Raw genomic sequence first — 185,709 nt, forward strand, 5'->3', positions numbered from 1 at the left:
GTGGCTGGTGAGCGCGTTGCCGCATGTCGCGCCGGTGCCGTTCACCACGTTCAGCACGCCCGCCGGCAGGTGCTGCATCATCAGCTCGGCAAAGAGATAAGTGGCAAAGGGCGCCTCCTCTGACGATTTGACCACCACGGTATTGCCCGCAACCAGCGCCGGGCCGACCTTCAGCGCGAAGAGCACGAGCGGCACGTTCCAGGGCACGATGGCCGCCACGACGCCGAGCGGCTCGCGCGTGGTCATGGTCAGCATGCGCGGGTTGTAGGGCACGGTCTGGCCCTTAAGCTCGGAGCCGAGGCCGCCGTAGAATTCCACGATGTCGGCGGCGACAGTGACCTCGCCCCGGCATTCGGTGCGGATGGCCTTGCCGGTCTCGCGGGCGAGCACCTGCGCTATCAGCTCGGCCTTGTCCGCCACGGCGCGGGCGGCGGCGGCGACGGCCTTGCCCCGGTCGCGCGCGGGCACCTGCGCCCAGGCGATCTGTGCCTCGCGCGCGCAGTCCACGGCGGCGGCGGTCTCTGCCGCGTCGCTTGCAGCAGCCGCGCCGATCAGGGCCCCGGTGGCCGGGTTCAGCACGTCGAGCGTGACAGCGGAAGGGACACGGGCATTGCCGATCAGGTTCACGCCCGCGTAGCTTGCGATGATGTCTTCGGGGGTTTGCTGCGGTGTGGTCATGTGTGCTCTCGTCTTCAGGCGCGTGATCATGCGCGGTCACCCTTGCGTACCGCCGGATCACACCTGCGATTAGGTCCAATTCTCTCTACCTGTAAGGCCGGTTCCGGCGTCCGGTTCAGCCCATCCGTTCCGAGGAAAAGCTGCCCGGCGAAGCAGGGAAGACCACCGTCTTGTTGCCATTGAGAAAGGCGCGGTGATGGGCGTGGGCGTGGATGGCGCGCGCCAGCACGGAGGCTTCAACGTCGCGGCCCAGCGACACGTAGTCCGTCGCGCTTTGGGCATGGGTGATGCGCACGGTATCCTGTTCGATGATCGGCCCCTCGTCGAGGTCGGCGGTGACGTAGTGCGAGGTCGCGCCGATCAGCTTCACGCCGCGCTCGTAGGCCTGCTTGTAGGGGTTCGCGCCCTTGAACGACGGCAGGAAGGAGTGGTGGATGTTGATGATCCGGCCCGACATCTTCTGGCACATCTCGTCACTGAGGATCTGCATGTAGCGGGCCAGCACGATCAGCTCCGCGCCGGTATCCTCGACCACCTTCATGATGGCGGCTTCGGCCTGCGGCTTGTTGTCCTTCGTCACCTTGATGCAGTGGAAGGGTATATCGGCGTTTACCACGACTTTCTGGTAATCCATGTGGTTGGAGATCACCGCCACCACCTCGACAGGGAGCGCGCCGATCTTCACCCGGTAGAGCAGATCATTCAGGCAGTGGCCAAAGCGAGAGACCATGATGACGACCTTCATCTTCTCGGCCTCGTCGTGGAAGGCGTAGGTCATCTCCATCTCGCTGGCGATCGCGGCAAAGCGGGAATTCAGCTTCTCCAGCGCCGCGCCTTCTTCGGGCACGAAGCTGATGCGCATGAAGAACTGGCCTGTCTCCTGATCGTCGAACTGGGCGCTGTCGGTGATGTTGCAGGCATGGTCGGCAAGGAAAGTGGAGATCGCGGCGACGATTCCGCGCCGGGAGGGGCAGGTCACGGTCAGGCAAAACTTGGTCATGTCGGGTCCTGGAGGTCTAGGGAGATGGGCCTGTCGGGCAGGCCGAGCAGGTGACAATAGGCAGAGAGTGTGTTGGCCAGCAGGCAGGCGATGGTCATGGGGCCGACGCCGCCGGGCACGGGGGTGATGGCACCGGCAATCTCACGCGCGGCGATGTCGACGTCGCCCGTGATGCGCGTCTTGTCCGGCCCGAGATCGGGGGCCGCAACGCGGTTGATCCCGACGTCGATGACCGTGGCACCGGGCTTGAGCCAATCGGCCTTGACCAGCCCGGGAACGCCCGCGGCGGCCACGACGATATCGGCCATGCGCGCCAGTTCGGGGATGTTGGTCGACGACTTATGCGCCACCATCACGGTGCAATTGGCATTGAGAAGCAGCCGCGCCATCGGCTTGCCGACCACATTGGAATGGCCGATCACCAGCGCGGTCTTGCCGCGAAAGTCGTCGTGCAGGGTGCGCAGCATCATCATGCAGCCCAGCGGCGTACAGGGCACGATGGCGTCCTGCCCCGTACCGACCATTCCGACGTTCGAAATATGAAAGCCGTCCACGTCCTTTTGCGGCGCGATCGCGTTGATCACCGCACGCGAATCCAGATGATCCGGCAGCGGCAGCTGCACGAGGATGCCATGCACGAGGCTGTCTTCGTTGAGCTGGTGGATCAGCGCCAGAAGGGTCTCGGCGCTGGTGTCGGCGGGCAGGCGGTGCTCGAATGAGGCCATGCCAGCCTCCACCGCCTGCTTGCCCTTGGAGCGGACGTAGATCTCAGAGGCCGGATCGTGCCCCACCAGCACCACGGCCAGACCGGGGGTCTGGCCGGTTTCGGCCACCAATTCGCGGACGCGCAGACCGACGCGGGTTCGGACCGCCTGCGCGTAGGCCTTGCCGTCAATCAGCTGCGCGCCCATCGCTCAGAGTGCCTCTGTCAGGGTCGGGACGGCGTCGAACAGGTCGGCGACAAGGCCGTAGTCCGCCACCTGGAAGATCGGGGCGTCTTCGTCCTTGTTGATCGCGACGATCACCTTTGAATCCTTCATCCCCGCGAGGTGCTGGATCGCGCCGGAGATGCCAACGGCAATATAGAGGTCGGGCGCCACCACCTTGCCGGTCTGGCCGACTTGGAGATCGTTTGAGGCAAAGCCCGAGTCCACCGCCGCGCGCGAGGCACCGACCGCCGCACCCAGCTTGTCCGCGAGGGTCGAGACGAGAGCGAAGTTTTCCTCGGAGCCGATACCGCGCCCGCCGGAGACGACCACCTTGGCCGAGGTCAGCTCGGGGCGGTCGGAGGAGACGACCTTGTCTTCCACATGCACGCTGAGGTCGGACACAGCCGACAGTGCCACGGTCTCTACCGGAGAGGTCGCGCCGGTGCCGGCGGCCTCGAAGCCAGTTGTGCGGATCGACAGCACCTTGACCGGATCGATCGACTGGACCGTCTGGATCGCGTTGCCAGCGTAGATCGGGCGCTTGAAGGTATCTGCCGAGATCACCTCGGTCACATCGGTCATCACCATCGCGTCGAGCAGAGCCGCCGCGCGGGGCAGCACGTTGCGCCCGGAGTTGCCCGCCGGGGCGACGATATGGGTGAAGCCCTGCGCCTGATCGAGGATCAGCTGAGCCACGTTCTCGGCCAGCCCGTTGGCCACGGCGGCATCTTCGCAGACCAGCACCTTTGCCACGCCCTCAAGGCTTGCAGCCTCTTCGCCCGCTGCCGTGGGACCACAGACCAGCGCAGTCACCTCGCCCAGTCGCGCCGCCGCCGTGACGGCCTTGGCGGTTGCATCCAGCGCCAGCGCGCCGCCTGCCATTTCTGCCAGTAGAAGTACAGCCATCAGACCAGCCCCTGTTCCTTGAGTTTGCCTACCAATTCCTCGACCGAGCCGACGGTAATCCCCGCCGCGCGGCCTGCCGGTTCTTCGGTTGCCAGCACCTTGAGGCGCGGCGAAAGGTCGACGCCGTAATCGGCGGCGGTCTTCTCTTCGAGCGGCTTTTTCTTGGCCTTCATGATGTTGGGCAGCGAGGCATAGCGCGGCTCGGTAAGGCGCAGGTCGGTGGTGATGACCGCCGGCAACTTGACCGAGATGGTCTGCAAGCCACCGTCGACCTCACGGGTGACAGAGGCCTTGCCGCCCTCTACTTCGACCTCGGAGGCAAAAGTCGCCTGACCCCAGCCGAGGAGCGCAGCCAGCATCTGGCCGGTGGCGTTCATGTCGTTGTCAATCGCCTGCTTGCCGGCGATGATCAGCTCGGGGGCCTCGTCGGCTACCACCTTGGCCAGGATCTTGGCGACGGTCAGCGGCTCGATATCGTCGCCGGTGTCGGCCTCGACGAGAATGGCGCGGTCGGCGCCCATGGCCAGTGCGGTGCGCAGGGTTTCCTGCGCCTTCTTGTCACCGATGGAGACGACGACCACCTCGGTTACGGTCCCGGCTTCCTTCAGGCGGATCGCCTGCTCGACCGAAATTTCGTCGAAGGGGTTCATCGACATCTTGACGTTGGCCAGATCGACACCGCTGCCGTCCGGTTTGACGCGGACCTTCACGTTGTAGTCGATCACGCGCTTGACGGGGACAAGGATCTTCATCTCTTGCGTGCTCCTGTTGGTTGCGGGGACCCGGGAAGGTCAGACCTTCACGCGCTCCGATTTCGGGTCATAGAAGGGTTTGAGCGAGGCTTCGGCCCTGATGCGGCGCCCGGCGACCTCAATCTCGTAGGTGGAGCCAAGCACATCCTGAACCGACTGGCCGGGGCAGGGGACGTAGCCCATGCCCATCGCCGCGCCGAGGTGGTGGCCGTAGGCGCCGGATGCGAGGTAGCCGACAATGGCACCGTCGCGCACGATGGGTTCGGCGTGATAGAGCATCGGCTCCGGGTCGGTCAGCTTGAACTGGACGAGGCGGTTTCGTAGGCCCTCGTCGCGCTTGCGCTGAACGGCGTCGCGGCCGATGAAATCCACATCTGTCTTCTTGATGGCGAAGCCGAGGCCGGCCTCCAGGATGTGATCCTCGGACGAGATGTCATGCCCGAAGTGGCGAAAGCCCTTTTCGATGCGGCAGCTGTCCATCATGTGCAGCCCGCAGAGCTTTGCGTCCATGTCGCGGCCTGCCTCGCGCAGCACCTCGAAGACATGGGCGGCCATGTCGGTGCTAACATACAGCTCCCACCCCAGCTCGCCGACATAGGTGACGCGGTGCGCGCGGGCGAGGCCCATGCCGATCTCGATCTCTTGCGCGGTGCCGAAGGGGTTGGCCTCGTTGGAGAAATCAGCCGGCGAAACGCGGGAGAGCAGATCGCGCGATTTGGGGCCCATGACGCAGATCACCGCCTCGGACGCGGTGGCATCAAAGAGCGTCACGCGGAAATCGCCCATGTGGCGGCGCAGCCATTCCTGATCGGCCAGCCGCGTGGCGGCGGGGGTGACGACGAGGTAGGCGGTTTCGGACAGGCGGGTGATGGTCACATCCGCTTCGATCCCGCCGGAGGCGTTGAGTAGCTGGCTGTAGACGATCTTGCCTACCGGGACCGACAGGTTGGAGGCGGAGACGTAGTTGAGGAACGCTTGCGCATCCGGGCCTTCAACGCGGATCTTGCCGAAGGACGACATGTCGTAGATGCCGACGTTTTCGCGGATCGCCTTGTGTTCGCGGGCGGCGTTGTCGAACCAGTTCTGGCGCTTCCAGCTGTAGCGATATTCCGGCGTCTGGCCTGCGTCCGCGAACCAGTTGGCACGCTCCCAGCCGGCCAACTCGCCCATGACCGCGCCCTCGCGCAGCAGCGCGTCATGCAGCGGCGAGCGGCGGATACCGCGGGCGGTGGCCTTTTGCCGATAGGGGAAGTGATCGGCGTAGAGCAGGCCCAGCGTTTCCTTCGACCGCTCAAAGAGATAGGTCTTGTTGCCTTGGAAGGGCTGCATCCGCGCGATGTCCACATCGCCCAGATCGAACGGCTTGTCGCCCGTGTCCATCCACGAGGCCAGCGCCGATCCCGCGCCGCCCGCCGACTGGATACCGATGGAGTTGAAGCCGGCGGCGACCCAGACATTGTCCATCCCCGGCGCAAGGCCAAGGTGATAGGCGTCATCGGGGGTGAAGCTTTCGGGACCATTGAAGAAGGTGTGGATGCCCGCCTCGGCCAGCAGGGGCATCCGGTTCACCGCCTGTTCGAGGATCGGCTCGAAATGGTCGAAATCCTCGGGCAGCTGGTCGAACTCGAAGTCTTCGGAGATGCCGTTCATGCCCCAGGGCTTCGCCACCGGTTCAAAGGCGCCGAGCAGCAGCTTGCCGGCGTCTTCCTTGTAGTAGGCGCATTCCTCGGGGACGCGCAGGGTGGGCAGCTGGGTCAGGCCGGGGATGGTGTCGGTGACGATGTAGAAGTGCTCGCAGGCATGCAGCGGTACGTTCACGCCCATCTGGCGGCCGACCTCGCGGCCCCACATGCCGGCGCAGTTCACCACCATTTCGCATTGGATGGTGCCGCTCTCGCCGCTCTCGGACTGCCAGGAAACGCTGTCGATACGGCGCCCGTCGCGGCCAAAGCCAGTGACCCTGGTACGCTCGATCACCTGCGCGCCGCGCATCCTGGCGCCCTTGGCCAGCGCCAGCGCGATGTTGGCGGGGTCGCCTTGCCCGTCCTTGTCGAGGTAGACGGCGGCCTTCACGTCATCAACGTTCACATGCGGATAGCGGGTTTTCAGCTCCGACGGGCTGATCTCTTCGACCTCGACACCGAATGCGCGGGCCATCGACGCTTGCCGCAGGATCTCCTCGCGGCGCTCGTCGCTCAGGGCCACGGTGATCGAGCCGTTGCGGCGGAAACCGGTGGCGACGCCGGTTTCCTCTTCGAGCTTGCCGTAGAGTTCCTGCGAATATTTCGCCAGTTTGGTCATGTTCTTGGTGGCGCGCAGCTGGGCGATGAGGCCCGCGGCGTGCCATGTGGTGCCGGAGGTCAGCTGCTTGCGTTCGAGCAGCACCACGTCTTTCCAGCCGAGTTGTGTGAGGTGATAGGCGACAGAGCAGCCGATCACACCGCCGCCGAGGATCACGACGCGGGCGCGTTCAGGGGGGAGGGCCATGTTGGGCGTCCTTTCAGATCCGGGGTCAGGCGCGGATGCGGGCGTTGTCTTCATCCCACAGGGTTGGCGTTTCATTGACCGTGGCGCTCAGCCGCTGGCCGTAGACGGCCACCTCGACCGAAGCGCCTGCAGGGACAGATGCATCCAGCATCGCCAGCGCGATGGCCGCCTCGACGCGGTGGCCGTAGGCCGAGGACAGCACCACGCCCGCCAGTTCGCCGTCAGCAAAGACGCTGGCCATGTAGGGGGCATCCTGCTGCCCGGTTTCGACGGTCAGAGACGCTAGCCGTTTGGCGGGCTGTTGCTGCGCCTTTGCCAGCGCGGGTTTGCCGGGGAAATCCTGCGGCTTGTCCAGTTTGACGAAGCGGCCGAGGCCGGTCTCGAAAAGGGTGTAATCGGCGGACAGATCGCCCTTCCACGTGAGATAACCCTTTTCGATGCGCATGGAATTGAGTGCATACATTCCGAAGGGCGTGGCCCCTGCATCGCGGATCGCGGCATAAACCGGCGCGGCATCCTCGGGGGCGCAATGCACCTCCCACCCCAGTTCCCCGACAAAGGAGACGCGCGCCAGCATCGCGGGCTTGCCCGCCACCTTGGCCTGCTGGTGGGTGAGCCAGCCGAGGGTGAGGTCGGCATCAGAGATCCCGGCCAGCACATCACGCGAGGTCGGACCGGTGACCAGCATGCCCACGACATCGCGGGTCTTGTCGGTGACCGTCACCGTCTCGGGCATGGCGGCGCGCAGGATCTCGCCGTCGTGCCAGAGGGCGACGGCAGCTGTCATCAGAGTGAAATCATCCTCGCCGTGGCGGATGCAGGACATCTCTGTCAGCACATGGCCCCGGTCGTCGGCGATGTAGATCAGGTTCATCCGCCCCACTTTGGGCAGGGCCCCGGTGATGAGGCTGCGCAGCGCCTCTGCCGCGCCGTCGCCCTTGAGGCCGAAGCGCGAGAACCCGGCAAGATCGATCACCCCTGCGCCATCGCGCACGCCCAGCACCTCTTCGCGGACGCGTGCCTGCCACGGGCCATTGCGGTCCCATGTGAGCGTCGCATCTTCGGACGTGTCGTCGCCGTCCTTGGCGAACCAGTTCGCCCGCTCCCAGCCGTTGTAGGCCCCCATCTGCGCGCCATCGGCCAGCAGGCGCTCATGGTTGGGTGACAGCTTCTTGTCGCGGCCCGCAGGCCATTCGTGATGCGGGAAGTGCATCGCGTATTCGTGGCCGTAGGTCTCCATCACCTTGGCGCTGGTGAACCCGGCATCGGCGTGGTCGGTGTAGCGGCGCGGATCGACCGACCACATGTCCCATTCAGTGTAGCCGTGCATGATCCATTCGGACAGCACCTTGCCCGCGCCGCCGCCCTGCGCGATGCCGAAGGTGAAGCTGTGCGCCTCGAAGGCATTGGGCACGCCCGGCATCGGGCCGATCATCGGCAGGCCATCGGGGGCGTAGGGGATCGGGCCGTTGATGTTGCGCTGAACGCCCTGGGACCCCAGAAGCGGCACGCGCTCCATCGCGTCCATGATGTACCATTCCAGCCGGTCGAGATCGTCGGGATAAAGCTGGAAGCTGAAATCCTCGGGCATCTCCGCGCCCGACGCCCAGCCCACCTGACAGTTACGCTCATAGGGGCCGAGGTTCAGCGAAAAGGTGTCCTGCCGCAGGTAGTAGGAGCTGTCGACGTCGCGCAGCATCGGCACCTTGCGCTTGTTCTGCTCTGTCCAGGCCTTGATCTCGGGGATCGCCTCGGTGAGGAAATACTGGTGGCTCATGACGGTGAGCGGCACCTCCCGCCCGCCGTGGGGCAGGAACCATTCGCCGACGCGTGCGGCGTAGTAGCCGGCGGCGTTGACCACGAATTCGGCTCGGATATCGCCCTGATCGGTGTGCACCACCCACTCCCCATTCTCCCGGCTGACGCCGGTGGCGGGGGTGAAGCGGGCGATGGTGGCGCCAAGCGCGCGCGCGCCCTTGGCCAGCGCCTGCGTGACCTGAGAGGGGTCGATATCGCCATCGAGCGGATCCCACAGCCCGCCTTCCAGATCATGGGTTTCCATGAAAGGCATGTGGGCCTGAAGTTCATCGGGCGTGCACATGTCCATTTGCAGGCCCATCTGGGCGGCCATGTCGCGGACGCGCTCGAATTCCATCATCCGCGTGTGGCTGTGGGCCAGACGCACCGCACCGGTGATGTGGTAGTTGATCGGATAATCGACCTCTTCGGCCAGATCGCGATACATGGCCAGCCCATAGCGCTGCATGTTCATGATGCCGTAGTTGGCTGCGAAGTTGGGGCAGTTGCCCGCCGCGTGCCATGTGGAGCCCGCCGTCAGCTCGTTCTTCTCGAGCAGGACGCAGTCAGTCCAGCCGGCCTTGGCAAGATGGTAGAGTGCGGAGGTGCCGACGACACCGCCGCCGATGATGACCACTCGGGCCGTGGAGGGAAGAGCCATGATGAAGCCTCAGTAGACAGGAGGGGAAATGACCCAGATCGCGCAGGCGGGGTCTTCGTAGGGGTTGGCCCAGCGGTATTCAGAGCCCTTGATGCGGAAGCTGTCTCCCGCCTCGATGGTGAACCGCTGATCGCCGATGAAGATGTCGAGCCGCCCGGAGATCAGGTATGCGACTTCGGTGGTGGCGCGTTGTTTTGGCTCGTCGAGCGCACTGCCCGGCAGGAAGGTCGAGTGGATGACTTCGAAATCGTCGGTCAGATCGGGCGACACGAGCGACTCGACAAGACCTTCGTCCCGCTCACCGATTTCGCGGCGCGCAGTTGCCCGGACCACATATCCGCGCTCCTCCGGGGGGGCGTCGGTGGCGCCGAAGAACATCGACAGGGGCACGTCGAGGATCCGCGCCATCGCTCGCAGATCCTTCATGGAGGGCTCCGACAAGCCGCGCTCCACTTGGCTCATCCAGCCAACGGAACGGTCGAGCGCCTTCGCCAATGCCTGAAGCGTGAGCTGACGGGCTACCCGTAACGCCTTGATATCTTGTCCGATCATATGATCTCCGGATCCTCGTCCCAGTCGTGGTCCGCTATGCTGGTTGCCACCAAAAAAGGCTCAATGAAAAAGTCGTAAATATTTTCATTTCGCACAAGTGAAAAATGACAACACTTTTTCATCAGACGTAAAGGGTGTGGTTTTCGCCTAAGAAACGGGCAGTTTCGCCGATGGCTCTTTCATTCCTTGGGCGACATTTGGAGGAGGGAGTGCCAATTTGCTTTCCCTGTTGAGCGGGTCTAACTGGTGGAAATGAAGATCCCACCTTAGATACCGCGCCTGAAAGGCTTGCATTTCCCCGGCGTGATCATCGCCTACGCCGTCTGGGCCTACCATCGGCTCGCGCTGAGTACGGCGGATTTAGAGGGTCCGCTCGCCGAGCGAGGCGTAGTCGTCAGCTGTGAAGCCGTTCGCAAATGGGTGAACCGGTTTGGTCAGCATTTCGCACACTGCATCAGGCGCGCCTGGCCCGCCTCAGACAACACTCGGCGCAAATCGAGGCCTCGGCCCGCATCACGCAGCCTTGCTCGATGGATGGGCACTGGCGCGATCCACGCCCGCGCCTGGCCGTGGCGGAGAACCGCATCGCGCTCACCGATCCGCTTGAGGGATTGGTGCGGCTTGTCGACCCCGCAAGTCTTGCAGAAACGGCGACGATCCCGGTCGAGGGGCTGCCCTACAACATCCTCGCCGTGGCGACAGCGGCCTGACCCACTGATCCCGCTTGAGCGGCGGCAGACGCCGAGCAGTAGGCCCAACTTGCACCGCGCGAGGGCACATGCATGCCAATTGCCAAAGGGCCCGCCAATGGCGGGCCCTTTCCGCTCTGCACTGTGGGCGAAGGCGACCGTCCGCGCCGTGAATGGGTTGTCAGAGGAACGGCGACAGCATCATCCAGGCGGCAAGCGCGATCAGCGATCCTGCCAGCAGCTGTGCCACGGGTAATGGAATCACATAGTTCAGCGTTATCGGTCGCTGCAGACCCGCGAAAGCCGTCCAAATTCTTTGCCATACATCGGCTCATCGCGAACTTTCCTGCTATTGTTTAAGCCAAATCCACCCTTCGCATCGCTGGTCAGAACTTCCTTCTATGACCGACAGAGCCAAGAACTATTGGCCCGCGAAGGCCCTAAACGGGATGCTACGGGTGACAAACAAGAGGTCTCCCCATGCTCGAAGCACATGTCGCCACGCGGGAAAACGCCGCCGCAGAACCGCTTGATGCACTGATCGAGCTGACGGCGCTGCCGCTGGCCCACTGCCCGGCAGAGGCCCTCGCGCTGGCCCGCGTTTCGCTGGTCGACTGGCTGATCTGCGGCATCGCCGGGGCGTCCGAGCCCGTGGCCACGAAGATACGTAGCTTTGCCGCGTCGGAGGGGCAGGCGTCCGCCGAGGTTTCGGTCTTCGGCGGCAGCCATGCGCCGGCGCGTACGGCGGCGATGGTCAATGGCACCATCTCGCATGCGCTGGACTACGACGATACACATTTTGACCACGTCGGTCACCTTTCGGTCGGCATCTACCCCGCGGCGCTGGCCATGGCAGAGGCGCAGGATGCCTCGGCGGAGGAGCTTGTCACAGCGTTTCTCGTCGGGGCTGAAGGCGCGATACGTCTTGGCCGAGTCCTTGGCTTGGCGCATTACAATCGCGGCTTTCATCAGACGGCGACGGCTGGGGCATTTGGCGCGACGCTCGCAGCCGGACGCATCGCGAAGCTCGACGATGCGCAGATGCGCGCGGCGCTTGGGCTCTGTGCGACACGGGCGTCGGGGCTCAAGAGCCAGTTTGGTACCATGGGAAAACCGCTGAACGCGGGCATTGCGGCATCCAATGGAGTCGAGGCCGTACAGCTCGCCGCCCTGGGGCTGAGTTCGCCGGACGATGGCGTTTTCGGGCAGCAGGGGTTCGTCGAGACTCATGCCGACGCGCCGGAGCCGTTCATCTACGGATTGTCCGACATTAGGTTCATGGACAACCGTTACAAGTTCCACGCCTGCTGCCACGGCCTGCACGCGATGATCGAGGGGCTGCGCGCGATTGCTGGGCAGGTCGATATCGAGCAGGTCGAGAGGCTGCAGGTCAGGACCAACCCGCGCTGGCTCAAGGTCTGCGACCTGAAGGCACCGCGCACCGGGCTCGAGGTGAAGTTCAGCTATGTCTGGCTGGCGGGGATGGTGCTGAGTGGGCTCGAGACCGGTGAGGGAGGGCTCTACACAGATGCCCTCGCGGCCGATCCCATATTGGCAGCCTTCGCACGGAAGGTGGAGGTCACGGGCGACGCCACGCTCAGTGATCAGCAGGGCGCGGGCACGCTGGTTCTGCGAGACGGAACCCAGCTCACCTACAGGCATGACCTCGCCGCGCCCGTGCCTCCGGCCGAGCTGATGCAGCGCGTTGCTGGCAAAGCCCGGACGGTGCTCGGTGTGCGCGCCGCGCCGCTGCTGGCCATGACTGAGCGGATCGATGCCGACCCGCGTAGCGTTCCCGCCCGCGACATTGGCGCGCTGATCCGCGCGTAAAGCTGGGGCATTAAACCAGGCTGGCTTCCCAGATGCCGCGTTGGACCAATTCGCGCGCGACGTCGAGCGTGACCTGTTCCACCGCGCGGCAGGCCCGCGTCATGACCCGGGCCGGGTTCGACACGAGGTAGACCGGGCGCATCATCGTGGGGGCAATGATCGGGGCGCGCAGCAGCTCGCCTCGTTTGACGAAGTCCTGCGCGGCGACGGGGGCAAAAATCGTGTAACCCGAGCCGCGCGCGACCAACTCCTTGATCTGAGTCATCGCGTCCATCTCGACCACCACGTTCAGCTTGATCCCGTGCTTGCTGCAATAACCCTCGATCATATTGCGCAGCCCGTTCGACGTGAGGATCATATCGAGCGGTTGCAGTTCGGCCAGTGGCACCGGCGTGCCGGGCGGGGTATCGAGGGGCCAGGCGTCGGGGGCCGAATAGAAGAACAGTTCCTCGTCCATCACATGTGTCGCCCGCAAATGCCCGGCATCGGTCAGGTCATAGAGAAACCCGATGTCCACCGTGCCATCCTCGATCCAAGTCTTCAGATAGCCGCTCATCGCCTCGACCGCGCGCAGGCGCACCTCGGGCAGCTCCAGCCGGACCGTTTCGGCCAGCGGCACCGACATGACCATCGAGCATGACGGGGGCATGCCGAAACCCACCCGTCCGCGGACCACGCCGCCGAGCTCTCGCATGTCGTCGATGCAGCGGTCGAGGCTATCGCAAATCTTCCGCGCGTGCTCGACGAAGACATGACCCTCCTGCGTCAGCAGCGTGCCGCGCGGCGAGCGGTCCATCAGCTTGACACCCAGTTCCTCCTCCATGCGCTGGATGTGCTGTGACAGCGAGGGCTGAGCAACCCCGATGCTGTGCGCCGCCGCCGAAATCGACGGCGAATCGGCGATGGCGAGAAAATAGCGTAGCTGTCTTATGTCGATCATCCGCCGAACTCGATCACCTGGCGGATGGCGGTGCCCTGGTCGAGCTGGTCCATCGCGCGGTTGATGTCGCGCAGTCTCAGTCGGTGCGTCAGCATTTTCTCGACCGGCAGCTTGCCCTGCGTGTGCAAAGAGAACATGCGAGGCAAGTCTCTTTGCGGCACGCAGGAACCAATGTAACTGCCCTTGAGTGTGCGTTCTTCGGCCACCAGTTGCAGCGCGTTCAGGGACATGCGGGCGTCGGGGTGGGGCAGGCCGGCGGTGACGGTCGTGCCACCGCGGCAGGTGCAGCCCCAGGCGGTCTCCAGCGCTTTGGTCGAACCGGCAAGCTCGATCGCCACATCGACGCCGCCGCCCGTGGCGTCGCGCACGGCTTCAATTGTGTGTTCGTCGGCCTTCACGGTGCGGGTCGCGCCCATCTCAACCGCGGTCTGCATCTTCGTCTCGAACGGATCAATGGCGATGATCTCGCCCGCGCCAGCCGCCACCGCGCCGAGGATGGCCGAGAGGCCGACACCGCCAAGCCCGAAGACCGCGACCTTCGAGCCGGGCATTACCCGCGCGGTGTTGAACACGGCACCCGCGCCGGTGAGCATGGCACAGGAAAACAGCGCCGAGATGTGTGGGGGCAGGTCAGCTTCGACCCTAACCAGCGATTGGCGCGCAAGGACGGCATGGGTGGCAAAGGCGGAAACCCCGACGTGGTGATTTACCGGCGCGCCGTCCATCGACAGGCGGCGATGTCCGGTCATCAGCTCGCCGACGCCATGGTGCTTCGCCGCGCGGGTGCAAAGCGCGGGCCGTCCTTCGGCGCAGGGCAGGCAGCTGCCGCACCCCGGTGCGAAGATACAGACAACGTGATCCCCGGGGGCAAGATCGTCGACCCCCGCGCCGACCTCCTCGACGAAGCCCGACGCCTCGTGCCCCAGAACCATCGGTACCGGGCGCGGGCGCGTGCCATTGATCACCGACAGATCCGAATGGCACACCCCGGCGGCGGCCACGCGAATCCGCACTTCGCCCGGGCCGGGCGCCGCGAGGTCAAGCTCGCACACCGCCAATGTGCCCGCGGCCTCGAAATCGCGCTCCACCCCCCCGTGCAAGAGCACGGCAGCTTCGATCTTCATCCTTCTCTCCTCCCATAGGCCTGAGCGGCTCCTCTGATGCTCAGGCTAAGGCTTCGGGCGAGGGCCGAAACACCTTTCCCTAGGGGTATAGCTTAAACCTATGACCGGAATTGCGCCAAGGTATTGGCGGGGGTTCACGCTCTGACCCTACGCTCCATCACATCTCGGGCTCTGGGAGGAAGCTATGAGGACTCAATCAAAAGCAGAGAGCGCAAGCGACGGCGCATGGATCAAAGGCCTTGGTCTGGTGGTTGCCGGGCTCGCGCTGACGTTCTCGATGCAGACCGCGTCGGCGCAGGACTGGACGCAAAGTCAGTGGGGCGCCGATGACGAACTCGGCGCGGCGAACCTGATGACCCCCGAGCGGGTGAAGATGGCCGCCGAGTTGGTCACCGAGGGGAAGGTCTACAGCCTTGGCATGATCGTCGGACCGGACACGCCGGCCTTTCCGCCGCGCAGCCTGTCGCTGACGGTGCTGCAGCCGGGTCAGAACGGTAATTCGGGGCTTGGTGAGAACAACTTCACCTATAACGACGACATTTTCATGGGCTGGCTCGGCATCGGGCCGCAGATCGACGGGCTCGGTCATGCCGGGGTCGATCATGTCTATTACGGCGGCCGGACCTATGGCGACTTCGCTCCGGCATCGGGCCTCACTGAACTGGGGCTTGAAAAGCTGCCTGGTCTCGTTGGCCGCGGCGTGCTGCTCGATATGGCGGCCTACTACGGCACCGACATGGTCGAGGAGGGTACGGCCTACACCAAGGAGGACATCCAGGCCGCGGCGGACGCGCAGGGCGTCGAACTGCGCGAAGGGGATGTGGTCCTGTTCAACTCGAACTGGATGGACCTGCTCGATGGCGACGCGCCGGATCCGGAACGCTTCGGTGCGGTCGAGCCCGGCGTCGGAGTGAGCGGGGCGGAGTACCTGGCCGAGATCGGTGTCATGGCCGTGGGCGCCGACACCTGGGGCATGGAGGTGGTCCCAGCGGAAACCGAAGGACAGGCTTTCCGCGCACACCAGATTCTGCAGCCCGAACACGGCATCTACATCCTCGAGAACATGGACACCCGCGCGCTCGCCGAGGACGGCGTGCACGAGTTCCTGTTCGTGCTTGGACAGGCCCGACTGCAGGGCGCCGTGCAGATGATCATCAACCCGATCGCAATTCGCTGATCGGGACTGAAACAGGGAGGAGACCAACATGAAGAAGCTACTGACCACATCGGCGCTCTGCGTTGCGATGCCGCTGGCCGCGATGGCGGCGGACAAGCCCGAGGCGTTGAAGATCGGCATGACTACGTTCCTGACCGGCCCGGCCTCGGTGTTCGGCGTTCCGGCGCGCGATGCGATGAACATCTTTGTCGAGAACCTCAACGCCGAGGGCGGCATCAACGGGGTGCCCATCGAAGTGACCTACATCGACGAGGGCGCCGGCGCCGAGGCGCTGACCTCGGAATACCGCCGGGTGGCGCAGACAGAGGGCGCCGAGGTGATGCTCGCCTCGATCTCCTCTGGCAACTGCCAGACCCTCGCGCCGCTGGCAGAGGACCTGAAGGTGCCGAACCTGATGTGGGACTGCGGCACGCAGCGCATCTTCGAGGAAGGCAGCTATGACTACGTCTTCCGCCCGCAGGGCAACGCGACGTCCGAGATGCTCGCGGCTGTGGCCTACCTCCTGAAGACCCACCCGGATTTCAAGACGATCGCAGTGGTGAACCAGGACTACGCCTGGGGCCGCGACAGCTGGGACATTTTCCACACCGCGCTCGAAGTGATGAAGCCCGACGTGGAAGTGGTAGGCGAGTTCTTTCCCAAGTTCGGCGCGCCGGACTTCTCGACCGAGATCTCGCGGCTGCAGGCGCTGCGTCCGGACGTGGTGCTCTCGACCTCCTGGGGCGGCGATCTCGACACCTTCGTGCAGCAGGCCTTCCAGCGCGGGCTGATGAATACCTCGACCTTCGTGCTGCCGCTGGCCGAAAGCTCGCTCGAGCGTCTCGGCAGCAGCCTGCCCGCAGGCCACATCGTCGGCGCGCGCGGCGATCACTACTTCCTGCACCCCGAGCGCCGCGACGACCCCGACTTCAAAGGGTTCATGGAGCAATACAAGGAAGCAACCGGCGACATCCCCGTCTATTCAGTTTTCCACGCCAGCCAAGCCTTTTCGGCGCTGAAGACCGCTTACGAGAAGGCTATTGCCGACAACGGCGTTGACTGGCCGGACGAGGAGCAGTTGCTGGCGGCGCTCGACGGCCTCGAATTTCAGGGCCTCGGCCGCGCGCTGCACCTGCGCGAGGATCACCAGGGCGTCGAGTCACAGCTCATGGGCACCAGCGCGCAGACCGGCGAGTACCCGTTCGCGACCCTCGAGAACATCATGATCTTCGACGGCGACGGGCTGCTGCCTCCGGTGGGCGAGACCTCAATCGACTGGATCAAGGGCCTCGATGCGAGCTTCGCCGACGGGCTGTCGGTCGAAACCTACGAGAACTGATGCGCTCCCGTCCGGCGCACGCGCCGGACGGGCTCTCGACATGGCCGGCGTTCGTGCTGGGCTGATCTGAGGACCCGGGCCGGTTGCCGGCCGATTTGGGCCATGCAGAGCGCCCGGTCGCTCTTCCGCGACACATTCGAACGGCCCACCAACAAGAGGCGGTCTCATGAACTTGACCATCTTCCTGCTCGCGCTTTTCGACGGAATCTCCTACGCGGCGCTGGTATTCATCGTCGCGCTCGGATTGACCCTGATCTTCGGCGTGATGCGCATCCTGAATGTTGCCCATGGCTCGCTCTACGCGATCGGGGCCTATGCCACGGTCTCGCTGACCGGCTTCTTCCTCGCGCTCGGCTTCGCCCCGGTGTTCGCTTTCCCGCTGATGCTCGTGTCGGCGGTCCTGGTGGGCGTGCTGCTGGGCGGACCAATCGAGTGGCTGCTGCTGCGGCGCATCTACGACAAGCCCGAGGTGCTGCAGCTTCTGGTCACGTTCGCGGTGTTCATGATCCTTGAGGACGTTCAACGTCTCGTCTGGGGCACGCAGCCCTATTTCCAGGCCAGCGCGCTGCAGGCGCTTGGCAACGTGACGCTCTTTGGCGTGACCTACACGGTCTACCAATTGATCCTGTTGCCGCTGGTCGCGATCGGCCTGCTCTTCGGGCTGCGCTTTTTCTTGCGCCATACGGTGATCGGCAAGCTCATCCTCGCCACCACAGAGGATCGCGAGGCCGCGCAATCCATCGGCATCGATGCCGACCGCGTGTTCCTGTTCACTTTCGTCGTCGGCGCGGTGCTCGCGGGGCTCGGAGGTGCGCTCGCCTCGCCCACCACCTCGATCCTGCCGGGCATGGGCGCAGATATGATCGTGCTGTCCTTCGCCGTGGTCGCCACGGCGGGCCTGGGCCAGATTGGCGGCGCGGCGATCGCTGCGCTGATGATCGGCCTGGGGCGGTCCTTCGCCGTCTACGTCTGGCCCGAGGTTGCCGTACTCGTGCCCTATCTCATCATGGTGCTGGTCCTGCTGGTCCGCCCCGAGGGGCTCTTCGGTAGCCCTGTCGCCCGCAAGATCTGAGGACGCGACATGAGCGATATTTCCCAACACTCCACTTCGCGGAGCGCCGTCAAATCCGGCGGCATGCCCTCGCTGCGCGCGCTGCTGACGCTTCTGGCCGTGCTGTTGCTGGCAGCGGTGCCCTTCATCGCGCCCTCGATGCAGCTTCTGATCAACCTGGCGCTGGCCAAGGGCATTGCCGTGCTCGGCGTGACCGTGCTGCTGCGGGCTGGCCAGGTGTCTTTCGGACACGCGCTGTTCTTTGGCATCTCGGCCTACGCCGGGGCCTTCCTGATGGCCTCGCTTCCGGCGGCGGACCTTATTCTCGTGCTGATAGCGGGCGTCATCGGCGCGGCGCTGAGCGGGCTTCTGGTCGGGCTCTTCGTGGTGCGCTACCGCGGTATCTTCTTTGGAATGCTGAACCTCGCGTTCTCGATGATCTTCTGGTCCATCCTCGAGAAGTTCTACCACGTCACCGGCGGCGCCGACGGCATCCGCCTCCCGCGTCCCACGGTGCTGGGCATGGCACTCGAACGGGCGGGATTCGAGGCGGTGATCTTCTACCTATCGATCGCGCTTATGGTTGTGCTGGGATGGTTCACGCTACGTTGGTTCGCCTCCCCGGTGGGTCAGGTCTTCCAGACAATCAAGACCAACGAGACGCGGCTCGAATACCTCGGCCTCTCGCCCAAACGCGTGCTTTTGTCGGGATACCTGCTCTCGGCGATCCTCTGTGGTGTCGGCGGCTCGCTGATGGCGATGACCCAGGGCGTGGTGACACCGGAATACGTCTGGTGGGTGCGCTCGGCCGAGATGGTCTTCATCGCCGTACTTGGCGGCGCGGGCTCGGTGCGCGGGGCCTTCATTGGTGCACTGATCTACGAGATCGTGCGGGTCTATGCCTCGGCCTACGCCGGAGACATTTGGCAAATGCTGCTCGGAGCCTTCCTGCTGGTCATAATCCTCTTTGCGCCGGGTGGCATCATGGGCATCGCGGACGGGCTTATGCACCGCGGCGGCAGGAGCCGAACCAGCACGAGGGAGAACGCAGAATGAACGCGATGAACATGCCGAATGCCGCCAAGCCGCCGCTGCTGGAGACGCGCGAGCTGATGATCAAGTTCGGCGGCGTGACCGCGGCCAACAATGTCTCGATGCAGATCGAGGCCGGGCGCAACCTCGCCATCATCGGCCCCAACGGCGCGGGCAAGACAACCTTCCTCAACATCTGCACCGGCTGGCTGAAGCCGCGCTCGGGCAAGGTTTTCCTGGAGGGCGAGGACATCACCCCGCTGCCGCCGCGCAAGATCGTGCGGCGCGGCGTGGCGCGCGCCTTCCAGATCCCGCAGCTGTTCACCGAGCACACCGCGCTCGAGAACCTGCTGATCTCGGCCTCGGCCCGCGAGGGGCTGCGCAACCCGCTGCAGAACCTGCACAACATTCGCCAGCGTGATGAGATGATGCATCTGCTGGATCTGGTGCATTGCACCGATGTGGCGGACCGGGTCGTGGTCGAGCTCTCGGAGGGGCAGCGCAAGCTGATCGACATCGCCGTGGCACTGGCGCTGAAACCGCGCCTGTTGCTGATGGACGAGCCGACCTCGGGCGTGGCCTCGTCGCAAAAGCACGAAGTGATGGAGATCCTCGTCGGTGCGCTCGCCGAAGCCGGGGTCACCTCGGTCTTCGTAGAACACGACATGGGCATCGTCGCCCGCCACGCCGACGAAGTGGCGGTCTGGAACGCCGGTAACGTGCAACTGCGCGGCACGCCGGAAGAGATACTCGAACACCCCGACGTGATCCGGGACGTCATCGGCGAGGAGGTGGCCTGATGCTCGAATTTCGCAATGTGACCGCCTCGATCGGTATCATCGAGATCCTGCGGGACCTGAACTTCCGCATCGATCCGGCCGAAACGCTTGCTCTGATCGGACGCAACGGCGCGGGTAAGACGACGCTGCTGCGCACGGTCATGGGCTTCACAAAGGTGCGCGGCGAACTTCTCTTTGATGGAAAGCCGCTGACCTCGGTGGCGCCACCCAAGCGCCCGGGACTGGGGATCGGCTACTCTCACGAAGACAGGCGGCTGTTTTCGGCCTTCACCGTCGAAGAGAACATCCTGCTGCCCGCCGATGCGGGGCGGCTCGGCGCGGCGGAGACGAAGCGCCGGCTGGACAAGGTCTACGACATCCTGCCAGAGCTGAAGGAAATGGCGGGCCGCCCTGCAGGCAACGTCTCGGGCGGGCAGGGCAAGATGGTCGCCCTTGCCCGGGCGCTCATGCTCGGCACGAAGCTGGTGATGCTGGACGAGCCGTTCCAAGGCCTGGCACCGGCGCTGGCGCTGCGCTACGCCGACGCGCTGCGCGCCCTGCGCGACAGCGACCGCAGCATCACCCTCATCATTACTGAATCCAATCCCTCGCTGTTGCGAGGTTTCGCCAGCCGGACGCTGGTCATCGAACGCGGCGAGGTCGGCGAAGGGTCGCTCGATCCGGAAAGGAAAAGTGCATGAAAGACTTCCCTGTGAGCTCGCGCAGCCTCGTGCTGCCGAAACCCCTGAACCTCGTCGGCAACGACTTTCTCCCGGCCGCTTCGGGCGCCGAGATGGAGGTGCTTTCGCCGCTCGATGGCCTGCCCTTCACCACGATTGCCGACAGTGGCCTCGAGGACGTTGACGCGGCAGTTGCCGCCGCTCGTGCTGCCTTCGACGGCGGCGCATGGAGCAAGCTCTCGGCGGCGGAACGTGGCCGGCTCATGCTGAAGCTCTCGGCACTGATCCTTGAGCATGCCGAGGAACTGGCGCAGCTCGAGTCCGCCGACAATGGCAAACCCATCGTGCAGGCGCGCGCCGACATGCAAGTGACCGCCCGATATTTCGAATTCTACGGCGGCGCGGCGGACAAGGTGCATGGCGAGATCATCCCCTTCCAGCCCGGCTACAACGTCGAGGTGCAGCGCGAGCCGCATGGCGTCACCGGCCACATCATCCCCTGGAACTACCCGGCGCAGATGTTCGGCCGCTCGGTGGCCCCGGCGCTGGCCATGGGCAATGCCACGGTGCTCAAACCCGCCGAGGACGCCTGCCTCACGGCGCTGCGCATCGGCGAGCTGGCGGTCGAGGCTGGCTTCCCGCCCGGCGCGCTCAACATCGTCACCGGGCGCGGCGAGGTCGCCGGCAAGGCGCTGTCTGAGCACCGCGGCATCGACTTCATCTCATTCACCGGCTCGCCCGAGGTGGGCGTGATGATCCAGACCGCGGCGGCGCGGAACTTCATCGGATGCACGCTGGAACTGGGCGGCAAGTCGCCGCAGATCCTCTTCGAAGACGCCGATCTCGACGCGGCGATCCCAGTGGTCGTCAAAGCGCTGATCCAGAACGGCGGGCAGACCTGTTCGGCGGGCACGCGGGCGCTGGTGCATCGCAGCCTCTGGGACCGAGTCGTGTCCGAGCTGAAGACCGCCTTCGAAGGCATCGAGGCCAGCGCTTCGGATGAGGCGGCGGTGCTCGGCCCGCTGATCTCGGCCAAGCAGAAGCGCCGGGTCGAGGGCTACATCGCGGAGGCCGATGCGCCGCTGATCGCGCGCGGCGGGATCGCGGCGAACGCGCCCGAGGGCGGCTACTACGTTGCCCCCGCTATCTTCGGCCCCTGCGCGCCGGAAGCGCGGATCGCGCAAGAGGAGGTCTTTGGCCCAGTGCTGGCGATGATCCCCTTCGACGACGAGGCTGAGGCCATCCGCATCGCCAATGACACCGACTACGGGCTGGTCGCGGCGGTCTGGACCAAGGACGGCGCCCGGCAGCAACGTGTCGCCAAGGCGCTGCGCTGCGGGCAGGTATTCATCAACGGCTACGGCGCGGGTGGCGGTGTCGAGCTGCCCTTCGGCGGCATCCGGAAATCCGGCCACGGCCGCGAGAAGGGCTTCGCGGCATTGCTGGAGTTTTCCCACATCAAGACGGTCGTGAACAACCACGGCTGAGCGCCGGGGCTGCAAGACATTGCGACAGGTTTCGCCGGCCCGCGGGGGCCGGCCCGAAAGACATGGCTAGGAGAATGAAAGTGAGACTTCAGGGCAAGACAACTATGATCACCGGCGCGGCCTCGGGCTTCGGCAAGGGCATCGCCGAGGTCTATATCCGCGAGGGGGCCAAGGTCGCCGTGGCCGACCTCAACGCCGATGGCGCCCGCGCCGTGGCCGAGGAACTCGGGCCGAACGCCATCGCGGTCACCTGCGACGTGTCCAAGTCCGACCAGGTCGAGGCGGCGGTGGCGCAGACCACCGAGGCCTTCGGCAGTCTGGACATCGTGGTCAACAACGCCGGCTGGACCAACCCGAACCGGCCGCTGATGGAAACCGACGAAGAAACTTTCCGGCGGATCTACGACATCAATGTGCTGTCGATCTTCCACATGACCAAGACCTGCGTGCCGCTCTGGCGCAAGCAGGGTGGCGGCGTGATGCTCAATGTTGGATCGGTGGCGGGCATCCGTCCGCGGCCCGGCCTGACATGGTACAACTCGTCCAAGGGCGCAGTGAACATCATGACCAAGTCCCTGGCGGTCGAGCTGGCGCCGGACAAGATCAGGGTCTGCGGCATTGCGCCGGTCATGGGGGTCACCGGGCTGCTCGAACAATTCATGGGCATGCCTGACACCCCAGATAACCGGCAGAAGTTCCTCGCGACGATCCCCATGGGTCGCTTCTCCGAACCGCGCGACGTCGCCAATGCCGCGCTCTATCTCGGTTCGGACGAGGCGGATTTCATCACCGGCGTGATCCTTGAGGTCGACGGCGGCAGAACTGTCTGATCCGGGATCCCGTCCCGGTACCCCCAAGGCCAGAGGAGAAGACCCATGCCAAGCCGCAAGATGCTCGACGCGAAGCGCCAGGCGACGGGGCAGGGGGCGACGCCCGAGACCAGCGTCGTAACGGCCAAGATCCTCGGTGTGCTTGCCGCCGAGGAGGTGCGCCGGGTCATCGACATTGGCTGCGGCAGGGGTGATCTCGCCGCGGCGCTGGTGCGTCGCGGCTACGCCGTCACCGGTGTCGACCCGCAGGCAGAAACGCTGGAGATCGCCCGGGGCCGGGCACCGGGGGCCGAGTTTCTGCAGGCGGGGGCCGAGGCCATCCCCGCGCGGGCGGGCAGCTTCGGCGCGGCGGTTTTTCTGAATTCCCTGCACCATGTTCCGGAGGGGATGATGGACGCCGGGCTCGCGGAGACATGGCGCCTGCTGCGGCCGGACGGCGTTCTTGTGGTCGTCGAGCCGCTGGCCCGGGGCAGCTTCTTCGAGGCGATGCGCCGGGTTGACGACGAAACGGAGGTGCGCGCGCAGGCGCGCGCGGCGCTGGATCGCTTCGGTGCCGGTCAGCGCTGCGAGACCGTGGAGGATGTGCAGCTTGACCGGATCAGCCGCTTCGCGTCCGTAGACGCCTTTGTCACCTATCTCTGCGCGGCGGACCCTGCGCGCCAGGCCCTCATCGATGCTGATCCCGAGGCCGTGACCCGGGACTTCCTGCACTGGGCCGAGAACCCCGGCGACGAGGCGCCCTACCAGCTCACCCAGCCGCACATGGTCCGGGTCCTGCGTAAGCTGCCAGGCTGAACTCAGCCCGCGTTCGCCAGAATGGCGCGGGCGCGCAGGCGCACCGGCTCGTCGACCATGGCGCCATCCACAGCAACCGCCCCGTCCCCCGAGGCCAGGACGCGCGCGGCCCAGTCCCTTTCGGCGGCGGTCGGGGCAAAGCCGATCCGGATCGGTGCGATCTGCCGCGGGTGGATGCAGAGCTTCCCGCTCATGCCGAGGCTGCGGGCATGGCGGCTGTCGTCTTCGGTGAGTTCGGGGTCCGAGAGGTCGGTGGTGACACCGTCGATCGGCGCGGCGATCCCGGCGAGGCGCGAGGCGATGACCAGTTCGAGCCGCACCGAGCGCAGAGTGTCGCGCAGGTGCTCGCAACCGATGTCGGCGCAAAAGTCGATCGACCCAAAGGCGAGGCGTGGCACGTCCGCACAGGCGGCGATCTCTCGCGCGGCGGCAAGCCCGCGCGCGCTTTCGATCAGCGGCAGGATCGGACGGCCCGCCCGCTGCGCGACCTCGGCGACGGCATCCGGGCATTCCGCCTTGGGCAGCATGACTGCTGCAAAGGGCAGGGCGGCGGCGGCCTCGACGTCCGCAGTGTGCCATGGCGTGGCGGCGGGGTTGACCCGGACCAGGACGGGAAGATCGGTGAAATCGCAGGCGAGCGCTGCGCGGGCCGCGTCCTTGGCCTCCACCGCCACGGCGTCCTCGAGGTCGAGGATCACCGCGCAGGCGCCCGAGGCCGCCGCCTTGGCGAAGCGGTCGGGGCGGTTGGCGGGCACGAAGAGCGGGGCGCGGAGCGTCTCGAGGCTTACCATCGGGCGATTGCCTCCATCGCGACGGGCCCATCCGGCCGCGAGGTCCAGAGGCTCATGCCTTCCGCGGTGTCCTGCGCGTTCAGCGTGAAGTCCGCCGTGTCGAAAAGCGGGGATAGACTTCGGAAGCGGAATTCGGAAGGCATCGCGCCACGCAGGTCGGCGGCATATTGGGCCAGCAGCGTCGCCTGCAGCGGGCCGTGCACGATCAGCCCGGGGTAGCCTTCCTCACCGGTGACATAGGGCTGGTCATAGTGGATGCGATGGCCGTTGAAGGTGAGCGCGGAGTAGCGGAACAGGAGTACGGGATCTGCTGCAATCTCCTTGCGGTGCGCGCCGGGCGCGGCGGCGTCGGGCTCGGCCTTTGGCGCTCCGGTATCGACACCGCGATAGACGATGTCCTGGCGCTCGGTGACCGCGGGGCCATCGCCGTCTGAAATTTCGTGCTCGACGGTGACGAAACAGAGCGGTCCGGTGCGGCCACGCTTGAGCACTGCGTCGCGGATGGTCGAAAGCCGCGTGACCGTCGCGCCAAGGCGCAGCGGACGGTGGAAGGTGAAGGCACCGCCGGCCCACATGCGTCGGGGCAGCGGAACCGGCGGCAGGAAGCCTCCGCGCGCGGGATGACCATCCGGGCCGAGTTCGCCTGCGGGCACCGCTGGCTGGGTGAGGCAAAGGTGAATGAGCAGGGGCGCCTCGGCGCCGTCGTCGAGTGGTCCGTTGCGCCCGAAGGTGGCGTTGAAACGTTCGGCAAGCGCAGGCGTCAGAAGTTCCGAGCGGGTCTCGGTCCGACCGATCCAGCGACGAAGGGCGTCGATGTCGATGTCCGGATCGGTCATGGTTTCGCTCATGCTCAATTCTCCGTCTCGAGATGCGGCGCTGGCAGGCCCGGCACCGGACCGTAGCTGCGGGTTTCTCCGGCAACGCGCGGGGCGGGTGCAGGGTAGGACACCGGCCCGTTGGGCGTGTCGACCTCGATGCGCCGCAGGTGGGGATGGGTTGAAAGCCCTGCCATATCGTTCACCGATGCCATGGCCACATCCGCCCTGTCCAGCGCGGCCATAGCCTCGTCATGGCTCATCCGGGCGAAGGCCTCGGCGACGATGCCATCGGTCTCGGGACGGCTGGCCACCCGCGCGACGTTGGTGGCAAAGCGCGGATCGCGTCCAAGCTCGGGGCGCTTCAGGAAGTGCTCGCAGAGCATCCGCCATTCCCTGTCGCTCTGGATCGAGATGAGAATGAGCTGGCCGTCACGGGTCTCGAAGGCGCTGTAGGGCGAGATCGAAGGATGCGCCATGCCGACGCGGCGCGGGGTCTTACCGCCCTCGTGGTTGAGCAGCGGCACGGTCATCCATTCCGCCATGACGTCGAACATGGAGATGGTGATCGCCGTACCCTTGCCGGTGATCCCTCGCGCGATCAGCGCCTCGAGAATGGCGGCATGGGCGGTGGCGCCTGTGGCGACATCGACGATGGACATGCCCACACGTGCCGGTTCCGACGGGCCGCCGGTGATTGAGCAGAGCCCCGACTCCGCCTGGATCAGCAGATCGTACGCCTTGCGGTCTGCCATGGGACCACCCTCGCCATAGCCGGTGATCGAGCAGGTTATCAGCTTCGGGTAGTCGCGGGCGATACGCTCGGGCGTAAAGCCCAGTCGGCCAAGCGCGCCGCGTTTGAGGTTCTGGACCAGCACGTCGGCATCCTTGAGTAACCGAGCAAGTTCCACGCGCCCGCCATCAGACCGCAGATCGAGCGCGACCGAGGTCTTGCCGCGGTTGAGCCAGACGAAATAGCTTGATTGCCCCGCTGCGACGGCATCGTAGCCGCGCGCGAAGTCACCCTCGGGACGTTCGATCTTGATCACCTCGGCGCCGGCATCGGCAAGACGCGAGGTGGCGAAAGGAGCCGCCACCGCCTGCTCGACGGCAACGACCTTCAGGCCAGCAAGGGGGAGGGTCATCAGAAGCTCCGAGGCAGGCCGAGCACGTGCTCGGCGACGTAGGACAGGATGAGGTTGGTCGAGATCGGCGCGACCTGATAGAGGCGCGTTTCGCGGAACTTGCGCTCGACGTCGTACTCGCAGGCGAAGCCGAAACCGCCGTGGAACTGAATGCAGGCGTTGGCCGCCTCCCAGCTAGCCTTCGCTGCGAGATACTTGGCCATGTTGGCCTCGGCGCCGCAGGGCTTGCCCTCGTCGAAGAGCGCGCAGGCCTTGTAGCGCATGAGGTTTGCGGCCTCGACCTCGACATAGCTTTCCGCGATGGGGAACTGCACGCCCTGGTTCTGACCGATGGGACGGCCGAAAACGGTGCGCTCGCCTACGTATTTCGAAACCCGGTCGATGAACCAGTAGCCGTCACCGATGCATTCTGCCGCGATCAGCGTGCGCTCGGCGTTGAGCCCGGTGAGGATGTACTTGAAGCCCTTGCCCTCCTCGCCGATCAGGTTTTCCTCGGGGATCTCGAGGTTGTCGAAGAAGAGCTCATTGGTCTCGTGGTTGACCATGTTGGGGATCGGGCGGACCTCCATGCCCGAGCCCATCGCCTCCTTGATGTCGACGAGGAAGATCGACAGCCCCTCGGATTTCTTCTTCACCTCCGAGAGAGGCGTGGTGCGGGCGAGCAGGATCATCAGGTCAGAGTGCTGCACCCGGCTGATCCAAACCTTCTGCCCGTTGATCACATAGCGGTCGCCCTTCTTGACGGCGGTGGTCTTGATCTTGGTGGTGTCGGTGCCGGTGGTCGGCTCGGTCACCCCCATGGATTGCAGGCGCAGCTCGCCCGAGGCCAGCTTGGGCAGGATGCGACGGCGCTGCTCCTCGGAACCATGCCGCACGAGCGTGTTCATGTTGTACATCTGGCCGTGGCAGGCGCCGGAGTTGCCGCCGGCGCGGTTGATCTCCTCCATGATCACCGAGGCCTCGGTCAGCCCCAGTCCCGAGCCGCCGTAGTCCTCGGGGATCAGCGCGGCCATCCAGCCCGCTTTGGTCAGCGCGTCGACGAACTCTTCCGGGTAGCCGCGGGCCTCGTCGATCTTGCGGTGGTACTCGTCGGGAAACTGGGCGCAGAGCGCGCGCACTGCGTCGCGAATGTCCTGAAAGTCTTCTTCAACGTGCTGAAGCAACGCGCTCTCCTTCCGTCGGCTTTACCTGCGCCCAAGGGCGCTTTGGTCTGCAGACTGCCGCATCGCGGCGGATCAGCGGAAATACGGGTTTGTCATGGGGGCCATATGCTCAGTCTATGGCCCCTTCGGTTGACGCGCGGAGGGCCGGCTCAGCTTTCGGCAGGCGCGGGGGCCCGGCGCCAGCGCGCCGGGCCGAGCCGGTGCACCGACTGCCCGGTGCTGTCCACCGCCACTGTCACCGGCATATCACGGATCTCGAATTCGCGGACCGCCTCCATGCCGAGGTCCTCGAAGGCAACCATGCGTGCGCCCCGGATCGCTCGAGATACTAAAACCGCCGCGCCGCCCACGGCGATGAGGTAGGTCGCGCCGGCTGCAGCGATGCGCTCGACTGCATCGGGCCCGCGCTCTGCCTTGCCGATCATCGACAGCAGCCCCTGATCGAGCATCATCTGCGTGTAGCTGTCCATCCGGGTCGAGGTGGTTGGCCCGGCGGGGCCCACCACCTCGGAGCCGACCGGGTCGACCGGCCCGACGTAGTAAATCACCCGGCCCTGCAGTGAGAAGGGTAACGTCTCACCCCGCGTGACGATCTCGCTGATACGCCGGTGAGCGGCATCGCGCCCCGTGAGGATGTGCCCGCTCAGCAGCAGCGTCTCTCCGGGCTGCCACTGGGCCATTTCCTCCTTGGTCAGCGTGTCGACATTCACCCTGCGCAGGGTCCCGTCAGACGCGCTGCCGCCGATATCGGGCCAAAGCGAGAGGTCGGGTGGATCAAGGTAGACCGGCCCCTCGCCGGTGAGCGTCACCTTGGCGTGCCGGTTTGCCGCGCATTGCGGCATCAGCGCCACCGGCTTCGATGCGGCATGGGTCGGGTAGGACGTGACCTTCACGTCGACCACCGTGGTCAGCCCGCCGAGCCCCTGCGCGCCGATCCCCAGGGCGTTGATCCGCCCGTAGAGTTCGACCCTCAACTCCTCCTCAGGTGTTGCGGGGCCGCGCTCCAGCAGGTCGTGCATGTCGATCTCGTCCATCAGCGCGCGCTTGGCAAGCAGCATGGCCTTCTCGGCGCTCCCGCCAACACCGACCGAGATCACCCCCGGTGGGCACCAGCCCGCGCCCAAGCCCTCGACGGTCTCGACAACCCAGTCGGCGACCGAGGCGGCGGGATCGAGCATGGCATAGCGCGCCTTGTTTTCCGAACCGCCGCCCTTCGCGGCCACCATCAGTTCGAGCCTGTCGCCAAGACAGCTCTCCACGTGTGTCACGGCCGGGGTGTTGTCGCGGGTGTTGCGGCGGGCGAAGATCGGGTCGGCCACCATCGAAGCGCGCAGCGGATTGCCCTCGTCGAGATAGGCAAGGCGGACGCCTTCGTTGATACACTCCTCCAATGTCCGGTCGCCGGAGATCTTCGCCGACTGACCGAGGCGCGCAAAGACCGTCACCATTCCGGTATCCTGGCAGACCGGGCGGTGGCCGAGCACCGCCATCCGCGCGCTTTGCAAGATCTGGCCGATCGCGTCCCGTGCCGCGGGACTCTCCTCGCTCCGATAAGCCTCGGTGAGGCGCTGCATGTAGTCCGGCGCATGGTAAACCGCGATGTACTGAAGCGCTGCGCGGATCGTTTCGGTGATGTCCTTGCCTCGGATCGTCGTCATGGTGCCTCCCTCCCTCACGCGCGCAAGGATGCAGCACGTCACAGATATTTGCGAGTGCGCTGGCCAGAGCGGAATCCTATTGCCGCGTGAGAAACATCCAATGGGCGGTCGTGAGCGATACGTTTCTTGGCTATCACCTCGAAAGACCCGGCTTGAGGCGCTCGGCTGAAGGCTACGTGTGGCTTATTTCTAAGGACGGCGGCCCGACGAGGCGATGTCGGCAGCCAGCGCACACGTCCGGCTACGGGGCGATCATCTCTCGGATTTCATCGCGACGATCCCGCCGTATCTCTTGGGTTGATCTTGGTTGGACGGCGCTCCGCGAGCGGGTCTCGGACTAGCGTCGCCCGACAGCCGGAGAACGTTTTGCAGTTCGGAATAACGTGCGGCGACCACGGCCTGTTGTTACATAGTTCGACCTTATGGGCCCGGACGTGGACACATTCGTAGCTCTCAAAGGTGGCTAGTCCGCGCGCTTGGCGCGATGTCCGGCGGGACTATCGTGACCCAAAGACCTTCATGATAGAAGTGAGGGAACCCGACCCAAGCAATGGGTCAACTTCAGCAGCACCCATTGCTGGACCAATGGACCCGTCTGGCGAGGGACCTTGGGGCATGGTCTGGCGGCGGCAGCTTTGACGAGGCGAAGCGCCACGGCGTGGCGGACCCGTGGTCCATGCATTGGTGTGTGCGGTTGAGCGCCACATCGATTCGCGCTGCGAAGTCTTGTTCGCAGGCAAAGGAGACGCGAGACGCCGGCTCCCCGAAGCCATGCGCACATGAGGCCTGGGGTAACTTGCTCTCAGCAAGTCAGAAATTCCGATTGAACTTCTGCACACAACAAAAAGCTAGTAATATAGCTTTTAATGTTTTAGCTCTTTCACGGGAGGGATCGGCCACCGCTTCGGGCTCGGCTGATCGATAACTGGGAGAGGAGCCCCCCTCATGCTTAGACTGCTTGTGAACGCCCTGCCTGCGCTTGCCATCGCCGGCTTCGGCGCGACCGCCACGCTCGCACAGGACGCTGCCGAACTGCCGCGATCGATGATCTGGAGCGCCTATGACGTCGGGTCCGGCGGCTACACCGAGGCCTCGGCTATCGCCAACGCCGTCCAGGGCAATTTCGACACTCGTATCCGGGTTCTTCCCTCGGGCACCTCCATCGGCCGCCTGCTGCCGCTGCGCGAACAGCGCGCGCAGTTCGGGTTCCTGTCGAATGAGCTCTTCTTCGCCAGCGAAGGCACCTATGAATTCTCGGCGCCTGACTGGGGGCCTCAGGATGTGCGTGTGATGCTCGGGCGCCCGGCTTCCGTTGGGATCATCGCCGCCGGTGACCTCGGAGTCGACAGCGTCGACGACCTGCGCGGCAAGCGCGTCGGCTTTGTCCGCGGCAACCCGTCGCTGAACATTAAGACCGACGCCTATCTTGCCTTCGGCGGTCTCACCCGCGATGACATCGAAGAGGTTTGGTTTGGCAGTTACGGTGCACTCAAGGACGCGATCATCTCCAACCAGCTCGATGCCATGGGAATGGTTCCGACCTCCTCTTTCGCCCGCGAAATCGAAGCCAGTGCGCGTGGCCTGACCTGGCTTAACTTCTCGCCCGAGGACACCGAGGGCTGGGACAACGCCACCAGCGTCATCAGCTTTGCCGAGCCGCACCAACAGACCACCGGGGCTGGCATCTCCGAAGAGAACCCGGTGTGGCTGCTGGGCTACCGTTACCCGATGCTGGCCACCTACGCCGAAACCAGCGAAGACGAGGTCTACAACCTCGTAAAAGCGATCGATCAGAGCTTTGGCGATTTCCGCGACGCCACGGCCGAGGCGGCGAACTGGGCCGTGGAAGGTGCCATCGTGCCGCCGGCCGACGCTCCCTTCCACGAAGGCGCGATCCGCTACGCCAAGGAAATGGGCTATTGGACCGAAGCAGCGCAGGCTTGGCAGGACGAACGCCTGGCCCGTGCCGACGCGGTGAAGGCCGCCTGGGCCGAAGCGCGCGCGGCCTATGATGGCGACGATGAGGGTTGGCCCGAGTTCTGGGACAGCTGGCGTGCTGACCACCTGACGAACTGATCCCAGCGATTACGTCACGCGGGTCCGTTCAGCTCGGACCCGCCCCCCTTCCTACTTCAGAGCGTGAGCGAGGTCCGTGATGAGCGATCCGCAGTCTATTCCTGTGTCCGACCAGCAGGGCACTTCCGAGAGTTCAGGTGTCAAGGTCGGCATGATGCACGGCCCGACACGAGCGGTGGTGCTCATCCTCGGTCTGATCGCGCTCCTGCTGAACGTCGACCGGCTCTTCAATACGCAGATGCTGATCGGTTACGTGCTGCTCGACACGTCGTATTTCTACCTGCTGACCGGCATCTTCCTGGCCATTGTGTTCCAGGCTTACCCACTGCCTCATGACAAGTTTGGCGTGGCGGGTCGGATCGCGGACGTGGTCTTTTCAGTTCTCGCTCTCGGCTCCGCCTGTTTCTTCGCCTGGAACGGTGAGCGCATCCTGATGGAGGGCTGGGACCTCGTCGCGCCAACCAATGCGCAGGTCGTCTCCGGGGTCTTCTGCCTCCTGGTGCTCGAGGCGCTTCGGCGGACGGGCGGGCTGGTGCTGTTGCTCATCTGTGGCTTTTTCTTCCTCTTCCCGCTCTTCGCCGAGAGCATGCCGGGCTTTCTCTGGGGGCCGTCCACCGACATTCCCGGCCTGGTGATGATGCATGCTCTGGGATCGGAGAGCATCATCGGCGTGCCGATGCGCGTCGTCGCAGGTCTGCTGATCGGTTTCCTGCTCTTCGGCTCGGCGCTGGTGGTGACCGGTGGTGGTGCCTTCTTCATGGCCTTTGCCGAGGCGCTTCTGGGCCGCAGCCGCGGCGGTCCCTCCAAGGTGGCGATCCTGTCCTCGGGTTTTTTCGGCTCGCTGTCTGGGTCGGTGATCTCCAACATCGTGACCACCGGGCAGATGACCATCCCGACGATGAAGAAAGTCGGCTATCCGGCCCGTTATGCCGCGGCGATCGAGGCCTGCGCTTCCACCGGCGGGGCGCTGATGCCCCCGGTCATGGGCGCTGTGGCTTTCATCATGGCCGAGAACCTCAACGTCGCTTATTCCACCGTGATGATCGCGGCGATCGTTCCGGCGGCGCTGTTCTACCTCGCGCTCATGCTGCAGACTGACTGCTATGCCGCGCGCCGAGGGCTCGCCGGGCAGCGCCCCGAGGACCTGCCGAAGCTCTGGCCGACACTGAAGGGCGGCTGGCACTTCCTGCTGTCGCTCGTCGTGCTCGTCTACCTGATCGTGGCGCGCGGGATCGAGGCGCAGGCGCCGTTCTACGCCACCCTCATGCTGCTGGTGACGAGCGCGATCAACGGCTGGATCCGTGGCGAGAACCAGCTGACGCTCGGCCGCCTCGTCGATCTGCTTGAAGACGCGGTGCGCAACATCGCCAACATCGTGGGCATTCTGGCCGGCGTAGGCCTGATCGTCGGGGCGCTCAGCTACACCGGGGTCGGCGGTGCCTTCTCGCGCGAGCTGCTGCAGTTCGCCGGTGACAACGTTTTCCTGCTGCTGCTCTTCGGGGCCCTGACTTCCTTCGTGCTGGGCATGGGGATGACCGTCAGCGCCTGCTACATCTTCCTAGCCATCGTGCTGGGGCCGGCCATGGCCGGGGCGGGGCTGAACCCGATCGCAGGGCATCTCTTCATCCTCTACTGGGGTATGCTGAGCTACATCACGCCGCCGGTCGCGCTGGCCGCCTTCGCCGCCGCCGTGATCGCCAAGTCCGACGGCATGCGCACCGGGGTGCTGGCGATGCGCCTCGGGGCCGTCAACTTCGTGCTGCCGTTCATCTTCGTGCTCAACCCGACGCTCGTGATGCAGGGTGCACCGCTCGACATCCTGCATGATGTGGGCAGCGCAGTGCTGGCGGTGTGGTTGATGGCAGCCGCAAGCGAGGGCTGGCTCCATTTCGTCGGGCGACTGAGCATTCCGGCGCGCGTTTTGCTGGGCGCGGCTGCGGTCACGCTGGTGATCCCCGGCTACCTGTCGGACGGCATCGGGCTGGCGCTTCTCGCGGCGGCAGTCCTGCTGAACCGCTTCACCGTAATCGACAGCCCTCGCGAACCTGCTCGCAGCGCGGCCCATTCCACCGATTGAGAGAGGATAGCCCAATGAACACCTACAGTGCTCCCTCGCATGGCACCGTTCACCTCGAAGTCACCGACGGCATTGCCGTGCTGACCATCGACAATCCCCCGGTCAACGCTGGGTCCCACGCGATCCGCAAGGGCCTCATTGAGGCGCTGCGGCGTTGCGGCGACGTGCGAGGCGCGGTGCTGATCGGGGCTGGGCGCAGTTTTATCGCCGGGTCGGACCTGCGCGAGTTCGGCGCGCCCCTAGCCTGGCCTGAGCTGCCGGACGTAATCACCGCTTGCGAAGAGGCGCCATTCCCCGTGGTTGCCGCCATTCACGGTGTGGCACTCGGCGGCGGGCTCGAGCTGGCGCTCGGCTGCGACTACCGTATCGCAACACCTGAGGCGAAACTGGGTCTTCCGGAGGTATCGCTGGGCATGGTACCCGGTGCGGGCGGCACACAGCGGTTGCCCCGGCTCACGGGACGGATCGCCGCGCTCGAGATGATCTGCGGCGCGACCCGTATCCCTGGCGTCAAGGCGGAGGCCCTCGGCCTCGTGGACGTGGTCGCTGAAGGCGATCTGCTGGAGGCCGCCAAGAAATTTCTATTGGAAGACCGTCCGAAGCGCGTTGTGGCGCAACTGGGCGTCCCGCAAGAGGACGAGGCCGCGATCGAGGCCGCCGCCGCGAAGGCGCTTCACAAGGGCAGGGGTCGCCCGAATGTCGCCGAGGCGATCCGTCTGGTGAAAGCGTCTGCGGACCCGGATGTTGCCGCGGTGCTGGCGGACGAGCGGGCGGTGTTCCAGAAGCTGCGCTTGTCCGACGACGCCTTCGCCCTGCGGCACCTGTTCTTTGCCGAGCGCAAGGCGGGCAGCGTCGACGGGCTCGACGCTAAGCCGCGCCCAGTCTCGGCCGTCGGTGTCATCGGCGGCGGGACCATGGGGCAGGGTATTGCGCGCGCCTGCCTCGCCGCGGGCCTGCCGGTCACTCTCGTCGAGCGGGACGCCGACGCGCTGGAACGCAGTCTTGGGGCGCTGCGGGATGCCCTGCAAGCCAAGCACAAACGGGGACGGCTTTCGGAGGTGGCGCTTGCCTCGCAGCTGGCTGCGCTTTCGGGAACCACGGTGATCTCGGATTTGACCGGCTGCGATCTGGTCATCGAGGCGGTGTTCGAAGAACTGTCGGTCAAGGTGCCGCTCTTGACCGAGCTCGACGCCGCGCTGCCACGCGAAACGGTCATCGGCACGAACACTTCGTATCTCGACATCAACGCCATGGTCGCCGACCTGCCTGGCCGGTCGCGCGTGCTGGGGCTGCATTTTTTCAGCCCAGCCGATGTTATGCGTTTGCTCGAAGTCGTGCGCGCTGAAGCCACCGCCGACGAGGTGCTGGCCACCGGGCTGGCACTGGCAAAGCGCCTTGGCAAGCAGCCCGTTGTGGCGCGCGTCGCCGAGGGCTTCATCGGAAACCGCATTTATGCCGCCTACCGCCGCCGTGCCGAGCTGCTGGTGCTCGACGGCGCCGCGCCCGAAGATGTGGATGCAGCTGTCGAAGCCTTCGGCTTCGCTATGGGACCGTTCGCGGTGTCCGACATGAGCGGGCTCGATATCGCCTGGGCAATGCGCAAGCGGCAGGCCGCGACGCGCGACCCGGCAGCGCGCTACGTCACCATCCCCGATCGGCTCTGCGAGGCGGGACGGCTGGGACGCAAGACCGGTGGCGGCTGGTACGACTACCCCGAGAAGCGCCCCGAACCTTCGGCTGACGTGGCAAAAATCATCGAGGCCGAGCGCGCCGAGGCCTGCACCACCCCGCGTTCCTTCGACGCCGAGACGATCCAGCGGCAACTGCTGATCGCCATGGTCAACGAGGCCGCGCTGTTGCTGTACGAGGGCGTCGCGCAGCGCGCCTCCGACATCGATGTGACCCTCGCCAATGGCTACGGCTTCCCGCGCTGGAAGGGCGGGCCGCTGTGGTGGGCGGCACAGCAGTCCGCGGACCGCATCGAGGCCGATCTCGACGCGCTTGAGACGGCGATCGGCCATGGCTTCGCCCGGGGCCCGGTGCCCGAAATCCTCGAAGACCTGAAGGGCTAAGCCATGCAGACGGTCTACATTTGCGATTACATCCGCACTCCCATCGGCCGCTACGGTGGCAGCCTCTCGGGCATTCGCGCCGACGATCTCGGTGCGCTACCGCTGCTTGCGTTGCAGGATCGACATGAAGGCCTCGACTGGGCTGATACCATCGATGTCATCTACGGCTGTGCCAACCAGGCGGGCGAGGACAACCGGTCGGTGGCGCGCATGGCGCTGCTGCTCGCCGGGCTGCCAGAGACCGTGTCGGGCACCACGATCAACCGGCTCTGTGGCTCCGGCATGGATGCGGTTCTGGCGGCCTACCGGCGGCTTGCCGTGGGTGAGGGGGATCTTGCAGTTGCGGGCGGCGTCGAGTCGATGTCGCGCGCGCCCTTCGTGATGCCAAAGGCGACCAGCGCCTTTTCGCGTCAGTCGAAGGTTGAGGATACGACTGTCGGCTGGCGACTGGTGAATCCGGAGATGCATGCGCGCTACGGCACCGACTCGATGCCTGAGACTGCCGAGAACGTTGCCGCCGACTTCGGCATCTCGCGCGCGGATCAGGACGCCTTTGCCCTGCGCAGCCAGCAGAAGGCGGCCGCCTCGCGCGACGTGATGGCCGAGGAAATCATCCCGGTGGCGGTGCCGCAGCGCAAGGGTCCGCCGGTCATCTTTGATCAGGACGAGCATCCGCGCAGTTCCACCGCCGAGAAGCTGGCGGCCCTTCCGACCCCATTTCGCGAAGGCGGTAGTGTCACCGCGGGCAATGCCTCGGGGGTCAACGACGGGGCGGCGGCTCTGATCCTTGCCACCGAGGCCGGGATGAAACGCCACGGACTAACGCCGTTGGCGCGGATCACCGGCGGCGCAACCGCGGGGGTGGCGCCGCGCATCATGGGCATGGGCCCGGCCCCGGCGACCGAGAAGCTCTGCGCCCAACTCGGTGTGACGGCGGACAGCTTCGACCGCATCGAGCTCAACGAGGCCTTTGCCGCGCAGGCGCTGGCCGTGCTGCGGCGGCTCGGGATCGCCGACGATGATCCCCGGGTGAACCCCTATGGCGGCGCGATCGCGCTCGGCCATCCGCTCGGCATGTCCGGCGCGCGGATCACCGGCACCGCCGCCCGGATGATCGCGCGCGGCGACGGCCACACCGCGCTCGCGACTATGTGCATCGGGGTGGGGCAGGGCATCGCCATCTCCCTCGCCGCCGCCTGATTTCAGAAAGGACCGACCAATGGGTATCGACATCAGCTTCAACGGGAAAGTCGCCGAGATCACCATCGACGTGCCCCCCGTCAATGCCATCACTCTCGCCAACTATGCCGAGATCGGCGAAGCCTTTGACGCCGCCGACACTTGGGAGGGGATCAACTGCATCATCCTGACCGGGGCCGGCAGTCGCGCCTTCTGCGCCGGGCTTGATCTAAAGGAATTCCTTGCCGCCACCGTGGAGGAAGACCCCTCCCGCGCCCGCGTCGTGCGCCGCTGCTTCAAGTCGGTCCGCGATTGCGCGCTACCCACCATCGCGGCGGTGAACGGTCCCGCGCTTGGCGCAGGCACGGTGCTGGCGTCGGTCTGTGACATCCGGCTGGCGTCGGACACCGCGAAGTTCGGCACGCCGGAGGTCAACATTGGCCGCTGTGGCGGGGCGGCGCACATGGGGCGGCACCTGCCGCAGGGCCTGTTGCGCAAGATGTTCTTCACCGGGGAACCGATCGACGCGCAGGAGGCATGGCGCTTTGGCTTCGTGCAGGAAATCTACGCCCCCGATCAGCTGATGGAGGAGGCCCGCGCGCTGGCGGCCAAGATCGTCACTAAGGCGCCGCTGGGCCTGCGCATCGGCAAGCAGTCCCTGAACCAGATCGAGTTTCTGCCCGTCGATGAGGGCTACCAGATCGAACAGCAGTTCAGCACCCAGTTGATGAAGACCGAGGACGCCCGCGAAGCGACTGCCGCCGTGGTCGAAAAGCGCAAGCCGGTCTGGAAGGGGCGCTGATGACCCTGCAGGCGATCAACAGCACGCGGCTCAACATCCGCATCGACCGCGCCGGGGACGACGCGCCTTGGGTGGCGTTTTCGAACTCGCTGGTCACCGATCTGTCGGTCTGGGACGGCGTGGTAGCGCGGCTCTCGGGCTGGAACGTGCTGCGCTACGACCAGCGCGGCCATGGCGGCTCGGACGTCCCGGACGGCGCAGTGGATTTCAAACTGCTCTCGGAGGACCTGCTGGCGGTGATGGACCACGCGGGCGTCCCCCGCGCGGTCTGCGTCGGCCTGTCGATGGGCGTGCCGACAACGCTGGCCGCCTATGCCAAGGCGCCGGAGCGTTTCGTCGGCCTAGTCTTCATGGACGGCATGGCGAAATCCGCCCCGGCGGCGGTCGAGACATGGGGCGCGCGGATCGATGAGGCCCGCAGGCTCGGCATGGACGGCTACGCCAAGGTCACCGCCGAGCGCTGGCTGACCACACCCGAGCGGGCCGAGGCGCTGGCAGCGATGATTGCGGCGACCCCATTCGAGGGGTTCAAGGCCTGCGCGACGGCGCTTCAGGGCTACGACTACGCTTCTGTCCTGCCGAAGATTGCGGTGCCGACGCTGCTCGTGGCGGGTCTGTCAGACGGCAAGATCCCCGAGACCATGCGCGGCATCGCCGAGAGCGTCGGCGCGCGGTTCGAAGGGGTCTCTGGCGCGGGACACGTGCCCTGCTTCGAGCAGCCCGACGCCACCGCGCGACTGCTCTCGGCCTTTCTGGCCGAGGTGAAGGCTGCGGCATGAAACTGCACTGGTCCCCCCGCTCGCCTTTCGTGCGTAAGGTGATGATTACCCTACATGAGACTGGCCGGATGGATGACGTGGAGCTGATGCGCAACGTCGTTGCCAGCCACTTGCCACCGAACCCCGCCGTGCTGGCAGACAACCCACTGGGCAAGATCCCGGCGCTGGTCACCGATCAGGGTGTGCTCTTCGACAGCCGGGTGATTTGCGCCTGGCTCGACCGGGACGGCGTGCTGGACGCCGGGATCGAGGCGCAGCGCTGGCAGGCGCTGGCCGACGGCGCGACCGACATCCTGCTGGCCTGGCGCACAGAACGGCTTCGCCCGCAGGGCGCCTGGGACGCGATCACCGCCAGCTTCGGCGCCAAGATGGCTGCGGTCATGGCCACGCTTGAGGCCGAGGCCGACGCGCTGGCCGGCCGGCCCTTCGGGGCTGGCCATGTCGCGGTGATCTGCTTCCTCGGCCAGCTTGACTTCCGCTGGGGCGACAGCGCCTGGCGGACCCATTTCCCGCGCCTTGCGGCGCTCGCCGCGACCTGGGCCGAGCGCTCCTCGGTCGCTGCCACCGCCATCGTCGATGACGGCGCAGCGGGCGACGACGTCACCGCAGGCGTCCTGACTTTCGAAAAGGAGATAACATGAGCGGACCGCTTTCCCATGTTCGGGTGCTTGACCTGAGCCGCATCATGGCCGGCCCCTGGTCGGGCCAGATTCTCGCCGACCTCGGAGCGGAGGTCATCAAGGTGGAACGCGCCGGCGTCGGGGATGACACCCGGCGCTGGGGGCCGCCGTTCATGAAAGACAGCGCCGGAGAGCCGACCAAGGAGTCGGGTTACTACCTCTCGGTCAACCGAGGCAAGAAATCGGTCGAGGTCGACATCGCCTCGGAGGAAGGTCAGGAGCTGATCCGCGATCTCGCCCGCGAAAGCGACATCGTGCTCGAGAACTTCAAGGTCGGCACCTTGGCGCGCTATGGGCTCGACGAGGCGTCGCTGCGCGCAATCAACCCGCGGCTGATCTACTGCTCGATCACCGGCTTTGGTCAGGACGGGCCGATGGCGCAGGACGTGGCCTATGACTTCATGATCCAAGCGATGGGCGGCTTATTGTCGGTCACCGGTGTGCCAGATGGCGAGCCGGGGGCCGGGCCGCAGAAGGTCGGGGTGCCGGTCATCGACATCATGACCGGCATGTACGCCACTGTGGCCGTGCTCGCCGCCCTGGCGCGCCGGTCCGAGACCGGTAAGGGCGACTACATCGATCTTGCGATGCTCGACGTCGCCACCGCGATGCTGGCCAACCAGGCGATGAACCATCTGGTGTCGGGCGCGACGCCGACCCGCAAGGGCAACAAGCATCCGAACATCCAGCCGCAGGACATCTTCCCGGTCCGCGACGGGCACATCGTGATCGCCGTCGGCAACGACGAGCAGTTCGTGCGCTTCGCCGCCGCCCTCGGCCACCCGGACTGGGCGCAGGATCCGCGCTTTGCCACAAATGCGGCTCGTGTCGAGAACCTCGACGTGCTGCACCCTATGATCTGCGACACGCTGCGCCGCCGCGATCTCGCCGACTGGCGGGCCGATCTAGTGGCGGTGAAAGTGCCCTGCGCGCCGATCAACACCGTGCCGGGCGTGCTGGACGAGCCGCAGGTGCAACACCGCCAGATGCTGCGGCACCTGCAGCATCCGCTTGCCGGAACTGTCCCGCAGGTGGTCTCACCGATGCGCTTTGCCGAGGCACCGCTGTCGTTCGATGCCGCGCCGCCGCTGCTCGGCCAGCATACCGATGAAATCCGGGACCGCGTCGCCGCGGCCAAGGTGAAAGGATGACCAGCATGGGACGTATCAGCTTCCCCGCGCCGGAGACCATGTCGCCGGCACAGAAGGCCGTCTTCGACGAGATCGTATCGGGGCCGCGCGGCGTGCTCGTCGGGCCCTTGCGAGCGGCCTTGCACAATCCGGTTCTTGCCGATCGCTGGCAGCAACTCGGCCGTGTGCTGCGGTTTGAGACAACGCTTCCGGGCTACCTAAACGAACTGGCGATCCTGATCACTGCGCGGCGCTGGAACAGCCTGCTGGAATGGGCCATCCATGAACGCGACGGTCTGAAGGCGGATCTCGATCAGGGCTGGATCGATGCCCTGCGCGTCGGCGAAGTGCCCGATTTCGGCGAGGATGATGCCGCGGGCGAGATCTATGACTTCGTCTGCCAGTTGCTCACCCGGGGCACGCCCGAACAGCCGGTCTACGATTTGGTCTGCAAACGCTGGGGCGAGGTGGGGGTCGTCGAACTGACGGCGGTCGTGGGCTATTACTCGATGGTCGCGATGACCCTCAATGCCCACGAGATTCCGGTACCTGAGGGTGTGAAGGCCGATCTGCCGATCGCTCAGGGCGCATTGTTCGAGTTGCCTTCACGTCGTTGAGCGGCTCGCATGGTTCCCCTCTTCCGGGTATAAGTGATATAAAGCTATCATATCGCGTGATGCCTTTGGAAAGCGATGGAAAACTAGGAGCTTCTTTATGGCGAAATCCAGCTCGTCCGACCTGCTCGAAAAGAGCAATGTCGCCCGTTACATCCAGTTGGCCTCGCTCTTCCGCGGGCGGATCGAACGTGGGGATTGGGCCATCGGAGAGCGCATTCCGACGGTCGAGCAACTCGGCAAGGAATTCGGCGTCGCCGGAATGACCATTCGGCAGGCGCTCGACCAGATCGAGCAGGAAGGTCTGATCGAGCGTTTCCGGGCAAAGGGCACCTTCGTGCGTGCCCGACCGGAGCGCGATCTGTGGTGCGAGGTGCAGACCGACTGGAACGGTTTGCTGATGTCGCGCGCCGATGCGCAGATCGAGGTGCTGTCGGACACGCCGGGCGCCACGCTGGCGCAGGCCGATTTCGACCATGGCACTGTGGCGCCGAGCTATCGGCACCTGCGCCGCCTGCATCGCCGCCAGAACGTGCCCTTCCTTGTCGCGGACGTCTACGTGGACGAGAAGATTCAGCCGCTGATCCCGGAAGAGAACTACACCACGACCACCGCCATGCGGTTGGTATCGGATCTTCCTGGCGTGCGCGTTGCCGACGCCCGGCAGATCCTGTCGGTGGCCTCTGCCGATGTCGAGACCGCGCAGCTTCTGCAGCTGTCGATGAATGATCCGATCGTGCTTGTTCAGCGTCTAGCCATTGATGAGGAGGGGCGCCTGATCCTCGTGGCGAACGGCATCTATCGCGGAGACAAGGTGCGGATCGACATGAAGCTTCTGACCTGAGCCGACCCACAAAGCGAAGGTTTCGAGATTCATTAAGTGACAAAGCTAGCAAATTGATTTAACCTCACTCTCAAGGGATTTTTTGGGAGGAGAATCATGAGGTTGATAACTCACGGCGCATTGATGCTCTGTGCCATTTCGACCGGGGCTTACGCGGAGGAGGCAAGCTGCGCAGCCCTTGTGGAAACGGTCCGGGACGGACTGAAGATCTCTGAAGTAGCGTGGGTTGCCGCTGGCCCGGATGCTGATGCCGGGCAGGATCTTCCTGCATATTGCAAGGTCTCCGGCGTGCTGGACGAGCGGCGCGGCGCAGGCAATGTTCTCTTCGGAGACCGTTTCGAGTTGCGTCTTCCCGAGGGCTGGAACGGTCGGTTCTATTTTCAGGGCGCCGGGGGTCTAGACGGCAAGGTGCGCCCGGCCTACGGCGGGTCGCAGCCGACTGGCGAACCGGCGGCCGTGGCAGAGGGCTACGCAGTGATCTCAACCGACGCTGGACATGAGGACACTGACAGCTCATTCGGACTTGATCCGAAGGCCCGCGAGGCTTGGGGCTATCAGGCGATCAAGGACGTTGCCGAGATCGGAAAGGCGCTCACAACCGCGTACTATGACGAGGCCCCGCACCACAGCTACCTCGTTGGCTGCTCGAACGGCGGGCGGCAGGGCATGATGGCCAGTCAGCGGTTTCACGAACTCTTCGATGGCATCGTCGCGGGCGCGCCGGTGTTCCGCCTGTCGCGCAGCCACGTCGATACCGCCTGGGGCCTTCAGAAACTGACGGCAATCGCCCCAAAGGACGAGGCGGGCCATCCCATCTTGTCACGCGCCTTTTCCGACGCTGATCTTGATCTTCTTGCACGCGATATTGTCCAGCAGTGCGATGCACTGGACGGCCTTGAAGACGGGCTGGTGCTTGATCCAGATGGTTGCGATTATGATCCGTCAGCATTGGTATGTGGCGAGGGGCAGGATGCCTGCCTGAGCCGCAACCAGATCGAAACGCTGAAGCTGCTGCACAAGGGGTCGCGCGACAGTGCGGGAAACCGCTTTTACGTTGAGTGGAGCTACGATCCGGCGATCGCCGACAAGGGCTGGCGCAGCTGGCGCCTCGGCACCTCTGAAACCCCGGAGCCTAACGCGATCAAGGCGGGCCTGTCGAACAATGGCATCAAGTACGTGTTCCTGACACCGCCCGACCCGGACTTCGACATCATCAATTTCGATTTCGACAGCGATCCGCAGCGCATGGAGGCCTCGGCTTCCTTTGCGGATGCGATCTCGACTGACCTTGAAGCGTTCCGTGATGCGGGCGGCAAGATCCTTTTTTACCACGGCACTGGCGACGCGGCGATCTCCGCCAACGACACGGCGCGGTACATGGCTGCTCTGCAGGCCGACATGGGCGATGCGGCGAATTTTGCGCGCTACTTCCCGGTACCGGGTATGGGCCATTGTCGGGGAGGTCCGGGACCGGACAGCTTTGACGTGCTGGATACCATCGTGGCCTGGGTTGAGGAGGGCGAGGCGCCCAACCGCCTTATTGCGACGGGCGCAGGTCTAAACGGACAAAGCCGCCCGCTTTGCGCTTGGCCGACCGTGGCGACCTACGACGGAAGCGGTCCCGAATCCGATGCCGCCAGCTTCGTCTGCCAATGATGCAATTTTTCGCGGTGGCGGTCTGCCCGTGGTCGTGAGAACGGGCCCGGTAGGTCTCTGGGCATATACCACGCGGCAGTGGGAGGAATGCACTGCCGTATCAATGGGAGGAATATTATGAAATCTGGAATTACGGGCCTGACCCTGGCCACCCTTGCACTTTCGGCAAGCCTTGCCGCCGCGCAGAATTATCCGACGCAGCCGATCACTCTTGTGAACCCGTACTCTGCGGGAGGTTCGGCCGACTTGATCGCGCGAACCCTCGCCGAAGGGATGACCGAGAGGTTGGGTCAGCCCGTGGTGGTCGAGAACAGGCCGGGGGCCGCAACGGCCATCGCGGCGACCTATGTGGCGCAGTCCGACCCTGACGGCTACACCCTGCTGATCGCCAGCTCGCCAACACATTTCATCACGCCGGAGATCCAGCCGGTGCAATATGAAGGCCTTGCCGATTTCGCGCCGGTCGCCATGGTTGCCAACGTTCCGAATATTCTGGTCGTTGGAAGTGACACGGGCCTTTCGACACTGAATGATCTGGTCGCCACGGCGAAAGAAGAACCGGACGCACTCGCCTTCGCCTCTGTCGGGAATGGGAGCCTGCCACACCTTTCCAGCGTTCTGTTGATGCAGGAGACCGGCACGCAGATGGTGCATATCCCCTACGGCGGCGCTGCGCCTGCGGTAGTTGATGTTCTGGCCGGAAACGTCGACATGGCCTTTCTCAACCTGCCTCCGTTGCTGCCACACATCGAAAGTGGTGCATTGATGCCGCTGGGTGTCGCCGCTCCGGAACGCACGCCGCTGATGTCCGATGTCGCGACGATGAAAGAACTCGGAATGGGGGAATTTCAGATGAGCACCTGGTTCGGTGTATCGGCCCCTTCCGGCACCCCCGAGGCAGTCGTCGCAACGCTCGACGCTGCGATCTCCGACACTCTGCAGGACGAAAGCGTGCGGACGCGGCTCGAAAGCAGCGGCGTCATGATGTTCTACAAGCCCACAGATGAGTTCAGGGGATTCCTCGAAAGTGAATCCGAGCGATTGCTGAAGCTGCTAGACGCCGCAGACGTGCCGCGGAACTGACCGCGGTAGATTTGGCGAAGTCCTGAGCGGGGGCCGGCGAGAGGTGTCTGAAGTCCTCCACGGTCCGGTCTCCGCCTTGCAAGCGCAGGCACTCAGGCGCCCGCGTCTCATTCATTCGACGCAGAATTGGACCCAAGAAATCATGGAATCTCAAGAGAATACCGAACCAAGGCAAAGTTCTGGCCCCTGGGAATACACAGTCGCGGCGGCCCTGTTTCTGCTTGGACTGTATGTGGCGTTCGAAGGTGTCGAGGTTGGTGTCGGAACGCTTCGGCGCATGGGGCCCGGCTTCCTGCCGGTCACGGTCGGCTGCGGGCTGGCCCTCCTGGCTCTGGGGATCCTCTGGGAGCTTCGTAGCGGGGGCCGCCCGAAGCTTGACGCACCGGTGCGCCCGCTGGTCATGGTGACGCTGAGCCTGGCCATCTTCGCCGCGACGGTGGGGCCGCTCGGGCTCGTCCCGGCGACGCTGCTGCTGGTACTGATCGGCGCTTTCGCCGAGCGCTCCATGACACTGCCACGCGCGGGCCTCACCGCCATCGGGCTGGCCGCACTGGGCTACGTCGTGTTCATCTTGGGTTTTGGCCTGCCGCTTCACGCGTTCTGGGGGTGATGGCAATGTATGCTGATATTCTACTCGGTTTCGAACGCGCGCTTTCATTCGACGCCCTGCTGTTCTGCTTCATCGGCGTGACGGTCGGGACCTTTGTGGGGATCCTGCCTGGCGTCGGTGCCCTGGCAGCGGTATCGCTGTCCCTGCCGCTGACATATTACCTCGATCCCACCGTTGCGATGATCATGCTCGCAGGCATCTTCTACGGAGCGCAATACGGGAGTTCTACCGCGTCGATTCTGCTGAACGTGCCGGGTACCGTGACGGCGGCAGTAACTGCGCTTGACGGGTATCCCATGACCCAACAGGGCCGAGCCGGACTCGCCCTCTTCGTCACGACCATTTGCTCCTTCGTCGGCGGCTCGATCGCGATCATCCTCATGATGGGCTTCACGCCGCTGATCGCCCGCGCTGCGCTGTCGTTCTCGTCGGCGGAATACTTTCTGATCATGGCGTTTGGATTGTTCCTGGCATCGACCATTGGCTCGGGGTCACAGCTGAAGAGCCTTGCGATGGTGGCCGTGGGACTAACGCTGGGTCTGGTCGGGACGGATTTGAACACGGGTATCTCGCGCTTCACTTTCGGGCAGGTCGAGCTCTATGACGGCATTAGCCTCGTCACGATCGCCATGGGCCTGTTCGGTGTGGCCGAGATCCTGAATTCCATCGCCAGCGACACGTCTCGCAAGCCCGCCGCGCGCAAGATCACCTTCAGGTCGATGTTTCCGAGCAAGGCCGAGTGGAAGGTCATCGTAAAACCGACCCTGCGGGGAACGGCGATCGGCGCGGTGATCGGCGCGCTTCCGGGCTCCGGGGCCACCATTGCGACCTTCATCGCCTACGCGGTGGAAAAGCGGCAGTCGAAGACGCCGGAACGGTTCGGCAAGGGCGCGCTCGAGGGCATAGCGGCCCCCGAGGCCGCCAACAATTCGGCGGTGCAGTCGGCTTTTGTGCCGACTTTGAGTCTGGGGATCCCGGGTGACGCGTTGATGGCGTTTCTTCTGGGCGCGATGATGATCCACGGTATCGTGCCGGGTCCCAGGTTCCTGATCGACCAGCCGCAGATGTTCTGGGGGCTCGTCGCCAGCTTCTGGATCGGCAATGTCCTGCTGTTGATCCTGAACATTCCGCTGATCGGCGTCTGGGTGCGCATGTTGACGATCCCCTACAACATTCTGTTCCCGGCGATGCTCTTCTTCATCTGCATTGGTGTCTACTCAATAGACTACCAGGTGTTCGACATCGCGCTGGTGATGATCTTCGGCATCATTGGTCTGGTGATGAACCGTCTAGCCTATCCCGCCGCACCCCTTTTGCTGGGATTCATCCTGGGGCCGATGATGGAGGAGCACTTCAAGCGCGCGCTACTCATGTCGAGGGGCTCCTTCTCGATTTTCTGGGAACGGCCGATCAGCGTTGTGCTTCTGGTGCTGCTCGCTGGACTGGTGTTGCTCAGCGCGCGGACGGCCTGGAGACGCTACCGCGCCGGTTCGCCGTCCTCCCTTTCCGAGACGCAGATGCAAAACCAAGCAAAGGATACCCAATGACCGTCTACAACACGCTCGATGCCGATGGGATGGATTCCGCAACGGCGTATCGGCTGCTGGTTGGCGCCGTGGTGCCCCGCCCGATCGCCTGGATCAGTACGGTGGGCCCGGCGGGCCGAGTGAACCTGGCCCCCTTCAGCTCTTACAATTACGTGGCCACGACGCCGCCGATGCTGGCAGTCAATATCGCCCTGCGGGCCGGCACCGATGGCGAGATGAAGGATACCGCGCGCAATATCCTGGATACCCGAGAATTCGTGGTGAACGTGGCCACCCAGGACACGATGGAACCGATTAGGGCATCCGCCCAGAATTTCCCACCCGAGATCAGCGAAGTGGAAGAACTCGGCCTTTCGGTGCTGCCAAGCCGCCACGTTCGCCCGCCGCGCATTGCCGCTTCTCCGATCCAGATGGAGTGCCGTCTCGATCAGAGCGTGACCCTCGGCAAGGGTATCAACACCCTCTACATCGGAGAGGTGCTGGCCTTCCATTTCGCCGAGTCTGTGTTCGATGGGCGCAGGGTGGACGTCACCAAGCTGGCCCCGATTTCCAGGCTGGGCGGCCCCTTTTTCGCAGGCATCGGCGACATCTATGAACGGCCGATGCTGCAATATGCCCCGGGTGCAGAAGGTTCGGTGGACACGGGCCACACGAAGACCCGGTGACGGAGCAGGCGTCCGTAATTCCGCGCCCCGGGTTCTGAGCGGACCCGCCCCCGGCTTACCCCACGCCGGGACAGGTCGCGGACAGTGTGGGGCCCTTGGAGGAATGGCGACATGAAAACGAGATTTGCGGCGATGGGCCTTGCCCTCGCTTTGGCGATGCCGTGCCTTGCGCAAGCGCAGGTCGAGGAGAAGACGGCGGTAAATGGCGACGCGCAGGTGGGCTACTCGGTCCGCGGCGAGGGGCCGCTGGTGGTGGTGATTGCTTCGACCGGCCGCAGCTCCGGCGAGCTTGCGCCGCTGGCCGATAGGCTGTCCGACCGCGGCTACCGTGTCGCGCTGCCGGAACCGCGCGGCATCGGGGCCAGCACCGGCAAGATGACCGAGGTGTCCTTCCACGACTTCGGCGACGACTTCGCCGCGGTGATTGCCCAAGAGGGCGGCAAGGCCATCGTCGCAGGCCATGCCTACGGCCAGTGGATCGCCAAGACGATCGCCTCTGACCACCCAGAGATGGTCTCGGGCCTGGCGCTGATCGCGGGCGGTGCGAAGTCCTGGCCCTCGGAGCTTTCCGAGGCGATCACCATGATCAACGATCCGGACTCGAGCCGGGATCAGAAGATGGAAGGGCTGCTGCTGGCGTTCTTCACCGACGAGGCGAGCGCCGAGCCCTGGCTCGAGGGCTGGCATCAGGACGTCACTGTCAGCCAGCGCGCAGCGCGCAAGCTGACCGACCGCGAGGACTACTGGGCGGGCGGCACCGCGCCGATCCTCGACCTGCAGGCGGGTTCGGACCCCTTCCGGCCGGAAAGCTCGCGCATGGAGGTACGCGACGAGCTGGGTGATCGCGTGACGGTCACGGTGATCGACGGTGCCAGCCACGCGCTGCCGGCGGCGAAACCGGTCGAGACCGCGGAAGCCATCGCCGACTGGGCGGACGCACTCCTGAAAGACTGACTGTACAGCCGGCGCTCTTCAGGGCTGCGCCATGGGCACTGGGGCCCGTCCCTGGGTCGGGGCGGGCATATCCCAGGCCGTGCTCGCGCAGAGCGCGCGCGACGGCATCACTCTGTTCACAGTTGGGCCATTTCAATAGTGTAGACGAGTTCCGTGCGTTCTGTGTGAAACTCAGCATCGCTAGTTCACTGATCGTAATTGCATATTTAGACCTTATCCGCTTCGACATCGGTGGAACTCCCTGATCGATAGGGCGTAGTCTCAATGGCGGCGGCAAACCCAGCCACGCGGAGGTGCCACAAACTGTGACGGTCTCCGCCTGTCACTTCCTCTTTACACAACTTCGTGCGCCTGCTACCGCTAGGCCACTTCGGGCGCTTCCCGCCTGAAACTTCGGCGTGCCAACAGCGTCACGCCGCTTTTGACCAGGCTCAAGGCCGGTCCATCTCCCATTTCGTTACACGTCTGCTCGCCGGCTGCTCGCGCCGGTCCCCGGCTGGCGTGTGTCTTGTGGCCTGGCGGTTTGTTGGCGCTGCGACCTGATGGGGGACCTGCGAGTACCATCAGTGAGGTTAAGAAATGAAAATCAACCGTCGTCAGACGCTGGGCCTGCTTGGCTCGACCGCTGCTCTTGCCTGCCCGAGCATCCTCGCCGCGCAAGACACCCCCATCACCGTTTCGGCGCTCTATGACCTGTCCGGCGGGCTGGATGTCTATGGCGCGCCGATCGTCGACACGCTCAAGTTCGCCGTGGCCGAGCAGAACCGCAATGGGGGCCTGCTTGGTCGCGAGATCGAGCTGAAGGTGTTCGATCCGCAATCGAACATGCAGATGTATGCGCAATTCGGCCGTCAGACCGTTCTGTCCGACAAGCCCGCCGTGGTGTTCGGCGGCATCACCTCCTCCTCGCGCGAGGTGCTGCGACCGATCATGCGCCAGTTCAACACCCCGTATTTCTACGCCAACCAATACGAGGGCGGCGTCTGCGACCGCAACATGTTCGCCACGGGCGTGACACCGGGCCAGACCGTCGAGAAGCTGGTGAAGTACTCGTCCGACACCTTCGGCAAGAAGGTCTACATCGTTGCGGCAGATTACAACTATGGCCAGATCACCGCGGACTGGGTGCGCAAATTCACCGCCGACAACGGCGGCGAGGTCTTGGACGTCGAGTTCTTCCCGCTGGACGTGACCGACTTCAAGACGTCGATCTCGAAGATCCAGGCCGCCAAGCCCGACTACGTCTGGTCGGCGCTGGTCGGCGGTGCGCATATCTCGTTCTACCGGCAGTGGCAGGCGGCGGGCATGCACGGGCAGATCCCGCTTTCGTCCACCACCTTTGCCGGCGGTAACGAGCACGTGATCCTCACCCCCGCGGAATGCGACGGTTTCATGGTGTGCCAGAACTATCTGCAGGAACTCGACAGCCCGACCAACCGGGCCTTCGTGTCGGACTTCCACGCCATGTACGGTGCGGATTATCCCTATATCACCGAACTGGGCGTTGGCGCCTACCAGGGCTTCAAGCTGTGGGCGAAGGGCGTCGAACAGGCCGGCACCACCGAGCGCATGGCGGTGATCGAGGCGCTGGAGACCGGCATCGCGCTGGATGGGCCGAGCGGCCGCGTGCAGATCGACCCGCAGACCCATCACACAATCATGGACGTGCATGTCGCGCGGGTCCAAGACGGCGGACTGGTGCCGGTCGAGACCTTCGCGCAGCAACCGCCGGCGGATACCGCCATGTCCTGCGACCTGATCGCCAATCCCGACGACAACACCCAATACGTGATCGAACTCTAAGGAATCGAAATGGATTTCGCATCCCTTCTGACGATCGAAATCCTCGGGTCCGCTGCCGTCTTGGTGCTCATAAGCATCGGACTGGCAGTGGTCTTCGGGATGATGAAAGTCATTAACATGGCGCATGGCGAGTTCCTGATGATCGGGGGCTACACCGCCATCTACGCCACCAACTGGGCGGGGCTGAACTTCTGGGTCGCGTCGCTGATCGTCGCGCCGCTTTGCGTCGGCCTGCTCGGCCTCGCGCTGGAATCATTGGTGGTCCGCCACCTCTACGGGCGGATGATCGACACTATGCTGGCGACCTGGGGCATCAGCCTGGCGCTGATCGGCGGCATGACCATGCTGGTCGGCAACACCACGACCGGCATCTCCACGCCACTGTCGAGTGTCAGCATCGGAGACTATTCGGTCAGCGGCTACGGCATTTATCTGATCGCCCTCTCGGTGGCGGTGTTCGCGGCGCTCTACGCATTGTTCAAGTTTACCTCCTTCGGTCTCAACGCGCGCGCCACGACGCAGAACCCCGACATGGTCGCAGCCCTCGGCGGCAACCCGCGCCGTGTCTATTCGCTGACCTTCGCGCTTGGCGCGGCGCTCGGCGGACTGGGCGGCGCGGCGCTGGCACCGATCACAGGCGTCATTCCCACCATTGGCGCCACCTATATCGCCAAGGCGTTCATCACGGTGATCAGCGGCGGCGCCGCGGTGATCGCGGGCAACCTGTCGGCCTCGGTGCTGTTCGGCACGGTGAGCCAGATGTTCACCTTCCTCTACACGCCGGTGATCGGCGAGGTGATGCTGCTGGTGGCTGCCGTCGTCCTGATCCGTATCCTGCCGCAGGGAATCACCGGACGCTTCTTCCGGAGGTCCATCTGATGAGTCGCACCCTTCAAACCCTCGGCCTGCTGGCCGTCGTTGCCGGCGGCATGGCCCTGCCGAACCTGATCGAGCTCTACACGGTCTACGAGATCACCATCTACGCCGTCATGGCCATCCTTGCGCTGAGCCTCGAGTTTATCTGGGGCAAGGGCGGCATCATGTGCCTCGGGCAGGCCAGCTTCTTCGGCCTCGGCGCCTACGCCTACGCCGTGGCGGCGATCAACTTCGGCCCCGGCCTGCTGGCGCTGGCGATCGGTATCGCGGCGCCCACCCTGTTTGCCGCCGTGCTGGGTTATTTCATGTTCTACGGCCGCATCAGCGATATCTACGTCGGGGTGATCACCCTTGCCGTCTCGCTGATCCTCATGAACCTGATCAACTCGACCTCGGGGCCGCAGTACCGGATCGGCGACGCGCAACTGGGGGGCTTCAACGGCATCACCGCGATCCCCACGCTGGCCTGGCCTGACGGCTCCCCGCTGGATCCGGCTGCGATCTTCCGCCTGTCGCTGATCCTGCTGGTCGCTTGTTTCGTCGCCATCAGCCTGTTCCTGCGCACCCGCGCCGGCAAGGTGGTGATTGCGATCCGCGAGAACGAATACCGGGCGGAGCTGCTCGGCTACAATGTCGCGCTCAGCAAGCTGGCCACCTTCTCGGCGGGCGGCGCGATCGCCGGGCTCGCTGGCTGCTTGTTCGTCAACTGGGGGGCCTTCGTCAGCCCGACGATCTTTGCGCTGGTGCAATCGGCGCAGGTGATCATCTGGGTCATCGTTGGAGGCCGCGGCACGCTGATCGGGCCGATCCTCGGCTGCGTCGCGCTGCAATGGGCGACGACCCGTCTCGGGGCGCAGCAGGCGATCCAGGTCAACCTCGTGCTTGGCGTTGTGCTGACCTTCTTTGTCCTCGTGGTCCCCGCAGGCATCGCACCGTTACTGGGCACGTGGCTGCGCAAGCTCCGGCCCGGCAAATCCGTCACAACAACCGCGGAGCGAGGCGCATGAGTGAAGATGTCATCCTGAAGGCCGAGGGACTGGGCGTGAGCTTTGGCGGCGTGCATGCCGTCAAAGCGGTCGATTTCGAACTGCGGGCCGGAGAGCTGCGCTGCCTGATCGGCCCGAACGGCGCCGGCAAGACCACCTTCTTTCGCCTGCTGAGCGGCCAGTACAAACCGACACGCGGCACCGTCACGTTCCGCGGCAAGGAACTGAAGTCTCTGGTGCCCTATCAGGTGGCGCGGCTGGGTATCGGCATCAAGACACAGGTTCCGAGCCTGTTCGAGGGCATGACCGTGGCCGAGAACCTCGCGCTATCGGTCGACCGTAAGGCCCGCCACGCCGAGACCCGCGCGCGGGTCGACGAGGTGCTCGAGCGGATCGGGCTTGCCGATCTGCGTGATCGGTCCTGCGCCGAGCTGGCGCATGGCCAGCGTCAATGGGTCGAGCTGGGGCAGATCCTTGCATCGCGGCCGGCGGTCGCGCTACTCGATGAGCCGGCGGCCGGCATGACCCACAGCGAAAGCGTCAAGACCGTGGAGATCATCCGCGAGATCACCCAGCACAGCGCGGTGATCGTGGTGGAGCACGACATGGATTTCATCCGCATGATCGGCGAGCGCGTCACCGTCTTCGAGCAGGGCGAGGTCATCGCGGAAGGAAGTTTCCAGGAGGTTGCGAGGGACCCGCAGGTCCGCGCCGCCTACCTGGGTAGAAAGGAGACGGCCGATGCTTGATATCAACGGTTTGAGTTCCGGCTACGGGCGGGTTCCCGTGCTGCGCGATCTGCATCTGGAGATCGGCGCGGCGGAATGTGTCGGCTTTCTTGGCCGCAACGGCATGGGGAAGACGACGCTGCTGCGCGCGATCATGGGCGAACTGCCGGCATGGCAGGGCCGCATCGCGAAGTCCGGCGCGGACATCACCAAGGCACCGACCCGCATGCGTGCACGCGCGGGGATCGGCTACGTGCCGCAAGGCAAGCAGCTTTTCAAGGCGCTCAGCGTTCGCGAGAACCTGCGCATGGGCTGCGTCAAAGATTTCGGCACGGCCACCGCGCAGATCGAACAGGTGCTGCTGCTGTTCCCACGGCTCGTGCGGCTCCTCGACCGGCAGGCAGGCATGTTGTCTGGCGGCGAGCAGCAGCTTCTGGCGCTGGCACGCTGCCTGTGCGGACGGCCCGACCTGATCCTGCTCGACGAGCCGACCGAAGGCATCCAGCCGTCGATCTGCGACGAGATCATCGACGTGTTGATCGAACTGCGCCGCAGCCGCGGGCTGTCGATCATCCTTGTCGAGCAGGACATCGATTTCCTCTGGCAGATCTGTGACCGGGTTCTCGCCATCGACAAGGGCAGCGTCGTGCGGACGATCGACCCGAAGGCGCCCGGCTCCACAGATGACGCCAAGACATTCATTGGGATTGAAGGCTAGAGCATGACCATCCGCAGACCCGAGGCCGGCGACATCGCCGCCGCGAGCCTCCACTACAACCTTGCGCTCGACGCCGATGATATCGAGGCGTTCCGCGCGCTGCTTGACGGGGTCAGTGACGACTACCAGATCGTTGACGCGCTGACCGAGAGCCTGCCCGAGGTGCGCTATCCGCGCACGCCGGGCCACCGCCCGGCTCCCGAGGACAACCCCTACAACGCCTGGTACGTGCGGTCCGAGGTTCAGGGAGCCGATGGGGGCGCCCTCGCAGGACTGAGTGTAGCGCTGAAAGACAATGTCTGCCTTGCGGGCGTGCCGATGATGAACGGCGCTTCGACGCTCGAAGGCTACATGCCGGAGATTGACGCGACGCTTGTGACGCGGATGCTGGATGCTGGTGCGGTGATCCAGGGCAAGGCGCAATGCGAGTATTTCTGCGTCTCCGGCAGCAGCCACACCAGCGCGCTCGGCCCGGTGCGCAACCCACATGACGAAACGCGCTCGGCGGGAGGATCGTCGTCGGGCTGTTCGGCGCTGGTGGCGGCGGGGCTGGTCGATGTGGCGATCGGTACCGACCAGGGGGGATCGGTGCGCATCCCGGCGGCCTACGCAGGCTTTGTCGGAATGAAGGCGACGCATGGGCTGGTGCCCTACACCGGCGTGATGCCGGTGGAGATGACCCTCGACCACGCCGGCATCATGTCCGGCACCGTGCGCGACAACGCCCGCGTCCTGGAGGTGATCGCGGGGGCCGACGGTCTCGATCCGCGGCAGGTCGGCCTGCCGGAAAGACGGGACTACACCGCCGGGCTCGATGCCGGCTGCGCCGGCCTGCGGATCGCGGTGATCCCCGAGGGGTTTGGCTGGGAGAACTCCGAGCCCGATGTGGACGAGGCCGTGCGCGCCGCGGCGGCGCATTATGCCGAGCTTGGTGCGACGGTGGACGAGATCTCGCTGCCGCTGCACCGCAAGGGTCATGGCATATGGTCGCCGATCGCGGTCGAGGGGACGGTGCGCCAGCTTGAGGGCCTGAATTACGGCTCAAACTGGAAAGGGCTCTACCTGTCGTCGCTGATGCGCGCGCAGCGCGACTGGCGCGACAACGCGGCGCTGTTCCCGGACGATATGAAATCGGTGCTGCTGGCGGCGCATTACTTTGGCACGCGCTATCACGGCCAGTATTACGCTAAGGCGCAGAACCTCGTGAGGCAGCTCAAGCGTGCCTACGAGACGGTGCTGGCCGACTACGATGTGCTGCTGATGCCGACCGTTCCGCTGCAGGCACCGAAGCTGCCGGATCCAGGCTGCGATGCGGCGACATTTGTTGGCCGGGCACTGGAAATGAACGCCAATACCGCGCCGTTCAACGCCACCGGATTGCCGGCGCTCAGCGTGCCCTGCGCCAAACGCAATGGTCTGCCGGTGGGCATGATGCTCGTCGGGCAGGATTTCTCCGAAGCCTTGCTGTACCGTGCGGCAGCGGCCTTCGAGGCGGCGCATGACTGGAAGACGCTCTAATGCATTCGCTGAACCGTAATCGTGATGGCCTTCCGGTCGGGCTGTTGTTCTCGGACAGCAGCCCGACCGCGGCGGTCGAGGCGACCCAGGCCGCCGCGACCGAACTGGCGATCAGCGAGGTCAACGAGGCAGGGGGGATCAATGGCGTGGCGCTGGTGCCAGTGCGGGTGCCGGTCGGGCCGCGCCCGGCGGACTACCTGCGCGCAGCCGAAGCCTTGTGCGATAAGTTTGGCGTGCGCACGCTGTTCGGCACGCATATGTCGAACTCACGCAAGGCGGTGCTGCCGATGATCGAGGGGCGGCAGGCGCTGCTGTTTTACCCGACGCTTTATGAGGGCTTCGAATTCTCGAAGAACTGCATCTACACCGGCGCGGCACCGAACCAGAACTGCCTGCCCATCGCCCGCCACCTGCTGCGGCATTACGGCCCGCGCGGCTATTTCATCGGCAACAACTACATCTATGCGCATGAATCGAACCGCATCATGCGCGACCTGTTCGAGCAGGCCGACGGCGAGATCCTCGGCGAGGACTACCTGCCGATCGGCGCGAGCGACGCCGCGCTGGCGGCGGTGATGGCGAAGCTGGAACAGGCCCAGCCGGATTTCATATACTCCACGGTTGTCGGCAGTGACACGATCCGTCTTTACCAGGCTTTCGCGCGCACCTCGCTGCGCGCCCGCGGGGTGACCATCGCCAGCCTCGCGACCAATGAATCCGACCTTGCGCGGATGGGGGCGGATGTGGCCGAGGGCTGCATCGCCGCGGCCCCTTATTTCGCTACGCTCGACACCCCGGCCAGCCGCAAGTTTGTCGCTGCGATGCAGGCGCGCTTTGGCGCGGAGATGCCGATCACCTCAGGCGCCGAAGCGGCTTACTTTCAAGTGCACCTGTTCGCCGCCGCGGCCCGCGCCTGTGGCGAACTGACCGTAGAGCAGGTGCGCGAGGCTCTGTGGGGCGTGACCTTCAACGCGCCGGAAGGTCCGGTTCGGCTGGATGCGGCGACCCACCACAGCTACCTCTGGCCGCGGGTCGCGCGCGCCGCGAGCGACGGACAGTTTCAGGTGCTCGAGACGGCGCCCGAGCCGGTTCGCCCCGAGCCGTACATGGTCGAACATTGCATAGAGGACCGTACGCCCGAAGATGTCTAGCGCCCGCCGGAAGCCACGCATCAGCGACCTGAAGGGGACACGGGTCCTGGTCCTCCTGCCTCCGGGCGAGGAGGCGGAGGCACTGGTGACTCACCTCATCAGGATTGGCTGCCTGCCGCGGCTGGAGTGGCCGATCCCGGCGCGGCTGCCCGACGATGCAGATGTCGCGATTGTCACCGTCGAAGCCGATGCCCGCGACGAGGTGCGGCGGCTGATCGACAATCTGACCGACCGCAGTCCACCGACGATCGCGCTGACCGGCTACGAAGATCCCTCGACGCTGCAACTGGTTCTGGAACTTGGCGCGGCGGCGGTGATCGAACGGCCGATTAAACCCTTCGGCCTGCTCACCAACCTGATGATCAGCCGCGATCTCTGGCGCCGCCGGCAGGGCGACGCGCGGCGGATTGCGGAGGCCGAAGGTCGGGCAATGGCGCTGACCGCGGTGCATGTGGCCAAGCTGATGCTGTGCCATCAGCACCAGATGGACTTGGTCGAGGCGCACAAGCACCTGCAGAAGGCGGCGATGAACGGGCGAAAGTCGATTGAGGCGGTCGCGCAGGAAATGATCGTGGCGCAACCGGGACTAGCCCTCAGTCTCGGCGAGCCGGGCCCGCCCGGCGACTGACCGCTTCGGCGGTGGGCGGCCTCGGGCGTCCGGCACAGCAGAAAATCCCAAGCAAGATGAAAGGTGCGACATGCACGATCTGAACGATGCGGGTCTCCTCAAGGGGGCCTGCCTGATAGACGGTGGCTGGCAGGAGGCCGCCTCGGGTGCCGTGGTGCGGGTGCTCAATCCCGCCGACGGCTCGCTTGTCGGCACCGTTCCGGCGCTGTCCGGCAAAGAGATCGAGTCGGTGATCGCGCACTCCGAGCGGGCACAGTGGGCGTGGGCCGCGCGCCCGGCCACCGAGCGCAGCGCTATCCTGCGCCAGTGGTTCGGCCTGATCACCGACGCTGCCGACGATCTGGCGCGTATCATGACCCTCGAACAGGGGAAACCGCTGCACGAGGCGCGCGGCGAGATCCGCTATGCCGCGTCGTTCATCGAGTGGTTCGCGGAAGAGGCCAAGCGGGTCTATGGCGATATCATCCCCGCGCCGAGCCGCGGCCAGCGCCTCTCGGTGCTGCGCCAGCCGGTGGGGGTGACGGCGGCGATCACCCCGTGGAACTTCCCGGCGGCGATGATCACCCGCAAGGTGGCGCCGGCGCTGGCAGCTGGATGTTCGATGATTGTCCGTCCGGCCGACCTGACGCCGCTGACCGCCCTCGCGCTGGGGGAACTGGCGTGTCGCGCCGGGGTTCCGGCCGGCGTCTTGCAGATCGTCACAGGCCCCGGCACCGAGATCGGCAAGGTGCTGACCGCCAGCGACACGGTGCGCAAGCTGTCGTTCACCGGCTCGACCGAGGTCGGACGGCAGCTGATGGCGCAATGCGCGCCGACGATCAAGAAAGTCAGCCTCGAACTTGGCGGCAACGCGCCGTTCATCGTCTTCGACGACGCCGATCTCGACGCCGCGGTGGAGGGCGCCATGGCTTCGAAGTTTCGCAACGCCGGGCAGACCTGCGTCTGTGCCAACCGCATTCTGGTGCAGCGCGGAATCCACGACCGGTTTGCCGAGAAGCTGGTGGAACGGGTCGCGGCTCTGCGGGTCGGCAATGGTCTTGAGGATGGCACCGACATCGGGCCGATGATCAACGAGGCGGCGCTGAGCAAGGTGCTTGCGCACATCGAGGACGCGGAAAGCAAGGGCGCGAAACGGCTGGTGGGCGGCCAGCGCGAGGGCGGCCTTTTGCTGACGCCGGCGGTGCTGACCGGGGTGGATGCCCGCATGGACGTGGCCCGCGAGGAAACTTTCGGCCCGATGGCGCCGATCTTCGTTTTCGATACCGAGGAAGAGGCCATCGCGATGGCCAACGATACGATCTTCGGACTGGCCGCCTATTTCTACACCCGCGATCACGGCCGGACGGTGCGCGTCTCGGAGGCGCTGGAATACGGCATGGTTGGCCACAACACCGGGCTGATCTCGAATGAGATCGCGCCGTTCGGCGGCATCAAGCAATCGGGGCTGGGGCGCGAGGGGTCGCGCTACGGGATCGAGGATTATCTCGAGCTCAAATACCTGTGCAGCGCGATCTGAAACCACCACGCAGGCCCCGCCGCCGCCACGCGGTGGCCGGGGCCGACCTAAGGGAGACGAGTACACCATGACAGATTTGATCCAGCCGTTCTTATTCCAGACGCCGGGGGCTATGCGGGTCGAATGGGGCGGGGCCTCACGGCTTGGCGGTTTGCTGGCCAGGCACTTCGAGGCGCGCGACATTCTCATCGTGACCGACAAGTTCCTGCATGAGGCGGGGGTGCTCGATGCCGCCAAGGCGTCGCTGACCGCGGCCGGCTTCAGGATCACCGTGTTTGACGATGTGGTCGCCGATCCGCCCGAGGCGGTGCTGCTGAGCTGTGTCGACACCGGTCGCGGCGCGGGCTGCGATATCGTGCTCGGGCTGGGGGGAGGCTCGTCGATGGATATCGCCAAACTCGTGGCGGTGCTGCTGACCTCCGAGCAACCGCTGTCCGAGCTCTACGGCATCGACAAGATAAAGGGTGGAAGGGTGGCGCTGGTGCAGTTGCCGACCACGGCTGGCACCGGCTCGGAGGTGACGAATATCACCATCCTGACCACCGGCGCGTCGAGCAAGATGGGCGTGGTGGGACGCCAGCTCTATGCGGACCTTGTGCTGCTCGACGGTGCGCTGACCGTGGGGCTTCCGCCGATCCATACCGCTGCCACTGGGATCGACGCGATGGTCCATGCCATCGAAGCCTATACCAGCCGGCACAAGAAACACCCGATCTCGGACGCGCTGTCCCGCGAGGCGCTGCGCCTGCTGGCGCATAACGTGGTATTGGCCTGCGAAGACGGCGCGGACCGCGCCGCGCGTGAGGCGATGCTGATCGGGGCCAACCTAGCCGGGCAGTCGTTCGCCAACAGCCCGGTGGCGGCGGTGCATGCGCTTGCGTATCCGCTCGGCGGTCATTTCCACCTGCCGCATGGCCTGAGCAATGCGGTGATGCTGGGTCCGGTGCTGCGCTTCAACATGACCGCCGCCGCTGCGCAGTATGCCGAGCTTGCCGATGTGGTGATGGGGCCGTCGACCGATGACACGCAGGCGCGCTCAGCCGCATTCGTCGATTTCATGCAAGACCTGATGACCCGCACCGGCGCGCCCCGGCGGCTGCGCGACGTCGATGTGCCGGAGGATAGCCTGCCCTTGCTTGCGCGCGATGCGATGGCGCAAACGCGTTTGCTTGGCAACAACCCGGTCGAGGTGACCGAAGACGCGGCACTCCAGCTCTATCGCGAGGCCTACTAGGAGCGGGCCCGGGGCAGGGCGGCCTTTGCCTCGGGCGCTTCGGGCGCGCTGGCTAGCTCACACTCTCCGCGCCACCGCCGGCACGATCACTCCCGCGTGCCCCCGACCAGCTTCCGGGCTGGGTGGGGTCGAGCGTGCTTCGCTTCGGCTGAGGTCGTCTGTCGGACTCGTGCGGTTCTGCCCTAGCAGGCCGGCTGTGCGTGAGGGAGGCCCAAAGGGCCTCCCGTGCCGGCTTCAGGCTGCTTGCGCCCGGCGTGCCTCCTGCCAGTAATCGACAAGCTGGCCGAAGCGCGCCTGCATCTGCGCTTTGGCTTCGGCATCGCCGATTTCGCCCGATAGCCAGGCGCGAGCCGCCTCGCCGAAGATCGTGCGGCCGACCGCGAAGCCGCGGACCTGACCGCAGGCTGCGGCGCGGGCGATGCTGTCCGCCAGCACATCCGCCGGCGCGTCGAGGCCGAGCAGCAGCACGCCGCGGCACCAGCGGTCGTTGCGCTCGATGACCGCGCCGACCGCGGCCCACCCGGCCTCGGTCTGATCGCCGAGCTTCCACCAGTCGGGGCGGATGCCCTCATCGTAGATCTGCTGCATCGCCTCGGCGGTGGCAGCCTCGCCGCGCCGGCCTTCGGCGGTGCCGATCACCTCGATCAGGTATTCGTGCCGGCTCAGGCGGGCGGCCGAGGCAAGCCGGTGTAACTGGTCGAGCTGGCTGCGGCGCAGCGGCTCGGGATCGTCGGGATTGTAGAACACCAGGCATTTGATCACATGGTCGTCGGGCCAGGAGGCGACCTCGGCCCCGAGCGAAGCGGCGCCTTCGAATCTCAGCGGGCGAGAGCCGGGCAGTTCCACCGGGCGGCCGATCCACATGGATTCGCGTTCGGCGCGGAACAGCGCCTGCCGCCCGTAGGTGCTGTCGAGCAGGGTGCCCAGCATGACCCCGGCGCGGCGCGACGCCAGCATCGCATCGAGCGCCAGGTCCTTGAATGCCGCGATGCGCGCGGGGTCGGCGCCGCAGCGCGCGGCTATCTCCTCGAGCTGCGCGCGATGGTCGATGGCGAAGGCGCAGATATTGTCCCAGGTGCCACGCCGGGTGGTGGCCCAGTGGACGTGCTCGAGCTCGGCATCCTCGCGCAGGCGGGGGTTGATCACCCCGCGCTCAAGGAAGAACTGCAGCTCTTCCCAGCTCGGGTAGGCCGGGGCGCAGCCGTGCCGCGACACCGCGAAGGCCCCGCAGGCATTGGCGATGCGGCAGCATTCCTCGAGCGGCAGGCCGCGCACGTAGCCGCGCAGAAAGCCCGCCATGAAGCCGTCGCCCGCCCCGAGCACGTTGAACACCTCGACCGGGAAGCCTTGCGATGAGATGCCATCCTCGAGCTCTTCCGGAATATCGCCGGGGAAGACGAGGCAGCCCTTGGGCCCGGTCTTCAGCACGATCATCGCGTCCGAGACCTTGCGGATGTTGACCAGCGCCTCGCGGGTGTCGGTCGAGCCGCCAGCGATATGCACCTCTTCGTCGGTGCCGACGACGACGTCGCAACCTGGCAGGATGCGCTGCACCCGCGCGGTCACCGCCGCATCGGCGACAAAGCGCACGTCGCCTTCGCCGGCCCCGAGAAGGCCCCAGAGGTTCGGGCGGTAGTCGATGTCGAACACCACCTTGCGACCGGCGTCGCGCGCGATCCGCATCGCCTTGAACGAGGCAGCCTCGAGGTGGGGCTTGGAGAAATGCGTTCCGGTGACGACGATTGCCGCGGCCTCGCGGATGAACTCGGGGTCAATGTCATCCTCGGTCAGCGCCGCATCGGCGCAATCGGTGCGCACGAAGAGCAGGGGGAAGTTGCGGTCGTCCTCGATCCCAAGAAAGGCCATGGCGGTCAGCCGCTCGGGGTCGGTCGCAAGACCCCGGGTCTCGACGTCCTCGGCCTCCAGCGTCTCGCGCACGAAGCGGCCAATCTGGTCGTTGCCGACCCGGCTGAGCAGGGCGGTCTTCAGGCCGAGCCGCGCGCCACCGACCGCGATATTGGTCGGGCAGCCACCGACGTATTTGGAAAAACTCCGGGCGTCCTCCATGCGGCAGCCGATCTGGTCCGCGTAGAGGTCCGCACAGGTCCGACCGATGGTGATGATGTCGTATTTCGGGGAGGGCTGACTGGACATAGGGGTTCCTCAGTCTTCGTTGTCGGAGCGCTGTTCGGCGCAGAGCGTCCCGGCACGGATGGCCAGGATCAGCGCCAGTGAAATCGTCGCGTTGAGCGAGCGGAAGCCGTCGACGCTGGCTTCGGACAGCTGGAACCAGCTGTCGGCGTGGATGAAGGGGGGGCGTGCCAGATCGGTGATCGCGATGGTGCGCGCGCCGATTTCTCGCGCGCGATCAAAGGCCTGCACGGTCTCTTCGGCGCTGGGGTTGAACGAGATGGCAACCACAATGTCCTCGGGCGAGACCATCACCATCTGCTGCTCCAGCGTGCCGCCGGTGCCGTCGAGCAGGTTGGCTGGCACTTCGAGCCGCGACAGGTTGTAGGCCAGGTAGGTGGCGGCGGTGAACGTGCGCTTGTGCGCGAGCACATGCACGATCCGCGCATCGGCCAGCAGCCGTGCGGCGCTTTCGACGCGATCGGCGGGGGCGGCGGTCTGCAGCTCGCGCAGCGAGGCGATCCCGGCCTCGACGAAACGGTCGGTCATCTCGGCGGTGTCGCGGGCGGCGCCGCTCTTTTCCAGATCGCGGATCCGGTCGCGGTAGGGGGTGGAGCTGGCCTGCAGCTGCGCCCGGAACACCGCCTGCATCTCGGAAAACCCTGAGTAGCCGAAGTGCTGCGCAAACCGGATGATCGCCGAGGGCGCCACGCCGATCTCTTCCGCCAGCGTCGCCGCGGTGCGCAAGGCGACCGACGACGGATCACGCAGGGTGAAATCCGCGATCAGTTTCAGACGTTTGCTGAGATCGTCATAGGCGCCTGCGATCGCGTCGCGCAGGGAGTCGAAATCGCGCGCCGGTCCGGTGCTATGGGTGTTCGTGTTCAAGCTTTCCGCTCCCCTCGATCTGCAAGTCCCGGACCTCCTCCGCCGGGGGCTTGCTGATTTGGAATGATTATTCCATCTTGACCGCCATGTGAACCTTATGTTCTAAAAATGCCTGCATCAAGCGCAAACTTCTGGCGCTGCAGGGAGGGGGAGACGTGAAAGCTTGTGTCATACACGGGGCGCAACAGGTGCTCATCGAGGAGTCGCCGCGCCCCGAGCCGGGGGCCGGACAGATTCGCCTACGCTTCGCGTTCGGCGGGGTTTGCGGCTCTGACATCCACTATTTCCAGCACGGGCGCGTCGGCGATTCCGTGCTGCGCGGCCCGATGGTGCTGGGGCACGAGTTTTCGGCCGTGGTCGACTTGCCCGGCGCGGGTGTCGACGGCTTCGTCCCCGGCGACAAGGTGGCGGTGACGCCGGCGCTGCCCTGCGGGCGCTGCGACTATTGCCGCCGCGGGCTGTCGAACCTATGCACCGACATGTCCTTCATGGGTAGCGCCGCCCGCTTTCCGCATTGCGATGGCGGCTTCGCGAGCGAGCTCGTGGTCGAGGCGCGGCAGTGCATCCACCTGCCGCAGGATGCGGACCTGCGCCACGTCGCCATGGCCGAACCCTATGCGGTGGCGCTGCATGCGGTGGCGATGGCGGGGGATCTGAGCGGGGCGACGGTGCTGGTCACCGGTGCGGGGGTGATCGGGCAGATGTGCGCAACCGCCGCGCGCGCCGCCGGTGCCGCGCGCATCCTGATGAGCGACATCGCCCCCGCCGCGCTGCAGCGGGCGCGGGCGCTTGGTGTGGACGAGGTGTTCGATGCGGGCGATACCGCCGCGATGGCGGCGCTCACGGATGCGCCCCGCTGCGACGCGGTTTTCGAAGCCTCGGGCGCGGCGCCGGCGCTGAACACGGCCATCGCGGCCTGCCGGCCCCGCGGCACCGTGGTGCAGGTCGGCTTCCTGCCGCCCCGCGCGCCGGTCGATCTGGCCAAGCTGCTGACCCGCGAGATCCGCCTTGTCGGCACCTACCGGTTCATCGATGAATTCGCCGAGGCCGTGCGCCAGATCACCAGCGGCGAGGTCGACCTGCGGCCGATGATTTCCGCGGACCTGTCGCTGGATGATCCGGCCGCGGTCTTTGCCCGGGCGCTCGACAAGACCGAGACGCTGAAGGTCATGGTGCATTTCTGATGGCGCGCGCTGTGTCCTACGATCGCGCGGGGCTGCGGCTGCGGGCGGCGCACCTTGGGGTGGGAGCGTTCCACCGGGCGCACCAGCAAAGCTACTACGACGAGCTGGCCCGCGCCGGTGGCGACTGGGGGGTGGTTGGCATCAACCTGACGCCGCCGGACATCGCCGCCAGCCATGCCGCGCAGGGTGGGGTCTATGCGCTGGTGACCGAGGATGGGCAGGGCCGGGCCTGCCGCGAGATCGGGACGCTGCTGCAGGTGCATGACGCCGCTGCCGCCGTGGCGGTGGACTGGTCGGACATCGCATTCTGCACGCTCACCATCACCGAAAAGGGATATTGCCACCACTCCGGCAGCCATGCGCTGGACCCGCAGGAGGTGGCGGCGGATCTCGCCGCGCCCGAGGCGCCGGGCACCGCGATCGGTTATCTGGCGTGGATGCTGGAGCGGCGGCGGCAGGCCGGGGGCGCGCCGATCACGCTTGCGAGCTGCGACAATGTCGCCGACAACGGCCGGCTTCTGGGCTCGGTGCTGCGCGACTATGCCGCGCGTGCCTTCCCGCAGCTGCCGGACTGGTTGGAGCGCAACGTCGCCTTCCCCACCTCGATGGTCGATCGCATCGTTCCGGCGATGTCCGACGCCAGCCGGGGCCGGCTCGAGGCCGCCTGCGGGCGGCGCGATGCGCTCGGGGTGGTGGCGGAGCCGTTCCGGCAATGGGTCATCGAGGATCGCTTTGCCGGGCCGCGCCCGGCGCTCGAGACGGCGGGGGTGCAGATCGTCGCAGACCTCGCGCCCTTCGAGCACATGAAGCACCGGCTGCTGAACGGTCTGCAATCGGCCTATGCCGAGCTTGGCCGGCTCTGTGGCCACGACAGCTCGCACGCTGCCGCGACCGATCCCGTGCTCGAACGCTGGGCCGGGGCGTTTCTTGCGGCGCAGGCCGAAACGCTGGACTGCCCCGAGGGTGAGGACCTGCAGGCCTATGGCCGCACCTGCCTTGCCCGGCTGCAGAATCCGACCATCCACCACCCGCTCAACCAGATCGCCAGCGATGCCAGTTTCAAGCTGCCGCAGCGGATCGCCGCTCCCGCCGCCGAGCGGCTGGCGCAGGGCAAATCCGCCGAGCTGCAGGCCATGGTGCTGGCGGGCTGGGCGCTGCAGGCCGGCGACAGCCGCCCCGATGGTGGCGGCGTGGTGACCAGCGATCCGATGGGCGCGCAGCTGGCGCAGATGCGTGCCGACGCGGCGGACAGCGAAAGCCTGATGCGCGCGGTGCTGACGCTGCCGCTCTGGCCGGGCCGGCTGGGGCAGGATGCGGATTTCGCGGCGCAGGCCACGCGCTGGCTGCGTGCCTTCGCCGCGCCGGATCCGGCCCTGCGCCGGGCCCGGATCGACGATTTCGTGAGGGAGAGGATGAATGCGTAAGTACCTGGGAGGACGCACGCCGGAGGAATGGCTGGGCGCGATCCTGATGACGGCGGTGGTTGCCCTGCTGGGCTTTCAGGTCATCGCCCGCTTCGGCATGGGCCGGTCGTTCAGCTGGCTCGAGGAGGTCAGCCGCTTTGCCTTCGTCTGGGCGGTGTACTTCGGCTTTGTCATCGCCGCCGAGGGCGACCGCCACATCCGTGTCTCGCTGCATCTCGAGTTCCTGCCGCAGCGCGCCCGGCTGGCGATGCTGACGCTCGCCGACCTGCTGTGGCTCGTGTTCAACGCCGTCGTCATCTGGCACGGCTACTGGTTTACCGTCTCGATGTTCGAATTCCCCTACATTTCGCAGACCACCGGCATCAACCTCGTGTGGGTGCAGATGATCGTGCCGCTCGGCTTTGCTTTCATGTCCGTCCGCATCGTGCAGGTGATGATCCGCCGCTGGCAGACCGGCGAGGGCCCCGCCGACGCCCGGATGGGGGAGTAACGCCATGGATCCGACGCTTCTGATGGCGCTGTCCTTCGTGGTGCTGCTGCTGATCGGCGTGCCCGTAGGCATCTCGATCGGTCTGGCCGCAGTGCTGGCGATGACCGCGGCGAACATGCCGATGTCCTACCTCGTGCAGACTGCCTATTCGGCGGTGGACGAGTTCACCATCATCGCCGTACCGATGTTCATCCTTGCCGGCACCCTGATGGAGAAAGGCGGGCTGACCCAGCGGCTGATCGGCTTCTCGCGGGCCATCGTCGGGCCCGCGCCCGGCGGGCTGGCCACCGTGACCATCGTCGCCTGCACCTTCTTTGCGGCGATCTCGGGCTCGGGCCCGGCGACCACGGCGGCGATCGGCTCGATCATGATCCCGGCGATGATCAAGGACGGCTACGACAAGGGCTTCGGCGCCGCGATCACCTCTTCGGCGGGCGGCATCGGCGTGGTCATCCCGCCCTCGATCCCGATGATCATCTACGGTATCACCTCGGAGACCTCGATCAGCGCGCTGTTCGTGGCGGGGGTGATCCCGGGGCTGCTGCTGGCGGTGGCGCTCTGGGCCACCAGCCGCTTCATCTCGGTCAAGCGCGGCTACAGCTCGGGCGATGTCGAAGCGCGCAGCCTGCGCACCATCGGGCAGGCCGCATGGGAGGCGAAATGGGCGCTGGCCGCGCCGGTCATCATCCTCGGCGGCATCTACACAGGCGTCTTCACGGTGACCGAGGCGTCGGTGGTGGCAGTGCTCTACGCGCTCTTCGTCGGCATCTTCGTCTACCGCGAGATCCGGCTGCCGCTCTTCGTCGACGCAGTGATCTACGCGGTGCGCATCACCGGTACTGTGATGCTGGTGCTGGTCACCGGGCGCATCATCGGGCGCATGCTGTCGATGTTCCAGGTGCCGCAGCTGGTGTCGGGCTTCCTAATCGACACGGTGTCGGAACCGACGATGCTGATCTTGCTGGTGCTCCTGATGCTGGTCTTCATCGGCATGTGGATGGAGACGCTGACCCAGATCATCATCCTGACGCCGCTGCTACTGCCGGTGGTGGCCAATGTCGGGATCGACCCGATCCAATTCGGCATCATCTTCGTGATCGCCTGCGAGATCGGATACTCGACGCCGCCGCTCGGGGTGAACCTCTTCGTGGCGTCAGAGATCGGCGAGACCACGGTCGAGAAGGTGTCCAAGGCCTCGATCCCGTTCCTGTGCGCCGAGATCGCCGTGATGGTGCTGGTGGCCTTCGTGCCCCAGCTGACCCTGTGGCTGCCCGGCGTGCTGGGTTTCACCAACTGAGTTTCAATCGGAGGAGACTATCTTGAAACTGTTTAGCAAATCCCTTGCCACGGCCGCGCTGGCCCTCGCGGTCGCCCTGCCTGCGGCGGCGGCGGACTACACCATGCGGCTCAGCCACGGCGACAACGAGAACAACCCGACCCACAAGGGCGCGCTGAAGTTCGAGGAGCTGGTCGAGAAATACTCGGATGGCCGGATCGACGTGCAGATCTTCCCGTCGAACCAGCTTGGCTCCGAGCAGGAGGTCGCGCAGGCTCTGCGCATGGGCTCGATCGAATCCGAGATCCTCTATACCGGCAACCTCGTGCCACTGGCGCCCTCGGTCGGCGTGATGATGCTGCCCTATGCCTTCACCTCGAACGAAGAGGCGCATGCCGCGATGGATGCGCTCAAGGGTCCGCTCAACGAGCGCCTGCCGAAAGAGGCCGGCGTGCGCGTTCTGGGCTACTTCGAAAAGGGCTTCCGCGTGCTCACCAACGGCGAGCGCGAGGTGAAGACGCTGGACGACCTGCAGGGGCTGAAGATCCGCGTCTCGAAGAACAACATCGCCATCGAGACCTTCAAGTCCTGGGGGCTCGATCCGATCCCCATGGCCTGGGCCGAGGTGTTCCCGGCGCTGCAGCAGGGCGTGATCGACGGGCAGGAGAACCCCTATACCACCGCGATCTCGTCGAAGTTCTACGAGGTCCAGAAATACATCACCGAGATCCACTACCTGATCTGGTCCGGGCCGATCATCGTCTCGGAGCGCTTCTACCAGGGTCTACCCGAGGATCTGCAGGCCGCGCTCGACAAGGCCGGTGAAGAGGCTGCGCAATATGAGCGCGAGGTCTCGGCGCAAGAGACCGAGGCCGCCAAGAAGGAGCTGGTCGAGCTGGGCATGACCCTGACCGGCGCGCCCGAAGACGAGGCGAAATGGCAGGAGGCGGCCATGGCGCTCTGGCCCGAGTTCGCCGCCGACATCGGCGGGGCGGAATGGGTTGAGGAAGCGACCGGGATCATGAACAACGCCATCGCTACTCAATAAGTTCAGCGTTCTGGCGCGATTCAACGGAATCCCATTTCTTCGGGCAGGCTGGTTTCAATCGACTGGCCTGCCCGTTATTTCGTTCTTCAGGCTCGCCAGCACTAGACTTCCCGATGTGCGTAGATCGCATATTTCGTTCTTACGCGCCAGCCAGCGTTTCGGAGGGAACGATCGGACTTCAGGGCAGGGCGGTGATCTCGTCTCTCTAACTTTTGCAGTCGAGAACATTTCGCAGGGCTGGTAGGCCCACGTTCTGGTTGCTCCACCCGGTATGCATTGGGAGCGGGAGCCGGGCGGAATGATAGCGTGCTCTTAAACCCCCTTATCGCGACGCAAGTTGAAGGCTGTCGCGAGATGTAAATATGTAACAGATTCACTTATGCTTGACAGAATGTGTTGCCTTTCGCGTTTTCGAGTGCTTCGTGGGGCGAAAGCCAGCCTCCGCCAGCGCTCCTCCCTCACTGTAAACAGAAAGGAACGCGCATGGCCTCCGCACGCGCGCGGCTGAGCTCTGGCACGGCCGTCTTACTTCTCTCGCTCACCCCTCTTGCCCCGGCGCTCGCGCAGGATTTGACGCTCGAGGACGAGGGGTACGAGCTTGGCACCATCGTACTGACCGCCGAGGAACAGATCAAGCAGGCGCTTGGCACCTCGACCATCACCGAGGAGGATCTCGAACGCCTTCCCGTCGTTAACGACGTGTCCGAGATCATCCGCAAGATGCCGGGTGTGAACCTGTCGGGCACCTCGCCGTCGGGTGACCGGGGCAACCAGCGCCAGGTCGACATTCGCGGTATGGGTCCGGAAAACGTTCTGGTTCTGATCGACGGCAAACCGGTAATGTCTCGCACAGCAGTCAAGATGGGCCGTTCGGGCGAGCGCGACACGCGCGGCGATACCAACTGGGTGCCTGCCGAGATGGTGCAAAGCATCGAGGTCATCCGCGGCCCGGCTGCGGCCCGATACGGCTCAGGCGCAGCGGGCGGCGTGGTGAACATCATTACCAAGGCTCCAGAGGAAGACCTTCTGCAGATCGGCACCAGCTTCGACATTCCCGAGAGCGACGCCGAGGGGATGACCCAGCGCTACAACCTGCTTTGGGCCAAGCGCCTGAACGAGGATTTCGCTCTGCGCTTTTCAGCCAACTACAACAAGACCGACGGCGACGATCCCGACGTGAACGCCGAAGTAGCCAGCTGTGAGATCAACGAGGATACCGGCGAGGAAGTTTGCGATTACACCGCCGGCTCCGAGGGTGTAATCAACAAAGACTTCACGCTGCGTCTTGACTGGACGCCGAGCGACGCCAACCAATTCAACATCGAGCTGGGCTATTCTCGTCAGGGCAACATCTACGCTGGAGACACACTGCGCGGTGGCGCGGCGGACAGCACCGGTGAGGGTACGATCAACCAGCTTGCGGACGACGGCGAAGAAACCAACGTGATGAAGCGCGGCACATTCGCGCTGACTCACCTTGGTTCCTATGGGTGGGGCGAGACCAACAGCTTTATCCAGTACGAGCGCACCGACAATCGCCGGTTGACCGAAGGGCTCAATGGTGGTGGTGAAGGTACGATCAACAGCACATCCGATTGGGATGAGGCGGTCCTCGACAGTGTGTCGGGCAAGTCCGAGGTTTACCTCGACCGCACCTTCTTCGGACGCCCCGCAGCAGCGACTATCGGGGCGGAGTTGCGTTATGAGAAGCTTGATCTGTCGGAGTATACCGCCAATTCGATCGACTTCGATTTCGGCATCGTCAGCTCAGATCCTGATGAGAACGATCCGATCACCGAGCAGCTGAACGTCGGTCTCTATTACGAAGAGAACATTGAGGCGACCGATAAGCTGACCCTTACTCCGGCAGTGCGGCTCGATTATGCGGATACCTTCGGCTACAACTGGTCCGGCGGTCTGAACGCGTCTTACGCCCTGAACTCGGAATGGACGGTCAAAGGTGGCGTGGCAAAGGCGTTCAAATCGCCGAGTCTTTACCAGATGTCCGAACAATATATCTACGCGACCCGTGGCGGTGGCTGCCCCTACTATGTCGACGCGGATGGCGAGCTTTCGCGCTACAGCCAGTGCCGGGTTCTGGGCAACGACGATCTCGATCCCGAAACTTCGATCAACAAGGAAATCGGTATCGCGTATAACGGCGACAACGGTATCGTCTCGACGCTGACCTATTTCCACAACGACTACCGTGACAAGATCCAGTCGGGCACACAGCGCGTGGGCACGGTCACGGAAGACGGCACAACCTACAACGTCTTCCAGTGGGAAAACATCCCCGAAGCAGTGGTCTCCGGCGTCGAGGGTAGTTTCGCCATGCCGCTGGGTGAAGACTTCCGGCTTGCGGTCAACGGAACGTATATGATCGAGTCCGAGCAGAAGCTTACGCTGGACGGTGGTGAGACGGTCAAGGTGCCGCTGTCGCTCGTTCCGGAATACACGATCAACGCATTTCTGACTTGGCAGGCCAACGAGCACTTGGCTGTCACCCCGTCGCTGACCCATTACGGCAAGATTGAAGCTTCGGATTACAGCGCGACGACAGGCAACGCCAATAGCGATACTGAGGACCGCGACCCCTATACGCTGGTCAACCTCGGCATGAACTACCAGTTCGACAACGGCTTCAACCTGAAGGCTGGGGTGACCAACGTCTTCAATACGGAGATATTGCGCTCGGGCGATGGGGCCAACACCTACAACGAACCGGGCCGGGCCTACTATTTCGGCCTGACCAAGACGTTCTGAGGCCGGCGCATCACGATGCCGAGCAAGGCTCCACCCGCGCCGGTCGCGGGTGGAGCATCGACGGCTCTGCCAGCACATGAAAGGCGATACAATGACACGGAATTCTGCAACCGGCGCGCTGAAGCGCGCACTGGGTGGGGTCGCCCTGGCAGCGCTGCTGGCGGGCGCCGCCGCGGCTGACCCCTTCACTGCGCTTGGCGGTTTCGATGGGCGGCTCGGGGCCTCGGGGCCGGATCGCGGCCCGATCCTCGCGGGCGGCACCGCCCGGATCAACGGCAACGGCTTCGCGCCGAACCAGCCGGTGATGTTGCGCCAGAACGGCGAGGCGCTGAACGGGGGCACCGCCTATGAGGCCGATGCCGAGGGCGGCTTCAGTGCCGAGATCACCATTCCCGAGGGCGCGGCCCCCGGGCTCTACCCGGTGGTCGCCGAGCTTGGCGGCGCGGCACCCTATGCGCTGACCTTCGATCTCAAGGTGTCGCGCGCGCTGGAACCGCTCGGCACCGAGCTGTTCGAGGTGACCTCGGCCCCCGCGGTGCGCAACCCCTACCAGGTGGCGGTGACCGATCAGGCGCTCTATGTCACCGGCGCGGTGGGCCGCCCGCCGGTGAAGCAGAGCGCGCTCGCCAAGCTCGACCCGGCAACGCTCGAGGTGCTAGCCGAAGTGTCGCCCGAGGCCGCCCCGGCGCGCGCCGACGGCAGCGACGGCGGGCTGTTCGCGGTCTATGGCGTCGGCGTTGCTGAAGACGCCGGGCAAGTCTGGGTGACCAACACCCGGCAGAACACCGTCGCCGTTTACGACGCCGAAGACCTGTCGCTGATCAAGCAGTTCCCGCCCGAGGCGGTGGGCCATCCGCGCGACGCGGTGGCGCATGGCGACAAGGTCTACGTCAGCGCGACCTTCGAGCCCTATGTGCATGTCTTCGACACTGAAACCCTCGAAGAGGTGGCGCAGATCGAACTGGCGTCGAGCCGCCGCGGCCAGACCTTCGCCAGCGCCAGCCTCGCGCTGGCGGAAGATGCCGGTAAGCTCTTCGTGTCGAGCCTGCGCAGCGAGGAAGTGGCGGTGATCGATCTGGCCAGTGGCAGCCAGAGCGGCGGCTTCGCGGTGGATGGCTCGGTGTCGACCATCGGGCTAGCAGCCAGTGCCGACGGCAGCCGCGTCTACACCGTGGGGCAGGGCAACGACATGCTCACCATCCTCGATGCCGAGAGCGGCGAGCAGCTCGGCGCGGTCAATGTCGGAGCCAACCCGCTCAACGTCACAGTCGAGCCGAAGAGCGGCAATGTCTTCGTCGCGCTGCGCGGCGCGCATGCGGTGGTGGTGGTGTCGCCCGAGGGCGAGATCCTCGCCAATCTCGATGTCGGCAGCACCCCGAACCACCTGACCCACGATGGCACCGGCCATGTCTACGTGGTCAACAAGTCGCGCGGCGAGGACGACCCGACCGGCGACCGGCTGAGCCGCATCACCGCCGCCGAGTGAGTGGGTGAATTGAGTGAGGAGAGATATTCTCCTCGCTCACATTAGGTTGGTGCCCTCACTCTTGGATCATGTCCGGTGCTGATTGTGGATTATCTCGACGGGGGTGGACACCAGACAAAAATGATCCTAAAGCGGAGTACCCAGGAATACCTAGGCATTCAGTTTCCTTCGGACTACTGACCCGGCCTTTTGGGGCCGGGTCTTTTTTAGTTAGGCATCCTCAATATAATCGATGACTCCACTCCGGAATCGGAGAATTTTTGTCTTCCAATGTGGAGCGCAATAATATCTCGCAAGGCTGTGTTCAACGCGACTTGACTTCTTGCCGTGATTTGCGACTTTTATAGTCAGACAAGAGTCGATGGTGCAAGATATTTGACGAAAGAGAGGGTAGGTCGTGGGCCACCTAATTTCGGAAGAGGATGCTCGAACAACCTATAGCCGGGGTTTGGTGACGAGGCTAATACTCCGATTCAGCAAGGAAAAAATATCTCCGCATATTATCAATGAAGCATTTTCTAAGAGGAGTGGTTTCGGGGTCAAATCTCTTGAGAGGGTAGCGAGAAGGATTCAGAAGAGGTCTGGATGTGTTTACTGCGGCGTAGAAAACAGGCATGCGTCTCCCGTGCTTTCCGTAATTCTCAGGTATATCGTTAGAAACTCAGAGGGACAATACGCTTCCTCTGACGTAATATTTGAGCAGGATACCTTGAGATATATCCATCGGAGGATAGCTTTCAAAGCAGATTCTGAAATAGATATGGATATCGTCATCACTCGACATGCCATTGAGCGTTGGATCCAAAGGGGTGGGGCAGCAGATCCCAGAGATAATCTGGACGGAAAAATAGATCGAGCGGTTATGCGAATGTTCTTGAAGTATTCACTTCAAGATTGCATTTCATATTCAGGAAATAGCGCCCTTCGTGATCGCCGCGGAGAAGTTCCTCGTTTTGGCATCCCTGATGCCACGGGTGGGATTTGGCTCGCGGGTGTTGCAGGATACTTTGCGGACAAGGCTGAGCATGGAGGAGGTGGCAATGTCAGACACCGGCGCGCTATCTATATTATCACATATCTAGGGGCCAGTGATCTTAGTTTGGATCAATGCAAGTATCTAGACGCCGCAAATTCAGAGGGGATCACGTCCGCAATTTCCCGAATGTCCGATGCCTTCACGCCTAGAATATATTAAAGGTGTTGATTTCCACCCAGAACTGACCCGGGAGAGCGCGTAATTTCCGTTGAGAATTGATCCATGTGACCCTCTCTGCGACGCAGCTTGCAGCGGGGGATTCCGGAGTGATCCACATGGGACTCTTGAACGTCATCCGCCGCATGGCCTTGCGGGAAAAGCTACCGATCCGAGAGATCGCACGCCGGCCCGGCGGCGGCGCTTGCACCGCCCACCGCCCGCCCAGCCGGAAACGTGGTCTCGATTGCGGCCGTGCGGCAGGCGCGGGACCGCTGGGACCATGGCAGCGCCGAGCATCATCTCAACGATTTTCTGCACGACCGCGGACGGGCGCGGCTGCGAACGCTGCCCCATATTGGCCGGTCGCGGGCCTGGCAGGTCCAGCCGCATGCGCTGCCCCAGTTCATCGGCTACCTGCAGGCCCGGCGCCGCGCCCTCACGCGCATCGTCTGCGCCACCGGGCTGATGCAGGCGCAGACCGGAGAGATCGCGCGGATCGCGCTGCAGGACGAGGTGATGTTCTGCGAGGCGGCGGTCGCGCGCTTTGCGCTCGATCTCAAGCAGGTCGGCACGGTCTGGGTTGCGGCCGCGCTGCTGCATTGGCAGCTGGAAATCTATGACGCCTCCGGCGCGGCGGTGGCAGTGCTGGCGGCGGTGCCCATGTCTTGCGGATGCGACTGGCGGAACTGGCTGCTGGCGATTCCGCGCGTCTGGGCCTGCGCTACGGCAGCGGCCCGTGGGAGGCAAGCGGCGCGCTCTTCTACACGCAGGTGGACGACATCACCTCGGGCCTGCCCACCGGCGGCGACCGCGGCGCGCAGAGCGATCTGGTCTCGAAGGGCTTCGAGGGCTCGGTCGGCTATACTGCCGATCAGGGTTTCGCGCGTCTGAATTACACCTATGCGAATGTGGAACTGGACGAAGAGACCATCGGCTCGACCTCTTATTACCTTGGCCGTCCGGTCGGCCATATCTTCGCGCTTGAGGCCGGTTTTGCCGCGAATGATCAATGGCGCTTTGGCGGCGCGGCGGAGGTCGCGCTGGAGAACACCGACACCGAGGTGGACCTGCCCGGCTATGAGGTGGTGAACCTCCACGCCAGCTACACACCGCGCGGGGTCGAAGGGCTTGAGATCAGGCTCGATGTGGACAACCTCTTTGACGAGACCTATTCGAGCCGCAGCTCTGACGGGATCGACTACTTGGATCGCGTGGTCGCCCTGACCGAGCCGGGCCGGACCCTCTCGCTCGGCCGCCTTTCCGGCAGCGCCTTTGCGGCGCTGCCGGTGATCACGAAAATGGCATTCTTGTTGGAAAATTCTTCACTTGGGTGGGAAAGCCAGTAGGCTTTCCAGAGCGTTGCATCTTCGATGAGGAGGAGATGATGAACCATCGCATGTTGCTTGCTCTGCCGCTTGTCGTCATGGGCTGCGCCACGCCTCAGGAACAATGTCTCGACCGCGCGGGGGCGCGGGTTCGCAACCTCGAAGAGCGCATCGAGGTCGCGCGTGGGAACATCGACCGCGGCTATGCGGTGCATGTCACCCGTTCCAGAGCGACCGTCGGGTTCTGCTCGGGCTATTATGGCGGCTATTACCGCTATGGCGGGGTCACCAGTTGTGTCGCCTCGGATCCGGGGCCCCGCGAGCAGGCCGTGCCGATCGACGTCGCCGAAGAACGCGCGAAGCTGCAGCGCCTCGAGGCCGCGCTGCTGCAGGAGCAGAGCGCGTATCGCGGCAAGGCCTCGCAATGCAGGCGCGCCTTTCCCGAGTGAAGGGCCAGAGAGGGGGCACCCGCCTTGGCGGTGCGTCTTCACCCTCAGCTTAGCGCGGCGTTGGCGAAGCCGTTGCGATTGGTTTGAAGCGGAACAGCGATGAAAAGACACACATAATTTAGAACTATCGGTCACTGCCGACCCGCGAAAGTCGACCAAGTTGCTTGCCAAACACCGGCTCATCGCGAACTTGCCTTCTAGTCTAAGCCAAATCCACCCTTCGCATCGCCGGTCAGAACTTCCTTCTATGGCGGACAGAGCCAAGAACTATTGGCCCGCGAAGGACCTAAACGGGATGCTACGGGTGACAAACAAGAGGTCGCCCCATGCTCGAAGCACATGTCGCCAGGCGGGAAAACTTCGTCGCAGAACCGCTTGATGCACTGATCGAGCTGGCGGCGCTGCCGCTGGCCCACTGCCCGGCAGAGGCCCTCGCGCTGGCCCGCGTTTCGCTGGTCGACTGGCTGATCTGCGGCATCGCCGGGGCATCCGAGCCCGTGGCCACGAAGATACGCAGCTTTGCCGCGTCCGAGGGGCAGGCGTCCGCCGAGGTTTCGGTCTTCGGCGGCAGCCATGCGCCGGCGCGAACGGCGGCGATGGTCAATGGCACCATCTCTCATGCGCTGGATTACGACGATACACATTTTGACCACGTCGGTCACCTTTCGGTCGGCATCTACCCCGCGGCGCTGGCCATGGCAGAGGCGCAGGATGCCTCGGCGGAGGAGCTTGTCACAGCGTTTTTCGTCGGGGCCGAAGGCGCAATACGTCTTGGCCGTGTGCTTGGCTTGGCGCAGTGAACGCGACAGCGCTGATGCGTCGCGTTGAACACCCGCCGCGCTGCAGCCCGCAGCCCCTTGTGGTCATCGGAGACCACCAACTTCACGCCGCGCAGGCCACGGTCGGCGAGAGAGCGCAGGAAGTCGGTTCAGAACGTTTCTGCTTCGGATGGACCGGTGGTGACGCCGAGAACCTCGCGCTTCCCGTCCTTTTTCACAACTACCGCTATTATCACGGCGCGGCTGATGATCCGCCCGCTCTCGCGCACTTTTAAGTAGGTCGCGTCGAGCCAGAGATAGGGCCAGGCGCCTTCGAGCGGCCGGGAGAGGAATGCGTTCACCCGCTCGTCTATTTCGACACAAAGGCGACTGACTTGGCTCTTCGACATGGCGCCAGCGCCCATCGCCTTCACCAGATCGTCTACGGAGCGTGTGGAGACCCCGTGGACGTAAGCCTCCTTGATCACCGCCACCAGCGCCTTCTCAGCCGTCCGTCGCGGCGCCAAGAGGCTGGGCAGGTAGCTCCCCTTTCTCAGCCGTGGGATTTCCAGCGCGATCCGCCCGGCACGAGTGTTCCAGTCGCGGTCCCGGTAACCGTTCCGCTGAACCTCCCGCTGGGGAGAGCGAACGCCCTTCCCGGCACCGGTTCACGCCCCGACCTCCACTTCCATGATCCGCTCGGCCGCGAAGGCCAGCATCTCGCGCACGAGATCGCCATCGGCCTGCTTCTCAACCAGCTCAATCGGCGTCATTCTGTCATCGGTCATCTTCATCTCCGTTTTTGCTTCAAGGTCTCGCAACCTGAACCTTCTCGAAGATCGGCGGTGGCCGCCAGCGTTACACCCGGCCGCGCGCTGAGCTACCCCGGGGGCTCCGCGCGCGGCCTTCTACACCAAGCGTTGGGACACTACCAGTCCTTTTTCCCGCGGGCGATCCCGCTGGGAGGAAGCTGGCCTTACAATCCCTGACGGCGGTGATAGACGCGTACCTGCTGTCCAATGTGGACGGCGCTCGCCGCCGGTGATCCGACGGTTTTCGCCGGCGGATCGACTATGGTCGTCATCGGCTCGGCCGTGGCACTGGCTGATGGCCGCGCGGTCGATCGGCGCGGACGTGTCGGCCGCGAAGGCCGGATCGCACATCGCGTTATGCGTATCTCGGAACGTCCAATCCATCCAGCCAGGCTTTCAGGCACTCGGCAGCTCCAGTCGGACAGTCAGACCCCCAGCGCTGCTATCCAATTGCACAGAACCATCGTGCCGGTGTATCACCTGTTCCACGATGGCCAGCCCCAGCCCCGACCCCTCGCCATTGCGCAACTGCGAGAAGCGGCGAAAGGCAACGTCGGTCTGATTCTCGGGAATGCCTACGCCATCGTCTCGGATCAGCACGACGCATTTGTCGCCGTCAGCCAGTGTGCGCACAGAAATGCTGCGCAGGCCAGGTCCGCCGTGGGTCAAGGCGTTCTCCAACAGGTTCATCACCGCTTCGCCCAGAAGCAACGGGTTGCCCGCGACCATCAAGGGATCGGGCGCCGTCTCCATGACGAAGTTGAGATCCCCTGACAGCGCCTTGGGCGCAAAGCTACGACAGGTCTCTTCGACAACCCTGTTCAGATCCAACAGCCTCATCGCCGTCCCGGTGTCGTAGCGCAGCCGTTCCAGGGACAGCAGCTGTTCCGACAGTCGGGCTGACCAGCGGGCGGCCTTGATCAGTTCGTGATGACGCGCGGTGCGGGCGGCCGGGTCGCGTACATCGGGCAGTGTTTCCGCCAGCGCTAGCACTGCGGCGGCCGGATTGCGTAGCTGATGGGCCGCATCCGAGATGAAGGCCTGATGGGTTTCGATGCTGTATTGCACCTGTCCAAACAGTCGGTTGAGGGTGGAGACGATGCCTGACACCTCTTTCGGGACGGCACGGCGGATTGGCCCGAGGTCGTCCGGTGAGCGTTTACGGATCGCGTCCTGCAGGTCGTTGAGCGGGCGAAGCCCGATCTGCACGCCGAACCAGATCACCAGTGCCAGTGCTGTCATCAGACCAGCCATGAGCGCCGCTGCGCGCAGCGCGAGTTCCCGCGCAAAGGCGCGACGTTCGCTGACGCGCTGCCAGACAGTGACGACGGTATCGCCGGAGAGGTTGCCGATGGTGCGACTTTCGATCAAACGCAACACGCGCATTTCCTCGCCCCGGTAGTTTGCGACGTAATAAAAGGGCATGTCGCGCTCGATTTTCGTTTCCGGCCGCGGCGGGTAGGCGTAGCCGGTGACATAGATGCCGCCCGGCCCGGTGACATGGTAGAACAGCTCGCCCCCACCTGCGTCCGAGATCACGCGCCGCGTGCCGGGCGACAGCGCATCCCCTTCGGAGATCGCCACATCGCGCGAAATCGCCAGTGCTGCGGACAACAGGCTGCGGTCAAAGAGCTCTTCGGAGGTGCGCTGTGCCACCTCGAACCGCCACAAGCCCAACAGGACGGACACCAGAAGCAGCGGCGGCAGGATCACGAGGACCAGCCGCATTCGCAGCGACAGCGCCTTCATGGATCGACAATCTCGAGCATGTAGCCCAGTCCGCGGGCTGTCTTGATCTTGATCCCGAAGGGGGCGACGCGTTTGCGAAGGCGCGAGACATGCGGCTCGATTGCGCTGTCTTCGGCGTCTGACCCGGTGCCATAGACATGTGTGATCAGCTGCGCCTTCGAAACGATCCGGCCGCGCCGTTCCAGCAGGCATTCCAGCGTGGCGATCTCTTTGCGGGGGATGTCCATTGGCGCCTCGTCCTGCAACAGCTGCCGGGATGTGCGGTCAAAGACGAGTGGGCCAAGCGTGTCGCGCGCGCTGAATTCAAGCTCCTTGCGCCGGGCCATGGCGCGCAGCCGCGCCTCCAGCTCGTCCATTTCAAAGGGTTTCGTAAGGTAATCATCCGCCCCGGCGTCCAGTCCCGCGACACGCTCTGCGGTGTCGGATCGGGCGGTCAGCAAGATCACCGGCGTCCCGTCGCCCCTGCGGCGCAGCGCCCGCAGGACATCGAGTCCATCCATGCCCGGCAGGTTCAGATCCAGCACCACAAGGTCTGCGCCCTCCTGCGACAGGAAGGCATCCGCCTCCGCTCCGTCATGCAGAAGGTCTACCGCATGGCCCCGATCTTTCAGCCTGAAGGCGATACCTTGGGCGAGGGCTTCGTTGTCTTCGATTATGGCAATGCGCATGGTTACTTCTTCAGCATATTGCGCAAGTTTCGCGCAAGGTTGGGACGGCATGTTGGCGCCGTTGGAGGAGGGAATCATTCCCTTGAAATGATAACACCGCAAGGTGCCGATCCACGGGCGGCACCGGCATCGGTCTACGGGAGGAAACCAATGACCATCAAGCAACTTGCAACCTCGGTTGCGGCAGCCACACTGGTTGCAGCCCCGGCGCTGGCCGACGTCGACATGTCCGGCAAGACGATCGAATGGGTGATCCCGTTCTCGGAAACCGGTGGCTCGGCCAAATGGGCGAATTTCTTTGCGCCGCTTCTGTCCGAAGAACTGCCGGGCAATCCGACCGTCGTGGTGAAATTCATGCCGGGTGCAGGCTCGACCAAGGGCGCGAACTGGTTCCAGGAGCAGGAATACGACGACGGCACGCTGCTGTTCGGCACCTCCGGTTCGACGCAGTTTCCCTACCTGCTGGGCGATCCGCGTGTGCGTTATGAGTATAGCGACTGGGTGCCTGTCATGGCCTCGGGCACCGGCGGCGTGGCCTATCTGAACGCCGAAGACGGCGCGAATTTCGACGGCTCCGCCAATGCGCTGAAGGACATCGACTTCATCTACGGCTCGCAGGGCGCGACGCGCCTCGATCTGGTGCCGCTGCTGGCCTGGGAAATGCTGGGCATGAACGTAGAGCCGGTCTTTGGCATCAAGGGCCGCGGTGACGGCCGCCTGATGTTCGAACGCGGCGAGGCGACGATCGACTATCAGACCTCTTCGGGCTACCTCGGCGCTTCGGCGGACCTGGTCGAGCAGGGCAAGGCCGTGCCGATGATGACCTGGGGCGCGCTAGATGCGGATGGCAACATCGTGCGTGACCCGACCTTCCCGGATCTCTCGACCTTCAAGGAAGTCTGCGAAGCCACCGACGGCTGCGAGACGTCCGGCGAGGCATGGGACGCATGGAAAGCCTTCTTCGTCGCGGGGTTCCCGGTGCAGAAGATCGCCTTCCTGCCCGCAGGCACGCCGGACGATGTGGCGGCGACCTTCTCGGCGGCCTTCGACGCGGTCCGCTCGCGCGAGGATTTCCCGACCATCGCAGCCAAGCAGGTGGGCAAGTACGAGGTTTTCGTCGGTGACGGCGCGCAGCGCGCCACCGAAACCGGCACCACCGTGTCGCCGGAAGCCAAGGCCTACGTTCAGAACTGGCTGCAAGAAGCCTATGGCGTGACGCTGAACTAAGCAGCACCCTCGGCGGTCCCGGCGCACGCCGCGCGGGACCGCCTCCTCTCTCTCTTCACATTCAAAATCGAAAGCCGGTGCGATGGACCTTTTCGCCACTGCCCTGCCTGCGCTTGGCCAGGCATGGGCCATGATTCTGCAACCTGTCGTCCTGGGCTACCTTGTCCTCGGCGTCGTCATGGGCCTTGCCGTGGGGGTCTTCCCCGGCCTGGGCGGCATCGCGGGCCTATCGCTTCTGCTGCCGTTCATGTTCGGCATGGACCCGCTTCTGGGCTTGGCGCTGATGGTGGGGATGGTGGCCGTTGTGCCGACTTCGGACACCTTTGCTTCGGTGCTGATGGGCATTCCCGGAAGTTCCGCATCGCAGGCGACGGTGCTGGACGGCTTTCCGCTGGCGAAAAAAGGGCAGGCGGCGCGGGCGCTGTCGGCGGCTTTCACCTCTTCGCTGTTCGGCGGGCTGGTCGGCGCGGCCTTCCTGACGATGTTCATCGTGGTGGCGCGTCCGCTGGTGTTGGCCTTTGGCCTGCCGGAGATGCTGATGATCTCCATCCTCGGCCTGTCCATGGTGGCGGTGCTGGCGGGGCGCGTGGCGCTCAAGGGGCTTGCCGCCGCCGGGCTTGGCATGTTGATAGGCACCATTGGCGAGGCCGACGCGGGCGGCAGCCTGCGCATGGCGTCTTATGACATCCCGTATCTGACCGATGGTCTGAAGCTGGTGATCGTGGGCCTTGGCATCTTTGCCGTGCCGGAAATCGTCAGCCTTCTCCGCCAAGACCGCGCCATCGCCCGGAACGCTGAACTGGGTGCGGGCTGGGGAGACGGCGTGCGGGACTGGGTCGCCAACAAATGGTTGTCGCTGCGCTGTTCGCTGATTGGCGTCGTCGTCGGGGTAATCCCCGGCCTTGGCGGCTCGGTCGTCGACTGGATCGCCTATGGCCACGCGGTTCAGACCACGAAGGACAAGTCGCAATTCGGCAAAGGCGAGATCCGCGGCGTCGTCGGCCCCGAAAGCTCGAACAACGCCAAGGAAGGCGGCGGGCTGGTGCCGACGCTGCTGTTCGGCATTCCCGGATCAGGGTCGATGGCGATCTTCATCGGGGCAATTGCGCTGCTGGGATCGGGCGACATCGAAGTCGGCCCATCGATGCTGCGCGACAATCTCGACATCACCTATTCCATCGTCTGGCTGCTGGCGCTGGCCAACGTGGTCGGCACGCTGCTGTGCATCGCGGCCTCGGGCGGCATCGCGCGTCTGACAACGATCCGCTTCACCTATCTCGCGCCGTTCCTGTTCATGCTGATCAGCTTCGCGGCGTTCCAGTCGGGGCAGAACTTCGAGGACATCCTCGCGCTGTTTGCCATCGGCCTGATCGGCATTTTCCTGCGCCGTTTCGACTGGTCGCGCCCGGCCTTCCTGATCGGTTTCGTGCTGTCCAACCCGGTGGAGAAATTCTCCAACCAGGCATTCCAGATCGCGTCCTTCCGCTTTCGCGACTCCTTTGAGGCGGGGATGCAGTACATCTTCTCGCCGATCGTGATCGTCCTGCTGATCATCACGGTGGTCTCGATCGTGCTGGGGCTGCGGCAGGCGAAATCCATCATGGCCGAGGGCGATGTCCAGGCCGGATCGAAGCGCGCTCCGCTGGTCTTTCTGATGGTCATCCTGGCCTATGTCGTGGCTGCGCTGATCAACGCGAACATGATCCCCGACTACAACATGACCGACAAGATCGTGCCACTGGTCGTGGGGGGGATCACGCTGGGCGCCCTGCTGATCGTGCTGGTGCAGATGCTGCTGCGGCCAGAGACCGACAGTATCTTCGCCGACAAGGAAATGGCCGGAGAGGATGCCGACGCGCCCTATGGGCTGTGGTCGACGCTGGCATGGTTCGGGGGGCTGATCGTGGCGACCTGGCTGCTTGGCTTCATCCTCGCGCTGCTCGGTTTTCTCATGTCGTTCCTGCGGGTTCGCGCGCAGGCGGGTTGGCCCAAGACGCTGATCCTGACTGCCGCAGGCATCGCGCTGATGTGCGTGATGGCCGGGGCGCTGAACCGCGATTTCCCGCCGGGACTGCTGCAGGACGTGACCGACCTGCCCTGGCCGCTGAACTGATCCAACAGGATGAATGAAATGACCCAGACAGGGATTCCTTACGTCTTCATGCGCGGAGGCACTTCGCGCGGGCCGTATTTCAATCGCGCAGATCTGCCCGAGGACCGCGAGACACTGGCCGAGGTGCTTTTGGCGGTCGTCGGATCGGGGCACGCGATCAACATCGACGGTATCGGCGGCGGTGTCGCCGTGACGACCAAGGTGGCGATGCTGTCGCCATCGGACGATGACTGGGCCGACGTGGATTACTTCTTTGCCCAGGTCTCGGTCAAGGACCGCCTGGTGGACTTCAAACCCACCTGTGGCAACATCCTGTCGGGTGTCGGTCCGGCCGCGGTGGAGATGGGGCTGGTCGCGCCCACCGGCGACGAAACAGAGGTGCGCATTCGCGCCGTCAACACAGGCGCGCGTGTTCTGGCGCGGGTCCAGACGCCGGGCGGCGCGATGCGCTACGGCGGAGACGCAGTGATTGCCGGGGTGCCTGGCACCGCGGCGCCCATTGCGCTGAACTTCATGGGCGTCGTGGGATCGTCCACCGGCGCGTTCCTGCCGACGGGGAACCTACGCGACAGCTTCGACGGGATCGAGGTCACCTGCATGGATGTGGCTATGCCCATGGTGATCGCCCGCGCGGTGGACTTCGGCCTGAGCGGCTACGAAACCATTCAGGAACTGGACGACAACCGCGACTTCTTTGCAAGGATGGAAGCGGTGCGCCTGCAGGCCGGGGCCGCGATGGGCATGGGCGATGTGTCAAAGTCGGTGACGCCGAAATTCGGCCTTCTGGCTCCGGCGCGGGACGGCGGCACGATCTGCACCCGCTACTTCATGCCCTGGACGACGCATCCGTCGATGGCGGTGACCGGGTCGCAATGTCTGGCCTCCTGCGCCTTGACGCCGGGGACCGTGGCGGACGGTTTGCTGGACCGCCCCGCGCAAAGCCCGGCCAATGTCGTGCTGGAACATGCCTCTGGCACCATCGAGGTGCTGGTGGATTTCGAGCTGAACAACCAGTTCAGGCTCAATTCTGCGGGGCTGCTGCGGACCGCCCGCAAGCTGGCGGATGGTCGCGTCTATGTCCCTGCAACCGTCTGGGGAGGGCACTGACATGCCGGTTATGAACCTGCTGGTGGCTTTCAACGGGTCGGACGGATCGGTGGCGGCGCTGCGCTATGCGGCGGCGCTGGCGAAACGCTTCGATGCCCATGTGACGGCCATGCTGGCGCATACCACACATGAGGTGATCGACCGCCGGTCCCGATGGATCCCGCGCGAGGCCCGCGCCCTGCTGGAGGCGGCCAATACCAGTCTGCTGCAGGAGATCGAAGCGAGCTTCGAGTCGGAGCGCGCGGCGCTCGGGCTGTCCAACGCGCTCCAGCTCAAGGAGGTGACAGGCCGTGTCGATGCGGTGCTGTCCGAGGCCGCGCGGCACTACGACATGCTGGTTGTCGGCAATCATTCCGACACTGACGATGAGCACGTGACGTTGCATCCCGATCGCATCGCCTTGCTGTCGGGGCGCCCGGTGATCGTGGTCCCGCGGGGCTATGACGCGGGGGCCGATCACGGTCATGCGGCGCTTGTGTGGGACGGCGGGCGTGCCGCTGCGCGCGCCCTGTCGGACAGCCTGCGCCTGCTCGAAGACGATGGTCATGTCAGCGTTCTGACGGTCGGTCCGCGGCGGGATTGGCCAGTGGCGGATCTTCTGCGCCATCTCGACCGACACGGCGTCAGCACCGTTCACGAAGACTGGCCCAGCACGCATCCCGTTGCAGAGACCTTGCTGACGTGGTGTGGCAAGCACGACCCCTCGCTGCTGGTACTGGGGGCCTACGAGCATTCCAAGTTCCGCGAGGATTTTCTGGGCGGCGTGACATCGGAGATCCTGTCGCGCACCACGATTCCCGTCCTTCTCTCCCACTGACACGACGAGCCAGACATGAACGATTTCGAACGCATCAGCCGCATCCGTCAGGAACTCGAAACGCTACGGCAGGACCTGTGCCAGCGCATGGAACAGGCACAGGACCAGCGCGATCTGAACATCGTGCACGAGCGCGTCAGCCGGGCGATCAAGGCGCTTGCGGGTCGAGGCTGAAGGCGTGTCATGAAGGTTCATATTCTCGACGACTGGTTCGATACGCTGGGCGGTCTGCCGTGCTTCGCGCGGCTGGCGGGCCATGACGTCACGGTCTGGACCGATCATGAGCCCGATCCGGTGAAACTGGCGGAACGGCTGGCGGCGGCGGATTGCGTCGTGCTGTTTCGCGAGCGGACACAGATCACCCGCGAGTTGCTGCAACGGCTGCCCAATCTGCGCCTGATCTCGCAACGGGGACAGTATCCGCATGTGGACGTCGACGCCTGTACCGATCTCGGCGTTCTGCTGTGTTCCAACAGGGGCGGCGGCGGCGCGAACCACGCCGCGGCCGAGCTGACATTTGCCCTGATCCTCTCCGCCATGCGCCAGTTGCCGCAGCAGATGGACAGCGCAAAGGCGGGCGGCTGGCAGATGGGGGTCGGGCGCAGCCTGCGCGGACGCCGGTTGGGTCTTTATGGCTACGGGCGCATCGGGCGGGTCGTGGCCGACTACGCCCGCGCCTTCGGAATGGAGGTGGTCTGGTGGTCGTCAGAGGCAGGCCGCGCGCGGGCAGAGGCGGATGGCCAGACCGTTGGCGACTCGCGCGCGGCGTTCTTTGCGGACTGTGACGTGGTCTCGCTGCATCTGCGGCTGACGCCGGAGACGCGCGGCATTGTCACCGCGCAGGATTTGGCGGCGATGGGGCCACGCGCCGTGTTGGTGAACACCTCGCGGGCCGGGCTGATCGCGCCCGGCGCCTTGTTGCGGGCGCTGGATGCCGGGCGGCCGGGCATGGCGGCGGTGGATGTCTTCGACAGCGAACCGCTGACCAACGCCGCCGATCCGCTGCTGTCTCATCCCAAGCTGATCGCCACACCGCATATCGGTTTTGTCACGGAAGACGAGTTCGACAAGCAGTTTGCCGACATCTTCGAGCAGGTGAACGCCTACGCGGCGGGCGCGCCGATCCACATGATCAACCCTTCCGCCGTCGCGCGATGAGCCCCGCCACCACCGGCGCGCCGACGATCACGATCACGACGCGCGTCAGGTGGTGCGTGATGACGAATCCCAGGTCCGCGCCGGTTACGATGGCCAGCACCGTCATCTCGGCCTGACCGCCGGGCGCAAAGGCAAGGAAGGCCGGAACCGGGTCGCCAAGCCCAAGCCCCGTGACCAGGGCGGTGAACCCCGCCGCGAGCAGCGCCAGCAGCAGCACGTAGGCCACCCCCGCCGCGACCACGCGCGTCAGCTCGCGCCATGTCACGCCGAGAAAATGGATGCCGATGCCGCAGCCAATAAAGAGTTGCGCCGCGAGGATGGCCTCTGCCGGGGGCCGGAAATGAACTACGCCGGTCAGCGACAGGGCCGCCGTGACGATCATCGGCCCGAGGATCGAGGCCCCGAAGAGGCTGATGCGCTCTCCGCCTTTCCAGCCGATCAGCGCCGCCAGCGCCATGATCGCCAGCTCGTGCCATGGCAGGTCCGCCACCGGCGCACCGATCGGATTGCTCATTTCAGCGCCATATAACTGTCCGAGGAAGACCGGCGCCAGCGTCACGATCAGCAGTACGCGGGTGGCGTGAATCAGCGACAGGGCGCGCGGGTTGCCGCCCGCTTCGGTGCCGAAGATGACCATGTCCTGCAGGCCGCCGGGCATCGCCGCGTAGTAGGCGGTGGGCAGGTCAAAGCCCCAGATCCGCCGAAAGAATGGCACGCCCACCGCTGCGATCACGGCGATGAAGACCGGCACCAGCGCCACCGACAGCGCCATGCGCGGCAGCTCCGCGATGATCTCGGGCGTGATCGACGCGCCCACGGCCACGCCCAAGATGGTGCGGGCTGCGACGGACGCCTGACCGAAGCCTTTCAGCGGCAGATGCACAAGCGCCCCGGCGAGACAGAAGGCCATCGGCCCGAACAGAAAGGGCAGGGGCAGGCCGAGCCACCAGAACAGCCCGGTGCCGAGAGAGGCCAGAACAAAGGTCAGCGCGCGGCGCATTTGGGGGTGCGTGAGATGTTTGCGCAAAACGGCCTCCAGACGGGTTGACGCGACAATGAATACGCCGGTATCCAGCTGTACACAAGATTTGACTTGTGCGAACAGAGGGCGACCATGACAGCCGACGACGGCACGCCGCAGGGCAACAACGCCTATCTGCGCCTGCTTACGGAACTGCGCGAGGGACGACTGAATCCGGGCGACCGGCTGCGCGAAACCGAATTGGCAGAGCGTCTGGGCATGTCGCGCACCCCGGTGCGCGAGGCCATCCGTCAGCTTGAGGCGGACGGCATCGTCACCCATGTGCCCCGGCAGGGTGCGTGCATCCGGACGCTCGACTACGCTGAGGTCATGGAGCTTTACGAGATGCGCGCTGTGCTCGAAGGCGCCGCCGCGCGGCTTGCGGCGCGGGCGGCCTCGGACATCGAGATCGAGGAACTCGTCGACATGAACCGCCAGATGAAGACGCTTGGCAGCGCGCCAGAGGCGTTCATCCTGAACCGGCAGTTTCATGCCGCGCTGCTGGATGCGGCTAAGAACAGGTTCCTCGCGCGGTCGATCCACGCGCTGAAACGCGCCCTGATGATCCTCGGCCCGACGACCCTGACGGAACCGGACCGGGCCGAGAAGGCGGTGGAAGAGCATTTCGGCGTCCTCGATGCGATCAAGGCGCGCGACGGTGCCTTGGCCGAAGCCGCCATGCGCGCCCACATCGAGGCGGCACAGCGTGTGCGGGTCCGTGCCCTGCGCGCCCGCCCGGTCCACGCACCCAGCTACGATGGAGACCTCCTGTGACCCTAGATCGTCCCGACATCGCCATTATCGGTGGCGGCAATGCGGCGCTTTGTGCGGCCATCACCGCCGCCGAAGCCGGTGCGCGCGTGCTGATCCTTGAAACCGCGCCAAAGCCATATCGTGGCGGCAATTCCCGCCACACCCGCAATTTTCGCTGTATGCACCACGGCCCTCTGGGGCCGCTGGTCGATAGCTACACCGAAGAGGAATACCTTGCCGACCTGATGAAGGTCACAGGCGGCAAGACCGACGAAGTCCTCGCACGGCTGGCCATTCGCTCCTCTGAGGAATGCCTGCCGTGGATGCAGGATCACGGCGTGCGCTTTCAGCCGTCGTTGTCGGGCACGTTGTCGCTGGCCCGCACGAATGCCTTCTTCCTTGGCGGCGGCAAGAGCCTTGTGAATGCCTACTATCGCACCGCCGAACGGCTGGGGGTGCAGGTCGCATACGAGGCCGCTGTCACCCATCTGGATCTCGACGATGATCGCGTGACGCGCATCGACTACACACAGGACGGCAAGAGCCACTCGATTGCGCCAAAATCCGTCGTGGTGGCCTCGGGCGGGTTTCAGGCCGATACCGACTGGCTGGCGCGGGCTTGGGGACCGGCGGCCAAGAACTTCCTCATTCGCGGCACGCCCTACAACCGTGGCGTCGTGCTGGCCGACCTGCTTGAGCAGGGCATCGAACAGGTGGGCGACCCGACGCAATGTCACGCTGTGGCCATCGACGGCCGCGCGCCCAAGTTCGACGGCGGCATCGTCACGCGGCTGGACTGCGTGCCGTTTTCCATCGTGGTGAACAAGGACGCGCAACGGTTCTATGACGAGGGCGAGGATGTCTGGCCCAAGCGCTACGCCATCTGGGGGCGCCTTGTCGCGGCGCAACCCGATCAGGTGGGATACGTCATCATCGACGCCAAGTCTTTAGAATTGTTCATGCCTTCGGTTTTCCCGCCGATCAAGGCCGTCACGCTGCAAGAGCTGGCGGGCAAGATGGGCCTGCCCGCCGATGCGCTGGTGCAGACCGTGGCCGAGTTCAACAACAGCTGCGGCGACACGTCCGGGTTTCACCCGACCGAGCTGGATGGCGTTTCGACCACCGGCCTCAACCCGCCCAAGACCAACTGGGCCCGCCCGATCACCGAGCCGCCGTTCTACGGCTACTCACTGCGCACGGGCGTGACCTTTACCTATCTCGGGCTGAGAGTGGACGACCGCGCGCAATGCGCCATTGGCAACCGTCCGGTGGCCAACCTTTGGGCCGCCGGGGAAACCATGGCCGGTTCGATCCTTGGCCAAGGCTATCTTGCCGGGTTCGGCATGACCATCGGAACCGTCTTCGGACGCATCGCAGGCAAGGAGGCCGCCGCCCATGCAAATGCAACCTGATCTGCTGCAGGAGGCCCGTCGTCAGGCCGAGATCTGCAACGCCTGCCGCTACTGCGAAGGCTATTGTTCGGTCTTCCCGGCGCTGCATGCCGAACGCGCCTTTGCCGATGGGGATCTGGCGCAGCTGGCCAATCTTTGTCACAACTGCCGGGGCTGCTACTATGCCTGCCAATATACGGCCCCGCACGAGTTTGACCTGAACCTGCCACAGGCATTGGCCAATGTGCGGCAAGACAGCTGGGAAGAGCTCGCCTTTCCACGCGCCGCCGGCAAGGCGTTCCAGAAGAATGGCGCGCTGATTGCACTGGTGACGGTGATGGGCTTTGCCCTGCTGTTCTGGGCCGCGCGTGCGCTGGCCCCGGTGGGCGGAGAAGGGTTCTACGCCGTACTGCCCCACAATGCGATGGCTGCTATCTTCCTACCTGCCTTCCTGTTTCCGCTGGTCAGTATCGGCGTCAGCTTGCGTCGTTACTGGCGGCATGTCGGGGCAGGGCCGTTGCGTCCCGCCCAGGTTCTCGCGGCCTTGCGCAGCGCGGCGCAGATGAAGAATCTGAAGGGCGGGCACGGCGACGGCTGCAATTTCGAGCACGAAGACCGGTTCACGCACGCCAGACGCGCCGTGCATCAGGCGGTGATGTACGGCTTCCTTCTGTGTTTCGCCGCGACCAGTGTCGCTACGATCATGCACTACGTGTTCGACATGCCCGCGCCCTATGGGCTGTTCTCCCCGCCGAAACTGTTGGGGATCACGGGCGGGCTGCTGCTGACGATCGGCTGCGTCGAGATGATCCGGCTGAAACTGCGTGCGGATCGCCACCTTGGTACGGTACTGGCTTTCGGCGGCGAAATCGCTTTTATCGGGTTGCTGGGTTTCGTGGCCTTCAGTGGGCTGGCGCTCTATGCGCTTGGCCAGACGCCTGCGGTGCCGGCACTGCTGGTGCTGCACCTCGGCGCCGTGCTCGCCTTTTTCCTGCTGACGCCCTTCACCAAGATGGCGCATGGCTTCTATCGCCTGGCCGCTCTGACGGTTGACGCACAGCGCAAAAGTTAAGGTGGCTCGGAACTCGGTGTGATGGCTCCGGGCGACGCGGTAGGATGCCTGCCGCCCGGGTCGTATCAGGCCGAATGTATCTCCAGCGCTGCCCCATCGTATTTCTGTCAAAGCAACCTCTGCCAGAACATGAGCCACGTCTGTCCGTGCGGCGTCTTTCGCCAGACCGACGCGGCGCATGACCCTTTGGCGCTCCACCTTTTCCGTCATTTCGGATTATGCAGGGCCAAGCTGGCCGCGGCAACCTCCTGCACGATTAACATAATTATCCTTACGCGATAAAGAACAAATAGCGAACATGTGACTTGCCGTGTCTGAGTTCGGGCATCTATCTACACAACAAGTCTCAGGCAGAAGCTAGCGCAATCTGCTTGAGGTTGAAATCTCCCCTTGCCGAGACCGGCGCTATCGCCGACGGTGGAAGAAAGCAGAACACTGCAGCAGACAAGACATCGAGCGGAGGCACCCTGCGCTGGAGGAAGACATGTCAGCCGAATGGACCAACATTCAGATCATGGAGTGCGAGGACTCGATCGGCCGCGCCGTCACTGTGTTCAGGCAATCTGATGGAACTCACCAACGCTACGTGCTCGGCAACGGGCGCAAGGTCGAGGCGAACGCGGACGGCACCTTCGTCATCCCGGACTTCGCCACGGAATTGCGGGTCATGGGCATCTAGCACGGTCTGCAGCGCGGGTCTGAAGCAAGGCTAGCCAGCTAGCTTTTTCCGGGTTCGTGCTGCGAGGCCGTGCATGACCTTCTCGAAATCGCCCTCAGCAAAACGTGCGACCCCATTGTGGGCGGCGCAGACGGACTTCGTGCCGCGCCATCGCGCCCCAATTTCCTCGAGCCAGCGGCAGAACTTTTCTTCTGCACCGTCTTCCACATTCATTGCCGCCCCTAGCGTGGGATGCAGGATAAGCCGCGGCACGTACCCCCGCAGAGCTCCTGGCACAGGAAGAACATTCAGCGCGCCGCAGAGCTGCTGCACCGCACTACGCGCAAAGTGTCGCTGTCGCAGGAAGGGGCCGCATTTCTGCCCTACGCGCGCGAAATCCTCGCGCAATCAGAGGCCGCTCGCGCCGCCCTTGGCCTAAATGCGAAACGCCCCACGGGGACGCTGCGCTTTGCCGCGCCGAGCAGCTTTGCACAGCTGCACATCATGCCGCTTCTGCCCGCATTTCACGCGGGATATCCGGACATCACACTGGATCTGCGGCTGTCCGACACCCGCATGGACCTGATCGAAGGCAGCTTTGATCTGGCCCTGCGCAGCGCACCCTTGCAGGACAGTAGCTTGCGGGGTCGCAAACTTGGCGACGACACCCGCGTTCTTTGCGCCGCGCCGGAGTATCTTGGGCGGCATGGCACGCCAATGACGCCGGAAGATCTGGACGGCCACGACCTGCTGTACTGGGGCAGCACCGCCCCCCGTGACCTGCTTGCCGGGACCCGTCGCTTTACGCTCGATCCGGCCCGCATGATCTGCCGCACGATCCTCGATGACGGAACGGCACAGCGCATTGCCACGTTGGCCGGCGGCGGGATCTCGATCAACTCGCTCTGGAGCGTTTCCCACGATATCCGCGCGGGGCGGTTGGAACATCTGTTGCCCGACTGGCGGCTTGCCGATGCGTCGGTGCTGTGGCTGATCTATCCCCGGTCCAACGTCCTGACACCGAAGGTGCGAGTGTTCATGGACTTTCTGCTGGCACGGTTGACACCAGCGCCTTGGCTGCCGTGACGGCGGCCTGATCATGCAGGGGCCACGCCTGGGTCAGTCCCTCGAGGATCAGCAACAGCGTCACCTCATGGCCTGTCAGTCCGGTCGCATTCGCTGTCCGCTGAGCGACTGGAGTGCGCCCCTGCCGATGGACATTCTTAGGCGGCGGTTTTGACCGTGGCGCGGGCATGGCGATCTTAGAACTGTACAGGGCTAAGATCGCCCAAGGCTAAATGCAGGCGGCGGTTGTTTTAAGCCTTGATAAACCGGGGCAGGCCGGTGGCGACGTCGTCGAACGACTCATACTCCGTAAGGTAAGCGTCCTCCACCTTCAGTGTCTTCATTAAGCTCTCGGCCTTTGCGTTATCGTACGGGTTGCCGCGGCGGCTCATAGACGCGAAGGAGCCCAGTTCGGCAAAAATTGGAGTGCGCCCCTGCGGATGGACAGCAAGGATGCCAGACAGGGGCAGGACGCCGGGACCTGATCTGCCCTCTCAGCCCGTGTAATGCAGCGCCAGTGCGTTGGCGATTTCGCGCACCGTCCGGCCCAGGTCGTCCTGCGAGCCCTGGCGGGCCTCGGCGCTGGTCATCGAGATGGCGATGCCCGCCACCGGAAGGCCACCTGGCCCCAGGATCGGGGCACCGAGGCAGACCATGCCCTCCCGGATTTCGCCATTGTCGATCGCGTAGCCCTTGGCACGCCAGGTCTCGATGTCGGCTTCGAAATGGTCGCGGTCGGGGACGCTGTTCGTTGTGAAGCCCTGCGGCCAGGCGCCCGACAGGACCTCCGCGCGCTCCTCGGGCGAGACGTAGGACAGCATCGCCTTGCCCGTCGCGGAATAGACCGCAGGCAGGCGCATTCCGATCTGGAAGGTGAAGCCCAGCGGCTTGTCGGAGTTGCGGCAGGCCAGGTAGACCACCTGGTCCGCCTCTAGCGACGACAGGGTCACGGTGTAGTCCGCCAGCCGCCGGTCCACCGCCAAGGCCCGCTGAAATTCCGACACCAGGGACGACCGCTGCAGGTAGGCGCCGCTCCACCTCAGGCAGTGGGAGCCCAGACTGTACCCGCGCGAATCGTAATGCAGCACCCCGGTCGCCACGAGCGATTCGCAGATGCCGTAGACCGAGCTTTTCGGGGCGCCGACTTCTCGCGCCAACTCGGACACGCCCACCGGCCCGGCCTTGGCCGCAAAGCAATCCAGCAGCTGAACCGCCCTCTCTACTGCCGGCGCGCGACGCTTCGCATTCTCTGTCATTTCAATTTTCTCCGCCGTTAGCGCCAAAGAAGGTTGCCTGGGCTTCGTTTGAATGTATACGGTTGCATCCGTTCCATACTGCAACCAGCGTTCCATATATGAAACAATGGCAATTGAGCAGTCAAGTTCGAATACGTCGTGGAGGAGGAGTTCCCGATGCCCAAGCTCAATGATCCCACCCTGCTGAAGGCAGCCTGCCTGGTCGATGGCCAGTGGGTCCAGGCGGCCTCCGGCGAGATGGCGGAGGTCACCAACCCCGCCGATGGATCCATGGTCAGCAGCGTGCCCTACATGGACCCTTCAGAAATTCCGGCGGTGATCGAAGCCTCGGCCCGCGCGCAGAAGGCCTGGGCCGGCTGGGCCGCCAAGGACCGCGCCGCCGTGCTGCGCCGCTGGTTCGAGCTGATGATCGCGAACACCGACGACCTGGGCCTGATCATGACGCTGGAACAGGGCAAGCCCCTGGCGGAGGCAAAGGGCGAGATCGCCTATGCCGCCAGCTTTATCGAGTGGTTCGCCGAAGAGGCCAAGCGCGTCTACGGCGACACGATCCCCGCGCCCAAGGCCAACCAGCGCATCACCGTCCTGCGCCAGCCGATCGGTGTGACCGCCGCGATCACCCCCTGGAACTTCCCCGCCGCGATGATCACCCGCAAGGCCGCGCCGGCCCTGGCGGCTGGTTGCTCAATGATTGTGCGCCCTGCCGACCTGACCCCGCTGACCGCCCTCGCCCTGGGCGAGCTGGCGCAGCGCGCGGGCATCCCCGACGGCGTCTTCCAGGTGGTGACCGGCAAGGCCTCCACCATCGGCAAGGTGATCACCGACAGCGACACCGTGCGCAAACTGTCCTTCACCGGCTCGACCGAAGTGGGCCGACTGCTGATGGCGCAATGCGCCGACACCATCAAGAAGGTCAGCCTTGAGCTGGGCGGCAACGCGCCCTTTATCGTCTTCGACGACGCCGACCTGGATGCGGCAGTCGAAGGCGCCATGGCCTCGAAGTACCGCAACGCGGGCCAGACCTGCGTCTGCGCCAACCGCATCCTGGTGCAGCGCGGCGTCTACGATGCCTTCGCCGCCAAGCTGGCCGAGAAGGTCGCGGCGCTGAAGGTCGGGGACGGCACCGCCGAGGGTACAGAGATCGGCCCGATGATCGAGCCCAAGGCGCTGGACAAGGTCGAGGACCACATCAACGACGCCGTGGCCAAGGGCGCCACGCTGATCCAGGGCGGCAAGCGCCTGGGCGGGCTGTTCTTCGAACCGGCGATCCTGACCGGCGTCACGGCCGAGATGAAGGTCGCCACCGAAGAGACCTTCGGCCCGCTGGCCCCGCTTTTCGCCTTCGACACCGAAGACGAGGCCATCGCCATGGCCAACGACACGATCTTCGGCCTGGCCGCCTATTTCTACACCCGTGATTTCGCCCGTACCGTGCGCGTCTCGGAGGGGCTGGAATACGGCATGGTCGGCCATAACACCGGCCTGATCTCGAACGAGGTGGCGCCCTTCGGCGGCGTCAAGCAGTCGGGCCTTGGCCGCGAAGGGTCCAAGTACGGAATCGAGGACTACCTAGAGCTGAAGTACCTCTGCAGCGCGCTGTAAGCGTCGCCCGTCCCCCTGCCCTCCTGATGCGGGCGGAGGACCGTGAAATCATCACTCCAAGGACAAGTTCAATGACCGATGGTATCAAACCCTTCTCCTTCGACACGCCCGGTTCGCTGCTGGTGGAATGGGGTGGCGCGAAACGCCTGGGCGCGCTGATGGGCGACTGGTTCGTCGAGCGGAACCTGCTGATCGTGACCGATAAGTTCCTGCACGAGAACCGGCTTCTCGACCCGGCCAAGGCCTCGCTGGCCGAGGCGGGCTTCAGCGTCACCGTCTTCGACGACGTGGTCGCGGATCCGCCCGAAGCGGTGCTGATGTCCTGTGTCGAACAGGGTAAGGCCGCAGGCGCCGATGTGGTGTTAGGGCTGGGCGGCGGGTCCTCCATGGATATCGCCAAGCTGGTGGCCGTGATGCTCAGCTCGGACCAGCCGCTGTCCAAGATGTACGGCATCGGCAACGTGCAGGGCAAACGCGCGCCGCTGGTGCAGGTCCCCACCACCGCCGGCACCGGCTCGGAGGTGACCAACATCACCATCCTGACCACCGGCGAGACCACCAAGATGGGGATCGTGTCGCATCAGCTTTATGCCGACCGCGTGCTGCTGGATGCAGAGCTGACCGTGGGCCTGCCGCCGGCGCAGACCGCCGCCACCGGCATCGACGCCATGGTCCATGCGATCGAGGCCTTCACCGGCCAGCACAAGAAGAACATGATGTCGGATGTCTTCGCCAAGGAAGCCCTGCGGCTGATGACGGCGAACCTGATCACCGCTTGCGAAGACGGCCAGAACCGCGCCGCCCGCGAAGCGATGCTACTGGGCGCGACGCTGGCGGGCCAGGCCTTCGCCAACAGCCCCGTCGGCGCCGTGCATGCCCTAGCCTATCCGCTGGGCGGCCACTACCACCTGCCCCACGGCCTGACCAACGCCCTGATGCTGGGCCCGGTCCTGCGCTACAACATGACCGCCGCGGCCGCGCTGTACGCAGACCTGGCCGACGTGGTAATCGGCCCCTCGGACGAGGGCACCCAGGCGCGCTCGGCCAATTTCGTGAACTTCATGCAGGACCTGATGGACCGCTCCGGCGCGCCCCTGAAGCTGCGTGACGTGAAGGTTCCCGAAGAGGATCTGCCGATGCTGGCGCGCGACGCCATGCTGCAGACCCGCCTTCTGATCAACAACCCCGTCGAGGTGACGGAGGAGGATGCGCTCGCGTTGTACCGCGAGGCATTCTGACCCTCAGCACATAGGCGCTCCCATGCATCGCAGGTGGAGCGCCTGCCAAACTCATGCCCTAGGAGGGAGGGGCAGACTGCGTCAAGCGAGGAGAGATAAGTGAGACAAGAACGTATCGACGGGCAGGAAACGCCCTATTGGGGCGCGGGTCCGTTCAAGATTCGCCTGCCCTTCCTGCACTACCGTTTCGAATGGCCGGACTATTTCCAGGGCCTGCTGATGTGCGCCGTCGACCTGGCCGCCATTCCGCTGATGGTCGAGCTGCTGGGCATGCCCTTCGAGGTCGCCCTGGCCGTCGTCATGATGAACGGCGTACTGTACCTGATGCACCACCTGCTGGGCGACCCGGTGGTGCCCGGCTGGATCACCCCCGCCATTCCGCTGCTCATGGCCTATTGCGCCTCCTTCCCGGAAGGGCCGGAGCGGGTGCATGCGTTGATCTCGTTCCAGTTGCTGCTTGGGGTCTTCTCGATCTTCATCGGCGCCTCGGGGCTGGCACACAAGGTAGTTGCGGCCATTCCACAGGCGATCAAGTCCGGTGTCATCATCGGTGCGGGCATCGCGGCCGTGATCTCGGTCTTCAAGGTCGGCGGCCGGTTCGACAGCTTCCCCTTCACCATCACCATCGCCGTGGGCATCGCTTTCTACGTCATCTTCTCGCGCCACTTCGCCAAGCTGAAGCGCGAGGTCGCGCTGTTCGGCATGATCGGCAAGCTGGGGATCTTCCCCATCGTGGCCCTGGCCATCGTCGTCGCGCCGATCTTCGGCGAAGCGCCCTGGCCGGATCTTGAGTGGGGCATCTCGAAGCCCGACTTCTCCACGCTCTTTGCGGAATACACCGTCTTCGGCCTGGGTCTGCCGCCGCTGTCGATGTTCCTCACCGCCATCCCCACGGTGCTGGCGGCCTACATCGTCCTCTTCGGTGACGTGCTGCAATCCAAGGCCATCCTGGAAGAAGCCGACGCCGAGCGTACCGACGAGAAGATCGACTACTCGCCTGACCGGGCCCACATGATCTTCGGCGCGCGGAACTCGATCATGTCCATCGTCGGGCCCGACGTCGCCATGTGCGGCCCGCTGTGGTCGGCCATGCACGTGGTCATCGTCGAGCGCTTTACCCAGGGCAAGAAGACCATGGACTCGATCTTCGGTGGCGCGGGCTCGTTCCGCTGGGGCACCAACACCGGTCTGCTGCTGATGCCGATCGTCACGCTGGTGCAACCGATCCTGGGAATCGCCCTGGCGCTTACGCTGCTGATCCAGGGCTATGTCTCGGTCCGCATCGGGGTGATGGAAGCCCGCTCGCAGCGTGACCTGGGCATCGCGGGCATCGTGGCCGCCGTCCTGGCGACCCGTGGCGCCGCCTGGGCCTTCGCCGTCGGCGTGGTGCTCTGCCTGTTGGTCTACGGTCGCGACTTCTTCCGCGGCGAGACCGACCGGACCTTCGTCAAGGACCAGGCACAAACGCCCGACGCCTGACCAGCCGTAGAGTTCCAGACCTGACCCAAGTGGGGGCCGCACTGTGGCCCCCGTTTTCGTGTCTGCCATCGCGACCCATTAGCAACTGTATCCGCCATGCACCTTGAAGGCCCCATGGTTTACGCGTTTTGCGTGCGACCAGTGTCACGCCGCAATCTCGCCGTCCATTGCCTGCGCTTCCGCGACCTCTCCGAAAACCAATCCCAAAGGATAGGTTCGAGATACCCGCGGGCTGACCCCTCTCCGTCCGCGCTATCGAGTGCCTCCCTTTTCGCCCTGATCTAGCCCGGTGCGGGGCTGCTCCCCCGCGATGCCGCGCGGTATCCATGTTTTCAGAGCGGGACAGCAAGTGACCTGCTCGCAAATCCAGGAAGACCCGGAGGACGACACCATGAGCCAGCTCGAAATCGAACGCGCCGCACAGCAAAAATCCCGCCGCTGGATCCGTGCCCAGGCATTCGAGCTAATCATCGGAGCCGCAGTCCTGGTGACCGTCATCAGCTTCCTGAGCAACGCTGCCTAAGTAGCCACGCAAGCGACAATAGGCGCTTTGCGATGCCTTCCGGCGATGTGGTAGACAGCCCCGCCATCACATCCCCACAGGTTAGGCGTCCCGATAGGACTGTCGGCAGCACCCTCATCCATTCGGGTAATCCCGTTAGTGTCCGAGGATCTTGTGTAATTTCGACGCCACTGACGGTGTGATCCAGGGTCGCCATCGAGGTGAGTTTCGGGGCAGCCCGGCCGATCGCGTTGACTCCAGACATTCATCACAGAGAGGGGGGCACGGGTTGGCGAAATCGCCGGAAGGGCTATCGGCTGCAGAAGCGAGATCCGGAGCGCAGGGCCAACGGCAAGGACACACCCGGCTCCGACGGGTAACCAGCGTGTCGGCCCAAAGCTTCTTCCGCAAGCGTCCACCGTTCTCCTCAAGGTCGCGCTTCTCACGGGCTCAGGGGCCGGCTTGTCGAGCCGCGGACGGATGCTCGGGCGACCTACCTATACTGCCCCGGATTCGCCTAAGCGTCAATCTGTTGCCAAGCCTGTCCTGTGGAAGGGACGTCGACGAGGCTTGCAAACTGCAATGCGCGTAGAGTTCTTTCCCAGTGCAGTCGCTCTATCTCAGAACCGCGTTATGACTGTTGCCCCGGCGGATCGGAACTTGTCCATGCCCATCAGTGCCTCGGGCGCATCGGCAAGGCTGATCTGATCACCCACCAACCGCGCCGGGTCCAACTTGCCGCTGGCGACCATGTCCAGCATCGCGCCATAGCGATGCGCCTGCATCCCGTGGGAGCCGAGCAGCTCGATCTCCTGACCGACGATCTTGGGCATCGGGACAGTCGGCGCTGCGTGCTCGCCGAGCATCAGACCCACCTGCACATGCTTGCCACGCGGGCGCAGGCAGAGGATCGAATTGGTCATGGTCACAGGATGACCGAGCGCATCAAGCGAGACATGCGCGCCGCCGCGCGTGGTCTCGCGGATTGCCTCGGGCACATCCGCCTCGCCACCGTTGATGACAGCCACCGCCCCAAGATCCCTGGCCAGCGCCAGCTTGGCCGGATCGAGATCGACACCGATGACGTTTGCGCCTGCCGCGGCTGCGATCATCACCGCCGATAGGCCGACACCGCCGCAACCATGCACGGCCACCCATTGCCCGGCGCTGACCTTGCCCTGGTCGATCACCGCGCGGAAGGAGGTGGCGAAGCGGCAGCCGAGGCTCGCCGCAGTGGCGAAATCCATGCTCTCGGGAAGCGCCACGAGGTTCAGGTCCGCCTGGTGAATCCCGACATATTCGGCGAAGGACCCCCAATGGGTGAAGCCCGGCTGTTCCTGATGCAGGCACACCTGCTGCTGCCCTGCGTGGCATTCCGAGCAACTGCCGCAGCCGCAGATGAACGGCACGGTCACCTTGTCGCCCACCTTCCAGTTGACGACGTCCTTGCCCACGGCCTCGACCACACCCGCCAGTTCGTGCCCTGGGACATGCGGCAGCTCGATGTCGCTGTCGTGGCCCATCCAGCCATGCCAGTCGCTGCGGCAGACCCCGGTGGCCCTGACCCTGAGCACGACGCCATGCGCTTCCGGCGAAGGGTCGTCCACGGTGACCAGCTTCGGGGGTTCCTGGAATTTCTCGAACAAGACGGCTTTCATCGCAGGGTCTTTCGGCTGTTCACGTTCATTTTTCGGGTGCACGGCGGCATCGGGGAACCCCCGCCTGCCGATCCTGATCCCGCGCGCATGTCTTGCAGCAGATCCGCCGCGACGACCAGTGCTCGCGGCATATCCGCCACCTCTCCGGCAGCGGGCTCCCGATAGGCTTCGGGGCGCGATCACCACGACTGGGGATCACTGCCCCCAGGTGCGTTCCAGCGTCGCGATCCAGTTGCGGTGGGCGATCTTTGCCAGGTCCTCTTCGCCGTAGCCGGCCGCGCGCAGGGCTTCCAGCAGACGCTGCACGCCAGCCACATCCCCCATCTGCCGCGACATGAAGGTGCCGTCGAAATCCGATCCGAGCGCGACGTGGTCGATACCGACGCGCTCGACGAGGTAGTCGATGTGGCGGACCATGACGTCAAAGCCCATCTCGGGATCGCGGATCCCCTCGGGGTGAAGGAAGCGCACGCCGAAGTTCAGCCCGATCAGGCCGCCGGTCTCGCGGATCGCATCGAGTTGCTTGTCCGTGGCATTGCGGCTGTGCGGACAGATCGCGAAGGCGTTCGAATGCGAGGCCACAAGCGGCGCGTCCGAGATGCGCGCGACGTCCCAGAAGCCGGCGTCGTTGAGGTGCGACAGATCGACGAGGATCCCCAGCTCGTTGCAGAGCCGGACCAGATCCTGCCCGGCCGCGGTCAGCCCGCCACCGATGTCGGGCTCACGCCCCATGACGAAAGGCACGCCATGGGCAAAGATGTTCGGCCGACTCCACACCGGGCCCATCGTGCGCAGGCCAGCGGCATGCAGCACGTGCAGCAGGTCGAGGTCTTCGGTCGCGGCCTCGATGCCCTCGATGTGGAACACGGCGGCAAAGCTGCCCTCAGCCATGGCCGCACGGATATCGGCGGCGCTGCGGCAGAGCGTGACCGCCCCGTCCGACTGGCGCACGATGCGATGAAGCAGCGCGGCTTGCGCAATCGTCTGCTGAAGGGCAGTGGCCTGCGGCACGCGCGGCAGGTCGCCGTTCTCGTCCAGCGTCTGATCGCCGGTGCTCACCCAGACCGCGCAGAGCCCGCCAGCGAACTTCGAGGCCTGCGCCCGGGGCAGGTCGATCTGCATGCCCGGCGCGCCGGTGAGGAAGCGGGCTTCGGCTCCGTCACGGGCGCGCAGCAGCTTCGAGAGCACATCGTTGTGGCCGTCGAAGACGGGGACCATCTCGCTCACAGCTGCACCTCGTGGATTTCCTCGTGGGTCGCGACGAAGGCCCGGCCTTCGGGCGTGACCCATCCGCGGAACATGCCAGCGGTGTTGAAGGGCGCGCTGACCTGACCCGAGGCGTCCAGCGCCACCAGCCCCGCACCGATGATCCCGGTGGTCTGCGACGAGCCCGAGAGGTCCACGTGCACCACATGCTCGGCCGCCGTGCGGACGTCTTCCTTGAGGTAGTCAATCCGCGCTGCGATCTCGTGCCCGACCACGTGCCGGATGAAGAACTCGCCCTTGCCGGTACCCGACACGGCGCAGACCCCGTCGCGCGCATAGGTGCCGGCACCGATCACCGGGCTGTCGCCGACGCGGCCGGCGGGCTTGTTGGTGTAGCCCCCGGTCGAGGTGGCCGCCGCGAGGTGCCCGGCCCCATCGAGCGCCACCGCGCCCACGGTGCCGTGCTTCTCGTTCTCGGTCGCCTCGGAGCCGGCAGCCGCATGCGCCTTCATCGCCGCGAGGGCCTCAATGCGCTTCTGCGTGGTGAAATACTCCTGCGGCATGACCTCGAGGCCCGCCGCGGCGGCAAAGTCATCCGCCGCGCCGCCGGTCAGGAACACCGCGCGGCCATCGTCCATCAGCGCGCGGGCGGCGCGCACCGGGTTGCGGATGCCGCGCGCCGCGCTGACTGCGCCCGCCTCAAGCGTGGCACCGTCCATGACCGAGGCATCAAGCTCGTGGATGCCCTCCTCGTTCAGCGCGGCACCGTGCCCGGCGTTGAAATGCGGACTGTCTTCCATGACGACGACGGCCGCCTCCACTGCGGCGACCGCAGAGCCGCCTTCCGTCAGTTCCGCCCAGCCCGCGGCGAGCGCGCGCGCCAGGTCCTGCCGAGCCTCGGCCCAGTCTTCCGCGCTCATGCTGTCGAGGGGCAGCACGCCGCAGCCCCCGTGAATGGCCAGTGCAATCGTCGTCATAGTCGTCTTCCTGTCTTCATGCAGAGCCGCCCGGGCATCATCGCCGGGGCGGCTCAATCTTCAGCCTAGGCGTCAGCCAAAGGAGATATCACCGATCACCCGCACCCGCACGCGGCGCGCGCCGCCGGGCAGGTAGGCGATGGGAATGTCCTCGATTTCGAGAACCTGCAGGCTCTCTGCATCGGCACCCGCGGCGACCGCCGCGGCCCGCGCCTCGGTCTCCGCCGCCGCCAGCGCCTGCTCGCGGCTCATGTCCGAGAACACTTGGTCGACCTCGCCCGAGACCTGCGCCATCGCCGCGCCGAGCGCATTGGCCACGCCGGCATTCTCGACACGCCGCACCTCGGAGGCACCGGGCACCTCCTCGGGGATCAGGAAGGCGCCGCCGCCGACCGCGATCAGCGGCACGTCCTCGGCAGAGGTCTTCATCTGGTCGAAGTTCTCGGCCACCATGGCGCGCATCCGGGCAAGCGTGTCCTGCACGAAGGTCGGGTCGAGATCACGGACCAGCGACGGATCGCCCATCTCGATCATGCCCGCGGCGACCGCGATGTCAGAGGTGGTCAGCGTCTGGCCGCCGAAGACCCGGGCTTCCTGCAGGATGCGGTAGCCCACAGAGCGCGGGCCGATGGCGCCGGTCTCGGGATCGACCACCGTGCCACCGCCGAGCGCGATGGGCAGCAGGTCGGGCATCCGGAACAGGGTCCGCACGCCGCCGATATGCACGATGTTGTTGGCCTCGCGCGGGAAGCCCCCGATCAGGCAGCCGATGTCCGAGGTCGTGCCGCCGACATCGACCACCATCGCGTCATTCAGCCCGGTCAGGAAAGCCGCCCCGCGCATCGAGTTGGTCGGACCCGAGGCAAAGCTGAACACCGGGTTCGCCGCCGCCACGTCGGCCAGCGCCACGGTGCCGTCGTTCTGGGTCAGGAAGAACGGCGCATCGAGGCCGATCTCGGCGAGCGCCGTCTTGAAGGCCTGCACCGTGGTCCTGCCGAGCGATTGCAGCGAGGCGTTCAGCAGCGCGACGTTCTCGCGTTCCAGCAGACCGATCCGGCCGAGGCTGTTCGACAGGGTGATCCGCGCCTCGGGGATGATCGAGCGCACGATCTCCGCCGCGCGGTCCTCGCATTCCGTGGTCAGCGGCGAGAAGGTCGCCGAGATCGCCACCGAGGTCACCCCGGCGTCCCGGATCTTCATCGCGGCCTCGCGGATCTCGTCCTCGCGCATCGGCACCAGCGGGCTGCCGTCGTATTCGTGCCCGCCATGCACCATGAAGATCATCGGATCGACGGCGCGATAGAGGTCCTCTGGCCAGTCGCACATCGGCGGCAGCGACGCGCCGGTCGGCAATGCGATGCGGATCGCCGCCACGCGTTCGAGCCGGGCGCGTTCGACCACGGCATTGGTGAAATGGGTGGTGCCGATCATCACCGCGTCGAGCGGACGCGGCGTGTCGCCGATATGCGCCGCGACATGCGCGAGCGCCGACTTCACGCCCGACATCACGTCCTGCGTGGTGGGAACCTTGATCGAGGCGGCGATCGTGTCGCCGTCGATCAGCACGGCATCCGTATTGGTGCCGCCAACGTCAATGCCAATACGCTTCATTTGAATACCGATTTGAAGTCAATGTCGTAGCCGAAGGCGCGCGGGCCCACCGCCGCCACGCCCGCGGGCGTCGTGAGGATCTCGGGCGCCGGCAGGGCGACCACGCTGACGCGCTGGCCGTAGCGCACGGACTCGGTGCCGATGGCGCTGCCCGACACGCTGTCGAGCAGGCACAGCAGGTCCGGCGTCATCGCCACCGGCTCGCCATTGCGGAAGGCCACCGCCCATTCGTTCTGGAACGCCAGTTCCAGCGTTGCCCCGCGATCCGCGTCGATGCCCTCGATCACGGTCTTGCCGCGCAGGAAGCCGCCGGTGGTGGTGCGGTCGACGTCGACGATCTTGCCGCGGAAGATCTGCTTGCCCTTGGCGTGGTCGAGCACGGCAGCCACCGGATCGTCGTGACGGGCGCGGGCCTCGAGCACCACGCGGCCCAGTTCGGTCGCCTGGGTGATCGTGTCGTGGATGCCCCAATCCTTGACCTCGCGGCCAGTACGGGGCGCCTTGCATGTCGCCGCGGTCGAGCCCACGGCGGTACAGACCGCGCGCGAGACCTTCTCCATCCATTTCCAGCTTTCGGCGCGGGTGACGATCACCTCGTTGTCGCGCACGTCGACCAGCGACAGCGGGAACATCGACAGCCCGCCGATCGCGAAGGAGGTCATCTGCGCCTCGGGATAGGCGCGGCCCATGCAGTCGGCGTTGACCACCGGACGGCCAAGCAGCGCCGCGGCGAGGAAGGGCGACAGCGCGTTGGCACCGCCGATCTCCAGCGCCATGATCGCACGGAACGGGCGGCCGAGGTAGTCTTCCATCAGCTCGACGGCGCGCGCCATGTGCCGCGGGTCCTTCAGCCGCTCCTGGCCGACCAGCGGTGCCCCCATGCCGGAGACCACCGCGACCATGTCGTCATCCGCCAGCTCGCTGGGCTGCAGGACCTGGACCCGCGCGCCCTCGGCGTAGAGGCGGCGGAGGTTCAGCGTTGAAAGATAGGGGTTGCCGCCGCCGCCCGTACCCAGAATCCACGCGCCGGTGGCGAGGGATTCAATATTTTCTTCGGGAAATTCCTGGAGCATCTGTCCACCTTCGGCCTTGCTTGTGCCGGCCCCGCACGCTGCGGGACCGGACTGTTTCAACGGGATCGCGACCGATCAGTTCGAAGGGCATTCCCAGGTGAAGTGCCAGAAGTTCAGATCCCAGCTCTGCATGGGGCGGAACTCGTAGCCCTGCAGGCAGGCATTGGCCGCGTAGCGGCGCATCGGCGCCACCGCCCAGACCGCGGGCTGCAGGTCATAGATCGACTGCTGCAGCTCCTTGTAGGTCGCGTTGATCTCTTCCGGCTCGGTCTGCGCGCGCGACTGGTCGATCAGCGCGTCGATCTCGGGATCCTGCAGCCATTCCATCGACCACCAGGTGCCCGACGCCTTGGAGTGGTACTGGTTGAAGAACATCGCGTCCGGCGACGGGTAGCTCGGGCTCACGTTCACCTGCGTCGAGGCCGGGGTGGTCTCGGGGTTCGATGCCAGTTCGACGATGCGGTTCCAGGGCTCGGGACGGATGTCGAGCGTGATGCCGATCTGCGCCAGGTTGGCCTGCATCAGCAGCGCCACTTCCTGCTCGAAGGCCAGCGAGGCGACGTAACTGTTGACCAGCGTGATGTCCTCGCCCGCGTATTTGGACAGCGCCAGCTCTTCCTTCGCCTTCTCCAGATCGTAGACACCGGTCGGGATCTCGGTGTTGAACGCGGTCTCGAAGGTGTCCGAGAGCGGGCCGTGCATCGGAACGCCGGGGTAGATGATCTCCTGGATCGTCTCGTAGTCGGTCGCATAGGCGATGGCGCGGCGCACATGCACGTCGTCGGTCGGATAGACCTTGGTGTTCAGCTTGATCTGGAAGCCGCCGGCGGTGCGGGTCTGCAGCAGCTTGTAGCCGGGCATGTTGCCGATGGATTCAAAGGTGTCATTGCCCAGCCCGTGCGAGGAGAGGCCCAGCTCGCCCTTTTCGGCCAGCGCGCGCACCGTGGCGTCGTCCGAGGTCTGCACGAAGCGCACCTCATCGACCGGCGTGCCCTTGTCCCAGCCGAGGAAGTAGTCGGGGTTGCGCGCGATCACCATGTCCGCCGAGCGGTTGTAGCTGACCAGCGCGTAGGGGCCCGAGCCCACCGAGTTGTCGCCGACATAGGCTTCGCCGAGCGCGTCATCCGCCGTCGCATTCGCCTCGACCAGCTTCTGGTTCAGCACCAGCAGGATCGGGGTGGACGCAAGGAAGGGCGAGAACGGGCGGTTCAGCTTGATCTCGACCGTGGTGGCGTCGGGCGCGGTGACGTTCTCCGGCGCGATCAGATCGACGAGCAGGTTCGACGGGCCCTTGTTGATCTTCAGCAGGCGCTGGATCGACCAGACCGCGTCCGAGGCGCTCAGCGCCGAGCCGTCCTGGAAGGTGACGTCGTCACGCAGGTGGAAGGTGTAGGTCAGACCGTCCTCGGAGATGTCCCAGGACTTCGCCAGATGCGGCACGATCTCGCCCGAGGGGGCGACGGTGGTCAGACCGTCGTACATGTTCACCACCGCCATGTAGCCGGTGTAATCGGTGACCTTCGCCGGATCGAGCGAGCTGAAGATCTGCATGGTGTTGACCACGGTCGACACTTTTTCCTGCGCCAGGACGGCGGGTGCGGCACCAAGGCCGAGCACCGCTGCAAGCGCGAGGGCGGACAGCCCGCGTTTCTTTGCCAGAATGGACATTGTTGTACTCCTGTTGGGTTTTCTTCTTGGTCTCAGGCTGCCTGTCCCAGCGGGGCAAGTGGCGCGAAGGGGATCTCGGGGTAGCCGAAGGCGGCGGGGCCCACGACCTCGAGCGCGCGCGCAGAGCGCAGCAGGTCGTGGCAGGGCACGGCGAGCACGGCGATGCGCTGGCCGTAGCGCAGCATCTCGGTGGTGATCGGATAGCCGGTGTCCACGTCCAGCACGATGATCAGGTCGGGCACGGTGACCTCGACCTCGCCCTCGCGGCGGAAGATCAGGAACTCGTTCTGGATCGCGATGCTGGCGGTCTGGCCCTGGAAGCCGTCGAAACCGCCAAGCTCCAGATCGCCGACGGCGAAGCCGCCGCGCAGGTGGCGCTTCAGGTCGGTGATCTTGCCGGTGAACACGTGCCGCCCGCCTTCGAGCGCGCAGACCGTCGCCACCGGATCGTCGCCGTTGCGGCGCGCGTCCAGCACCGCCCGCCCGAGGCGGATCGCCTTGGTATAGCTCTGCGGGATGGCGTTCTGGCGCACGAAGCTCGCCGGCATCGGCGCGGTGGCCAGCATCGCCGCCCCGCCCTGCGCCACCACGCAGGCCCGCGCCATGCGTTCGTGGAACACCTCGGAGACCGCATGCTGGAACACCACCCGGTTGCCGTGCAGGTCGCACATCACCGAAGGCGTCGAGCTGTGCCCGTAGATCGAGAAGGTGGTCATCTGCATCTCGGGGAAGGCCCGGCCCATGCCGTCGCAGTCGAGCACCGGCAGACCGCCGAGCGCCGCCGTCACCAGCGGGTTCATCGAGTTGGAGCCGCCGATCTCTTCGCAGACGATGGCGTCCATCTTGCGCCCGGTCAGCTCTTCCATGCCCTGCAGGCAGCGCAGCCCTTCGAGGCCCTCGCGGATGCGCTCGGTGCCCACCACCGGCGCGCCGATGCCGCCGATGGACATGCACAGCGCATCATCGGCGATCTTGTCGGCGGCGAGGATGGTCATCTTGTGCCCCGCCCGCATCGCCTCGCGGGTCAGCAGCTTGCCCTGGTAGGGGTTGCCGCCGCCGCCGGTGCCGAGGATCCCCGCGCCGACTTCCAGCGCCTCGAGATCGTCGAGTGTCAGCTCCCACAGGTCGGCGGGATCGTAGGTCAGCTCACGGGTATCAGGCATTTTCGACTTCCATTTCTGCGAGGGCACCCATCTCACCCACGACCTTGACGTAGATGCGGGTGGCATTGCCGGGCAGGTAGGCGAGGGGCATGTCCTCGCGCTCGATCACCTCGATGGTTTCGGCGACGGCCCCGGCGGCGATGGCCTGGGCACGGGCTTCCGCCTCGGCCTCGGCCAGCGCGCTGTCGCGGGTGACGCCATCGGTGAGGCTGAAGATGCGGTCGGTCTCGCCCGAGATCTGCGCGATCGCCGCGCCCACCGCGTTGGCCACGGCGAAGTTCTCGGGGCGGATCACCTGCAGATCGCCGATCTGGTCGGGCATCAGCACCGAGCCGCCGCCGACCGCGATCACCGGCACCGGCTCGGCCGAGATGCGGGCACGCTCGACGCAGGTTTCGAACATCTCGGTCATGCGGGTTGCCGCCGCCGCGACCAGCGCGGGATCGAGCGCCGCCAGCAGCGCGGCATCGCCGATCTCGGCCTTGCCGGTGGCCACGGCGATGTCGGTCGCGGTCAGGGTCTGGCCGCCGAAGACCAGCGCCTCCTGACGGACACGGTAACCGACGGACTGCGGGCCGATCACCACGCCCTCGGGCGTGCCTTTCACCAGCGAGCCGCCGCCGAGGCCGATGGAGAACACATCGGGCATGCGGAAGTTCGTGCGGACCCCGCCGATGTCCACCGAAGTGGAGGCCTGCCGCGGGAAGCCGTGCGACAATGCGCCGACGTCCGAGGTGGTGCCGCCCACGTCGACCACGATCGCCTCCTTGAGGCCGGTCAGGAAGGCCGCGCCGCGCATCGAGTTGGTGGGGCCAGAGGCAAAGGTCAGCACCGGGAAGGCGCGCACCGTGTCGGCGGCCATCAGCGTGCCGTCGTTCTGGGTGATGAAGAACGGCGCCTTCACGCCCGCCTGCTCCAGCGCCTGCCCGAAGGCCTGCACCGTCTTGTCCGCCAGCCGCAGCAGCGAGGCATTCATGATCGCCGCGCTTTCCCGCGCCAGCAGCCCGTGGCGGCCGATATCGCGCGACAGCACGACGCTGAGACCCGGGCATTCCTCGAGCAGGATGTCGCGGGTGCGCAGCTCCATCGCATCGTTCACGCCCGAGAAGACGCCGGTGACCGAGGCCGCCCGGATGCCCTTCTCGCGGATTTCACCGGCGATGCGGCGGATCTCGTCCTCATCGAGCGGCGACAGCACACGGCCGTCGAATTCGTAGCCGCCCTTCACCTGATAGCCGTGGTTGCCGACCATCTCGCGGATGTCCTCGGGCCAGTCGACCATCGGCGGCAGGCCCGCGCCCGAAGGCAGGCCGAGGCGGATGGCGGCCACCGGGTCGAGGTGGCGGCGCTCGATCACCGCATTGGTGAAATGCGTGGTGCCGATCATCACCGCGCCGATGCGGGCGCGGTCGATCCCCGAGGCGGCGATCACCTGCTCCAGCGCCTCGAACACGCCCGAGGTCACATCCTCGGTGGTCGAAGCCTTGATCCCGGCGAGCACCTCATTGCCCTTCAGCACGACGGCATCGGTATTCGTGCCGCCTACGTCAATTCCTACGCGATACACCAAAGGCTCCTTCATCAATCAGTGGTTTGCACAAGGAAGGCTGCACGCTCTTCCGGGCTGACCGCGGGCTTGTGGCGTTCCTCCTCGTCGGTGACGACCGGGATCGCCGCGATCAGCGCGCGGGTATAGGGGTGTTTGGGGTCGGCGAAGATCTCGGGCGTGGCGCCTTCCTCGACGATCTCGCCGCGCAGCATGATCGCGAGGCGCGAGCAGAAATTGCGCATCAGCGACAGGTCGTGCGAGATCATGAAGTAGGTCAGCCCCAGCTCTTCGCGCAGCTGCAGCAGCAGCTCGATCACCGTCTTCTGCACCGACACGTCGAGCGCCGCAGTCGGCTCGTCGAGGATCAGCACCTTGGGATCGGCGGCCAGCGCACGGGCGATGGCGACGCGCTGCTTCTGCCCGCCCGACAGCTCGTGCGGGTACTTCGCGAGATAGGACACCGGCAGGCGCACCAGCTCCATCAGCTCGGCCATGCGCGCGTCGCGCGCTGCGCCGCTCAGCCCGGCGTATTTCAGCGGCAGGCCGAGGCTCTGCTTCACCGTCCGCTTGGGGTTCAGCGAGGTGCCGGGGTTCTGATAGACGATCTGCGCCAGCGGCCGGCCGGGGTTGGGCGTGCCATCCACCGAGACGCTGCCGGAGGTGGGGCGCGACAGCCCCATCATCATCCGCGCCACGGTGGTCTTGCCCGATCCCGACTCCCCCGCGAGACCGAAGATCTCGCCCTCGCGCAGGGTGATCGTCACGTCCTTGACCGCGGTGAAGCGGTTGCCGCTGCGGCCGAACTGCTTGCCGAGCCCGGTTGCGCTGACGATGGGCGCCTGCGCGCTGATCTGCTGGGTCTGCACCCGCGGCCCGTAAAGCGGCGGCACCGCGTCGAGCAGGCCGATGGTGTACGCGTGCTCGGGGGACGCGAGGATCTTCTCGCAGGGGCCGGCTTCGACGATATCGCCGTGGCGCATCACCACGACGCGGTCCGCCACCTTGCGCACCACCCCGAGGTTGTGGGTGATCATCAGCAGCGCCATGCCCTCTTCGGCCACCAGCGTGTTGATCAGGTTGAGGATTTCGTCCTGCGTGGTGACGTCGAGCGCCGTGCCCGGCTCGTCGGCGATCAGCAGCTTCGGCTGGTGCAGCAGCGCCAGACCGATGAGCACGCGCTGGCGCATGCCGCCCGACAGCTCCGACGGATAGGCGTTCATCACCCGGTCGGGGTCGGCCAGCTGCACGCGGCGCAGCACCGCGGCGATGCGGGCGCGCCGGTCGGCGCGGCTCGATTTCACGCCCTCGCGGCGGTCGGCGAAGCGCAGCACGTCGTCGAGGTGGGTGCCGATCTTGAACACCGGATTGAACGACGACAGCGGGTCCTGCATGATCAGCGAGAAAGCCGAGCCCTTCAGCGCATCGCGCGCGCCGCGCGGCAGGTCGAGCACGTTGCGGCCCTCGACCTCGATGCGCCCGGCGCTGACCGTGGCATTGCGCGGCAACGTGCCGAGGATCGCCTTGGCAGTCACGGATTTGCCCGAGCCGGTCTCGCCGATCAGCGCCACGCGCTCACCCGCACCCACCGTGAAGGAGATGTCGCGCAGAACCTGCCGGGTCTGGCCGTAGGAGGTGAAGAGGACGTCGAGTCCCTCGACTTTCAGAAGTGCGTCGCTCATCTCAGCCCTCCATATCGAACATGTCGCGCAGACCGTCGCCCAGCAGGTTGAAGCCCAGCGTGACGTAGAGAATGACAGCCCCCGGGCACAGCACCTCCCACCAGAAGTCGGGCATGAACTGCCGCCCGTCGGCGACCATCGAGCCAAGGTCCGGGGTCGGCGGTTTCACCCCGAAGCCGAGGAAGCTCAGCGTCGCGCCGAAGAGAATCACGAAGGCCGCATCCAGCGTCGTCTTGACCGAGATCACCGACACGCAGTTGGGCAGGATCTCGCGGAAGAGGATGTGCATCGGGCCGGCCCCGGCGATGCGGGCGGCCTCGATGAAGTCCTCGGAGGCCACCGATTTCGACACCGCGTAGATCAGCCGTGCGTGCCAGGTCCACCACAGCAGGGTGATGGCGATCATCGCGTTCATCAGTGTCGGCTCCAGCAGGTTCGACACGGCCAGCGCCATCACCAGCGGTGGCATCGCCAGCATGACGTTGGTGAGCCCGGTGATGATCCGCTCGGTCCAGCCGCCGAAGTAGCCGGCAGCAAGTCCGAGCACCGTGCCGATCGGCACCGAGATCCCGAGCACGCCGATCACCAGCAGCAGCGAGATGCGCAGCCCAAAGACGGCGCGCGAGAAGATGTCGCGCCCGACCTTGTCGGTGCCGAACCAATGGGTGGCATCCGGCGGCAGGTGGCGGGCGCGGAAGTTCACCACCGCGCCCACATCCTCGGGCTTCGGGGTGATGTAGGGCGCGAGGATCGCGAAGATCACCGCCGAGAGCACGATCAGGCTGCCGATCACCGCCGCGGGATTGCGGTTGAAGCGGTACCACATCATGTAGCTTGCGCTCAGGTCCTTGTTCGCTCCGTCCAGAGCCATCTTAACCTCGGCCATCAGCGGGCCTCCTTTCGGCGCATGCGGGGATCGATGATGGCGATCAGCACATCGACGATCAGGTTGGCGACGATGAAGAACAGGCCCGACACCAGCACCACGGCGGTGACCGCGTTCAGGTCCTTCTGCAGGATCGCGTTGAGCCCGTAGGAGGCGAAGCCGCCCCAGGAGAAGACCATTTCGATGACGAAGGCATTGCCGATCAGCGAGGCGAACTCGAGCCCCATGATGGTCAGCGGCGCGATCGACGACAGCTTCAGCAGGTAGCGGAAGATGATCACCCGCTCGGGCACGCCGAAGCTCTGCAGCGTGAGCACGTGATCCTTGCGGCGGTTCTCGAGCATCGCCGAGCGGGTGATGCGGGTGATCTGCCCGATCCCGGCCATCGACAGCGCAACCGCCGGCAGCGCGAGGTGCTGCAGCGCCGAGACGAAGACGTCCATCCGCCCGGCGAGCAGCGAATCCACCAGCATCAGCCCGGTCGGGCCGCCGGCAAAGCCAAGGCCGTGATCCATCCGCCCGATGATCGGCCAGTCGCCGAAGTAGCGCGCCGCAAGCAGCTGCAGCGAGATGGCAAAGAGAAAGCTCGGGATGGTCACCCCGACGAGCGAGAACAACCGTCCGACGTGATCGACCCAGCGGTCGCGGAAATGCGCCGTCATGACGCCGAGCGGGATGGCCACGGCGAACATGATGATCACCGCCACCAGCACCAGTTCCACCGTCGCCGGCACCGTCTGGCCAAGGTCCGCCGTCACCGGGCGCTGCGACAGCAGCGACATGCCGAGATCGCCCTGCAGGGCGCGCGCCATGTACGAGACGTATTGCACCGGCAGGGAGTCATCGAGCCCCATCTCGGTCCGCAGCGCGCTGACCTGCTCCGGTGTGGCGGTGGGGCCCAGTGCCATGCGGGCGGGGTCGCCCGGCACCACGCGGGCCAGCACGAAAATCATGATCGAGAGCACGACCATCACCAGCACGAAGGTGCCGAGACGTGTCAGGATCGCTAAGAACGGGTTTTGCTGCATCAGCCGGAAACCTCCCGGTTGGTCTCTTTCGGGGGACTATTCTGCAGCGCCCGGGACTCGACAATTTCGTGCTGGTATGGGTTTTGACAAAAATGGTATAGGTTTCATAATGTGCTCTGAGCGCGGCCGACCCGATAGAATATTGCGCGAACCGCTGATTGACCGGATCCTGAGCGATCGGACCGGCACGGTCTTCCTGCGCGCTCCGGCCGGCGCGGGCAAAACCGCGCTGATGCGCGACGCGGCGGAGCGGCGGGGCAGCCCGGTCTGCGCGCTGCACACCCCGCGCGAGAGCGACGTCCACGACGGCTGGCTGTTCTGGGATGTGCCCGGCTCGGCGCGCACCGCGCGGCTGCCTGCGCAGGTGGCGGAAACCACCCGGCATCTGGTGATCGCGCACCGCCCCAGCCAGAAGATCACCGGGCTTGCCCGGCGCTTGCTGCACGGCGGCACCCAGACGCTCGATGCGCGTGCGCTGAGCTTCAGCGCCGAAGAGATCGGCACCCGGCTGCCCGCGGCGATGACGCGCCGGCTGCTCGACGATTTCGCCGGCTGGCCGGCGTTTCTGCCGCTGAGCGCCGCCCCGGACCCCGCACTCGCCGCCGACTATGTCGGCGAGACCTTTCTCGCCCAGCTCTCTCCGGCGCCGACAACGCGGCTGTCGATCTGGCTCGAGGCCCCTACCCCGGACCCCGACGACGACTGGTGCGACGCGCTGCCGCCGTTCCTGCTTGGCGCCCCGGCATCGCAATCCGCCCTGATCGCCGCCCTGCGCACGGCGGTGGCGGCGCGGCTCAGGGCGTTCTCCAACTCCGGCGCGGTGACCGAGGTCGCCACCGCGCTCGAGGCCGCGCACCGCCCGCTGGCCGCCATGGCGCTGCTGCTCGACCATGGCCACGAGGCCCATGCCGCGCAGATCCTCGCGCATTCCCGCGGGCTTGAGCTGATCTACGAATCGAACCTCGACGAGTTCAGCCGCATCATCCTGCGCTTCTCGCCCGAGGTCGTGGCGACCAATGAGACTGTGCTCTTCGCGATCACACGCACCCTGATGAAACAGGGCGAATTCCAGCGCGTCCGGCAGCTGGTGGCGAAGCACCTCGGCTCGGACTACCTCGATCCGCTCAAGGTGCTCTCGCGCGGGACGCGCTTTTCCTTCGCCGCCCGCCGCTTTCGCCTGAACATGATGATCAGCGAGGACATGACGCCCTCGGATGCGATGCTGCAGCGGCTCGGCGAGTTCATGGCCGATTACCCGGTGGGCGACGATCAGAAGTGGGCTGCCTTCTACAACGCACTGCTGGAATTCGAGATCCGGCGCAGGAACTTTCGCGAAGCCGAGGCCGCCGCGGCCCGCGCGCTGATTTACTTCCGCAAGATCGGCGGCCACCCGCTGCTCGAATTCTTCATCCAGCTGCACCTCACCGTTCTGCACCTGACAAACGGCGATGTCCGGCTCGCCCGGCCCGCCGCACGCATCGCCCGCGAAAAGCTGCAGTCCGTCACGCATCCCGTCGAACAGGAATTCCGGATGCTGCACCTCGCCGAGGCCGCACTGGCCTACGAGGACGGGCAGCCCCAGAAGATCGTCGCCTTCGTCGAGCAGGAGTTCGACGCCTTCGCGCGCGCCGAGATCTGGCCGAGCCTGTTTCACTTCGCGGTGCAATATGCCTCTCAGGCGGTGATGGACCACTATCCCGCCAGCATCCGCCCGGGCTTCCTCGACGGCCTGTGGCTGCATCTGGCCGAGCGGATGGACCTGTTTCCGGCGGTCCAGATCCGCACCGCCACCGCCTACCAGAACGAGGGCCGTATCGGCGAGGCGGAGGCGACACTGCAAAGCCTGCCTGCCGTGCAGGAGACCCCCGCCGAGGCGATGACACCCGACTGGCTTTTGCGGCTGAAGCAACGCAACGACATCATGCTGGCCGCCGCCCGACTGCGCTGTACTGTACAGGACCCCGCGCCGGGGCCGGGCATCGACCGGCAACTCGCCGCACTGGAAAGCAATCCAAAGGCGACCCTGCGGGAAATCGTCGCCCTAAGGATCTGGCGGTCCCACCTTGCCCACAAGCGGCGCGACACCGGCGCGGCCCGCAGCCACCTTCAGTCGGCCTTGATCTCAGCCTCGCGGCTCGGCTGTTTCGGTGTCCTGTCCGAGCAGCGCGTCTTCCTCGCCCCGCTGCTGCGCGAGTCGCGCATCCGCCAGCACCTCGAGACCGCACCGGACATTCGCGGGACCCTGTCGATCTACGCTGGCTCCATCTCGACGCCCAAGGCAAAGGCACGCGCCGGGGGCCTGACGGAGCGAGAGGCGCAGCTTTTGCAGTTGATCGCCGGCGGCTACCCCAACAAGCGCATCTCACAGGCGTTAAATATCGCGCAGCCCACGGTGAAATTCCACCTGTCTCGGCTCTACGCGAAGCTCGGAGCGAAGAAACGAAGCGAAGCCATTCAATCCGCCCGCGCGCTAGGCTGGCTGTGATCTGGCGCGAGCACTTTAGTACTTCTTCGCTCAGCCCCCTGGAGGTCGTAGAAGCCTGACTATTGGGTCCCATCGTCCTGCTAGCCTTGCAGTAAAGTTGGCTGCCGCCTCGGTCATGTGGCCAATGGTGCAAACATGTATAACCGCCCCATGCGCAAGAGGGCTTGTGAAGCAATTTTGGCGCGGCACCGGGTGCTGACATGTATCCGGCCTCAGTTGCGGCCATCGTCCTGCCGCGGGCCCGCATGGTGTTCGAAGATCGGATCCAGATCAAAGCCGCGTGCTCGGAGGCACTCTGTTGCACCCTGGTTCTTCCGATCCCGTCTCACGACTATTGCGCCAAGCTGCTCCTTGCCCTGTCACGCGCCGACGTCCTCGCGACTGACGGACGGCTTACGCCGCCGTAGCCGGAGCCTTGTAGACGCCACCCCGGGCCATCAGAGCCCAGACTATCCGCGCCATCTTGTTCGCCAGCGCCACGCGCACCAGCATTGGTGGCTTGCGCGTCAGCATTCCACCCAGCCAAGTCCCCGGCTGTGCTGAGGCATGGACATGCCGTTTGATGATGACGCTGTTCGCGCCGATGATCAGCAGCCGCCTCAAGGAGCGTTCACCCATCTTTGTCGTGGCCCCGAGGCGCTGTTTGCCTCCGGTGGAATGCTGGCGGGGTGTCAGACCCAGCCAAGCGGCGAAGTCGCGGGCCTTGCAGAACGTCTCGGGGGGCGGAGCCAGAACCGCTATGGCGGTGGCAATCAGAGGACCTATCCCCGGGACTGTCATTAGTCGCCGCGCTACCTCATTCTCCTTGGCGCGCCGGGCGATCTCGGCATCGAGCTTGCCGAGCTCTGCTTCGAGATGGGCGAGGGACGCCACCAGCACCTTGAGCGTGGGGATGGCGTCGGCAGGCAGACCGCTGTCCGGGTCTTCCACAATAGCAATCAGCTTCGACACGTTAGCCGCGCCCTGCGGCACGATCTTTCCAAACTCACCCAGATGCCCGCGCAGGGCATTGATAGCCTGGGTTCTCTGCCGGATCCGCAACTCGCGGATGCGAAAGACCATTGCAGCGCCCTGTGTCTCCTCGCTCTTCACCGGCACAAAGCGCATCGTCGGGCGCTGCGCCGCTTCGCAGATCGCCTCGGCATCAGCCGCATCGTTTTTTTGGCGTTTGACGAAAGGCTTCACATAGGCCGGTGGGATGAGCCTTACATCATGGCCAAGTTTGCCGATCTCCCGGCCCCTGAAATGCGCACCGCCACAGGCTTCCATCGCGACAACGCAGGCCGGCAGCTGTCCGAAGAATGCCGCGACTTGGTCTCTTCTCAGCTTCTTGCGCAGCACCGCCCGGCCCGCGGCGTCGGCTCCATGAACCTGAAAGACATTCTTCGCAAGATCGAGCCCGACCGTGATAATTTCCGACATGACCGTCCTCCTTTATGGATCATCGCAGACCCACCTTGGCACACAGATGCCGTCGGGGGGCGGTCACATCATCAAAGCCGGTGGAAATCTATACTCGCCAATCCGAGTCCAACACCGGCAGGAAGGCATAAACCAAACGCTGGAACGTCTGCCACCTGCACTTCGCTCACCCTCCGCACAATTTACGTCACCGCTGGATCACGCCCTCCTTGGCCCGGATCTTCGACCCGTCGCTGAACCGGTGCAGCCTGAACGGCTCCGGATCGACAACGGGGGTCGTGCCGGTGATGAGGTCCGCCGCAAGTCGCCCCGCGCCTGTCCCCAGACCGAAACCATGCCCCGAGAATCCAGAGGACACGAACAGTCCGGGGATTCCGTTGCGGACGCCTTCCGTGCTCGAGATGACAGGAACGATGTCGGGCAAGACATCGATGTAGCCGGCCCATTTCTGGGCCACCGTGGCATTGCGGAACGGGGCATAGGCAGACTTCACCACGTCCAGGGCGCGATCTATTCGAGCCTCGTCGGGCACGGGGTCGAGAACACGCATCCGCTCGAAGGGGCTCTCGTCGGTCGCAGACCATCGCCTCGGCGCGCGCAATGCCTCGAAGAAAGCGGGCCCAATGCCGAGGCTCACGTTGCGCCACTCGTTCCTGAGCGTAGGCAGAAAATCCTTGAAGAGCCGGAAGCTGTCGGGGGTCAGCTGGTAGGGGCTCGGCATGGCCGAGGCGATTGTGTAGCCCCCATCTGCACGTCGACGCATGGTGAATTCGCGAAACTTCAGCGTTCCCTCGGGCCCATCCGGGACCGGATCGGTCCGCAGCACATTGCCCTTGGTGCGCAGCTGCGGCAGCTCGATCCCCATGTTGCCCAGGAACAGCCGCGACCAGACCCCGCCCGCCACGAGGACCGCCGAACAGGAGATGCGTCCCTTTTCCGTCACCACGCCCGAGACCCTGCCCGCCGCGGTTTCGACGACCCGCACGGCGCAATCTTGGTGAACGCTGCCTCCGCGCGCCTGCACCGCCCGCGCGATGGCCGGAACCGCCTTCTGCGGTTCGGCCCGGCCGTCGTAGGGATTGTACAAGGCGCCCTTGATGTCGAGCGACAGGCCGGGGAACTGCGCGAGCGCCTCCTCGCGGCTGAGCAACCGTGCGGGGATCTGGTACTGTTGCAGCTCCTCGAGCGCCTGGCGTTCGCCCTCGAGCGCCGCCACGGTAGCCGCGGTATAGGTGACCCCGCAGCGGACGTAGCCGGTGTCGCCCCCGATGCGCGCGTCCATGCCCTGCCAGAGGCGCTGCGACTCCACCATCAGCGGCAACTCCCGGGTGTCGCGATGCGTCAGGCGCACCCATCCCCAGTTGCGGCTCGACTGCTCGCCGGCGATGTGGCCCTTTTCGCAGACCGCCACGGTCAGGCCCTTGTCGACGAGTTCAAGGGCGGCGGTGACACCGGCGATGCCGCCGCCGATAATCACCACGTCTGCGTGCTTTGGCAGCGCCGCGCTGTTTTCTACCGGATCCGGCTTCGGTCCAGGCATTGGTCTGCTCCTTGTTTCGGCACCGCATCGGATGCCGTTGGTCTTGGTTTCACGCGTGCGGAGGAAGCGGGGCTTTCTGGCGGCGGGCACGCAGGTTGTCACGCAGCCGATAGCCACGCAGCGCCACCCGCGGCGCGACGTTCATGTAGAGCGGCTGCCTGCTCAGCGGTTCGAGGCGCAGGTCGAGGTCCTGCTCGCGCACGCCCATCGCCCAGTCCGACAGGATGCCGCCGATCATCGAGCCCGTAGGTACCCCCCGCCCGGACAGGCCGGTCATCGCGGCCACGCCCGGAGCCAGGCCGTAGAGCCGCGGCACCGTGCGGCGCTGCATGTCGAGCTCGCCGAACCAGAAGAAGTCCCAGTTGAGCTTTTCGCGAAGCCCCGGGTGCAGCCATTTCAGCCGCTCGGACAGCACCTGCCGCGTGTAGGCCGGGTCCCGTCCGCGCGCGCCCATGGGGAACATCGAGGCGACGATGCGGTTCTCGCGGTTGTACTTGTAGACGTAGATGTCGCCGCGCCCGTCCTGGATCGTGGTGCGCTGCGGCAGCACGGCCGCCTGGCTTTCCTCCGAAAGCGGCTGCGTGGCGGCGACGAAGACCCGCATGATGCGGTAGGTCTCTTCGAGCTTCGGCCAGCCAGCGATGGTGTAGGCGCCGGTGGTGTAGATCACCTTCTCCGCCTTCACCGCTCCTTGCGCGGTCTCGACCCGCCACGCGCCATCCTGGCGCCGACAGCCAGACACACCGGAGCCGGTGAAGATGCGACCGCCCTCGGAGAGCACAGCTCGCCCCAATCCGCGCGCATAGCCGAGCGCATTGAGGCCTCCGGCCTCTTCGTGCAGCCAGCCGCCGTAAAACCGGCTCGAGCCGGTGACCGCCTGAACTTCGTCGCGGTCCAGCATCCGCGTGCGTGCGCCCACGGCGTTGTAGCTCTGCATGTGCCCGCGCAACGTCTCAAGATGCGACGGAAAGAGTGCGCCCTGCACGTAGCCGTTCTGCTCCCATTCGCAATCGATGCCATAGCGCCGGACCATCTCGCCGACCTTGTCGTTGGCGCGGGTCTGGCGCTGGATCAGCCGCTCGGCCCAGGGCGCGCCGAGGACCTTGCGCAGCTCCGGCAGGCTGTAGTGGGTGAAGGTCGGCGTGCAATGACCTGCATTGCGGCCCGAGCCGCCAAAGCCGATCTCCTCGCATTCCAGCACCACGACCGACACTCCCTGCCGCGCCAGCTCGAGCGCCGTGGTCAGCCCCGAATAGCCCGCCCCGACAACGCAGACATCGGCCGAGACCTCGCCCTGCAGCATCGAGGTGTCAGGGCCCTCAGGCGCGGTGGCGTACCAAAGCGTATCGGTGAACTCGGAAAAGCGGCGCGCCATGTCATTGCCCCCGCGTACGGCTGTCGAAGGCGTCGCGCAGCCCGTCACCGATGAAGTTGAAGCCGGTCACCGCGATGGTGATTGCAAGGCCGGGCACGATCGCCAGCCAAGGCGCAGACGCGAGGTACTGCTGCGCGCCGTTGAGCATGTTGCCCCAGCTCGGCAGCGGCGGCTGGATCCCGTAGCCAAGGAAGCTGATGTAGGCTTCCAGCAGGATGGCGCGGGCGACGGTCAGCGTGGCGGCGACGATGATCGGGCCGATGGCGTTGGGCAGAAGCTCGCGGAACATGATCCAGCGCTTCGACAGGCCCAACATGTGCGCCGCCTGCACGAAGTCCTGATTGCGCAGGGACTTCACCTCCGCCTCGACGATACGCGCCACTTCCATCCAGCTGGTGGCCGAGATGATCAGCGCGATCATCACCGGACCGGGCTGGATGAAGGCGGCCAGAGCCAGCAGCAGGAACACCGACGGAAACGACAGGAAAGCATCGACGATCCGCATGAGCACCGCACTGACCTTGCCGCCATAGTAGCCCGACACCACCCCCACGACCGACCCGATGCCGGTGGCGATGATCATCACGGCAAAACCAACGGCCATCGAGATCTGCCCGGCGTGGAACAGCCGCGCGGCGATGTCCCGGCCCAGCGGGTCGGTGCCGAAGATATGCGCCCCGGTGCCCGGCGGCGCAAAGCGCGCGCGCAGGTCGATGTAGAGCTCGTCATAGGGCAGCAGATGCGGGCCGATGAAACAGGCAGCGGTTAGCGTCAGCACCATCACCAGGCCGATCAGCGCCAGCCTGTGGTTGAGGAAACGGCGCAGGGCTCGGGATTTCAGAAAGGGGCGGCGCGCGGCGGGATCGGTTGTGACTGCGGTCATGATTGGAACCCTTTCTTCAATCGAGTCGGATGCGCGGATCGATCAGCGCGACGATGAGGTCGGCGGCGAGGTTGCCGATCAGAACCAGCAGCGCCGAGGCCATCAGCAGCCCCATCACCACCGGGTAGTCCGAGTAGCCGAGGCTATCGAGAAACAGCCGGCCCATGCCGGGCCAGGTGAAGACGGTCTCGGTCACCAGCGCACCGCCCAGCACCATGGGAAGTTGCAGGCCGGCGAGCGTGATCATCGGCACCAGCGAGTTGCCGACCACGTGCTTGAACAGCACCCGGCGGCGGGTCAGACCCTTGGCGCGCGCGGTGCGGACGAAGTCCTGGTTGATCACGTTGAGGGTCGAGGTGCGCATGTAGCGGCTCCAGATCGCCACATCCACCAGCGCCAGCACAACGGCAGGCATGATCAGGTGCCGCAGGTAATCGAGCACCGATCCGTCCCCCACCGTGTACATGTTGCCCGCCGGAAGCCAGCCGAGGCTGAGCGAGAAGACGTAGATGGCGATGAGGCCGAACCAAAAGGTCGGGATCGACAGCGCGATCATCGCCAGCACCGTCATCGTGTAGTCGAAGGTGGAGCCCCGCTTCAGCGCACTGAATATTCCGATAGTACTGCCAAGGCTGACCGAGATCACCGTCGCGGTGCCCATCAGCAGCAGCGTGGCGAAGAGATGGCTGCCGATAACGTGCAGCACCGGCTGCCCGTCGCGGTAGGAGGTGCCCCAGTCACCGACGACAAGATGCGAGAACCAGTCGAGATATTGCACCGGCAAGGGCCGGTCGAGACCCATCTGCGAAGCAATCTTGTCGATCTGCTCCTGCGTCATTCCCGGGCTCAGCGCGAATTGCGACAGCGGACCGCCAGGGGCGAGGTTGAGCACGGCGAAACCGATGAACGAGACGATCAGAAGCAGAAGCAGGCTCTGGCCGAGCCGGGAAGCGAGGTAGCGCAGCATGCCGGGTGCCCTTTAAGTGCGTTGAGTATTGAAGCCGTGGCGCCGCTGGCGGCGGCTCTCGGCATCGAGAGAGGGAGCGCGCGGCGATGCCCCGCCGCGCGCCACGTCAGGCCTCGGGCCTCAGCCGCGCTTCCAGTCGCGCACGTTCCAGGTGTCGATGCGGTTGTTGACGTTCGGCGCAGGGCCGGTCACGTCGTCCTTCCAGCCCTTGATGACCGCGTATTGGAACACCGGCAGGAACGGCAGGTCCTCGCGGATCACCGCCTGCATCTCCTCGTAGATGGCCTTGCGTTCTTCGGGCACGAAGCTCGAGGCACCCTTGAGCAGCAGCTCGTCGACCTTGGGGTTCTGGTAGGCGAAGGTGTTCTGCCCCGCGCCGCCCAGAGTCGGCGACATCGTGGACATGAAGTAGTCCGAGGTGTCGGGGTCGGCGCCGGCCAGCGTATTGAGACCAACGACCACCGAGTCGAACTCGGAATTCATCCAGTAGTCGCCCCACATGACGGCGGGCGGGAAGTTCTTGATCTCCATCTTCACGCCGATCTCGGCGAAGGTCTGCTGGACGAACTGCTGCGCCTGCTCGCGCAGGTGGTTGCCCGCGGTGGTCGAGTTGGTGAACTCGAGCCGCACGCCGTCCTTTTCGCGGATGCCGTCCGAGCCCGGCGCCCAGCCGGCCTCGTCGAGCAACGCCTTGGCTTTCTCGAGGTCGAACTCATGCTTGGGCAGACTGTCGTTGTAGTAATACGACTGCTGCGGCATGTAGGTCTCGGTCGGGGTCGGCACGCCGTAGTAGAGCGCGTCGATGATCGAGTTCTTGTCGAGCGCGGCATAGAGCGCCTTGCGCACTGCCGGGTCCTGGAACTGCGGACGGGTCATGTTCAGACCGATCGACTCGAAGGTCGCGGTGCCGGCAACCTTCACCACCTTGCCTGCCAGCGTCTCGGCCTCGGCGAGATGATCAGGCGTGATGTACTGCAGGCCGATGACGTCGATGTCGCCGGATTTGAACTGCGTGTACATGACGTTGAGATCGGGAACGTATTTGATGATCAGAGTCTTCAGGAACGGGCCGTCCATGTGATAGTCGGCATTGGCCTCAAGCTCGATGTGATCCCCGGCCATACGGTTCTTGAACTTGAAAGGTCCCGTGCCGATCGGCGCGTTGTTGAACGGCGCGCTGTTCTTGTCCTCGACGCCCTCGAAGGCGTGCTTGGGGATGATGTAGGTGGAGGCAAGGATCGCCGCCATCGGCGCGAAGGGCTCGCTCATCTCCCAGGTCAGCTCGGTGTCCGACACGACGGTGATGTTGCGCATGAACTTGTAGCCGGTCGAGCGGAACGAGCGGAACTCGGGGTCCATCGTCAGCTCGAGCGAGAATTTCACGTCCTCGGCGGTGAACGGCGTACCGTCGTGCCAAGTGACGCCCTCCTTCAACTTCAACGTCCAGTTCAGACCGTCCTCGGAAATGCCGCCGTTGGCGACGGTGGGCACTTCGGCGGCGAGGATCGGGAAGAACTCCCCGTCAGGATCGAAGTCGAACAGCGTGTCGAAGACCGCGTAGTAGAGGCCTTCGTCTACCTCGATGTGCGGCATGAGCGGATTGAACACCGTCGGCTCCTGCGAGAAGGCGAGCACCAGCTGGCCGGTCGCGTCGGCATTGGCCGCGAAGGCGCGGTCGCGGCCGATCATCGACGGGCCGATCAGACCCGCTGCCCCCATCAGGGTTAGCGCCGCCCGGCGATTGAGATGACCTGTTTTCTTCTTGTCTGTCATGATGTCGTTCCCTGTTGTCTCGCAAGGGTGAGGAAGGACGGCGCGCGCTTGCGATTCACGCGCCAGACTGCGCCCTGCCCGGCGTGCCGGGCAGGAACGGATCAGAAGCCGCTGATGATCTCGATCTTCGAGCCATCGGCAAAACGGCCGAAACGGAACGGTGTGGGGTCGACGACCGGCGCACGGCCGGAAACCAAGTCAGCTGTCAGGCGACCGGCGGCGGGACCGATGCCGAAGCCATGTCCGGAGAACCCCGTGGCGATGAAGAAGCCCGGGATCGTGTCGACGGGCGAGATCACCGGGATCGCGTCGGGCGTGACGTCGATAGCACCTGCCCAGCGTTGCGCGATCTCTGCCTTTTCGAAAACCGGGTAGGCCTTGCGCAGGGCGTCGAGCGCCTTGTCCTGCAGCGAGAAGGCGGGTTTCGGATCAAGCACGCGGCAGTATTCGAAGGGGCTCGCCTCATCCAGCGACCAGCGGTTCGGAATCCGGGCCTCGTCGTAGAAGCGGCCACCGAAGCGCAGGAGCAGCGATTTCCATTCGGCGCCGAGCGCGGGGAGGAAGTCGCGCATGTAGCGGAAGCTGTCCGGCACGATATCGACGATGTTCCGGAACCCGTCGGCGATCGTATAGCCACCATCCTGGCGCTTGCGGATCGAGAAGCCTTCGGTCCAGAGGGCGCTCTCGGGACCGCCCTCGAGCGGCTTCGTTCGGATCACCGAGTTCTTCACCTTCAGCTGCGGCAGGCGCAGCCCGGTGTTCCGGGCGAACAGGCTCGACCAAGCACCCCCGGCAAGCACCACCTGCTCGCAGGCGATCGTGCCGCGTTCGGTCACCACGCCGCAGACCTGCCCGGCCTTGGTCTCGATCCCCCGCACCGCGCATTCGGTCAGCACATGCGCGCCGCGGTCACGGGCGGCCTCGGCGATTGCGGGAGCCGCGCGCTGCGGCTCGGCCCTGCCGTCAGCGGCGGTGTAAAGCGCGCCCTTCACGCCCAGCCGTGACTCCGGAAACAGCGTTTCGAGTTCCGATGCCGTCACCATGCGGCTCTCGACCTGGTAGTCCCGCAGGTTGTCGAGCCACTTCTCGTGCTGGGCGTATTCCTTGTCCGTGGCGCAGGCAAAAGCGATGCCGCTGCGGGTGTAGCCAAGGTCGCGTCCGGTCCGCTCGGCCAGGGTCGGCCAGATGCGCAGCGCTTCCGCCATCAGCGGGATCTCTCGCGGATCGCGCCGAGTGATGCGCACCCAGCCCCAGTTGCGGCTCGACTGCTCGTGCCCGATCCCGCCCTTTTCGCAGAGCGCAACCTTCATGCCCCGGTCGGCCAGCTCGAAGGCCGTGGACGCACCGATGATGCCCCCGCCGATCACGACAACATCCACCTTTTCCGGCAGCTCGGCATCACCATGGAACGGAACGACAAAAGGACCGGGCATTTCAGTAGGACTCCTCGAGTTGGCAGTTCACGCAGAATTCGGCCACGCTGGCCTCGTTGGGCAGGTCGATCAGCAAGTTGATCACCCGGGCCAGGTCTTCGGGCTGGGTCATCGTTTCCGCGGGGCGGTCGGTGATCCCCGCCGCCATGTCGGTGGCAACAAAACCGGGACAGACCGCGACGGCCCGGATCCCACGATCGAACCCGGCATGCCTCAAGGCATGCGCGAGCCCCACGACGGCGAACTTCGAAACGGCGTAGGACCCCGAGCCGGGCGATTTCACCCGCTTGCCCGAGAGCGACCCGAGCAGCACCACCCTGCCCCGCCCCGAAGCCGCCAGCGGCTCCCAGCAGGATGCGGCGAGCCGCCGGGGGGCCTGGACGTTGATCTCGAGAAGCTGCGCCATCTCGGCGTCGCTGATCTCGACGGCCGTTTCCGGCACCATCACCCCGGCATTGGCGATGACGGCATCGATCCTGCCGAAACGCGCCATCACCTCCTCTGCCCAACCAGTGGCTGCGCCGGGGTCGGCGGCCTCATAGGCGAAGCAATGCACGCGTTCCGGTGCCGATGCCGACCAGTCCGGCATTTGCGGTCTGCGCATTCCCAGCGACACCGTCCAGCCTGCATCGAACAGGGTTCTCGCCACCGCCGCGCCGATCCCACGGCCGGCACCGGACACCAGCGCCACCCGTTCGGAGTTCAGTCCCATTTTGCCCTCATCTGCAGATAGGCACGCTTGAGCATGCGCATGAATTGCTCGCGGTCCTCCGGCTCGATGAAGTCGAAGAATTCCGTCTCCTGCTGGCGAATGATCTCGCGCACCTCCTGCGACAGCGCATGACCGCGTTCGGTGATAAACAGGGCCTGGGCCCGCAGATCGTCGGAGGCAGCCTCGCGGCGGATCACACCGGAGGCGACCATCCGGTCGATTATCCGCCCGGTTGCCGGACGGTCGCGCATCAGCACCTCGGCGATCTGCGACGGGCGGATGCCGGGGTAGTCATCGACCAGCAGCAGCGTGGTGATCTTGCCTTTGCCTTTGGCGATCTCGAGGTGCGCCATCCGCCTGTCGAGATCGCGCGAGACAACCGCGTCCATCGAACGGATATACCAGCTGAAGGCTCCTTCGAGGACGTCAATCTTGAGGCCGCAGATTTCGACTATCGGATCGTCATGCGGTGCGCCGGGGAAAGTCATGGGAGCAAAAAAACCTGTCCGTGTCATATTTCTTTCATGACACTCGAACAGTTGCCACTGAGGCAAGCAAAAAGTTGTGATTCACAATTAGTTAGTTGTGAAAAGCAATCACTGCGCAAAATTAGCGCACTCAGCCTGCGACTTTCGATACGAAATTTAGGCAACGCGGGGGTGCCGAGGCCCTGCCGCACGCCGGCTAGGCCCGCGCAATCTATGCGACTCGGACGCCGGAGCATGTCTGAAAAGAAAAGGGGCGACAGATGCCGCCCCCCTTGAGAACTCAGCACGTTGGCACGGTCAGGCGGCGGCAGCACCGGGAATCGCATCGACCAGCGAGCGGGTGTAGACATGCTGCGGCGCGTGGAAGATCTGCGACGGCGGACCGTATTCCACCATCTTGCCGCGGTGCATTACGAGGATCTCGTCGCTGATCTGGCTGGCGACGCGCAGATCGTGGGTGATGAAGATCATCGCCAGCTTGCGTTCGCGTCGAATCCTGTCGAGCAGTTCCAGCACCTGCGCTTGGATCGACACGTCGAGCGCAGAGACTGCTTCATCCGCCACGATCACCTCTGGGTCGAACATCAGCGCCCGGGCGATGCCCACGCGCTGGCGCTGTCCGCCGGAGAACTCATGCGGGTAGCGGTCAAAGGCCGACGGTTCCAGCCCTACCTGTTCGAGCAGGTCTTCGGCCTTGCGCCGGGCATCGTGCCGGGTCAGCAGGCTGTGTGAAATCGGCCCCACAGTCATCGCCTGCCCGATGGTGAAGCGCGGATTGAGCGAGGCATAGGGATCCTGAAAGATCATCTGGATCCGCGGACGCAGCGCGCGGAAGTTCTCTTCGTCCAGCGCCAGCGTGTTCTCCCCCAGAAAGCGGATCTCGCCGCTGTCGGCAGAGATCAGTTTCATCAGCACCTTGCCCATCGAGGATTTGCCTGAGCCAGACTCGCCGACAATGCCGATGGTTTCACCCTTGTGCAGGGTGAAGCTGATGTCATCGACGGCCTTGACCTCGCGCATCCGGCCAAGAAAGCCGCTGCGGGTGCGATAGGTCTTGTGCAGCCCCCTGACCTCCAGCGCCACGGGGCGCTTGGTCTCGCGCTGGCGGTCCGCCTCGCGCATCTTCGGCACTGCCGCGATGAGCTTGCGGGTATAGGGATGCTGCGGCGCATCGAGCACCGCCCGCGCATCGCCCTGCTCCACCAGCAGCCCCTTTTCCATGACGATGACCTGATCCGCGATCTCGGCCACGACGCCGAAATCATGGGTGATGAACATCACCGACATGCCCTTGCGTTGCTGAATACGGCTGATCAGTTCAAGGATCTGCGCCTGCGTGGTCACATCCAGCGCGGTGGTCGGCTCATCGGCGATCAGAACATCGGGATCGAGCGCCAGCGCCATAGCGATCATCACCCGCTGCCGCTGGCCGCCGGAAAGCCGGAAGGGGTACTGATGCTGGATCAGCGCCGGATCGGGCAGCCCCACCTCGGTCAGCATCTCGACGACGCGGCCGGCGCGGCTCTCCGGGGCCCCGACGGCATGCGCGTCGAGCACTTCGCGGATCTGATCGCCGATGGTCATCAGCGGGTTCAGCGCCGAGAGCGGATCCTGGAAAATGATCGACACCGCCCGGCCACGCAGCTTGCGCAACTCGGATTCCGGAAGCGACAGCAACGCCCGGCCCTTGAAGTTGATACTGCCGGAGGAGACCGACATCACGTCGGGAAGCAGCCCCATGATGGTGTTGGCCGTCACCGACTTTCCCGAGCCGGATTCGCCGATGATGCAGAGGATTTCGCCCGGCATCAGGTCGAAGCTGATATCCTGCACGGCGAAAGGACGGTCGTGATTTCCCGGTAGTGCGACGGATAGCTCCCGCACCGACAGGACGGGCGCGACACCCGCATCGAAGGTCTTCATAGGTTTTCTCATCGTTTGTTGTTATTTTGCCCTTCCACTAAAGGCAGGAAAGGGCTCCCTGACAACAGCAGAAACATTCAAGCCCAACGCTTCTGCGTATTCATTTGGCATCCACCGTCGGAGTGCCGAAAGCTGCGGCAAACCGAAAGGGCCGCCGCCGCACAGCGCACCCTTCACCGCAACCACGGCCGGGTTACGCTGGAAATCTCAGCTGTTGCGGCATCCGTTCTCGAGCCAGCATGCAAGTCTTCGCCCGCCCGCCACCGGTCCCGTGGCTGGATCGTATAAGCGCCAATCTGTACGAGACTTCGGTGCCCGGAGAAGCCTTTACCTGTCTATGGGGTCAGCAGAAGCGCGACCCCCGCAGAAGGAGAAAAGAAGAGAAACCTCGCGAGACCTGAAAAGAGCAAACTTGGCGAAAGGGATGCTCACACCCTCGACAGCTCATCGATTGCATCAGATCGGATCGAGGTAATGTGTTTGCGCAGTACCTCGTCCACCTGCTCCCAGTCGCCCTTTCGCAAGCCCTCGACAATCGCAACGTGCTGGTCGAAGCTGTCCTCGCGCCGCTGTTTGAACCTTGCGTTCAACGCGGTTCGAATGGTCGCGATGCGCGCTTCGACCAGATCGAAGGCGTTCTGCACGAGGCTGTTGCCACAGAAGTCGAAGAACAAATTGTGGAACTCGGTGTCGATACGCACGTATCCGATCTCGTCGCCCGCCTGCATCCGCTCGCGCATCCGCTCCACCGTGTCAGACAGCGCCGCGAGGAACCCCTCGCGGTCGGCCGCCATCGACAGCCGGAGCGCCTCGCGCTCCAGCATGAGCCGATAGTCGCAAATCTCGGCCACATCGGCCGCCGTGGGCTGAAAGACGAAACTGCCGCGCTTCGGCTTGATGGTGACCAGACCGGTGAACTGAAGCGCGTTGAGCGCGTCGCGCACCGGCGATCTGCTGACCCCGAAGGCGGTGGCCAGCTTGTCCTCTGAGATGTTCTCGCCGAACTTGTAGTGGCCATCGATGATCGCTTCGCGCAGCCGTTCGACGACGATCTCGGTCAGCGTCTTCGGTTGTTCGATCTGCATCTTCCGGTTCACGCTCATTCGGCTCGCCTTGTTCTCGGGCGCCCGCCGGCGCAACCCCGACGTCTTAGCACGTGGGGCAATGTCAGGAAATCCAGCCTTACGCGAGGTCTGCCAGCTGTGCGTCGCGGGCTGCTGCAGCGTCGCGCGCGGCGCCGATGAGGAACGACACGTCGTTGACGCCGGCCACGAGGGTGAACCCGCGTGCGCGCAGGTCGGCCCAGTCCCGCCCGCCGCCGCAGACGGTCGCCAATAGCCCGCCGGCCTCGGTCACCGCCTGTTCGACCTCGGCAAAGGCCGCCTGCGGGGTCGGATGTTCCATCTGCTCCATGTGGCCCAGCGTCGCTGCCAGGTCGTTGGGGCCGAGGAAGATCCCGTCCACACCCTCCACCGCGCAGATACCGGGCAGCGCATCGATGCTCTCGCGGGTCTCGCATTGCACGAACAGCAGCACGTCCTCGTTTGCCGAGCGCACCGCGTAATCCGGGCGCGTGCCATAGTCCGAGCCGCGCACGATGGGTGCCGCGTAGCCGCGCCCCACCCCGCCGCTGCCGCGCACCGGGTAGCGGCACGAGGCGGCGATGTCGCGCGCCTGCTCGACGCTGTTCACCATGGGCACGACGATCGAGCGGAAACCGCGGTCGAGCACCTTCTTGAGCGTGGTGTCCGACCCGTCCGGAACGCGCAGGATCACCTCGCCGCCCGCGGCCTCGACGGCCCGGGCCACGGCAACCCAGGTCTCGAGGTTGCCGATACCGTGTTCGCCGTCGATCAGCACCACCGGCCAGCCGTGGCGCACGAAGATCTCGGCAATGTCGGGATGGCCCAGTTCGGCCCAGGCGGCGGCGACGAACTCGCCTTTCTGCAAGCGGGATTTCAGAGCGTTCATGTGTCGGACTTTCCGTTTGCGGGCGTGTCGAAGACCTTGCCCGGATTAAGCAGCCCCTGCGGGTCCAGCGCGGCCTTGATGCGGGCCATCAGCGCCAGTTCCTTCTCGGACCGGGTGTAGGAGAGATAGGGCTTTTTCAACAGGCCGATGCCGTGTTCCGCAGAGATCGTACCGCCGAAATCGCGCACGGTGTCGTAGACGATCGCGCTGATGCGTTTCATCGGCGGCTGCGCCTGCGCGCGGTCAAGCGCGACGATGTGCAGGTTGCCGTCGCCGATATGGCCGTAGTAGACCGACAACGCCTCGGGCATGTCCTCTTTCAGCCGCGCCCGGCAGGCATCGGCAAATTCGTTCATCTTGGTCTGCGGCAGACCGATGTCAAAGGCGCAATGCGGCCCCAGCACCGTCTGGAACTCGGCGCAGGCGTCGCGCACGTCCCAGAAGGACTGCACGTCGCCAAGGCTCTGCGAGATGGCCGCATCCGCGATGATCCCCTCCTCGAAGACTCCTTCGATCCAGGACATGAAACGCGGCCCGTCGATGGCCTCGTCGAGACCTTGCGCCTCAAGCAGCACATACATCTCGTGCGTGCCCCCGAGCGGGCTGCGCGCCCCGACCTCCTCGGTGACGACCTGCCAGTAGTCCGGCCACATCACCTCGAAGGCAGAAAGCATCGGGCCCAGACCAAGCCGGGCCGCAGCCAGAAGCTTCAGCACGTCGTCGTAAGAGGACAATCCGCAGAGGGCCGCATTGACGCAACCCGGCTTCGGATGCATGCGCAGCACCGCGCGGGTGACGATGCCCAGCGTGCCCTCGGAGCCGATGAACAGCTGCTTCAGGTCGTAGCCGGCGTTGTTCTTCAGCATCTTGTTGAGGCCGTCGATCAATGTGCCGTCCGGCAGCGCATATTCGAGCCCGAGCACCATCTCGCGCGTCATGCCGTAGCGGATCACCCGGTTGCCGCCGGCGTTGGTACCGATGTTGCCGCCGATCTGGCACGACCCTCGCGCGCCGAGGTCGAGCGGGATGAAGAACCCGGCCTCGTCCGCCGCCTTCTGGATCACCTCGAGCGGCGTGCCGGCGCGCACGGTCATCGTCGCGGCGGCGGGGTCGATCTCCTCGACACCGTTCAGCCGCTCGAGCGAGATGGCGACGCAGCCCGCCACCGGGTGCGCGCCCCCGGCAAGCCCCGTCAGCCCGCCCTGCGCCACCATCGGCACGCCGTGCTCGGCACAAATCCTGACCGCCTCGGAGACGCCTGCGGGGCTGTCGGGGCGGACCACGGCCAGCGGCGCCACATCCGGCAGGAAGCTTGTGTCATGCAGGTTCCGCGCGGGCACGGCATCGCCGGTGAACAGGGCGGCTCCGGGAAAGGCCTCGGCCAGGGCGGCAAGGCAGGAAGCGGTGTCGAGAGGCATGGAGGCTCCGGTCGATGGAACAGGGGAAGAAAGTTCTGGAAGACCGGCGCGCGCACGGGAGGACGCCGCGCCGGTCTCATGTCCGGCCCGCAGGCCGGACATATTCAGGAGCCGCCGCGGACGGTCTCGAGTTCCTGCAGCAGGCGGTCGAGGTTCTCTTGACCGACCGACTCGGCGGCCGCTTCGTAGACCGGGCCGACCAACTCGCGCAGCTTGTCCATCTCGGCGGCAGGCATCTCGTTGATCTCCATGCCTTCGGAGGTCAGCAGCTCCGCAGCCTCACCGACGGCGGCACGCGAGCGGTCGATCTGCGCGTCACGCGCCTCGGCGGCGCAGGACGACACGAGCGCCTGTTCGTCGGCGTTCAGCCCCTCCCAGAACTGCAGCGACATCAGGACCGGCGTCGGCGAATAGGCGTGACGGGTCAGCGTCAGGTACTTCTGCACCTCGTAGAACTTGCTCGCCTCGATCAGCGGCAGCGGGTTCTCCTGCCCGTCGACGGCGCCGGTCTCGAGCGCGGTGAAGACCTCGCCGAAGGCCATCGGCACCGGGTTCGCGCCGAGACGGCGGAAGGTGTCGAGGAAGATCGGGTTCTGCATCACGCGAACGTTCAGACCCTCGAAATCCGACACCGCGTTCAGCGGGCGCTTGGAGTTGGTCGCATTGCGGAAGCCGTTCTCCCAGATCGACAGCAGCACGAGGTCATGCGCGGGCATCTTCTCGGCCAGATAGTCGAAGTAGGGGCCGGTCATGATGGCATCGACTTCCTCGTCGTTGGCAAAGACGAAGGGAAGCGAGAACACGCCCATTGCAGGCTCGATGCCGGCGATCGCGGCGGCGCCGGTCACCACCATCTCGATCGAGCCCGAACGCACCGACTGCGTCGCCTCGGCGTCATCGCCGAGCTGGCCGGAGTAGAAGCCGCGCAGCTTCATCGAGCCGTCCGAGCCATCGGCGAGGCATTCGGACATGGCATCGACGCCGGCGGCCACGGGGTGATCCTTGGAGGCGCCGTTCGACACTTTGAAAGTGTGGCGGCCGAAATCCGCCGCCAGCGCCGGGCTGGTCAAGGCAGTCGCCGTGAGAACGACGGCCGCGAGGGTCTTGAACTTGAACTTCATGGTAGGTCTCCTCCTAAGTGAAGCGGGGTCGGTCAGCGCAGCCAGTTCAGCGGCGCCAGCACGAGTTGCGGGAACAGGACGAGCAGCACCAGCACGGTGATCTGCGCGATCAGGAAGGGGGCGGCGCCCTTGGCCACCTTGTGCAGCGGCACGCCGGAAACGCCCGCCGAGACGCTCAGCACGATGCCGACGGGTGGCGTGACAAGGCCGATGGCGCAATTGATGACGAAGAGCACGCCAAAGTAGATCGGGTCGATGCCGGCCTCCTCGACCACGGGCAGGAGCACCGGGGCGAGGATCAGGATGGTCGGCCCCATGTCCAGCATCGTGCCGATCATCAGCACCAGCGCCATGATGACGATCAGCAGCAGCGTCGGGCTGTCCACCAGCGGGCCGACGAGGTCCAGAACGATGCCCGACAGGTCGGCGATTGTGATGAACCACGCGGTCGCCAGTGCCGCGGCGGCCAGCATCATCACCACCGAAGTGGTCAGCGCCGCATCCCGGAACACGCCGAACAGGTCCTTGAACTTGAGCTCGCGGTGCACGACCATTCCGACAAAGATCGCGTACATCGCGGCGATCACCGCGGCCTCGGTCGGGGTGACCACGCCAAAGCGGATGCCGCCGAGGATGATCACCGGCATGCCCAGCGACCACAACGCCTTGCGGGTCTCCCTGAGGCGCACCCCCCAGCCCTGACGCGGCTGCGGCTGCACGTTGTCGCGGCGCGCCACGATCAGCCAGGCGATGATCGCGCCGAGCCCCATCATCACGCCGGGCACGATGCCGGCCATGAACAGCTGGGTAATCGACAGATTGGTCGCCACGGCGAAGATGATGTAGGCGATAGACGGCGGAATGATCGGGGCAATCACGCCGCCCGAGGCCATGAGCCCGACCGAGCGTGCCTCGTCATGGCCCGACTGTTTCATCATCGGCAGCATGATGGCGATCAGCGCCGCGCTGTCCGCCGCGGCCGAGCCCGAAAGCGAGGCGAGGATGATCGCGGCAAAGATCGCCACCACGCCAAGACCGCCGCGCACGTGACCGACGAAGGCCATGGCGAAGCCGATGATCCGACGGGACATGCCGCCCGCGTTCATCAGCTCGCCCGCCAGCAGGAAGAACGGGATCGCCAGCAGCGAGAAGTTGTTGGCCCCCACCACCATCCGCTGCGAGATGATCTGCGGATCGAAGAGGTCCATGTGCAGCCCCATGGCCGCCGCGCAGATGATCAGCGCGAAGGCGACGGGCACGCCGATGACGAGGCTGACGCCGAGCGTCAGGATGAACAGGACAAGGGTCATTTGTGCACCTCGATCTCGCTTTCAGCCGCGGTGGGATGTCCGGGGGCTTCGGTCAGGCGGCCCGTGGCGTATCCGAGCATTCGCAGTCCGGCCATCAGCCCCACGAGCGAGGACATCGGGATCAGCACGCCAAACACCCAGATCATCGGCATACGGGTGACCGGGGCGATATTCGTCGCGTTGACATGGAACTGCTGCAGCGTGCCCACTAGGATCAGGATGCAGACCCCCAGCACCGCGCCATTGGCGACGGTCAGAAGGACCCGGCGCACCCGCGCGCTCACGGTCGTGATCACGAGGTCGAAGCCCATGTGCATGTTGTGCCGCATCGCCACGATCGCGCCGAGGAAGATCAACAAGACGAAGAAGAAGCGCGAAAGCTCCTCGCTCACATCGATGCCCGAGCCGAAGCCGTAGCGCAGCACCACATTGGCAAAGACCATGATCGTCATGCCGGCCAGCAGGAACACCAGCACCCATTCGAGTGCCCTGAAGAAACAGTCGATCAGTTTCACCGCCGGCCTCCTGCGATCCGAATGATTTCGCCCGTGGTGTAGGACGCATCGAAAAGCAGCCATTCCGCCGCCTCCGCCACCTCGTCCGAACTTCCCATGCGCTGCATGGGGATGCCCTCGGCCGCCCGCGCACGCGCGGCGGCATCGGCCATCACCGCGTCCTGGATCGGCGTGTCGATGATGCCCGGAGACAAGGCGTTGACACGGACCTCCGGGGCGAAGTCGCGGGCCATTGCGCGGGTCAGCGCCATGATCGCCCCCTTCGATGCACCGTAGCTTGCAAAGCCCGGCGCCCCGCCGTTCTCTCCGGCAATCGAGGCCATGTTGACCATGGACGCCGCAGGATGCGGGCTGCGGGCCGCGATGAAGCACGCGGCGACCTGCATGAAGCCGGTCACGTTGATCGCAAGCACCCGGGCGACCTCGGCGGGATCGAGGTCTTCCCAATCCATCCGGTGCCCGAGGATGCCCGCATTGTTGACGAGGTGGGTCACCCCCTCGAGCGACGTGGCGGCCTCGGTCACCGCCTGCGCATCGGAAACATCCACCTGCCGGGTCTCGACGCTGTCGCCGAGCTCGGCCCGCGCGGCTTCGAGCGCCGGGGCCGAGATATCCCACAGGGTCGCCCGCATGCCGCGGGCCACGACCCGCCTCGCCACGGCGAGGCCGATGCCCGACCCCGCACCGGTGATAAGTACTCTTGCTGTCATGTCGCCTCTTTCATTCGCCGTGGCGGTGGGCAAAGGCCTGATGCGCCTGCAGGTCCACCACGTCGCAGAACTCCGCGTAGCTGAGCGCCGCGCCGCCGCCGGGCCGACCGCCGGACTTCAGCCGCGCCATCGCGTCCGCCGTCGCCTGCGCCGCGGCAAACAGACCGGTGACCGCGTACATGACGACGGAGAAACCCATTTCCTGCACCTCGTCGAAAGTCAGTTGTGCCGCGTCGGTGCCATCCACGAGGCTCAGCACCTTCGGCCCCTCGACGCGGGCAGCGATCTGCTCGACCTCCGCGCGGGTCTTGACCCCGTCGACGAAGACCATGTCGATGCCGGTGTCACGGTAGCGCGCGGCGCGACTGACCGCTTCGTCGATCCCCTGCCCCGGCAGCGCGTCGGTACGACCGATCAGGACGATGTCTTCCGAACCGCGTGCCTCGACGGCGGCACTGAGCCGGGCCGCCGCCTCTTCGGCCGGCACGAGGCGGATGCCAGACAACTGGCCGCAGCGCTTCGGGCTGACCTGGTCTTCGATGTGCATCGCCGCGACGCCGCCCTGCAGGTATTCGCGTACCGTGCGGGCCACGTTGAGCGCCCCGCCGTAGCCGGTATCGGCATCGGCGATCACCGGGATATCGACCGCCCGCACCATAGCGCGGGCATGGTCAGCCATCTCGGTTTGGGTCATCAGGCCGAGGTCAGGCTTGCCAAGCCGCATGGCCGTCGCCCCGAGCCCGGTCATGTAGACCGCGTCAAACCCCTGGGCCTGTACGATCCGGGCACTCATCGCGTCGGCGGCGCCGGGCGCCACGGAGAACAGGCCCTGCTCAAGGCGGGCACGCAACAAGTTTTCGCGGGTCATCTTTCCTCCTCAGGCTCAGGCTCTGCCTCCTCAGGCACCTGACCATCTTCGCGTGATGTGTAACATGTTACATGTAAGAATTGTCAAGCGCGAGTTTTTACCCCCTTCCGGCGCCTCGTCGATCTCTGGCGCGAGACTTCGGTGACCGCCGCAGACATCATGAATGTCGCCGGCCCGCGCGCCACGCGCGCCTCAACGGTCGCCGCGCTGCTGCCGATGATGGCGGATGGGGACGTTGATGCTATCCCCGTGCTGGAGCGCGGACGCATCGTCGGCATCGTCACGCGCACAGACATGATCGCCGCGCTGGCGCGCCAGGCGCTCCGCGAGGGCTGAGACCCCGCTGACGAGACGTGCGGACAAAAAAATGGCCGAGACAAGCTCGGCCGAAGTCCAACAGGGAGGTAGGGGAAGATGAGCTTTTCAGCTCAGATCCGAACCCTGCGCCCTACTTATGGGCGAAATGTAAACTTCTCAACTATAAGCACCATGTGTGCGCCGCATACCCGCCACCCAGGTCCTCGCCCGCGATCTGAACAGACTGGCTGATCGCGAGCGGGGCCGGAACGCAAGGTTTCAAGCCCGCGGCCGAACCACAGGTCATGCCGGCGACTTCAGAGCCGAACTTCCCATGCATCTTGCGCAGGACAGGTTTGCGCGAGGGAAGCTTGCGCTGCGCCACTGCAATTCCTATCTAGCGCTCACAGCACGACATTGTGCTGGCGGAATTTGCCGGGCTCTCTCCTCCTCCCTGAGCCCCGCATTTCAGCGGCAACCCCTTTCCTCCTCCCTTGGGGTCGCCGCGCTCCCGCATCCAGCTTAACCCCTCAAGTTGACGTTCGCGCCGGCTGAACACCACCACACTTCTCAGATGCGCACGCTGACGAGAGTGATCTTGGGTTGCCTCGCCAATCACGGCACAGAATTGCCTCGATATTTACCGGGCAATTAACGCTTTGTTCATCTTTCTGCGGCACGCTGAGCTGAAACGGAGGAGACACACTATGGGAAATGCAGTCTCATTGAGCGACGTGCTCGCGGATTACATCAGCAGGTATGGGATCAGCGAGAAAGCCCGACAGTACTTTCTTGAACGCGGGGCCTCAAACAGCTCGCCCGAAGGCCATGAACGCGTCGATGCGAGGCAAAACCCCGCCCCAAAGTGACGATGCCTGGCGATTTAGCTTGTCGCTGCTTACGCCTTGCAAGCGCCGGCGTGGCCGGGTCAGAATCGCCCAAGGCGTCACTATCCGCGACACCGCGGCGGCCTTCGGCATCCCGAGTTTCTGGATTGCCGACCTCGGAAAGCTCAACCTTTTTCTTGTTGGTACACATGGCACTTACAATGGCATACGGGCGCCCGCTCAGACCCCCGCAGGCATCGGCATCTCGTAGCCCGCGGGGCAAGCAAAACCACTCAGCTCAGCCCTGCAGCGTGCCGCAAAGCCTCGTTTATGCGCGTCTGCCACCCGGGGCCCTGTGCCTTGAAGCGCGCCACGACTTCAGGATCCAGTCGCAAGGAGACCGCGACCTTTGGGTTCGCCGCCTTCGGACGCCCGCCAGCACTCTTGCGCATTTTCTCGGCAAGCGCTGGGAATGCATCAGTGAAGGGCTTTGCCTGCGCGAGCTGCGCATCCGTTGCCTCCGGAGCGTCGGGATCGCTGGCGATCATAGCTTGCACCTTGGATTCACTAAGTGGCTTCTTGGTCATAGCAATTCCCTTTCCCTCCGGCTTGCCGGGCGCATCGAGATCACCGAAACGCCCTCGCTTCCCAGAACAGCAAAAACGACCGCGACGGTTCCATCCGCAAGCCGTCCGATCGCCATATGACGGTTTTCCTTCGCCGGAACGACCAACGAGGATAGAAAGAACGCCTCGTCCAAGTCGGAAAAGTCGAGCCCATGCTTGGCCAGATTGACCAACCGCTTTGGCTCGTCCCAGACGATCATCATGTGCGCACCCTACATCCTCAATATAGTTTATGTATCTACAAAAACCAAGATGCACCACCGGATAAATCGAGACCACGAGTGGCCGCCGGGTCCGAGCGTCTTTGCCATGCCTCCTGGAGCAGGTGGCGCCGCGATCACTCTCCGATTGCTGCGCGCGGCTGCGTCGATGGTAACGACTTCATGACGCTCAGCGCTTTCGGCCCATCAGCCCTTCAGCGCCATCCGCACCAGATCGGAGCGCTCGAGCTGGCCAAGAAGCCGCTGCCGCAGCGCGGCTGCGCCATCCTCCCTCAGGTCATCGTTGAAACCCCCGCGGCGGGGCCCGAGCACCGAGACAGAGATGCCTGCGTCCCTGGCCCGCGCGCTCAGCTTGTCCGCCGCGGCCTGCCCGGCATTGTCGAGATCTCGCGCGATGTAGAGCTGGCGGATCCCTTCGGGCAGGTCGACGGCGCCGAGGTGCGCAGCCGAAAGCGCAGCCCAGACCGGAAGGCCCGGCAGGGCCTCGCGCAGCGACAGCATAGTCTCGAGACCTTCGCCAACCGCAAGGCACGCGGCCGGGGCGTCGATCTTCACGGCATTTCCTAGAAGCTCGCCCATGGCCCGGCGTTGCACCTCGACGGGCGCCTTGTCCGATCCATCCTCTGCAAGCCAGGTGCGGTGGACGCCGCGAAGGCGCCCTGCCCTGTCGGTCACCGCCGCGATCAGCGCGGGACGCGACTTGGACTCGGCCTCGTCGTGATCGCGATGCCAGCAGCGCGGATGAAAGCGCAGCGCCGACACGGACGCCACGCTGGTGATGCCGCGGCTCCGGAGGTAGGTTTCTGCAAGACTCCCGGAAAGTGGAACCGACGCTTCAAAGAGGCGCTTGGCGGATGTCCGTTTGCCGGATGCGGTCCTGCGCGTTCGAGGCGTGCTCGGATGCGCGACTGGCATGGGGCGTCCGAGGTGTGCTCGGACCTCCGCCAGCAGATCGGGAAACCGGGCGATCCCGGTCCGCGCCTTGATGATGTCGAGCAGGTCGCCGTATTCGCCGGTCGCGCCGTCGGTCCAGCGGCCGCGGGCACCCTTGCCTTCGTCGGGACCGGTGAGACGCACGTAGAGCGAGCGTCCGGGGGTGTTCTGCAGGTCGCCAACCAGCCAGTACCCGCCTTCACGCCGCCCGGCGGAGAGATAGTGCCGGCACACGCTTTCGGCGTTCTGGGCCAGCTCGCGCAGCAGGTCTTGGGTCTCGGTATTCATGGCAAAACCACTCTTTGCATATCGCATGTTTCCCGGGCGCATCGAACCTGGAAGCCCCTGAGAGGGTGCCAAAATCCGACCCCTGGAAAATCCGCTATCTCCTGCCGGCCCGCCCCAAATCGACGACGGCCGAAGGGTTTTCGAGGCGTTGTTCCCCAAACCGTTCGCGCGCTCTGGCGACTGGCTGGCGCGCGAAGGAATTGCGTCGAGGATGCGAGCCTGGCTAAAGGTCGCACACGGGCGGGCGGCGTCTCCTGCCGAAGAGGCGGCGCAACTCCCGTGCGTCGAGGCCGGTCTCCGCGATCACCTGCTTCTTCGGCACCAGCGGGTCGGCCCAGAGGAGGCCCGCCTTGCCGAGGGTCTCAAGTCGCGTCCGTTGTCGAGGTTCCTCCTCGACCGATCCAATCTCCTGTTCGTAGGCGGAGTGGTTGAATTGGTTCATTGCTTTCCCTTTCCCGGCGGACCCCACCAACACGCGGTTCGCCGTCTTCTGCGGCGCAGTTGGTCGCGCCGTGATGGGAAGTAACAAGAACTTACAAGTTGACTGCAACGCGTTAAGATCAACCTAAGCGGGAACTCGCTGCCCCTAGGTCAATTGGACCATTTTACGACTGCGTCTTTCACATCTCTGGCTCAATTGCGCGCGTTTGCCGCCGCTTACGCCTCTTACCGGGTCCGCAGCGGCCACATTCCCGAGCTCGCCCGGCGATCGGGAGGGACTGAGCCAAGATCCCTCTCGGCATCGCACGCCCGCCCTACGGCTACTCGCCATTCTGGCGCATCGACAGCCCGATGAGCCCGCCAACGATGTTGAGCGTGCCTTCCACGTGGCGCCGTGTCATGGCCCGCAGGTAGCCGCCAGGGCTTCGGATTGGCGTGTCGGGATCGCCGGCCCTGGCGTCGAGGATGAACACACACCAAGTCGCGTCTTCCACGCCCATCTTTCGTACCGCATCGTCCCAGGCGGAGCGGTTGATGCCGAGCTCGGGCAGGCGGCAAAGCGCAGCGACAGTGAAATCATGCAGGTGCAGACTGGACCAGCCGCCCCGGCCCCGCCGGCGGGCATCGAGGTAGAAGCGCATCTCCTCGGAGGCGAGCGGGATGAATGTCTGGATCGGGATGTTTGTGAGGATTTTGGACTTGTGCTCAGCGGCCCCCGCCCCAGCTTCTTCTTCTTCTCGGCAAGACGGCGCGCCGCGAGGCGCGGCGTCCTCAACATCTGAGGGCGCGGGCCTGCCCGCGCTCCGCTGATCAACGCTGGCGTTACAAGGTACTTTGTTAAAATCTTGAGTTGTATCTTGTATATAGGACCGCTCGTTTTCGTGCGGTCCACCGTGCGTTTCTGACATCGCTTGCAGCAGATCCAGCGCCGCGGTGCAGAGCGCATCGGCCTCGGCGACATGCGCCTCCAGCTCCTCGAGCGACATCCGGTGCAGCTTGTCCGCGCTTGGCCAGGCCTCGAAGGCGTCGGCAATGTCCTGAACCTCGACCGTCCGGCCATGCTCCGCGATCAGCTCGGCGAGGCAACTCTTCAGGTGCTTCTTGTGGATGCTGCGAAGCCCGCGCAGCTTCGCGTGCTGCCGGCGCCCCTCTTCGATGCCCTCGCGGAGCGCCAGGAACTCCTGGCACCTCGTGATGGCCACGGAGAAGTAGACGCCGCATCCGACAAAGCCCGAGCGCGCGCCGTTCCCCATGGTGCGCTTCTCGATCAGCCCGGCCGCGACCAGCTGCGCCTCGTCCGCCCGGATCCGGCTCGGCGAGACCTTCCGCTTCTTCGCGATCTCCGATTGCGCGAGATAACAGCAGGGCTCCTCTTCGCCGCTCTTGAAGGCGCGGGGGCGGGTGGCAGCGATCATGATACGGAAGGTCGTGAGCGCAGCGCTTCTGACCCCGAGCAGCGGCGCCACGGCGTCAATCAGCGCAACGAAGCCGTCGCGCTCCATACCCTGTGGCAAAGAGGGGAAGGAGATGTGTTGTCGGGCCTCTAAAATGGCTCCAGCCATATGCATCGGTCTGTTTTCCTCGTCCGGTATTGGCGAGGCGGCGTCAGACAGAACTCACCCGTTCGCACAGGTGCGTTTTTCCTTGTCTGCCAATGGGGGAGGCTGATAGAGTCGCAAGTGATGAGGCTTGCTTCCAAGGGTTTGCACACCCTTGTTCTAAGAGCTCCCCCGTGAAGGTTGCCGCCTTCGCGGGGTTTCTTATTTGGGGGGTGGGGAAACTGCTCCTTTCTTTCCAAGCGCCGCATGCGGCGACGCGCCTGCCTCTTTTGCTCCGCTCTGCAAGCCGCGACCTCGCGCGGCAAACGGGCCGCTAGTAATTCACCTGCTCGTAGCCGTAGTTGCCCTGGTAGTCCGACCAGTCCACGAAGACCGATCGGCGCGAGATGTAAGGGCAGCTTTCACCCCAGCCCTCATCGCCGACAAAGGCGACCGGCAGCGCCGAGGGACTGCTGTCACGCCAGTAAAAATCGCCCTGCAGGCCGTATCGACCGACGCGCACGCGGCTCCTCCGCTCGCAATGGTCATTGTCGCTGCCCCGGTCGCGCTGGCGCATGTATTCGACGCTGTAGACGCGGATCGAGCGCACGAAATCGAAGACCGGATCGCTGATGTCGATGGCGGCCACGCCATTTTCGGAGGTGTAGTCGGCGATCTGCTGCAAGAGGGCGCGCCTCGGGGCGCCCACCCGGACACCGGCCTCTTTCAGCACCGCAGAGATGAGCGCGTCCGTCGGTAGCGCGCCTCTGAGCGCGCCAGCGCCCACAACCTCGGAACCCGACGGCGATTGGACGGGCTGCGCGCCCCGGTCGAAGGCCACATCGTAAAGGCGCTGTTCCGGCGTTTGCCCCGCGTTTTCCGGATAGGCCGCGTGCATCGGGCAGCGCCAGATTTGCAGCGGCGGCTCGATGGGCGACGGCGTGATCCTGCGAATGAACTCCGTCTTTGCCGCCACGCAGGGCGCCGAAGCGGGCCAGCCGCCGGAGAGGCAGAGCAGGATCGCGCAATCGATCTGGTAGGCCCGCGCCGGCTGCGATGTCACGGCCAGGCTTCCGGTGAAGGCCAGGGCAGCCATGGCCGCAGCGCCGAGGAGATGCTTCATCGCCTTAATCCCGTCAAAGATATGCCAACAATCAAACAGACCGCTCCTGGAGACGTCCGGCGGGTCTTGCGCTCGATACATCATTCTCGAATATGTTCCTGATCTGGACGAAGGGCTTGCAGGCGCGCGTAAGCCTCGAGCGCCGCGTCGATGTCCTGCCGCGCCGTTTCTTCCGCCAGCTGCAGGCACTGCAAGTAGCGCTGCGCCTCGGTGAAATAGTCCGAGAACTCGAGCCCAAGCTCCTCGCGGTACTCCTCGATGACGTCTCGCGGCAGGTCAGCACTGGGGACCGGCGGCGGCATGCAGTCCAGCGCCGTCGTTTGCGCAACGGCCGAGTTTGCAAGACTCGCTGCGACCAAGGCTGCCCCAGAGGCAGCACCTCCGGCGCATCGGGTGGTATGCACAAACAACCGCATCATGTCTTGGGCATCACTATGTGGCACTGTTGCTGTTTTAAGTATCTTGCAATTACGTATTGCACCATCTTCTGTTTCACGCTACCCAAAAAATGTGTATGCCTCCTCCATGTCACTCGACACATCGAACGACCCCAGGAACGAGGCAAAAAAATGAGAGAAGTTTCACCAGTGATTACGCTTGCGGGAGTGAGGGAAACCCTGGAAGCCGGTGGGACAGTTGAAGTCGAGTGCATCGAAGCGCCAGCGCGCGTGAGCAACCAGTTCCAGGCCGCGTGGAAGTTCTACGCTGTTGCCGAGGTTGACGGTCAAACGCACCGACTGCTTCTTGTCCACGGTAGGGATATCAAGACGAGGACCATCCGAACCCTGACAGGGCTCCTGTCCTTCGGCATGGATCTCGGCGTCTCCCCCATTTCCGTTCCGCGTCACGTAGGAGAGCGCGCGGTTTGGAAAACCTATGAGGATACGTCGAAAGACTAGACGATTTTGTGCCTCCGCCGCGCTCGCGGCGATGGCACCCTGGGCCCACGCCGAGGTCATCGACCTCGGGGGCCCGCGAGACGCGGGGCGGGTTACCGCCTCGGTTCTCGACTTCGGCAAGCCGAGGGATTTTTCTGCTGAAGCCGAGGGCACGCAGGCTCTTGCTGCCGCCGTTACCCCCTCCCGCCCCGGCCGTGCGCGCCGTCACGGCTCTGCTGAGGTCGAGCGCCTGATCTCGAGCATCGCGCAGGCCCACGCCCGCCATCCGGGGCTCCGCCGCGCGGGCATCTCCCCCGTGGAGTGGATCGCCCTCTTCCGGGCCAATATCGCCATCGAAAGCAATTTCCGACAATCGGCCCGCTCACATGTGGGCGCGATCGGCCTTGGCCAGCTTATGCCCGGAACCGCACAGGTCCTCGGGGTCGACCCGCACGACCCGCGCGAGAACCTCGACGGGTCGGCCCGCTACCTCCTCATGCAGCTCGAAGAATTTGGATCGGTGCCCCTGGCGCTTGCCGCCTACAACGCCGGTCCGGATGCCGTCGCCCGGTACCAGGGCATTCCTCCCTACCGGGAGACACAAGGGCACGTTCGCAAGGTGCTCGACGTCTACCTGGCAACCATCGGTAAGGACCGCATATGACCACGATCACGAAAGGGCTCCTCGGCCGCCTCACTTCCTTTAACCGGAAGGGGCTGCTCTACCTCTTGCCCATCTTCGCGCTCATCGCCGAGCCCGCGCTGGCGCAGAACCTGGATCCGCTCGAGAACATGCTTGGCACGATTGTCGATGCGCTGACCGGCCCCATCGGCCGGCTGATCGCCATCCTCGCGCTCGTGGGCTCCGGCTACATGATGTTCACCGGCCGCCTCAACTGGCCGCTCTTTCTCGTCATTCTCGTCGGCGTTGTCATCGTCTTCTCCGCCGAAACCATCATCGACGGTTTCACGGCCACCTGAGCCATGAGCCTCCCCGCCCCGCGTGGCGCGGGAGGCTTTCTTCGTTGGAGCGCATGCCAATGCAAGAGCACCCCCTGTTTCTCGGGCTGACACGTCCTCCCAAGTTCTTCGGGCTACCGCTGGGCTATTTCATCAGCCTCGCGCTCGGCTCGGTGATCCCCTTTGTCACTTTTGATGATGTGCGCTTCCTCGGGATTGCCCTCGTCGCCTACCCGGTCCTCTGGCTTGTCGCCGACCGGAACCCGCATCTCTTCCAGATCGTCGCGGGGGTTCTCTCCACCACCCCGCGCACCCGGACCTACAAGCGGAATGGGGGCGATCGCTATGTCTCTTAACCGCCTCTCCGCCCTCTTCGAGGACAGCGCCCTGCTGCGCTCGGTGCTACCCGAAAGCCTCTTTGCCGAAGAGCCGGTGGCGCGCCACCTGCCCTATCTCTCGGCCCCCGAGGATGATCTCATCCTGACGCGGCAGGGCGATCTTCTCGCCTCGGCCGTTATCGGCGGCATCGACAGCTTCACCGCCGAGGCGCCGGAGATCGAGGCGCTGACGCAGGGCTTTGCCCGCCTCGTCGGCCAACTCGGCGAGCGCTTCGGCTTTTACGTGAACAAGATCACCATCCCGGCGTCACTCGATCTTGCCCCCATGGACGACGGCGGCTTTGCTGCGGAGATCGACCGGCGCTGGCGCGAGACGATTGCCGCCAAATCCCTCAAGCGCCGGGTGCTGCTGCTCACCCTCGCCATACGCCCGAGCGCCAGCCAGAAGATGGGGCTGGGTCGGGCGGTGAAATCCACCTTCGAGGCTGACCTCGCGCTGCGCAAGGAGCGCATGACCGAGGCCATGGGCCTGCTGCAGGCCATGTATCACGCCGTGGAGTTCCGCCGCCTGCGCGTCTCGGACGGCGACTGGCTCGGCTATCTCGGCACAGTCCAGGGCCAGCAGTTCCAGCCGATGCACGGGCAACCGGGGCAGTTTCTCTCTGCCTCCATGACCAACGCCCAATATCTCTTCAATGGAAAGCGCTTTGCCATCGACAACGGCATGTCGCGGCGCTTCGGCGCGATCTTCGGGGTGAAGGCCTGGCCGAACAAGTCGCTGCCAACCGTGCTCGACGCGCTGGAACTGCCCTACGACATCGTCGTCACCAACAGCTTCACGCCGATCCGCAACAACGAGGCCGAAGAAAAGATCGCCCGCACCGCGCGGCAGATGGGGGCGACCGAAGATGCCGCGCAATCCCTGCGCGCGGGGCTTTACGATCTGCTCGACGACATCGCCTCCGGGCGCGGCGTGCTGGGCAAGCATCAGCTCACCGTCATGGTCAGCGCGACCAGCGAAAAGGCCCTGGAAGAGGCCGCCTCCGAGGTCTGGCGGGCCGGGCAGGAGTCGGGTGCCACGCTGGTGCGCGAGAGCTTTGCCGCCCGCGCCATGTTCTTCAGCCAGGCGCCGGGCAATTGGCGCTATCGCCACCGGGCGGCGCTGACCACCTCGACCAACTTTGCCGATTTTGCCGCCTTCCACGCTGGCGCGCCCGGACGCGACAAAAACCAGTCTCCTTGGGGCGAGACCATCACCGCCCTGCCCTCGGTGTCGTCCTGCCAATACCGGTTCAATTTCCACGAACCGGGATCGCGGACCGCCGAACCCTCGGGCGGGCACACGCTGGTGCTGGGGCGTCCCGGCTCGGGCAAGACGCTCGGCACCGCGTTTCTCATGGCGCAAGCGCGCCGCGTCGGCGCTCGCATCGTGGTCTTCGACAAGGACCTCGGCCTCGAGATGGCGGTGCGCGCTTTGGGCGGCACCTACAGCACGGTCCGCATCGGCCAGCCGACGGGCTTCAATCCCTTCCTCACCGAGACCGACAGCCGCGGCGCCGCCTGGCTCACCGATTGGACCGCCGACATCCTTACCCGGAGCGGCCGGCCGCTCGAGACCTTCCAGACCGTGGCGCTGAATGACGCGATCCGCCGCGTGGTGGCGGCCGAGCCCGAGCTGCGCAGCTTTTCGGCCCTGGCCTCGGCGGTGAACCAGACCGACGATGATGGCGATCTTGTCTCCCGGGTCCGCGAGTGGACCGTGTCGGGCCGCTTTGGCTGGCTTTTTGATGAAGAGGCCGAGACCGGCATCCAAATCGGCGAGGATGTCGTCGGCATCGATATGAGCGAGCTTCTGGATCTCGGCACCGAACGCACCGCGCTTCTGGCCTATCTCTTTCGCCGGATCGAGCGCGTCATCGAGGACCGGCGCCCGACCATTCTGGTCATCGACGAGGCCTGGAAGATGCTGAACGACGAGATGTTCGTAAAGCGCCTGCAGGAATGGCTGGTCACCATGCGCAAGAAGAACTGCGTGGTGATGATGCTGACCCAGACCCCCGGGCATCTCGCGCAGTCGAGCGTCGGCGCGATCATCTCCGAGATGGTCTCGACGCAGATCCTGTTTCCGAACCCGGCGGCCCATCCCGAGGACTACCGCATCCTCAAGCTCAATGACCGCGAGGCGGAGTTTGTCTCGCAGAGCACCGGCGGTCTGCGTCTCGCGCTGCTGCGCTCGGCTGGCGACAGCCTCTTCGTCAACTTCGACCTCTCCGGCCTCGGCCCGGATCTCGTCACCGTGCTCGGCGGCGGGGCCAAGGGCGAGGACCGCGCGCCCTTCGAGTGGCGCCGCAAGTCTGATTTCTGGAAGGACATGGCATGACAAAGCTCCTCTCCACCGCCGCGCTGATGCTGGCCCTCGCTGGCTGCGCCGCCGGTGTCTCGACCGGGCGCAAGTCGCCCTGTGCCGGCACGTTTCGGACCGAGGGCAGCTACGCGGTCATCCCAGCCACAGTGACGCGCGGTGCCGTGGTGAGCCGGGGCGCCGCGTCGCCGTCCCAGATGAGTTTTGCTGCGGAGGACGCGGATGATTGCCAGTTCTCCCCGCTCTGAGCGCATGGGGGTACCCAAGGTATCGCGGACCGGGGCGGCGGGACTGGGCGTGGCTGGGCTGATGCTGGTGGCAGTCCCCGGCCCCAGCGCTCTGGCGCAGGGTGTGCCGATCGTCGACGGCTCGAACCTCGCCAATGCGATCTCGCGGCTCTCCGAAGGCGAGCGCGACTTTGCCAAACAGCAGGACAAGCTCGGCCGTCGCGAAGCGCAGCAGGATCTGCACCAAGAGCAGCTGGAGGCCTACGCGCGCTTCCTCGAGCAGACGACGGGCACCACCGATGTCTCCGGCTTCGAAGACGGCGCGGGTGGGTTTCCGAGTGCTGCGGAAACCTATCCGGTGACGGAGGAAAGCAGCGCCGATGCGCAGCGGCTCTTTGGTGACGATGCCAGCGTCGAGCAGATGATTATCGAGACAGCGGCAAAATACGAGGGCCACGCCGGTGTCGGCGCCGCGGGCCTGACCCCGCTGACCTGGCGCATCCTGTTCCAGTCGCTCATCAAGCAGGAGAGCCGCTTCAACAACGCCGCGGTCTCACATGTGGGCGCCATGGGCTTTTGCCAGCTCATGCCCGGCACCGCCGCCGATCTCGGCGTCGATCCGCGCGATCCCTGGCAGAACCTCGACGGCGGCGCGCGCTACATCCTCGCCCAGCTCAAGTCCTACGGCCGCATCGATTTTGCCCTCGCCGCCTATAACGCCGGGCCGGGCAATGTCGACGAATACGGCGGCGTGCCGCCTTTCGATGAGACGCAGAACTATGTCCGCCGGATCCGCGGCTACTACCAGGGCTATCTCTCGCTCATCACCGGCAAGAATCAGACCGGCACGCTCGCCGGGGTGGACGGCGCCTCGGCGCAATGGGGCAACTGGTCGGAGGCCTCCATGGGCTACGCCGGCGAGGTGAACACCCAGATCGATCACGCGATGCAGCGCATCTATGGCCTGTTGCAGCAAGCCAGGCCCGAGACCGAAAAGCAGGCCGTCGATCACAACACCTACATGATGGCCGAGCGCGCCCGGCTCATGGCGCTGACGCTGCGCCTGCGCGCCGCGCAGGTGAAGGTCGACGCCGCCCGCGGCATGTCGGACGCCGCCCAGGGGCTGCAGGTCACGAACTTCTGGGAGTATCGCGATGAGTAAAAGGACCGCTCGCACGGCCCTGCGCCGCTTTGCCAACTGCCTCGGTCTAGCCAGCGCCGCTGCCCTCGCGCTGACCGCGCCCGGTCTCGCGCAGGGCGTGCCGGTCATTGACGGCTCGAACCTTGCAAAGAACGTCGAGCAGCTGCAGCAGGCGCTGCAGGATGCCGAGAACCAGATCGAGCAAATTCAGCAGCTGAAAAAGCAGATCGAGCTGCAGATGGAGCAGATCACCAGTCTTGAGTTCATCGGGGACTCGCTGACCGGCTTCAATGACATCGCCACGCTCTACAACAGCGCCGAAGACCTGCGAGACCGCGCCGCCAAGATCACCGATCTCAGCGGCTTTGCCGATGACCTGGCCATGGGGGATTTCGACGCCCTGCTCGACAACCTCCTCGATGGCGATGTCACCATGGGGGAAAAACACGCCGCCGAGCAGATGCGCGAGACCCTGGCCTCGGCCGGGCTGACCTCCGATCGGCTCTCGCAGCTCTCCTCCTCGGAAAACCCCCAAGACAAGGTCATCGCCCAGACCGCCGGCACCAGCGCGACGGCGATTGCCGCGGCGCAGCTTTCCTACGAGGAGGCTGAAACCAGCCTCGAGCGCGTCAACGGGCTGGTGGATGAGATCGCCAATCAGGAGACGCTCAAGGAGAGCGTCGATCTCAACACCCGCATGGCGGCCGAAACCAACTTCATGCTCGGCCAGATGTGGCGCCTCAATGCCGCCGCGGGACTCGCGCAGGGCCAGACCGGTGTGAACTGGGCCGCCGAGCAGGCCAAGGAACGCAGCTTCTTTGATTATTCGGGCACCGCCGACTGAGCGGCGCCCAAACGCGATTTGAAAGAGGAGACCCATATGTTTGCGAAGATGATCACGGGCCTGACGGCGGGCCTTGTCCTGGCAGGTGCGGGCAGTTCGGCCTGGGCCATGGACTACAGCGCCGCCTCGGCACCGGAGCTCAGCGCCGCGGCCGTCACGGCGGTGGAGGCGGAAGATGCTGACGACCTGCTGGCGATCATGCAGGAGATGCAGAGCCGCAGCATGTATTTCTTCGAAGGCGACGAGGCGCTCTGCCGCCGGGAGCCGCCGAAGGTTGGGCTGCTCGCCAAACCGGGGTTCAACTTCGGCACGGCGCGCACCGCCTATCAGACCTTCAACAAGGTGCAGCGCCTCGAGGAACAGACCTGCACCTGCCCGCAGGCCGCGCGCTCCTTCGAGGAGTTCTCGGTCGAGTTCCTTGGCGTGATGCCCGAGGACATCTCCGAGACGGACATGGCGACGCTGCGCGAGTACAACATCGCGAAAGAATACGACGTGTCCGACGCCTATCGGTCCTTCCGAAACGACAGCTGCAGGGATGCCCCGTGATGGCGATCATTGCGGATGCTCTTTCGGCGGTGGACACAACGGCCTCGTCTGTCGGGGCCGCCGCCTACAACGAGGTGGCCGGCTCGGTCATCCCGGTGTTCCGCGTCGGCGCGGTGCTCCTCGTGGCGATGACAGGGATCAACCTCGCCATCCAGGCCGTCCCGATGACGCTCCGCAATGGGCTCAGCCTCATCACGCGGATCGTCCTGGTCATGATCTTCCTGTCCTCCTTCGCCAACTTCGACGCGGTCTATGGCGTTCTGACAGAAACCCCGAGCCAGTTGGGCGGGACCGTACTCTCGGCCGCGACAGGGTCGACCGTGACAGACCTCTATCGCGGGTTGGACGAACTCTATGGCGATGCGCTTGATCTGGGCCAAGCGGTCTCCGAGAACGGCTCCTACATCTCCGGCGCCCTTGCCAGTCTGCTCATGTTCCTCATCGCAGCCTTGATGGCGACTATCTCCATCGTCGTCATCTGTGCCGCGAAGCTGATGATCGCGGTGTTGATCGTGGTGGGGCCGCTGGCGATTGCCTGCACGCTCTTCAAGCAATCCGCGCCGATTTTCGAGACCTACACCAAGCTGGCCCTGGGGTTCGCTTTCGTGCCCCTGCTGACCGCTGCGATGGCCGGCTTCACCATTGCGACCAGCAAGATGCTCGCGCCTGATCCGGCGAGCGCCGAGACGATCGGCGACATCATCGGCTTCGTGGTGGTCATGATGCTCGGCACCGGGCTCATGTTCATGGTCCCGACCATTGCCCAATCCCTCGGCTCGACCGCCATTGGCCTCGGCCAGGCCGCCTCCGGCACCTACCAGCAGGCCAAGTCGCACAGCTACGGCGCCGTTGCCGGCGCCCGCGGCATGGCCGAAGGCATGAGCGGACGCAAGGAACCCAAATACGGGATCAGCTCCGGCGCCCGCCGGGAAGGCCATGCGGTCGGCGCGGCGATCTCGAGCGCCGCGGGCGGCGCGCCCGGCAGCGCGGCCGCCGCCGCTCGGCTCGCGGTGTCCCTGGCCCAGAAATCTGTCGCCAAGGGCGGCAAGTAATCGGCCGCGAAGGAGGTTTTGGTGAAAGAACACAGCTTCGATACGGACATCATCATGGCCCCGCGCCGCAGCGAAAAGCGCGCCTGGATCGTCGCGGGCGTTGCCACCGGCGTCTCGGTCCTCATGGCCCTCTCCATCGCCACGATGATGCCGCTCAAGACAACCGAGGTCTTCACCGTGCTGGTGGACCGCGACACCGGCGCGGCGGAGCGCGTCATGCAGGTGCAGCCCACCGGCATCGAGGATGAGCAGGCAGTGAAGGAAAGCCTGCTGGTCTCTTACGTGTCGGACCGCGAGTCCTTCCTCATGGCCGGCATCCAGGAGCGCCTCGAAAGCGTGCAGCGCCGCTCGGTCAGCGGCGCCCGGCGCTCGCTGGTGGCGCTCTGGAGCAATGATAGCGACAATGAGACCTACCCGCCCCGCCTCTATGGGCAGGGGGCGGAGGTCACCGTGCGGGTGAAAACCATCACCTTCCTCGAGCCGACCGTGGCCCAGGTCCGCTATGAAAAGACCCTGCGCACGCCGCGGCAGGACAGCGTCACCCGTCCCTTCGTGGCCGTCATCGGTTTCGAGTTCCAGCCCCGCGAGGAACGCGCCCTAGAGCGGGTCTGGGAAAACCCGCTCGGCTTTACGGTGACCAGTTTCAATGTCTCGGCCGAGACGCTGGGAGGCTGACCATGCGACACGCCAAAGCCCTCACGCTTGCGACCCTTCTCCTCCTGCCTCTCCCCGCACTGGCCGAACGCGCGCCGCAAACCATGGGCCAGGACGCCCGCGTGCGCTCGGTCTGGTACAACCCCTCCGACGTGATCCGCGTCGACACCAACCTGCGGACCAACACCGCGCTCGAGCTCGGCCGGGGTGAGCGGATCGAGCAGGTCCTGCTCGGGGACTCCGAGGCCTTCGATGTCGAGGTTCTGTCGAACCGCAACACGGTCTCGGTAAAACCGGTCATCGGCAGCGCCCACAGCAACATGACCATCTACACCTCGCGCCGCGCGATTGCCTTTGTCCTCACAGAGGGCCGCAGCAAGACCCCGACCTACCGCGTCGCGGTCAAATATCCCGAGGACCAGCCGGCCCGGCCCTCGAGCACACCCAAGGCGATCGGCGCCCGCGACACCGGCTATGAATACGCCGGCGACGGACAGGCCCGGCCCACGGCGGTCTGGAACGATGGGCGTGCGACGTATTTCGAGTTCCGCCAGGGAGTGCGCCCTTCGATCTTTGCCGTGGACGGCGAGGGCTATGAGCTGACGGTGAATTCGCAGACCCGCGGCCGGGTGGTGCGCGTCGGCGGTGTGGCCGAGGCTTTCACCATCCGGATCGGCGACGAGGTGATCTGCATCCGCCGCGTGCCGGGCGGCAAGACCGTGGATCCGTTCATTCTCCGCAGCCTTGCCGGGAAGGAGTTCTGAGATGGCCGAGCATAAAGGCACCGACGATCAGGGGTTCGAGGAGACTGACTTCGAGGCTGAAGGCACCGCACAGGAGAAGGCCTACCGCGTCGAGCGCAAGCCCCGCCGCGCGGCGATGGGACTGAACTCGCTCGCCGGTAAGCTGGTCTCCGGCCTCATCGCCGGCTGCCTGTTCGTGGTGCTGGCCTACGCCATGGTCGCGGGCGAAGAAGAGAGCGCGCCCGTGGAGACCTCCAACGTCACCGAATTCCAGGACGGTGCCACCGGCAGCGGCTTTGGCAATATCGCGCCCACCGCCGCCCCGGAGCCCGAAGACGAAGGCTTTGACTTCGGCCTCATCCAGGACCAGCTCGACAGCCAGCGCAGCGCCTTAGAGGCGCGCAATGCCTCCCTGCAGGAACAGGTGCAGCAGCTGCAGAACAGTCTCGCCGAACTGTCCGGCCGTGCGGGCAGCGAGGACAGCGTCCTCGTCGCGGACCTCTCCCGCGCGCTGCAGGAGACGCAGGAGCAGAACGCGCAAATGGCGCAGCAGATGCGCGAAGAGTTCGCCAATCAGCTGAAGTCCCTGCAGGCGGCCAATGAAGAGCGCATGACCCAGCAGGAAGAGACGCTGGAGTCGCTGCGCCGCGAGAACCTGGCGCTGCAGACCGAGATCACCACTGCCAGCAATGACGCCGCGCAGGAGGCCCAGGACGCCGAAGCCGAGCGGCGGCGTCAAGCTGAGCGCGAGGCCGAGCTGGCCGAACGTCGGCGCCAGCAACAGGAAGAGCTGCAGGCCCGGGTCGAGTCCGAGGCGGTGATCTACGACAGCGGCGCAAGCTCAGGCAGCGCGGGACCGGCGAGCGGCGGGTCCGGGGACACAGCCGGTCCGCTGAGCCCGCGCGGGCAATCGCGCGACAGCGCGCTGCGCGCCTTTGTCACCGGCGGTGCCGGCGGCACTGGCAGCAGCGGTGGTGCCACGCCAACCGAACAGGCGACGGAGATTGCCAATCCCGCTTACACGGTTCTGCAGGGCACGATGATCCAGGCGAGCCTTGAGAACGCCGTCGACTCCTCCCTGCCCGGCGCCGTCTCGGCCGTGGTCAACTACCCGGTCTGGTCCTTCGATCAGAGCCAGGTGCTGATCCCCTCCGGCTCTCGCCTGTTCGGCTCCTATAGCTCGGACATCGACATCGGCCAGGGACGCATCCTCATTGGCTGGACCCGCCTCGTCACCCCCGATGGCCAGTCGGTGCAGATCTCGGCGTTTGGCGGGGACCAGATGGGCCGCTCCGGCATTAGCGGGCAGGTCGACACGCGCTTTGGCACCCGCTTTGGCAATGCTGCGCTGATCTCGCTCATCGGCGCGGGGCCGAGCATTGCCGCGGCCCAGATCGACGATGACACCACCTCCGACATTGCCCGCGATATCACCGAGGATCTCGGCGACGCCACCAGCTCGGCGGCGGCGGACTACGCCACGCTGCCCCCGATCATCACCGCCCTTCAAGGCAGCGCCATCACGGTCATGGTTGATCGCGACCTGGAGTTCTTTTAATGACCGCCGCTCCGCCGCGCGCGTCTTTCCTTGCAAGCTACCTTGTGCCTCTGGGCCCCTATCTTGGGGACCCTCACGTGGTGGAGGTGGCGATCAATCCCGATGGCGGGGTCTGGGTCGAGCGGCAAGGCGACAGCCACATGCAGCGGGCCGAAGGGCTGAGTTTCGCGCCCGCCCAGGCCGCCGACCTCGCCAAGGCCATCGCCTCAGAGGTCGACGTCCCGCTCTCCGCGAAAAAACCGATCGTGTCGGGCAAGATCACGCATGCCGGCGCGCCGCTGCGGGCGCAGGTCGTGGCGGCGCCGGTAATCGAAGGCGCTCCCTCGATCTGTTTCCGGCGGTATGCGCAGACCAAGCTCGAGATCGGAGACATGACGCTCCTGCATGGCCAGCTCGTCGATCTCGACAAGCGGCGTCGCGACCGGGCACAGCAGGTGCGCGAACTGACCGGCGCGGGCCAGGTCACCGAGGCCATGCAGCTCTGCATCGAGGATCGGCTCAACGTGGTGATCTCCGGCGGCACCTCCACCGGCAAAACCACCTTCGCCCGCGCGCTCCTCGATATGGTGGGCCCGCGCGAACGGCTGGTCACCATCGAGGATGCCTTCGAGCTCTTCCCGGCCCACGCCAACACCGTTTCCATGAAATCGGACCGGCTGCCGGGCTCGCAGAAATCCCCCGCCAAGCTCCTGGAATCCAGCCTGCGGATGCGCCCCGATCGGATCATTCTCGGTGAGCTCCGCGGCTTTGAAGCACTCACCTTCCTCGAGGCCATCAACACCGGCCACGGCGGGTCGGTCACCACCATCCACGCCGACACCGCGCTCAAGGCCATTGATCGGCTCGCGACGATGGTGCTCGGCCACGGGCTCAACATGAGCTTCGAAGAGGTGCGCCGCTACTGCGCGCACAGCATCGATGTGGTGATCCAGCTTGGAAGAGAGGATGGGAGACGGGGGATTGCGGAGATTTTTCTGCCGGGGACGGCGGGCTGACACCCGCTTGGCAGCGGTCCAGGCCCAATGGCGAGGGCACTGAGCAGCGATCTGCAGCTACCCGGGAGATGGCAGCGACCAAGGTGCAGGTGTGGCGGTGGAATTGCCCTCATCCGTTGCAACAGTTGCGAAGTTCTGCTCCACTGCCTTGGCCACGCATCCGGGCCGCAAAGCCCTGAAGAGAGCGGCCAGATAGCGGCTAAGTGCATGTCGCGGCGTAGGCTTTTAATCGGGCGCGACACGCCGGACGCTGCGGCCTTTGACGCGGATTGACAAGTGTCACGCGTGACACCATATTGATATCGAAGCGCAAGACGCGAGTCTTGCCTTCTTTCCGAGGCCCGTGCTTTATTGCGCGGGCTTTCGTGCTTCTGAGGTTGCCCTTGATTTACATGGTTTATTTGGACGAATTTGGTCACATCGGGCCGTTCGTCTCCAAGCATGATGCCAAGTTCAAGGAGAGCCCCGTTTTCGGCTTGGCTGGCTACATTATCCCGCTTGAAGAGGTCCGCAGCTTCGGCACTTGGTTCTATCAGCAGAAGTGCCGCCTGTTGAAGTTCGAGATTGATCGGGCTGAGCAGCACCCGGCAGTCTGGGAGAAGAAGGGCTCCGCGCTCTACACCGTTACCAACGTCACCAGGTACCGCGAGCTTCGCGCGACCACGAACCGCATCCTGAACAAAATCCAGAAAATCGGTGGCAAGACCTTCTACGTCGGTCTTCGAAAGACGCATTCTCCGGAAACGGCAGACGCAAATGCTCTGTACCATGGGGTCCTGAAAGAGGCCCTCAAACGGATAAACGATTTCTGTGAACATGATGCGCCTGAAGACAGCCGATTCTTGCTGGCGCTCGATGAACATGACCAGCGCGACCAACTCCTGACAACCGCGTCGATGCAGATGTATGGTGGGGACACGCCGATGAGGCATCTGATCGAGCCCCCTTTTCAGATCGAAAGCCATCGCTATCAAACAATGCAGGCCGCGGATTGGCTTGCCGGACTTGTCGGACGGCTAGGAGCGATCTGGGCCGAACCAGACCAATACCCTGAAAACGAAGTCTCTCGGACCTATTTCGAAGCACGTTTGAATACAGCATCAGTGCGCAGCGGTGTGAGGACCAAGTAGGCGACCGGCCCATCGCGGCCGCGGCCCCGAGCGAGCTCGAGGCCGCGCCCTAGTTTTCAGGCGGGATATCTCCGGCCAATCGCGGTTTAGACCGAAACCGCGCCGCCACCGCCGTCGATCCGGTAATACGCACCCGTGATAAAGCTGGCCCGGTCGCTGGCCAGGAACAGCATCAGATCGGCAATTTCCTCCGCCTCTGCGTAACGGCCAAGCGGAACAGCGGCTTCGAACTGCTTGCGTGCCTCAGCCTCGTCGCCTTTGCGCGCGTTGCTCTCGATCGAACGCATCATCTGAGTGTCTACACCGGAAGGGCAAACGGCATTGACGCGGATCCCCGCGCTGGCGACCTCGAGGGCGACACTCTTGTTGACCCCGATGAGCGCATGCTTCGACGCCACATAGGCGCTCATACCGGGCGCTCCCAGCAGCCCGCCGTTCGACGCGGTGTTAACGATAGCCCCCGCCCCCTGAACCTTCATCTGCTTCACCACGTGCTTCAGCCCCATGGCGGCGCCGATCACGTTGATGAGCAGTACATTGCTGTAATTCTCGAAGCTTTGCTCTTCGATCGGCTTGAAGTCGCCATTAATGCCGGCGTTGTTGACGAAGACGTCGATCCGGCCAAAGGCCTTCACCGTTTTGGCCACGTAGGCTTCCACGTCGGCTTCTTTTGAGACATCTGCGGCGATCAGAACCGCGCCCTCGATATCGCCGGCCGCCGTTTCGAGGCTTTCCCGCTTGAGGTCCACGAGCGCCAGCTTCGCCCCTTCCGCCGCGAACTTGCGCGCCGCAGCGAGACCGATGCCTCCGGCGGCCCCCGTGATCAGAACGACCTTGTCCTTGAATTCCATTATATCCTCTCCTTTGCTCAGGACATACGCGCTAGCCTGCGTCAGGCGCGATCGATCCGACGGGGTCGAGATCGCCAAGGCGGGCAAACCTGCCGGGATCGCGGCAACCGCGCTTGGGCGGAAGCTGCCAACAGGCTCGAAGTGCTGTCCTGATGGTTACCTATGCCTCAGAAATTCCTGTCTCCACCGCGGAGTGGGTCCTGAATTGACCACAAGGGACACAGATCTTAACCCTAGCGGCCAGGCGCCGCGCCAATTCGCCACGCCGCTACCGAGGAGCTCGTGAGGAACATGCCCGCGATCGATGACAGGCTGCAGCGCGATTACGAAAGCCAACTGCACGCGAACAAATTTGCGGGCCGGTGCCTTTCCCTCAATGACGAACCAGTCGAAGGCCACTTGACCATTCGCCGTTTTGGAGAAGTCTTGGTATCGGAAGTGCGGGCTTCGGCCCATGTGCTCGAGGTACAGGAAACCCGCAAGGAAACCGCTGAAACCGTCTTCGCCACCGTTATGGTGGAAGGCGAAACGCTCCTCGGGCAAGCAGGAAAGTGGCTGCGGTTGAAGGGTGGCGACGCCGCTCTCAGTCTGCCTTCAATGCCCTTCACGATCATCTGCCCCGAACCTATCCACCTTCTGACGTTGCAATTTCCCCGCGACAGCTTCATCGGCGATCTGTTGACCGCCGTCACAGACCCCCTGCTGATACCAGGGCGCGCTGGTGCCGCGCGCTTCGATCAGCAGGGGCTAACGCGAAACTTGCGCCGCTGGCTAAGCGAGGCGCACGCATCTGACGAGCACGGCCTACGGATCCTCTCGATGCTGGAAGGACTTCTGCGAACCGAGGCCCGTCCCGGAGGTGGACGCAGCCAATTCCTCGCGGCGCTGTCACATATCGCATCGGAGATCCGCGATCCCGCGCTGTCCCCTGGTTCTGTAGCCTCAGCCATTGGCGTCCCGCCGCGGCAAGTGGCACGTATCTTCGCCTCCCATGGAACCACCGTCTCGCAGGAGATTGCAGAGCGCCGCTTGCAACGCGCATATGCGGTCCTGCGAGACCCCACACAGGGTCACCTGGGCATTTCCGAAATTGGGCGGCGCTTCGGGTTCTCCGGTCCAGAAGTGTTCAGCCGCAGTTTTCGCCGCCGTTTTGGAATGACTCCGACCCAAGCGCGTCGGTGAGGACAGGAAAATGGGACACCAGCAGAAAAGGCTTCCATTGCTTCCTAGATCTTCTCGCCCTCCTCTCTCCGAGCGCTTCTTGTCGCCTGTCAGCTTACACACAGCCATGATCAAGACTTTCGCACACAAGCTGCTGAAAGCCCTCTGGGAGACCGGCAAGTCGAAGATCAACGCATGAGCACGACCTTCCCGATACCTGGTGTCATTACAGACATCATGTCGCTGCAGTGTGTGGTTAGATCCGTCCTCACTGCTCAGCGACCCGGTGGCACTCGAGTGCGAGGCTATCACGGCCAAGGTGATTCAACGTGCCGAACCCATGCTCGCTTCGAGAATTCGATGATCCTGCCACTCAGGGATGATAGCTGCGAAGGACATACATCTTGACCTAACGGCAGCTTGGCCTTGAGAATGAGTTCGATGAAAAACGTGGACGGTGGGATGGCGGAAAATGGTTGAAGACGTAAGCGTCGAAACTCTATCCCTTTGGCAAAAGCTAGACTTTCTGATCGCAGCGGTCACTTTTTACGTGGCGTTCGCATGCATGTTAGCAGCCGCTTCGACCGACAGTTTGCTCCTCGCCGCTTTTGAACTCTCCATCACCGCCGGCAGCCTGCCCTTCGGCTGCTTGGCTTGGGTTCGCATCCGCAAAGCCGCGGAACTAAAGGCACAGCTCAAACAGCGACGCTAGCAGGCGGCGAGAATATTTGAATGCCGAACCCCCTCTGCTGTGCGATGCTGCTGCCTGAGCGCGGTGGACCTTCAGCGTTCCGTAAATGCCCGGTAGCTCTTGCGGTTACCTACAAGTGTCCGGCAGGGAGGTCGCTAAGCGGGCGCCCTCTGCGAAGTCGGCGAGGCGAGCGAAACCTCGCCATATGACGGTCGTCCCCGGCGGCGCGTCCGAAGCGCGATCGGCGTAGCCTTCGAAGCGTGCGACCGCCCATGCGTAGTAGGCAAGATCTAGCGGCATTTCGCGCTTTCATTCTGTTGTCGCCAGTTCAAGCAGAGGTCGTTCCGCGACCGTGAGGGTAGTAGCAGGTTCGGCGCCCGCGATGTCTCGACTGAGCATCGACAACCGTGTCACCCGCCAGGCAACGACGCAGCAAAGCGTGATGAAGTTGGCCAGCCGTTCTGCCGACAGACCGATGGTGGTGAAACCTTCGGCCAGAGCCGCGGCGGCCTCGGCCATCCCGATGCCGGAACTGCCCCCGATCACCAAAACGCGCTTACTATTCAACTTTGTCATGATCGCCTCCTCATGCCAGGTGTTCCAGGCGCCGCAGGTCGGGCGGTGACGCCAGAAGCGCGTCAAACCGTGCCGCAAGTCCCGTAAGGGCTGGGGCCTTGCCATGGGCTTCGAGTGCGTCCGCATCGGCCCAGGCCTCCAGCATCACGAAGCGTGCGGGGTTGTCACGCTCACGCTGCAGGTCGTACCGCAGGCAGCCCGCCTCACTGCGCACCTGCGCGAGGATCCCGGTAAGGGCGGCCTGCAAGGCCGCCTCCTGTCCGGGTTTGGCCACCAGCGTTGCGACGAGGTGAATGATTCCGGACATCAGAACCCATCCAGCACGATTTTGCCGCGGGCGGTGTTCGTTTCGATCAGGGCGTGGGCCTTCTTCAGATTTTCGGCGTTGATCGGCGACAGTGTTTCGGTCAGCGTCGTGCGGATGCTTCCCGCCTCGATCAGGGCCGCCACTTCGTTCAGCAGCTTGCCCTGTTCGGCGATGTCGGGCGTGCCGAAGATCGACCGCGTGAACATCAGCTCCCAGTGGATCGAGGCCGCCTTGCGCTTGAAGCCCAGGACGTCCAGCGCTTCGGGGTCGTCGATCAGTCCGAAGCGGCCCTGCGGCGCGATCAGGGCCTGAATACCCTTCACATGCCGGTCACTCTGATTGGTAGAGAACACGAAGCCCGGCGCGCCGATGCCGAGCGCTTCAACCTGCGCCGCAAGATCACCATGGTGATCAATGACATGATGCGCGCCAAGCTCACGCACCCAGTCCTGCGTTTCAGGGCGCGACGCGGTGGCGATCACGGTCAGATCGGTCAGCGCACGGACAAGCTGGATCGCGATCGATCCGACCCCGCCCGCACCACCGATGATCAGGACGGCGTTGGCCGCCCCCGGAACCGGTCGGCGAATGTCGAGCCGGTCGAACAGCATTTCCCAAGCCGTGATGGCCGTAAGCGGCAGCGCGGCCGCCTCTGCATTCGACAAGGTCTTGGGCTTGTGGCCGGTGATGCGCGCATCGACCAGATGGAACTGGCTATTGGCACCCGGCCGGGCGATGGACCCGGCGTAGAACACTTCGTCGCCGACGGCGAAGCCCTGTGCATCCGGGCCGACCTCGGCCACCCGCCCCACGGCATCCCAGCCGAGGATTTTCCACTCGCCCTCAGCCGGGGTCGCGCTGTTGCGGACTTTGGTGTCGACAGGGTTCACCGACACTGCGGCGACCTCGACCAGAAGATCATGGCCGGTGGCCTCGGGGCGCGGCAGCTCGATGTCGGTTAAGGCCTCACTACGGTCGATGGTGCCGGGGGTCTGGTAGCCGATGGCTTTCATGGGATCACTCCATTGTTCGATTGCATGGAAGAGAAATTGATCCTACATTCACCTTATCGCAATACGCACAAAGACCGCACATAGTATAAAAAAGGATACTGTAATGGCCAAAGCCCGTCACTCACGCTTCGACTGCACCCCCGGCTGCTCAGTAGAGGCCGCCATCGGCCTGATCGACGGCAAATGGAAATCGATCATCCTTTGGCATCTGCTATCCGGAACGCTCCGGTTCAACGAAATCCGCCGCCATGTCGAGAATTGCACGCCGCGCATGCTGACCAACCAGCTGCGCGAGATGGAGCAGGACGGGCTGATCACGCGCAAGGTCTATGCGCAAGTGCCGCCGAAGGTGGAATATTCGCTGTCCGAGCTGGGCCGGACTATGGAGCCGATCCTTTGCGCCCTGAAGGAGTGGGGGGATGCCAACATCGGTCTCTACGGCAAGCCCGCCGGCCACGATCCCCGCGACGCGGCCTGAGGGTCAGCGCCCGTCCAAATGCCTGGTCGGTAGGGCGGTGGTATATTTGACCTGATCCAGCGCGAAGCTGGAGCGCATGTCGGCAACCCCGGAGAAGATCTGGGTCAGGACATTCATGACGAGCTCCTGATAGCGCAGCAGGTCTTCCACCACGACGCGCAACATGAAGTCCTCCGTTCCGGTCATCGGGTAGCAAGCCACCCTTATATTTCGGGATCAGGTTGGCGTGCAGGACCGCATGGATGCGCGATTTCAGGCGGACCGTCTCATCGAGGAGCCCCCTTCCGCTCGGCGGCCTGTCGGCGTCGGCGAACAGTATCTTCGTCGGCGGCCCAGACTTCGGGCGGGAGGCACGACGCCTGGAGGCGCGCCAGCGTGATGGCGTCGAGCTTGTCAATCTTGACGCGAGTGTAGGCAATCGCCCGCACCATCCGCGGATTAGCGATGACGACCCTGCTGACGAACGGCCGGAGCAGCCGCTCGATGGCCGCCGTATTGCCGGTCGCCTCCAGCACCACCTCGTCGTCGAGCCTAAGCCTTCGCCCGAACGCGACGACCTTGTCCTGCACAAGATCAAGGCATTGTTCATTGATCAACTTGCCGTCTTCCAGGATGGTAATCTGGGCGGACGCTCATGGACGTCCATTCCAATGACACGCATGCTCCCTCTGCTCTGGTTTCCGGGAGCTGGCGAGTCTACACGACATCTACGGATCCGCGCTCACAGCGCAACCGGGGAGCCTTCTTTTACTTCTCTTCACGGCAAAGATGAACAAGATCGGCCCGCAAGCCTGGCTTGCCGACGTCTTCGCCCGGCTTCCCAGCACAACGGCATCATGCGTGCCCAACCTTCTGCCCTGGAGTTGACAGCCATCAGAGCGCCGGCGGGCAGCATGACCAAGGCCTACGCCGGATGCTTACCTTCTGGCGGGCATTCTCCTTGATGTCCGCAAGCTCGAAGAACAATCCAGGACCGTGCTCGATTTGTGCAGCCTACGGCCGCGACAGCCCCTTGCGCGGAGGATTATCTCACTCACCACGCGATAACGTTGTGCTGAATGAACAATTTTGTTTTGGAAATAACTGTTTAGCCAAGTGCAAGGCGGTTGCATGATCTTGAGGACTTAGCTTTAATGATTAGGAGCGCGCCTCGTCGGCCTCCCCTGGGCGGATCCTATCCCCGATGCTCAGATAAGCCACCACTCACGGATCGAAGCGCGCTCAACGTCCCCCTTTCCAATCCGCTGGTATTTGCATCAAGAGCCCTGCACCCGTTCCTCTTCGCACCTTGAATGGTCTTTTAGCGCCTTTGCAGCCCCAACCGCGGCTTGACGTGAGGAGCCGCGGGCATCGCGTCAACCGCGTTCCGCCACAGCTCAATCCCGCCTGCCTTCACGGCCTTGGACTGACCGAGACCACGGAAGCCGCGCCCCAAGTTTCGGAACACACTCTACTATCCCGGCGGAACCAAATGCCCCGGAATTGGAAACATTCTCCAAACCGGGGCAACTGGTAATGAAAAGCGATGTCATTAAAGTGTCGCCCTCCTCCTCGGCTCCGGGGAAATTCCGGAGGTTTGTTCGAGGCCTCCTCGGGCACGTTCGTCCACTCACGGACCTCGATGACGCTGCGTGATTCATTTGATTCCGTCGAGTCCGTTCATCCCCAAGTTGTCGAAGAATCATGGTCTCTCAACTCTTAGGAAACAGGGGCACAAAGTCTTGTGGGTCAGGCGGCCGTGAAGCGGATGAAAAATGGGGAGCTTTTGACCTAGCCTTTTTAGCCGAAAGGAAGCAGGCAGCCAGCGATCCTGATCACCCGAAGCAAAACGCATTTTGCTCGCGCTTGGCGTCCTTCAGGAAGCTCCTGCCGTTCTGACGGCCTGTCCAGGTCGCGCGGATCTCAGGCTGCCTCATTTCTGACGCCCGGAGCGCTATCTGGCACGATTGTCGAAGTGGTTGGGTGCCAAAGGCGGTCGCCGCGTGGCGCACCTGCTTTTCTGCTCAGCATTCAGCTAAAATTTGGACTTCCCATTTTGCGATCAGCAGCAATTTTCTCTGCTTCTCAGTCTCTTGCCTCTCTCGTGATCGGCAAATTCATTGGATGCTCTTAGATGGCCACCACCACCTCGCTGAACATTGGAAGATGCGCCTGCTCAGTCACGCCTCGCAGCCTGATTGACAATCGTCGCCCGATTTTCGGCGGCCTTCTCTTCAACAAGCGACCCTTGGAAACGGAATTTCCTTCAGCGCCAATATGTCCAGAATAAGGTGCCCCATATTTCCCTCACCTTCAGCTGATTAATTTGCCCTGCGAATTCTAAAGCATCCAGTTTCGTTTATCCATTTTGCGCCTTATTATAACCTAAAAGCGGCCGAGGACGTATGTTCACATAAAGCGCAATCCAGACTTTGCGATCACAGTCACATTATCGCGACTTGCAGTCAGCTTTCATTCCGACGACATAGGGCCGATCCCAATCTGGAGAAACCAATGACCTCGCAACTCGATCTACAATCAATGTCAAAAGAAGATCTGGTGGCGCTGAGCAAAAAAGTTAACAAAGCTCTCGCCGACTATGACGCCCGCAAGAAAGCCGAGGCTCGGGCCGCCGCCGAGGCTCTTGCAAAGGAAGCCGGGTATTCCCTCTCGGAATTGATGGAGGCCGGCAGCACCAAAGGCTCGAAAGGCGCACCCAAGTACGCACACCCCGAGAACTCGGCCCAAACGTGGACTGGCCGAGGGCGAAAGCCGAAATGGGTCGAGGAACACCTTGCTGCTGGGGGTGATCTCGAAGCCTTGGCAATCGCTAAGTAAGCATATCGATTTTGGAACTAACCCCGACCGAAAAGACGGGGTTAGTTCTGGCGAAAGCTGTATTGCTTCGGGCCAGCATCAACCGAATGCTATCGCCCGCCCCGAGTTCGCTGGCGGGGACGTGAACTCGGACGTGTCGGCGCATGAAGGCGCGCCGCGCGATATGTCCCGCCCACCAGCCCAAGGCTTCGCTAAACGCCGAACACGACGTGACCCTCTTCGTCGATCGGCCAGGCTGGATTCCACGCGATCTCCCAGATGTGGCCATCGGGGTCCGCGACGTAGCCTCGGACGCCCCCGTAAGGCGGCGCATCGGCCTCTCGGAGGACAGTCGCCCCCGCGGACACGAGCGTTTTCATGACGCTCTCCACATCCCCTTCCTCGGGCACATTGTGGGCGAGCGACATGGCACCCGCGGAGGGCAGGTCGCTGGCCCTGGCATCCTTTTCGAGCGATCCCTTCAACCATGTCCCGAACACGAGGCCGTTCATCTGGTAGAAGACGATCTCCGCGTTCTCGAATACCGGGGTCCAGCCAAAGCCGTCGCCATAGAACTTTCTGGATCTTTCGAGATCGGAAACTCCAAGGGTGATCACCGAGATCTGTTGCTGCATGTCCATGTCCTCTCAGCTCGCCTGCACAACATGCGCAGGCGCTTGGACCATGGGACGCGGCAATCGGAGCGCCGATGCGCGAAAGGACCCGTTCGCGGGGGCCGGGCCAACCGCACCGACCTAACCTGTTTCTGGTATCGCCAAACTACTCACCGTGCCCCAGCGATGCAACCAAGCCGGATATCAGGGCCTGCACGCCATAGATATGAACGGTTTGAGCCTGCCACTGACCTTCGAGGCTTCATGGATCCGCCGATCCTTCACCCTCAAGACCTTGCGTCACCGCCTTTCGGCGCGCCAAAGCAGCTCACCCCGATCGCGAGAGCCGCTCTTTATATTCCGCAATCGCATCGTCAGCCGACAAATCGGCCCGCCTTGAGAGTTCAATGGCAAGGTCGAGATCACTTACCTCCGCATAAGCGTCCACCTCGGCCGATGAGAGAAGATCCGCATCGTTGTCCATCAGTCCGGTTGCTTCACCCTCGCGGCGCGCGCACAGCGCGCTGAGCTGCATGTCATCCAATGACCGGAAACGACGGCGCTTGAGCTCACCGAGGTATGTCGTCTTCATGTCGTCTATAGTTTGCAACCAGTGGCCGTGCCGCCCCAGCTTCCATTCCCGCCAACCGACGTCGGGATCGTCAAAGATCTCACCGGCCGCGATCATCTGATAAAAGTCATGCAATCGCGTGGCATTTCGCTCGTATCGGTTCGACACAAGCTCGTCGAGTTCGCGGCAGCGCCCTATTCGGCGTCTCAATGCGGCGTCCGACAACATTCTCACGGTCATATCGTACCTCTGCTCCTACCCGATGGTTTCAGCACCTCTGCGAGCGCCTGGATCAAGTCCTGTTCTTTTAGGGCAACCCAAGTGCCTGCGAAATCAACTTTGGCGTGTGGCGCTGGCGAGCGCGACGCGCGCATGTGGGACGCAAACTCGGTAGCGCGCTGTGATCCCCCTCACCCGCCGTGCAACGACATTTCTTCAGGCGGGAGGAGCGCAACATGGGCGCAGTCCTCGCCCGCTCAAGAACAGCCCTGCCGTCCGCCCCTCAGGTTGAGAGAAATCAAATCTTCGGCAGGTTTCGGTGTAATCGCAGTGCTCAGACACCATATATATGACGCAACTTGGAGCTGGGGTCGTTGCCCTTGAGTTCTCCGACCCCGGGAAAGGGAAGGAGAAGATCATGTGGAAACGTCTTATAAGTCTCAGCCTGACATTTGGACTGGCAGCCGCCGGACCGCCAGCATCGGCGCAGATGGTCTGCGGGCTCCACGAGACCATCACCGGAACGCTCGAAAGCACCTACGACGAAGCGCTTGTCGGGCATGGACTTCAGTCTGCAACGCGCATGCTAGAAGTCTGGCGCGCAGCTGAGAAGGGAACCTGGACGATCCTTGCCGTGCATCCTGACGGGCTCGCCTGCGTCGTGGCCAGCGGGGAAGCCTGGATCGACGTGCCGCCAAGGCCGGCAGGGGTGGCAGCGAGCGCCTACCCGGCAGCTGAGAGCGAAGAGTAATCGCCAAACCTCACCGAGCGGATGCGGAAGGTGTTCGCAGGCGGCCATGAGCCCTGTCACCGGGCTCAGCCTTCATCGGCTGAGAAGCGGAGCTCGAGGGCTGGGGCTCCCGGTCTCGAATTCGCGGACCCGGTGACAAAATTCACGACATCCCAGCAGCAGGTACAGTTTTTCAGGGCCAAGGACCGTTTTTCAGGCCCGGCGGTGGGCGGTGCGGACACGAGGATGGGCCGCCCGTGGCAAAGGCTTCCTAGACCTTCTCGCTTTCCTCCTGCGGCAGACCACCATCGGCATCCTCAAACTTCGCCAAATCCGTGGCACCTGCCCGCTTGGGTCGCCGGCGGGACGCGGCCCGGCCTTCTCCGTCCTTGCTCCGCCTGGTCTCCGCCCGCGCCCGCATCTCGGCAAACCGCGCGCCGTAGTGCTCGCAGGTCTCGACCGTCTCCTCCGCCTGCGTGATCTGCGCCAGGCTCGCGACCTTGCGCTTCGGCCTGGCAGTCAGCGGCGGGTACGGCAGCGCGTGTCCGTGTCGCGCCGCCTCAATCGGCCCGAAATGGTGGTCCTCGTAGGACGTGATCCGGTGCGCCTTGATGGGATACTGGCCCTCCGGCAGGATCAGCACCTCGTCGATCGGGAACTGCAGCAGCTTGCCCGGTGAGAGCAGCGCCCGCTCCTCGCTGCGGCGGCTGATATTGGCGCTGTCGTCGAGCTCGCGAATGCGACTCTGGCTTTCGGTCTTCGACACCACAGTGTGTTTGCCCAGCATGTCCGACAGGACCGTCGCCGTGTGATCCTCCTGCGGCGTCATGAAGATTTTCACCCCGGCGCCGGCCATGAGCGCCCGGCGCCCGGCCTCGCCATAGAGCGAGGGGTTGTCGAGACCGGCGATCGACTGGGTGATGATGAAGAAGCGTCCCCCGAAGGAGCGGATCGTCTTGATGCTGTTCTCCACGAGCGGTTGGCGCCCGAGCTGGTCGAACTCGTCCATCAGGAACATGACCGTGTAGGGCTCGTCGGGGCTCGGCTCGGCCCGCTGCAGCGACGCGATGCCCTCGGCGAAGAGCAGTCGCACCAGCGGCGCCAGCGTGGTCAGGTGCTCGGACTGCGTCGTGATGTAGAGCGTCTGCGCCTCGCGGCGGAAACTGGTCAAATCGAAGTCGTTCTCCAGCGTCGCGCGGACCACCGAAGGGTCGTCCCAGAGCTGGAAGCCGGCACCGTTGATCACCGAGCGGTAGCTGTCGGTGACTTTCTGGCTCATCCCCGCCATCTCGGAAAAGATCGTCGCGACGATGGGGATGTCGGTCATCTCGGCATACTCGCGGTAGGTCTCCTCGGTTTTGCCGCCACCCCCGAAGATCTCCTTGGCAAAACCGAGGTTCGGCCTGCCCTGCTCGATGGCAAAGAGGCAGGAGGCGACGAAGAGCCGCTTGCCTGCCTGATAGAAGCCTTTGGCCGCATCTCCCTGCACAACCAGGAATTGGTCGGCCAGGATATTGAGTGCGGTATACTGCTGATCCGGCGACGACATGGCCGCGATCCGCGCCAGCGGGTTGAAGCGATGCGTCCGGGTCGAGGGCCCGTCTTCGGTCTCCAAGTAATCGAAGGGCGAGAAATACCAGATGCGATTTCCGAGACCCTTCTGGCGATGGATCGCGGTCTTCTCGAAGTTCTCGCCTTTCACGTCGAGCACGATGGCGCTGCCGCCATGATGCAGAAGGTTCGGTCTGACAAAGCCCACGCCTTTGCCGCGCCCGGACGGGGCCACCATGATGAAATGCGGAAACCGGTTCGGCGTGGCGGAGATGTAGAGCCCCTGCTTTTCCGGGCCCGTGGTCTTGCCGAAAACGAAGCCCTCCTCGGAGATCGGCTTGACCATCTTGTTGCGCCGCATCTCGCGCCGCGACTGGAAATGCGCGTCGTCATAGCTGGTGAGCCGGCCGCGGTAGACCCCGGCGACCCCCACGGCAACGAGGCTTAGCGCCACCAAACCGTTGATGAGGAAGATGACCTGCAGGGCGTCTGGATTGGCCTGAAGCGTGGGCCAACTCCAGCGCAGGAACCAGGGCTCGAGCGGATCGAGGCTGCTCAAGCTCTCGCGGAATACGAGCGCGCCGTAGATCGTGGCGAGCATGGCGCCGATGTAACCGCCGGCCAGCAGACCGCCAATCACGGCGAACGGGTAGCGCCACGCCGTATCTAGATTCTGGATCATCGTAAGAGATCCTCCCGTCTGCTTAGAGTTCGTGCCCGTCCTCAATGTCCAAGCCACGCTCAGCGGCATGCTCGGCCGCGAGCTCGGCCTGCCGGACCTGCGCCATGGCCTGGTAGGCCTCCACGGTCTCGCGCTCGCGTTCCCCCTGGCCCACCACGAGATCGGCTTCGTTCTTCAGGTCGGCCGCGACCGCCGCCCGAATCGCGGGATCGCGGATTTCGTCCTGCAGCGGCGTGCTGTCGCCCTCGAGGATCTGTGCGAGCTCCGCGTCCGAGAGCGTATCCGCCATCCGATCGACGAGGCTCTCGATGGCGGGCACGTCGGCAAGCTGGTGGTGCTTGTCCACGGTCAGCAGCTGGTCGAGCGCCAGCTGCTCGACAAGGTCCCGCGGCACCGTCACGCCGTCGATGATCCGATGCCCCTTTTCGAAGACCGCGGCCAGCCGCGCGGAGGCCTCCGCGTCCAAGCTTTCCGTCCGGCCGCGCCACAGCGCTGCCTGCGCCAGGGAGTGGTCGCCTTGCGCGGCGTATTCCGCCAACTCCTCCGGCGTCGTGCCAAGCTGCGCCATAAGATCCGCATCCTGCGCAAAGGCGGCGACCAGCGCCTCGCGCAGATCGTCCAGCGTGCTGTCGATCTGCCGCACGCGAGGGTCCTCCGCCTCGAGCCCGTCCCGTACGTGCTGCAGCGAGGCGGGGGTGAGATGCGCAAAGACATCGTCGCGCGTCTCAGCCACCATCGCGTGGTCCTGGAAGAAGGGATCGGCCTGGGTGGCCGCCAAAAGCTCGGTACTGGTGCGGGAGAACTCCGCCTCCATCCGCACCCGCTCCGGCCCGGCATCCATGGCCTGAATGCTCTCCCAGGTCTCTCGCGCCTCGGCCAGCAACTGCTCGCGCGCTTGCGCCATGGCCGCGACGGGATCAAAGCTCTGGTCCTGCGTGGCAGCGTGGGTTTGCGGTGGCATCAGGGTGTCTGCCTCGGGCATGAGACGTCCTCCTTCTTCTAGGGTTTGCGCCGATGCGAAGAACGCCTGCGACAGCTTTTCCATGAACGCATTTCCGGGACCGGAGAGCGAAGCCAGCAGACCAAGACTGGAATATTGCCGCGCAAAGTCTTGCACCACCGCCCGGCGATGCGCCCTCTCCGCGTCCGACATCGGCGGCGGCGGAACCAGGTCCCCCCGACCCGTCTTGTCATGCGCCGCGCGGTACTCGGTCTCGCGCGGCGGGTTCTCGATGATCCCGCGCGACAGCCGGTTGGAGGCCACCATGTCGATGCCATGCGCCCGCGAGAGCTCGGCATGGCACTCGCGCATCACGTCGTAGTTGAGCTCCGACTTCATGCTGATCGACAGGAAGTTGCCCCAGTCGCAACCGACCTTGTCGACGACAAAATGCGCATGGATGTGGTCCGGGTCGCGGTGGACCGCAGCGACGTAGCGCCACTGATCGCCATAGTCGCCGCTGGCAAAGATCGCCTGCCCCCACTCGCGCGCCACCGCCTCGGCCGCCTCGATGCCCGTCCCCTTGGGAAAGCTCAGAATGATGTGGTCGGTGTGCCCGCGCCGGGGGGCGCCGCGCCAGGACGAAGACCAATCCTCCACCGCCCGCGACAAAGTGTTGGGGCGAAGATCACGGTCCACCCCGGCGAAGTTCGTCCAGGTGGCATGTGCCGCGTCTTCCCGGGTGATGTAGTTGAGCTGGCGGGTCAGCTCCTCCTTGGAATGGCACCCCCCGGCCCGGATCCGCTTCACCACAGACTGCGGCGAGCGCTGCGCGTTGCCGGCAAAGGCCCGGAAGGACCGGGCCTGTACGCTGCCATGCCCCGCGCCCGGCACGCGCGTGCCCGTCCCGCCGCTCCGGCTGCGGCGCGCGAGGTCCTCGAGCGGATAGCCAAGAACGGCCTCCTCGATCGACAGCGACCCCGACCCCGCCCTCATTTGTCCGCCTCCGGGAAGGCCACATCCGCCAACGTCCGCCGGCGCGCCACGTTGATGAAATTGGTCAGCGCCTCGGTCAAATCCCCCACCCGCGCGTCGAGCTGCGCCACGGTCTTGCCGTCCCGGGCGTTCCACTTGAGCCGCCCGGAGTTCGCAAGCTGGGTCATCTGGTTGAGATTGCGCCCCACAGCCACGAGCTCGCGCCGGCTCTCCGCGAGGGCCTCAATCTCCTCGACCCGCAGATCGAGCGCCCCGACAGCGAGCCGCATGAGGCGCCGAATGCCGTCCGACGGCGTCAGCCCCTCGGCCTCCATCAGCGCCTTGAAGGCCGCGTATTCCTCGACACTGACCCGGGTTCCGACCACCGCGCCGTCGGTCGTCGTGTGCGAGGAGACGGCCTGGTTTCGCACCCGCGCCACCGTCTGACGCGACCGTCCGCTGCGCCGGGCGATCTCGGCATCGGGCAATCCCTCGCCCAGGAGGCGATTGATCTCGGCAATATCCTTGTGGGTGAGACGGGGCCCGCGGGGCATATCGCAACCTCAAGCAGCAATCAAAATTCAAACACGCTCTATAGATGTACAACACAATACCATTCCAGCCAACCGACCATGAAGGCCGGTTTTCGCCCCTTCGGGGGATTTCCGCTTGCGGAAACCGGTCAGCCTTCATGGTCTCCGTATCGCGCCCGGTGACCCCCTCAGGGTCACTCAGGCAGGGCGCGGTGAGCCGCAGGTCAGGAGGCGGCAATCTCGCCCCTGCGAGATCTGCCGCCGGGGCCGTCCGCGGATCACACCTGTCCCGATGTGCCAGGCGTGGGGAGAGTGGGCCCCACGCCTGGCGGAGAGGGCCAATGTGCGATTTTTTGGCCCCCAGTCCCATGTGCGCTCCGCGCGCAATCTCCGGGCCAAAAAATTTCGGCAGGTGCTGGGTCGCTGGAACGCAGGAGAGCAGGAATGAATGACTGCACGATTGCTGGAATACTGGATCGGCGGAATGCTGCAGATATTGAAATATTGAGTTTTTAACTCATTGAGATGATGAAAGCTTGAGCGCTGGAGCCGTGGCGATGTTGATCGCTGGAGGCTTGGGGCGCCGGAGTTCTGGCGTGCTGAATGTGTGGACCGCAGGACTTGGAGGACCGAGCTTGAAGACCATCTCGACCATGATGATGAAAGGCGGCAGCGGGAAGACGACGCTGACCCGCATCCTCGCCTCGGCCGCCCTCGCCCGCGGCATGAAGGTCCACATCTTCGACGTCGACACCGACCCCCAGGCGCTTGGCTGGGAGGCCAGCTTCAACCGCGCCTCCTGGGGCAAGATCGACAAACCCGCCTGGCGCCATGACCAGCTGACCATCAGCGGTGCGGTCGCAGACATGGATGAGATCTACGACAGCTACGACCGCATGGAAGCCGAGGGCTATGATCTCGTGCTGATCGACACCCGCCCGGGGGCCAACGCTGACACCGAAGACCTGATCCTTGCCACCGATCTCGTGCTGATCCCCACCCGGCCCGAGCAGTCGGATTACTCGATCGCCGAGCGGACGCTCGAGTGGTTCGAGGACATCCTCAAGACTGTCACACCCGACTCCCCGACCCCGGCGCTGCGCACGGTGCTGACCGCAGTGCCAGCCAAGATGATCTCGGTGCTGACCGGGGATCTCGACATTGCCAGTCTGACCCCGCGCGATCGCGACGCCTTGCAGGCGGTCATGGACATGCCGCATGCGCTGACCGTGATCCCCAACTCGAAATACTGGCGCGAGATCGCGGCTTGGGGTCCGCTTGGCGTGGCCGCCGAAGCAGCAAACACCCAGCCCGCCGGGCGGCTGCAGGGCGGCGCCATGCTGGACATCCTCGCCGGGGGCGACGCGCTGCTCGAAGAGCTCCTTGCGGTCATCGACGTGAGGGAGGCGGCTGAATGAGCGACAATCCCAAGCCAGAGAAGCGCAAGAGGTCGCGCGTCGTGCGCACCTCACATGCGCTGCCAAATGCCGCCGAGCACGCAAAGGCGAGCAGCCGGCTCGCAGGAGCCACGGCCCGCTACGCGGGCCGTGCCACGCCCGAACCGCAAGAGACAAGGATCGAGCTCAAGCCCGACGCCGACGCCAGCGCTGGCGTCTCCCCTGATCTGGCCCCGGCGGGCACGGAGAAATCAGCGAGTGCAACGCAGCCGGAGCCGAGGCGACGGGCGCGGCCGAAGGCGGCCTCTTCGGGCGCCGCGGAGCCCAAAGAGGCCGGGGCTCCAGCGAAGAAAAATGTGCGTGGCTTCGTGGTCTGGCTGCCGGCTGACATGGCGCGGCTTGAGGCTTTGGCGGTCCGGCTTGGCACCAGCGTCGACTATCTCGAAAAGGCGCTGATGAAGCAGGCGCGCAAGCGATACCTGGATCTCGATCGCGCGGCGGCGCTGCGCGACAGCAAGGGTCTCAAGAGGCATCTGGAGCTGACACGGACCGAAGGCGGCGGCGGGCTTTTCGTGAATGCCTATTCGGACCCCGAGATTGTCCGCGCCCTTCGCGCGGAGATCGGCGATCCGCTCGACCTCATCGCCGACGCGCGGATCATCGGCGCGCTGTTCCGGCTCTACGGTCTCGACGCGCTCGCGGTCTACGAGCGGAAGGCGGCGGGATAAGCGTCGCCCTGGGCTTCTGCCCGCGGTGCCGACTCACTCACACGGGCCGGTGAGGACCTCGCCCGCATTCCAGGTCACCGCGTCATGCGCGCTGACCACGGCGAATTCGGCGCTCGACCCAAGGATGGTGACCAGCGTCGACCACGCATCGGGATCGGCCGTCGCCTGCAGGGCGCGGCCCTCTTCCAGCTCAAAAGCCGCCTGCTCGCCGCTCTGCGCCAGGACCACGATCCGCGCCGGCGCGCGCTCCTGCGGCAGGCTGACAGCAAATGACCCATTCGGCTGCGGGGCGAAGACACGATCGGGATCGCAGACGAGCTGTAGCGTTGCGCCGGGGCCCTCGAGATCATGCACCGGCAATCCGCGCTGGAGGCTGTGAAACCAGGTCACATCCTCGATTACCAGCGGTGCAGAGTCCGAGGCGGTCCCCTCCTGCGTCCCGGTCTCCTGCTGCGCCTGCGCAATGAGCGGCATCAGCGCAGAGACGATGAATGCACCGAATGATGAACGTCGCATGAAACACTCCTTTTGAGCACCAAGCGTACATCTCTTACGCTAGGGCATCCCATCCGGAATGAAAACCGAAGCCCGCAGGCAAAACTGCGTGGACAGGGCTAAGGGGCGCAGCCCCTCGCGCGGTCAACAGAAATAGCCAGGGCCGTGTCCTCGGCCGAGGGCCTGCGGGCCGCACCACCCCTGCCGATTTCTGCTGCCCTTGCTACCCCCGGCCTCGCCGGCGGGCAGGCCGGATAGCGCGCTATCCGGCTTCAACTATTTGGGACAAGAACCATGCTGGCGAAGAAACTCTATGCCTTCCCGATCTCCAAAGTTTTTCACCTCGATGACGCAGGAGAAGAACACTTCCTGGGACTGAGATTTCGGTGGAACACAGGAGAAACACAAATTGCCTGGGAGAACCCCGGCGCCTTCAAGATGGGCCTGATCGTTGAAGAGCCGATCCCTGCCCGATCTTCCCCGGGCCGGGACTAGGCCCGGCCCGCGCGGGTTGGACTCGGCGGCGCAGACGCTGAGACCAACCCGCGAAATTTGGCGGGCCCCGCGTGAGCGAGGCCCGATCATCAGCTTCAAGGTGGCAAGCGTCTTAGGCGGCCTGCTCGGCGACGCTCCACCCGGCCTCAGCCAAGATGAAATCCACTGCCTTCTGCGCTTCCGACGCAGCGCGGAAGATCGTGCGAGTGTCGCCTTTCATGGCAGCAACCCACCCTTCAACATAGCTCGCACTCTGGTCAAACTCCGGCTCCACGCCGATCTGCACCCCGAGCATGCACGCGCCGATCTCCGCCACCAGTTCTTCGAAGGCGTAGGCCGTGCGGTCGGAAAACCTCTTGAACCTGTCGAGACGTTTTTTCGAACCGCTCCAATGCGTCAGCTCATGCAAAAGGGTCCCGTAAAATGCCTGCGCGCTGAGAAACGTCTCGATCGGCGGCATGTGGATGCGATCCGCCCGGATGTCATAGTAAGCCCGCGGCTCCGGGCTCGAATGGATCGCCGCACCAGTGCGGGCAATAAACGCCTCGAGTTCCGGATCGGCTTTGGTGCCGAGATCCCGCGGCGGCTCGCGGCGGGTGTAGAACTCCTCCGGCAGGCCGTCGATCTGGTCGGAGTTGAACACGCGGTAGGCGCGGCAATAGGGGATTTTCTTCTCGTCGCCGTCGTCACTCTCGCGCTCGACCGTGCCGAACTTCACCACCGTGGCCGACGTCTCGCCCTTGCGCACCTGCGCCCCAAGCTCTTGCGCCTGCCGATAGGTCATCCAACGGGCCGAGGCATAGCCTTTGCTGGCGGCCGTCGCCCAGAGCATCAGCACGTTGATGCCGCGGTAGTCCTCACCATTGAAGCGGGCCGGCATCTGCGCGCCACCCGCGCCGCCGGTCCACGGCTTGCGCCAGGGCGGTGTGCCTGCCTCGATCTGCGCAATGATCTCATCGGTGACGTGCTGGTAAACGTCAAACTTCGCCTTTGCCATTTGTGGCCTCCTTCGTGGTGGAGACGTTGGGGGCCTCGAGCCCGCCTTCCGCCGATGGGCTGCGCCTCGGCCAATCTGTCTGACCGGAAACGCATGTTTTCGGCGGAACAGAGTGGGAGAGGGCGAAGCCCGACCCACGGGCCGGACACGGACAGTCAAAGGATCGGAGACGGGGGTGGTGCGGCCCGCAGCGCGCAGCGCGAGGACACGGCCCGGCGGAGACGACGCCACCGGCGGCGCTTGTCTTTTGACTTTCCGGGGCCGGTCTGTTGGGCGGACAAACAAACAGGATCATGCCAGGGCGGGGGTGAGCGGGCGCCAGCCCGTCGAGCCCCTGCCCTGCCCTTTGGACAGATGCGAGACGCGCGCCCCGCGCGGCTCTCCTCTGATCAATCCGCCAGAGCTTTCCAGCCCGCTCCCGGCCGAGGGGACGGGGCGGGCCTTGCAGGCGGCGAGCGGGACGCGCACCCATATCGCGAAGGATGGCGAGCCGACTTGTGGGAAGGTCTGGCTTGATGCCCGGCCGAAGGCGGGGCGGGCACGGTCAGGAGGTCCTTGGGCAACGGGGCCATGGAGGCCGTAGGGCGCCGCCCAAGGGTCAATGCCTGATTTTTGGGCGGGCCAGGGCCGGGCCAACGCAGGAAGGGCCGAGGGAGTTATTATCCACAGGGCTGCCCACTGCCGCTGAGGATGAAAACTCGGGCACCTCGCACAACCATGCCGATTGCGCTTTGCTGACGTTCGACACCTTGTCGACGAAGGGGTCTAATGCGGACCTTCCGGACATTCGGCGACCAGCCGGTGGGAATGCAGCATGACGATGGAGTTGCTCGCAGCCGTAGCAAGCGGGGTTCTGCGCCGCAGCGCAGATCACGTTAGCGGTCGTTCAAGGCCGCACCAAACCCGGAAGCCTAAACCCACCATTCGCTGCGCCTTGCCGCAGCGCCGCTGATGCGGACAAAGCGAGACTTCGCTGCACTTGCGCCAATGTCTGGTTCGGCGAAAACCTACTCCCGAAAGAGACTACGTTAGGCGGTTTTGGACAGTTTCGGCTCATTGCTGGTCACGCTATAGCCCCTGACTTCTTTGGTCTAATTTGAGCGCGCTTTGACAACGACTTGCGCCCGCTCCACAGCGTCGCTTCTGCCGCCCCCGTCGCTTTTGTAGGTTATAGGTCAGGTGCGCCGCTTCAGCCTGGCCTCGGTGTTGTCAATCACTGAGGCAAGAATGTTGCGCTTCTTCATGACCTTGACGGTTTCCTCCATCACCTTGATGGCCCCAGTCTCGTCGCCGGACGCTTCCATAGCTTCGGAAAGATCACGCAAACGGCCGAAGTACTGAATATGTCCGAAGGTATCCGCGGCGTCGTCGGGTTTTTTCAGCAAGGCTGCGCTTTGAACCTTGGCCGCTTGGCTGACCTTGGCATTCTCGGCCTTGATCTTCAAATCTGACCGGGAACCATCGGTTTCCAGAACCTTGAAGTCCCGGAGATTCGGTGACGAAAGAGCGACCTCGGCGTGTTTCGCTGCGGGATTGTCCTTGCATGTCTCAGTCACCGTTTTCAGAATATTCCCGGCCGTATCCATCTGCGGCGCGCCGCCAAAGGCCAGGACCCGACCGACATCCTCAGTGAAATAGTCGGGCGCAACGCTTTCTTCGCTCTGGGATGCCGGCGCGCCAACATAGATGCGCAGGACGTTCGACACGACGATCTCATCGCCCAAGTCGACCGCCGCCTGCACCTTGTAGAACCCCGGTTCATCGATCAGCCAACCATCCGTGGACGTGCTGATCATGTGCGCGCCGAAAATGGATTTGCCGGGTTCGATCTGTTCTGTGTCTTGCTCGTGGCAATGCGTAATCATCGGGCGCCAAGGCTTGGTGAGACCGCCCTCTCGCTGCATGTAGACGTTGATGTGGCGCCCGTCCTTGAGCAACTCGTGATCCACGTTCGCCGTCCTGTCGCCGGTATTGGTCAGCTTCAGTTCCATCGTCACCGGTTCGAGGAACCGGTAGACGTTGGACTCGCGGTTGGGTCTGATCTTCAAAGCCCAGTTACCGGTCTGGCTCAACGCGTCGGGCTGTTCGAAGCCATGGTTCACAAACCAGTTCGAGTTACCCATTTGAACGAATCTGCGTGGAGCGTGACGCATGAAGACCAGCTCGTCATCCGAGAAGCGGAACTGGAAGTCGCTGAAGAACGCAGATTCGCCCCCCGAGACGCGGAACGGATAGTTCATGTAGCTGCGAGACTCGGGAGCGTTGGCGAGCGGAATCCAGGGATCGCCCGGGGCCTGTGGTGTACCCAATGCCTTCTGCCAGGCATGGGCGAGATTGAAGGCGTGTCCAATCTCGTGAATCGCCGTCCAGAATTGCATCCGGCTCCGCCATGCAGGCGCATTTGGATCATCCGTAGGCGCGTCCTGAATGAACGAGTCGGTGAAGACCGCCGTGCCCTGGCGATGCTGTGTTCCGATGTCATCGAACATTACACCGCCAAGACTGCGCCCGGAATCGTGACGCGCCGCATAGAGAACCCACATTACCCATTGTGGACGATTGGCAAAGCGCGACCAGAAAGTCGCCATTGCGTTGTGCATTTCTGCGTCGGACCATGTGCCGTTGGCACCAGACCCTGTGGTCGGTATCGTAGTACTTCCCGGCGACCGGGTCGCGTCGAACCCCGCGCGTTGGTACACCGTTTCGAGGCTCAGCGTTTCGCTTGGCAGAGCCGCAGGCCGGGTGGGGTGTGATCCGGTGTTGTAGGACGTCACGATTGTGCCTGCATTGGACACCCGGTCCACCTCGAACTCCACAGGATCGAAGTAGCGGGATTCAAATGCCAGGTTGTATGTGCGCGGAGTGATACCACCTCCTGACAACTGCAACGAATAGCTGCCATAGTTGAAGCCCGTCGTCCGCGATGCCTTGAACGTGACGGTGGTTCCCGGAATCAGCGATGCATCCCCGTCCCTGTACATGATCGTGGCCGTCACCGTGCGCCGGTTGAAGCCCGTGCAGACGTCCGACGTAACTTCCGCGATGGCATGTGCCGTCGATCTGGGAAACACGCGGCTCACTTCTATCGAAATGCGCTGTTGGGGATAAAACCGGTCAACATCGACCCGCACTGTGACGCTCAATAGATTGATCGGAAAAAACGGGCCAGGAACGGGTCGCGGAACGATAGGCCGCGATGGTAACCGTGGAGGTACAGGGACCGGCGTCGAATGCGTGGCAGGGGTGTACCGGTATCGACCGCTCACGGCGCTACAAAATTGCGGGATCGGTAAGGGCCGCGGTATTGGTAATGGCCGGGGGAAAGGCTCTGGAAGGGGGCCCAATGGGTTTGGAGTAATTGCTTCGAGGTCTTCGACCTCGGTTTCATTGTCTTCGGAGATCGTCCCGGCAACATAGTCGGGATGCTCTTCATCCGGAAAGGTGATCGCCTCGTGAGACGGTTCCATGTTCTCGGATTCGTTTGGTGTATCAGCCATAACTCGCTCCAATTCTTTGTAATTTCAAAAAATCGTCGGCGAAAACGCGGTGCCTAGAGGTAACCCGGTCTCAAATCTGTTTTGCGTGTGATCAACACTCCATCCTGCAGGGCAAACGTTACAAAAGGGTGCGATGCGTCAACGTCGAGGTGTACTGAGGTCTTCGGCTCGCTAACGGTGACGACCACCTCCTCTCCTTCTGGCAGGTCAAGCACCTCAATATGAGCCAGACCTGTTTGAAATCGTGTTTGCGCGGAAAATTCGGCAACGATCCTGCCCTCGACCTGAATCGAGATATCCTCGCCGCTGAAGCCCTCGGTAAAGTGCAGTTCTAGTTGCATCTCCGGCCATTCCTCAGCCGCAGCGGTTCCCCAAAAGGTGCCGGTGCCGATGGCAATGAACCCTGCAAAGCAAAGGCCAATAATTACTTTTGAAAACATGTTTCACCAAATTCAGCGGCACACGCTGTACGGGTATCAATATCATTTTCTGACTGTTTTTTCAACTCTGGGTTACAGTGCCAAGCAACTGCCTGCGCGGTTTGGATCAATCCTCCAAAGCCGTCCGGCAATGACCGCTTCCGTGATTTGGGCTGAGTTACAACTAAGGACGCAACATACACGCAATGCAATGCTGTGTCAGCGAAGTTGAATATTCAATCCAGGTTTTGTCCCGCGATGCGGTCGCTGCTCCCAAGGATTTCGCTGCGCGGCGCACGAACAACCGGATCCACCGCTGCGATGCAGCATGAGGTTTCGCCACGCCACAGCGAAAGTTCCGCTGCGAGCGGTAGCAGCAGGAATCTGACACTTCCGCATAGGGCTCTCAGTCAGCTTTCGCTGCCCAAGGCACGAACGGCTGTTTCTGATACGGGTGACCTCAGCGCAATACCCTCCCCGGGGGTCTTAAATGTTCGTGCTCGCCGAGCTCGGGACCAGCGACGTCAGCTACCAGTCTTTCGCCCTCGCCCATGGAACGATGCTGCCCGAGATATCGGGAAGGAGCGCCACGTGGTTCTCCGGGCGCAGGCGCAGCCTGATGCGTGTCGGCGGGCTCACCGAAGCGATCCAGGCCCTGACGAGCGATCCCGAAAAGACGAGATCAGAAGAACGCGCCGAGGGAGACCGAGGTTCCGCGGATTGTGCCGGACGCGCGCATTACGCCGCCGGGTGGGCTGCGCGGCCGACAAAGCGGAAAGGGCGGCCGATGGCCGCCCTGCCCGTTTGCCTCAGCCCTCGCTGGCCTTCTTGCGCAGCAGGTCGAAGTCGTTGGCGGCGAAGGTGACGTCGTAGACGGTCTGGCCGTCCTTGGTGTATTCGCTCTGGCGCATGGTGCCGCGGGTGTGGACCACGTCACCCGGGGCAATATTCTCTTTCGCCCATCCGATGACGCTGTCCTTGAAGATCGTGACCTCGTTCCAGAAGGGGCGCGACTGGAAGTCGCCGCGATCATCTTTCCGGCCGTATTCGGCGGCGATGCTCACCCGGAGCGTGGGGCCGACCTCCTTGATTTTTCCGACCCGGCCGATGATCTGAAATTCTGCAAAGGTACGCATTTTGTGTCTCCGTCAGTTTGAGTGTTTCGGTGAAAAACGAGCAGACCGGGCCGCGATGCGATCAAACCAAAAACCGGAGGGTCCGCAAAGCGGAAGCCGGTTTTTCGTTTGAAAGACGGCGCTTTAGCGCCGACCGGTCGCGAAGAGCGGACCGAGTCATGTTGAGTGTCCGAAACACGCTGGCGGAGACAGGGCGGGACCCTGCAAGCTCGGCTCTCTGCAGGCGGGACAATCATGGACGGCGGCTTCGGAGCCTCCGGCATCGCCGCTGGCCGGTCAGATGATCGCGGGCGGTGGCGCGCAGTGCCGGCGACGTCACATCACGTTCTTCGCTGAGTCCGGGGCGAAAGAGACTGTTGCCCTGGGTCACGTCTCGAGCGGCGGGTCCTATGAGGATGCCGAAGACACCAAGGGGACGAGCTCACCACTCTAGGGCGCCTGGCGGCCCTGCTGCGGAAGACGGCGGGCGCCGCCCGGGGCTCAAGGGAGGCGTGAACGACTGCATCGCGGCTGGCTTACCATTGACAGGAAACGCGCGGCCGAGGCGAGGATCGCCAGATGCGCTCGAGACGGTGATCCGGGAATATCGGCGCGATCTCGTGCCGACGAAGATCGCAAGGCAAGCCGAATCCAGCGCAACGATCAAGTCGCCGGCCGTGTTCATCACCGCTCCGGAGGTTTCCATGCCTAGGATGATTGCGTTGAACAGGATGACCCCCATGACCGTGTAGCGCGTCGATGGTCGATCGAGGAAATTAGATAGGTGGTGGCGCTTTTTTTGTCGGCTCCTGGATGAATTTCAGGCCCATGTATGGGCCCGCCAGAGTGTGCTCCAGTCCCAAGCTAGCTGACATTGGAGCAGGCCAATATCAGGGTCTGTTCTGCATCGCCGCGGTGCCGCATCGAGCCCCCGGACTTGGCGTTACCGGGAACCGCGGTTGCTGCGCGTGCATTCGGCTGATTTTCCCCCGCAGCTGATGAAAACCGATCACGAGAGGCAGGATCAGGTCGATGTGAATGCCGTCATCCCAATTGGCCGGAACGGCCCCGCAAAGGGGCTTAATCGCTTCGGTTCTGCGGTGACTTGTCATCCGCCGTAGTGGGTGCGTTCACGGCTTTGAGGCACTGCACGAAGACGTCGACAAACGGGTTTAGGCTATCGACCCGCCAGGCTGCCACCAACGAGATCGCCTCGGGCAGATCCGGCAGAGGTCGGACGACCACGCCCGCTACCGGCTCGTGCTCGACCCAGCGCGGCAAAACGCCCACGCCGAGCCCGGCAGCCACCAGCACCGACACGGCCTTCGTATGGCTGACCCGTTGCACGATGTTCGGGGCGTAGCCAGCGACGCGGCAGTATTGAAAGACGATGTCCTGATAGCCGATCCCACGGATATCACTGAAGCCGATGAATTTTTCTTCCCGTAGATCACCGATGTTCAGATCGGGTTTGGTAGCCAGGGGCGAGTCCTTGGGAAGAACAGCCGCAAAGCCCTCGCGATGCACCTCAAGCGTCCGCAGCCCGCTCATCGAGCGGGGAGGACGAATGAAAGCCACGTCGATCTTGCGGTCGGCCAACAGGGGCAGCTGCCCTTCGGTGGTGTTGAAGGTCATATCGAGCTGGACCGCTGGGGCGCGTTCCGACAGCAGGCGCAGTGCCTCAGGCAGCACTGCATGGACCGCGGTGGACATCGCGCCGATCCGCAGCCGGCCCGCATTGAGCCCACCTACCGTCCGCGCCTCGTCGAGCGCATCTTCGAACCCGAGCAGAGCGTCGCCGCATTTTTCGAACAGGGCATGCCGGGCGGGTGTTAGAGTAACGGTGCGGGTCGTCCTGTCGAACAGCCGGACGCCAATGCGCTCTTCGAGCTGACGGACCTGCTGCGACAGAGGGGCTTGGCTGATGCCTAGAATTTCAGCAGCACGTCCGAAGTGTAACTCCTGCGCTACCCGCATGAAGTAGCGCAAGTGCCGGATTTCAATGCCTTTCATGAACTATTCTCCAAAACAGAATAATAGATATTATTCATATATTGGACATGAAGATTCAAGGCTGCTGGATTACATCCGATCAACAGGACACGCCTATGACCCCAAAAGAACCAATCGACCTCTTCCTGCCAGTGCGCTGGATCGTCACCGCCATGCTCATCGTCGTTGTCGCCACCACCTTGGCGCAGATCGTCATGCGCTACGCATTCAACGCGCCGCTGATCTGGAGCGAGGAATTCGTGCGGCTGCTGATCGTCTGGATCACCTTCATAGGCGCCTCTGCGGTCTGCTATGACGGCCGCCAGCTCAACGTCGAGGTCTTCCTCAAGGCGGCCCCGCCGCGCGTGCGCAGCGTCCTGCGGATCTTCAACGCGGTGGTCTCGTTGGCTTTTCTTGCTGTGCTCGGCTGGCATTCCATCACGCTCGTGAATATCGAGATGATGCAGGACCTGTCGGCGCTGCCTCTGAAGGTCGGCCATATCCGGCTGGCCGCCACCATCGGCTGCGCGCTGATGATCATCGGCATTCTCGCGCGCATCTTCTACCGCCGCCCCGGCCTCAGCCGGATCGACACCACACACGTCGAAAACGACGCGATGTAAAGCCAGGCCATGCTTACGACACTTATCATCCTTCTCCTGCTTGTCCTGCTGTTCACCGGGCTTCCGCTGGTTTTCGCCATCGGCTCCGCGTCGGCGGTCTATTTCTACTTCTCGGGCATCAAGCTCGCGCTGCTGACGCAGCGGATGACGTCCTCTGTCGACTCCTTCCTGATCCTGGCGATCCCGTTCTTCTTCCTTGCGGGCGAGCTGATGAACGCCTGCAAGCTGACCGATCGGATTATCAACCTGGCCAAGGTCTGCGTCGGCCATATCCACGGCGGGCTGGCGCAGGTGAACATCTTCGCCTCGCTGATCTTCTCGGGCATGTCGGGCTCGCCGACCGCCGACACTACCGCTCTGGGCTCGGTGCTGATCCCGGCGATGAAGCGCGAAGGCTACCCGGCGCCGTTCTCCGCCGCCGTTACTGTCGCCTCGTCGATGGTTGGCCCGATGGTGCCGCCCTCGGTGTCTCTGGTGATCTACGGCACGCTGGCCAACGTTTCCGTCGGCAGGCTGCTGCTCGCCGGCATCGTGCCCGGGCTGGTGATCATCGGCACCCAGATGGCGTTCACCTATTTCTACGCACGCTACGCCGACCTGCCGCGCTATGAACGGGCGTCTTTCCCAGAGGTGCGCAGCGCCTTCTGCCAGGGATTTGCCGCTCTGATGTTCCCGGTGATCATCGTGTCGGGCATCTTGCTGGGGATCTTCTCTCCGACCGAGGCCGCTGCCGTCGCCGTGCTCTATGCGCTCTGCCTCGGCTTCATCTACAAGAATGTCAGCCTGCGCGACATGCTCGGCGCGGTGACCACCACCGCACTCGGTACCGCGCGCATCCTGTCGATCATCGCGGTGGCCTCCGCCTTCTCGTGGATCATGGTGCGCGAGGGCGTGCCGCTGGCCATCGCCAACTCGATCTCCGCCATCTCCGAGGATCCGCTGATCGCGCTGTTCCTCATCGTGCTGATGCTGCTTGGCGTGGGGCTGCTGATGGTGGCCTCCTCCGCCGAGATCGTGCTGACGCCGATCCTCGTGCCGGTGATCCTGCAGTTCGGCATCGACCCGGTGCATTTCGGCGTGCTGATGGTTTTTGTGCTGATCATCGGCGGCGCGACCCCGCCGGTCGGCGTGCTGCTCTTCATCGCGCAGGACATCGCCAAGATCAGCCACCTTCAGATGGTGCGTGCCATGCTGCCCTTCTACGTGCCGCTGGTGCTCGCGATCATCCTCCTGGTCTGCTTCCCGCAAATCAGCCTCTTCCTTCCCAACCTCGTCTTCGGCGATTGAGCCGAACGGAGACTACCATGACGACTGAACACCAAAATCTTCTGGAAAACATGAGCTTCGAGCAATTCGACGCGTGGTCGAAAGCCGAGGAGAAACCGGTTATCCTGATCCCTCTCGGCTCTCAGGAGATCCAGGGGCCGATGGTCCCGATGGGTGACTTCATGCTGACCCGCGAGGTCGCCGCCGAGGTGGCAAAGACCTCCGGTGCGCTGGCTGCTCCGACGCTGCCCTTCGGCTATGCAGAATATTTCCGCCCGTGCCCGGCGGCATCGCGATCTCGGCAGACGCCTTCCGCGCCACGCTGACGGACATCCTCGACAACTTCCTCGATCACGGGTTTACCCGCATCGTCATCCTCAACGGTCACAGCGGCAACTACCCGCTGATCGACCAGGTGATCCGCAACGTGCGCAACAAGCACGGGCTACTTGTGCCCTGCATCAACCTGTGGCGTTCGATCCCCGACGCGCTCTGGACCGAGCTGCACGGCGAGTTCGGCAAGAAAGCCTTCTCGCACGGCGGCGATCCGGTGACCTCCGTTTACATGCACTACTTCCCCGAGCTGACCCACCCGGACCGCGCCAAGCTGCCCGAGACGCCGGGCCAGCTGGCAGGGATGCCGGTGGCCGGCCTCGCCGGGGTGAAATTCCAGGACATCGAAATCGGCATGCCGGTCAATGTTGACGACCGCTGCCCCGACGGGATCGTTGCCGGCGATCCCGCGCGCTCCTCGGCGGACAAGGGCAAGAAGATCGCAGAGCACCTCGTTGCGTTCTGCAATGACTTCATCGCCCACTTCCGCGAGAGCGAACCGAAAGTTCCGGCCATGACGAAAACAGGGAAGTAAAACACATGAAAAAGTTCACCATTGCCGCCGCCCTTCTGGCAAGCACCGCGCTCGCAGCACAGGCCGACGAAATCCGCTACGCGACATGGGCCCAGCCCGGCGAAGCGCCCTATGCGGGCGCCGAGAAGTTCAAAGAGGTGGTCGAGGCGAATTCCGATCACACCGTGACGATCTTCCCCGGCGACCAGCTCGGCAAGCCCAAGGAAGTCTATTCGCAAATGGCGCTCGGCTCGACCCAGATCCTCGCCTCCGGCGATCCGGGCATGAAAGAGATCGAGTACCTGGCCCTGCCCTACCTGATGAACAGCATCGACGATTACGCCGCCGTACTGGACACCGACTTCGGTCAGGAGTGGAACGCGCGCCTGGTCGATGAGCGTATGGTGCGCCTGATCGGCTTCATGCCGCGCAGCCCGCGCCAGATCAGCGCCAACAAGGTCATCAACACCATCGACGATCTTGCCGGCCTGAAGCTGCGCGCGCCGGAGCGCGACTACTACGTCGAGTCGCTCTCCGCGCTGGGGGCCAACCCGACCCCGATGGCCTTCGCCGAGGTCTACACCGCGCTGCAGACCGGCATCGTCGATGGTCAGGAGAACCCGATCGAGACGATCTATGCACAGAAGTTCCACGAGGTGCAGGACGGCCTCGCGATGGTCGACTACATCGTGAAGCCCGCCTATGTCACGGTGTCCGAAAGCTTCTGGCAGGGCCTCAGCGAGGAAGATCAGGCGCTGATCATCCGCGCGAACGAGGAATCCACCAAGGTGATCGGCGAGATGCTGCCGCAGGAGCAGGACAAGATCCTCTCTGAGATGGAAGCTGCCGGCGTCACCATCACCTACCCCGACAAGGCGCCGTTCATCGAGGCGACCCAGTCGGTGCGCGACGAGCTCGGCACCGCAACCTGGGGCGAAGAGGTCTACAAGCAGATCGCAGAGATCGGCGCCAACTGACCCCGGCTCTTCCCCCCTGAAGACCAGTTTTCGAAAATGGATCCTCCCTTCGGCTTTCGCCGAAGGGGTGGTCCTTCTTGTGCCCGAGGAAGACAATGACTGACGCCACCAATCTCATCTCCCAGATCGACGCGATCACCGACGAGATCACGCCCGACCTGATTGGCATCCGCCGCTGGATGCACCAGAACCCCGAACTTGCCTTCGAAGAGGTAAAGACCTCGGCGATGATCCAGGAACAGCTGGACGAGGCCGGCATCAGCTGGACGGGCGGTTTGGGCACGACGGGCCTTTGTGCCACGCTGGGCGATGGCTCCGGCCCGGTGATCGCGCTGCGCGGCGACTTCGACGCCCTGCCGATCCACGAGACCGGCACGCCGGAATATGTGTCGACTGTGGACGGCAAGTCGCACGCCTGCGGTCACGATGCGCACACCGCGATCCTGCTCGGGGTGGTGCGTGTGCTGTCGCGTCTCGGCACGCTGCCCGGCAAGGCGATGTTCATCTTCCAGCCCGGCGAGGAAACCCTGACAGGCGCACGCGCAATGCTCTCTGACGGGCTGTTCGAGCATTGCGAGCCCGACATCATCCTTGGCTACCACAACTGGCCGCTGATCCCCGGCGGCACAATCGGCTGGCATCCGGCGACCGCCTTTGCCTCGACCGATCCTTTCGACATCGAGATCCGCGGCAAATCCGGCCACGGCGCACACCCGCATCTGGCAAAGGACCCGATCGTCGCCGCCTCGGCACTGGTCACCGGCCTGCAGAGCATTGTCAGCCGCCAGGTTGCGCCGCTCTCCGCCGCCGTGCTATCCATCGGCAAGATCGAGGGTGGCACCGCCCGCAACCAGATCCCCGACAGCGTGCGCCTCGAAGGCACCACCCGCAGCCAGGACCCTGCCGTCCGCAGCCAGATCCGCGAGGCGATCGAAGCGCAATGCGCCGGCGTCGCGGCCCAGTTCGGCGTCGAGATCGAACCCGTGTTCCACACCGGTGTGCCGCCCGTGGTCAACAACCGCGACATTCTCGATCCGGTGCTGAAAACCACCCGCCAGATCCTCGGTGAGGACAAGGTGATCGAACTGCCGCAGGGCTCCATGGGCAGCGAGGATTTTGCCGAATTCTCCAGCCGAAAGCCGGCGGCGCACCTGCGCATCGGATCGGCGCTTGAGCACCACAAGACCATGCTTCACCGCAGTGACTTCGACCTCGACGAGGCCTGCATCCCGACCGCCGTGCGTGCCCTCAGCCTCGCGATGATCGGCCTGATGGAAAAGGCGGCCTGACCCGGCTGGATACGACTTTGCATTCACGCAGCGGCGCTGCGTGAATGCCCGCAAGAACAGTCACCGTAGGAAGCCGTCCTGAGCGTCGAACAAACGCGATGTTTCGCTTCGGCGGATGTTGTTGCGCTCGATCTTGGTGCGCGCCTGATGAGAGCGGGCAACCTCCGGCCGCGGGCGAGGCGGGCCGCTCCCCGGCCTGGCCTGCAATCAGGCCTCGGTTGGCACCTTGTCGAAACGCGGCCAGCCCGTCGTGGGCCCGCGCCAGCCCTCGTAGGCCTTGGCGAGCGCAAAGACCTCTGCATCCCGGAACCGCGGGGCGACGATCTGCAGCCCGATGGGCATGCCGCTCGCGGAGAAGCCGCAGTTGATCGAACAGGCCGGTTGCTCGCCCATGTTCCAAGGCACGGTGAAGCAGATGTGTTCGAACGGGCGGGCCGGGTCGTTGGTCGGCGAGGCCCAGTCGGCGGGATGAGCCAGCCCCTTTGAAGTGGTCCACCCACGAAGCGTGAAATCCGATAGGATTTCGGCGAACAGGAGGACTACGGAATGGCTGGAATGCGAGAGAAGCCGGAAGACATTGTCACCAAGCTGCGTCAGGTCGAGGTGCTGCATGGCCAGGGCCTGTCGATGGCCGATGCGGTGCGGCAG

171 protein-coding genes and 4 pseudogenes (1 of these 175 only partly in view) are annotated in these 185,709 nt (G+C 64.6%); 95 read left to right on the top strand and 80 right to left on the bottom strand.

Features of this window, described 5'->3' with window-relative positions:
• The 8 genes from ACXAJT_RS14175 to ACXAJT_RS14210 form a co-directional block, all read right to left on the bottom strand.
• A protein-coding gene (locus ACXAJT_RS14175; RefSeq protein WP_475236251.1) for an aldehyde dehydrogenase family protein crosses the window boundary here: on the bottom strand, positions 1-678 show its 5' portion. The gene continues 804 nt to the left of window position 1, outside the view; only the first 678 of its 1,482 coding nucleotides appear in the window; the start codon lies at positions 676-678; its stop codon lies beyond the left edge, outside the window.
• 115 nt (positions 679-793) lie between these two features.
• Positions 794-1,678: a formyltetrahydrofolate deformylase gene (gene purU / locus ACXAJT_RS14180; protein ID WP_475236253.1), complete on the bottom strand. Its 885-nt coding sequence runs from the start codon at positions 1,676-1,678 to the stop codon at positions 794-796.
• Positions 1,675-2,589, bottom strand: a complete 915-nt coding sequence (gene folD, locus ACXAJT_RS14185; protein WP_475236255.1) for a bifunctional methylenetetrahydrofolate dehydrogenase/methenyltetrahydrofolate cyclohydrolase FolD — start codon at positions 2,587-2,589, stop codon at positions 1,675-1,677. Before folD ends, purU begins: the two co-directional genes overlap by 4 nt.
• 3 nt (positions 2,590-2,592) lie before the next feature.
• Positions 2,593-3,513: an electron transfer flavoprotein subunit alpha/FixB family protein gene (locus tag ACXAJT_RS14190; RefSeq protein ID WP_475236257.1), complete on the bottom strand. Its 921-nt coding sequence runs from the start codon at positions 3,511-3,513 to the stop codon at positions 2,593-2,595.
• On the bottom strand, positions 3,513-4,265 hold the full coding sequence (locus tag ACXAJT_RS14195; RefSeq protein WP_475236259.1) for an electron transfer flavoprotein subunit beta/FixA family protein: 753 nt from the start codon (positions 4,263-4,265) through the stop codon (positions 3,513-3,515). Before ACXAJT_RS14195 ends, ACXAJT_RS14190 begins: the two co-directional genes overlap by 1 nt.
• Before the next feature lie 39 nt (positions 4,266-4,304).
• The gene (locus ACXAJT_RS14200) at positions 4,305-6,752 is read right to left on the bottom strand and encodes a GcvT family protein (protein WP_475236261.1); all 2,448 of its coding nucleotides are present in this window, start codon (positions 6,750-6,752) and stop codon (positions 4,305-4,307) included.
• Positions 6,753-6,777: 25 nt separating this feature from the next.
• The gene (locus ACXAJT_RS14205; RefSeq protein WP_475236499.1) at positions 6,778-9,213 is read right to left on the bottom strand and encodes a GcvT family protein; all 2,436 of its coding nucleotides are present in this window, start codon (positions 9,211-9,213) and stop codon (positions 6,778-6,780) included.
• Positions 9,214-9,219: 6 nt separating this feature from the next.
• On the bottom strand, positions 9,220-9,762 hold the full coding sequence (locus tag ACXAJT_RS14210; protein WP_475236263.1) for a helix-turn-helix domain-containing protein: 543 nt from the start codon (positions 9,760-9,762) through the stop codon (positions 9,220-9,222).
• Between the two features lie 270 nt (positions 9,763-10,032).
• On the opposite strand from ACXAJT_RS14210, the pseudogene ACXAJT_RS14215 reads away from it, so the two are divergent.
• The 3 genes and pseudogenes from ACXAJT_RS14215 to ACXAJT_RS14225 form a co-directional block, all read left to right on the top strand.
• Positions 10,033-10,233, top strand: a pseudogene (locus tag ACXAJT_RS14215) (IS6 family transposase); the annotation flags it as partial.
• Positions 10,234-10,292: 59 nt separating this feature from the next.
• Positions 10,293-10,472, top strand: coding sequence for a hypothetical protein (locus ACXAJT_RS14220; protein WP_475236265.1), 180 nt, complete (start codon positions 10,293-10,295; stop codon positions 10,470-10,472).
• Between the two features lie 459 nt (positions 10,473-10,931).
• Complete coding sequence (locus tag ACXAJT_RS14225; RefSeq protein WP_475236267.1) at positions 10,932-12,281, top strand: MmgE/PrpD family protein; 1,350 nt, start codon at positions 10,932-10,934, stop codon at positions 12,279-12,281.
• A gap of 10 nt (positions 12,282-12,291) precedes the next feature.
• On the opposite strand, the gene ACXAJT_RS14230 is transcribed toward ACXAJT_RS14225, so the two are convergent.
• Both ACXAJT_RS14230 and ACXAJT_RS14235 read right to left on the bottom strand, forming a co-directional pair.
• The gene (locus tag ACXAJT_RS14230; protein WP_475236268.1) at positions 12,292-13,221 is read right to left on the bottom strand and encodes a LysR family transcriptional regulator; all 930 of its coding nucleotides are present in this window, start codon (positions 13,219-13,221) and stop codon (positions 12,292-12,294) included.
• Positions 13,218-14,345 carry a zinc-dependent alcohol dehydrogenase family protein gene (locus ACXAJT_RS14235; RefSeq protein WP_475236270.1) on the bottom strand — a complete coding sequence of 376 codons (1,128 nt, stop codon included), beginning with the start codon at positions 14,343-14,345 and terminating at the stop codon, positions 13,218-13,220. The genes ACXAJT_RS14230 and ACXAJT_RS14235 overlap by 4 nt, the downstream gene beginning before the upstream one ends.
• Before the next feature lie 184 nt (positions 14,346-14,529).
• Here ACXAJT_RS14235 and ACXAJT_RS14240 point away from each other — a divergent pair, with 184 nt between their 5' ends.
• The 9 genes from ACXAJT_RS14240 (at position 14,530) to ACXAJT_RS14280 (ending at position 23,494) form a co-directional block, all read left to right on the top strand.
• The gene (locus ACXAJT_RS14240) at positions 14,530-15,522 is read left to right on the top strand and encodes a cyclase family protein (RefSeq protein ID WP_475236271.1); all 993 of its coding nucleotides are present in this window, start codon (positions 14,530-14,532) and stop codon (positions 15,520-15,522) included.
• Between the two features lie 28 nt (positions 15,523-15,550).
• A complete protein-coding gene (locus ACXAJT_RS14245; RefSeq protein WP_475236273.1) occupies positions 15,551-16,840 on the top strand; it encodes an ABC transporter substrate-binding protein in 1,290 nt (429 codons plus the stop codon).
• A 166-nt stretch (positions 16,841-17,006) separates the two neighbouring features.
• Positions 17,007-17,912 carry a branched-chain amino acid ABC transporter permease gene (locus tag ACXAJT_RS14250; protein WP_475165594.1) on the top strand — a complete coding sequence of 302 codons (906 nt, stop codon included), beginning with the start codon at positions 17,007-17,009 and terminating at the stop codon, positions 17,910-17,912.
• Positions 17,913-17,921: 9 nt separating this feature from the next.
• Positions 17,922-18,947: a branched-chain amino acid ABC transporter permease gene (locus ACXAJT_RS14255; RefSeq protein ID WP_475236275.1), complete on the top strand. Its 1,026-nt coding sequence runs from the start codon at positions 17,922-17,924 to the stop codon at positions 18,945-18,947.
• Positions 18,944-19,723: an ABC transporter ATP-binding protein gene (locus ACXAJT_RS14260; RefSeq protein ID WP_226626235.1), complete on the top strand. Its 780-nt coding sequence runs from the start codon at positions 18,944-18,946 to the stop codon at positions 19,721-19,723. Before ACXAJT_RS14255 ends, ACXAJT_RS14260 begins: the two co-directional genes overlap by 4 nt.
• On the top strand, positions 19,723-20,403 hold the full coding sequence (locus ACXAJT_RS14265; RefSeq protein ID WP_475236277.1) for an ABC transporter ATP-binding protein: 681 nt from the start codon (positions 19,723-19,725) through the stop codon (positions 20,401-20,403). The genes ACXAJT_RS14260 and ACXAJT_RS14265 overlap by 1 nt, the downstream gene beginning before the upstream one ends.
• A complete protein-coding gene (locus ACXAJT_RS14270; RefSeq protein ID WP_475236278.1) occupies positions 20,400-21,869 on the top strand; it encodes an aldehyde dehydrogenase family protein in 1,470 nt (489 codons plus the stop codon). Before ACXAJT_RS14265 ends, ACXAJT_RS14270 begins: the two co-directional genes overlap by 4 nt.
• 80 nt (positions 21,870-21,949) lie before the next feature.
• Complete coding sequence (locus tag ACXAJT_RS14275; RefSeq protein WP_475236501.1) at positions 21,950-22,699, top strand: SDR family oxidoreductase; 750 nt, start codon at positions 21,950-21,952, stop codon at positions 22,697-22,699.
• Between the two features lie 45 nt (positions 22,700-22,744).
• Entirely contained in the window at positions 22,745-23,494 is a 750-nt protein-coding gene (locus ACXAJT_RS14280; protein ID WP_475236279.1) for a class I SAM-dependent methyltransferase, read from the top strand.
• 2 nt (positions 23,495-23,496) lie between these two features.
• Here the strand turns inward: ACXAJT_RS14280 and ACXAJT_RS14285 are convergent, their stop codons facing one another.
• From ACXAJT_RS14285 to ACXAJT_RS14305, 5 genes are all read right to left on the bottom strand, one after another.
• Positions 23,497-24,285, bottom strand: a complete 789-nt coding sequence (locus ACXAJT_RS14285; protein WP_475236280.1) for an HpcH/HpaI aldolase/citrate lyase family protein — start codon at positions 24,283-24,285, stop codon at positions 23,497-23,499.
• Positions 24,279-25,133 carry an HTD2 family dehydratase gene (locus tag ACXAJT_RS14290; protein ID WP_475236281.1) on the bottom strand — a complete coding sequence of 285 codons (855 nt, stop codon included), beginning with the start codon at positions 25,131-25,133 and terminating at the stop codon, positions 24,279-24,281. The genes ACXAJT_RS14285 and ACXAJT_RS14290 overlap by 7 nt, the downstream gene beginning before the upstream one ends.
• Positions 25,134-25,135: 2 nt before the next feature.
• Positions 25,136-26,245 (bottom strand): CaiB/BaiF CoA transferase family protein, encoded by a 1,110-nt coding sequence (locus ACXAJT_RS14295; protein ID WP_475236282.1) that lies wholly within the window; start codon positions 26,243-26,245, stop codon positions 25,136-25,138.
• On the bottom strand, positions 26,245-27,408 hold the full coding sequence (locus ACXAJT_RS14300) for an acyl-CoA dehydrogenase family protein (protein WP_475236283.1): 1,164 nt from the start codon (positions 27,406-27,408) through the stop codon (positions 26,245-26,247). The genes ACXAJT_RS14295 and ACXAJT_RS14300 overlap by 1 nt, the downstream gene beginning before the upstream one ends.
• A 149-nt stretch (positions 27,409-27,557) precedes the next feature.
• Positions 27,558-29,066, bottom strand: coding sequence for a fumarate hydratase (locus ACXAJT_RS14305; RefSeq protein ID WP_475236284.1), 1,509 nt, complete (start codon positions 29,064-29,066; stop codon positions 27,558-27,560).
• A gap of 945 nt (positions 29,067-30,011) precedes the next feature.
• Between ACXAJT_RS14305 and ACXAJT_RS14310 the strand changes: the two genes are divergently transcribed.
• From ACXAJT_RS14310 to ACXAJT_RS14435, 26 genes are all read left to right on the top strand, one after another.
• A complete protein-coding gene (locus ACXAJT_RS14310) occupies positions 30,012-31,142 on the top strand; it encodes a TAXI family TRAP transporter solute-binding subunit (protein WP_475236285.1) in 1,131 nt (376 codons plus the stop codon).
• 79 nt (positions 31,143-31,221) lie between these two features.
• A complete protein-coding gene (locus ACXAJT_RS14315; protein WP_475236287.1) occupies positions 31,222-33,219 on the top strand; it encodes a TRAP transporter permease in 1,998 nt (665 codons plus the stop codon).
• A 14-nt stretch (positions 33,220-33,233) separates the two neighbouring features.
• Positions 33,234-35,291, top strand: a complete 2,058-nt coding sequence (locus ACXAJT_RS14320) for a 3-hydroxyacyl-CoA dehydrogenase NAD-binding domain-containing protein (protein WP_475236289.1) — start codon at positions 33,234-33,236, stop codon at positions 35,289-35,291.
• A gap of 3 nt (positions 35,292-35,294) precedes the next feature.
• Positions 35,295-36,491 carry a 3-oxoadipyl-CoA thiolase gene (gene pcaF / locus ACXAJT_RS14325; protein WP_475236291.1) on the top strand — a complete coding sequence of 399 codons (1,197 nt, stop codon included), beginning with the start codon at positions 35,295-35,297 and terminating at the stop codon, positions 36,489-36,491.
• A 19-nt stretch (positions 36,492-36,510) separates the two neighbouring features.
• Complete coding sequence (locus ACXAJT_RS14330; RefSeq protein WP_475236292.1) at positions 36,511-37,272, top strand: enoyl-CoA hydratase-related protein; 762 nt, start codon at positions 36,511-36,513, stop codon at positions 37,270-37,272.
• On the top strand, positions 37,272-38,051 hold the full coding sequence (locus tag ACXAJT_RS14335) for an alpha/beta fold hydrolase (RefSeq protein ID WP_475236294.1): 780 nt from the start codon (positions 37,272-37,274) through the stop codon (positions 38,049-38,051). The genes ACXAJT_RS14330 and ACXAJT_RS14335 overlap by 1 nt, the downstream gene beginning before the upstream one ends.
• Positions 38,048-38,692 carry a glutathione S-transferase gene (locus tag ACXAJT_RS14340; protein WP_475236295.1) on the top strand — a complete coding sequence of 215 codons (645 nt, stop codon included), beginning with the start codon at positions 38,048-38,050 and terminating at the stop codon, positions 38,690-38,692. The genes ACXAJT_RS14335 and ACXAJT_RS14340 overlap by 4 nt, the downstream gene beginning before the upstream one ends.
• Positions 38,689-39,882, top strand: coding sequence for a CaiB/BaiF CoA transferase family protein (locus tag ACXAJT_RS14345; protein ID WP_475236297.1), 1,194 nt, complete (start codon positions 38,689-38,691; stop codon positions 39,880-39,882). Before ACXAJT_RS14340 ends, ACXAJT_RS14345 begins: the two co-directional genes overlap by 4 nt.
• A 5-nt stretch (positions 39,883-39,887) precedes the next feature.
• Positions 39,888-40,478, top strand: a complete 591-nt coding sequence (locus ACXAJT_RS14350; protein WP_475236299.1) for a carboxymuconolactone decarboxylase family protein — start codon at positions 39,888-39,890, stop codon at positions 40,476-40,478.
• A gap of 97 nt (positions 40,479-40,575) precedes the next feature.
• On the top strand, positions 40,576-41,319 hold the full coding sequence (locus tag ACXAJT_RS14355; protein WP_475236300.1) for a GntR family transcriptional regulator: 744 nt from the start codon (positions 40,576-40,578) through the stop codon (positions 41,317-41,319).
• Between the two features lie 96 nt (positions 41,320-41,415).
• Positions 41,416-42,975, top strand: a complete 1,560-nt coding sequence (locus tag ACXAJT_RS14360) for a tannase/feruloyl esterase family alpha/beta hydrolase (RefSeq protein ID WP_475236301.1) — start codon at positions 41,416-41,418, stop codon at positions 42,973-42,975.
• Positions 42,976-43,092: 117 nt separating this feature from the next.
• Positions 43,093-44,058: a tripartite tricarboxylate transporter substrate binding protein gene (locus ACXAJT_RS14365; protein ID WP_475236302.1), complete on the top strand. Its 966-nt coding sequence runs from the start codon at positions 43,093-43,095 to the stop codon at positions 44,056-44,058.
• 142 nt (positions 44,059-44,200) lie between these two features.
• Positions 44,201-44,668: a tripartite tricarboxylate transporter TctB family protein gene (locus tag ACXAJT_RS14370; RefSeq protein WP_475236304.1), complete on the top strand. Its 468-nt coding sequence runs from the start codon at positions 44,201-44,203 to the stop codon at positions 44,666-44,668.
• A 5-nt stretch (positions 44,669-44,673) separates the two neighbouring features.
• A complete protein-coding gene (locus ACXAJT_RS14375) occupies positions 44,674-46,215 on the top strand; it encodes a tripartite tricarboxylate transporter permease (RefSeq protein WP_475236306.1) in 1,542 nt (513 codons plus the stop codon).
• Positions 46,212-46,880, top strand: a complete 669-nt coding sequence (locus tag ACXAJT_RS14380; RefSeq protein ID WP_475236307.1) for a flavin reductase family protein — start codon at positions 46,212-46,214, stop codon at positions 46,878-46,880. Before ACXAJT_RS14375 ends, ACXAJT_RS14380 begins: the two co-directional genes overlap by 4 nt.
• 111 nt (positions 46,881-46,991) lie before the next feature.
• Entirely contained in the window at positions 46,992-47,834 is an 843-nt protein-coding gene (locus tag ACXAJT_RS14385; protein ID WP_475236308.1) for an alpha/beta fold hydrolase, read from the top strand.
• A gap of 579 nt (positions 47,835-48,413) precedes the next feature.
• A complete protein-coding gene (locus ACXAJT_RS14390; RefSeq protein ID WP_475236309.1) occupies positions 48,414-49,637 on the top strand; it encodes an urea ABC transporter substrate-binding protein in 1,224 nt (407 codons plus the stop codon).
• A gap of 9 nt (positions 49,638-49,646) precedes the next feature.
• On the top strand, positions 49,647-50,516 hold the full coding sequence (locus tag ACXAJT_RS14395) for a branched-chain amino acid ABC transporter permease (RefSeq protein WP_475236310.1): 870 nt from the start codon (positions 49,647-49,649) through the stop codon (positions 50,514-50,516).
• Positions 50,516-51,520, top strand: coding sequence for an ABC transporter permease subunit (locus tag ACXAJT_RS14400; RefSeq protein ID WP_475236312.1), 1,005 nt, complete (start codon positions 50,516-50,518; stop codon positions 51,518-51,520). Before ACXAJT_RS14395 ends, ACXAJT_RS14400 begins: the two co-directional genes overlap by 1 nt.
• A complete protein-coding gene (locus ACXAJT_RS14405) occupies positions 51,517-52,248 on the top strand; it encodes an ATP-binding cassette domain-containing protein (protein WP_475236314.1) in 732 nt (243 codons plus the stop codon). The genes ACXAJT_RS14400 and ACXAJT_RS14405 overlap by 4 nt, the downstream gene beginning before the upstream one ends.
• Positions 52,241-52,945 (top strand): ABC transporter ATP-binding protein, encoded by a 705-nt coding sequence (locus ACXAJT_RS14410; protein ID WP_475236317.1) that lies wholly within the window; start codon positions 52,241-52,243, stop codon positions 52,943-52,945. Before ACXAJT_RS14405 ends, ACXAJT_RS14410 begins: the two co-directional genes overlap by 8 nt.
• A 3-nt stretch (positions 52,946-52,948) precedes the next feature.
• Entirely contained in the window at positions 52,949-54,463 is a 1,515-nt protein-coding gene (locus ACXAJT_RS14415) for an amidase (protein ID WP_475236318.1), read from the top strand.
• Entirely contained in the window at positions 54,463-55,614 is a 1,152-nt protein-coding gene (locus ACXAJT_RS14420) for a transporter substrate-binding domain-containing protein (RefSeq protein ID WP_475236320.1), read from the top strand. The genes ACXAJT_RS14415 and ACXAJT_RS14420 overlap by 1 nt, the downstream gene beginning before the upstream one ends.
• Positions 55,607-56,242: an ANTAR domain-containing response regulator gene (locus ACXAJT_RS14425; protein WP_475236322.1), complete on the top strand. Its 636-nt coding sequence runs from the start codon at positions 55,607-55,609 to the stop codon at positions 56,240-56,242. Before ACXAJT_RS14420 ends, ACXAJT_RS14425 begins: the two co-directional genes overlap by 8 nt.
• 70 nt (positions 56,243-56,312) lie before the next feature.
• Positions 56,313-57,758, top strand: coding sequence for an NAD-dependent succinate-semialdehyde dehydrogenase (locus ACXAJT_RS14430; protein WP_475236323.1), 1,446 nt, complete (start codon positions 56,313-56,315; stop codon positions 57,756-57,758).
• Positions 57,759-57,825: 67 nt separating this feature from the next.
• A complete protein-coding gene (locus ACXAJT_RS14435) occupies positions 57,826-58,992 on the top strand; it encodes an iron-containing alcohol dehydrogenase (RefSeq protein ID WP_475236325.1) in 1,167 nt (388 codons plus the stop codon).
• Positions 58,993-59,226: 234 nt separating this feature from the next.
• Here ACXAJT_RS14435 and ACXAJT_RS14440 read toward each other — a convergent pair whose 3' ends face one another.
• Together ACXAJT_RS14440 and ACXAJT_RS14445 are read right to left on the bottom strand one after the other, a co-directional pair.
• On the bottom strand, positions 59,227-61,146 hold the full coding sequence (locus tag ACXAJT_RS14440) for a bifunctional 5-dehydro-2-deoxygluconokinase/5-dehydro-2-deoxyphosphogluconate aldolase (protein ID WP_475236326.1): 1,920 nt from the start codon (positions 61,144-61,146) through the stop codon (positions 59,227-59,229).
• Positions 61,147-61,155: 9 nt separating this feature from the next.
• The gene (locus ACXAJT_RS14445) at positions 61,156-62,010 is read right to left on the bottom strand and encodes a MurR/RpiR family transcriptional regulator (protein ID WP_475236327.1); all 855 of its coding nucleotides are present in this window, start codon (positions 62,008-62,010) and stop codon (positions 61,156-61,158) included.
• Between the two features lie 155 nt (positions 62,011-62,165).
• On the opposite strand from ACXAJT_RS14445, the gene ACXAJT_RS14450 reads away from it, so the two are divergent.
• From ACXAJT_RS14450 to ACXAJT_RS14485, 8 genes are all read left to right on the top strand, one after another.
• Positions 62,166-63,194: an L-idonate 5-dehydrogenase gene (locus ACXAJT_RS14450; protein WP_475236328.1), complete on the top strand. Its 1,029-nt coding sequence runs from the start codon at positions 62,166-62,168 to the stop codon at positions 63,192-63,194.
• A complete protein-coding gene (locus ACXAJT_RS14455; RefSeq protein ID WP_475236329.1) occupies positions 63,194-64,618 on the top strand; it encodes a mannitol dehydrogenase family protein in 1,425 nt (474 codons plus the stop codon). Before ACXAJT_RS14450 ends, ACXAJT_RS14455 begins: the two co-directional genes overlap by 1 nt.
• Positions 64,611-65,108 carry a TRAP transporter small permease gene (locus ACXAJT_RS14460; RefSeq protein WP_475236330.1) on the top strand — a complete coding sequence of 166 codons (498 nt, stop codon included), beginning with the start codon at positions 64,611-64,613 and terminating at the stop codon, positions 65,106-65,108. Before ACXAJT_RS14455 ends, ACXAJT_RS14460 begins: the two co-directional genes overlap by 8 nt.
• A 4-nt stretch (positions 65,109-65,112) precedes the next feature.
• Positions 65,113-66,405 (top strand): TRAP transporter large permease, encoded by a 1,293-nt coding sequence (locus ACXAJT_RS14465; RefSeq protein WP_475236331.1) that lies wholly within the window; start codon positions 65,113-65,115, stop codon positions 66,403-66,405.
• A 22-nt stretch (positions 66,406-66,427) separates the two neighbouring features.
• Positions 66,428-67,432: a TRAP transporter substrate-binding protein gene (locus ACXAJT_RS14470; protein ID WP_475236332.1), complete on the top strand. Its 1,005-nt coding sequence runs from the start codon at positions 66,428-66,430 to the stop codon at positions 67,430-67,432.
• A gap of 483 nt (positions 67,433-67,915) precedes the next feature.
• Positions 67,916-70,198 (top strand): FepA family TonB-dependent siderophore receptor, encoded by a 2,283-nt coding sequence (locus tag ACXAJT_RS14475; RefSeq protein WP_475236334.1) that lies wholly within the window; start codon positions 67,916-67,918, stop codon positions 70,196-70,198.
• Between the two features lie 91 nt (positions 70,199-70,289).
• Complete coding sequence (locus ACXAJT_RS14480) at positions 70,290-71,684, top strand: YncE family protein (RefSeq protein ID WP_475236335.1); 1,395 nt, start codon at positions 70,290-70,292, stop codon at positions 71,682-71,684.
• Positions 71,685-72,081: 397 nt separating this feature from the next.
• On the top strand, positions 72,082-72,879 hold the full coding sequence (locus ACXAJT_RS14485) for a hypothetical protein (protein WP_475236336.1): 798 nt from the start codon (positions 72,082-72,084) through the stop codon (positions 72,877-72,879).
• 132 nt (positions 72,880-73,011) lie between these two features.
• Here the strand turns inward: ACXAJT_RS14485 and ACXAJT_RS14490 are convergent, their stop codons facing one another.
• Positions 73,012-73,479 carry a hypothetical protein gene (locus ACXAJT_RS14490; RefSeq protein WP_475236340.1) on the bottom strand — a complete coding sequence of 156 codons (468 nt, stop codon included), beginning with the start codon at positions 73,477-73,479 and terminating at the stop codon, positions 73,012-73,014.
• A gap of 71 nt (positions 73,480-73,550) precedes the next feature.
• On the opposite strand from ACXAJT_RS14490, the gene ACXAJT_RS14495 reads away from it, so the two are divergent.
• The 3 genes from ACXAJT_RS14495 (at position 73,551) to ACXAJT_RS14505 (ending at position 75,453) form a co-directional block, all read left to right on the top strand.
• Complete coding sequence (locus ACXAJT_RS14495; protein ID WP_475236342.1) at positions 73,551-74,225, top strand: TonB-dependent receptor domain-containing protein; 675 nt, start codon at positions 73,551-73,553, stop codon at positions 74,223-74,225.
• 38 nt (positions 74,226-74,263) lie between these two features.
• Positions 74,264-74,653, top strand: coding sequence for a hypothetical protein (locus tag ACXAJT_RS14500; RefSeq protein WP_475236343.1), 390 nt, complete (start codon positions 74,264-74,266; stop codon positions 74,651-74,653).
• A gap of 326 nt (positions 74,654-74,979) precedes the next feature.
• Entirely contained in the window at positions 74,980-75,453 is a 474-nt protein-coding gene (locus ACXAJT_RS14505; protein WP_475236345.1) for an MmgE/PrpD family protein, read from the top strand.
• Here ACXAJT_RS14505 and ACXAJT_RS14510 read toward each other — a convergent pair.
• The 3 genes and pseudogenes from ACXAJT_RS14510 to ACXAJT_RS14520 all read right to left on the bottom strand — a co-directional run.
• A pseudogene (locus tag ACXAJT_RS14510) lies at positions 75,450-76,199 on the bottom strand (IS256 family transposase); the annotation flags it as partial. The gene ACXAJT_RS14505 and the pseudogene ACXAJT_RS14510 overlap by 4 nt on opposite strands.
• Before the next feature lie 420 nt (positions 76,200-76,619).
• The gene (locus ACXAJT_RS14515; RefSeq protein WP_475236348.1) at positions 76,620-77,972 is read right to left on the bottom strand and encodes a sensor histidine kinase; all 1,353 of its coding nucleotides are present in this window, start codon (positions 77,970-77,972) and stop codon (positions 76,620-76,622) included.
• The gene (locus ACXAJT_RS14520; RefSeq protein WP_475236349.1) at positions 77,969-78,640 is read right to left on the bottom strand and encodes a response regulator transcription factor; all 672 of its coding nucleotides are present in this window, start codon (positions 78,638-78,640) and stop codon (positions 77,969-77,971) included. Before ACXAJT_RS14520 ends, ACXAJT_RS14515 begins: the two co-directional genes overlap by 4 nt.
• A gap of 150 nt (positions 78,641-78,790) precedes the next feature.
• Here ACXAJT_RS14520 and ACXAJT_RS14525 point away from each other — a divergent pair, with 150 nt between their 5' ends.
• The 6 genes from ACXAJT_RS14525 (at position 78,791) to ACXAJT_RS14550 (ending at position 85,062) form a co-directional block, all read left to right on the top strand.
• A complete protein-coding gene (locus tag ACXAJT_RS14525; RefSeq protein WP_475236351.1) occupies positions 78,791-79,867 on the top strand; it encodes a tricarboxylate transporter in 1,077 nt (358 codons plus the stop codon).
• An 82-nt stretch (positions 79,868-79,949) separates the two neighbouring features.
• Positions 79,950-81,980, top strand: coding sequence for a tripartite tricarboxylate transporter permease (locus ACXAJT_RS14530; protein WP_475236353.1), 2,031 nt, complete (start codon positions 79,950-79,952; stop codon positions 81,978-81,980).
• An 18-nt stretch (positions 81,981-81,998) separates the two neighbouring features.
• Positions 81,999-83,087 (top strand): 4-oxalomesaconate tautomerase, encoded by a 1,089-nt coding sequence (locus ACXAJT_RS14535; RefSeq protein WP_475236354.1) that lies wholly within the window; start codon positions 81,999-82,001, stop codon positions 83,085-83,087.
• Position 83,088: 1 nt separating this feature from the next.
• The gene (locus ACXAJT_RS14540) at positions 83,089-83,904 is read left to right on the top strand and encodes a universal stress protein (protein WP_475236356.1); all 816 of its coding nucleotides are present in this window, start codon (positions 83,089-83,091) and stop codon (positions 83,902-83,904) included.
• A gap of 15 nt (positions 83,905-83,919) precedes the next feature.
• Positions 83,920-84,078, top strand: a complete 159-nt coding sequence (locus ACXAJT_RS14545; protein WP_475236357.1) for a hypothetical protein — start codon at positions 83,920-83,922, stop codon at positions 84,076-84,078.
• 9 nt (positions 84,079-84,087) lie between these two features.
• Positions 84,088-85,062, top strand: coding sequence for a D-2-hydroxyacid dehydrogenase family protein (locus tag ACXAJT_RS14550; protein WP_475236360.1), 975 nt, complete (start codon positions 84,088-84,090; stop codon positions 85,060-85,062).
• Here the strand turns inward: ACXAJT_RS14550 and ACXAJT_RS14555 are convergent.
• Positions 85,037-86,062 (bottom strand): AbrB family transcriptional regulator, encoded by a 1,026-nt coding sequence (locus ACXAJT_RS14555; protein WP_475236502.1) that lies wholly within the window; start codon positions 86,060-86,062, stop codon positions 85,037-85,039. The two genes, ACXAJT_RS14550 and ACXAJT_RS14555, sit on opposite strands and share 26 nt — an antisense overlap.
• Before the next feature lie 114 nt (positions 86,063-86,176).
• Between ACXAJT_RS14555 and ACXAJT_RS14560 the strand changes: the two genes are divergently transcribed.
• The 4 genes from ACXAJT_RS14560 to ACXAJT_RS14575 all read left to right on the top strand — a co-directional run bounded on the left by ACXAJT_RS14560 (position 86,177) and on the right by ACXAJT_RS14575 (position 89,978).
• Positions 86,177-86,857 (top strand): GntR family transcriptional regulator, encoded by a 681-nt coding sequence (locus ACXAJT_RS14560; protein WP_475236361.1) that lies wholly within the window; start codon positions 86,177-86,179, stop codon positions 86,855-86,857.
• Positions 86,854-88,248, top strand: coding sequence for an FAD-dependent tricarballylate dehydrogenase TcuA (gene tcuA, locus ACXAJT_RS14565; RefSeq protein WP_475236362.1), 1,395 nt, complete (start codon positions 86,854-86,856; stop codon positions 88,246-88,248). Before ACXAJT_RS14560 ends, tcuA begins: the two co-directional genes overlap by 4 nt.
• Positions 88,238-89,299, top strand: coding sequence for a tricarballylate utilization 4Fe-4S protein TcuB (gene tcuB, locus ACXAJT_RS14570; RefSeq protein ID WP_475236363.1), 1,062 nt, complete (start codon positions 88,238-88,240; stop codon positions 89,297-89,299). The genes tcuA and tcuB overlap by 11 nt, the downstream gene beginning before the upstream one ends.
• A 484-nt stretch (positions 89,300-89,783) precedes the next feature.
• On the top strand, positions 89,784-89,978 hold the full coding sequence (locus ACXAJT_RS14575; RefSeq protein ID WP_475236365.1) for an MHC class I heavy chain: 195 nt from the start codon (positions 89,784-89,786) through the stop codon (positions 89,976-89,978).
• 30 nt (positions 89,979-90,008) lie between these two features.
• On the opposite strand, the gene ACXAJT_RS14580 is transcribed toward ACXAJT_RS14575, so the two are convergent.
• Entirely contained in the window at positions 90,009-90,191 is a 183-nt protein-coding gene (locus ACXAJT_RS14580) for a hypothetical protein (RefSeq protein WP_475236366.1), read from the bottom strand.
• Positions 90,192-90,209: 18 nt separating this feature from the next.
• Between ACXAJT_RS14580 and ACXAJT_RS14585 the strand changes: the two genes are divergently transcribed.
• Positions 90,210-91,043, top strand: coding sequence for a LysR family transcriptional regulator (locus ACXAJT_RS14585; RefSeq protein WP_475236367.1), 834 nt, complete (start codon positions 90,210-90,212; stop codon positions 91,041-91,043).
• A gap of 233 nt (positions 91,044-91,276) precedes the next feature.
• Here ACXAJT_RS14585 and ACXAJT_RS14590 read toward each other — a convergent pair.
• Both ACXAJT_RS14590 and ACXAJT_RS14595 read right to left on the bottom strand, forming a co-directional pair.
• Positions 91,277-91,417, bottom strand: a pseudogene (locus ACXAJT_RS14590) (integrase core domain-containing protein); the annotation flags it as partial.
• A 99-nt stretch (positions 91,418-91,516) separates the two neighbouring features.
• A complete protein-coding gene (locus ACXAJT_RS14595; protein ID WP_475236368.1) occupies positions 91,517-92,278 on the bottom strand; it encodes an IclR family transcriptional regulator in 762 nt (253 codons plus the stop codon).
• A gap of 156 nt (positions 92,279-92,434) precedes the next feature.
• On the opposite strand from ACXAJT_RS14595, the gene ACXAJT_RS14600 reads away from it, so the two are divergent.
• The 4 genes from ACXAJT_RS14600 (at position 92,435) to ACXAJT_RS14615 (ending at position 97,120) form a co-directional block, all read left to right on the top strand.
• Positions 92,435-93,880 carry an NAD-dependent succinate-semialdehyde dehydrogenase gene (locus ACXAJT_RS14600; protein WP_475165379.1) on the top strand — a complete coding sequence of 482 codons (1,446 nt, stop codon included), beginning with the start codon at positions 92,435-92,437 and terminating at the stop codon, positions 93,878-93,880.
• 71 nt (positions 93,881-93,951) lie between these two features.
• Positions 93,952-95,118 carry an iron-containing alcohol dehydrogenase gene (locus tag ACXAJT_RS14605; RefSeq protein ID WP_475236369.1) on the top strand — a complete coding sequence of 389 codons (1,167 nt, stop codon included), beginning with the start codon at positions 93,952-93,954 and terminating at the stop codon, positions 95,116-95,118.
• A 99-nt stretch (positions 95,119-95,217) separates the two neighbouring features.
• Entirely contained in the window at positions 95,218-96,597 is a 1,380-nt protein-coding gene (locus ACXAJT_RS14610; RefSeq protein ID WP_475236370.1) for a hypothetical protein, read from the top strand.
• A 391-nt stretch (positions 96,598-96,988) separates the two neighbouring features.
• On the top strand, positions 96,989-97,120 hold the full coding sequence (locus ACXAJT_RS14615; RefSeq protein WP_475165354.1) for a hypothetical protein: 132 nt from the start codon (positions 96,989-96,991) through the stop codon (positions 97,118-97,120).
• A 599-nt stretch (positions 97,121-97,719) separates the two neighbouring features.
• Here the strand turns inward: ACXAJT_RS14615 and ACXAJT_RS14620 are convergent.
• The 11 genes from ACXAJT_RS14620 to ACXAJT_RS14670 all read right to left on the bottom strand — a co-directional run bounded on the left by ACXAJT_RS14620 (position 97,720) and on the right by ACXAJT_RS14670 (position 111,597).
• The gene (locus tag ACXAJT_RS14620) at positions 97,720-98,757 is read right to left on the bottom strand and encodes a zinc-dependent alcohol dehydrogenase family protein (protein ID WP_475236371.1); all 1,038 of its coding nucleotides are present in this window, start codon (positions 98,755-98,757) and stop codon (positions 97,720-97,722) included.
• A 195-nt stretch (positions 98,758-98,952) separates the two neighbouring features.
• Entirely contained in the window at positions 98,953-99,975 is a 1,023-nt protein-coding gene (locus ACXAJT_RS14625) for a dipeptidase (protein WP_475236505.1), read from the bottom strand.
• 5 nt (positions 99,976-99,980) lie between these two features.
• Complete coding sequence (locus tag ACXAJT_RS14630; RefSeq protein ID WP_475236372.1) at positions 99,981-100,940, bottom strand: isoaspartyl peptidase/L-asparaginase family protein; 960 nt, start codon at positions 100,938-100,940, stop codon at positions 99,981-99,983.
• A gap of 72 nt (positions 100,941-101,012) precedes the next feature.
• A complete protein-coding gene (locus tag ACXAJT_RS14635) occupies positions 101,013-102,551 on the bottom strand; it encodes a hydantoinase/oxoprolinase N-terminal domain-containing protein (protein ID WP_475236373.1) in 1,539 nt (512 codons plus the stop codon).
• A complete protein-coding gene (locus ACXAJT_RS14640) occupies positions 102,548-103,624 on the bottom strand; it encodes a DUF917 domain-containing protein (protein WP_475236374.1) in 1,077 nt (358 codons plus the stop codon). The genes ACXAJT_RS14635 and ACXAJT_RS14640 overlap by 4 nt, the downstream gene beginning before the upstream one ends.
• 75 nt (positions 103,625-103,699) lie before the next feature.
• Positions 103,700-105,292, bottom strand: coding sequence for an ABC transporter substrate-binding protein (locus tag ACXAJT_RS14645; RefSeq protein ID WP_475236375.1), 1,593 nt, complete (start codon positions 105,290-105,292; stop codon positions 103,700-103,702).
• A 32-nt stretch (positions 105,293-105,324) separates the two neighbouring features.
• Positions 105,325-106,455: a DUF917 domain-containing protein gene (locus tag ACXAJT_RS14650; RefSeq protein WP_475236376.1), complete on the bottom strand. Its 1,131-nt coding sequence runs from the start codon at positions 106,453-106,455 to the stop codon at positions 105,325-105,327.
• The gene (locus ACXAJT_RS14655; RefSeq protein ID WP_475236377.1) at positions 106,448-108,022 is read right to left on the bottom strand and encodes a hydantoinase/oxoprolinase N-terminal domain-containing protein; all 1,575 of its coding nucleotides are present in this window, start codon (positions 108,020-108,022) and stop codon (positions 106,448-106,450) included. The genes ACXAJT_RS14650 and ACXAJT_RS14655 overlap by 8 nt, the downstream gene beginning before the upstream one ends.
• Positions 108,023-108,036: 14 nt before the next feature.
• The gene (locus ACXAJT_RS14660) at positions 108,037-109,683 is read right to left on the bottom strand and encodes an ATP-binding cassette domain-containing protein (RefSeq protein WP_475236378.1); all 1,647 of its coding nucleotides are present in this window, start codon (positions 109,681-109,683) and stop codon (positions 108,037-108,039) included.
• A 1-nt stretch (position 109,684) separates the two neighbouring features.
• Positions 109,685-110,569 (bottom strand): ABC transporter permease, encoded by an 885-nt coding sequence (locus ACXAJT_RS14665; protein ID WP_475236380.1) that lies wholly within the window; start codon positions 110,567-110,569, stop codon positions 109,685-109,687.
• A complete protein-coding gene (locus tag ACXAJT_RS14670; protein ID WP_475236381.1) occupies positions 110,569-111,597 on the bottom strand; it encodes an ABC transporter permease in 1,029 nt (342 codons plus the stop codon). Before ACXAJT_RS14670 ends, ACXAJT_RS14665 begins: the two co-directional genes overlap by 1 nt.
• A 142-nt stretch (positions 111,598-111,739) precedes the next feature.
• Here ACXAJT_RS14670 and ACXAJT_RS14675 point away from each other — a divergent pair, with 142 nt between their 5' ends.
• Positions 111,740-114,082 carry a helix-turn-helix transcriptional regulator gene (locus ACXAJT_RS14675; protein ID WP_475236383.1) on the top strand — a complete coding sequence of 781 codons (2,343 nt, stop codon included), beginning with the start codon at positions 111,740-111,742 and terminating at the stop codon, positions 114,080-114,082.
• A 393-nt stretch (positions 114,083-114,475) separates the two neighbouring features.
• On the opposite strand, the gene ACXAJT_RS14680 is transcribed toward ACXAJT_RS14675, so the two are convergent.
• The 18 genes from ACXAJT_RS14680 to ACXAJT_RS14765 all read right to left on the bottom strand — a co-directional run bounded on the left by ACXAJT_RS14680 (position 114,476) and on the right by ACXAJT_RS14765 (position 134,511).
• Positions 114,476-115,504 carry an IS110 family RNA-guided transposase gene (locus tag ACXAJT_RS14680; RefSeq protein ID WP_475236386.1) on the bottom strand — a complete coding sequence of 343 codons (1,029 nt, stop codon included), beginning with the start codon at positions 115,502-115,504 and terminating at the stop codon, positions 114,476-114,478.
• A gap of 187 nt (positions 115,505-115,691) precedes the next feature.
• Positions 115,692-117,044: an NAD(P)/FAD-dependent oxidoreductase gene (locus ACXAJT_RS14685; RefSeq protein WP_475236388.1), complete on the bottom strand. Its 1,353-nt coding sequence runs from the start codon at positions 117,042-117,044 to the stop codon at positions 115,692-115,694.
• Positions 117,045-117,093: 49 nt separating this feature from the next.
• Entirely contained in the window at positions 117,094-118,419 is a 1,326-nt protein-coding gene (locus ACXAJT_RS14690) for an NAD(P)/FAD-dependent oxidoreductase (protein WP_475236390.1), read from the bottom strand.
• 1 nt (position 118,420) lies between these two features.
• On the bottom strand, positions 118,421-119,302 hold the full coding sequence (locus ACXAJT_RS14695) for an ABC transporter permease (RefSeq protein ID WP_475236392.1): 882 nt from the start codon (positions 119,300-119,302) through the stop codon (positions 118,421-118,423).
• 16 nt (positions 119,303-119,318) lie between these two features.
• The gene (locus tag ACXAJT_RS14700; protein ID WP_475236394.1) at positions 119,319-120,269 is read right to left on the bottom strand and encodes an ABC transporter permease; all 951 of its coding nucleotides are present in this window, start codon (positions 120,267-120,269) and stop codon (positions 119,319-119,321) included.
• A gap of 120 nt (positions 120,270-120,389) precedes the next feature.
• On the bottom strand, positions 120,390-122,042 hold the full coding sequence (locus ACXAJT_RS14705) for a peptide ABC transporter substrate-binding protein (RefSeq protein WP_475236396.1): 1,653 nt from the start codon (positions 122,040-122,042) through the stop codon (positions 120,390-120,392).
• 101 nt (positions 122,043-122,143) lie between these two features.
• A complete protein-coding gene (locus ACXAJT_RS14710) occupies positions 122,144-123,475 on the bottom strand; it encodes an NAD(P)/FAD-dependent oxidoreductase (RefSeq protein ID WP_475236398.1) in 1,332 nt (443 codons plus the stop codon).
• Position 123,476: 1 nt separating this feature from the next.
• On the bottom strand, positions 123,477-124,187 hold the full coding sequence (locus ACXAJT_RS14715) for an SDR family NAD(P)-dependent oxidoreductase (RefSeq protein ID WP_475236400.1): 711 nt from the start codon (positions 124,185-124,187) through the stop codon (positions 123,477-123,479).
• Entirely contained in the window at positions 124,178-124,675 is a 498-nt protein-coding gene (locus ACXAJT_RS14720; protein ID WP_475236402.1) for a MarR family winged helix-turn-helix transcriptional regulator, read from the bottom strand. The genes ACXAJT_RS14715 and ACXAJT_RS14720 overlap by 10 nt, the downstream gene beginning before the upstream one ends.
• Before the next feature lie 297 nt (positions 124,676-124,972).
• On the bottom strand, positions 124,973-126,598 hold the full coding sequence (locus ACXAJT_RS14725; RefSeq protein ID WP_475236403.1) for an ABC transporter ATP-binding protein: 1,626 nt from the start codon (positions 126,596-126,598) through the stop codon (positions 124,973-124,975).
• A gap of 428 nt (positions 126,599-127,026) precedes the next feature.
• On the bottom strand, positions 127,027-127,701 hold the full coding sequence (locus ACXAJT_RS14730) for a GntR family transcriptional regulator (protein WP_226628954.1): 675 nt from the start codon (positions 127,699-127,701) through the stop codon (positions 127,027-127,029).
• Positions 127,702-127,780: 79 nt separating this feature from the next.
• Positions 127,781-128,569, bottom strand: coding sequence for an HpcH/HpaI aldolase family protein (locus ACXAJT_RS14735; protein ID WP_475236406.1), 789 nt, complete (start codon positions 128,567-128,569; stop codon positions 127,781-127,783).
• The gene (locus tag ACXAJT_RS14740) at positions 128,566-129,987 is read right to left on the bottom strand and encodes an FAD-binding oxidoreductase (protein WP_226628952.1); all 1,422 of its coding nucleotides are present in this window, start codon (positions 129,985-129,987) and stop codon (positions 128,566-128,568) included. Before ACXAJT_RS14740 ends, ACXAJT_RS14735 begins: the two co-directional genes overlap by 4 nt.
• Positions 129,988-130,091: 104 nt before the next feature.
• Complete coding sequence (locus ACXAJT_RS14745; protein WP_475236409.1) at positions 130,092-131,108, bottom strand: TRAP transporter substrate-binding protein; 1,017 nt, start codon at positions 131,106-131,108, stop codon at positions 130,092-130,094.
• 32 nt (positions 131,109-131,140) lie between these two features.
• Entirely contained in the window at positions 131,141-132,418 is a 1,278-nt protein-coding gene (locus ACXAJT_RS14750) for a TRAP transporter large permease (RefSeq protein WP_475236412.1), read from the bottom strand.
• Positions 132,415-132,933 carry a TRAP transporter small permease gene (locus ACXAJT_RS14755; RefSeq protein WP_475236415.1) on the bottom strand — a complete coding sequence of 173 codons (519 nt, stop codon included), beginning with the start codon at positions 132,931-132,933 and terminating at the stop codon, positions 132,415-132,417. Before ACXAJT_RS14755 ends, ACXAJT_RS14750 begins: the two co-directional genes overlap by 4 nt.
• Positions 132,930-133,643, bottom strand: a complete 714-nt coding sequence (locus ACXAJT_RS14760; protein ID WP_475236416.1) for an SDR family NAD(P)-dependent oxidoreductase — start codon at positions 133,641-133,643, stop codon at positions 132,930-132,932. Before ACXAJT_RS14760 ends, ACXAJT_RS14755 begins: the two co-directional genes overlap by 4 nt.
• A 10-nt stretch (positions 133,644-133,653) precedes the next feature.
• Complete coding sequence (locus ACXAJT_RS14765; protein WP_475236418.1) at positions 133,654-134,511, bottom strand: isocitrate lyase/PEP mutase family protein; 858 nt, start codon at positions 134,509-134,511, stop codon at positions 133,654-133,656.
• A 141-nt stretch (positions 134,512-134,652) separates the two neighbouring features.
• On the opposite strand from ACXAJT_RS14765, the gene ACXAJT_RS14770 reads away from it, so the two are divergent.
• A complete protein-coding gene (locus ACXAJT_RS14770) occupies positions 134,653-134,847 on the top strand; it encodes a CBS domain-containing protein (protein WP_475236420.1) in 195 nt (64 codons plus the stop codon).
• A 1,081-nt stretch (positions 134,848-135,928) separates the two neighbouring features.
• Here the strand turns inward: ACXAJT_RS14770 and ACXAJT_RS14775 are convergent.
• The 8 genes from ACXAJT_RS14775 to ACXAJT_RS14810 all read right to left on the bottom strand — a co-directional run bounded on the left by ACXAJT_RS14775 (position 135,929) and on the right by ACXAJT_RS14810 (position 141,557).
• Positions 135,929-136,222: a BrnA antitoxin family protein gene (locus ACXAJT_RS14775; RefSeq protein WP_475236423.1), complete on the bottom strand. Its 294-nt coding sequence runs from the start codon at positions 136,220-136,222 to the stop codon at positions 135,929-135,931.
• Positions 136,219-136,464, bottom strand: a complete 246-nt coding sequence (locus ACXAJT_RS14780) for a BrnT family toxin (protein WP_475236424.1) — start codon at positions 136,462-136,464, stop codon at positions 136,219-136,221. The genes ACXAJT_RS14775 and ACXAJT_RS14780 overlap by 4 nt, the downstream gene beginning before the upstream one ends.
• Positions 136,465-136,668: 204 nt before the next feature.
• Positions 136,669-137,703: a DUF7146 domain-containing protein gene (locus ACXAJT_RS14785; RefSeq protein WP_475236426.1), complete on the bottom strand. Its 1,035-nt coding sequence runs from the start codon at positions 137,701-137,703 to the stop codon at positions 136,669-136,671.
• Positions 137,704-137,926: 223 nt separating this feature from the next.
• Positions 137,927-138,145 (bottom strand): hypothetical protein, encoded by a 219-nt coding sequence (locus tag ACXAJT_RS14790; protein ID WP_194136513.1) that lies wholly within the window; start codon positions 138,143-138,145, stop codon positions 137,927-137,929.
• A gap of 319 nt (positions 138,146-138,464) precedes the next feature.
• Positions 138,465-139,712, bottom strand: a complete 1,248-nt coding sequence (repC, locus tag ACXAJT_RS14795; RefSeq protein ID WP_475236429.1) for a replication initiation protein RepC — start codon at positions 139,710-139,712, stop codon at positions 138,465-138,467.
• 304 nt (positions 139,713-140,016) lie between these two features.
• Positions 140,017-140,805, bottom strand: a complete 789-nt coding sequence (locus tag ACXAJT_RS14800; RefSeq protein ID WP_475236506.1) for a hypothetical protein — start codon at positions 140,803-140,805, stop codon at positions 140,017-140,019.
• An 80-nt stretch (positions 140,806-140,885) separates the two neighbouring features.
• Positions 140,886-141,107 carry a hypothetical protein gene (locus tag ACXAJT_RS14805; protein ID WP_475236430.1) on the bottom strand — a complete coding sequence of 74 codons (222 nt, stop codon included), beginning with the start codon at positions 141,105-141,107 and terminating at the stop codon, positions 140,886-140,888.
• A 279-nt stretch (positions 141,108-141,386) separates the two neighbouring features.
• Positions 141,387-141,557, bottom strand: coding sequence for a hypothetical protein (locus ACXAJT_RS14810; protein WP_164197529.1), 171 nt, complete (start codon positions 141,555-141,557; stop codon positions 141,387-141,389).
• Positions 141,558-141,681: 124 nt separating this feature from the next.
• Between ACXAJT_RS14810 and ACXAJT_RS14815 the strand changes: the two genes are divergently transcribed.
• The 14 genes from ACXAJT_RS14815 to ACXAJT_RS14880 all read left to right on the top strand — a co-directional run bounded on the left by ACXAJT_RS14815 (position 141,682) and on the right by ACXAJT_RS14880 (position 154,236).
• Complete coding sequence (locus ACXAJT_RS14815) at positions 141,682-142,347, top strand: lytic transglycosylase domain-containing protein (RefSeq protein WP_475236433.1); 666 nt, start codon at positions 141,682-141,684, stop codon at positions 142,345-142,347.
• Positions 142,344-142,664, top strand: coding sequence for a TrbC/VirB2 family protein (locus ACXAJT_RS14820; RefSeq protein ID WP_475236436.1), 321 nt, complete (start codon positions 142,344-142,346; stop codon positions 142,662-142,664). Before ACXAJT_RS14815 ends, ACXAJT_RS14820 begins: the two co-directional genes overlap by 4 nt.
• A gap of 59 nt (positions 142,665-142,723) precedes the next feature.
• Complete coding sequence (locus tag ACXAJT_RS14825; protein WP_475236439.1) at positions 142,724-142,999, top strand: VirB3 family type IV secretion system protein; 276 nt, start codon at positions 142,724-142,726, stop codon at positions 142,997-142,999.
• A complete protein-coding gene (locus ACXAJT_RS14830) occupies positions 142,989-145,361 on the top strand; it encodes a VirB4 family type IV secretion system protein (protein WP_475236443.1) in 2,373 nt (790 codons plus the stop codon). Before ACXAJT_RS14825 ends, ACXAJT_RS14830 begins: the two co-directional genes overlap by 11 nt.
• Positions 145,358-145,591, top strand: coding sequence for a hypothetical protein (locus tag ACXAJT_RS14835; protein ID WP_475236445.1), 234 nt, complete (start codon positions 145,358-145,360; stop codon positions 145,589-145,591). The genes ACXAJT_RS14830 and ACXAJT_RS14835 overlap by 4 nt, the downstream gene beginning before the upstream one ends.
• Entirely contained in the window at positions 145,566-146,732 is a 1,167-nt protein-coding gene (locus tag ACXAJT_RS14840) for a lytic transglycosylase domain-containing protein (protein WP_475236447.1), read from the top strand. The genes ACXAJT_RS14835 and ACXAJT_RS14840 overlap by 26 nt, the downstream gene beginning before the upstream one ends.
• A complete protein-coding gene (locus ACXAJT_RS14845) occupies positions 146,725-147,555 on the top strand; it encodes a type IV secretion system protein (RefSeq protein ID WP_475236448.1) in 831 nt (276 codons plus the stop codon). The genes ACXAJT_RS14840 and ACXAJT_RS14845 overlap by 8 nt, the downstream gene beginning before the upstream one ends.
• A gap of 36 nt (positions 147,556-147,591) precedes the next feature.
• On the top strand, positions 147,592-148,104 hold the full coding sequence (locus tag ACXAJT_RS14850) for a hypothetical protein (RefSeq protein ID WP_475236449.1): 513 nt from the start codon (positions 147,592-147,594) through the stop codon (positions 148,102-148,104).
• The gene (locus ACXAJT_RS14855) at positions 148,104-149,156 is read left to right on the top strand and encodes a TrbL/VirB6 family protein (RefSeq protein ID WP_475236450.1); all 1,053 of its coding nucleotides are present in this window, start codon (positions 148,104-148,106) and stop codon (positions 149,154-149,156) included. Before ACXAJT_RS14850 ends, ACXAJT_RS14855 begins: the two co-directional genes overlap by 1 nt.
• Before the next feature lie 21 nt (positions 149,157-149,177).
• Positions 149,178-149,831 (top strand): VirB8 family type IV secretion system protein, encoded by a 654-nt coding sequence (locus tag ACXAJT_RS14860; protein WP_475236451.1) that lies wholly within the window; start codon positions 149,178-149,180, stop codon positions 149,829-149,831.
• 2 nt (positions 149,832-149,833) lie between these two features.
• Positions 149,834-150,574 carry a TrbG/VirB9 family P-type conjugative transfer protein gene (locus ACXAJT_RS14865; RefSeq protein WP_475236452.1) on the top strand — a complete coding sequence of 247 codons (741 nt, stop codon included), beginning with the start codon at positions 149,834-149,836 and terminating at the stop codon, positions 150,572-150,574.
• A gap of 1 nt (position 150,575) precedes the next feature.
• The gene (locus tag ACXAJT_RS14870; RefSeq protein ID WP_475236453.1) at positions 150,576-152,111 is read left to right on the top strand and encodes a TraB/TrbI/VirB10 family type IV secretion system protein; all 1,536 of its coding nucleotides are present in this window, start codon (positions 150,576-150,578) and stop codon (positions 152,109-152,111) included.
• 80 nt (positions 152,112-152,191) lie between these two features.
• Complete coding sequence (locus ACXAJT_RS14875) at positions 152,192-153,106, top strand: ATPase, T2SS/T4P/T4SS family (protein WP_475236455.1); 915 nt, start codon at positions 152,192-152,194, stop codon at positions 153,104-153,106.
• Positions 153,107-153,498: 392 nt separating this feature from the next.
• Positions 153,499-154,236, top strand: coding sequence for a DUF3800 domain-containing protein (locus ACXAJT_RS14880; RefSeq protein ID WP_475236508.1), 738 nt, complete (start codon positions 153,499-153,501; stop codon positions 154,234-154,236).
• 86 nt (positions 154,237-154,322) lie between these two features.
• On the opposite strand, the gene ACXAJT_RS14885 is transcribed toward ACXAJT_RS14880, so the two are convergent.
• Entirely contained in the window at positions 154,323-155,087 is a 765-nt protein-coding gene (locus tag ACXAJT_RS14885) for an SDR family NAD(P)-dependent oxidoreductase (protein ID WP_475168906.1), read from the bottom strand.
• Positions 155,088-155,378: 291 nt separating this feature from the next.
• Here ACXAJT_RS14885 and ACXAJT_RS14890 point away from each other — a divergent pair, with 291 nt between their 5' ends.
• Both ACXAJT_RS14890 and ACXAJT_RS14895 read left to right on the top strand, forming a co-directional pair.
• The gene (locus ACXAJT_RS14890; RefSeq protein WP_475236456.1) at positions 155,379-156,269 is read left to right on the top strand and encodes a helix-turn-helix domain-containing protein; all 891 of its coding nucleotides are present in this window, start codon (positions 155,379-155,381) and stop codon (positions 156,267-156,269) included.
• A 451-nt stretch (positions 156,270-156,720) separates the two neighbouring features.
• Complete coding sequence (locus ACXAJT_RS14895; protein WP_475236457.1) at positions 156,721-156,960, top strand: hypothetical protein; 240 nt, start codon at positions 156,721-156,723, stop codon at positions 156,958-156,960.
• 288 nt (positions 156,961-157,248) lie between these two features.
• On the opposite strand, the gene ACXAJT_RS14900 is transcribed toward ACXAJT_RS14895, so the two are convergent.
• From ACXAJT_RS14900 to ACXAJT_RS14910, 3 genes are read right to left on the bottom strand one after another with little or no spacing between them, the layout of a single operon-like run.
• Positions 157,249-157,515, bottom strand: a complete 267-nt coding sequence (locus tag ACXAJT_RS14900) for a hypothetical protein (RefSeq protein WP_475168902.1) — start codon at positions 157,513-157,515, stop codon at positions 157,249-157,251.
• 10 nt (positions 157,516-157,525) lie between these two features.
• Positions 157,526-157,822 carry a putative quinol monooxygenase gene (locus ACXAJT_RS14905; protein ID WP_475168899.1) on the bottom strand — a complete coding sequence of 99 codons (297 nt, stop codon included), beginning with the start codon at positions 157,820-157,822 and terminating at the stop codon, positions 157,526-157,528.
• Complete coding sequence (locus ACXAJT_RS14910; RefSeq protein ID WP_475236459.1) at positions 157,822-158,835, bottom strand: zinc-binding alcohol dehydrogenase family protein; 1,014 nt, start codon at positions 158,833-158,835, stop codon at positions 157,822-157,824. Before ACXAJT_RS14910 ends, ACXAJT_RS14905 begins: the two co-directional genes overlap by 1 nt.
• Before the next feature lie 103 nt (positions 158,836-158,938).
• Here ACXAJT_RS14910 and ACXAJT_RS14915 point away from each other — a divergent pair, with 103 nt between their 5' ends.
• Entirely contained in the window at positions 158,939-159,313 is a 375-nt protein-coding gene (locus ACXAJT_RS14915) for a winged helix-turn-helix transcriptional regulator (protein WP_475168897.1), read from the top strand.
• A gap of 3 nt (positions 159,314-159,316) precedes the next feature.
• Here ACXAJT_RS14915 and ACXAJT_RS14920 read toward each other — a convergent pair whose 3' ends face one another.
• Positions 159,317-159,514: an Lrp/AsnC ligand binding domain-containing protein gene (locus ACXAJT_RS14920; protein WP_475236461.1), complete on the bottom strand. Its 198-nt coding sequence runs from the start codon at positions 159,512-159,514 to the stop codon at positions 159,317-159,319.
• 65 nt (positions 159,515-159,579) lie between these two features.
• Positions 159,580-159,909, bottom strand: coding sequence for a hypothetical protein (locus ACXAJT_RS14925; RefSeq protein WP_475236462.1), 330 nt, complete (start codon positions 159,907-159,909; stop codon positions 159,580-159,582).
• 154 nt (positions 159,910-160,063) lie between these two features.
• Between ACXAJT_RS14925 and ACXAJT_RS14930 the strand changes: the two are divergent.
• Positions 160,064-160,180 (top strand): annotated as a pseudogene (locus ACXAJT_RS14930) (transposase domain-containing protein); the annotation flags it as partial.
• A gap of 1,626 nt (positions 160,181-161,806) precedes the next feature.
• Entirely contained in the window at positions 161,807-162,130 is a 324-nt protein-coding gene (locus ACXAJT_RS14935; protein WP_475236463.1) for an H-NS histone family protein, read from the top strand.
• A 191-nt stretch (positions 162,131-162,321) separates the two neighbouring features.
• Here the strand turns inward: ACXAJT_RS14935 and ACXAJT_RS14940 are convergent, their stop codons facing one another.
• Positions 162,322-162,744: a VOC family protein gene (locus tag ACXAJT_RS14940; protein WP_475236464.1), complete on the bottom strand. Its 423-nt coding sequence runs from the start codon at positions 162,742-162,744 to the stop codon at positions 162,322-162,324.
• Positions 162,745-163,051: 307 nt separating this feature from the next.
• Positions 163,052-163,534, bottom strand: a complete 483-nt coding sequence (locus ACXAJT_RS14945; protein ID WP_475236466.1) for a hypothetical protein — start codon at positions 163,532-163,534, stop codon at positions 163,052-163,054.
• 397 nt (positions 163,535-163,931) lie between these two features.
• Between ACXAJT_RS14945 and ACXAJT_RS14950 the strand changes: the two genes are divergently transcribed.
• A complete protein-coding gene (locus ACXAJT_RS14950; RefSeq protein ID WP_475236467.1) occupies positions 163,932-164,264 on the top strand; it encodes a hypothetical protein in 333 nt (110 codons plus the stop codon).
• A gap of 250 nt (positions 164,265-164,514) precedes the next feature.
• Here the strand turns inward: ACXAJT_RS14950 and ACXAJT_RS14955 are convergent, their stop codons facing one another.
• The 3 genes from ACXAJT_RS14955 to ACXAJT_RS14965 are packed head-to-tail and all read right to left on the bottom strand — an operon-like array spanning position 164,515 to position 168,945.
• Complete coding sequence (locus tag ACXAJT_RS14955) at positions 164,515-166,476, bottom strand: type IV secretory system conjugative DNA transfer family protein (RefSeq protein ID WP_475236468.1); 1,962 nt, start codon at positions 166,474-166,476, stop codon at positions 164,515-164,517.
• Between the two features lie 22 nt (positions 166,477-166,498).
• The gene (locus tag ACXAJT_RS14960) at positions 166,499-168,412 is read right to left on the bottom strand and encodes a relaxase/mobilization nuclease domain-containing protein (RefSeq protein WP_475236469.1); all 1,914 of its coding nucleotides are present in this window, start codon (positions 168,410-168,412) and stop codon (positions 166,499-166,501) included.
• Positions 168,409-168,945, bottom strand: coding sequence for a hypothetical protein (locus tag ACXAJT_RS14965; RefSeq protein WP_475236470.1), 537 nt, complete (start codon positions 168,943-168,945; stop codon positions 168,409-168,411). The genes ACXAJT_RS14960 and ACXAJT_RS14965 overlap by 4 nt, the downstream gene beginning before the upstream one ends.
• Positions 168,946-169,559: 614 nt before the next feature.
• Between ACXAJT_RS14965 and ACXAJT_RS14970 the strand changes: the two genes are divergently transcribed.
• Positions 169,560-170,342, top strand: coding sequence for a ParA family protein (locus ACXAJT_RS14970; RefSeq protein ID WP_475236472.1), 783 nt, complete (start codon positions 169,560-169,562; stop codon positions 170,340-170,342).
• A complete protein-coding gene (locus ACXAJT_RS14975; RefSeq protein ID WP_475236474.1) occupies positions 170,339-171,049 on the top strand; it encodes a hypothetical protein in 711 nt (236 codons plus the stop codon). The genes ACXAJT_RS14970 and ACXAJT_RS14975 overlap by 4 nt, the downstream gene beginning before the upstream one ends.
• Before the next feature lie 33 nt (positions 171,050-171,082).
• On the opposite strand, the gene ACXAJT_RS14980 is transcribed toward ACXAJT_RS14975, so the two are convergent.
• Positions 171,083-171,565, bottom strand: a complete 483-nt coding sequence (locus ACXAJT_RS14980; RefSeq protein WP_475236476.1) for a hypothetical protein — start codon at positions 171,563-171,565, stop codon at positions 171,083-171,085.
• 273 nt (positions 171,566-171,838) lie between these two features.
• Here ACXAJT_RS14980 and ACXAJT_RS14985 point away from each other — a divergent pair, with 273 nt between their 5' ends.
• On the top strand, positions 171,839-172,039 hold the full coding sequence (locus ACXAJT_RS14985; RefSeq protein WP_475236477.1) for a hypothetical protein: 201 nt from the start codon (positions 171,839-171,841) through the stop codon (positions 172,037-172,039).
• A gap of 112 nt (positions 172,040-172,151) precedes the next feature.
• On the opposite strand, the gene ACXAJT_RS14990 is transcribed toward ACXAJT_RS14985, so the two are convergent.
• The 5 genes from ACXAJT_RS14990 to ACXAJT_RS15010 form a co-directional block, all read right to left on the bottom strand.
• Positions 172,152-173,036 carry an ArdC family protein gene (locus ACXAJT_RS14990; RefSeq protein ID WP_475236478.1) on the bottom strand — a complete coding sequence of 295 codons (885 nt, stop codon included), beginning with the start codon at positions 173,034-173,036 and terminating at the stop codon, positions 172,152-172,154.
• Between the two features lie 1,175 nt (positions 173,037-174,211).
• The gene (locus ACXAJT_RS14995; protein ID WP_475236480.1) at positions 174,212-176,533 is read right to left on the bottom strand and encodes a zinc metalloprotease; all 2,322 of its coding nucleotides are present in this window, start codon (positions 176,531-176,533) and stop codon (positions 174,212-174,214) included.
• A gap of 53 nt (positions 176,534-176,586) precedes the next feature.
• Positions 176,587-176,973 (bottom strand): hypothetical protein, encoded by a 387-nt coding sequence (locus ACXAJT_RS15000; protein ID WP_475236482.1) that lies wholly within the window; start codon positions 176,971-176,973, stop codon positions 176,587-176,589.
• 788 nt (positions 176,974-177,761) lie between these two features.
• A complete protein-coding gene (locus ACXAJT_RS15005) occupies positions 177,762-178,088 on the bottom strand; it encodes a single-stranded DNA-binding protein (protein WP_089964248.1) in 327 nt (108 codons plus the stop codon).
• A gap of 1,059 nt (positions 178,089-179,147) precedes the next feature.
• On the bottom strand, positions 179,148-180,080 hold the full coding sequence (locus ACXAJT_RS15010; protein ID WP_475236484.1) for a LysR family transcriptional regulator: 933 nt from the start codon (positions 180,078-180,080) through the stop codon (positions 179,148-179,150).
• Positions 180,081-180,175: 95 nt separating this feature from the next.
• Between ACXAJT_RS15010 and ACXAJT_RS15015 the strand changes: the two genes are divergently transcribed.
• From ACXAJT_RS15015 to ACXAJT_RS15040, 6 genes are all read left to right on the top strand, one after another.
• Positions 180,176-180,682, top strand: a complete 507-nt coding sequence (locus ACXAJT_RS15015; RefSeq protein ID WP_475236485.1) for a TRAP transporter small permease — start codon at positions 180,176-180,178, stop codon at positions 180,680-180,682.
• 9 nt (positions 180,683-180,691) lie between these two features.
• Positions 180,692-181,969 carry a TRAP transporter large permease gene (locus ACXAJT_RS15020; protein ID WP_475236487.1) on the top strand — a complete coding sequence of 426 codons (1,278 nt, stop codon included), beginning with the start codon at positions 180,692-180,694 and terminating at the stop codon, positions 181,967-181,969.
• A gap of 17 nt (positions 181,970-181,986) precedes the next feature.
• Positions 181,987-182,274: a creatininase family protein gene (locus ACXAJT_RS15025; RefSeq protein WP_475236488.1), complete on the top strand. Its 288-nt coding sequence runs from the start codon at positions 181,987-181,989 to the stop codon at positions 182,272-182,274.
• Positions 182,226-182,816 (top strand): creatininase family protein, encoded by a 591-nt coding sequence (locus ACXAJT_RS15030; protein WP_475236491.1) that lies wholly within the window; start codon positions 182,226-182,228, stop codon positions 182,814-182,816. Before ACXAJT_RS15025 ends, ACXAJT_RS15030 begins: the two co-directional genes overlap by 49 nt.
• Before the next feature lie 5 nt (positions 182,817-182,821).
• Positions 182,822-183,772, top strand: a complete 951-nt coding sequence (locus ACXAJT_RS15035; RefSeq protein WP_475236492.1) for a TRAP transporter substrate-binding protein — start codon at positions 182,822-182,824, stop codon at positions 183,770-183,772.
• Between the two features lie 95 nt (positions 183,773-183,867).
• Complete coding sequence (locus ACXAJT_RS15040; RefSeq protein WP_475236494.1) at positions 183,868-185,061, top strand: M20 metallopeptidase family protein; 1,194 nt, start codon at positions 183,868-183,870, stop codon at positions 185,059-185,061.
• A gap of 207 nt (positions 185,062-185,268) precedes the next feature.
• On the opposite strand, the gene ACXAJT_RS15045 is transcribed toward ACXAJT_RS15040, so the two are convergent.
• Entirely contained in the window at positions 185,269-185,595 is a 327-nt protein-coding gene (locus tag ACXAJT_RS15045; RefSeq protein WP_475236510.1) for an amidase family protein, read from the bottom strand.
• Positions 185,596-185,709: the final 114 nt, after the last annotated feature.

The organism is Salipiger sp. ABF4_146, assembly GCF_056161345.1.

Bases quoted from the DNA above. Each gene is read 5' to 3' on its own strand.
- purU (WP_475236253.1), bottom strand. From the start codon at position 1,678: ATGACCAAGTTTTGCCTGACCGTGACCTGCCCCTCCCGGCGCGGAATC.
- folD (WP_475236255.1), bottom strand. From the start codon at position 2,589: ATGGGCGCGCAGCTGATTGACGGCAAGGCCTACGCGCAGGCGGTCCGA.
- ACXAJT_RS14190 (WP_475236257.1), bottom strand. From the start codon at position 3,513: ATGGCTGTACTTCTACTGGCAGAAATGGCAGGCGGCGCGCTGGCGCTG.
- ACXAJT_RS14195 (WP_475236259.1), bottom strand. From the start codon at position 4,265: ATGAAGATCCTTGTCCCCGTCAAGCGCGTGATCGACTACAACGTGAAG.
- ACXAJT_RS14200 (WP_475236261.1), bottom strand. From the start codon at position 6,752: ATGGCCCTCCCCCCTGAACGCGCCCGCGTCGTGATCCTCGGCGGCGGT.
- ACXAJT_RS14210 (WP_475236263.1), bottom strand. From the start codon at position 9,762: ATGATCGGACAAGATATCAAGGCGTTACGGGTAGCCCGTCAGCTCACG.
- ACXAJT_RS14220 (WP_475236265.1), top strand. From the start codon at position 10,293: ATGGATGGGCACTGGCGCGATCCACGCCCGCGCCTGGCCGTGGCGGAG.
- ACXAJT_RS14225 (WP_475236267.1), top strand. From the start codon at position 10,932: ATGCTCGAAGCACATGTCGCCACGCGGGAAAACGCCGCCGCAGAACCG.
- ACXAJT_RS14230 (WP_475236268.1), bottom strand. From the start codon at position 13,221: ATGATCGACATAAGACAGCTACGCTATTTTCTCGCCATCGCCGATTCG.
- ACXAJT_RS14235 (WP_475236270.1), bottom strand. From the start codon at position 14,345: ATGAAGATCGAAGCTGCCGTGCTCTTGCACGGGGGGGTGGAGCGCGAT.
- ACXAJT_RS14240 (WP_475236271.1), top strand. From the start codon at position 14,530: ATGAGGACTCAATCAAAAGCAGAGAGCGCAAGCGACGGCGCATGGATC.
- ACXAJT_RS14245 (WP_475236273.1), top strand. From the start codon at position 15,551: ATGAAGAAGCTACTGACCACATCGGCGCTCTGCGTTGCGATGCCGCTG.
- ACXAJT_RS14250 (WP_475165594.1), top strand. From the start codon at position 17,007: ATGAACTTGACCATCTTCCTGCTCGCGCTTTTCGACGGAATCTCCTAC.
- ACXAJT_RS14255 (WP_475236275.1), top strand. From the start codon at position 17,922: ATGAGCGATATTTCCCAACACTCCACTTCGCGGAGCGCCGTCAAATCC.
- ACXAJT_RS14260 (WP_226626235.1), top strand. From the start codon at position 18,944: ATGAACGCGATGAACATGCCGAATGCCGCCAAGCCGCCGCTGCTGGAG.
- ACXAJT_RS14265 (WP_475236277.1), top strand. From the start codon at position 19,723: ATGCTCGAATTTCGCAATGTGACCGCCTCGATCGGTATCATCGAGATC.
- ACXAJT_RS14270 (WP_475236278.1), top strand. From the start codon at position 20,400: ATGAAAGACTTCCCTGTGAGCTCGCGCAGCCTCGTGCTGCCGAAACCC.
- ACXAJT_RS14280 (WP_475236279.1), top strand. From the start codon at position 22,745: ATGCCAAGCCGCAAGATGCTCGACGCGAAGCGCCAGGCGACGGGGCAG.
- ACXAJT_RS14285 (WP_475236280.1), bottom strand. From the start codon at position 24,285: ATGGTAAGCCTCGAGACGCTCCGCGCCCCGCTCTTCGTGCCCGCCAAC.
- ACXAJT_RS14290 (WP_475236281.1), bottom strand. From the start codon at position 25,133: ATGAGCGAAACCATGACCGATCCGGACATCGACATCGACGCCCTTCGT.
- ACXAJT_RS14295 (WP_475236282.1), bottom strand. From the start codon at position 26,245: ATGACCCTCCCCCTTGCTGGCCTGAAGGTCGTTGCCGTCGAGCAGGCG.
- ACXAJT_RS14305 (WP_475236284.1), bottom strand. From the start codon at position 29,066: ATGACGACGATCCGAGGCAAGGACATCACCGAAACGATCCGCGCAGCG.
- ACXAJT_RS14310 (WP_475236285.1), top strand. From the start codon at position 30,012: ATGCTTAGACTGCTTGTGAACGCCCTGCCTGCGCTTGCCATCGCCGGC.
- ACXAJT_RS14315 (WP_475236287.1), top strand. From the start codon at position 31,222: ATGAGCGATCCGCAGTCTATTCCTGTGTCCGACCAGCAGGGCACTTCC.
- ACXAJT_RS14320 (WP_475236289.1), top strand. From the start codon at position 33,234: ATGAACACCTACAGTGCTCCCTCGCATGGCACCGTTCACCTCGAAGTC.
- pcaF (WP_475236291.1), top strand. From the start codon at position 35,295: ATGCAGACGGTCTACATTTGCGATTACATCCGCACTCCCATCGGCCGC.
- ACXAJT_RS14330 (WP_475236292.1), top strand. From the start codon at position 36,511: ATGGGTATCGACATCAGCTTCAACGGGAAAGTCGCCGAGATCACCATC.
- ACXAJT_RS14335 (WP_475236294.1), top strand. From the start codon at position 37,272: ATGACCCTGCAGGCGATCAACAGCACGCGGCTCAACATCCGCATCGAC.
- ACXAJT_RS14340 (WP_475236295.1), top strand. From the start codon at position 38,048: ATGAAACTGCACTGGTCCCCCCGCTCGCCTTTCGTGCGTAAGGTGATG.
- ACXAJT_RS14345 (WP_475236297.1), top strand. From the start codon at position 38,689: ATGAGCGGACCGCTTTCCCATGTTCGGGTGCTTGACCTGAGCCGCATC.
- ACXAJT_RS14350 (WP_475236299.1), top strand. From the start codon at position 39,888: ATGGGACGTATCAGCTTCCCCGCGCCGGAGACCATGTCGCCGGCACAG.
- ACXAJT_RS14355 (WP_475236300.1), top strand. From the start codon at position 40,576: ATGGCGAAATCCAGCTCGTCCGACCTGCTCGAAAAGAGCAATGTCGCC.
- ACXAJT_RS14360 (WP_475236301.1), top strand. From the start codon at position 41,416: ATGAGGTTGATAACTCACGGCGCATTGATGCTCTGTGCCATTTCGACC.
- ACXAJT_RS14365 (WP_475236302.1), top strand. From the start codon at position 43,093: ATGAAATCTGGAATTACGGGCCTGACCCTGGCCACCCTTGCACTTTCG.
- ACXAJT_RS14370 (WP_475236304.1), top strand. From the start codon at position 44,201: ATGGAATCTCAAGAGAATACCGAACCAAGGCAAAGTTCTGGCCCCTGG.
- ACXAJT_RS14375 (WP_475236306.1), top strand. From the start codon at position 44,674: ATGTATGCTGATATTCTACTCGGTTTCGAACGCGCGCTTTCATTCGAC.
- ACXAJT_RS14380 (WP_475236307.1), top strand. From the start codon at position 46,212: ATGACCGTCTACAACACGCTCGATGCCGATGGGATGGATTCCGCAACG.
- ACXAJT_RS14385 (WP_475236308.1), top strand. From the start codon at position 46,992: ATGAAAACGAGATTTGCGGCGATGGGCCTTGCCCTCGCTTTGGCGATG.
- ACXAJT_RS14390 (WP_475236309.1), top strand. From the start codon at position 48,414: ATGAAAATCAACCGTCGTCAGACGCTGGGCCTGCTTGGCTCGACCGCT.
- ACXAJT_RS14395 (WP_475236310.1), top strand. From the start codon at position 49,647: ATGGATTTCGCATCCCTTCTGACGATCGAAATCCTCGGGTCCGCTGCC.
- ACXAJT_RS14400 (WP_475236312.1), top strand. From the start codon at position 50,516: ATGAGTCGCACCCTTCAAACCCTCGGCCTGCTGGCCGTCGTTGCCGGC.
- ACXAJT_RS14405 (WP_475236314.1), top strand. From the start codon at position 51,517: ATGAGTGAAGATGTCATCCTGAAGGCCGAGGGACTGGGCGTGAGCTTT.
- ACXAJT_RS14410 (WP_475236317.1), top strand. From the start codon at position 52,241: ATGCTTGATATCAACGGTTTGAGTTCCGGCTACGGGCGGGTTCCCGTG.
- ACXAJT_RS14415 (WP_475236318.1), top strand. From the start codon at position 52,949: ATGACCATCCGCAGACCCGAGGCCGGCGACATCGCCGCCGCGAGCCTC.
- ACXAJT_RS14420 (WP_475236320.1), top strand. From the start codon at position 54,463: ATGCATTCGCTGAACCGTAATCGTGATGGCCTTCCGGTCGGGCTGTTG.
- ACXAJT_RS14425 (WP_475236322.1), top strand. From the start codon at position 55,607: ATGTCTAGCGCCCGCCGGAAGCCACGCATCAGCGACCTGAAGGGGACA.
- ACXAJT_RS14430 (WP_475236323.1), top strand. From the start codon at position 56,313: ATGCACGATCTGAACGATGCGGGTCTCCTCAAGGGGGCCTGCCTGATA.
- ACXAJT_RS14435 (WP_475236325.1), top strand. From the start codon at position 57,826: ATGACAGATTTGATCCAGCCGTTCTTATTCCAGACGCCGGGGGCTATG.
- ACXAJT_RS14440 (WP_475236326.1), bottom strand. From the start codon at position 61,146: ATGTCCAGTCAGCCCTCCCCGAAATACGACATCATCACCATCGGTCGG.
- ACXAJT_RS14455 (WP_475236329.1), top strand. From the start codon at position 63,194: ATGGCGCGCGCTGTGTCCTACGATCGCGCGGGGCTGCGGCTGCGGGCG.
- ACXAJT_RS14460 (WP_475236330.1), top strand. From the start codon at position 64,611: ATGCGTAAGTACCTGGGAGGACGCACGCCGGAGGAATGGCTGGGCGCG.
- ACXAJT_RS14465 (WP_475236331.1), top strand. From the start codon at position 65,113: ATGGATCCGACGCTTCTGATGGCGCTGTCCTTCGTGGTGCTGCTGCTG.
- ACXAJT_RS14475 (WP_475236334.1), top strand. From the start codon at position 67,916: ATGGCCTCCGCACGCGCGCGGCTGAGCTCTGGCACGGCCGTCTTACTT.
- ACXAJT_RS14480 (WP_475236335.1), top strand. From the start codon at position 70,290: ATGACACGGAATTCTGCAACCGGCGCGCTGAAGCGCGCACTGGGTGGG.
- ACXAJT_RS14490 (WP_475236340.1), bottom strand. From the start codon at position 73,479: ATGCAGCAGCGCGGCCGCAACCCAGACCGTGCCGACCTGCTTGAGATC.
- ACXAJT_RS14495 (WP_475236342.1), top strand. From the start codon at position 73,551: ATGCGACTGGCGGAACTGGCTGCTGGCGATTCCGCGCGTCTGGGCCTG.
- ACXAJT_RS14500 (WP_475236343.1), top strand. From the start codon at position 74,264: ATGAACCATCGCATGTTGCTTGCTCTGCCGCTTGTCGTCATGGGCTGC.
- ACXAJT_RS14505 (WP_475236345.1), top strand. From the start codon at position 74,980: ATGCTCGAAGCACATGTCGCCAGGCGGGAAAACTTCGTCGCAGAACCG.
- ACXAJT_RS14515 (WP_475236348.1), bottom strand. From the start codon at position 77,972: ATGAAGGCGCTGTCGCTGCGAATGCGGCTGGTCCTCGTGATCCTGCCG.
- ACXAJT_RS14520 (WP_475236349.1), bottom strand. From the start codon at position 78,640: ATGCGCATTGCCATAATCGAAGACAACGAAGCCCTCGCCCAAGGTATC.
- ACXAJT_RS14525 (WP_475236351.1), top strand. From the start codon at position 78,791: ATGACCATCAAGCAACTTGCAACCTCGGTTGCGGCAGCCACACTGGTT.
- ACXAJT_RS14530 (WP_475236353.1), top strand. From the start codon at position 79,950: ATGGACCTTTTCGCCACTGCCCTGCCTGCGCTTGGCCAGGCATGGGCC.
- ACXAJT_RS14535 (WP_475236354.1), top strand. From the start codon at position 81,999: ATGACCCAGACAGGGATTCCTTACGTCTTCATGCGCGGAGGCACTTCG.
- ACXAJT_RS14540 (WP_475236356.1), top strand. From the start codon at position 83,089: ATGCCGGTTATGAACCTGCTGGTGGCTTTCAACGGGTCGGACGGATCG.
- ACXAJT_RS14545 (WP_475236357.1), top strand. From the start codon at position 83,920: ATGAACGATTTCGAACGCATCAGCCGCATCCGTCAGGAACTCGAAACG.
- ACXAJT_RS14550 (WP_475236360.1), top strand. From the start codon at position 84,088: ATGAAGGTTCATATTCTCGACGACTGGTTCGATACGCTGGGCGGTCTG.
- ACXAJT_RS14555 (WP_475236502.1), bottom strand. From the start codon at position 86,062: ATGCGCCGCGCGCTGACCTTTGTTCTGGCCTCTCTCGGCACCGGGCTG.
- ACXAJT_RS14560 (WP_475236361.1), top strand. From the start codon at position 86,177: ATGACAGCCGACGACGGCACGCCGCAGGGCAACAACGCCTATCTGCGC.
- tcuB (WP_475236363.1), top strand. From the start codon at position 88,238: ATGCAACCTGATCTGCTGCAGGAGGCCCGTCGTCAGGCCGAGATCTGC.
- ACXAJT_RS14575 (WP_475236365.1), top strand. From the start codon at position 89,784: ATGTCAGCCGAATGGACCAACATTCAGATCATGGAGTGCGAGGACTCG.
- ACXAJT_RS14580 (WP_475236366.1), bottom strand. From the start codon at position 90,191: ATGAATGTGGAAGACGGTGCAGAAGAAAAGTTCTGCCGCTGGCTCGAG.
- ACXAJT_RS14585 (WP_475236367.1), top strand. From the start codon at position 90,210: ATGCAGGATAAGCCGCGGCACGTACCCCCGCAGAGCTCCTGGCACAGG.
- ACXAJT_RS14595 (WP_475236368.1), bottom strand. From the start codon at position 92,278: ATGACAGAGAATGCGAAGCGTCGCGCGCCGGCAGTAGAGAGGGCGGTT.
- ACXAJT_RS14600 (WP_475165379.1), top strand. From the start codon at position 92,435: ATGCCCAAGCTCAATGATCCCACCCTGCTGAAGGCAGCCTGCCTGGTC.
- ACXAJT_RS14605 (WP_475236369.1), top strand. From the start codon at position 93,952: ATGACCGATGGTATCAAACCCTTCTCCTTCGACACGCCCGGTTCGCTG.
- ACXAJT_RS14615 (WP_475165354.1), top strand. From the start codon at position 96,989: ATGAGCCAGCTCGAAATCGAACGCGCCGCACAGCAAAAATCCCGCCGC.
- ACXAJT_RS14620 (WP_475236371.1), bottom strand. From the start codon at position 98,757: ATGAAAGCCGTCTTGTTCGAGAAATTCCAGGAACCCCCGAAGCTGGTC.
- ACXAJT_RS14625 (WP_475236505.1), bottom strand. From the start codon at position 99,975: ATGGTCCCCGTCTTCGACGGCCACAACGATGTGCTCTCGAAGCTGCTG.
- ACXAJT_RS14630 (WP_475236372.1), bottom strand. From the start codon at position 100,940: ATGACGACGATTGCACTGGCCATTCACGGGGGCTGCGGCGTGCTGCCC.
- ACXAJT_RS14635 (WP_475236373.1), bottom strand. From the start codon at position 102,551: ATGAAGCGTATTGGCATTGACGTTGGCGGCACCAATACGGATGCCGTG.
- ACXAJT_RS14640 (WP_475236374.1), bottom strand. From the start codon at position 103,624: ATGCTCCAGGAATTTCCCGAAGAAAATATTGAATCCCTCGCCACCGGC.
- ACXAJT_RS14645 (WP_475236375.1), bottom strand. From the start codon at position 105,292: ATGTCCATTCTGGCAAAGAAACGCGGGCTGTCCGCCCTCGCGCTTGCA.
- ACXAJT_RS14650 (WP_475236376.1), bottom strand. From the start codon at position 106,455: ATGCCTGATACCCGTGAGCTGACCTACGATCCCGCCGACCTGTGGGAG.
- ACXAJT_RS14660 (WP_475236378.1), bottom strand. From the start codon at position 109,683: ATGAGCGACGCACTTCTGAAAGTCGAGGGACTCGACGTCCTCTTCACC.
- ACXAJT_RS14665 (WP_475236380.1), bottom strand. From the start codon at position 110,569: ATGGCCGAGGTTAAGATGGCTCTGGACGGAGCGAACAAGGACCTGAGC.
- ACXAJT_RS14670 (WP_475236381.1), bottom strand. From the start codon at position 111,597: ATGCAGCAAAACCCGTTCTTAGCGATCCTGACACGTCTCGGCACCTTC.
- ACXAJT_RS14680 (WP_475236386.1), bottom strand. From the start codon at position 115,504: ATGTCGGAAATTATCACGGTCGGGCTCGATCTTGCGAAGAATGTCTTT.
- ACXAJT_RS14685 (WP_475236388.1), bottom strand. From the start codon at position 117,044: ATGCCTGGACCGAAGCCGGATCCGGTAGAAAACAGCGCGGCGCTGCCA.
- ACXAJT_RS14690 (WP_475236390.1), bottom strand. From the start codon at position 118,419: ATGGCGCGCCGCTTTTCCGAGTTCACCGATACGCTTTGGTACGCCACC.
- ACXAJT_RS14695 (WP_475236392.1), bottom strand. From the start codon at position 119,302: ATGACCGCAGTCACAACCGATCCCGCCGCGCGCCGCCCCTTTCTGAAA.
- ACXAJT_RS14700 (WP_475236394.1), bottom strand. From the start codon at position 120,269: ATGCTGCGCTACCTCGCTTCCCGGCTCGGCCAGAGCCTGCTTCTGCTT.
- ACXAJT_RS14705 (WP_475236396.1), bottom strand. From the start codon at position 122,042: ATGACAGACAAGAAGAAAACAGGTCATCTCAATCGCCGGGCGGCGCTA.
- ACXAJT_RS14710 (WP_475236398.1), bottom strand. From the start codon at position 123,475: ATGCCCGGTCCTTTTGTCGTTCCGTTCCATGGTGATGCCGAGCTGCCG.
- ACXAJT_RS14715 (WP_475236400.1), bottom strand. From the start codon at position 124,187: ATGGGACTGAACTCCGAACGGGTGGCGCTGGTGTCCGGTGCCGGCCGT.
- ACXAJT_RS14720 (WP_475236402.1), bottom strand. From the start codon at position 124,675: ATGACTTTCCCCGGCGCACCGCATGACGATCCGATAGTCGAAATCTGC.
- ACXAJT_RS14725 (WP_475236403.1), bottom strand. From the start codon at position 126,598: ATGAAGACCTTCGATGCGGGTGTCGCGCCCGTCCTGTCGGTGCGGGAG.
- ACXAJT_RS14730 (WP_226628954.1), bottom strand. From the start codon at position 127,701: ATGAGCGTGAACCGGAAGATGCAGATCGAACAACCGAAGACGCTGACC.
- ACXAJT_RS14735 (WP_475236406.1), bottom strand. From the start codon at position 128,569: ATGAACGCTCTGAAATCCCGCTTGCAGAAAGGCGAGTTCGTCGCCGCC.
- ACXAJT_RS14740 (WP_226628952.1), bottom strand. From the start codon at position 129,987: ATGCCTCTCGACACCGCTTCCTGCCTTGCCGCCCTGGCCGAGGCCTTT.
- ACXAJT_RS14745 (WP_475236409.1), bottom strand. From the start codon at position 131,108: ATGAAGTTCAAGTTCAAGACCCTCGCGGCCGTCGTTCTCACGGCGACT.
- ACXAJT_RS14750 (WP_475236412.1), bottom strand. From the start codon at position 132,418: ATGACCCTTGTCCTGTTCATCCTGACGCTCGGCGTCAGCCTCGTCATC.
- ACXAJT_RS14760 (WP_475236416.1), bottom strand. From the start codon at position 133,643: ATGACAGCAAGAGTACTTATCACCGGTGCGGGGTCGGGCATCGGCCTC.
- ACXAJT_RS14765 (WP_475236418.1), bottom strand. From the start codon at position 134,511: ATGACCCGCGAAAACTTGTTGCGTGCCCGCCTTGAGCAGGGCCTGTTC.
- ACXAJT_RS14775 (WP_475236423.1), bottom strand. From the start codon at position 136,222: ATGACCAAGAAGCCACTTAGTGAATCCAAGGTGCAAGCTATGATCGCC.
- ACXAJT_RS14780 (WP_475236424.1), bottom strand. From the start codon at position 136,464: ATGATGATCGTCTGGGACGAGCCAAAGCGGTTGGTCAATCTGGCCAAG.
- ACXAJT_RS14785 (WP_475236426.1), bottom strand. From the start codon at position 137,703: ATGAATACCGAGACCCAAGACCTGCTGCGCGAGCTGGCCCAGAACGCC.
- ACXAJT_RS14790 (WP_194136513.1), bottom strand. From the start codon at position 138,145: ATGAACCAATTCAACCACTCCGCCTACGAACAGGAGATTGGATCGGTC.
- repC (WP_475236429.1), bottom strand. From the start codon at position 139,712: ATGCATATGGCTGGAGCCATTTTAGAGGCCCGACAACACATCTCCTTC.
- ACXAJT_RS14800 (WP_475236506.1), bottom strand. From the start codon at position 140,805: ATGAAGCATCTCCTCGGCGCTGCGGCCATGGCTGCCCTGGCCTTCACC.
- ACXAJT_RS14805 (WP_475236430.1), bottom strand. From the start codon at position 141,107: ATGCCGCCGCCGGTCCCCAGTGCTGACCTGCCGCGAGACGTCATCGAG.
- ACXAJT_RS14815 (WP_475236433.1), top strand. From the start codon at position 141,682: ATGAGGATACGTCGAAAGACTAGACGATTTTGTGCCTCCGCCGCGCTC.
- ACXAJT_RS14820 (WP_475236436.1), top strand. From the start codon at position 142,344: ATGACCACGATCACGAAAGGGCTCCTCGGCCGCCTCACTTCCTTTAAC.
- ACXAJT_RS14825 (WP_475236439.1), top strand. From the start codon at position 142,724: ATGCAAGAGCACCCCCTGTTTCTCGGGCTGACACGTCCTCCCAAGTTC.
- ACXAJT_RS14830 (WP_475236443.1), top strand. From the start codon at position 142,989: ATGTCTCTTAACCGCCTCTCCGCCCTCTTCGAGGACAGCGCCCTGCTG.
- ACXAJT_RS14835 (WP_475236445.1), top strand. From the start codon at position 145,358: ATGACAAAGCTCCTCTCCACCGCCGCGCTGATGCTGGCCCTCGCTGGC.
- ACXAJT_RS14840 (WP_475236447.1), top strand. From the start codon at position 145,566: ATGATTGCCAGTTCTCCCCGCTCTGAGCGCATGGGGGTACCCAAGGTA.
- ACXAJT_RS14845 (WP_475236448.1), top strand. From the start codon at position 146,725: ATGAGTAAAAGGACCGCTCGCACGGCCCTGCGCCGCTTTGCCAACTGC.
- ACXAJT_RS14850 (WP_475236449.1), top strand. From the start codon at position 147,592: ATGTTTGCGAAGATGATCACGGGCCTGACGGCGGGCCTTGTCCTGGCA.
- ACXAJT_RS14855 (WP_475236450.1), top strand. From the start codon at position 148,104: ATGGCGATCATTGCGGATGCTCTTTCGGCGGTGGACACAACGGCCTCG.
- ACXAJT_RS14865 (WP_475236452.1), top strand. From the start codon at position 149,834: ATGCGACACGCCAAAGCCCTCACGCTTGCGACCCTTCTCCTCCTGCCT.
- ACXAJT_RS14870 (WP_475236453.1), top strand. From the start codon at position 150,576: ATGGCCGAGCATAAAGGCACCGACGATCAGGGGTTCGAGGAGACTGAC.
- ACXAJT_RS14880 (WP_475236508.1), top strand. From the start codon at position 153,499: ATGGTTTATTTGGACGAATTTGGTCACATCGGGCCGTTCGTCTCCAAG.
- ACXAJT_RS14885 (WP_475168906.1), bottom strand. From the start codon at position 155,087: ATGGAATTCAAGGACAAGGTCGTTCTGATCACGGGGGCCGCCGGAGGC.
- ACXAJT_RS14890 (WP_475236456.1), top strand. From the start codon at position 155,379: ATGCCCGCGATCGATGACAGGCTGCAGCGCGATTACGAAAGCCAACTG.
- ACXAJT_RS14895 (WP_475236457.1), top strand. From the start codon at position 156,721: ATGGTTGAAGACGTAAGCGTCGAAACTCTATCCCTTTGGCAAAAGCTA.
- ACXAJT_RS14900 (WP_475168902.1), bottom strand. From the start codon at position 157,515: ATGACAAAGTTGAATAGTAAGCGCGTTTTGGTGATCGGGGGCAGTTCC.
- ACXAJT_RS14905 (WP_475168899.1), bottom strand. From the start codon at position 157,822: ATGTCCGGAATCATTCACCTCGTCGCAACGCTGGTGGCCAAACCCGGA.
- ACXAJT_RS14910 (WP_475236459.1), bottom strand. From the start codon at position 158,835: ATGAAAGCCATCGGCTACCAGACCCCCGGCACCATCGACCGTAGTGAG.
- ACXAJT_RS14915 (WP_475168897.1), top strand. From the start codon at position 158,939: ATGGCCAAAGCCCGTCACTCACGCTTCGACTGCACCCCCGGCTGCTCA.
- ACXAJT_RS14935 (WP_475236463.1), top strand. From the start codon at position 161,807: ATGACCTCGCAACTCGATCTACAATCAATGTCAAAAGAAGATCTGGTG.
- ACXAJT_RS14940 (WP_475236464.1), bottom strand. From the start codon at position 162,744: ATGCAGCAACAGATCTCGGTGATCACCCTTGGAGTTTCCGATCTCGAA.
- ACXAJT_RS14945 (WP_475236466.1), bottom strand. From the start codon at position 163,534: ATGACCGTGAGAATGTTGTCGGACGCCGCATTGAGACGCCGAATAGGG.
- ACXAJT_RS14950 (WP_475236467.1), top strand. From the start codon at position 163,932: ATGTGGAAACGTCTTATAAGTCTCAGCCTGACATTTGGACTGGCAGCC.
- ACXAJT_RS14955 (WP_475236468.1), bottom strand. From the start codon at position 166,476: ATGATCCAGAATCTAGATACGGCGTGGCGCTACCCGTTCGCCGTGATT.
- ACXAJT_RS14960 (WP_475236469.1), bottom strand. From the start codon at position 168,412: ATGAGGGCGGGGTCGGGGTCGCTGTCGATCGAGGAGGCCGTTCTTGGC.
- ACXAJT_RS14965 (WP_475236470.1), bottom strand. From the start codon at position 168,945: ATGCCCCGCGGGCCCCGTCTCACCCACAAGGATATTGCCGAGATCAAT.
- ACXAJT_RS14975 (WP_475236474.1), top strand. From the start codon at position 170,339: ATGAGCGACAATCCCAAGCCAGAGAAGCGCAAGAGGTCGCGCGTCGTG.
- ACXAJT_RS14980 (WP_475236476.1), bottom strand. From the start codon at position 171,565: ATGCGACGTTCATCATTCGGTGCATTCATCGTCTCTGCGCTGATGCCG.
- ACXAJT_RS14985 (WP_475236477.1), top strand. From the start codon at position 171,839: ATGCTGGCGAAGAAACTCTATGCCTTCCCGATCTCCAAAGTTTTTCAC.
- ACXAJT_RS14990 (WP_475236478.1), bottom strand. From the start codon at position 173,036: ATGGCAAAGGCGAAGTTTGACGTTTACCAGCACGTCACCGATGAGATC.
- ACXAJT_RS14995 (WP_475236480.1), bottom strand. From the start codon at position 176,533: ATGGCTGATACACCAAACGAATCCGAGAACATGGAACCGTCTCACGAG.
- ACXAJT_RS15000 (WP_475236482.1), bottom strand. From the start codon at position 176,973: ATGTTTTCAAAAGTAATTATTGGCCTTTGCTTTGCAGGGTTCATTGCC.
- ACXAJT_RS15005 (WP_089964248.1), bottom strand. From the start codon at position 178,088: ATGCGTACCTTTGCAGAATTTCAGATCATCGGCCGGGTCGGAAAAATC.
- ACXAJT_RS15010 (WP_475236484.1), bottom strand. From the start codon at position 180,080: ATGAAAGGCATTGAAATCCGGCACTTGCGCTACTTCATGCGGGTAGCG.
- ACXAJT_RS15015 (WP_475236485.1), top strand. From the start codon at position 180,176: ATGACCCCAAAAGAACCAATCGACCTCTTCCTGCCAGTGCGCTGGATC.
- ACXAJT_RS15020 (WP_475236487.1), top strand. From the start codon at position 180,692: ATGCTTACGACACTTATCATCCTTCTCCTGCTTGTCCTGCTGTTCACC.
- ACXAJT_RS15025 (WP_475236488.1), top strand. From the start codon at position 181,987: ATGACGACTGAACACCAAAATCTTCTGGAAAACATGAGCTTCGAGCAA.
- ACXAJT_RS15035 (WP_475236492.1), top strand. From the start codon at position 182,822: ATGAAAAAGTTCACCATTGCCGCCGCCCTTCTGGCAAGCACCGCGCTC.
- ACXAJT_RS15040 (WP_475236494.1), top strand. From the start codon at position 183,868: ATGACTGACGCCACCAATCTCATCTCCCAGATCGACGCGATCACCGAC.